Origin of the sequence: Streptomyces sp. CY-1 (assembly GCF_047218265.1) — a bacterium.
GTDB lineage: Bacteria > Actinomycetota > Actinomycetes > Streptomycetales > Streptomycetaceae > Streptomyces > Streptomyces niphimycinicus.
The window spans coordinates 6,390,720-6,621,405 of the sequence record NZ_CP178393.1 but is presented as its reverse complement, the minus strand read 5'-3'; the positions used below and the strand labels follow the sequence as shown (position 1 = coordinate 6,621,405).

General features: G+C 71.6%; 181 protein-coding genes, 1 tRNA gene, 2 pseudogenes and 1 riboswitch (2 of these 185 only partly in view). Of the genes and pseudogenes, 69 read left to right on the top strand and 115 right to left on the bottom strand.

Going from position 1 to position 230,686, the window contains the following annotated elements:
* A protein-coding gene (gene murQ / locus ACK1X7_RS28515) for an N-acetylmuramic acid 6-phosphate etherase (protein WP_385143381.1) crosses the window boundary here: on the top strand, positions 1-452 show its 3' portion. Its footprint begins 520 nt before the window's first position; only the last 452 of its 972 coding nucleotides appear in the window; its start codon lies beyond the left edge, outside the window; the stop codon is at positions 450-452.
* 172 nt (positions 453-624) lie between these two features.
* Here the strand turns inward: murQ and groL are convergent, their stop codons facing one another.
* From groL to thrC, 4 genes are all read right to left on the bottom strand, one after another.
* Positions 625-2,250 carry a chaperonin GroEL gene (gene groL, locus ACK1X7_RS28510; RefSeq protein WP_030828307.1) on the bottom strand — a complete coding sequence of 542 codons (1,626 nt, stop codon included), beginning with the start codon at positions 2,248-2,250 and terminating at the stop codon, positions 625-627.
* 483 nt (positions 2,251-2,733) lie between these two features.
* Positions 2,734-2,940, bottom strand: a complete 207-nt coding sequence (locus ACK1X7_RS28505) for a cold-shock protein (protein ID WP_009716982.1) — start codon at positions 2,938-2,940, stop codon at positions 2,734-2,736.
* A 409-nt stretch (positions 2,941-3,349) separates the two neighbouring features.
* A complete protein-coding gene (locus ACK1X7_RS28500; protein WP_059142722.1) occupies positions 3,350-3,628 on the bottom strand; it encodes a MoaD/ThiS family protein in 279 nt (92 codons plus the stop codon).
* The gene (thrC, locus tag ACK1X7_RS28495; protein ID WP_385143384.1) at positions 3,625-4,926 is read right to left on the bottom strand and encodes a threonine synthase; all 1,302 of its coding nucleotides are present in this window, start codon (positions 4,924-4,926) and stop codon (positions 3,625-3,627) included. Before thrC ends, ACK1X7_RS28500 begins: the two co-directional genes overlap by 4 nt.
* Positions 4,927-4,944: 18 nt before the next feature.
* Positions 4,945-5,086: riboswitch (SAM riboswitch) on the bottom strand.
* 192 nt (positions 5,087-5,278) lie between these two features.
* Between thrC and ACK1X7_RS28490 the strand changes: the two genes are divergently transcribed.
* Both ACK1X7_RS28490 and ACK1X7_RS28485 read left to right on the top strand, forming a co-directional pair.
* Positions 5,279-6,226 (top strand): glucosyl-3-phosphoglycerate synthase, encoded by a 948-nt coding sequence (locus ACK1X7_RS28490; RefSeq protein WP_385143387.1) that lies wholly within the window; start codon positions 5,279-5,281, stop codon positions 6,224-6,226.
* A gap of 102 nt (positions 6,227-6,328) precedes the next feature.
* The gene (locus ACK1X7_RS28485; RefSeq protein WP_413115807.1) at positions 6,329-7,783 is read left to right on the top strand and encodes an alpha,alpha-trehalose-phosphate synthase (UDP-forming); all 1,455 of its coding nucleotides are present in this window, start codon (positions 6,329-6,331) and stop codon (positions 7,781-7,783) included.
* Positions 7,784-7,858: 75 nt separating this feature from the next.
* On the opposite strand, the gene otsB is transcribed toward ACK1X7_RS28485, so the two are convergent.
* The 3 genes from otsB to ACK1X7_RS28470 all read right to left on the bottom strand — a co-directional run bounded on the left by otsB (position 7,859) and on the right by ACK1X7_RS28470 (position 10,413).
* Positions 7,859-8,713: a trehalose-phosphatase gene (otsB, locus tag ACK1X7_RS28480; protein ID WP_385143443.1), complete on the bottom strand. Its 855-nt coding sequence runs from the start codon at positions 8,711-8,713 to the stop codon at positions 7,859-7,861.
* Between the two features lie 90 nt (positions 8,714-8,803).
* Positions 8,804-9,133: a DUF3263 domain-containing protein gene (locus ACK1X7_RS28475; RefSeq protein WP_385143393.1), complete on the bottom strand. Its 330-nt coding sequence runs from the start codon at positions 9,131-9,133 to the stop codon at positions 8,804-8,806.
* The gene (locus ACK1X7_RS28470; protein WP_385143396.1) at positions 9,130-10,413 is read right to left on the bottom strand and encodes an extracellular solute-binding protein; all 1,284 of its coding nucleotides are present in this window, start codon (positions 10,411-10,413) and stop codon (positions 9,130-9,132) included. Before ACK1X7_RS28470 ends, ACK1X7_RS28475 begins: the two co-directional genes overlap by 4 nt.
* 292 nt (positions 10,414-10,705) lie before the next feature.
* Between ACK1X7_RS28470 and ACK1X7_RS28465 the strand changes: the two genes are divergently transcribed.
* The 3 genes from ACK1X7_RS28465 (at position 10,706) to ACK1X7_RS28455 (ending at position 14,001) form a co-directional block, all read left to right on the top strand.
* A complete protein-coding gene (locus ACK1X7_RS28465; protein ID WP_413115806.1) occupies positions 10,706-11,638 on the top strand; it encodes an ROK family protein in 933 nt (310 codons plus the stop codon).
* The gene (gene nagA, locus ACK1X7_RS28460; protein WP_413115805.1) at positions 11,638-12,822 is read left to right on the top strand and encodes an N-acetylglucosamine-6-phosphate deacetylase; all 1,185 of its coding nucleotides are present in this window, start codon (positions 11,638-11,640) and stop codon (positions 12,820-12,822) included. Before ACK1X7_RS28465 ends, nagA begins: the two co-directional genes overlap by 1 nt.
* A 216-nt stretch (positions 12,823-13,038) precedes the next feature.
* A complete protein-coding gene (locus tag ACK1X7_RS28455; RefSeq protein WP_385143405.1) occupies positions 13,039-14,001 on the top strand; it encodes a 1-phosphofructokinase family hexose kinase in 963 nt (320 codons plus the stop codon).
* Between the two features lie 213 nt (positions 14,002-14,214).
* Here the strand turns inward: ACK1X7_RS28455 and ACK1X7_RS28450 are convergent, their stop codons facing one another.
* Positions 14,215-15,423, bottom strand: coding sequence for an IS701 family transposase (locus ACK1X7_RS28450; RefSeq protein WP_413115804.1), 1,209 nt, complete (start codon positions 15,421-15,423; stop codon positions 14,215-14,217).
* 94 nt (positions 15,424-15,517) lie between these two features.
* Positions 15,518-16,855 carry an IS630 family transposase gene (locus tag ACK1X7_RS28445; RefSeq protein WP_386955605.1) on the bottom strand — a complete coding sequence of 446 codons (1,338 nt, stop codon included), beginning with the start codon at positions 16,853-16,855 and terminating at the stop codon, positions 15,518-15,520.
* An 82-nt stretch (positions 16,856-16,937) separates the two neighbouring features.
* Between ACK1X7_RS28445 and ACK1X7_RS28440 the strand changes: the two genes are divergently transcribed.
* Positions 16,938-18,029, top strand: a complete 1,092-nt coding sequence (locus tag ACK1X7_RS28440; RefSeq protein ID WP_385158797.1) for an IS630 family transposase — start codon at positions 16,938-16,940, stop codon at positions 18,027-18,029.
* Between the two features lie 22 nt (positions 18,030-18,051).
* On the opposite strand, the gene ACK1X7_RS28435 is transcribed toward ACK1X7_RS28440, so the two are convergent.
* A complete protein-coding gene (locus tag ACK1X7_RS28435) occupies positions 18,052-19,050 on the bottom strand; it encodes a carbohydrate-binding protein (RefSeq protein WP_390793109.1) in 999 nt (332 codons plus the stop codon).
* Between the two features lie 251 nt (positions 19,051-19,301).
* Positions 19,302-20,996, bottom strand: a complete 1,695-nt coding sequence (gene cdgB / locus ACK1X7_RS28430; RefSeq protein WP_385143411.1) for a diguanylate cyclase CdgB — start codon at positions 20,994-20,996, stop codon at positions 19,302-19,304.
* A 403-nt stretch (positions 20,997-21,399) separates the two neighbouring features.
* Between cdgB and ACK1X7_RS28425 the strand changes: the two genes are divergently transcribed.
* Positions 21,400-21,900, top strand: a complete 501-nt coding sequence (locus ACK1X7_RS28425; RefSeq protein WP_385143414.1) for a flavin reductase family protein — start codon at positions 21,400-21,402, stop codon at positions 21,898-21,900.
* Between the two features lie 117 nt (positions 21,901-22,017).
* On the opposite strand, the gene arfB is transcribed toward ACK1X7_RS28425, so the two are convergent.
* Positions 22,018-22,446 carry an alternative ribosome rescue aminoacyl-tRNA hydrolase ArfB gene (gene arfB, locus ACK1X7_RS28420; protein WP_385143417.1) on the bottom strand — a complete coding sequence of 143 codons (429 nt, stop codon included), beginning with the start codon at positions 22,444-22,446 and terminating at the stop codon, positions 22,018-22,020.
* 182 nt (positions 22,447-22,628) lie between these two features.
* Here arfB and ACK1X7_RS28415 point away from each other — a divergent pair, with 182 nt between their 5' ends.
* The gene (locus tag ACK1X7_RS28415; RefSeq protein WP_059142734.1) at positions 22,629-23,204 is read left to right on the top strand and encodes a TerD family protein; all 576 of its coding nucleotides are present in this window, start codon (positions 22,629-22,631) and stop codon (positions 23,202-23,204) included.
* 128 nt (positions 23,205-23,332) lie between these two features.
* On the opposite strand, the gene ACK1X7_RS28410 is transcribed toward ACK1X7_RS28415, so the two are convergent.
* On the bottom strand, positions 23,333-23,923 hold the full coding sequence (locus tag ACK1X7_RS28410; RefSeq protein ID WP_385143420.1) for a Uma2 family endonuclease: 591 nt from the start codon (positions 23,921-23,923) through the stop codon (positions 23,333-23,335).
* An 88-nt stretch (positions 23,924-24,011) separates the two neighbouring features.
* Positions 24,012-24,593 carry a TetR family transcriptional regulator gene (locus ACK1X7_RS28405; protein WP_385143422.1) on the bottom strand — a complete coding sequence of 194 codons (582 nt, stop codon included), beginning with the start codon at positions 24,591-24,593 and terminating at the stop codon, positions 24,012-24,014.
* 97 nt (positions 24,594-24,690) lie between these two features.
* Between ACK1X7_RS28405 and ACK1X7_RS28400 the strand changes: the two genes are divergently transcribed.
* The 4 genes from ACK1X7_RS28400 to ACK1X7_RS28385 all read left to right on the top strand — a co-directional run bounded on the left by ACK1X7_RS28400 (position 24,691) and on the right by ACK1X7_RS28385 (position 29,675).
* Positions 24,691-25,701 carry an NAD(P)-dependent alcohol dehydrogenase gene (locus ACK1X7_RS28400; protein ID WP_413115803.1) on the top strand — a complete coding sequence of 337 codons (1,011 nt, stop codon included), beginning with the start codon at positions 24,691-24,693 and terminating at the stop codon, positions 25,699-25,701.
* Between the two features lie 501 nt (positions 25,702-26,202).
* A complete protein-coding gene (locus tag ACK1X7_RS28395) occupies positions 26,203-27,822 on the top strand; it encodes a M4 family metallopeptidase (RefSeq protein ID WP_385143428.1) in 1,620 nt (539 codons plus the stop codon).
* Positions 27,823-27,951: 129 nt separating this feature from the next.
* A complete protein-coding gene (locus ACK1X7_RS28390; RefSeq protein WP_385143431.1) occupies positions 27,952-29,037 on the top strand; it encodes an S-(hydroxymethyl)mycothiol dehydrogenase in 1,086 nt (361 codons plus the stop codon).
* Positions 29,037-29,675, top strand: coding sequence for an MBL fold metallo-hydrolase (locus ACK1X7_RS28385; RefSeq protein ID WP_385115596.1), 639 nt, complete (start codon positions 29,037-29,039; stop codon positions 29,673-29,675). The genes ACK1X7_RS28390 and ACK1X7_RS28385 overlap by 1 nt, the downstream gene beginning before the upstream one ends.
* Positions 29,676-29,742: 67 nt before the next feature.
* On the opposite strand, the pseudogene ACK1X7_RS28380 reads toward ACK1X7_RS28385, so the two are convergent.
* Together ACK1X7_RS28380 and ACK1X7_RS28375 are read right to left on the bottom strand one after the other, a co-directional pair.
* Positions 29,743-30,159: pseudogene (locus ACK1X7_RS28380) on the bottom strand (flavin reductase family protein); the annotation flags it as partial.
* Between the two features lie 40 nt (positions 30,160-30,199).
* A complete protein-coding gene (locus ACK1X7_RS28375; RefSeq protein WP_413115802.1) occupies positions 30,200-44,578 on the bottom strand; it encodes an amino acid adenylation domain-containing protein in 14,379 nt (4,792 codons plus the stop codon).
* A gap of 221 nt (positions 44,579-44,799) precedes the next feature.
* Here ACK1X7_RS28375 and ACK1X7_RS28370 point away from each other — a divergent pair, with 221 nt between their 5' ends.
* Together ACK1X7_RS28370 and ACK1X7_RS28365 are read left to right on the top strand one after the other, a co-directional pair.
* Positions 44,800-45,174 carry a hypothetical protein gene (locus ACK1X7_RS28370; protein WP_385143439.1) on the top strand — a complete coding sequence of 125 codons (375 nt, stop codon included), beginning with the start codon at positions 44,800-44,802 and terminating at the stop codon, positions 45,172-45,174.
* Positions 45,171-45,647: a 3-hydroxyacyl-ACP dehydratase FabZ family protein gene (locus ACK1X7_RS28365; RefSeq protein ID WP_385143441.1), complete on the top strand. Its 477-nt coding sequence runs from the start codon at positions 45,171-45,173 to the stop codon at positions 45,645-45,647. The genes ACK1X7_RS28370 and ACK1X7_RS28365 overlap by 4 nt, the downstream gene beginning before the upstream one ends.
* A 66-nt stretch (positions 45,648-45,713) precedes the next feature.
* Here ACK1X7_RS28365 and ACK1X7_RS28360 read toward each other — a convergent pair whose 3' ends face one another.
* The 3 genes from ACK1X7_RS28360 to ACK1X7_RS28350 all read right to left on the bottom strand — a co-directional run bounded on the left by ACK1X7_RS28360 (position 45,714) and on the right by ACK1X7_RS28350 (position 69,999).
* On the bottom strand, positions 45,714-46,979 hold the full coding sequence (locus ACK1X7_RS28360; RefSeq protein WP_385147683.1) for a cytochrome P450: 1,266 nt from the start codon (positions 46,977-46,979) through the stop codon (positions 45,714-45,716).
* A 16-nt stretch (positions 46,980-46,995) separates the two neighbouring features.
* Positions 46,996-58,821, bottom strand: coding sequence for an amino acid adenylation domain-containing protein (locus ACK1X7_RS28355; protein ID WP_413115801.1), 11,826 nt, complete (start codon positions 58,819-58,821; stop codon positions 46,996-46,998).
* Between the two features lie 156 nt (positions 58,822-58,977).
* Positions 58,978-69,999, bottom strand: a complete 11,022-nt coding sequence (locus tag ACK1X7_RS28350) for an amino acid adenylation domain-containing protein (RefSeq protein ID WP_413115800.1) — start codon at positions 69,997-69,999, stop codon at positions 58,978-58,980.
* Between the two features lie 319 nt (positions 70,000-70,318).
* On the opposite strand from ACK1X7_RS28350, the gene ACK1X7_RS28345 reads away from it, so the two are divergent.
* Positions 70,319-71,536 (top strand): cytochrome P450 family protein, encoded by a 1,218-nt coding sequence (locus ACK1X7_RS28345; RefSeq protein WP_385147674.1) that lies wholly within the window; start codon positions 70,319-70,321, stop codon positions 71,534-71,536.
* 82 nt (positions 71,537-71,618) lie between these two features.
* Positions 71,619-72,692: a MupA/Atu3671 family FMN-dependent luciferase-like monooxygenase gene (locus ACK1X7_RS28340; protein WP_385147671.1), complete on the top strand. Its 1,074-nt coding sequence runs from the start codon at positions 71,619-71,621 to the stop codon at positions 72,690-72,692.
* Between the two features lie 96 nt (positions 72,693-72,788).
* Here ACK1X7_RS28340 and ACK1X7_RS28335 read toward each other — a convergent pair whose 3' ends face one another.
* Genes ACK1X7_RS28335 through ACK1X7_RS28325 form a run of 3 tightly spaced genes read right to left on the bottom strand, consistent with a single transcriptional unit; the run spans position 72,789 to position 75,826 of the window.
* Entirely contained in the window at positions 72,789-73,583 is a 795-nt protein-coding gene (locus tag ACK1X7_RS28335) for an ABC transporter permease (RefSeq protein WP_390793115.1), read from the bottom strand.
* On the bottom strand, positions 73,580-74,554 hold the full coding sequence (locus tag ACK1X7_RS28330) for an ATP-binding cassette domain-containing protein (protein WP_385147085.1): 975 nt from the start codon (positions 74,552-74,554) through the stop codon (positions 73,580-73,582). The genes ACK1X7_RS28335 and ACK1X7_RS28330 overlap by 4 nt, the downstream gene beginning before the upstream one ends.
* A gap of 45 nt (positions 74,555-74,599) precedes the next feature.
* Positions 74,600-75,826: a cytochrome P450 family protein gene (locus tag ACK1X7_RS28325; RefSeq protein WP_390793116.1), complete on the bottom strand. Its 1,227-nt coding sequence runs from the start codon at positions 75,824-75,826 to the stop codon at positions 74,600-74,602.
* 324 nt (positions 75,827-76,150) lie between these two features.
* On the opposite strand from ACK1X7_RS28325, the gene ACK1X7_RS28320 reads away from it, so the two are divergent.
* From ACK1X7_RS28320 to ACK1X7_RS28305, 4 genes are all read left to right on the top strand, one after another.
* A complete protein-coding gene (locus ACK1X7_RS28320) occupies positions 76,151-76,762 on the top strand; it encodes a hypothetical protein (RefSeq protein ID WP_385147079.1) in 612 nt (203 codons plus the stop codon).
* 261 nt (positions 76,763-77,023) lie between these two features.
* Positions 77,024-78,055 (top strand): 4-hydroxyphenylpyruvate dioxygenase, encoded by a 1,032-nt coding sequence (gene hppD / locus ACK1X7_RS28315; RefSeq protein WP_385147076.1) that lies wholly within the window; start codon positions 77,024-77,026, stop codon positions 78,053-78,055.
* Positions 78,052-80,544 (top strand): aminotransferase class I/II-fold pyridoxal phosphate-dependent enzyme, encoded by a 2,493-nt coding sequence (locus tag ACK1X7_RS28310; protein WP_385147073.1) that lies wholly within the window; start codon positions 78,052-78,054, stop codon positions 80,542-80,544. Before hppD ends, ACK1X7_RS28310 begins: the two co-directional genes overlap by 4 nt.
* The gene (locus tag ACK1X7_RS28305) at positions 80,541-81,650 is read left to right on the top strand and encodes a prephenate dehydrogenase (RefSeq protein WP_385147070.1); all 1,110 of its coding nucleotides are present in this window, start codon (positions 80,541-80,543) and stop codon (positions 81,648-81,650) included. Before ACK1X7_RS28310 ends, ACK1X7_RS28305 begins: the two co-directional genes overlap by 4 nt.
* A gap of 86 nt (positions 81,651-81,736) precedes the next feature.
* Here ACK1X7_RS28305 and ACK1X7_RS28300 read toward each other — a convergent pair whose 3' ends face one another.
* From ACK1X7_RS28300 to ACK1X7_RS28240, 13 genes are all read right to left on the bottom strand, one after another.
* Positions 81,737-83,830, bottom strand: a complete 2,094-nt coding sequence (locus tag ACK1X7_RS28300) for an ABC1 kinase family protein (protein ID WP_385147066.1) — start codon at positions 83,828-83,830, stop codon at positions 81,737-81,739.
* Between the two features lie 162 nt (positions 83,831-83,992).
* Positions 83,993-84,199, bottom strand: a complete 207-nt coding sequence (locus tag ACK1X7_RS28295; protein ID WP_385147063.1) for an MbtH family protein — start codon at positions 84,197-84,199, stop codon at positions 83,993-83,995.
* A 79-nt stretch (positions 84,200-84,278) separates the two neighbouring features.
* Positions 84,279-84,989, bottom strand: a complete 711-nt coding sequence (locus ACK1X7_RS28290; RefSeq protein ID WP_390793118.1) for a 2-hydroxychromene-2-carboxylate isomerase — start codon at positions 84,987-84,989, stop codon at positions 84,279-84,281.
* 26 nt (positions 84,990-85,015) lie between these two features.
* A complete protein-coding gene (gene fabG / locus ACK1X7_RS28285) occupies positions 85,016-85,762 on the bottom strand; it encodes a 3-oxoacyl-[acyl-carrier-protein] reductase (protein WP_385147057.1) in 747 nt (248 codons plus the stop codon).
* Positions 85,763-85,818: 56 nt separating this feature from the next.
* Positions 85,819-86,319: a 3-hydroxyacyl-ACP dehydratase FabZ family protein gene (locus ACK1X7_RS28280; protein WP_361496891.1), complete on the bottom strand. Its 501-nt coding sequence runs from the start codon at positions 86,317-86,319 to the stop codon at positions 85,819-85,821.
* Complete coding sequence (locus ACK1X7_RS28275; RefSeq protein ID WP_385147054.1) at positions 86,319-86,762, bottom strand: 3-hydroxyacyl-ACP dehydratase FabZ family protein; 444 nt, start codon at positions 86,760-86,762, stop codon at positions 86,319-86,321. The genes ACK1X7_RS28280 and ACK1X7_RS28275 overlap by 1 nt, the downstream gene beginning before the upstream one ends.
* Positions 86,759-87,886, bottom strand: coding sequence for a beta-ketoacyl synthase N-terminal-like domain-containing protein (locus ACK1X7_RS28270; RefSeq protein ID WP_385147051.1), 1,128 nt, complete (start codon positions 87,884-87,886; stop codon positions 86,759-86,761). Before ACK1X7_RS28270 ends, ACK1X7_RS28275 begins: the two co-directional genes overlap by 4 nt.
* Before the next feature lie 30 nt (positions 87,887-87,916).
* Positions 87,917-88,936 carry a hypothetical protein gene (locus tag ACK1X7_RS28265; RefSeq protein ID WP_385147048.1) on the bottom strand — a complete coding sequence of 340 codons (1,020 nt, stop codon included), beginning with the start codon at positions 88,934-88,936 and terminating at the stop codon, positions 87,917-87,919.
* On the bottom strand, positions 88,933-89,859 hold the full coding sequence (locus tag ACK1X7_RS28260) for an alpha/beta fold hydrolase (RefSeq protein ID WP_385147045.1): 927 nt from the start codon (positions 89,857-89,859) through the stop codon (positions 88,933-88,935). Before ACK1X7_RS28260 ends, ACK1X7_RS28265 begins: the two co-directional genes overlap by 4 nt.
* Positions 89,859-90,806, bottom strand: a complete 948-nt coding sequence (locus tag ACK1X7_RS28255; RefSeq protein ID WP_385147042.1) for a beta-ketoacyl synthase N-terminal-like domain-containing protein — start codon at positions 90,804-90,806, stop codon at positions 89,859-89,861. Before ACK1X7_RS28255 ends, ACK1X7_RS28260 begins: the two co-directional genes overlap by 1 nt.
* Positions 90,803-91,936 carry a beta-ketoacyl synthase N-terminal-like domain-containing protein gene (locus tag ACK1X7_RS28250; protein WP_385147039.1) on the bottom strand — a complete coding sequence of 378 codons (1,134 nt, stop codon included), beginning with the start codon at positions 91,934-91,936 and terminating at the stop codon, positions 90,803-90,805. The genes ACK1X7_RS28255 and ACK1X7_RS28250 overlap by 4 nt, the downstream gene beginning before the upstream one ends.
* Complete coding sequence (locus ACK1X7_RS28245) at positions 91,933-93,174, bottom strand: beta-ketoacyl-[acyl-carrier-protein] synthase family protein (protein WP_361496912.1); 1,242 nt, start codon at positions 93,172-93,174, stop codon at positions 91,933-91,935. The genes ACK1X7_RS28250 and ACK1X7_RS28245 overlap by 4 nt, the downstream gene beginning before the upstream one ends.
* Positions 93,175-93,228: 54 nt before the next feature.
* The gene (locus ACK1X7_RS28240) at positions 93,229-93,480 is read right to left on the bottom strand and encodes an acyl carrier protein (protein ID WP_014061562.1); all 252 of its coding nucleotides are present in this window, start codon (positions 93,478-93,480) and stop codon (positions 93,229-93,231) included.
* A gap of 575 nt (positions 93,481-94,055) precedes the next feature.
* Between ACK1X7_RS28240 and ACK1X7_RS28235 the strand changes: the two genes are divergently transcribed.
* Together ACK1X7_RS28235 and ACK1X7_RS28230 are read left to right on the top strand one after the other, a co-directional pair.
* Positions 94,056-94,553, top strand: a complete 498-nt coding sequence (locus ACK1X7_RS28235; RefSeq protein WP_361496915.1) for a hypothetical protein — start codon at positions 94,056-94,058, stop codon at positions 94,551-94,553.
* Between the two features lie 140 nt (positions 94,554-94,693).
* Complete coding sequence (locus tag ACK1X7_RS28230; protein ID WP_385147036.1) at positions 94,694-94,963, top strand: hypothetical protein; 270 nt, start codon at positions 94,694-94,696, stop codon at positions 94,961-94,963.
* Between the two features lie 137 nt (positions 94,964-95,100).
* Here the strand turns inward: ACK1X7_RS28230 and ACK1X7_RS28225 are convergent, their stop codons facing one another.
* The 7 genes from ACK1X7_RS28225 to ACK1X7_RS28195 form a co-directional block, all read right to left on the bottom strand.
* Positions 95,101-96,969 (bottom strand): AfsR/SARP family transcriptional regulator, encoded by a 1,869-nt coding sequence (locus ACK1X7_RS28225; RefSeq protein WP_390793120.1) that lies wholly within the window; start codon positions 96,967-96,969, stop codon positions 95,101-95,103.
* Between the two features lie 81 nt (positions 96,970-97,050).
* Positions 97,051-97,779 (bottom strand): IclR family transcriptional regulator, encoded by a 729-nt coding sequence (locus tag ACK1X7_RS28220; protein ID WP_385147030.1) that lies wholly within the window; start codon positions 97,777-97,779, stop codon positions 97,051-97,053.
* Positions 97,780-97,783: 4 nt separating this feature from the next.
* Positions 97,784-98,527 (bottom strand): thioesterase II family protein, encoded by a 744-nt coding sequence (locus ACK1X7_RS28215; protein WP_385147091.1) that lies wholly within the window; start codon positions 98,525-98,527, stop codon positions 97,784-97,786.
* Between the two features lie 156 nt (positions 98,528-98,683).
* Positions 98,684-99,493, bottom strand: a complete 810-nt coding sequence (locus ACK1X7_RS28210; protein ID WP_383142411.1) for a LuxR family transcriptional regulator — start codon at positions 99,491-99,493, stop codon at positions 98,684-98,686.
* 125 nt (positions 99,494-99,618) lie between these two features.
* A complete protein-coding gene (locus ACK1X7_RS28205) occupies positions 99,619-100,347 on the bottom strand; it encodes a helix-turn-helix transcriptional regulator (protein ID WP_385147026.1) in 729 nt (242 codons plus the stop codon).
* Positions 100,348-100,997: 650 nt separating this feature from the next.
* Positions 100,998-101,255 carry a LysR family transcriptional regulator gene (locus ACK1X7_RS28200; RefSeq protein ID WP_014061570.1) on the bottom strand — a complete coding sequence of 86 codons (258 nt, stop codon included), beginning with the start codon at positions 101,253-101,255 and terminating at the stop codon, positions 100,998-101,000.
* A 419-nt stretch (positions 101,256-101,674) separates the two neighbouring features.
* Positions 101,675-101,747: transfer RNA gene (locus tag ACK1X7_RS28195), tRNA-Thr, on the bottom strand.
* A gap of 176 nt (positions 101,748-101,923) precedes the next feature.
* Here ACK1X7_RS28195 and ACK1X7_RS28190 point away from each other — a divergent pair.
* From ACK1X7_RS28190 to ACK1X7_RS28180, 3 genes are all read left to right on the top strand, one after another.
* Entirely contained in the window at positions 101,924-103,060 is a 1,137-nt protein-coding gene (locus ACK1X7_RS28190; protein WP_385154192.1) for an ABC transporter ATP-binding protein, read from the top strand.
* 345 nt (positions 103,061-103,405) lie between these two features.
* The gene (locus ACK1X7_RS28185; protein ID WP_211124969.1) at positions 103,406-103,825 is read left to right on the top strand and encodes a hypothetical protein; all 420 of its coding nucleotides are present in this window, start codon (positions 103,406-103,408) and stop codon (positions 103,823-103,825) included.
* Between the two features lie 132 nt (positions 103,826-103,957).
* On the top strand, positions 103,958-104,758 hold the full coding sequence (locus tag ACK1X7_RS28180) for a nucleotidyltransferase family protein (protein ID WP_385154195.1): 801 nt from the start codon (positions 103,958-103,960) through the stop codon (positions 104,756-104,758).
* A gap of 836 nt (positions 104,759-105,594) precedes the next feature.
* Here ACK1X7_RS28180 and ACK1X7_RS28175 read toward each other — a convergent pair.
* The 6 genes from ACK1X7_RS28175 to ACK1X7_RS28150 form a co-directional block, all read right to left on the bottom strand.
* A complete protein-coding gene (locus ACK1X7_RS28175; protein WP_413115799.1) occupies positions 105,595-107,310 on the bottom strand; it encodes a DoxX family protein in 1,716 nt (571 codons plus the stop codon).
* 556 nt (positions 107,311-107,866) lie between these two features.
* Positions 107,867-108,817: a 23S rRNA (guanosine(2251)-2'-O)-methyltransferase RlmB gene (rlmB, locus tag ACK1X7_RS28170; protein ID WP_385154201.1), complete on the bottom strand. Its 951-nt coding sequence runs from the start codon at positions 108,815-108,817 to the stop codon at positions 107,867-107,869.
* 178 nt (positions 108,818-108,995) lie between these two features.
* The gene (gene cysS, locus ACK1X7_RS28165) at positions 108,996-110,396 is read right to left on the bottom strand and encodes a cysteine--tRNA ligase (RefSeq protein ID WP_385154204.1); all 1,401 of its coding nucleotides are present in this window, start codon (positions 110,394-110,396) and stop codon (positions 108,996-108,998) included.
* A gap of 128 nt (positions 110,397-110,524) precedes the next feature.
* On the bottom strand, positions 110,525-111,016 hold the full coding sequence (ispF, locus tag ACK1X7_RS28160; protein WP_385154207.1) for a 2-C-methyl-D-erythritol 2,4-cyclodiphosphate synthase: 492 nt from the start codon (positions 111,014-111,016) through the stop codon (positions 110,525-110,527).
* Complete coding sequence (gene ispD, locus ACK1X7_RS28155) at positions 111,006-111,800, bottom strand: 2-C-methyl-D-erythritol 4-phosphate cytidylyltransferase (protein WP_385154209.1); 795 nt, start codon at positions 111,798-111,800, stop codon at positions 111,006-111,008. The genes ispF and ispD overlap by 11 nt, the downstream gene beginning before the upstream one ends.
* 336 nt (positions 111,801-112,136) lie before the next feature.
* On the bottom strand, positions 112,137-112,619 hold the full coding sequence (locus ACK1X7_RS28150; protein ID WP_009716930.1) for a CarD family transcriptional regulator: 483 nt from the start codon (positions 112,617-112,619) through the stop codon (positions 112,137-112,139).
* A gap of 608 nt (positions 112,620-113,227) precedes the next feature.
* Between ACK1X7_RS28150 and ACK1X7_RS28145 the strand changes: the two genes are divergently transcribed.
* A complete protein-coding gene (locus ACK1X7_RS28145) occupies positions 113,228-113,938 on the top strand; it encodes a DUF461 domain-containing protein (RefSeq protein WP_385154212.1) in 711 nt (236 codons plus the stop codon).
* Positions 113,939-114,054: 116 nt separating this feature from the next.
* On the opposite strand, the gene ACK1X7_RS28140 is transcribed toward ACK1X7_RS28145, so the two are convergent.
* Complete coding sequence (locus ACK1X7_RS28140) at positions 114,055-114,735, bottom strand: response regulator transcription factor (RefSeq protein ID WP_014061580.1); 681 nt, start codon at positions 114,733-114,735, stop codon at positions 114,055-114,057.
* Positions 114,732-116,030: a sensor histidine kinase gene (locus tag ACK1X7_RS28135; protein WP_216344409.1), complete on the bottom strand. Its 1,299-nt coding sequence runs from the start codon at positions 116,028-116,030 to the stop codon at positions 114,732-114,734. The genes ACK1X7_RS28140 and ACK1X7_RS28135 overlap by 4 nt, the downstream gene beginning before the upstream one ends.
* 315 nt (positions 116,031-116,345) lie before the next feature.
* Between ACK1X7_RS28135 and phoU the strand changes: the two genes are divergently transcribed.
* From phoU to ACK1X7_RS28115, 4 genes are all read left to right on the top strand, one after another.
* On the top strand, positions 116,346-117,023 hold the full coding sequence (gene phoU, locus ACK1X7_RS28130; protein WP_398159483.1) for a phosphate signaling complex protein PhoU: 678 nt from the start codon (positions 116,346-116,348) through the stop codon (positions 117,021-117,023).
* A 461-nt stretch (positions 117,024-117,484) separates the two neighbouring features.
* Positions 117,485-117,715 carry a hypothetical protein gene (locus ACK1X7_RS28125; RefSeq protein ID WP_385152878.1) on the top strand — a complete coding sequence of 77 codons (231 nt, stop codon included), beginning with the start codon at positions 117,485-117,487 and terminating at the stop codon, positions 117,713-117,715.
* A 451-nt stretch (positions 117,716-118,166) separates the two neighbouring features.
* Complete coding sequence (locus ACK1X7_RS28120) at positions 118,167-122,168, top strand: AAA family ATPase (protein ID WP_413115798.1); 4,002 nt, start codon at positions 118,167-118,169, stop codon at positions 122,166-122,168.
* A 226-nt stretch (positions 122,169-122,394) separates the two neighbouring features.
* On the top strand, positions 122,395-123,327 hold the full coding sequence (locus ACK1X7_RS28115) for an FkbM family methyltransferase (RefSeq protein ID WP_390793123.1): 933 nt from the start codon (positions 122,395-122,397) through the stop codon (positions 123,325-123,327).
* Positions 123,328-123,370: 43 nt separating this feature from the next.
* Here ACK1X7_RS28115 and ACK1X7_RS28110 read toward each other — a convergent pair whose 3' ends face one another.
* The 3 genes from ACK1X7_RS28110 to ACK1X7_RS28100 form a co-directional block, all read right to left on the bottom strand.
* Positions 123,371-123,985 (bottom strand): dihydrofolate reductase family protein, encoded by a 615-nt coding sequence (locus ACK1X7_RS28110; protein ID WP_385152887.1) that lies wholly within the window; start codon positions 123,983-123,985, stop codon positions 123,371-123,373.
* A gap of 137 nt (positions 123,986-124,122) precedes the next feature.
* Complete coding sequence (locus ACK1X7_RS28105) at positions 124,123-124,884, bottom strand: glycosyltransferase family 2 protein (protein WP_385152890.1); 762 nt, start codon at positions 124,882-124,884, stop codon at positions 124,123-124,125.
* Between the two features lie 2 nt (positions 124,885-124,886).
* Complete coding sequence (locus ACK1X7_RS28100) at positions 124,887-125,690, bottom strand: GntR family transcriptional regulator (RefSeq protein ID WP_413115797.1); 804 nt, start codon at positions 125,688-125,690, stop codon at positions 124,887-124,889.
* Between the two features lie 180 nt (positions 125,691-125,870).
* On the opposite strand from ACK1X7_RS28100, the gene ACK1X7_RS28095 reads away from it, so the two are divergent.
* On the top strand, positions 125,871-126,482 hold the full coding sequence (locus ACK1X7_RS28095) for a DJ-1/PfpI family protein (RefSeq protein ID WP_385152896.1): 612 nt from the start codon (positions 125,871-125,873) through the stop codon (positions 126,480-126,482).
* Positions 126,483-126,528: 46 nt separating this feature from the next.
* Here ACK1X7_RS28095 and ACK1X7_RS28090 read toward each other — a convergent pair whose 3' ends face one another.
* A complete protein-coding gene (locus ACK1X7_RS28090) occupies positions 126,529-126,819 on the bottom strand; it encodes a hypothetical protein (RefSeq protein ID WP_413115796.1) in 291 nt (96 codons plus the stop codon).
* On the bottom strand, positions 126,816-127,220 hold the full coding sequence (locus ACK1X7_RS28085) for an ATP-binding protein (protein WP_413115795.1): 405 nt from the start codon (positions 127,218-127,220) through the stop codon (positions 126,816-126,818). The genes ACK1X7_RS28090 and ACK1X7_RS28085 overlap by 4 nt, the downstream gene beginning before the upstream one ends.
* A 158-nt stretch (positions 127,221-127,378) precedes the next feature.
* Here ACK1X7_RS28085 and ACK1X7_RS28080 point away from each other — a divergent pair, with 158 nt between their 5' ends.
* Complete coding sequence (locus ACK1X7_RS28080) at positions 127,379-127,921, top strand: GntR family transcriptional regulator (RefSeq protein ID WP_385152899.1); 543 nt, start codon at positions 127,379-127,381, stop codon at positions 127,919-127,921.
* The gene (locus tag ACK1X7_RS28075; RefSeq protein ID WP_413115794.1) at positions 127,918-128,697 is read left to right on the top strand and encodes a GntR family transcriptional regulator; all 780 of its coding nucleotides are present in this window, start codon (positions 127,918-127,920) and stop codon (positions 128,695-128,697) included. Before ACK1X7_RS28080 ends, ACK1X7_RS28075 begins: the two co-directional genes overlap by 4 nt.
* A gap of 93 nt (positions 128,698-128,790) precedes the next feature.
* Here ACK1X7_RS28075 and ACK1X7_RS28070 read toward each other — a convergent pair whose 3' ends face one another.
* A complete protein-coding gene (locus ACK1X7_RS28070) occupies positions 128,791-129,552 on the bottom strand; it encodes a phosphoglyceromutase (RefSeq protein ID WP_385148032.1) in 762 nt (253 codons plus the stop codon).
* Between the two features lie 175 nt (positions 129,553-129,727).
* Between ACK1X7_RS28070 and ACK1X7_RS28065 the strand changes: the two genes are divergently transcribed.
* Positions 129,728-131,149: an MDR family MFS transporter gene (locus tag ACK1X7_RS28065; protein WP_390793129.1), complete on the top strand. Its 1,422-nt coding sequence runs from the start codon at positions 129,728-129,730 to the stop codon at positions 131,147-131,149.
* Positions 131,150-131,264: 115 nt separating this feature from the next.
* Here the strand turns inward: ACK1X7_RS28065 and ACK1X7_RS28060 are convergent, their stop codons facing one another.
* From ACK1X7_RS28060 to mshA, 6 genes are all read right to left on the bottom strand, one after another.
* Positions 131,265-133,334, bottom strand: coding sequence for a M48 family metallopeptidase (locus tag ACK1X7_RS28060; RefSeq protein WP_413115793.1), 2,070 nt, complete (start codon positions 133,332-133,334; stop codon positions 131,265-131,267).
* A complete protein-coding gene (locus ACK1X7_RS28055) occupies positions 133,331-134,161 on the bottom strand; it encodes an RNA polymerase sigma factor (RefSeq protein ID WP_413115792.1) in 831 nt (276 codons plus the stop codon). Before ACK1X7_RS28055 ends, ACK1X7_RS28060 begins: the two co-directional genes overlap by 4 nt.
* Positions 134,154-134,393: a hypothetical protein gene (locus ACK1X7_RS28050; RefSeq protein ID WP_361496424.1), complete on the bottom strand. Its 240-nt coding sequence runs from the start codon at positions 134,391-134,393 to the stop codon at positions 134,154-134,156. Before ACK1X7_RS28050 ends, ACK1X7_RS28055 begins: the two co-directional genes overlap by 8 nt.
* Before the next feature lie 112 nt (positions 134,394-134,505).
* Positions 134,506-136,227, bottom strand: a complete 1,722-nt coding sequence (locus ACK1X7_RS28045; protein ID WP_413115791.1) for a glycoside hydrolase family 55 protein — start codon at positions 136,225-136,227, stop codon at positions 134,506-134,508.
* 175 nt (positions 136,228-136,402) lie between these two features.
* On the bottom strand, positions 136,403-136,924 hold the full coding sequence (locus ACK1X7_RS28040; protein WP_398159498.1) for a YbjN domain-containing protein: 522 nt from the start codon (positions 136,922-136,924) through the stop codon (positions 136,403-136,405).
* On the bottom strand, positions 136,917-138,278 hold the full coding sequence (gene mshA, locus ACK1X7_RS28035) for a D-inositol-3-phosphate glycosyltransferase (protein ID WP_385148050.1): 1,362 nt from the start codon (positions 138,276-138,278) through the stop codon (positions 136,917-136,919). The genes ACK1X7_RS28040 and mshA overlap by 8 nt, the downstream gene beginning before the upstream one ends.
* A 141-nt stretch (positions 138,279-138,419) precedes the next feature.
* On the opposite strand from mshA, the gene ACK1X7_RS28030 reads away from it, so the two are divergent.
* A complete protein-coding gene (locus tag ACK1X7_RS28030; RefSeq protein ID WP_385148053.1) occupies positions 138,420-139,232 on the top strand; it encodes a class I SAM-dependent methyltransferase in 813 nt (270 codons plus the stop codon).
* A gap of 39 nt (positions 139,233-139,271) precedes the next feature.
* Here ACK1X7_RS28030 and ACK1X7_RS28025 read toward each other — a convergent pair whose 3' ends face one another.
* On the bottom strand, positions 139,272-140,762 hold the full coding sequence (locus ACK1X7_RS28025; RefSeq protein WP_413115790.1) for an APC family permease: 1,491 nt from the start codon (positions 140,760-140,762) through the stop codon (positions 139,272-139,274).
* A 132-nt stretch (positions 140,763-140,894) separates the two neighbouring features.
* Entirely contained in the window at positions 140,895-141,743 is an 849-nt protein-coding gene (locus ACK1X7_RS28020; protein ID WP_390793134.1) for a helix-turn-helix transcriptional regulator, read from the bottom strand.
* Between the two features lie 191 nt (positions 141,744-141,934).
* On the opposite strand from ACK1X7_RS28020, the gene ACK1X7_RS28015 reads away from it, so the two are divergent.
* Positions 141,935-142,960, top strand: a complete 1,026-nt coding sequence (locus ACK1X7_RS28015) for an aldo/keto reductase (protein ID WP_385148063.1) — start codon at positions 141,935-141,937, stop codon at positions 142,958-142,960.
* Positions 142,961-143,020: 60 nt separating this feature from the next.
* Here ACK1X7_RS28015 and ACK1X7_RS28010 read toward each other — a convergent pair whose 3' ends face one another.
* Positions 143,021-144,421, bottom strand: a complete 1,401-nt coding sequence (locus tag ACK1X7_RS28010; protein WP_390793135.1) for an aminotransferase class I/II-fold pyridoxal phosphate-dependent enzyme — start codon at positions 144,419-144,421, stop codon at positions 143,021-143,023.
* Positions 144,422-144,608: 187 nt separating this feature from the next.
* On the opposite strand from ACK1X7_RS28010, the gene ACK1X7_RS28005 reads away from it, so the two are divergent.
* From ACK1X7_RS28005 to ACK1X7_RS27985, 5 genes are read left to right on the top strand one after another with little or no spacing between them, the layout of a single operon-like run.
* The gene (locus tag ACK1X7_RS28005) at positions 144,609-145,583 is read left to right on the top strand and encodes a hypothetical protein (protein WP_385148069.1); all 975 of its coding nucleotides are present in this window, start codon (positions 144,609-144,611) and stop codon (positions 145,581-145,583) included.
* A gap of 19 nt (positions 145,584-145,602) precedes the next feature.
* The gene (locus tag ACK1X7_RS28000; RefSeq protein WP_078642142.1) at positions 145,603-146,412 is read left to right on the top strand and encodes a deaminated glutathione amidase; all 810 of its coding nucleotides are present in this window, start codon (positions 145,603-145,605) and stop codon (positions 146,410-146,412) included.
* Positions 146,409-147,356 carry an ABC transporter substrate-binding protein gene (locus tag ACK1X7_RS27995; RefSeq protein WP_385148072.1) on the top strand — a complete coding sequence of 316 codons (948 nt, stop codon included), beginning with the start codon at positions 146,409-146,411 and terminating at the stop codon, positions 147,354-147,356. The genes ACK1X7_RS28000 and ACK1X7_RS27995 overlap by 4 nt, the downstream gene beginning before the upstream one ends.
* Before the next feature lie 39 nt (positions 147,357-147,395).
* Entirely contained in the window at positions 147,396-148,397 is a 1,002-nt protein-coding gene (locus tag ACK1X7_RS27990; protein ID WP_385148075.1) for an amino acid ABC transporter permease, read from the top strand.
* Positions 148,394-149,206 (top strand): amino acid ABC transporter ATP-binding protein, encoded by an 813-nt coding sequence (locus ACK1X7_RS27985; protein WP_361495864.1) that lies wholly within the window; start codon positions 148,394-148,396, stop codon positions 149,204-149,206. The genes ACK1X7_RS27990 and ACK1X7_RS27985 overlap by 4 nt, the downstream gene beginning before the upstream one ends.
* Before the next feature lie 55 nt (positions 149,207-149,261).
* Here ACK1X7_RS27985 and ACK1X7_RS27980 read toward each other — a convergent pair whose 3' ends face one another.
* From ACK1X7_RS27980 to ACK1X7_RS27960, 5 genes are all read right to left on the bottom strand, one after another.
* Positions 149,262-149,711, bottom strand: coding sequence for an NUDIX hydrolase (locus ACK1X7_RS27980; protein WP_385148078.1), 450 nt, complete (start codon positions 149,709-149,711; stop codon positions 149,262-149,264).
* 112 nt (positions 149,712-149,823) lie between these two features.
* Positions 149,824-151,479 (bottom strand): CHAD domain-containing protein, encoded by a 1,656-nt coding sequence (locus ACK1X7_RS27975; protein ID WP_413115789.1) that lies wholly within the window; start codon positions 151,477-151,479, stop codon positions 149,824-149,826.
* Positions 151,480-151,537: 58 nt separating this feature from the next.
* On the bottom strand, positions 151,538-153,787 hold the full coding sequence (locus tag ACK1X7_RS27970; protein WP_390793138.1) for an RNA degradosome polyphosphate kinase: 2,250 nt from the start codon (positions 153,785-153,787) through the stop codon (positions 151,538-151,540).
* Between the two features lie 233 nt (positions 153,788-154,020).
* Complete coding sequence (gene mshD, locus ACK1X7_RS27965; RefSeq protein WP_385153578.1) at positions 154,021-154,953, bottom strand: mycothiol synthase; 933 nt, start codon at positions 154,951-154,953, stop codon at positions 154,021-154,023.
* 62 nt (positions 154,954-155,015) lie between these two features.
* Positions 155,016-155,228, bottom strand: coding sequence for a hypothetical protein (locus tag ACK1X7_RS27960; RefSeq protein ID WP_390793139.1), 213 nt, complete (start codon positions 155,226-155,228; stop codon positions 155,016-155,018).
* Positions 155,229-155,725: 497 nt separating this feature from the next.
* Here ACK1X7_RS27960 and ACK1X7_RS27955 point away from each other — a divergent pair, with 497 nt between their 5' ends.
* On the top strand, positions 155,726-157,546 hold the full coding sequence (locus ACK1X7_RS27955; protein WP_390793140.1) for a bifunctional metallophosphatase/5'-nucleotidase: 1,821 nt from the start codon (positions 155,726-155,728) through the stop codon (positions 157,544-157,546).
* 53 nt (positions 157,547-157,599) lie between these two features.
* Here ACK1X7_RS27955 and ACK1X7_RS27950 read toward each other — a convergent pair whose 3' ends face one another.
* From ACK1X7_RS27950 to ACK1X7_RS27940, 3 genes are all read right to left on the bottom strand, one after another.
* A complete protein-coding gene (locus ACK1X7_RS27950) occupies positions 157,600-158,775 on the bottom strand; it encodes a macrolide family glycosyltransferase (protein ID WP_413115788.1) in 1,176 nt (391 codons plus the stop codon).
* 273 nt (positions 158,776-159,048) lie between these two features.
* Positions 159,049-159,309, bottom strand: coding sequence for a DUF397 domain-containing protein (locus tag ACK1X7_RS27945; protein ID WP_385153567.1), 261 nt, complete (start codon positions 159,307-159,309; stop codon positions 159,049-159,051).
* A gap of 11 nt (positions 159,310-159,320) precedes the next feature.
* A complete protein-coding gene (locus ACK1X7_RS27940; protein ID WP_385153564.1) occupies positions 159,321-160,172 on the bottom strand; it encodes a helix-turn-helix domain-containing protein in 852 nt (283 codons plus the stop codon).
* Positions 160,173-160,298: 126 nt separating this feature from the next.
* Between ACK1X7_RS27940 and ACK1X7_RS27935 the strand changes: the two genes are divergently transcribed.
* From ACK1X7_RS27935 to ACK1X7_RS27925, 3 genes are all read left to right on the top strand, one after another.
* Positions 160,299-160,790: an ATP-binding protein gene (locus tag ACK1X7_RS27935; protein ID WP_413115787.1), complete on the top strand. Its 492-nt coding sequence runs from the start codon at positions 160,299-160,301 to the stop codon at positions 160,788-160,790.
* 83 nt (positions 160,791-160,873) lie between these two features.
* A complete protein-coding gene (locus ACK1X7_RS27930; RefSeq protein WP_385153561.1) occupies positions 160,874-161,824 on the top strand; it encodes a hypothetical protein in 951 nt (316 codons plus the stop codon).
* 363 nt (positions 161,825-162,187) lie between these two features.
* The gene (locus ACK1X7_RS27925) at positions 162,188-164,668 is read left to right on the top strand and encodes an NACHT domain-containing protein (protein ID WP_413115786.1); all 2,481 of its coding nucleotides are present in this window, start codon (positions 162,188-162,190) and stop codon (positions 164,666-164,668) included.
* Positions 164,669-164,960: 292 nt separating this feature from the next.
* Here the strand turns inward: ACK1X7_RS27925 and ACK1X7_RS27920 are convergent, their stop codons facing one another.
* Positions 164,961-167,486: an ATP-dependent Clp protease ATP-binding subunit gene (locus ACK1X7_RS27920; protein WP_059142484.1), complete on the bottom strand. Its 2,526-nt coding sequence runs from the start codon at positions 167,484-167,486 to the stop codon at positions 164,961-164,963.
* A 475-nt stretch (positions 167,487-167,961) separates the two neighbouring features.
* Here ACK1X7_RS27920 and ACK1X7_RS27915 point away from each other — a divergent pair, with 475 nt between their 5' ends.
* Positions 167,962-168,561 (top strand): SCO3374 family protein, encoded by a 600-nt coding sequence (locus ACK1X7_RS27915; RefSeq protein WP_385144279.1) that lies wholly within the window; start codon positions 167,962-167,964, stop codon positions 168,559-168,561.
* Positions 168,562-168,566: 5 nt separating this feature from the next.
* Here the strand turns inward: ACK1X7_RS27915 and ACK1X7_RS27910 are convergent, their stop codons facing one another.
* The 10 genes from ACK1X7_RS27910 to ACK1X7_RS27865 all read right to left on the bottom strand — a co-directional run bounded on the left by ACK1X7_RS27910 (position 168,567) and on the right by ACK1X7_RS27865 (position 177,312).
* Positions 168,567-168,902 carry a histone-like nucleoid-structuring protein Lsr2 gene (locus tag ACK1X7_RS27910; protein WP_208515325.1) on the bottom strand — a complete coding sequence of 112 codons (336 nt, stop codon included), beginning with the start codon at positions 168,900-168,902 and terminating at the stop codon, positions 168,567-168,569.
* A gap of 221 nt (positions 168,903-169,123) precedes the next feature.
* On the bottom strand, positions 169,124-169,645 hold the full coding sequence (locus ACK1X7_RS27905; RefSeq protein WP_014061627.1) for an amino-acid N-acetyltransferase: 522 nt from the start codon (positions 169,643-169,645) through the stop codon (positions 169,124-169,126).
* Positions 169,646-169,667: 22 nt separating this feature from the next.
* Positions 169,668-170,063, bottom strand: a complete 396-nt coding sequence (locus ACK1X7_RS27900) for a BlaI/MecI/CopY family transcriptional regulator (protein ID WP_078642159.1) — start codon at positions 170,061-170,063, stop codon at positions 169,668-169,670.
* Positions 170,064-170,217: 154 nt separating this feature from the next.
* Positions 170,218-170,400: a hypothetical protein gene (locus ACK1X7_RS27895; protein ID WP_216345350.1), complete on the bottom strand. Its 183-nt coding sequence runs from the start codon at positions 170,398-170,400 to the stop codon at positions 170,218-170,220.
* 118 nt (positions 170,401-170,518) lie between these two features.
* Positions 170,519-171,331, bottom strand: a complete 813-nt coding sequence (locus ACK1X7_RS27890; protein ID WP_385144277.1) for a hypothetical protein — start codon at positions 171,329-171,331, stop codon at positions 170,519-170,521.
* A 348-nt stretch (positions 171,332-171,679) separates the two neighbouring features.
* Positions 171,680-172,477 carry a type III pantothenate kinase gene (locus ACK1X7_RS27885; RefSeq protein ID WP_059142477.1) on the bottom strand — a complete coding sequence of 266 codons (798 nt, stop codon included), beginning with the start codon at positions 172,475-172,477 and terminating at the stop codon, positions 171,680-171,682.
* A gap of 107 nt (positions 172,478-172,584) precedes the next feature.
* Positions 172,585-173,619: a carboxylating nicotinate-nucleotide diphosphorylase gene (gene nadC, locus ACK1X7_RS27880; RefSeq protein WP_385144275.1), complete on the bottom strand. Its 1,035-nt coding sequence runs from the start codon at positions 173,617-173,619 to the stop codon at positions 172,585-172,587.
* Positions 173,616-175,412, bottom strand: coding sequence for an L-aspartate oxidase (locus tag ACK1X7_RS27875; protein ID WP_413115785.1), 1,797 nt, complete (start codon positions 175,410-175,412; stop codon positions 173,616-173,618). The genes nadC and ACK1X7_RS27875 overlap by 4 nt, the downstream gene beginning before the upstream one ends.
* Entirely contained in the window at positions 175,409-176,380 is a 972-nt protein-coding gene (gene panC / locus ACK1X7_RS27870) for a pantoate--beta-alanine ligase (protein ID WP_385144271.1), read from the bottom strand. Before panC ends, ACK1X7_RS27875 begins: the two co-directional genes overlap by 4 nt.
* Positions 176,377-177,312: a Rossmann-like and DUF2520 domain-containing protein gene (locus ACK1X7_RS27865; RefSeq protein ID WP_211124919.1), complete on the bottom strand. Its 936-nt coding sequence runs from the start codon at positions 177,310-177,312 to the stop codon at positions 176,377-176,379. Before ACK1X7_RS27865 ends, panC begins: the two co-directional genes overlap by 4 nt.
* 147 nt (positions 177,313-177,459) lie before the next feature.
* Here ACK1X7_RS27865 and ACK1X7_RS27860 point away from each other — a divergent pair, with 147 nt between their 5' ends.
* Positions 177,460-178,734: a threonine aldolase family protein gene (locus ACK1X7_RS27860; protein WP_385144269.1), complete on the top strand. Its 1,275-nt coding sequence runs from the start codon at positions 177,460-177,462 to the stop codon at positions 178,732-178,734.
* Here the strand turns inward: ACK1X7_RS27860 and ACK1X7_RS27855 are convergent.
* A complete protein-coding gene (locus tag ACK1X7_RS27855) occupies positions 178,642-179,016 on the bottom strand; it encodes a hypothetical protein (protein ID WP_385144267.1) in 375 nt (124 codons plus the stop codon). The two genes, ACK1X7_RS27860 and ACK1X7_RS27855, sit on opposite strands and share 93 nt — an antisense overlap.
* Positions 179,017-179,115: 99 nt before the next feature.
* On the opposite strand from ACK1X7_RS27855, the gene ACK1X7_RS27850 reads away from it, so the two are divergent.
* Positions 179,116-180,198 (top strand): DUF5937 family protein, encoded by a 1,083-nt coding sequence (locus ACK1X7_RS27850; RefSeq protein WP_385144265.1) that lies wholly within the window; start codon positions 179,116-179,118, stop codon positions 180,196-180,198.
* A gap of 99 nt (positions 180,199-180,297) precedes the next feature.
* Entirely contained in the window at positions 180,298-180,645 is a 348-nt protein-coding gene (locus ACK1X7_RS27845) for an ArsR/SmtB family transcription factor (protein WP_216347490.1), read from the top strand.
* A gap of 70 nt (positions 180,646-180,715) precedes the next feature.
* Here ACK1X7_RS27845 and ACK1X7_RS27840 read toward each other — a convergent pair whose 3' ends face one another.
* Together ACK1X7_RS27840 and ACK1X7_RS27835 are read right to left on the bottom strand one after the other, a co-directional pair.
* Positions 180,716-181,405 carry a response regulator transcription factor gene (locus ACK1X7_RS27840; RefSeq protein WP_385144263.1) on the bottom strand — a complete coding sequence of 230 codons (690 nt, stop codon included), beginning with the start codon at positions 181,403-181,405 and terminating at the stop codon, positions 180,716-180,718.
* A 115-nt stretch (positions 181,406-181,520) separates the two neighbouring features.
* Positions 181,521-182,717, bottom strand: a complete 1,197-nt coding sequence (locus ACK1X7_RS27835) for a sensor histidine kinase (RefSeq protein ID WP_385144261.1) — start codon at positions 182,715-182,717, stop codon at positions 181,521-181,523.
* Between the two features lie 108 nt (positions 182,718-182,825).
* On the opposite strand from ACK1X7_RS27835, the gene ACK1X7_RS27830 reads away from it, so the two are divergent.
* Together ACK1X7_RS27830 and ACK1X7_RS27825 are read left to right on the top strand one after the other, a co-directional pair.
* Positions 182,826-183,848 carry an SAM-dependent methyltransferase gene (locus ACK1X7_RS27830; protein WP_413115784.1) on the top strand — a complete coding sequence of 341 codons (1,023 nt, stop codon included), beginning with the start codon at positions 182,826-182,828 and terminating at the stop codon, positions 183,846-183,848.
* A 159-nt stretch (positions 183,849-184,007) separates the two neighbouring features.
* Positions 184,008-185,150: an NADH-quinone oxidoreductase subunit D gene (locus ACK1X7_RS27825; protein ID WP_216346854.1), complete on the top strand. Its 1,143-nt coding sequence runs from the start codon at positions 184,008-184,010 to the stop codon at positions 185,148-185,150.
* Between the two features lie 68 nt (positions 185,151-185,218).
* On the opposite strand, the gene ACK1X7_RS27820 is transcribed toward ACK1X7_RS27825, so the two are convergent.
* The 4 genes from ACK1X7_RS27820 to ACK1X7_RS27805 all read right to left on the bottom strand — a co-directional run bounded on the left by ACK1X7_RS27820 (position 185,219) and on the right by ACK1X7_RS27805 (position 189,094).
* Positions 185,219-186,229: a hypothetical protein gene (locus ACK1X7_RS27820; RefSeq protein WP_390793146.1), complete on the bottom strand. Its 1,011-nt coding sequence runs from the start codon at positions 186,227-186,229 to the stop codon at positions 185,219-185,221.
* Between the two features lie 248 nt (positions 186,230-186,477).
* Entirely contained in the window at positions 186,478-187,437 is a 960-nt protein-coding gene (locus ACK1X7_RS27815) for an ABC transporter substrate-binding protein (protein ID WP_385144255.1), read from the bottom strand.
* 236 nt (positions 187,438-187,673) lie between these two features.
* On the bottom strand, positions 187,674-188,411 hold the full coding sequence (locus ACK1X7_RS27810; protein ID WP_385144282.1) for an ABC transporter permease: 738 nt from the start codon (positions 188,409-188,411) through the stop codon (positions 187,674-187,676).
* Positions 188,411-189,094: an ABC transporter permease gene (locus tag ACK1X7_RS27805; RefSeq protein ID WP_385144253.1), complete on the bottom strand. Its 684-nt coding sequence runs from the start codon at positions 189,092-189,094 to the stop codon at positions 188,411-188,413. Before ACK1X7_RS27805 ends, ACK1X7_RS27810 begins: the two co-directional genes overlap by 1 nt.
* Positions 189,095-189,233: 139 nt before the next feature.
* On the opposite strand from ACK1X7_RS27805, the gene ACK1X7_RS27800 reads away from it, so the two are divergent.
* Positions 189,234-190,391 carry an ABC transporter ATP-binding protein gene (locus ACK1X7_RS27800; protein WP_385144251.1) on the top strand — a complete coding sequence of 386 codons (1,158 nt, stop codon included), beginning with the start codon at positions 189,234-189,236 and terminating at the stop codon, positions 190,389-190,391.
* A gap of 72 nt (positions 190,392-190,463) precedes the next feature.
* On the opposite strand, the gene ACK1X7_RS27795 is transcribed toward ACK1X7_RS27800, so the two are convergent.
* Positions 190,464-191,594 (bottom strand): alpha/beta hydrolase, encoded by a 1,131-nt coding sequence (locus tag ACK1X7_RS27795; protein WP_385144249.1) that lies wholly within the window; start codon positions 191,592-191,594, stop codon positions 190,464-190,466.
* A gap of 143 nt (positions 191,595-191,737) precedes the next feature.
* Between ACK1X7_RS27795 and ACK1X7_RS27790 the strand changes: the two genes are divergently transcribed.
* The 6 genes from ACK1X7_RS27790 (at position 191,738) to ACK1X7_RS27765 (ending at position 196,681) form a co-directional block, all read left to right on the top strand.
* Positions 191,738-193,570, top strand: a complete 1,833-nt coding sequence (locus ACK1X7_RS27790) for a phosphatidylglycerol lysyltransferase domain-containing protein (RefSeq protein WP_385144247.1) — start codon at positions 191,738-191,740, stop codon at positions 193,568-193,570.
* 34 nt (positions 193,571-193,604) lie between these two features.
* Positions 193,605-194,483, top strand: coding sequence for a dihydropteroate synthase (gene folP, locus ACK1X7_RS27785; protein ID WP_382952915.1), 879 nt, complete (start codon positions 193,605-193,607; stop codon positions 194,481-194,483).
* The gene (locus tag ACK1X7_RS27780) at positions 194,480-194,965 is read left to right on the top strand and encodes a nuclear transport factor 2 family protein (protein ID WP_385144243.1); all 486 of its coding nucleotides are present in this window, start codon (positions 194,480-194,482) and stop codon (positions 194,963-194,965) included. Before folP ends, ACK1X7_RS27780 begins: the two co-directional genes overlap by 4 nt.
* A 207-nt stretch (positions 194,966-195,172) precedes the next feature.
* The gene (gene folB / locus ACK1X7_RS27775; RefSeq protein WP_014061653.1) at positions 195,173-195,532 is read left to right on the top strand and encodes a dihydroneopterin aldolase; all 360 of its coding nucleotides are present in this window, start codon (positions 195,173-195,175) and stop codon (positions 195,530-195,532) included.
* Positions 195,529-196,122 carry a 2-amino-4-hydroxy-6-hydroxymethyldihydropteridine diphosphokinase gene (gene folK / locus ACK1X7_RS27770; protein ID WP_137966372.1) on the top strand — a complete coding sequence of 198 codons (594 nt, stop codon included), beginning with the start codon at positions 195,529-195,531 and terminating at the stop codon, positions 196,120-196,122. The genes folB and folK overlap by 4 nt, the downstream gene beginning before the upstream one ends.
* Positions 196,123-196,183: 61 nt before the next feature.
* Positions 196,184-196,681, top strand: coding sequence for a DUF3180 domain-containing protein (locus tag ACK1X7_RS27765; protein ID WP_361498474.1), 498 nt, complete (start codon positions 196,184-196,186; stop codon positions 196,679-196,681).
* A gap of 92 nt (positions 196,682-196,773) precedes the next feature.
* Here ACK1X7_RS27765 and folE read toward each other — a convergent pair whose 3' ends face one another.
* The 6 genes from folE to dacB all read right to left on the bottom strand — a co-directional run bounded on the left by folE (position 196,774) and on the right by dacB (position 204,609).
* Positions 196,774-197,379 (bottom strand): GTP cyclohydrolase I FolE, encoded by a 606-nt coding sequence (gene folE, locus ACK1X7_RS27760; protein WP_059142458.1) that lies wholly within the window; start codon positions 197,377-197,379, stop codon positions 196,774-196,776.
* Between the two features lie 127 nt (positions 197,380-197,506).
* The gene (ftsH, locus tag ACK1X7_RS27755; protein ID WP_385114959.1) at positions 197,507-199,552 is read right to left on the bottom strand and encodes an ATP-dependent zinc metalloprotease FtsH; all 2,046 of its coding nucleotides are present in this window, start codon (positions 199,550-199,552) and stop codon (positions 197,507-197,509) included.
* A 245-nt stretch (positions 199,553-199,797) separates the two neighbouring features.
* A complete protein-coding gene (gene hpt / locus ACK1X7_RS27750) occupies positions 199,798-200,337 on the bottom strand; it encodes a hypoxanthine phosphoribosyltransferase (RefSeq protein WP_043241584.1) in 540 nt (179 codons plus the stop codon).
* Between the two features lie 61 nt (positions 200,338-200,398).
* Positions 200,399-201,502 (bottom strand): tRNA lysidine(34) synthetase TilS, encoded by a 1,104-nt coding sequence (gene tilS, locus ACK1X7_RS27745; RefSeq protein WP_398159517.1) that lies wholly within the window; start codon positions 201,500-201,502, stop codon positions 200,399-200,401.
* 203 nt (positions 201,503-201,705) lie between these two features.
* On the bottom strand, positions 201,706-202,851 hold the full coding sequence (locus tag ACK1X7_RS27740) for a zinc-dependent metalloprotease (RefSeq protein ID WP_413115783.1): 1,146 nt from the start codon (positions 202,849-202,851) through the stop codon (positions 201,706-201,708).
* 159 nt (positions 202,852-203,010) lie between these two features.
* A complete protein-coding gene (gene dacB, locus ACK1X7_RS27735) occupies positions 203,011-204,609 on the bottom strand; it encodes a D-alanyl-D-alanine carboxypeptidase/D-alanyl-D-alanine endopeptidase (protein WP_385144241.1) in 1,599 nt (532 codons plus the stop codon).
* A gap of 86 nt (positions 204,610-204,695) precedes the next feature.
* On the opposite strand from dacB, the gene ACK1X7_RS27730 reads away from it, so the two are divergent.
* Complete coding sequence (locus ACK1X7_RS27730) at positions 204,696-205,187, top strand: inorganic diphosphatase (protein WP_014061662.1); 492 nt, start codon at positions 204,696-204,698, stop codon at positions 205,185-205,187.
* A gap of 123 nt (positions 205,188-205,310) precedes the next feature.
* Here ACK1X7_RS27730 and ACK1X7_RS27725 read toward each other — a convergent pair whose 3' ends face one another.
* The 3 genes from ACK1X7_RS27725 to ACK1X7_RS27715 form a co-directional block, all read right to left on the bottom strand.
* Positions 205,311-207,014, bottom strand: coding sequence for a threonine/serine ThrE exporter family protein (locus ACK1X7_RS27725; protein WP_385143886.1), 1,704 nt, complete (start codon positions 207,012-207,014; stop codon positions 205,311-205,313).
* A 294-nt stretch (positions 207,015-207,308) separates the two neighbouring features.
* Positions 207,309-208,016, bottom strand: a complete 708-nt coding sequence (locus ACK1X7_RS27720; RefSeq protein ID WP_385143888.1) for a DedA family protein — start codon at positions 208,014-208,016, stop codon at positions 207,309-207,311.
* A 182-nt stretch (positions 208,017-208,198) separates the two neighbouring features.
* The gene (locus tag ACK1X7_RS27715) at positions 208,199-208,957 is read right to left on the bottom strand and encodes a MerR family transcriptional regulator (RefSeq protein WP_398159519.1); all 759 of its coding nucleotides are present in this window, start codon (positions 208,955-208,957) and stop codon (positions 208,199-208,201) included.
* A gap of 124 nt (positions 208,958-209,081) precedes the next feature.
* On the opposite strand from ACK1X7_RS27715, the gene leuE reads away from it, so the two are divergent.
* A complete protein-coding gene (leuE, locus tag ACK1X7_RS27710) occupies positions 209,082-209,783 on the top strand; it encodes a leucine efflux protein LeuE (protein ID WP_385143892.1) in 702 nt (233 codons plus the stop codon).
* Positions 209,784-209,851: 68 nt separating this feature from the next.
* Positions 209,852-211,264, top strand: coding sequence for a glutamate decarboxylase (locus ACK1X7_RS27705; RefSeq protein WP_385143894.1), 1,413 nt, complete (start codon positions 209,852-209,854; stop codon positions 211,262-211,264).
* 33 nt (positions 211,265-211,297) lie between these two features.
* On the opposite strand, the gene ACK1X7_RS27700 is transcribed toward ACK1X7_RS27705, so the two are convergent.
* From ACK1X7_RS27700 to ACK1X7_RS27670, 7 genes are all read right to left on the bottom strand, one after another.
* Positions 211,298-212,680: a hypothetical protein gene (locus ACK1X7_RS27700; RefSeq protein WP_390793150.1), complete on the bottom strand. Its 1,383-nt coding sequence runs from the start codon at positions 212,678-212,680 to the stop codon at positions 211,298-211,300.
* Positions 212,681-212,777: 97 nt separating this feature from the next.
* Positions 212,778-213,563, bottom strand: a complete 786-nt coding sequence (locus ACK1X7_RS27695) for an ABC transporter permease (protein WP_385143898.1) — start codon at positions 213,561-213,563, stop codon at positions 212,778-212,780.
* Entirely contained in the window at positions 213,560-214,558 is a 999-nt protein-coding gene (locus ACK1X7_RS27690; protein ID WP_385143900.1) for an ATP-binding cassette domain-containing protein, read from the bottom strand. The genes ACK1X7_RS27695 and ACK1X7_RS27690 overlap by 4 nt, the downstream gene beginning before the upstream one ends.
* Positions 214,559-214,705: 147 nt before the next feature.
* Positions 214,706-215,335 carry a PadR family transcriptional regulator gene (locus tag ACK1X7_RS27685; RefSeq protein WP_390793151.1) on the bottom strand — a complete coding sequence of 210 codons (630 nt, stop codon included), beginning with the start codon at positions 215,333-215,335 and terminating at the stop codon, positions 214,706-214,708.
* A gap of 69 nt (positions 215,336-215,404) precedes the next feature.
* Positions 215,405-215,974, bottom strand: coding sequence for a DinB family protein (locus ACK1X7_RS27680; RefSeq protein WP_385143904.1), 570 nt, complete (start codon positions 215,972-215,974; stop codon positions 215,405-215,407).
* 114 nt (positions 215,975-216,088) lie between these two features.
* Positions 216,089-217,546 (bottom strand): aldehyde dehydrogenase family protein, encoded by a 1,458-nt coding sequence (locus ACK1X7_RS27675; RefSeq protein WP_385143906.1) that lies wholly within the window; start codon positions 217,544-217,546, stop codon positions 216,089-216,091.
* Positions 217,547-217,635: 89 nt separating this feature from the next.
* The gene (locus ACK1X7_RS27670) at positions 217,636-218,499 is read right to left on the bottom strand and encodes a helix-turn-helix domain-containing protein (protein ID WP_385143908.1); all 864 of its coding nucleotides are present in this window, start codon (positions 218,497-218,499) and stop codon (positions 217,636-217,638) included.
* A 305-nt stretch (positions 218,500-218,804) separates the two neighbouring features.
* On the opposite strand from ACK1X7_RS27670, the gene ACK1X7_RS27665 reads away from it, so the two are divergent.
* A complete protein-coding gene (locus tag ACK1X7_RS27665; protein WP_361493481.1) occupies positions 218,805-219,296 on the top strand; it encodes an ATP-binding protein in 492 nt (163 codons plus the stop codon).
* A gap of 38 nt (positions 219,297-219,334) precedes the next feature.
* Here ACK1X7_RS27665 and ACK1X7_RS27660 read toward each other — a convergent pair whose 3' ends face one another.
* Both ACK1X7_RS27660 and ACK1X7_RS27655 read right to left on the bottom strand, forming a co-directional pair.
* Positions 219,335-220,486, bottom strand: coding sequence for a site-2 protease family protein (locus ACK1X7_RS27660; RefSeq protein WP_385143910.1), 1,152 nt, complete (start codon positions 220,484-220,486; stop codon positions 219,335-219,337).
* Positions 220,487-220,548: 62 nt separating this feature from the next.
* The gene (locus ACK1X7_RS27655) at positions 220,549-220,830 is read right to left on the bottom strand and encodes a DUF397 domain-containing protein (protein ID WP_413115782.1); all 282 of its coding nucleotides are present in this window, start codon (positions 220,828-220,830) and stop codon (positions 220,549-220,551) included.
* A gap of 255 nt (positions 220,831-221,085) precedes the next feature.
* On the opposite strand from ACK1X7_RS27655, the gene ACK1X7_RS27650 reads away from it, so the two are divergent.
* From ACK1X7_RS27650 to ACK1X7_RS27625, 6 genes are all read left to right on the top strand, one after another.
* Positions 221,086-222,774 carry a bifunctional 3'-5' exonuclease/DNA polymerase gene (locus tag ACK1X7_RS27650; RefSeq protein ID WP_385143912.1) on the top strand — a complete coding sequence of 563 codons (1,689 nt, stop codon included), beginning with the start codon at positions 221,086-221,088 and terminating at the stop codon, positions 222,772-222,774.
* 296 nt (positions 222,775-223,070) lie between these two features.
* Entirely contained in the window at positions 223,071-224,102 is a 1,032-nt protein-coding gene (locus ACK1X7_RS27645; protein ID WP_385143914.1) for a rod shape-determining protein, read from the top strand.
* 172 nt (positions 224,103-224,274) lie between these two features.
* Complete coding sequence (locus ACK1X7_RS27640) at positions 224,275-224,868, top strand: sigma-70 family RNA polymerase sigma factor (RefSeq protein ID WP_385143916.1); 594 nt, start codon at positions 224,275-224,277, stop codon at positions 224,866-224,868.
* Positions 224,865-225,677, top strand: coding sequence for an anti-sigma factor (locus tag ACK1X7_RS27635; protein ID WP_413115781.1), 813 nt, complete (start codon positions 224,865-224,867; stop codon positions 225,675-225,677). Before ACK1X7_RS27640 ends, ACK1X7_RS27635 begins: the two co-directional genes overlap by 4 nt.
* Positions 225,678-225,841: 164 nt before the next feature.
* Positions 225,842-226,387 carry an RNA polymerase sigma factor gene (locus tag ACK1X7_RS27630; protein WP_385143920.1) on the top strand — a complete coding sequence of 182 codons (546 nt, stop codon included), beginning with the start codon at positions 225,842-225,844 and terminating at the stop codon, positions 226,385-226,387.
* The gene (locus ACK1X7_RS27625) at positions 226,384-226,851 is read left to right on the top strand and encodes an anti-sigma factor family protein (RefSeq protein WP_390793152.1); all 468 of its coding nucleotides are present in this window, start codon (positions 226,384-226,386) and stop codon (positions 226,849-226,851) included. The genes ACK1X7_RS27630 and ACK1X7_RS27625 overlap by 4 nt, the downstream gene beginning before the upstream one ends.
* 127 nt (positions 226,852-226,978) lie before the next feature.
* Here the strand turns inward: ACK1X7_RS27625 and ACK1X7_RS27620 are convergent.
* The 5 genes and pseudogenes from ACK1X7_RS27620 to ACK1X7_RS27600 all read right to left on the bottom strand — a co-directional run.
* Positions 226,979-227,302: pseudogene (locus ACK1X7_RS27620) on the bottom strand (signal peptidase II); the annotation flags it as partial.
* A gap of 291 nt (positions 227,303-227,593) precedes the next feature.
* On the bottom strand, positions 227,594-228,868 hold the full coding sequence (locus ACK1X7_RS27615) for a glycoside hydrolase family 5 protein (RefSeq protein WP_383142262.1): 1,275 nt from the start codon (positions 228,866-228,868) through the stop codon (positions 227,594-227,596).
* Positions 228,865-229,212, bottom strand: a complete 348-nt coding sequence (locus ACK1X7_RS27610; RefSeq protein WP_385143924.1) for a response regulator — start codon at positions 229,210-229,212, stop codon at positions 228,865-228,867. Before ACK1X7_RS27610 ends, ACK1X7_RS27615 begins: the two co-directional genes overlap by 4 nt.
* Positions 229,213-229,516: 304 nt before the next feature.
* Positions 229,517-230,590 carry a glycoside hydrolase family 6 protein gene (locus tag ACK1X7_RS27605; RefSeq protein ID WP_390793153.1) on the bottom strand — a complete coding sequence of 358 codons (1,074 nt, stop codon included), beginning with the start codon at positions 230,588-230,590 and terminating at the stop codon, positions 229,517-229,519.
* A gap of 18 nt (positions 230,591-230,608) precedes the next feature.
* Positions 230,609-230,686: the final stretch of a S8 family serine peptidase gene (locus tag ACK1X7_RS27600; protein ID WP_390793154.1), read on the bottom strand. It continues 912 nt past the right edge of the window; only the last 78 of its 990 coding nucleotides appear in the window; its start codon lies beyond the right edge, outside the window — the gene reads right to left on this strand; the stop codon is at positions 230,609-230,611.

The window sequence follows — 230,686 nt, the reverse complement described above, 5'->3', positions numbered from 1 at the left end:
TCGAACACGGCCGCCGGCTCGGCGCGCTCACCGTCGGGCTGTCCTGCAACGCCGACTCGGCGCTCGCCGCCGCGGCCGACCACGGCATCGAGATCGTCGTGGGGCCGGAGCTGCTCACCGGCTCGACGCGGCTGAAGGCGGGCACCGCCCAGAAGCTGGTACTCAACATGATCTCGACCATCACCATGATCCGGTTGGGCAAGACCTTCGGAAATCTGATGGTCGACGTGCGCGCCTCCAACGACAAGCTGCGCGCCCGCTCGCGGAGGATCGTCTCCCTGGCGACCGGCGCCTCCGACCAGCGGATCGAGAGCGCGCTGGCGGCCACGGACGGCGAGGTGAAGAACGCGATCCTCACCATCCTGGGCGAGGTGGACGCCCCGACCGCCGAGAAGCTGCTCGCCGAGGCGCACGGCCATCTGCGCGCCGCCCTCGAGGCGGCCAAGGAGTAGGCCCGGATACGCCGGGCCCCGGAATCCTCACCCGCCCATCCCCAAAACACGCCATCCCCAAAACACGCCCGCCCATCCCCAAAAACGCCGTCGGGGCGGCACCCCTGGGAGAGGGTGCCGCCCCGACGTCTTGGACGGTACGACCGACCGGCGAACGAACGCGCCGAGTCGATCAGAAGTCCATGTCACCGCCCGGCATGCCGCCCGGAGCGCCCGCCGGGGCGGCCTTCTCCGGCTTGTCGGCGATGACGGCCTCGGTGGTGAGGAACAGCGCGGCGATCGACGCGGCGTTCTGGAGCGCGGAGCGCGTGACCTTGGCCGGGTCGATGATGCCCTCGGCGATCAGGTCGACGTACTCACCGGTCGCGGCGTTGAGGCCGTGGCCCGGGGTCAGGTTGCGCACCTTCTCGACCACGACGCCGCCCTCGAGACCGGCGTTGACCGCGATCTGCTTCAGCGGGGCCTCCAGGGCCAGGCGCACGGCCTGGGCACCGGTGGCCTCGTCACCGTCGAGCTCCAGCTTCTCGAAGACCGAGACGGTCTGAAGCAGGGCCACGCCACCACCGGCGACGATGCCCTCCTCGACGGCCGCCTTGGCGTTGCGCACCGCGTCCTCGATGCGGTGCTTGCGCTCCTTGAGCTCGACCTCGGTGGCGGCACCGGCCTTGATGACGGCCACGCCGCCGGCCAGCTTCGCCAGGCGCTCCTGAAGCTTCTCGCGGTCGTAGTCCGAGTCCGAGGACTCGATCTCGGCGCGGATCTGGTTGACGCGGCCCTGCACCTGGTCGGTGTCGCCGGCGCCGTCCACGATGGTGGTCTCGTCCTTGGTGACGGTGACCTTACGGGCGCGGCCGAGCAGGTCGAGACCGGCGTTCTCCAGCTTGAGGCCGACCTCCTCGGAGATGACGGTGCCACCGGTAAGGATGGCGATGTCACCGAGCATGGCCTTACGGCGGTCACCGAAGCCCGGGGCCTTGACGGCGACGGACTTGAAGGTGCCACGGATCTTGTTGACGACCAGGGTGGCCAGGGCCTCGCCCTCGACGTCCTCGGCGATGATCAGCAGCGGCTTGCCCGACTGCATGACCTTCTCGAGCAGCGGGAGGAGGTCCTTCACGCTGCTGATCTTGGAGTTGACGATCAGGATGTACGGGTCGTCGAGCGACGCCTCCATACGCTCCATGTCCGTCGCGAAGTACGGGGAGATGTAGCCCTTGTCGAAGCGCATGCCCTCGGTGAGCTCGAGCTCGAGCCCGAAGGTCTGCGACTCCTCGACGGTGATGACGCCTTCCTTGCCGACCTTGTCCATCGCCTCGGCGATGAGCTCGCCGATCTGGGTGTCGGCGGCGGAGATGGAGGCGGTGGAGGCGATCTGCTCCTTGGTCTCCACGTCCTTGGCCTGCTCGAGAAGCTGGGCGGAGACGGCCTCGACGGCCTTCTCGATACCCCGCTTGAGCGCCATCGGGTTGGCACCCGCGGCGACGTTGCGGAGGCCCTCCTTGACCAGCGCCTGGGCGAGGACGGTCGCGGTCGTCGTGCCGTCACCGGCGACGTCGTCCGTCTTCTTCGCGACCTCCTTGACCAGCTCGGCGCCGATCTTCTCGTACGCGTCCTCGAGCTCGATCTCCTTGGCGATGGAAACACCATCGTTGGTGATCGTGGGGGCGCCCCACTTCTTCTCGAGGACGACGTTGCGGCCCTTGGGGCCGAGGGTGACCTTGACGGCGTCGGCGAGCTGGTTCATCCCGCGCTCGAGGCCGCGCCGCGCCTCCTCGTCGAACGCGATGATCTTGGCCATGTGAAGTGGTCCTCCCAAGACGGGGTGGATTGCTCCGGACCGCGCTGGCGCCCGCGACGGACGGCCTGCCTGCCGTACGGTTCCTTGCCCCGTATGGCCTGGCGGGCCTCACCGACCCGGTCCTTCTGTCACTCTCAACGTCAGAGTGCTAACGCCAATGATTAGCACTCGGACCTATAGAGTGCAAGCGGCCGGAGGCCATCCTTGAGGGGTGGTGGCCGGGTGACGGGTGGGCGCAAGCGGCCGGAGGCCATCCTTGAGGGGTGGTGGCCGGGTGACGGGTGGGCGCAAGCGGCCGGAGGCCATCCTTGAGGGGTGGTGGCCGGGTGACGGGTGGGCGCAAGCGCCCGAAGAGCATCCGCCCTCGCGGACGAGGCGGTGCCAACCCCGTAACGATCAGTGCGGACATGCCGAAGGGTCCGTACCCTGGCCGGGACACGGACCCTTCGGACTGTACTGTTCAGACTGCGTCGCGTCGGCGCGTCAGCCTACGGCCACGCGGACCATGTCGGCCTGCGGGCCCTTCTGACCCTGCGAGATCTCGAACTCGACCCGCTGGCCTTCCTCGAGGGTGCGGTACCCGTCCATCTGGATCGCGCTGTAGTGGACGAACACGTCCGCACCACCGTCGACCGCGATGAAGCCGTACCCCTTCTCCGCGTTGAACCACTTGACGGTGCCCTGAGCCATTCCTAACTCCCCTATTGCTGGCCCTTGCGCAGGACCGCACTCCGCGGACCCGGGTCAGACCTCACCCCCCGGATGTGGGGGGTGTGCGCCGGAACGCGTCGACCGCCGCTGAATGTATCCGTCCCAACGCCCTCTGCAACAGGTCAATCGGACGAGAATTCTGGGCACGGCCGAACGGTTAAAAGTGAGAAATTATGTGAAGTTCGGGCAAGCCGGGCGGGACATAGGGAACCAACCCGACAAATCGCGCTCACACTTTACGCACAACTTGACGAGTTCTCATATGTGGCTCCGACCCGGGGGCCATCGGGGAATCCGGGCAACTGTATCGCGATTCCACACACGGAATCGCCCCGTCCGGTTGTCCCCGGACGGGGCGATGCCAAAGGTGAGAGGGGTGGACGCGGGGTCAGCAGCCGCCCGCGACCGCCGGGATGATCGAGATCCCGGCACCGTCCGGGGTCGCCGTGGCCAGGCCGTCGGCGAAGCGGACGTCGTCGTCGTTGACGTAGACGTTGACGAAGCGGCGGAGCTTGCCGGTGTCGTCCAGCACACGGGCCGCGATGCCCTGGTGGTTCTTCTCCAGGTCCGCCAGGACCTCGGCGAGGGTCGCGCCCTCGGCGGGGACCTCGGCCTGACCGGCGGTGTAGGTGCGCAGGATGGTCGGAATTCGGACGTTGACGCTCATGCGAGACCAGCCTCTCGGAACGAGTCAAGGGTGGGGCGGATGATGGCGGAGGGACCCGTGGTGGGGGCCACCGCGTCGAGGGTCTTGAGGCCGTCGCCGGTGTTGAGCACGACGGTCGTCAGGGACGGGTCGAGCAGACCGTCCTCGATCAGCTTCTTGGTCACGCCGACGGTCACCCCGCCCGCGGTCTCCGCGAAGATCCCCTCGGTGCGGGCGAGCAGCTTGATCGCGTCGACGATCTGCTCGTCGTTCACGTCCTCCACCGCGCCGCCCGTACGGCGGGCGATGTCCAGGACGTACGGGCCGTCCGCGGGGTTGCCGATGGCCAGCGACTTGGCGATGGTCCGCGGCTTCTGCGGCCGGACGACGTCATGGCCGGCCTTGAAGGCGGCGGAGACCGGGGAGCAGCCCTCGGCCTGGGCGCCGAAGATCTTGTAGGGCTTGTCCTCGACCAGACCGATCGAGATCAGCTCCTTCAGCCCCTTGTCGATCTTGGTGAGCTGGGAGCCGGAGGCGATCGGGATGACGATCTGGTCCGGCAGCCGCCAGCCGAGCTGCTCGCAGATCTCGTAGGCCAGGGTCTTGGAGCCCTCGCCGTAGTACGGCCGCAGATTGACGTTGACGAAGCCCCAGCCCTCGCCCGCCGGGTCGCCGATCAGCTCGCTACAGAAGCGGTTGACGTCGTCGTAGGTGCCCTCGATGCCGACCAGCTCACCGCCGTAGACCGCGGCCATGACGACCTTGCCCGCCTCCAGGTCGTGCGGGATGAAGACGCAGGAGCGGAAGCCCGCGCGGGCGGCCGCGGCGCCGACCGCGCCGGCCAGGTTGCCGGTGGAGGAGCAGGAGAGGGTGGTGAAGCCGAAGGTCCGGGCGGCCTGGACGGCGATGGCGACGACCCGGTCCTTGAAGGAGTGGGTGGGGTTCCCGGAGTCGTCCTTGATGTGCAGCTCACCGGTGACGCCGAGCTCACGGGCGAGGTTGTCGGCCTTGACGAGCTGGGTGAAACCGGGGTGCAGGCTGGGCAGGTCCGCCACGTCCGCCGGGACGGGCAGCAGCGGGGCATAGCGCCAGATGCTGTTCGGACCGGCCTCGATGCGCCGCCGCAGCTCCTCCGGGTCACCGGCCGGCAGCTCGTACGCGACCTCGAGCGGCCCGAAACAGACCTCACACGCGAAGATCGGGCCGAGATCGAACCGCTCACCGCACTCCCGGCAGGACAATGCGATGGCGGGACCGAAGGCACCGGGGGCGTCGGAGGCGGAGGAAGTGGTTGAGCTTTCTACTGACTGCACAGCCATGGATGGCGAGGCCCTTTCTCCTCATCTTCCTCGCGACGCATTTCGCCACGAGACGGAATTGGCACCTTCCCGAGCCGGGAGCCTCGCTGCGGAATGCGAGATCGGCTGGAGGGTTGCCGGGGCTTCAACGGGCCGTTCCCTCTGCCCCTCTGGATGAGCGGTATGGCACCGGGCGGACCCGGGCGTTTGTCCGCACGGCATCGTCACGGGCTTCCTTGGTAAACACCGAGGTCGACCCCGACATACGACGGTCATGTGCGTTGTTCAAGACTGTAACCGACGGCCCGGATGGTTGAGCTAGCCGTCCGAAGCGCGAGATGGATCACAGCGACCACGGCAGGGAGAGACACAGGTGCTGGATGAGGTGGAGCGCTGGCTGAAGCACCGCTCCTGGTCGGCCGGCGACCGGCCGCTGGACCGCCTGCTGGACGCGAAACGGGGCTCGGCGACGACCCTGAGCGTGGTCCTGCCCGCCCTGAACGAAGAGGCCACGGTCGGCGAGATCGCCGCGACCATCCGCCGGGAGCTGATGGGCGAGTCGGCGCCGCTGGTGGACGAGCTGGTGGTGGTGGACTCCGGCTCGACGGACCGCACCGCCGAGGTCGCCGCGGCGGCGGGCGCCACCGTCGTCCCCCGCGACTCGCTGCTCCCCCGGCTGCCCGCGCTGCCCGGCAAGGGCGAGGTGCTGTGGCGCTCCCTGCTGGCCACGAGCGGCGACATCATCTGCTTCATCGACGCCGACCTGCGGGAATTCGATCCGCGCTTCGTCTCGGGGATCGTCGGTCCGCTGCTGACCGACCCCACGCTGCACCTGGTGAAGGGCATGTACGACCGCCCGCTCGGCGATGTGGCGGGCCAGGGCGGCCGGGTCACCGAGCTGGTCGCCCGCCCGCTGCTGAATCTGCACTGGCCCCAGTTGGCCGGGTTCGTCCAGCCGCTGGGCGGTGAGTACGCGGCGCGCCGCACGCTGCTGGAGCGGCTGCCCTTCCCGGTCGGCTACGGGGTCGAGCTGGGGCTGCTGGTCGACGCGCTGCACACGGTGGGTCTCGACGCGCTCGGCCAGGTGGACATCGGGGTGCGCAAACACCGCCACCAGGACGGGCTGGCGCTCGGCCGGATGGCGGCCGCGATCTACCGCACCGCGCAGTTGCGGCTGGCCCGGGGCCATTTGGTGCGGCCGCGGCTGACCCAGTTCGACCGGGGCGAGACCGGCTTCGAGCCGCGCACCACGGCCGTGGACACCGAGGAGCGGCCGCCGATGATCGAGATACCGGAGTACGCGGAGCGGCGCGCGGCGTGACCCACCCGGGTGGCACGGGACAGCGGCGCCGACCCATAGCGCCTACGGGGCAAGAAACCGTACGTACGTTTGCGCGGGGTCGCGGCTGGCTAGGCTCGCGACATGGCAGTTCCGCGCACCGCCCCGATCCTGGTCGCGTCCAACCGCGGCCCGGTCTCGTACACCCTGGGCGAGGACGGCTCGCTCACCGCCCGGCGCGGCGGTGGCGGGCTGGTCTCCGGCCTCAGCGCCATCGGCCCGGACGCGAACGCGGTGTGGGTGTGCGCGGCGCTCGGGGAGGGTGACCGCGAGGCGGCCCGGCGCGCCGGGGACAGCCATCTGAACCCCGGTGACACCGGCGGCCAGCAGGTGCGGATGCTCGATATCGCGCCGCATGTCTTCGCCGCCGCGTACAACGGCGTCGCCAATTCGGTGCTGTGGTTCGTCCACCATCTGCTCTACCAGACCCCGGTCGAGCCGGTCTTCGACGCGGAGTTCGCCGACCAGTGGGCGGCCTACGAGTGCTATAACGCGGCCTTCGCGGACGCGCTCGCCGAGGAGGCGGTGGACGAGGCCGTCGTCCTGGTGCAGGACTACCACCTGGCGCTGGTGCCCGCGATGCTCCGCGAGCGCCGCCCCGATCTGCGGATCGGTCATTTCTCGCACACCCCCTGGGCCCCGCCGGACTACTACCGGCTGCTGCCGGACGATGTCGCGGCGGGTGTGCTGCGCGGCATCCTCGGCGGTGACCGCGCCGCGTTCCTCACCGAGCGCTGGGCCGGGGCCTTCGCCGACTGCTGCGCGGCCGTGCTGGGCGCGGAGATCGTCCGGGACGGCGATGGCACGGCGACGGCCGTGCGCTTCGAGGGGCGGGAGACCCGGCTGGGCGTCCACGGCCTCGGCGCGGACGCGGACTTCCTGCGGCAGCGGTCCCGGCAGGCCGATGTGGACGAGCGGCTGGCCAGTCTGCGGGCGCAGATCGGACCGGACCGGAAGTCGATCGTCCGGGTGGACCGCACCGAGCTGTCCAAGAACATCGTGCGCGGGCTGCTGGCCTACCGGCGGCTGTTGGAGACCCACCCCGAGTGGCGGGAGCGCGTGGTGCATGTGGCCTTCGCCTACCCCTCCCGCCAGGACCTCGCGGTCTACCGCGACTACACCGAGCGGGTGCGACGGCTCGCGGACGAGATCAACGCCGAGTACGGCACGGACGGCTGGACCCCGGTCGCCCTGCATGTGAAGGACGACTTCGCACGGTCGCTGGCCGCCTACCGGCTGGCGGACGTGGCGCTGGTCAACCCCATCCGGGACGGGATGAACCTGGTGGCCAAGGAGGTCCCGGTGGTCTCCGAGCGGGGATGCGCGCTGGTGCTGTCGCGGGAGGCGGGGGCGTACGCCGAGCTGGGCGACGACGCGCTGGTGGTCAACCCGTACGACGTGGAGGCCACGGCCCGTGCGCTGGACGAGGCGCTGCGCATGAGCGACGGCGAGCGCGCGGACCGTACGAAGCGGCTCGCCGCCGCCGCGACCGCGCTGCCGCCCCAGGCGTGGTTCCTGGCGCAGTTGCGGGCGCTGTAGGGGCGCGGGTTTCGCGGCGGTGGCGGACTTCCGAGCCACTGACCCACGAGATGACGGGCGCGGTCCGGGCAGGCGCTACGAGGCGCCGGCGCCGCTGACCGCGTCGGCCAGGGACGACAGCAGCTCCACCACGCCCGCCGGGCCGTCGGCCACCAGATCGGCCCGCTTGGCGAGTTCGGTCACCTCCGTGCTGCCGCTGCACACCAGCACCCCCGGCACACCCTCCTCGCGCAGCCGCTCCACCGCCGCGAACGCGGCCAGGTCGCCCAGGTCGTCGCCCGCGTAGAGCACGGCTTCCGCGCCCGTCCGCCGTACGTACTCGGTGAGCGCGACGCCCTTGTCCATGCCCGGCGGCCGCAGCTCCAGCACCAGCCGGCCGGGCTCGACGATCAGCCCATGGCGCTCGGCCAGGGCGTGCAGCGGCGCGCGCAGCAGCTCGAACGTGGCCTGCGGGTCCTCGGCGCGGCGGGTGTGGACGGCGACGGCGCGGCCCTTGTCCTCGAGCCAGGTGCCCCGCGCGGCGCCGTACTCCTCGAGGACGGCGGGGAGTTCGGCCTGGACGGCGGCGACGCCGGGGTGCGGCTCCGGTGCCTGGACGGCGCCGCTCGCCGCGTCCCAGCGCTCGGCGCCGTAGAGACCGAGGACGACGAGCCCGTCCAGCCCCTTCGCCCCGGCGAGGCCGCCGTACCGGACGGCGACCTCGGCCGGACGGCCGGTGATCACCGCGGCGGAGCGCAGCCGCGGGGCCAGCCGGGAGAGCGCGGGGACGGCGCCGGGGTGGGCGCGGGCCTGGTCGGGGTCGGGGACGATCTCGGCGAGGGTGCCGTCGAAGTCGAGTCCGACGACGGCGCGGCCGGGCCGTTCGAGGAGGGCGGCGAGGCCCTCGCGGCCGGCGGCGGTGGTAGGTACGGGGAGGGGGTGACTGCCCATGGCGCTGCCCATGGCGGTGACCCTACCGGACCCGGCGGCAGCACGGGTCTCCCCCGGGCGTCCCGCCGGTGAACCCTCCCCCGACAGACCTCAGCGCCGTTCGCGGCGCTCGTCCCTGACCCGCCGCAGCCGGTTGACGGTCACCGGGTCGTGCTCCAGGGCCCTGGGGTCGTCCAACAGCGCGTTCAGCAACTGGTAGTAGCGGGTCGGGGAGATGCCCAGCCGCTCCCGTATCGCCCGCTCCTTGGCTCCGGGGCCCGGCCAGCCGCGTCGCTCCACGGCGAGCACGGCCACGTCGCGGTCGGACAGCCCGTCACCCGGGCCCGGGTCCCGCTCCCGGCCCCCGTCCTGCTCCCCGCCCTCGTCGGCGGGGCCGGCAGGGTCGTCGGAGGGGCCGGGGCCGGGCGTGTCCACTGTCATGCCCCCGCATTCTCCATGGCGTCGGCCTCGCGCTGGATCTGGCCCAGCACGCTCGTCGGGTCGCCGCCCTTGGCCACGATCGAGCCGATCTTCTGCTTGAACAGCTTGCTGACCTCCGCCCAGGAGGTCTTGTCGGCCGGGTAGAACTCGGCGCTCTCCAGCTCGTCGAGGAACCGCCACAGCCGCTTGTACTGACGGTCGCCGAGCATCGTCTGCTCGACGGCGGTGGTCACCGGCAGCAGGTCGTACTCGGTGACGAAGTCCAGCACGTTCTGCTCGGTGTAGACGAAGTCGAGGAACTTCCCGATCTGCGTGCGGTGGCCGTTCTGCTTGAAGGCCATCAGCCAGTCGGCGACGCCCATCGTCGACGGGGACTTGCCCCTGCGGCCGGGCAGTGGCGCGGTGCCGTAGCTGATGCCGTGGCCGGACGCCTGCTGCATCAGGGTCGGGTGGCCGTTGAGCATGCCGACCTCGCCGCGGGTGAAGGCGTCGAAGGCGTCCTGCCGGTTGGTGCGGGCCGGGGAGCGGGGGCCGGTGAGGTCCGCGCCGACCAGTTCGTCCCGCAGCCATTCGAAGGTCTCGATGTTCGCGGAGGAGTCGATGGTGTAGCTGCCGTTGGTGTCGGTGTAGCCGCCACCGCCGCTGAGCATCCACATCATGGTCTCGGCCTGGCACTCCTCGGGGCCGAGCGGCAGCGCGTAGGGGATCTTCACCCCGTCGGCCTTGAGCCGGACGGCCGCCGCCTTGAGCTCGTCCCAGCTCGTGGGGGCGGAGGAGATACCGGCCTGGTCGAAGAGCTTCTTGTTGTAGAAGAGCAGCCGGGCGCTGGCCACGAACGGCACCCCGTACTGCACCCGCCGCACCTCGCCCGCATGGGCGATCGAGGTGATGAAACCGGCCTGGGTGGGGATGGCGAGCATCTCGTCGGCGCGGTAGAGCTTGCCCTGCGCGGCGTAGTCGGCGTACGCGCCGATCTGCGCTATATCCGGGGCCTGACCGTTCTTGACCATCTCGGCGACGCGGCGGTCCACTTCGGTCCAGCTATAGACCTTGACGTCGACCTTGATGCCGCTGTTCTTGGCCTCGAAGGCCCGGACCAGCTTGTCCCAGTACTTCTGGGAGCTGTTCGCGGTGCTGTCGCCGTAGTCGGCCGCGACCACCTTCAACGTGGCGTCGCCGTGCGAGCCGGAGCTGTCGCTGCCACAGGCCGTGAGCCCCGGTGTCGTCGCCACCGCCGCGACACCCGCCGTTGTCAGACCCAAGAACCGTCGCCGCTGCACCGCTGTTTTCCCACCCTATGGCTTGTTTCATCCTCCAGGGTCCTCCCCCGAGGTCGAGCGAGTCTGCCTTGCAAACCTCCACAAGGTCTACACCATGGGCATATCGCTTCGGTATCGGAGGCCCACTTGCCCAGGTGAGCGGGTGGTTACCCGCCAAAGTGCGATGTGTCACCCACGCACAAACGGAAGGGCAGGTTCATACCAACTCCCTTACCGGCAACGGCGTGATCTCGCGACGAGAAGCGGCGAGTGGACTAGACCTCTCATGGTCGATCGCGCGAGACTGTTCCATGTGAAACACGTCATCGCCCTGGATGTGGGCGGCACCGGTATGAAAGCCGCCCTGATCGGGGCGGACACCACACTCCTCCATGAGGCCAGGAGGCCCACCGAGCGGGAGCGCGGCCCCGAGGCGGTCGTCGCCGCGATCCTCGACTTCGCCGCCGAGCTGCGCGAGATCGGCGAGCGGCGGTTCGGCGGGCCCCCGCTGGCCGCGGGGGTCGGCGTGCCCGGGGTCCTGGACGAGGACCGCGGGGTGGCCGTCTTCGCCGCCAACCTCGGCTGGAGCGACGTCCCGCTGCGCGCGCTGCTCACCGAGCGGCTGGGCGGGATCCCGGTCGCGCTCGGGCACGACGTCCGGATGGGCGGGCTGGCCGAGGGGCGGATAGGAGCGGGCGAGGGCGCACGGCGCTTCCTGTTCGTATCCGTCGGCACCGGGATCGCGGGCGCCATCGGCACCGACGGGCGGATCGACCCCGGAGCGCACGGTTCCTCCGGCGAGATCGGCCATATCGTCGTCCGGCCGGACGGCCCCGCCTGCGGCTGCGGTCAGTCCGGCTGCCTGGAGACGCTCGCCTCCGCGGCGGCGGTGGGCCGCGCCTGGGCCCGGGCGAGCGGTGATCCGTCGGCCGACGCCGCCGGCTGCGCCGAGGCCGTCCGGTCCGGCGATCCGAGGGCCGTGGCCGTATGGGGGGAGATGGTGGGCGCGCTCGCCGACGGTCTGGTGACCGGCCTCACCCTGCTGGACCCCGGTGTGCTGATCGTCGGCGGTGGGCTGGCCGAGGCCGGGGAGACCCTGTTCGCGCCGCTGCGCACCGCGGTCGAGGAGCGGCTCACCTTCCAGCAGCTTCCCCGTATCGTCCCGGCGGCCCTCGGGGACACCGCCGGCTGCCTGGGCGCGGGTCTGCTCGCCTGGGATCGACTCTCCACGGAGGTAACCGCCTGATGGTCCAGCGAACGGTTCTCACAGGCGCCCGGGTGGTCCTGCCGGGAGGCGTGGTCGACAACGGGCGGGTGACGGTCGAGGGCTCACGCATCAGCGCGGCCGGATCGGCGGCGGGTACCGCGTCCGGCCACGGCGAGGAGGCGGAGCAGGCGCTCGACCTGCCGGGCCGCTGGATCGTCCCCGGCTTCGTGGACCTGCATGTGCACGGCGGCGGCGGTGCCTCGTTCTCGGCGGGCAGCCCCGAGGAGTCGCTGACCGCCATCCGTACGCACCGGCTGCACGGCACCACCACGATGCTCGCCTCCACCGTCACCGGCGATCTGGACGACCTCGCCCGGCAGGCCGCCGTCCTCTCGGAGCTGGTGGAGCAGGGCGAGTTGGCGGGCATCCACTTCGAGGGGCCGTTCATCTCCCCCCACCGCTGCGGTGCCCACCAGCCGTCGCTGCTGCGCGCGCCCGATCCGGCGGATGTGCGCAAGCTGGTGGACGCGGCGCGCGGCACCGCGCGGATGATGACCCTGGCCCCCGAACTGCCGGGCGGGCTGGAGTCCGTACGGCTGCTGGCCGACAGCGGCGTGCTCGCGGCCGTCGGCCACACCGACTCGACGTACGAGGCGACGCGGGAGGCCGTCGAGGCGGGCGCGACCGTGGCGACCCACCTGTTCAACGCGATGCCGTCGCTGCTGCACCGCGCCCCCGGCCCGATCGCCGCACTGCTGGAGGACGAGCGGGTCACCATCGAGCTGATCAACGACGGCACCCATCTGCACCCCGCCATGCTGGAGCTGGCGTTCCACCGGGCGGGCGCGGACCGGGTCGCCTTCATCACCGACGCGATGGGCGCGGCGGGCATGAACGACGGGCGCTATCCGCTCGGCCCCATGGAGGTCGAGGTCAAGGACGGCGTCGCGCGGATCAGCGACGGGCCGACGGCCGGGTCCATCGCGGGCTCCACCCTCACCCTGGACCGGGCCTTCCAGCGGGCCGTCACGATCGACGGGCTCAGCGTGGCGGAGACCGTGAGGGCGCTGTCCGCGACCCCCGCCCGGCTGCTGGGCATCGCCGACCGGGTGGGCTCGCTCGAGGTGGGCAAGGACGCGGATCTCGTGGTGCTCGACGACGACTTCCAGTTGCGGGGCGTGATGCGCCGGGGCAGTTGGGTTGTCCGTCCGGAACTGAGCTGAAGTGCCCTGATTTCGGGCGGCGATGACGGTGTCCTGAACGACACGGAGGTCTGTGCCGAAGCCACTCGTTTTGGCATGATCGCTCGGGCACGGGCACGGGCTCAGGCAGGGGCTCGGGCATGACGGGCCCAGGCACGGGCACGTACGGCTCGGCACACAGTCGCGTTCAGCACAGGAATCTCCGTCCGGCGGGGGGACGGGAGAGGGGATGCCAGGGTGATCCTCACGGTCACGCTCAACGCCGCCCTCGACGTCACCTACCGGGTGCCGGAACTGCGCCCGCACACCAGCCACCGCGTCACCGAGGTCGCCGAACGGCCCGGCGGCAAGGGACTCAACGTGGCCCGGGTGCTGGCCGCCCTGGGCCACGACACGGTCGTCACCGGCTTCGTCGGCGGGGTCACCGGCGCGGTGCTGCGGCAACTGCTCGACGGAATCACCGTGTCCGGCACCGGCCCCAAGTCGCCGCCCGGAACGATCACCGACGCGCTGGTCCCGATCGCCGGGACCACCCGGCGCACCATCGGTGTCGTGGACGCCACCACGGGCGACACCACCCAGCTCAACGAGCCCGGCCCGATCGTCACCACCCCCGAGTGGTCCACCTTCATGGACGCCTACGGCCGGCTGCTGCGCGAGGCGTCGGCGGTCGCGCTGTGCGGCAGCCTGCCCCCCGGGGTCCCCGTCGGGACGTACGCCCAGCTCATCCGGGAGGCGCATGCGGCGGACGTGCCCACCCTGCTGGACACCAGCGGCGAACCGCTGCGCCGGGGCATCGCCGCCCGCCCCCATCTCGTCAAGCCCAACCTCGATGAGCTCGCCGGGCTCACCGGCTCCACCGACCCGCTGCGCGCCGCGCGCGACGCCCGGCGGCGCGGGGCACGCGCGGTGGCCGCCTCGCTCGGCCCCCACGGCATGCTCGCGGTCACCGCCCACGGCGCCTGGCGCGCCGCCCCGCCGCGCCAACTGGCGGGCAATCCGACCGGGGCCGGGGACGCGGCGGTCGCGGGGCTGCTGTCCGGGCTGGTCGAGGAGGCGCCGTGGCCGGACCGGCTCGCCCGCGCGGTGGCCCTGTCGGCGGCGGCCGTACGGGCCCCGGTGGCGGGCGAGTTCGACCGGGCGGTCTACGACGAGGTGCTGGCGGGCGTCGAGGTGACGGAGCACCCGGCGGCGGCGTGAGGGCGACAGCGGGGCGAGGCCGCCGTGAACACCGCCGCGGGCTCGGAAGCCCCGCGGCCTCCGCGGGGCCCCGACCCGCAGCGGTCCCGCGCCTAGTAGTGCTTTGTTAGGTGGTGTCGTAGGGCTGCCAGGGGACGGTCTGTTGGCAGGTGGGGCAGGTGCCGGTCCAGGTGGCGATGAGGTGTTGGAGGAGGTCCAGGGCCTGGTAGAGGGTCAGGCCCTGGCAGGGACTTTTGGGCTCCTCCGTTGTTCGGTCAGGAACAGGTGGGCAGCGGTGACGAGGGTGACGTGCCGGTGCCAGCCGGTGAAGGAGCGGCCCTCGAAGTGGTCCAGCCCCAGGACGGTCTTCATCTCTCGGTAGTCGTGCTCGATCCGCCACCGGGACTTCGCGAGGCGGACCAGATCTTTCGCGGGGATGTCGGCGGGCAGGTTCGAGATCCAGTACTTGACCGGTTCCGTCTCGTCTTCGGGCCACTGGGCGATCAGCCAGGTGAGCGGGATCGTCCCGTCGGCGGCCGGTTTGGGCCGCCGGCCCGCGAGGCGGACGTGGAGGAGAACGAAGTGCGAGCTCATGGCGGCTTTGGAGCCCTTGCGCCAGGTCAGGGTCCGGCCGTGGTGGCGTCCAGCGGCCAGCACATGGTCGCGTAGGGACAGTGGGCGGGTGCGGTAGCGGGGCAGCGGGCGGGGCCCGAGACCGCCGTAGGCGGGCTGGTGGGGTTCGGAACTTTCCGCATGAGCGGTCATCTCGCCCTTGGCCTGAAGGACATAGGCCAGCCCGCGGGCTTCCAGACCGTGCCGGAAGCCGGCGTTCGCGCCGTAGCCCGTGTCGGCGACCAGCGCGGCGGGCCGCAGGCCATGGCCGTCGAGTTCGTCGAGCATCTCCAGCGCGAGTTCCCACTTGGGGCGGTGGTGCTCGCCATCGGGGATCCGGCAGGCCCTGCGGCGTGCGGCTGCCTCGGGGGTGTCCCATGCAGTGGGCAGGAACAGCCGCCAGGACAGTGGGCACGAGGCGGTGTCGGAAGCGGCGTGGACACTGACGCCGATCTGGCAGTTGCCGACCTTGCCCAAAGTGCCCGAATACTGGCGGGCCACCCCCGGCGAGGCGGTGCCGTCCTTGGGGAAGCCGGTGTCGTCCACCACCCACACCTGCGGACGGACCACCCGCACGGCCCGCCACGCCAGCCTGGCCCGCACGTCCCCGACCGACCAGGTCGAGGACGTCATGAACTGCTGCAACTGCTGATGGTCCGCCCCGAGCCGCTCAGCCATCGGCTGCATCGACTTGCGCCGCCCGTCCAGCAGCAGCCCCCGCACGTACAGCAAGCCCTTCTCGCGCTGATCCCGCCGCACCAACGGTGCGAACAACTCGGAAGCGAACTCCTCTAACCGGCCCCGACACGCGGCAAGCTCCCCAGCCCTCATACAACCAGCGAACTACCACACACCGAACGTGACAAGACCGGCTAACAAAGCACTACTAGTGTGATGCGCCAGAAATGATGAGGCTAAGTCTGTCTCAGGTTTCAGTGGTCGGCGGGTTGATTTTGGTGAGGTAGTCAGCGAGAGAGTTGAGGATCTCGTCGGCGGTCTTGGTCCAGGTGAAGGGCCTGGGGTTCTCGTTCCATCCGTCGATCCAGGCCCTGATGTCTTGCTCCAGGGCCTTCACGGAGGTGTGCACTCCGCGGCGGATGAGCTTGTCCGTCAGCAGGCCGAACCACCGCTCGACCTGATTCATCCACGAGGAGCCGGTGGGGGTGAAGTGGACGTGGAAGCGTGGGTGTTTTCCGAGCCACGTCTTGATCTCGGCGGTGTTGTGGGTGGCGTAATTGTCACAGACCAGGTGAACGTCGAGGCCGGCGGGCACGGCCTTGTCGATCGTGACCAGGAACTTCTTGAACTCGATCGCTCGGTGGCGGCGGTGCAGTTCCGATATGACGCTGCCGTCGGCGATGTTGAAGGCCGCGAACAGGCTGGTGATGCCGTGCCGGTAGTAGTCGTGGGTGCGCCGCTCAGGCATGCCCGGCATCATCGGCAGCACCGGCTGGGACCGGTCCAGCGCCTGGATCTGGCTCTTCTCGTCCACGCACAGCACCACCGCTTTCTCGGGCGGATCGTGGTACAGGCCGACGACGTCGACGACCTTCGCGACGAACTGCGGGTCAGTGGAAAGCTTGAAAGCGTCCTGGAGATGGGGCTTGAGATCGAACTTCTTCCAGATCCGCCCGATGGAGGACTTCGACAGCCCGGAGTGCTTCGCCATCGAGGCCCGCGACCAGTGCGTGTCCTCGCCCGGGGTGGACTCCAGCGTCGCCGTGAGCACATCCTCGACCTGCTCCAGCAGGATCGAGGGCGGCCTGCCCGGACGCGGCTCATCGGTCAGCCCGTCCAGCCGCAACCGGACGAACCTCGACCGCCAGCGATTCACCGTTCCCTGCGATACACCGAGTTCGGCAGCGACCTCCTTGTTCGTCCCACCGTCCGCACACCGCAGCACGATCCTCGCCCGCAACGCAAGGAACTGCGCGGTCTTCGCCCGCCGCGCCCAGCGTGTCAGCTCCGCCCGCTCGACCTCCGAGAGCACCAGCTCCGGCTTACGCCGCCCCGGCCGCGGCTCGTCCACCAGGCCCGCCATCCGCCGGGCCACGAACCGCATGCGCCACTTGCGCACCGTCTCCGTGGAGACCCCGAAGTCCGCCGCTACACCGGCATTCGACGCTCCCTCCGCACAGGCCAGAATGATCCGGGCCCGCTCCGCCACACGGGCCGACACCGCACCACCCGCCCAACGCGACAGCTCCGACCGCTCCTCGGCAGACAGCACCACTTCGACAGCACGAGGACCCCGAGACACCATGAAAACAGCCTACAGACTTAGTCTCATCATTTCTGGCGCATCACACTAGTGACCTGAGTCGGAGATTTGTCGTTAGTTGGGTATGAGTCGTCCGGGTCCGAAGATTCCGCCGTTGTTACTGACTGATGCCCAGCGGGCGGTGCTGGAGGGGTGGGTGCGTCGTCGTACGACGGCCCAGGCGTTGGCTCAGCGGTCGCGGATCGTGCTGGAGTGCGCGGAGGGCCACTCGATCATGGAGGTGTCGCGTCGGCTGCGGGTCGCCCCGGACACGGTCCGCACCTGGCGACGGCGCTTCCTAAAACATGGCCTGGACGGCTTGTCCGACGAGTCGCGGCCCGGCGTTCCACGGAAGATCACTGATGCCGATGTCGAGCGTGTGATCGTCAAGACGCTGGAGGAGACCCCGAAGAACGCAACCCACTGGTCCACCAGGTCGATGGCCGCGGCCACGGGGATGTCGCAGTCGGCCATCTCGCGGATCTGGCGGGCGTTCGCCCTGGCACCGCACCGCACACAGACGTTCAAGCTGTCCACGGATCCGCTCTTCATCGACAAAGTCCGCGACGTGGTCGGGCTCTACCTCGACCCGCCGGAGAAGGCCCTGGTCTTGTGCGTGGACGAGAAGTCGCAGATCCAGGCGCTGGACCGCTCGCAGCCGGTCCTGCCGATGATGCCCGGCGTTCCCGAACGCCGCAGCCACGACTATGTCCGGGCCGGCACCACCACCTTGTTCGCCGCTTTGGAAGTGGCTACGGGGAAGGTCATCGGCTCCCTGCACCGCCGGCACCGGGCCGTGGAGTTCAAGAAGTTCCTGGCCAGGCTCGACAGGGAAGTTCCGGCGGGTCTCGGCGTGCACCTGATCCTGGACAACTACGCGACCCACAAGACTCCCGAGGTCAAGAAGTGGCTGCTGGCACACCCTCGCTTCCACCTGCACTTCACGCCCACGAGCTCCTCCTGGCTGAACCTGGTCGAGCGGTGGTTCGCCGAACTTACACAGAAGAAGCTCAGGCGCGGCGTCCACCGCTCGGTCCAGGCTCTCGAACGCGACATCCGGGCATGGCTGGCCGACTGGAACGAGCACCCGCGACCGTTCATCTGGACGAAAACAGCCGACGAGATCCTCGACAAAGTCGCCGCCTACTGCCACCGAATCTCTGACTCAGGACACTAGGGCCTGTCGTTTGGATCAGGCCCTAGCCCTTGGCCTTGGCCAGCCACATCTGGTCGATGTTGGCGTTGCACTTGTCGCCGCTCTCGCACGACACGGTGATCGTGTTGGTGCCCTTGCTGAGCTGGACGATCGACCAGGTCTCCGTCCAGCCCTTCTCGAAGTCGCCCTTCGGCGCGCCCGCGAAGTTCTTCATGTTGAGCGGCCGCGTCTCCTTCTTGCCGTTGATCGTCAGCGACATGCTCTGGTCCTCGCCGGGCACGCCGTACGTGACGTACAGCCGGTACGACTTCGCCTTGGCCACGTCCACGCTCCAGGTCGCGGACGCGCCCGGGGCGTTGACACCGACGTAGGAGCCGCCGTCGGCCTTGGCGCCCTTGATGTCGGTCGCGGGGGCCGCGCCGCCGGCCAGCCGCATCTTCGAGGCGTCCTCGGTGGGCAGATTCTCGTCCGGCGCCTTGGAGGGCCCGGAGGACTCGCCCGGCCCGACGCTGGAGCCCGCCGTGGGCTGGTTCGTCGGATCGGCCTGGTCGTCCTTCTTGTCGTCACCATTGGTGATCATGGCGACCCCGATGCCCACGAGGACCACCGCGACCACGGCGATCGCGCCGATCAGCAGCCCCTTGTTGTTGGGGCCGCGGCCGCCTCCCCCATGGCCGCCGCGCGGGGCGGCCGCACCGGGCTGGCGGGGTGCCCCGCCGGGCAGCGTCTCGGGGGCGGCGTAGTGGGCGTTCTGCCGACCGTAGCCGCCCTGCTGCTGGCCGTACCCCTGCGGCGGCTGGTTCGGGATCTGCTGGCCGTAGGTGCGCTCGCCCACCGCACGGACCTGGTTGTAGGAGGTGCGGGGAACCCCTGGCTGGGCCGGACCCGGGTAGCCGTAGCCACCGGCGCGGGGGGCGGCACCCGGCTGACCCGGCTGGCCCGACTGACCGCCCTGGTCCCCCTGGTCGCCTTCCGAGCGGTACAGGTAGGCGAACGGGTCGTCGTTCTCCGGTGTGCCCGAGCCGTTGTTGCCGGCCGTCATCCCTCGTCACTCCCCTATGCATATGGCCATCGGCGCAGGATCAGAACGCGCCACGACAGCTCATATCAGGGTCGAGAGGGCCTCAACAGGGCGTGTGCTGTCCGGATGGCCAATATTCACGATCGGTTCACTGTCGGCGGCAGGGCCGCATCGGCGCAGCCTACCGCGACCGACCGCTCCCACACCTCATTCGGCCGGTCGGTGCACCCCTCCTACCCCCCGACATATCTCACAACCTCCCACCGGCATAGCTACCCGGCCCGGCGGCGCTCCTTGGAGCGGGACCGCTTCTCGATATACATGCGCTGGTCAGCGGAGTGCAGCACCTCTTCGGCCGACATTCCGCAGCCCGCCCAGCCGATGCCGAAGCTGGCACCCACCCGGACGGCCCGGCCGTCGACCCGGATGGGCGGGGTGATCGCATTGCGCAGCCGCACCGCCAGATCCTGGGCATCGGCCCGGCCGAGGCCGTCGGCGAGGACGACGAACTCATCGCCGCCGAGCCGGGCGACCGTGTCCCCTTCACGCACGCCGTTGGTCAGCCGGCGGGCGACCTCGATGAGCACGGCGTCGCCCGCGTGATGCCCGAAGCGGTCGTTGATGGACTTGAAGCCGTCGAGGTCGCAGAAGAGCACCGCGAGCCCCTTATGGCCGTCATCGGCGTTGGAGTCCTCATTGGGCGGGATGGTGTGCACATGGCCGTCGAACGGGACGCTCTCGGCGGGCGGCGGGGTGCCGAAGCACTCGAAGTCGTCGAAGCCGTGCAGATGCCCCGCCGCGTCGACATAGACCCCGCCGCCGCCCGCGAGCCCGCCGTCGGGCGAGGCGGCCGCGTCGTCGTAGCCCCCGCCCGGCCGGGGCGGGGTGGCGCACAGCCGGGCGGCGAGCCGGGCGCGCAGCTCGGCGCTGTTGGGCAGGCCGGTCAGGGAGTCATGGCTGGCGCGGTGGGCGAGCTGGAGCTCATGGCGCTTGCGCTCCTCGATGTCCTCGACATGGGTGAGCAGGAAGCGCGGGCCGTCGGCGGCGTCGGCCACCACCGAGTTGCGCAGCGAGACCCAGACGTAGGAACCGTCGCGGCGGGCCAGCCGCAGCTCGGCGCGGCCGCCCTCGGCGGAGGTGCGCAGCAGGGTGCCGATGTCCTCGGGGTGGACGAGGTCGGAGAAGGAGAAGCGGCGCATCGCGGAGGCGGGGCGGCCCAGCAGCCGGCACAGGGCGTCGTTGGTGCGCAGCAGCCGGCCGTGCTGATCGCCGCCCATCTCGGCGATGGCCATACCGCTGGGCGCGTACTCGAACGCCTGTCGGAAGGACTCCTCGCTGGCCCGCAGCGCCTGCTGCTCACGCTCCAGGCGCAGCAGGGCGCGCTGCATATTGCCGCGCAGCCGGGCGTTGCCGATCGCGACGGCGGCGTGGAAGGCGTACATCTGGAGGGCCTCGCGGCCCCAGGCGCCGGGGCGGCGGCCGTTGCGCGGTTTGTCGACGGAGATGACGCCGATCAGCTCGCCGCCGGCGGCGCCCGCCGCGAAGAGCGGGGCGAACAGGCGGTCCATGGGGTGCCATTCGTCGGGAAAGCGGGGCGCGGGGCCGGGGGTGTGCCACTGCGGGACATCGTCGTCGTCGAGGACCCAGCCCTCGCTGTACGGGATGAAGCGCAGATCGCCCCAGCGGTCGCCCATGGACAGCCGGCGCTCCCAGGAGCAGCGGGAGCCGACCCGCCCGGCCATCAGCGCCTCGGCCCCGGCGCTGCCGCCGACGGCGGCCACGACGAGGTCTCCGTCGGGACGGACGAGGTTGACGGCCGACAGCTCGAACCCGAGCCCGGCGATGACGCCGTCGGCGACGGCCTGAAGCGTGTCGGCGAGGCTGCGGGCGGTGTTCAGATCGGCCACTACCTGGTGCAACTGCCGCAGTGTCGCAAGGCGGATGTACGGCTCCGACTCGGTCTCCATCGATCGCACTCCCCCGAGACCTCGACAGCAAACTCCTGGCGTCTTGTCGTCCGATTGCCACGGCCACTGAATCACAGCGAGCTGTTCACTCGGTACACAGGGTCAACAATTACTGGCTGCTGTGATTCATGTCACAGAACGTATTCACTTCTCCGACAGAGGGGGTGGGAGCGCTCCAAGTTTTTGTGAACGCAAATTCCGGAACGGCGATACCTGGCCATGCAAGGCAGCCGCCTTTACCGCCCGAGCGCCCCCGGCCGGCGCCCGGCCTACGGCCGATGACCTAAGCCCGCCGTGGTCCCCGGGTCCGATGCGGGGAGGGGATGGGGGCGGTTAGCGTCGAAGGGTGTTCCCGACGACTCCTTCCAGTCCAGCCGAGCCCGCCGTCCCCCATGCTGGTGGGGTGAGCGAGGACGAGTTCCGTGCCGCGCTGGCGCGGCTCACCGCGGGCGTGGTGCTGGTGACCGCGCACGACCCGGAGGAGGGGCCGCGCGGCGAGGACGTCGGCATGACGGCCACCGCGTTCATGTCAGTGTCACTTGACCCGCCGCTGGTGATGGTGAGCGTTCGCAACGGTTCACGGATGGACGAGCTGCTGGAGCGACAGCCGCATTGGGCGGTATCGGTCCTGTCGGAAGGTCAGCGGCACATCGCGGGACGATTCGCCATGAAGGGGCGCATCAGCGACAGGTTGCTGTTCGAGGACATGCCCGTGGTGCGGGGCGAGCACACGGACGCCCCGCTCGCGGTGGGCGCGCTGGCGACGCTGGAGTGCCGCACCGAGCAGCGGGTGACGGCCGGGGACCACACGCTGGTGGTGGCACGGGTGCTCGCCGCGGCGGCACCGGCCGCGGAGGGCGGACCGCTGACGTACTTCAGGGGGCGCTACCGGACGCTGGGGTGAGGGCGGCAAGGGGTGGGGGCCGAAGAGCACGGAGCGGGGAGTCCGGTCGGCTCGGTCCCCGTCGGCCCCGGGCCCGGTGTTACGTCCCAGGCCCGGTGTTACGCCCTGGGCCCGGTGTTACGTCCAGCCCCGCCCCGTACGCCCCCGCTTGACGTCACCGCGCTGCTTCTTCTCGCGCAGCCGCCGCTCGTTGAGGCCCCGGGGGATCCGGGTGGGGCGGCGCGGCTTGGGCGGTGGTGCGGTCGCCTCCGCGAGCAGCGATGCGAGCCTTACGGCGGCCGTCTCGCGGTTGCGCCACTGTGAACGGTGCTCGGAGGCCCTTACGGTCACCACCCCGTCCACCAGCTTGCCCGCCAGCCGCTCCAGCGCGCGCTCCTTCCACACGGGCGGCAGCACCTCGGTGCGGGCGAGGTCGAAGCGCAGTTCGACCCGGCTGTCGCTGGTGTTGACGTGCTGTCCTCCGGGTCCGGAGGACCGCGAGAAACGCCACATCAGCTCGGCCTCCGGCAAGGAGACCGAACCTCGGATGACATAGGGCGCGGGCATGGGTCCATGGTCGCCTGCCGACCCCGGCGGCGTCATCCGGTTATCTCGTCACACCGCCGCATCAGGGTTTGGCAAAGAAAGTAAAGGGAGCTGGAACCTGTCGGGCTGTTCGTGGCGTTGTGGAGGGTGACGACGGCTTCGCCCGTCGCCTCGAATCATCGAGACCACGAAAGGGACTCCCCATGGCTGTAAGCCTGTCCAAGGGCGGCAACGTCTCGCTCACCAAGGAGGCACCGGGCCTGACCGCCGTCACGGTCGGCCTCGGCTGGGACGTCCGCACCACCACGGGCACCGACTTCGACCTCGACGCGAGTGCCATCGCCGTGAACGCGAACGGCAAGGTCTACTCCGACCAGCACTTCGTGTTCTTCAACAACAAGTCCACCCCGGACCAGACCATCGTCCACACCGGTGACAACGTCACCGGCCAGGGCGAGGGCGACGACGAGCAGATCAACGTCAACCTGGCCGGTCTGCCGGCCGACGTGGAGAAGATCGTCTTCCCGGTCTCGATCTACGACGCCGAGTCCCGCAGCCAGAACTTCGGCCAGGTGCGGAACGCGTTCATCCGCATCGTCAACCAGGCCGGCGGCACCGAGATCGCCCGCTACGACCTGAGCGAGGACGCCGCGACCGAGACCGCCATGGTCTTCGGCGAGCTGTACCGCAACGGCGCGGAGTGGAAGTTCCGTGCCGTGGGCCAGGGCTACGCCGCCGGTCTCGTGGGCATCGCCCAGGACTTCGGCGTCAACGTCTGAGGTTTCACCGGCGCGGAAACACTGAGGGCCGCCCCACACCAGGGGCGGCCCTCGCCATATCGGCGCCCATAAGGCGCTCATAGGGCGCCGACGCCCATAAGGCGCTCATAAACAGAAGGGGACCGGGGTCAGAACTCGCTGGTGTCCAGGTCGAACCCGAGCGGTTCGGGCAGCGACAGCGGCTGGGAGATGTCGACCTCGACCTTGCGGGTGTACCTCTTCCCGGCGGGCAGGGAGTGCAGCACGGCCTGCTTCCGTTCCCGGTCGATCAGCAGATAGAACGGAATGCCCGCCGCCGCGTAGCCCCGCAGCTTGGGCCCCCGGTCGTTGTCGGCGGTCGAATGCGAGGTGACCTCGCCGACGAGCATCACCGCGCCGGGGTCGTGGTACTCCAACGAGTCACCGAAGCTCCCCTTCGGCGCGATGACGAAATCAGGAACGACCTTGCCGGTTGGTGACGCATCCGGAACGCGGAGTCCGACGCCGGTGTAGCGCCCCAGGTCCTTCCTGTGGTCGCGTACCTGCCCAGTCACTTCCGACACAATCTCTTCGTGCTCACCGTTAGCGGGAGGCACCACGTGGATTTCTCCTTCGATCAGTTCCACGCGCCATCCCTCGGGGGCTGCCGCGCTCAACGCCACGAAGGCTTCCTCGACCGATGAAGCGGTGCTCTCGCCACTGTCCGCGCGCGCCTCGCGCTCGGGGGCCGTCAGTGCCACGGTGGACCTCCTTCGTACGGAGCGATGGTTCCAGCGTAGGCGAGCGGTCCCGGGCGGTCCGGCCCGTAGTCACCCTTTCGGAGGACGATCAGCCCCGCGCGTCGAAGGCGCCCGAGACCGCCTGGGAGAGGGCCCGCTTACGCCGGTCATGGGCCGCGGGCGGATCGTCCGGGGCGGCTGTGGCGGAGAGCCCGGAGGCGGACCAGGTCAGGGCCATGGCGAGCACCAGCGCGAGGACGTCCTGGGGGTCCATCGAGGCGGTGAGGCGGCCCTCGCGCTGGGCATCGGCGATCGCCTGGAGTTTGGTGGCGACGGTGGCCGATGACTCGGTCACCAGATTGTCGGTGGCCACCCCTTCGAGCCTCGCCCAGGTGGCCAGGCGGATCAGCTCCGGCCGCTCCACGGCGGTGTCGTAGAGCCGCACCGCGTACTGGGGGAGGTCGTCGGCCGTGAACGGCACGGAGTCGACGACGACATCGGCGTGGAGGCGGAAGACGGCGCCGAAGAGGCCGAGCTTGTCTCCGAAGTAGGCATAGAGCTGCGCCTTGTTGATGCCCGCGGCGGCCGCGATGCGGTCGACCCGGGCGCCCGCGATGCCATGGGCGGCGAAGTCGGCGGTGGCCGCGTCGAGCAGGCGGCGGCGGGTGGCATCGCTTTTCCGGGGAGACACGGGTCTCAGATTACCAACTGGTTAGTTGCCAGCGAGGGCGCTGACGCGTAGCGTACAAAAAACCAACCAACTAGTTAGTTAGAAATGGGGTGGGCGCATGACCGTGCGCGCATACGCGGTGGAGCGGGCCGGTGGCCCTGTTCAGCGGCTCGAGTACGAGCCGGAGCCCCTGGGGCCGCTGGAGGTCGATGTCGCCGTGACGCACTGCGGCGTCTGCCAGACCGACGTCGGCATGGTCGACGACGCGCACGGCTACTCCCGGTACCCGCTGGTCGCGGGCCATGAGGCGGTCGGCGTGATCGAGGCCGTGGGCAGCGCCGTCGACGACGGGCGGCTCGCCGTCGGTCGGCGGGTGGGCGTCGGCGCGGTGGCGGGGGCCTGCTTCGCCTGCGAATGGTGCCTCAGCGGTCGGCAGTATCTGTGCGCGGACAAGGACGACACGGTGCTGCGCGGCGACCGCGGCGCGTTCGCCACCCGGGTGCGGGCCAGCGACTGGCGGTATGTCCAGCCGATACCCGACTCCCTCGCCTCCGAGCACGCGGCGCCGCTCCTGTGCGCCGGGATCACCGTGTTCTCGGCGATCACCCGGAACGGCGTCCGGCCCACCGACCGGGTCGCCGTGGTGGGGGTGGGCGGTCTGGGTCATCTCGCGATCCAGTTCCTCGCCAAGTGGGGCTGCCAGGTGACCGCCATCTCATCGACGGCGGCGAAGGCGGACGACAGCCGCCGGTTCGGCGCCCATGAGTTCGTCGCCGCGGAGGAGGGGCTCCAGCGGGTCGCGGGCTCGTTCGACTTCATCCTCTCGACCGTCTCGGCCGACCTGCCGTGGGACGCGTATCTCGCGGCGCTGCGCCCGCACGGGACGCTGTGCGTGGTCGGCGTTCCCCACGGGCCCTTCGGCTTCCAGCCGTTGAGCCTGCTGCTGGGCGAGAAGCGGCTCGTCGGCGGCCTCGTGGGGTCACCGGCGGAGAACCGGCGGATGCTGGACTTCGCGGCGCGGCACGGCATCCGCCCGGCCGTCGAGACCTTCCCGGTCGCGCGCCTGGACGAGGCGCTCGACCATGTCCGCCACGGACGCGCCCGCTACCGCGCGGTGTTGGAGTTCTGACGGCCGCGCCCCCGCCCGCCCCAGCGGCGGGACGGTGCCCGTGGTGAGGGTGTTACGCGCCGCCCGGCACGCAGATCGTCTTCTCGTCGCGTACCCGGCGACGCGGCCCTCCGCCGCCGCCAACCGGCCCGCCGCGCTCGCCACCTGGGCGGTTGGCCGGTTCCGGCTCCCGGAGCGGCTGGCGGCGCCGATCCAACAGGGGCATGACGTAGCGGCATAAGTCGGCATCAAACAACTGTTGTTGCCTCATGCCTCGCTGACCGAATTCGCCCCCACTTGAACAACGTGGAGTCAAATTCTTGTTACGCGCCTACCCGAATCGATAGTTCGATGACAATCTCTGGTCGGCCCGCTGCGCGTCCTCCGACTCCGCAGTAGGGACATCACGCACCGCTATGCGCACCACTCGCACCACTCCTGCTCGACCGGACGGCCCACCCATGGCCGTCCGTACCCCCTACACAGGGCCGCGACCCGGCGGCCCCAAGGCAAGGAGACCGAGTGAGACCCATCGCTTCCTCCCCCCGTAAGAAGACCGTCCGCGTGGCGGCGCTCGTCGCCTCCGCCGCCATGGTCGTCATCGGTGTGCAGTCCGGCCAGGCCAGCGCCCAGCCGGAGCGCTCCCGCGAGGCGGGCGCCACGGCGCTGCCGCTGACCGCGGGCGAGCGCGCCACCGCGATCAAGGCGGCCCAGGCCGACGCCTCCGCGCAGGCCGAGTCCCTCGGACTCGGGGCCAAGGAGAAGCTCCTCGTCCGCGACGTCATCAAGGACGCGGACGGAACCGTTCACACCCGCTACGAGCGCACCTACGCGGGGCTGCCGGTCCTCGGTGGCGACCTGGTCGTCCACGAGAAGACCAGCGGCGCGCGCTCCGTCAACAAGGCCACCGGCGCCCGGATAGCGGTCAAGAGCACCGACGCCGCCGTGACGCCCCAGGCCGCCTCCGGCACCGCGCTGAAGGCCGCGCCGAAGGCGACCACCGGCGAGAAGGCCAAGTCGCCGCGGAAGGTGGTCTGGGCGGCCACCGGCAAGCCCGTCCTGGCCTGGGAGACCGTCGTCACCGGGACGCAGGCCGACGGCACCCCGAGCGAGCTGCACGTCGTCACCGACGCCGCCACGGGCGCGAAGCTGTCCCAGTGGGAGGGCGTCGAGACCGGCACCGGCACCAGCAAGTACAGCGGCACGGTGCCCCTGGGCACCACCAAGAGCGGCTCCACGTACAGCCTCACGGACGCCACCCGTGGCAACCACAAGACCTATGACCTGAACCAGGGCAGCTCGGGAACCGGCACCCTGTTCACCGACGCGGACGACGTATGGGGCGGCGGGCGCCAGACCGCCGGCGTCGACGCGCACTACGGCGCGGCCGAGACCTGGGACTTCTACAAGGAGTTCCTGGGCCGCAACGGCATCAAGAACAACGGCGTGGGCTCGTACTCCCGCGTCCACTACGGCAACAACTACGTGAACGCCTTCTGGCAGGACTCCTGCTTCTGCATGACCTACGGCGACGGCTCGGGCAACGCCAACGCGCTGACCGCGATGGACGTGGCCGGCCACGAGATGAGCCACGGCGTGACCGCGGCCACGGCCAACCTCAACTACGCCGGTGAGCCGGGCGGTCTCAACGAGGCCACCTCCGACATCATGGCCACCGCGGTGGAGTTCTACTCGGGCAACTCCGCGGACGTCGGTGACTACCTCATCGGCGAGAAGATCAACATCAATGGCGACGGCACCCCGCTGCGCTACCAGGACAAGCCCAGCAAGGACGGGGCGTCCAAGGACTACTGGTCCTCGACGCTCGGCAACATCGACGTCCACTACTCCTCCGGTCCCGCCAACCACTTCTTCTACCTGCTGTCCGAGGGCAGCGGCGCGAAGGTCATCAACGGCGTGAGCTACAACAGCCCGACCTACGACGGCTCGACCGTCACCGGGATCGGCCGGGACAAGGCCATCAAGATCTGGTACCGGGCCCTGACCACGTACTGGACCTCGACGACCAAGTACGCGGGCGCCCGTACCGGCACCCTCAGTGCCGCGTCCGACCTCTACGGGGCCAACTCCACCGAGTACAAGGCGGTCGCCGCCGCCTGGACCGCGATCAACGTGAAGTAAGCGGTCCGCCGAAGCGGTGACGGGCCGCACCGGGAACACCGGTGCGGCCCGTTCCGGACGTGCCGCGTCATCCCTGTCGTAGCCGCTGGTCGCCTGTCGTAGCCGGTGGTCGGCACTTACGCTGCTGTCATGACTCAACAGGTACGCGGCGTGGTGGCCCCCGGCAAGGGCGAGAAGGTCAGGATCGAGACGATCGTGGTGCCGGACGCCGGCCCCGGCGAAGCGGTGGTGAAGGTCCAGGCATGCGGCGTCTGCCACACCGATCTGCACTACCGGGAGGGCGGGATCAACGATGAGTTCCCCTTCCTGCTCGGCCATGAGGCGGCGGGCATCGTGGAGTCCGTGGGCGAGGGCGTCACGGAGGTGGCCCCCGGCGACTTCGTGATCCTCAACTGGCGGGCCGTCTGCCACGAGTGCCGGGCCTGCCGCCGCGGCCGCCCCTGGTACTGCTTCAACACCCACAACGCGAAGCAGCCCATGACCCTGACCGACGGCACCGCGCTGACCCCGGCGCTCGGCATCGGCGCGTTCGCCGAGAAGACGCTGGTGGCCGCCGGGCAGTGCACCAAGGTCGACCCCTCGGCCGCGCCCGCCGCGGCCGGACTGCTCGGCTGCGGTGTGATGGCCGGCATCGGCGCCGCGATCAACACCGGCAACGTCCAGCGCGGTGACTCCGTCGCCGTGATCGGCTGCGGCGGTGTCGGCACCGCCTCGGTCGCCGGGGCGCGGCTGGCCGGGGCCGCGAAGATCATCGCGGTGGACCTGGACGAGCGGAAGCTGGAGTGGGCCCGTTCGCTGGGCGCCACCCACACCCTCCACGCGGGCAGCGCCGATGTCGTCGAGGCCATCCGGGAGCTGACCGACGGCAACGGCGCCGACGTCGTCATCGAGGCGGTGGGCCGCCCCGAGACGTACCAGCAGGCGTTCTACGCCCGCGATCTGGCCGGCACGGTCGTCCTGGTCGGCGTCCCCACCCCCGAGATGAAGCTGGAGCTGCCGCTCCTGGACGTCTTCGGGCGCGGCGGGGCGCTCAAGTCCTCCTGGTACGGGGACTGTCTGCCGTCCCGCGACTTCCCCATGCTGATCGACCTCTACCAGCAGGGCCGCCTCGACCTGGACGCGTTCGTCAGCGAGACGATCGGGCTCGAGGACATCGAGGAGGCGTTCGCCAAGATGCACCGCGGCGAGGTGCTCCGCTCGGTGGTGATGTTCTGATGACCCCTCCGCCCGTACGCGTCGACCACCTCGTCACCTCCGGCACCTTCTCGCTGGACGGCGGCACCTGGGAGGTGGACAACAACGTGTGGCTGATCGGCGACGACCACGAGGTGTACGTGATCGACGCCGCGCATGACGCCGACGCCATCGCGGACGCCATCGGCGACCGCCGGCTGCTCGGCATCATCTGCACCCACGGCCACGACGACCACATCGACGCGGCCCCGGCCCTGGCCGACCGCACCGGCGCGCCGATCCTGCTGCACCCCGAGGACGAGGTGCTGTGGCGGATGCGCCACCCGGACCGCGCCCCGGACAAGCCGCTGGCCGACGGCGACGTCCTCACCGTCGCGGGGACCGAGCTGCGGGTGCTGCACACCCCCGGCCACTCCCCCGGTGCGGTCTGTCTGCACGCCCCCGCGCTGACCACGGTCTTCTCCGGGGACACCCTCTTCCAGGGCGGCCCCGGCGCGACCGGGCGCTCCTACTCGTCCTTCCCGACGATCATCGAGTCGATCCGGGAGCGGCTGCTGACGCTGCCCGCACAGACGCTGGTCCGCACCGGCCACGGCGACTCCACGGCCATCGGGGACGAGGCCCCGCACCTGGACGAGTGGATCGCGCGGGGGCACTGAGCCCGGAGCACCGAGCCCCCGCGATCGATCCGTCCCCGGCCCCCGACACCGGGCGCTGGAAGGAGCGGTCGTAGTAGACCAGCGGGGCGTCCTCGCCGACGTGGGCCGCCACGACCCGGCCGATGAGGACGGAGTGGTCGCCGCCGTCCACCACGCGGTGCAGTGCGCAGGCGACCCGGGCGACCGCCTCCGGTATGCCCGGCAGCCCCAGCTCCATCGGCAGGGTGTCCCCCGCCGCGAACCGGTCCACACCGGAGGCGGCGAAGCGCCTCGCGATGTCCGCCTGTCCCTCCGCCAGGATGTTGATCATGAAACTCCCGGTGGTGGTGAACGCCTCGTGGGTGCTCGCGGTCTTGCCCAGGCAGATCAGCACCAGTGGCGGGGCCAGCGACAGCGAGCTGAACGAGCTGCCCGTGAACCCCCATCTGCGCCCGGACGCGTCGACCGTCGTGGCCACCGTCACGGGGGCGGGCACCCGGGCCATGGTCCGGGTGAACTCCTCAGAGGTGATGGTCATCGACGTTTCACCACTCGTCCTCCAGCAACTCGATCTCCTCCTGCTCCAGATCCGACAGGGCGAGGTCCGAGGGGGTATGGCCGCCCGCGCCGGGGCCGGCCGCATGGAGCGCCATCCCCTCCAGGGCACGCAGCCACGCCTCGCCGACCTCCCGTACCTCCGCCTCGGACAGCACATCCAGGGCGTAGGTCCACGTCACCATCAGCTCCGGGCCACCGGGGCGGTCGATGGTGACGGCGTTCAGCTCCAGTCCGTACGGGGTGAGCGGACCGTCGGTGCCGAGGTCGAGCCCGAGCGCCTCCGAGGCCGGGCGCCAGTCGCCCCCGGGCCCGTCGGGGAACTCGACCCGGCCCAGATAGTTGAAGCCGATCCGCGGCACGGCCAGCCCGGCCAGTCGCGCGGCCGTCTCCCGGTCCAGATGGCGCAGCAGGCCGTAGCCGATCCCGCTGCCGGGCACCGCGCGCAACTGTTCCTTGATCCGCTTGACCACCCGCCCGGTGGCCGGGCCGCCCGACCACAGGTCGCCCCACTGCACCTGGCCGGGATCCAGCCGCACCGGGTGGAGGCTGGTGAACCAGCCCACCGTACGGGAGAGATCCACACCCCCGACGCTCTCGTCCCGGCCGTGCCCCTCCACGGCGACCAGCACCGAGGTGGCCGAGGAGCCGAGCCTGCGGCGCCGGTCGGCTACCGCCAGCGCCAGCGCGCTCAGCAGCACATCGTCCACCCCGCAGTGGAACACCGACGGCACCTGGCCGAGCAGCGGCGCGGTCCGCGCGGCCGGCAGCGTCATGGTGACGCGGGCGACCGGTCCGGCCGGGTCGTGCGCAGGGGCGGCTTGGGCCCCGCCTGACTGGGCGTCCGGGGCGCCGAGTTGGGCGTCCGGGGCGGAGAGTTGGGCGTCCGGGGCGGAGAGTTGGGCGTCCGGGGCGGACAGGATGTCCGTCCACAGCGGGAGTTCCGCCCGCCGCTCCGGCCTGCGCACCTCGGCCGCCAACTGTTCGCTCCAGCGGCGCACCGAGGTGCCCACCGGGGTCGGCTCGGGCTCCCGCCCGGCGGCGACGGCCGTCGCGATGTCGGCGAGGTCCCGCAGCAGGATCCGCCAGGACACCCCGTCGACCACCAGGTGGTGGGCGACGAGCAGCAGCCGTCCCGGCCGTCCGGGACCGGCGTCGAACCACACCGCGCGCACCATCTCGCCGTCCCGGGGAGCCAGTTCCGCACGGGCCTCGGTCAGGGCGCGGTCCAACAGCGCGGCGAGGTCCCCGGCCGCGGTCTCGGCGATGCCGACCCGGCGGACGCGGTCGGCGCTGGACACCGCCCCGGCCGGTGGCACGCTCAGCCGCCAGCCGCCCTCGTCGTCCTCGATCAGCCGGGCGCGCAGCACATCGTGCCGGTCGTGCAGCGTCTGGAGCGCGGTGGTGAGCGTCGCCAGGTCCAGGCCCGCCGGGGTCCGGACGAGCATCGGCTGGCTGAAGGAGTCGATCGCACCGCCGCGCTCACGCAGCCAGTGCATGATCGGCGTGGCGGCGAACTCGCCGACGGGGTTGTCCGGTTCGCGGGAGACCGCGTCGTCGAGCACCTCCGCCACCGCCGCCAGCCCGGCCACCGTCTTGTGCTCGAAGACATCGTTGACGGCGAGGACCAGACCCGCCGCGCGGGCGCGGGCGATGAGCTGCATCGAGACGATGCTGTCGCCGCCCAGCTCGAAGAAGCTGTCGTCGATGCCGACCGAGGACAGCCGGAGCACCTCGGCGAAGACCGCGCACAGCGTCTCCTCGACCGGGTTCCGCGGGGGCCGCGAATCGGCCGCCGCGCCGAAGCTCGGCGCGGGCAGCGCCTTGCGGTCCAGCTTGCCGTTCGGGGTGAGCGGCAGCCGGTCCAGGACCACGAACGCGGACGGGATCATGTACTCCGGCAGCGACTCGCCGAGCGTCGTACGCAGCAGTCCGGCGTCCAGCGCCGCACCGGGGGTCCGGGGCACTACGTACGCCACCAGGCGCGCGCTGTCGCCCTGGTCGGCGCGGGCCAGCGCCACGGCCTGGCCGACCGCCTCATGGGCGGTCAGCACCGTCTCGATCTCCCCGAGCTCGATCCGGAAACCGCGCACCTTCACCTGGTGGTCGGCCCGGCCCGAGAACTCCAGCCGGCCGTCGGCGGTCCGGCGGACGATGTCGCCCGTGCGGTACATCCGCTCGCCGGGGCCGCCGAACGGGCAGGCCACGAACCGCTCCGCGGTCAGCGCGGGCCGGTTGTGGTAGCCCCGTACGACACCCGCACCGGCGATGTACAGCTCGCCCGGCACCCCGGGGGCGACCGGCCGCAGCCGGTCGTCCAGCACATAGACCCGGGTGTTGGCGATCGGGGCGCCGATCGAGGGCACGCCGTGGTCGTCCGTCAGGTCGGCGGCCGTCGACCAGATGGTGGTCTCGGTCGGTCCGTAGAGGTTGGTCAGCCCGGCGGCCGACGTACGCAGCCGCGCGGCCAGGGCCTCCGGCAGCGCCTCACCGCCGACCAGCACCCGCAGCCCGCGCACACCCTCCGGCGACGCGGTGACCATGGCCTGCCACAGCGACGGCGTCGCCTGGACGATGCCCGCCCCGGTCTCCTCGGCCATCCGCAGCAGCGCGGCCGGGTCGCGCACGGTGTCCCGGTCGGCGATCACCACGCCCGCGCCGCACAGCAGCGGCAGATACAGCTCCAGCCCCGCGATGTCGAACGACACCGTGGTGACCGCGAGCAGCCGGTCGGCGGGGCCGAGGCCGAACCGCTCGGCCATGTCGTCCAGGAAGTTGCTCAGCGCGCCATGCGGGACGACCACGCCCTTCGGGCGGCCGGTCGAACCGGAGGTGTAGATGACATACGCCGGGTGGTCCGGCGAGCACACCACACCGGGCGCGGCCGTGGGCGCCGCCGCCAGCTCGGCGACGGTGGCCGGGTCGTCCAGCACCAGCGCCGGTACGGTCGCGGCGGCCTCCCCGCCGCCGTCCCCGTCGCCCGCCGTGAGCAGTGGCGCGGTGCCCGAGGTGACCAGGGCCAGCGCGGGGCGGGCGTCCTGGAGGGTGTAGCCGATCCGGTCCTTCGGGTGCTCCGGGTCCAGCGGCAGATAGGCCGCCCCGGTCTTGAGCACGGCGAGCAGGGCGACGAGCAGATCCGCGGAGCGCGGCAGCGCCACGGCCACCAGCCGCTCGGGGCCCACCCCGCGGGCGGTCAGCAGCGCGGCGAGCCGGTTGGCCCGCTCGTCCAACTGGGCGTAGGTCAGCTCGACACCGCCGGAGACCACCGCGACGGCCGACGGGGTACGGGCGGCCTGCGCCTCGTACAGCTCGTGGACCCGGCGGGCGGGCAGCGGACGCGCGGTGTCGTTCCACTCGACCAGCACCCGCTCGCGCTCGGCCGCCGACAGCACGTCGACCTCGCTGATCCGCAGCCCCGGGTCGCCGGTCACCGCCTCCAGCACCTGGATCAGCCGCCGGACCAGCGTCGCCACGCTGTCCTCGTCGAACAGCTCGGTGCTGTACTCGCAGACGCCGGACAGCGCGCCCGGCCGCTCCGGCCGCTCACCGAAGGCGAAGCTCAGATCGACCTTGGCTACGCCCAGGTCGACCAGTTCGGGCCGCAGGGTCAGCCCGCCCAGCGCGGTTTCGGCGGCCGGCATGTTCTGGACCATCAGCATGACCTGGAACAGCGGATGCCGGGCCAGGGACCGCTCCGGGTCGACCACCTCCACCAGCCGCTCGAACGGGACGTCCTGGTGGGCGTAGGCGTCCAGCGCGGTGCGCCGCACCCGGTCCAGCAGTTGGTCGAACGTCGGGTCGCCCGAGGTGTCGGTGCGCAGCACCAGCGTGTTCAGGAAGACGCCGATCAGGTCCTCCAGGGCCTGGTCGGAGCGGCCGGCGATGGGGCTGCCGACCGGGATGTCCTCTCCGGCGCCCAGCTTGGTCAGCAGCAGGGCCAGGGCCGACTGGAGCACCATGAAGGTGCTGACCCCGCGGGCCCGGGCCAGCGCGGTGAGCCGGTCGTGCAGCGCGGGTTCCAGCGCGAAGTCCAGGGTGCGGCCGCGATGGCCCGCCACGGCCGGGCGGGGCCGGTCGGTGGGCAGGGTCAGCTCGTCCGGGAGTCCGGCCAGCGCCTGGCGCCAGTACGCCAGTTGGCGGGCGGCCAGGCTCTGCGGGTCGTCCTCGTCGCCGAGGTGGTCGCGCTGCCAGAGGGTGTAGTCGGCGTAGCTCAGCGGCAGCGGCGCCCAGTCCGGGGCCCGGCCGTCGCAGCGGGCGGCGTAGGCGGCCGACAGGTCGCGTACCAGCGGCGCCGTGGACCAGCCGTCGGTGGTGATGTGATGGATCACCAGGGCCAGGACGTACTCGCTCTCGCCGAGCACGAACAGGGTTGTGCGCAGCGGGAGTTGGACGGTCAGGTCGAAACCGCGGGTGGCGGTCGCCCGGAGCTGCTCCGGCAGCGCGGCCTCGGTCGTCTCCACCACGGTCAGCGGCACCCGCACCACGTCCGGCTCCCACACCTGCTGCCGGGGCGAGCCGTCGGTCTCGGGGAAGACCGTGCGCAGGCTCTCGTGCCGGCCGAGCAGATCGGACAGCGCCAGCTCCAGCGCCGCCCGGTCCAGCGCGCCGGACAGCCGGAGCACCACCGGCACGTTGTAGGTGGCGCTCGGCCCCTCCATCCGGTTGAGGAACCACAGCCTGCGCTGGGCGAAGGACAGCGGAAGCACCTCGGGCCGCTCGGCGGGGGCCAGCGGCCGCCGGGCACCCGCCTGCCCGTCCAGCGCGCCGGCGAGCGCGGCCACGGTCGGTGCCTCGAAGAGGGTGCGCACCGACAGTTCGGCGTCCAGCGCCGTACGGATCCGGTTGACCAGCCGCGCGGCCAGCAGCGAATGGCCGCCCAGGTCGAAGAAGTTGTCGTCGACCGACACCGGGCCGACGCCGAGCAGATCGGCGAAGAGACCGCACAGGATCTCCTCGCGGGGGGTGGCGGCGGCCCGTCCCGACGGGGCCGAGGCGTAGCGCGGCGCGGGCAGCGCCGCCCGGTCGACCTTGCCGTTGGCGTTGAGCGGCAGCGCGTCCAGCACCACCACGGCGGAGGGCGCCATATAGGCGGGCAGCTCCTGCGCGGCGAACCGGCGGACCGCGTCCTCCAGTCCGGCGTCGTCCGGTCCGGCGTTCTCCAGGCCGCTCGGGTCCTGTGGGTCCTGTGGGTCCTGTGGGTCCTGTGCCGCGGCGTGGGTGCAGTAGACGACCAGTTGCTTGCCTGCCGCACCGTCCTCCCGGGCCACCGCGGCCACTTGGCCGACGCCGGGGTGCCTGCCGAGCACCGACTCGATCTCGCCCAGCTCGATACGGAAACCGCGCACCTTCACCTGGGCGTCGGTCCGGCCGAGGTACTCCAGAACGCCGTCGGGCCGTCTGCGCACCAGGTCACCGGTGCGGTACATCCGCTCCCCCGGCGCGCCGTACGGGCAGGTGACGAAGCGCTCGGCGGTCATCTCCGGGCGGTTCAGATAGCCCCGGGCCAGCCCGGCCCCGGCCACATACAGCTCACCGGCCACCCCGGGCGGGACCGGCCGCAGCCGCCCGTCCAGGACATACGCCCGGGTGCGGTCCAGCGGAACGCCGATGGGCGCGCGGCCCGCCGCCAGATCCGCCTCCCGCAGCACGTGGTAGGTGGCGAAGGTGGTGGTCTCGGTCGGCCCGTAGCCGTTCCCGAGGACCAGGCCGGGGCAGGTCTCCCGCACCCGCCGCAGCAGCGCGGGCGAGAGCGCGTCACCACCGGCGGTCACCGTGTGCAGCCCGGCGAGCGCGTCCGGCCGCTCCTCGGCCACCAGGTCGAACAGCCCCTTGGTGAGCCACAGGGCGGTCACCCCGTACCGCTCGATCACCTCGCGCAGCTCGGCCGGACCGAGGTCGCCCGGCGGTGCGACGACGACCGTGCCACCGGACAGCAGCGGCACCCACATCTCGTAGGTGGCCGCGTCGAAGGCGTGCGGCGAGTGCAGCAGGATCCGCCGGTGGGCGTCGGTGCGCCAGTGCCGGTCGGCGGCGAGGGCGAGAACGTCGCGGTGGCGCACCGCCACGCCCTTGGGCGTGCCGGTGGAGCCGGAGGTGTACATCACATAGGCGAGCTGGTCGGGGTGGACCGGGGTGTCCGGGGCTCCCGGGTCGCCCTGGTCACCGGCCAGTTCGGCGTCGCGTACCCGCAGCACCCGCGCGCCGTCCGCGAAGGCGGTGTCGGCCCGGTCGGTCAGCAGCACGGGCGCGCCGGTCTCCTTCAGGACCCAGCGCATCCGGTCCGCGGGAAGGCTCGGGTGGAGGGGGACATAGGCCCCGCCCGCCTTGGTGACGGCCAGGGTGGCGACCACCACGTCGGCGGAGCGCTCCAGCACCATCGCCACCGGGGTCTCGGCACCCACTCCCGCGTCGCGCAGACGGTGTGCCAGCCGGTTGGCCCGGGCGTCGAGTTCCGCGTAGGTGAGCCGCTCCGCACCGGTGACCGCGAGTGCGTCCGGGGTGCGCGCGGCCCACTCCTCGAACCGGCGCGGCGGCGTCGCGAAGGTGTCACCGGCGCGGCCGGTGGTCTCCTCGCCGTCGTCCTCCGCGGTGGCCAGCGCCTGCCGGCGCTCGGCCGCGGAGAGGATGTCGACCTGTGCGACGGGCAGGGCCGGATCGGCCGCCACCGCCTCCAGGAAGCGCACGAACCGGTCGGCCAGCGCCCGCGCCCCCGACCGGTCGTACAGATCGGTGTTGTAGGCCAGGGTGCCGGTCAGGCCCGCCGGGGAGCCGTCGGCGTGGAAGGTCTCGCCGATGGCGAAGTCCAGGTCGAACTTGGCCGTCCGGTTGTTGGCGGGGTGCAGCCGGGTGTCGAGACCGGGGAAGCGCAGCTTCAGCTCGGGGATGTTCTCGAAGGTCAGCATGGTCTGGAACAGCGAGTGCCGGGACAGCGACCGGTTCGGGGCGAGGGTCTCCACCAGCAGGTCGAAGGGGACCTCCTGATGGGCGAAGGCCGCCAGGTCCACCTCGCGGACCCGCTCCACCAACTGCCGGAAGGTCGGATCGCCCGATACGTCGTTGCGCAGCACCAGCGTATTGACGAAGAAGCCGATGCCGTCCACCAGGGACTCGTCGTTGCGGCCCGCGATGGCCGTGCCGATCGGGATGTCCTCGCCCGCGCCCAGCCGGGACAGCAGCCCGACCAGGCCCGCCTGCACCACCATGAAGAGGCTGGCGCCGCTGGAGCGGGCGATATCGGTCAGCGCGGTCTGGAGCTCGGGGCTCAGGGACAGCGGCAGCCGGTCGCCGTCGTTGCTCAGCACCGCCGGGCGGGGCCGGTCGGTGGGCAGCTCCAACTGCTCGGGCAGACCGTCCAGGGTCCGCTTCCAGTAGTCGAGCTGACGGCCCAGCAGGCTCTCCGGGTCGTCCTCGGCGCCCAGCAGTTCGGCCTGCCACAGCGTGTAGTCCGCGTACTGCACCGGCAGCGGCCGCCAGGTGGGGGCGGATCCGGTGCGCCGCGCGGTGTAGGCGGCGACCAGGTCGTCCACCAGCGGGCCGAAGGACCAGCCGTCGGCGACGATGTGGTGCACCACGATCAGGAAGACATGCTCGGTGGGGCTCAGCACCAGCAGGTCCGCGCGGATCGGCAGCTCGGAGGCGAGGTCGAAACCGCGCCGCGCCACCTCCGTCAGCGCCTCGTCCAGCTTCTCCTCGGCCACCTCGGAGACCCGGATCTCGGCCTGGGCCCCGTCGGCGTCCAGCACCACCTGGGAGGGCACTCCGTCGTGGTCGGGGAAGAGGGTGCGCAGGCTCTCGTGCCGGCCGATGACGTCGTGCAGCGCGGTGTAGAGCGCGCCGCGGTCGAGCCGTCCGGTGAAGCGCAGCGACACACCCAGGTTGTAGGTGCCGTCCGCGCGGTCCAGTTGGTTGATGAACCACAGTCCGCGCTGCGGGTACGCCAGCGGCACCGGCTCCGGGCGTTCCCGGGGCGTCAGCGGGGTGCGCGCCCCGGTGGCCCGGTCGACCAGCCGGGCCAGCTCGGCGACGGTCGGCGCGTCGAACAGGTCGCGCACCGCCACATCGGCGCCCAGGACGGCCTGGATGCGCAGCACCAGCCGGGTGGCGAGCAGCGAGTGCCCGCCCAGGGAGAAGAAGTTGTCGTCCACCGACACCGAGGCCAGTTCGAGGATCTCGGCGAAGAGTCCGCACAGCACCTGCTCCTGCGGGGTGCGCGGCGGCCGGCCCGCTCCCTCGCCGGTCAGCTCCGGCTCCGGCAGCGCCTTGCGGTCGAGCTTGCCGTTGGGGGTGAGCGGAAGGGCGTCCAGGGCCAGTACGGCGGAGGGCACCATGTAGTCGGGCAGCGCCTCGGCGAGCTGGTCGCGCAGCGCGGAAGTGTCCAGGCGGTGGCCAGGGGCGGGCACCGCGTAGGCGACCAGCCGCTTGTCCCCGGGGCGGTCCTCGCGCACGATCACGGCGGCGGAGGCGACACCGGGTTGGCGGGCGACCGCGGCCTCGACCTCACCTGGTTCGATCCGGAAGCCGCGGATCTTCACCTGGTCGTCGGCGCGGCCGGCGAACTCCAGCACCCCCTCACGGGTCCAGCGGGCGAGGTCGCCCACCCGGTACATCCGGCTCCCCGCCGGACCGTACGGGTCGGCGACGAACCGCTCCGCGCTGAGCGCGGGCGCCCGCCAGTAGCCGCGCGCCAGGCCCTCGCCCGCGAGGTACAGCTCGCCGACGACGCCCGGCGGCACCCGGCGCAACTGGCCGTCCAGGACCTGGGCCCGGGTGTTGTCCAGCGGGGCGCCGATCGGTACGACGTCGGGCACCCGGTCGGCGGAGGTCACCCGGTGGGCGGTGGCGAAGGAGGTGGTCTCGGTCGGGCCGTAGGTGTCCTTGAACACCATGCCGGGGAAGCGCTCCAGCAGGGCGCGCACCGCCGTGCCGGGCACGACGTCGCCCCCGGCCAGCAGCTCCCGCACACCGGTCAGGCAGTCCAGGTCGTTCTCGGCCACGACGCGGAACAGCCCGGCGGTCAGATGCAGTCCGGTGATGCCGTGGTCGGCGATCATCCGGCGCAGGGTGCGGACGTCCATGTCCTGCGGCGGGGCGATGACCACCGTGCCGCCGGTGAGCAGCGGCACCCACAGCTCGTAGTTGGCGGCGTCGAAGGCGTGCGGCGCGTGCAGCAGCACCCGGCGGTGGGCGTCCGCGGCGAAGCAGCCGTCCAAGGCGAACGCCAGCAGATCGCGGTGGGTGACCGCGACGCCCTTGGGGCGGCCGGTCGAGCCGGAGGTGAACATCACATACGCGAGCCGCTCGGGCTGGACGGCCACGGCGGGGGGCTGGTCGGGCTGCCCGGCGAGGTCGTCGAGGTCGCCGTCCACCACGACGGTGGTGGCCCGGTGGCCGAACTCCAGCTCCGGCTGGGCCCGGTCGACGAGCAGCACCGACGGTTCGGTCCGCTCCATCACCTGCTCCCAGCGGCTCTGCGGGGCGCGCGAGTCCAGCGGCACATACGCGGCACCGGCCTTGAGCACGGCGAGCAGCGAGACGACCAGCTCCACCGAGCGCTGCTGGAGCACGGCCACCCGCGCCTCCGGGCCGACGCCCGCGGCGAGCAGCCGGTGCGCGAGCCGGTTGGCGCGCGTCTCCAGCTCCCGGTAACCGATCTCGGTGCCGTCGGCGGCGATGAGTGCGGTCGCGTCCGGGGCGGCGGCCACCCGCTCGGCGAACCGGGCGGGGACCGAGCCGCTGAGCGCGGGCACTTCGCGGACCGGACCGGCCCACTCCACGGCCAGCCGGCGGGTCTCCTCGGGGGCCAGGACGTCGATCTCGGCGATGCTCGTCCCGGGCCGGGCGACGGCCGACTCCAGCACCTTCAGGAACCGCCGCACCATCCGGCGCACGGTCTCCTCGTCGTACAGATCGGTGGCGTACAGCACCTGCCCGCCGATCCCGGCGGGCGCTCCCGCCTCGTCCCGCCGCTCGCTGAAGTCGAATTGCAGGTCGAACTTGGCGATGGTGAGGTCGCCCGGGGCCACCGAGGCGGTCAGCCCGGGCAGCTCCAGCGTGCGGTCCGGGTGGTCCTGCATGCTCAGCAGGATCTGGAACAGCGGGTGCCGGGACCGCGAGCGGTCCGGGTTGAGCACCTCGACCAGCCGCTCGAACGGCACGTCCTGATGGGCGTAGGCCGCCAGGTCGGCCCGGCGGACCCGGTCGACGAGGTCGGTGAAGGACGGCCGTCCGGAGGTGTCGGTGCGCAGCACCAGCGTGTTGACGAAGAACCCGACCATGTCGTCCAGGGCCTCGTCGGTCCGTCCGGCGATCGGGCTGCCGACCGGGATGTCGTCGCCCGCGCCGAGCTTGGACAGCAGCACGGCCAGCGCCGCCTGGAGCACCATGAACACGCTGGCGCCCCCGGCGTGGGCGACGGCGAGCAGCTCACGGTGGAGTTCGGGGCCGATCTCGCAGTCCAGTACGGCGCCGGAGTGGCTCGCCACGGCGGGCCGGGGCCGGTCGGTGGGCAGGGCCAGCTCCTCGGGGAGACCGGCCAGCGCGCTCTTCCAGTACGCCAGTTGGCGGGCCAGCGGGCTGGTCTCGTCGGAGTCCTCGCCCAGCAGCGACCGCTGCCACAGGGTGTAGTCGGCGTAGGTGACCGGCAGCGGCTCCCAGCCGGGGGCCCGGCCGTCGCAGCGGGCGGTGTAGGCGGCCGACAGATCGCGCACCAGCGGGGCCAGGGACCAGCCGTCCCCGGCGATGTGGTGGACGACGACGGACAGCACATGCTCGTCGCCGCCGAGGTGGAACAGCTCGGCGCGCAGCGGCAGTTCGGTGGCGAGCCGGAAGCTGTGGCTCGCGGCGGCCGCGAGGGCCGCGGGCAGGTCGGCGGCGGTGACCTCGGAGGCGTACGGCAGCGGCGGCAGCTCCTCGGCGGCCACCAGATGCTGCCGGGGCTCACCCGCCGTGTCCGGGAAGACGGTGCGCAGGCCCTCGTGCCGCAGCAGCACATCGCGCAGCGCCGCCCGCAGCGCCGCCACGTCCAGGTCACCGGACATCCGCAGCAGGAAGGGGATGTTGTACGTGGGATTGGGGCCGTCGAGCCGGTCCAGGAACCAGAGCCGGGCCTGGGCGAACGACAGCGGCATGGGGTCGGGCCGGTCCACCGGGACCAGCGCGGTCCGCGCCGCCCGCGCGGTGTCCAGCAGTTCGGCGAGGGTGGCCACGGTGGGCCGGTCGAACACCTCGTGCACGGCGAGTTCCACGCCGAGCACCGAGCGGGCCCGGCCGGCGAGCCGGGTGGCGGCCAGCGAATGGCCGCCGAGGGCGAAGAAGTTGTCGTCCACCCCGACCCGGGGCACGCCGAGCACCTCGGCGAACAGCCCGGCGAGCACCTGCTCGCCCGGGGTGCGGGCGTCGCGTCCGGCCGCCCCGCCGGCCACCTCGGGCTCCGGCAGCGCCCGTGCGTCGAGCTTGCCGCTGGGTGTCAGGGGCAGCGCGGGCAGGGTGACGAACGCGGCGGGCAGCATATAGTCCGGCAGCGACTCGCCGAGCTTCTTGCGCAGCAGTCCGGGATCCAGCGCCTCACCGGGGGCCTGCGGCACCACATAGGCCACCAGCCGCCGCTCACCGCCCCGGTCGTCGCGGGCGACCACGGCGCAGTCGGCGACACCCTGGCAGGCCGAGAGCGCGGCCGCGATCTCGCCGGTCTCGATCCGGAATCCCCGGATCTTCACCTGGTCGTCGGCGCGGCCCAGATACTCCAGCAGCCCGTCCGCGGTCCAGCGCGCCAGGTCACCGGTGCGGTACATCCGGCTGCCGTCGCCCGCGAACGGGTCGGCCACGAACCGGGAGGCGCTCAGGCCCGGCCGCTTCAGATAGCCCTGCGCGACACCGGCGCCCGCCACATACATCTCCCCGGCCACGCCGGGGGGCGCCGGACGCAGCGCGCCGTCCAGCACCCGCACCCGCAGATCGGGGATGCCCCGGCCGATCAGCGAACCGGCGCCCGCGGCGGCGAGTTCGGCGTCCAGGGCGAGATGGCTGACGTGCACCGTGGTCTCGGTGATGCCGTACATGTTGACGAGCCGCGGTGCGCAGGGAGCGCCGTCGCCGTGCCGTTCGTACCAGTCGGCCAGCCGCCCCAGGTCCAGCGCCTCGCCGCCGAAGACCACATGGCGCAGCGCCAGCCGGTCGCCGGTCGCCGGGTCCTCGCGGTCGGCGCCCGCGAGCTGGTAGAAGGCCGACGGGGTCTGGTTGAGGAAGGTCACCCGCTCGTCCGCCAGCAGCCGCAGGAAGCGCTCGGGCGAGCGCGACACCTCGAACGGGACCACCACGAGCCGCCCGCCGTGCAGCAGCGGCCCCCACAGCTCCCATACCGAGAAGTCGAAGGCGTAGGAGTGGAACAGGGTCCACACCTCGTCGGCGCCGAAGGGGAACCACCGGCGGGTGGCGGCGAACAGCCGGACCACATTCCGGTGGGAGACCACGACGCCCTTGGGGCGCCCGGTGGAACCGGAGGTGTAGATGACGTACGCGGGGGCGAGGGGCAGCAGCGGCGAGGGCCGGTCGGCATCGGTCAGATCGGTGCCGGGCAGGGCGGCGAGCCGCGCCCGCACCTCCTCGTCGCCCAGCACCACCCGCTCCACGCCGTCGGGGAGCGCCACCTCGGCCGTGGTGTCCGTCACCAGCAGGGCCAGGTCCACATCGGAGACGGTGTACGCGATCCGGTCGGCCGGATACGCGGGGTCGATGGGCACATAGGCGGCGCCCGACTTCACCACCGCCAGCAGCGCCACCACCAGGTCGATCGAGCGGGGCAGCACCAATCCGACGAACCGGCCAGGCCCGGCGCCCCGCGCCACCAGCAGCCGGGCCAGCGCGTTCGCCCGCGTGTTCAGCTCGGCGTAGGTCAGCGTGTCCGCGCCGAGGGACACCGCGGGCGCCTCGGGGCACTCCCGCACCCGCGCCTCGAACAGCTCGGTGAGGGTGGCGGCCCCGTCGCCGTTCGGCATCGCGGAGAGCGCGGCGGTGGGGGCCTGGGCCGCGTCGCCGGTGACGGGGGCGCCGGTGAAGTCCACCAGCACCTGACGGCGTTCGGCCTCGGTGGCGATGTCCAGCGCTCCGAGCGGCCGGTCCGGCGCACCGGCGCCCAGGGCGCGCAGCAGTCCGGTCAGCCGTTCGCCGTGGCGCTCCACCTCGGCGGCGGAGTACAGCTCGGGGCTGGCGTTCAGCTCCACCCGCAGCCCGCCGTCGCCCGCCCGGTTGTCGACGACGACGGTCAGATCGTCGTCGTGGCCGATGGTCAGGTTGTGCACCACGCCCGGGTGGCCGCCGAAGTCCAGGTCGTAGTCGAACATGATGATGTTGACGCGCGGGCCGACCAGGCGCCTGCCGTCGGCCAGCGCGCCGACGTCGCGGCGCAGCTCCTCGTAGCGGTAGCGCTGGTGGCGCAGGGCGCCGCGCATCCGCCGGGAGACCTGGCCCAGCAGCCCGGCGACGGTGTCCCCGGGCCGCACCGACAGCCGCAGCGGCACCAGGTTGGACACCATGCCGGGCACGTTCGCGGCGTCGCCGCCGGGCCGGGCCGCGACCGGGAGGGCGAGGACGACATCGGTACGGCCGGTGATCCGGTGCAGATACAGCGCCTGGGCGGCGACGGCCACCGTCGGCCAGGCCGTACCCACCTCGCGGGCCAGCGACCGGATCGACTCGACGGCGGCCGGCTCCAGCGTGGACACGACCCGCAGCAGCGGGCCGTCCGGATAGCGGGTGGGCTGTGCGGTCAGGCCCTGGGCCTCGGGGCGGTCGGCCAACTGCTCGGCCCAGTACCGCCGGTCACCGGCGATCTCCTCGGACCCGCCGTACGCGGCGTCGGCCTCGATGAGCTCCCGCAGACCGCCGTGGCCGGATTCCGGGCACCGCTCCCCCGCCGCGGCGGCCGAGTACACGGCGGCGACCCGGCGCGCGACCATGCCCACGCTCAGGCCGTCCAGCGCGATGTGGTGATGGCGCTGGTACCAGACGTACCGGTCCTCGGCGAGCCGGAACAGCGCGAAGGTGAACAGCGGTCCGGCGGTGAGGTCCACCGGCCGCCGCTGGTCGGCCGACGTCCAGTCGCGCACGGCGGCTTCCGGATCGTCCGCTCCGGACACGTCCACGAGGTGGAACGGCCAGTCGAGTTGGGGCGCAACCACCTGGTACGGGCCGTCGGCGTCCTCGCCGAAGGACACCCGCAGGGCCTCGGTCTCGTCCACCACCCGCCGCAGGGCGGCCTCGAACAGCCCGGCGTCGACGGGGCCCTGGATGTCCACCCGCTCCGCCAGGCCGAAGAGCGGATTGGCGGAATCGCCCTGGACGGCGTACCAGATTCCCCGCTGGCCGTCGGTCAAGCGGAATCGAACACCCTGCGGGAGAGACATGCACTCACTCCACATTCGATGGGAGAAAGGAGACGGTCGGCTGAACAGCCTTCACGCTTCGCAGCCTGTCCGACGCCCGTGAGGTGCGACAACGACAGTGCAAAGAATTGAGTACGTGGCCGGGGGGCTTCCGATTTGAACTATTCGAGGCGATGTAGGCGCCGCCCCTTGACACGGGCACCCTGTGAGCCATGAACCCCAGACGGCAGGATGCCGAGCCCCGCGAGCGGGCCCCGGCGGCGTTGACCGCCGAGGTCACCCACACCACATGTCTCGAGACGCTGCTCGCGGCACCCTGCCCGGACTTCCCCGTCCTGCCCGGGGTGTGCGTCCTGGACTATCTGCGGGCGAGCGCCGAGGCCCATCCGCCCGCCCCGGGCCTGCGCTGGCGCGCGGTGGACCGGGTGCGGTTCCTGTCCGCCGTCTTCCCCGGTGAGGAGCTGACGGTCCGGCTGACCTGGCAGCGGACGAGCGAGGACGCGTGGACCGGGCTGGTCACCGCGAGCACCGTACGCGGCGCGGCAGCCTCCGCCCGGCTGCGCTACGCCGGGGAGGCGGACCGGTGATCGAACTCGACGGGGTGCGCCGGCTGCTGCCGCGCCGCCGCCCCATGCTGCTCGTGGACCGGGTGCTGGACGTCGTGCCGGGCGAACGGATCGTCGCGACGAAGGCCGTCACCTGCAATGAGCCGTGGTACGCGCGGCTCCCCGAAGGCACCCCCGCCGAACGGCTCGGCTATCCGACGGCCCTGGTGATCGAGTCATGGGGCCAGGCCGCCGGGATCCTGGCGCGGCTGAGCGGTGAACTGCCCGAGGGCATCATGCTGCTCGCCGCGATGAACGATGTCGCGGTGCACCGCACGGTGCTGCCCGGAGTGCTGCTGGAGCACCGGGCGCGGATCGTCAGATCCCTCGGCGACCATCTGATCTTCGAGGGGGAGAGTCTGGTGGACGGTGACGCGGTGGTGTCCATCGGGCGGATGGTGATGGCGTTCCGCCCCGCGGGCCCGCCGCTTCCCCCGTGCGGGGACGGGCCCTGAGACCACTGACACCGGGCCGCCCGGTGCCCCGGTCGGGGCACCGGGCGGCCCGGTGTCGTACGCCGTTCAGGAGTCGGCGGTGGCCAGCCCCGCCTCGTCCGGCAGGAACCGCACCGGCAGGGTCGACATCCCGGTCATCAGGTTGGAGTGGATCCGGCGCGGCTCACCGGTGAGTTCGACCCCGTTGCTGAACGTCCGCAGCGCGTCCAGCATCTCCTTCACCTCGACCCGGGCCAGATAGGCGCCCAGGCAGAAGTGCGGACCGTAGCCGAAGGTGATGTGCTTGTTCGGCGAGCGGCCGAGGTCCAGGACATACGGGTCGTCGAAGACCGACTCGTCGCGGTTGGCCGAGGTGTTCCACAGCGTCACCACGTCGCCCGCCTTGATGGTCCCCCCGGCGATCTCGACGTCGACCAGGGCGGTGCGGCCGAAGTTCATCGCGGGGGTGGCCCAGCGCAGCGTCTCCTCGGTGGCCGACTCCAGCGTCACCGAGCCCTCCTTGAGCCGCTTCCACTGCTCCGGCTCACGGCTGAGGGTGTACAGGGAGTCGATCATCGTGAGCCGGCTGGTCTCATCGCCGCCCAGGATGAGGCTGTAGCAGTTGAAGACGATGTCCTGATCGGTCAACGGCACCCCGTTGATCTCACTGGCGGTGAGCGTGCTGATCACGTCGTCCTGCGGATCGGCGCGCCGCTCGGCGACCAAGTCGCTGAAGTACAGCAGAATCTCGTTGCGCGCCAGGAACGCCTCCTCCGGGGCCTGGTCCGCCTCGTCCGAGCTGAGCGAGGACTTGGTCAGGCCCAGCAGATACGCGTGGTCCTTGACCGGCACCCCGAGCAGCCCGCCCACGGTGGTCAGCGGGATCACCGAGGCCACCTCGGCCGCGAAGTCCCCCTCCCCCCGCCGGACCGCGTCGGCGATCATCCGGCGGGCGTTGACCCGGACCAGCTCCGCGACCTTTGACAGGGCTCGCGGCGAGAACGCCTTGAGCATCACATTGCGCAGGTCCTTGTGGCGCCGGCCGTCGGTCACCGCCAGCATCTGGCCGGCCGCCGAGTCGCCGCCCGCCAGCAGCGTCACCAGGACGTTGCCCTTCTCCGAGGTGAGCCGCTGGTTGTCCCGGTAGAGCGCCATCACATCGGCGTAGCGGCTGACCACCCAGAAGCCGGGTGTGCCGTCGGCCGGCGGATGCCAGTACAGCGGGTGGTCGGCGCGCAGCCGGCGCCAGTACGCGTCCATGTCGTGCTCGAGGTAGGTCCCGGTATCGACCAGGTTGATGGCCGAGATCTCCTCCGGTATCCCGTCGCGGCTCATCGCTGTCTGCACGCTCATCTCTCCACCAATCGGGTCACTTGAGTTCCCGGAGCTTCTCGTTGAGTACGCGGCCGATCTCGGCGGCCGGTTCGGGCCGCATCAGGTACGGGTGGGCGTGAGTGATCCGCCGGTACTCGATCCGTCCGTCGACATGGGGCCGCCACCGCTCGGCGCGCCCGGCCAGGTCGGCCGCGGGCACCGACGGGTCCTCCTCGGCCACCAGCACCAGCAGGTCGCCCCGGTAGGGGGCCGGTTCATAGGCGAGGAAGAGCCGGCGGTTGTTGGCGAAGGCACGGGCCAGGGCGGCCACGTTGTCCTCGTCCAGGCTGGCCAGCACGGACTGCCGCTCCCGCAGCATGGTCACCACCTGGCCGTGGGTCAGCGGCGCGTCGCTCAGGGCGTCCACGTCGTAGCCCTCGAAGTCCAGCAGCACCCGCAGCGCGTCCTGTTCGTCCGGCAGCCGGTCGGGCAGCGGCTGGGAGCGGTCGAGCGGGTACTCGTCCAGGTTGACCAGCAGCGCCACCTCCTCGCCCGCGGCCTGGAGCAGCGCCGCCATGGCGTGGATGACCGTGCCGCCGAGCGACCAGCCGAGCAGGGCGTACGGTCCGGTGGGCTGGACCCGGCGGATCTGGGCGACATAGTCGGCCGCCATCTCCTCCAGGGTCGCGGGGAGCGCGTCCCCCTCGCCACTCAGCCCCCGGCACTGGAGCCCGTAGACCGGATGCTCGGCGTCCACGCTCCGCAGCAGCGCCGAATAGCTCCAGCTCAGCCCGCCCGCGGGGTGGACACAGAACAGCGGGGTGCGGCTGCCGTGCTCGCGCAGCGGAAGCAGCACATCGAGCGAGTCCTGTTCCGCGTCGCCGGTGAGCTTCTGGGCCAGTTCGGCGACGGTGGGCGCGGTCAGCACGGTCCGCATGCCGAGCTTCACGCCGAACGCCGACCGGATCCGGTTGACCAGGCCCATCGACATGATGCTGTCGCCGCCCAGGTCGAAGAAGCTGTCGTGGATACCCACCACGTCAAGACCGAGCGCCTCCCGGAACAGCCCGCACAGGATCTCCTCCTGCGGGGTGCGCGGGCCGCTCCACTCCCGGGGGTTGTAGTCGGGTGCGGGCAGCGCCTTGCGGTCGACCTTTCCGTTGGCGTTCAGCGGCAGCTCGTCGAGGACCATGAACGCGGCCGGGACCATATAGTCCGGGACGGCCGCGGCCAGCCGCTCGCGCACCGCGGCGGCGTCCAGCCCGCCGCCCGCCGCGCCCACCAGATAGGCGGCCAGCCGCTTGCCCGCGCCCTCGTCGGTGCGCAGCACGACCGTGGCCTGGGCCACCTCGGGGTCCCGGGCCAGCGCGGCCTCGATCTCGCCGAGTTCCACCCGGTAGCCGCGGATCTTGACCTGCTCGTCCACCCGGCCCAGGTACTCCAGTTGCCCGTCCGCGTTCCAGCGCGCCAGGTCGCCGGTGCGGTACAGCCGGCCGCCCGGCGCGCCGAACGGATCGGCCACGAACCGGGCCGCCGTCAGCGCGGGCCGGCCCAGATAGCCGCGGGCCAACTGGCCGCCGCCGATGTACAGCTCGCCGACGGCGCCGAGCGGCGCGGGCCGCAGTCCCGCGTCGAGCACATACAGCCGGGTGTTGGGGGTGGGCCGGCCGATCGGCACCGCGCCGGACGGGGTCTCCTCGCCCGGCTCCAGCCGCAGCACCGCGCAGCCGACGGTGGCCTCGGTGGGCCCGTACTCGTTCACCACGGCCACGTCCGGGTGGGCGGCGCGCCAGGGGGCCAGCGCCTCGCCCAGCAGTTGCTCACCGCCGATCACCAGCTCACGGGTCGGGGAGCACTCCGGGTCCACACCGGCCAGCAGCGGCAGATGCGACGGGGTGACCTTGCAGAACGCGGGCCGCACCCGCCCCTGCGCGGGCTGCTCCAGCTCCGCCACATGCACACAGCCGCCGGTGGTCAGCGGGCCGAACAGCGAGGTGACGGCCATGTCGAAGGAGACCGGCGAGTGCAGCAGGGCCCGCTCGCCCAGCGACGGGTACGCCTCGGCGGCGTAGTCGAGGTACTGGGCGAACGAACGGTGCTCCACCACCACGCCCTTGGGCCGCCCGGTGGACCCCGAGGTGTAGATCACATACGCGGGGCTCTGCGCCTGCCACTGATGTCCCGCGGGGGCGGGCTGACCCGCGGGAGCGGCGGGCGCGGGCCCGTCCGACGGCTGGTCCAGCAGCCGCACCGGCGCCGTCTGCGCATCCCACCAGTGACCGCCGGAACCAGCGGGCGCGGGCCCGTCCGACGGCCGGTCCAGCAGCCGCACCGGCGCCGCCGTCTCCGGCAGGCCGGGCGCGATGTCGGAGCGGGTCAGCACCAGCACCGGAGTGGCGTCGGTGAGGACGTGCGCCAGCCGGTCGGCCGGGTCGCCCGGGTCCACCGGCAGATAGCCGCCGCCCGCCTTGAGCACCGCCAGGGCGGCGATCACCAGGTCCGCCGAGCGCGGCAGGGCCAGCGCCACCAGCCGCTCGGGGCCCACCCCGGCCGCGCTCAGCTCGGCGGCCAGCCGGTCGGCGGCCGCGTCGAGCTGCGCGTAGCTGAGCGTGGTGCCGTCCGCGGCCAGCAGCGCCGGGGCGTCCGGGGTGCGGGCGGCCTGGGCCTGGAAGCGCTCGGGCACCAGGGCGCTCGGCGCGGGCCGGGCGGTGGCGGTGAACTCCTCCAGCAGCGTGCGGCGTTCGTCCGCGGCCAGCAGTTCGACCCGGTTCACCGGCTGCTCCGGCGCGCCGATCATGGCCTCGACCGCGCGCACCAGCCGGCCGCCGATGGCCTGGATCTCCTCGCGGCCGATCACATCGGGCCGGTGGCCGAAGCGCAGCCGCAGGGTGCGTCCGGGCATCGCCACCAGGCTGATCGGGTAGTGGTTGGCGTCCGAGCCGTAGGCGCCGACGATGCGCAGGCCCTCCTGGACGCCCGGCATCCCGCTGCCCTCGAGCGGATAGTTCTCGGTGACGACGATGGTGTCGAACAGCTTGTCCGTGTCGACCAGGCGCAGCACGTCCTGGAGCCCCAGGTGGTGGTAGTCCATCACCGAGGTCTGCCGGCGCTGCACCCGCTCCAGCAGCTCGGCCCAGGTGTCGTCGGCGCCGAGGGTGACCCGGACCGGGACGGTGTTGATGAACAGCCCGACCATCGTCTCCACGCCCGGGATGTCCGCCGGGCGCCCGGAGACGGTCGCGCCGAACACCACATCGGTCCGGCCGGTCAGCCGGCCCAGCACCACGCCCCAGGCCGCCTGGACGGCGGTGTTGAGGGTGACGCCGTGGCGGCGGGCCAGCGCGGTCAGCGCCTCGGTGGTGTCCTCGGGCAGTTCGACGAGGTGGTCCTCGGGAAGGGCGGCGGCCTTGTCGTCGGCGTCCGGCGCGATCAGGGTCCCGCCGTCCACACCGGACAGCACGGCGCCCCACGCCTCCCGGGCCGCCCGGTCGTCCTGCTGTCCCAGCCAGGCCAGATAGTCGCGGTACGGGGTCACCTCGGGCAGTACGGACACATCGCCACCGGAGGCGTAGAGCGCGAACAGCTCGCGCATCAGCAGCGGTCCCGACCAGCCGTCGAGCAGCAGATGGTGATTGGTCATCAGGAACCGGGCGAGACCGTCACCCATGCGGATCAGGGTGAAGCGCAGCAGCGGCGGCCGTTCCAGGTCGAACCGGCGCAGCCGGTCCTCGTCCATCAGCGCGTCCAGCCGGGCGGCCCGCTCGGCCTCGGGGAGGCCACTCAGATCCAGCTCGTGCCAGGGCAGTTCGAGGTCGCCGACGATCACCTGCACGGGGCGGCTCAGCCCCTGCTGGCGGAAGCCCGCCCGCAGGTTGGGATGGCGGCGCAGCAGGGCGGCCGCAGCCGAGCGCAGCTTGCCGGCGTCCAGCTCACCGGCGAGGTCGAGGCCGAGCTGCACCGTGTAGAGGTCCGGCGCGTCCTCGTCGAACTGGGCGTGGAAGAGCAGCCCCTCCTGCATCGGGGTGAGCGGCAGGACGTCCTCCAGCCGCTCGGGACCGGTGGACTCGACGGCCTCGATCTCGCTCTGGGTCAGCGGCACCAGCGTCAGGTCGGAGGGGCTCCAGCCACCGGCTTGCGGCCGCTCGACATGGGTGACCAGGGCGGTGAGCGCGGCCAGCCAGTGCTCGCCCAGCTCGCGGACGTCCGGCTCGCTCAGCATCTCGCCCGCCCAGGACACGTCCGCCACCAGTTGGGGGCCGTCGGGCAGATCCCTGGTCATGGCGTTGATGTCGATGGTGTGGGCCAGCGGCCGGTCGGGGTCGCTGCCGCCGTCGAGGTCGAAGCCCTCGGGCGCGGTGCTCCAGTCGGCGGGCGCCGCGTCGCCCTCCGGTCCTCCGCCGGGGAAGCGGCCCAGGTAGTTGAAGCTGATCTGCGGGCCGGGCAGCCCGGCCAGCACCGGGGCGGTCTGCGGGTTGAGATAGCGCAGCAGGCCGTAGCCGATCCCGTTGTCGGGCAGGGCGCGCAGTTGCTCCTTGACGCGCTTGAGCACCCGGCCGGCCACCGGCCCGCCCGCCCGGAACTCGGCCCAGTCGTGCGGACCGGGGTCCAGCCGCACCGGGAAGAGGGTGGTGAACCAGCCGACGGTACGGGAGAGGTCGACCCCCTCGGCCAGCTCCTCGCGGCCGTGCCCCTCCAGGTTGACCAGCACCGGGCCCTCGGCGCGGCCACGCTGGGCGCGCCACTGGGCGACGGCGGTGGCGAAGGCGCTCAGCAGGACGTCGTTGACGCGTGCGTGGTAGGCCGCGGGCACCGTGGTGAGCAGGGCGGAGGTCTGCTCGGCGGGGAGGGTGAGCATCACCCTCCTGGTCGTCGAGCCGATGTCCCGCCGCGGATCCAGGGGCCGGTCGGCCAGGGCCGGATCGGGCTCGCCGAGCGTGTCCATCCAGTACTGGAGCTCCTCGACCCGCTCCGGCCGCTGGGCGGCCTCGGTGAGCAACTGCGCCCACTCCCGGAAGGAGGTGCCGACGGGGTCGAGCCGCGGGGTGCCGCCACCGGCCTGCCCGGCCCAGGCCAGCTCCAGGTCCGGCAGCAGGACGCGCCAGGAGACGCCGTCCACCGCGAGGTGGTGGACGGTCAGCAGCAGCCTGCCGGAGCGGCCTTGGCCCGCGTCGAACCAGACGGCCTGGATCATCGCCCCGGCCTCCGGGTCGAGCCGGTCCCAGGCGCCCCTGGTCTCCTCGGCCATCCGGGCCCTGGCCCGCTCGTCGTCCAGTCCCGCGATGTCCACCCGGCGCAGGCAGTCGGCCGCCTGGACGGCGCCGCGCTCGGGCACCTCCAGATGCCACACCAGTCCGCCGGTGCGGCGCAGCCGCATCCGCAGCACATCGTGGTGGTCGAGCAGGGTCTGGAGCACCGCCCGCAGCCGCTCCTCGCCGAGATCGGCCGGGACCACGAGCATGTTGGTCTGGCTGAAGCGGTCGGGGCGGCCGCCGCGCTCCCGCATCCAGTGGATGATCGGGGTCGGCGGTACGGCGCCCACGCCCGCACCGGCCGCCACGGGCTGCCGCTGCTCGGGGGCGGCCTCGGCGGGCGGCTCCTCCGCGGCCGTGAGCTTGGCGAGACCGGCCACCGTCTTCTGCTCGAAGACGTCCCTCGGGGTCAGCTTGATGCCCGCGTTACGGGCCCGGCGGACGAGCTGGATGGACATGATGCTGTCGCCGCCGGTGTCGAAGAAGCTGTCGTGGACGCCGATCCGCTCCAGCCCGAGGACCTCGGCGAACAGCGAGCACAGCAGCTCTTCCTGAGGCGTGCGCGGCCCGTCGGTGGGGGCGGCGGCGCCGGCGTACTCGGGCTCGGGCAGCGCCTTGCGGTCGGTCTTGCCGTTGGGGGTCAGCGGCAGCGCGTCCAGCACCACGACCGCGGCGGGCACCATGTAGTCCGGCAGCGCGGTGGCCGCGTGGGTGCGCAGCTCGGCGCCGTCGAGCGGGGCGGCGCCCGCCGCGGGCACCACATAGGCCACCAGCCGCTGGTCCCCCGGGCGGTCCTCACGCACCAGCACCTCCGCCTGCGCCACCGAGGGGCGGCTCAGCAGTACGGAGCGGATCTCGCCGGGCTCGATCCGGAAGCCGTGCAGCTTGACCTGCTCATCGGTGCGGCCGAGGAACATCAACTGCCCGTCCCGGTGCCACTTGGCCAGGTCCCCGGTGCGGTACATCCGGCTGCCGGCCGGGCCGAACGGATCGGCGACGAACCGCTCGGCGCTGGTGCCGGGGCGGCCGAGGTAGCCGCGGGCGAGCCCGTCACCCGCGATGTACAGCTCACCGGCCATGCCGGTGGCCACCGGCCGCAGTTCGGCGTCCAGCACATGGACCCGGGTGTTCGGGATCGGCGTGCCGATGGGCGGCTCGGCCACTCCGGACAGCGGTGCGCTGATGGTGGCGCACACCGTGGTCTCGGTCGGGCCGTAGGCGTTCACCATCCGCCGCCCGGCCGACCAGCGGCCGGCCAGCTCCGGCGGGGTCGCCTCACCGGCGACCAGCAGGGTGGTGCCCGCGGGCACCTCGCCGTCGCCCATCACCCCGAGCGCGGCGGGCGGAATGGTCGCCTGGGTGACCCGCTGCTCGGCGAGCAGCGCGGCCAGCGGGGCGCCGGGGTCCAGGCGCTCGGCCGGCGCCATCACCAGGGTCGCGCCGACCGGCAGCGACTGGCACAGCTCGGCGAACGCCGCGTCGAAGCTCGGCGAGGCGAACTGGAGCACCCGGCTGCCCGGACCCAGCCCCAGCGCCTCGGCGTAGCCGGTGGCCAGGGCGGCGACACCGGCGTGCGAGACCACCACGCCCTTGGGCCTGCCGGTCGACCCGGAGGTGTAGATCACATACGCGGGGTGCCGCACCGACACCCACACCTGCGGCGCGGTGTCCGGCGCGCCCGCCACCCGGGCGGCCGTGGCCTCGTCGTCCACGACCAGCACCGTGGCCGAGCCGGTGGGCGGCAGGGTGGCGGCGATGGCCCGGGTGGTGACGACCACGCCGGGGCGGGCGTCGGAGAGCATGTAGGCCAGGCGCTCGGCGGGGTAGGCCGGGTCAAGCGGCAGATAGGCCGCACCGGCCTTGTGCACCGCGAGCACCGCGGCCGGCCACTCCGGCGAGCGGGGCAGCGCGAGGGCCACGAACCGCTCGGGGCCCGCGCCTTCGGCGCACAGGACGTGGGCGAGCCGGTTGGCCCGGCGGTCGAGTTCGGCGTAGGACAGCTCGCCGCCCTCGAAGGCCACCGCGGGGGCGTCGGGGTGGCTCGCCACCTGCCGGGCGAACAGCTCGGGGAAGGTGGCCCGGCCGAGGTCGGTGCGGTCCGTGTCGTTGACGCGGGCGAGCATCGTCCGCTCGTCCTCGGTCAGCACGGACAGCTCCTGTACGCGCAGTTCGGGGTCGGCGGCCACCCGCTCCAGCAGCCGCTCCAGCCGGCCGAAGAGATCCACGACGGTCCGGCGGTCGAAGAGGTCGAGCCGGAAGTCGATCAGCGCCTGCATCCCGTCCGGGCCGCCGTCGGCCGCGGTGCGCTCGTTGAAGGTGAACGCGAGGTCGAACTGGGTGGCGTTCACCGGCACCGGATACGCCTCGGCGTCGACCCCGGGCAGACCGACCGGGGCGCTGCCCGCGGCCTCGACGTTCTGCACGTTCAGCCAGATCTGGAACAGCGGGTGCCAGGCCAGCGAGCGCTCCGGGTTGAGCAGCTCCACCAGCCGCTCGAACGGCACCTCCTGGTTGGCGTACGCGGCGAGGTCGTACTCGCGGACGCGGTCCAGCAGCTCCCGGAAGGTCGGGGCGCCGGAGGTGTCGGTGCGCAGCACCAAGGTGTTGACGAAGAAGCCGATCATGCCCTCGAGCGCCTTGTCGTTGCGCCCGGCGATCGGGGAGCCCATGGGGATGTCGGAGCCCGCACCGAGCGCCGAGAGCAGCGCGGCCAGACCGGCCTGGAGCACCATGAAGAGGCTGGTCCCGGTCTTGCGGGCGACGACGGTCAGCGCCCGGTGCAGCTCCGGGGAGATGTCCATCTCGACCGTCTCGGCGGTGTAGTCCGCCCCCGGGGGCCGCGGCCGGTCCGTCGGCAGCGGCAGCACCTCGGGGATGCCCTCCAGCCGCTTGCGCCAGAAGTCCAGTTGCTGGGCGACCAGGGACTCCGGGTCGCCCTCCTCGCCCAGTACCTCGTAGTTCCACATCGTGTAGTCGGCGTACTGGGCGGGCAGCGGCTCCCAGGCCGGTGCCGCGCCCCGCACCCTGGCCAGATAGGCGGAGGTGAGATCCTCGGCCAGCGGGCCGACCGACCAGCCGTCGCCCGCGATGTGATGCAGGAGCAGCAGCAGGACGTGGTCCTCCGCGCCGATCCGGAACAGGGTCACCCGCAGCGGGGTCTCGGTCGCCAGGTCGAAGTCGCGCGCCGCCTGCTCCGCGATCGCCGCGTCCAGATCCCCCTCGGCCACGGGGGTGACGACCAGGTCGGCCGCCCCCTGCTCCGGGCTGAGGATCAACTGCCGGGCCACCCCGTCGGTTTCGGGGAAGATCGTGCGCAGCGTCTCGTGCCGGGCCGTGACGTCGCGGACGGCCGCCCGCAGCGCCTCCTGGTCCAGCGATCCGCTCAGCCGCAGGCCGATGCTGATGTTGTGGGCCGCGGCGCCGTGCTCGAACCGGTTGAGGAACCACAGCCGGCGCTGTGCGTAGGACAGCGGGATCCGCTCGGGCCGCTCCACCGCGCGCACCGGCGGCCGGGCCTCGTCGGCGCCGCGCAGCCGGGCCGCCAGCCGGGCCACCGTGGGGGCCTCCCACAGCACCCGCAGCGGCAGCTCCACGGCGAACGCCGAACGGGCCCGGCTGACCAGCCGGGTGGCGTGCAGCGAATGCCCGCCCAACTCGAAGAAGTCGTCGTGGATGCCGACCGCGGCCAGGTCGAGCGTCTCCATGAACAGCCCGCACAGGATCTCCTCCTGCGGGGTGCGCGGGGCGGCGCCGGTGGTCAGCTCGCCGAAGTCGGGCGCGGGCAGCGCCTTGCGGTCGGTCTTGCCGTTGGGGGTCAGCGGCAGCGCGTCCAGCACCATGAACGCCGAGGGCATCATGTACTCCGGCAGCCGCGCGGAGACCGCCCGGCGCAGCGCGGGCACCGGCACCGCCGCGTCCGGGGCCGCGACGACGTACGCCACCAGCCGCTGCTCGCCCGATCCGGCCTCGCGGGCCACGACCGCCACCTGGGCGACCTCGGGCACCTCGGCGAGCACGGTCTCGATCTCGCCCAGCTCGATGCGGAAGCCGCGCACCTTGACCTGGTCGTCGGTGCGGCCGGCGAACTCCAGTTGCCCGCCGTCCGTCCACCGGGCCACATCACCGGTCCGGTACATCCGGGTGCCGGGCGCGCCGAAGGGGCAGGCGACGAACCGCTCCGCGGTCAGGTCCGGGCGGCCCGCGTAGCCGCGCGCCACACCGCGCCCGGCGATGTAGAGGTCGCCGAGGACCCCGGGCGGGGCCGGTGACAGCCCGGCGTCCAGGACATAGACCTGGGTGCTCGCGATGGGCCTGCCAATGGCCGGGGGGCCGGACACCTCGGCGAGGCGGGCGGCGGTCGACCAGATGGTGGTCTCGGTGGGGCCGTAGAGGTTGGTCACCTCGGTGCCGAGTTCGCACAGCCGGGAGGCGAGCCCGGCGGGCAGCGCCTCACCGCCGACCAGCACCCGCAGCCCGGAGAGCGCCTCGGGGTGCTGGGACACCAGCGCCTGCCACAGGGTGGGGGTAGCCTGCATGACCGAGACGCCGGTGCTCCCCAGCAGTGCGGCGAGCCTGGGGACGTCGATCACCTCGTCCCGGGTGGCCAGGACCACCCCGGCGCCGGACACCAGCGGGGTGTACAGCTCCAGGCCCGCGATGTCGAAGGCGATGGTGGTCACCGCGGCCAGCCGGTCCCCGGGCCGCAGGGCGAACCGGTCCCGCATGTCCTGGACGAAGTTGGTGAGGTTGTCCCGGGTGACGACGACGCCCTTGGGGCGGCCCGTGGAACCCGAGGTGTAGATGGTGTACGCGGGGTGGTCACCCGCCACCGGGGCGAGCCCCGGGGTCTCGCCGGACAGGGCGGCCAGCCGGTCGCGGACCGCCGGGTCGTCCAGCAGCACCCGCGCCACCCCGTCGGCCGCGGGCACCGAGGCCACCGAGGAGTCGGTCACCACCACCGCGGGCGCGGCGTCGGTCATGATGTACTCGACGCGCTCGGCCGGGTATTCGGGGTCCAGCGGGATGTACGCACCGCCGGTCTTCCCCACCGCGAGCAGCGTGGCCACCAGGTCCGCCCCGCGCGGCAGCGCCACCGCCACCCGTGTCTCGGGGCCGACGCCGAGCCCGGACAGCAGCCGGGCCAGCCGGTTGGCGCGGGCGTCCAGTTCGCCGTAGGACATCTCGGCCCCGTCCGCGACCAGGGCCACCGCCGACGGGTCGGCCGCCACCGCGGCCTCGAACAGCTCGGGCACCGAGGTCTGCGGTGCCCCGGCGTCGGGCTCGTTCCAGTTGTCCAGGACGGTGCGCAGCAGCTCGGGCGCGAGCACTTCGGTGCGGCCCACCGGGAGGGACGGGTCCGCCTCGATCCGCTCCAGCATCCGGCAGAAGCCGTCCAGCAGGGCCCGCGCCCGCTCGGCCGGGTACAGATCGGGCCGGTAGCCCAGGCGCAGCCGCAGGGTGGGGCCGGGGGTCGGGAACAGGGTGAGCGCGTAGTGGGTGGCGTCCTGGCCGGTGATGTCGGTGATCCGCGGCCCGTCGGTCTGCTCGGTGATGCCGTCGGAGTCCAGCGGGTAGTTCTCGAAGACGACCAGGGTGTCGAAGAGTTCACCGGTGACCGGTGTGGACTCCTGCACGGCGGACAGCGGCAGATGGTGGTGGTCCAGCAGCGCGGCCTGCTGGCGCTGGACCGCCGTCAGCAGCTCGGTCCAGGGGGCGCCGTGGTCCACCCGCACCCGGACCGGCAGGGTGTTGATGAACAGCCCCACCATGGACTCCACCCCGGGGATGTCCGCCGGGCGCCCGGAGACGGTGGCGCCGAACACCACATCGCCGCGGCCGGTGAGCCGCCCGATCAGCACGCCCCAGGCGCTCTGCACCAGCGTGTTCAGGGTGACACCGGCGGAGCGGGCGAGCTCGCCGAGCCGGGCGGTGAGGTCCGCGGGCACCTCGGCGACCAGGTCCTCGGGCAGCACCTCGGCGCCGGGACTCGCGTCGGGCACCAGAAGCGTGGGCGAGTCCACCCCCGCCAGCGCCTCATGCCAGGCCCGCCGCGCCGCGGCCTTGTCCTGCCGGGCCAGCCAGGCGAGATAGGTGCGGTAGGGGGTGACCGGCGGCAGGGTGGTGTCCTCGCCGCCCGCGCGGTAGTGCTGGAACAGCTCCTGCATCACCAGCGGGGCGGACCAGCCGTCCAGCAGGATGTGGTGGGAGGTGAGCACCAGCCAGAAGGCGTCGGCCGCGACCTTGATCATGGTGACCCGCAGCAGCGGCGGCCGCTCCATGTCGAAGCTCCGCTTGCGGTCCCCGGCGGCGAACTCCCGGACCTTCGCCCGCTGCTCCTCCTCGGAGACATCGCTGAAGTCCAGCTCGGTCAGCGGGAGTTCGAGGTCCCGGAGGATCACCTGCATCGGCTCACCGGTCTTGCGGCGCCGGAATCCCGCGCGCAGGCTCGCGTGCCGCCGCATCAGCGTGGCCGAAGCGCGGCGCACCGCCGGGGCGTCCACCGGGCCCTGGATCCTCACCGCCAACTGGACCGTGTAGACGTCGAGCGCGTCCTCGGAGTACTGCGCGTGGAAGAGCAGCCCTTCCTGGAGCGGCGACAAAGGCAGAAGGTCCTCGATACGTGTCTGCTTCACTGCACAGGCTCCCTGGGCGTCTTCGTGATGCGATGTGTGACGAGTGCGCAGTCGGATCGGCGGGGCCCTTCCCGCCCGTCGACGAGGCCCGCCGATCCGACCGTAATGGCGCTGCGGCCCGGCGAAAGCCGCAGATAAACAACTCGGAAGTGGGTGCTACTGCCAGTCGTCCAGTTCGCTCGCGAGCTGGTCCAACTCGTCCTGGCTGACGTCGATCAGATCCATGTCGGAGGGGGTGTGGCGGACGCCCTGCGGAGTGTCGGCATGGCGGGCCAGCGCCTCCAGCGCCCGGATCCACGCCTGTGCGAGGTCCCGCACCACGTCCTCCTCCAGCAGCGCCGAGGGCCACTGCCAGAGCACCGACAGCTCGGGTCCGTCCGGGCGGTCCTGGGTGGACGCGGTGATCTCCAGTGCGTGGGCGACCGGCATGTCCGGGTCCTCGCCGCCGACGGCGCCCGCCTCGGGGGCGAGCGCCCAGTCGGCGGCCTCGGGCGTGCCCGAGGAGTCGAACCGCCCCAGGTAGTTGAACCCGATCTGCGGCTCGGCCAGGCCCCGCAGCGAGGGCGCGGTGTCCGGGTTGAGATGGCGCAGCAGGCCGTAGCCGACGCCGTTGTCGGGCACCTGGCGCAACTGCTCCTTGATCCGGGCCAGGACGTCGCCGACGGTCGCCCCGCCGCTCCACACCTGGCCCCAGTCGATCCGCCCGGGGTCCAGGAACACCGGGTACATGCTGGTGAACCAGCCGACCGTACGGGAGAGTTCGGCGTGCTCGGCGATCTCCTCGCGGCCGTGGCCCTCCAGCGCCACCAGCAGCCCGCCGGTGGCCCCGCCGAAGCGCCGGCGGCGCCAGTCGGCCACCGCCAGGGTCAGCCCGGTGAGCAGCACATCGTTGACCGACGCGTGGAACATCTCGGGCAGCCGGGTGAGCAGGGTCCGGGTGGTGTCCGCGGGCAGCGCCAGGGTGATCGCGCGCTGGGTGCGGGTGAGGTCCCTGGACGGGTCGACGGTCAGCTCGGCCAGCGGCTCCGGGGCCTGGGCGAGCCGGCCGCGCCAGCCCGGGAGTTCGGCGATCCGCTCCGGCCGTACGGCTTCCTCGGCCAGCGTCCGCGACCAGCGGCGCAAGGAGGTGCCCACCGGGTCGAGCGCGGGGGTGCGCCCGTCCCGTACCGCCTCCCAGGCCCGGGCCAGGTCCGGCAGCAGGATCCGCCAGGAGACGCCGTCCACGACGAGGTGGTGCAGCGAGAACCACAGCCTGCCGCGCTCACCGGGCCCGGCGTCGAACCATACGAACTGGGCCATCGTGCCGTCCTCGGGGGCGAGCCTGCCCACCGCCGCGTCGCTGTGCTCGGCGAGGCGGGCGCGGCGCGCCGCGTCGTCCAGGCCGGTGAGGTCGACCCGCCGGATCAGCTCCGCGGCGCGGACCGCGCCGCGGGCCGCCACCTCCAGCGACCATTCCCCCTCGCTCCGGCGCAGCCGCGCCCGCAGCGCGTCATGGTGGTCCAGCAGCGTCTGCACGGCGGTGACCAGCCGGTCCAGGTCCAGCTCTGCGGGCGTCTGGAGCAGCATCGACTGGTGGAACCGGCCGATGGGCCCGTTCCGCTCGCTGAGCCAGTGCAGGATCGGGGTCGCGGGGATCTCCCCGATACCGGCGTCCGGGTCCTCCGCCTCGGCCTCGGGGACGGTGCCCGCGGCGGCCGCGAGGGCCGCGACGCTCTGGTGGCGGAAGACGTCCTTCGGGGTGAAGACCAGACCCGCGGCACGCGCCCTGGCCACCAACTGGATCGAGACGATGCTGTCGCCGCCCAGGTAGAAGAAGCTGTCGTCGACGCCGACTTCCTCGACCCTGAGCCCCAGCACCTCCGCGACCAGCCCGCGCAGGATCTCCTCACGGGCGCCGCTCGGCGCACGGGAGGTGCCGCCCTGCTCCGGTGCGGGCAGCGCCTTGCGGTCGATCTTTCCGCTGGTGGTCAGCGGAAGCGTCGCCAGCGTCACGAACGCCGCCGGAACCATGTAGTCGGGCAGCCGTCGCGCCAGCCCGGCCCGCAGGGCGTCGATGTCGAGGTCGCCCGCCCCGGCGGTGGGCACCACATAGGCCGTCAGCAGCCGCACCCCCGGGCGGTCCTCGCGCACGATGGTGGTGGCCTGGTGCACATCGGGGTGGTCGGAGACGGCCGCGGTGATCTCACCCAGCTCGATCCGCAGCCCGCGCAGCTTCACCTGGTCGTCGGTGCGCCCGACGAACTCCAGCTCGCCGTCGGCGCGTCGGCGCACCAGGTCGCCGGAGCGGTACATCCGCGATCCGGGCGGCCCGAACGGGTCGGCCACATAGCGTTCGGCGGTCAGCCCGGGGCGGCCCAGATAGCCGCGGGCCAGCGAGACGCCCGCGATATGCAACTCACCCACGCAACCGAGCGGCACCGGGCGCAGCCGCTCGTCCAGCACATGCAGCCGGGAGTCGGCGACGGGCGCGCCGAGCGCCGGTACGGCGTCGTCGGTCAGCAGCCCGCTCATCGCCGCCACACAGGTGGTCTCGGTCGGGCCGTACACATTGTGCAGCCGCACCGTGTCCCGCCACCGGCCGATCAGCTCCGGTCCGAAGGACTCACCGCCGACGACGATCTCCATGCCCTCGGGCAGCCCGCCCTCGGGCAGCGCGGCCAGGGAGGCGGGGGTGATGAAGGCGTGGGTGACGCCGTACTCGGCGCACAGGTCGAGATACGCCTGTCCGGCGGTGGGCCGCTCGGCCGGGACGACCACCAGCGCGCCGCCCACCAGCAGGCTCATGGCCAGCTCCAGGAACGCCGCGTCGAAGCTGGCCGAGGCGAGCTGCGGCACCCGGGCGCCCGGGCCGACGCCCGCCCGCTCCACCAGCGTCGCGCACAGGTGTGCCACTCCGGCGTGGGTCACGGTCACGCCCTTGGGCCGGCCGGTCGATCCGGAGGTGTAGATGACATAGGCGGGGTGCTGGGGCGACAGGGCGACGGCGGGCACGGACGCCTCGGGCGCGTCGGCCGCGTCGGAGGGCTGCGTCGCGTCCAGCGCGTCGACCAGCGCCGTGGGCACGGTGGTGCGCGGCAGCCGTCCGGCGACGGCGCCGGAGGTCAGCAGCAGGGCGGGCTCGGCGTCGTCGAGCATGTACCCGATGCGGTCGCCCGGCAGCTCCGGGTTGATCGGCAGATAGGCCGCCCCCGCCCGTACCACCGCGAGCAGCGAGACGATCAGCTCCGGCGACCGCGGCAGTGCCACCGCCACCAGCTTCTCCGGTCCCGCTCCCCGCGCGGCCAGCGCCCGGGCGATCCGCCCGGCCCGCGCGTCGAGTTCGGCGAAGGTCCAGGTGCCCTCCTCGGTGAGCAGGGCCGGTGCGTCCGGGGTGCGGGCCGCCCAGCCGGCGAACAGCTCCGCCATGGTGGCCGGGGGCACCTCACGGACCGCGGCGTCGTTCCACTCCTCGACGATCCGGTGGCGCTCCCCGGGCAGCAGTACGTCCAGCCCGTCCACCGGTGCCGACGGATCGGCGACGGCGGCGGCCAGCAGCCGCGCCAGCCGGTCCACCAGCATCCGCACCGTGTCCCGTTCGAACAGATCGGTGCTGTAGGTGAGCGCCCCCTCGATCCCCGCGGGCTCGCCGTCGTCCCGGTGGGTCTCCGACAGGGTGAAGGACAGGTCGAACTTGGCCACGTCATGGCCGATCGGCTGCGGCCCCGCGACCACCCCGGGCAGGTCGACCCGGCCCTCGGCGGTGTTCTGGAACGCCAGCATCACCTGGAACAGCGGATGCCGGGACGCCGAGCGCTCGGGGTTGATCAGCTCGACCAGCCGCTCGAACGGCAGGTCCTGGTGGGCGTACGCGGCCAGGTCGGTCTCCCGCACCCGCTCCAGCAGTTCGGCGAAGGTCGGGTCGCCGGAGACATCGGTGCGCAGCACCAGCGTGTTGACGAAGAAGCCGACCAGATCGTCCAGGGCGTCGTCGGTGCGGCCCGCGATGGCCGTGCCGAGCGGGATGTCGGTGCCCGCGCCGAGCCTGCTGAGCAGCGCGGCCAGACCGGCCTGGACGGCCATGAAGAGGCTGGCCCGGTGCTCCATGGCCAGGTCGCGCAGGCCGCGGTGCACCTCGGCGTCGAAGCGGAAGGTGACCATATCGCCGCGGTAGCTGATGGCGGGCGGACGGCGGTGGTCGGCGGGCAGCGCCAGCTCCTCCGGCGCCCCCTCCAGGGCCGACTGCCAGAACGCGGCCTGCCGGGAGATGGTGCTGTCCGGGTCGTCCTCGCTGCCCAGCACCTCGTGCTGCCACAGCGTGTAGTCGGCGTACTGCACCGGCAGCGGGGTGAACTCCGGGGCCCGGCCCGCGCCGCGGGCCGCGTAGGCGGCGGACAGATCGCGGCCCAGCGGGGCCATGGACCAGCCGTCGCCCGCGATGTGGTGGACCACCAGCGCCAGGACGTGCTCGGTGCGGCCGAGCGCGAACAGCCGCGCCCGTACCGGGATCTCGGTGGCGATGTCGAAGGCGTATCCGGCGGCCTCGGTGAGCGCCGCCTCCAGACCGGCCTCGGTGACCTCGGATACCGGCAGTTCGGGCACCACGTCCAGCACGACCTGGCGGGGGCGGCCGTCGATCTCCGGGAAGACGGTGCGCAGGCTCTCGTGGCGGGCGACCACATCGGCCAGCGCCGCGCGCAGCGCCTCCCGGTCCAGCTCACCGGTCAGCCGCAGGGCCATCGGCAGGTTGTAGGTGGCGCTCGGCCCCTCGAACCGGCCCAGGAACCACAGCCTGCGCTGGGCGAACGACAGCGGCACCTCCTCCGGCCGCTCCCGCGCGGTCACCGCGCGCCGCGCCCCGCCCGCCTCGCCGATCAGCCCGGCGAGTCCGGCGGGCGTCGGCGACTCGAACAGGTCGCGCACGCTCAGCTCGGCGCCCAGGGCCGTACGGATCCGGCTGGTCAGCCGGGTGGCGAGCAGTGAATGGCCGCCGAGGTCGAAGAAGTTGTCGTCCACTCCGGCCTCGGGCACCCCGAGCACCTCGGCGAACAGCCCGCACAGCGCGGCCTCCCGCGGGGTGGCGGGCTCCCGCCGCTCGGCGTCCTCCCGTACCGGCGCGGGCAGCGCCCGGCGGTCCAGCTTGCCGTTGGGGGTCAGCGGCAGCGCGTCCAGGGCGACGAACGCGCTGGGCACCATGTACTCGGGCAGGGTGGTGGCCAGGTGCTTGCGCAGTTCGGCCGGGGCCGGGGCGGTCCGCCCGGTCACCGGGACCAGATAGCCGACGAGTTGGGGCGCCCCGGGCCGGTCCTGCCGGGCCAGGACGGCCACCGAGGCGACGTCGGGGTGGGCGGCCAGCGCCGTCTCGATCTCGCCCAGCTCGATCCGGAAGCCGCGCACCTTGACCTGGTGGTCGGCGCGCCCCACGAACCGCAGTTGGCCGTCCCGGTCCCAGCGCACCAGGTCTCCGGTGCGGTAGAGCCGGGACCCGGCCGGGCCGAAGGGGTCGGCGACGAAGCGCTCCGCGGTCAGGCCCGGCCGCTTCAGATAGCCGCGGGCCAGCCCGGTGCCGGCCAGATACAGCTCTCCGACGACCCCGGCGGGCACCGGGCCGAGCGCGTCGTCCAGCACATAGACCCGGTCGTTCCACACCGGGCGGCCGATGGGGGCCGCGGCGGGCCAGTCCGCCGGGTCGGCGGGCAGCGTGGTGCCGGTGACCACATGGCTCTCGGTGGGGCCGTAGTGGTTGTGCAGCCGCAGCCACGGGCGCCCCGCGCCGAAGGCGCGCAGCCGCGGGGTGAGCGCCAGCGCCTCGCCCGCCTGGGCGATCACCCGCAGCTCGCCGAGGGCGGCACCGCTCTCCAGGGCGGCCTCCGCGACGGCGTCCACCACCAGGTTGGGGGCGTACAGCTCATTGATCCGCCGCTCCTCCAGCCACCGGGTGAGGGCGGCGGCGTCGCGGCGCACGGCGTCGTCCGGGACCACCAGCGTCTTGCCGGTGAGCAGGGTGGCCAGGATCTCCTGGGCGGAGACGTCGAAGCTGATCGCGGTGAACTGGGCGACCCGCGTCCCGGCGCCGCCGCCGATCTCGCCGTGGTGCCAGGCGACCAGGTTGGCCATGGCGCCCGCGGGCATCACGACGCCCTTGGGGCGGCCGGTGGAGCCGGAGGTGTAGATGACATACACCGGGGCGGCCGGATGGAGCGGACGCGGCCGGTCGGCGTCGGTGGGGTCGGTGTCCGACCGCGCGGCCAGCGCCTCGGCGCTCTCCGGCTCGTCCAGCGCCAGCACCGGTGCCCGCACCCCGTCCGGCAGCACACCGCCGCGGGTCAGCACCACGGCGGGGGCCGCGTCGTCGAGCATGAAGGAGACGCGCTCGGTCGGGTACTCCGGGTCGATGGGCAGATACGCCGCCCCGGTCTTGACCACGGCCACCACCGCGACCAGCAGGTCCACCGAGCGCGGCAGCGCCACGCCGACGGTGTCCTCGGGTCCGATGCCCCGGTCGAGCAGCAGCCGGGCCAGCCGGTTGGCGCGGGCGTTGAGCCCGGCGTACGACAGCTCGGTGTCCCCGTGCACCACGGCCGGGGTGCCGGGAGTCGCGTGGGCCTGCCGCTGGAACAGCTCCGGCAGCGCCGCGCCGTCGAGGGTGTGCGCGGTGTCGTTGTACGCGGTGAGCAGCCGGTGCCGCTCCATCAGGTCGAGCAGGTCAAGGGAGCCGATGGGCCGCTTGGGGTCCTCGGCCGCCGCAGCGAGCACCCGCACCAGCCGGTCGGCGAGGTCCGAGGCCGTCTCCCGGTCGAACAGGTCGGTGCTGTACTCGATCCGGCCGGCGATGCCGTCGGGGGCGCCGTCGGCCGTGCGCTGCTCGACCATCCCCACGAACAGGTCGAACTTGGCCATTTCACCGAGGTGCTCGTAGGGCTCCACCCGCAGCCCGGGCAGCACCAGTTCGGCCGGGCGGTTGTTCTGCACGGTGAACATCACCTGGAACAGCGGGTGCCGGGCCAGCGACCGCTCCGGGTTCAGCTCCTCCACCAGCCGCTCGAACGGCACGTCCTGGTGGGCGTAGGCGGCCAGGTCCGTCTCGCGGACGCGCTGGACCAGTTCGCGGAAGCTCGGATCGCCGGAGGTGTCGGTGCGCAGGACGAGCGTGTTGAGGAAGAAGCCGACCAGTCCGTCCATGGCGTCGTCGCCGCGGCCCGCGATGGGCGTGCCGATGGGGATGTCCGTACCGGCCCCGGACCGCGACAGCAGCACCGAAAGCCCCGCCTGGAGCACCATGAACAGGCTGGCCTGCGAGGTGCGTGCCACGGTCAGCAGCCGCTTGTGCAGCTCCTGGTCCAGTTCGAAGGTGACCGTGTCGCCCGCGTATCCGGCCACCGCCGGACGCGGCCGGTCCACCGGCAGGTTGAGCTCCTCCGGCATCCCCGCGAGGGTGTCGCGCCAGAAGGCGAGCTGCCGGGCGATCGGGCTGTTCTCGTCCGCCTCCTCGCCCAGCACCCGCTGCTGCCACAGCGAGTAGTCCGCGTACTGCACCGGCAGCGGCTCGAACCGGGGCGCCTCGCCCGCCAGCCGGGCCGCGTAGGCGACCGAGACATCGTGGCCGAAGACGCCGAGCGACCAGCCGTCGCCGACGATGTGGTGCATCACCACGAGCAGCAGATGGCTGTTCGGGCCGGTGCGGAAGACCCTCACCCGCAGCGGGATCTCCTCGGCCAGCCGGAATCCGACCGCCGTCTCCTCGTTCAGCGCCCGGCGCAGCCGCTCGGGTTCGGCGTCGCCGAGGTCCACCACGGACAGGTCGAGCCTGGCCCGCTCCGGGTCCAGCACCCGCTGGTACGGATCGCCGTCCACGTCGGGGAAGACCGTGCGCAGGCTCTCGTGCCGGGCCACCACGTCCTGGAAGGCCAGGCGCAGCGCGGCCAGGTCCAGTTCGCCGGTCAGCCGCACGGTGAGCGGGACGTTGTAGACCGACTGGGAGTCCTCGAAGCGGTCCAGGAACCACAGCCTGCGCTGGGCGAAGGACAGGGGTATCCGCTCGGGCCGCTCACCGGCCTCCAGCGCGGCGCGGCCACCGGTGGCCCGGTCCAGCCCGCGGGCGATGGCCGCCGGGGACGGGGTCTCGAAGACCGTGCGCAGCGACACCTCCACGCCGAAGATCGCACGCGTCCTGGTGACCAGCCGGGTGGCCAGCAGCGAGTGGCCGCCCAGTTCGAAGAAGTCGTCGTCCACGCCGACCTCGGGCACCCCGAGCAGCTCGGCGAAGAGTGCGCACAGGATCTCCTCCTGCGGGGTGCGCGGCCCGCGCCCGCCCAGCTCGGCGGCGCTGTCGGGCTCCGGCAGCGCCTTGCGGTCCAGCTTGCCGTTGGGCGTCAGCGGCAGGTCGTCCAGGGCGACGAAGGCCGAGGGCACCATGTACTCGGGCAGCGAGGCGGCCACCTGTTCGCGCAGCTCGGTGACGGCCGGCACCTGGGCCCCGGCCACCGGCACCAGATAGGCGACGAGCCGCTTGTCGCCCGGGGTGGGTTCGCGCACCACGACCACGGCGCGGTCGACGGCCTCGTGCGCGGCCAGGCGCGACTCGATCTCGCCGGGCTCGATACGGAAGCCGCGGATCTTCACCTGGTCGTCGGCGCGGCCCGCGAACTCCAGTACCGCGCCGTCGCCTTCGGCCCGCCAGCGCACCAGGTCGCCGGTGCGGTACATGCGGGTGCCGTCGGTGGCGAACGGGTCGGCGACGAAGCGCTCGGCGGTGACACCGGGCCGGTTCAGATAGCCGCGGGCCAGGCACGGCCCGGAGACATACAGCTCACCGGTGACGCCGCGCGGCACGGGCCGCAGCGCGCCGTCGAGCACCCGCAGCCTCGCGGTGCTAAGGGCGGTGCCGATCGGCGGCGTACCGGCGCCGTCGAGGGGGTCGCTCATCGAGGCGCAGACCGTGGTCTCGGTGGGGCCGTAGGCGTTGAACATGCGGCGGCCCGCGGACCAGGCTTCGACCAGTTCGGGCGCGGTCGCCTCACCGGCCACCACCAGCACCCGCACGGTGGGCAGATCGCCGGGGGCGAGCACGGCCAGCGCGGCGGGCGGGATGGTGGCGTGGGTGACGTCGTGCTCGGCGGCCAGTGCGGCCAGCGCCCGGCCGGGCCGCAGCCGCTCGGCCGGGGCGAGCACCAGCGTGGCGCCGGTCAGCAGACCCATATAGGTCTCCCAGACCGCGGCGTCGAAGCTGGGCGAGGCGAACTGGAGCACCCGGCTGTCGGGGCCGACCCCGAACCGTTCGACATGGGTGGTGACAAGCCCGGCCAGACCGCGGTGGGTCACCACGACGCCCTTGGGGCGGCCGGTGGAGCCGGAGGTGTAGATGACATACGCGGCGCCCGCCGGTGTCACCGTGCCGAGCAGCTCCCGCGGGCCGGGCGCGGAGTCCGGCCGGTCCGCGATCCGCCGGACGGTGTCCGGGTCGTCCAGCGGGAGCAGCGGCGCGGTGCACGCCCGCGGGATCAGCTCGGCCGCCCCGGTGGTGGTCAGCACCAGTGCCGGGGCCGCGTCGGTGAGCAGATAGGCGATGCGCTCGGCCGGATAGGAGGTGTCCACCGGGAGATACGCGGCACCCGCCTTGAGCACCGCCATCATGGCGATCACCAGCTCGGGCGACCGGTCCAGGGCGAGGGCCACCACCTTCTCGGGGCCGACCCCCCGCTCGATCAGCTCGCGGGCCAGGCGGTTGGCGCGGCGGTCCAGCTCGGCGTAGGTCAGCGTCGTGCCCTCGTAGGCGAGCGCGACGGCCTCCGGGTGGCGGCGCACCCGCTCGGCGAAGAGCTGGGGGATGGTCTCCCCGGCGGGCAGCGGCCGGGCGGGTATGCCCAGCCCCAGCAGTTGGTCGCGCTCGGCCCCGGAGAGCAGCGGAAGCCCGCCCACCGACTGCCCGGGGTCGGCGGCGAACGCCTCGAACAGGCGGCGGAACCGCTCGCCGAGCGCCGCGATGTCCGCCTCCCGGAAGATCTCCGGGCGGTAGCGGAAGTGCAGCCGCAGCTCCTCGCCGGGCAGCGCGGCGATGCTCAGCGGATAGTGGTTGGCGTCGGTGCCCTTGGCGCCCGTCATGGTGAGGTCGCCGGGCAGCTCGGGCAGGTCCTCCCCGCCCATCGGGTAGTTCTCGGTGACGGTGAGGGTGTCGAAGAGGGTGCCGTGCCCGGCGGCGCGCTGGATGTCCGGCAGGCTGAGGTGGTGGTGGGCCATCATTCCGGCGGACTGGCTCTGCACCCCGCTCAGCAGCGACAGCAGGGTGTCCCGGGGGCTCATCCGCACCCGGATCGGCACCGAGTTGATGAACAGCCCGACCATGTGTTCCGCGTCGGGCAGTTCGGCGGGACGGATGGACACCGTGGAGCCGAACACCACGTCGTCCCGCCCGGTGAGCCGGCCCAGCAGCAGCGCCCAGATGCCCTGGAACACGGTGCTCAGGGTGAGGTCGTTGCGGCGCGCGGTCTCCCGCACCCGGGCGCCCAGCTCCGGCGCCATGGTGACGACCAGCTCGGCGGGCGGGGCCTCGGCCCCGGTGTCGCCCGGCGCGATCAGCGTCGGCTCCTCGACACCGGCGAGCACCGAGCGCCAGGCGCCCTCCGCCGCGACCCGGTCCTGCCGGCCCAGCCAGCTCAGACAGTCGCGGTACGGGGTCACCCGCGGCAGCCCGGAGGCGTCACCACGGCGGTGGTAGATCTCGAAGAGCTCGAACAGCAGCCGTGCGGTGGACCAGCCGTCCAGCAGGATGTGGTGGGCGTTGAACAGCAGCCGGTGGGTGCGCTCCCCCAGCCTGATCAGGGTGAAGCGCAGCAGCGGCCCGGCCGACAGGTCGAAGCGGTGGCCCGCCTCCTCGGCGGCGAGCCGCTCGGCCTCACGCTCCCTGGCCGGCCCGGCCAGCCCGGACAGGTCGAACTCCCGCCAGGGCACCTCCACTTCGCGGGGGATCACCTGGACCGGGCGGCTCAGCTTCTCGTAGCGGAAACTGGCCCGCAGATTGGCGTGCCGGCGCAGCAGAGTGGCCACCGCGTCGCGCATCACCCCGGCGTCCAGGGCGCCGTCGAGATCGATCAGGATCTGTGCGACATAGACATCGAGCTGCTGCTCCCCGTACAGGGTGTGGAACAGCAAACCCTCCTGAAGCGGCCACAGCGGAAGGACGTCATCGATGGCTGCTCGCGTCATTATGGAAATCTCCACTCGTCATTCCGGGGTCACCGAAAAGGATTCGGCGACCCGCCACCCGCCGTGATCGTCGAGTGTTGTGCGCGGTGGAGGCACCGGCAACGGCGCTGCAAAAACTTCGTTTTACGCGGGGCGGCGGGGCGGTGGCACGGCCGGCGGGACGGAGACGGCGCCATGAAGAGGCCCGGAATTTCCCCCACTTCGAAGAATTCGCACTGCCGCTGACCGGCCGGGTCCGGCCGTGCTGTCATCGGTTCGGCCGCGTGCCGTCAAGCGCCCGCGGGCCCGCCACCCCGCACCGCGACTTCAGGGAGTACTGGTGACCAACACCGGCACGCTGTCCCGCTACTGGATGTTCAGCGACGAGTACACACAGGACCCCTATCCCTTCCTCGCCCAGTTGCGCGCGGAGCAGCCGGTATGCCGGGTGGAGACCCCGGACGGGGTACGGGCCTGGGTGGTGAGCCGCTACGACGACGTCCGCGACGCGCTCTCCGACCCCCGGCTCGGCCGGGACATCGGCAAGCTCTACGCGGCGCTGGGCAAACAGCTCGGCCAGGAGATCAAGCCCGCCGACGAGATCAGCAACCATCTGGCCAACTCCGATCCGCCGCGCCACACCCCGCTGCGCAAGGCGCTCACCTTCGCCTTCACCCCCAAGCGGGTCAGGGGGCTGCGCGACGGCTGGGAGAAGGTGGTCGACGACCTCCTCGACGAGATGGTCCGCACCGACAACCGGGATCTGGTCTCCGGGCTCAACGAACCACTTCCGATCATCACCATCGCGCAGCTCATGGGCGTGCCCGACGCCGACTGGCCGCGGTTCCTGGTGTGGACGAACACCCTGCGCCGGGTGGACGCCAGCGACCCGACGGGCATGATCGCCGAGCACACCCGGCAGTTGTCGGACTACCTCAAGGCGCTGATCGCCACCAAGCAGCGGGCCCCGCAGGACGATCTGATCTCCGCGCTGGTCCATGCCGACGAGGACAAGCGGCTGACCGCCGCGGAGGCGCTGTCCACCGCGTTCGCCCTGATGACCGGCGGCAACGACACCACCACCAGCCTCCTCAACGGCTCCTTCGCGGCACTGCTCACCCATACCGGCGAGGCCGACAAGATCCGGGCCGACTGGAGCCTGCTGCCGAACGCGGTCGAGGAGCTGCTGCGGTTCACCAGCCCGCTGATCAACTCCCTTCAGCGGGTCACCCTGGAGCCGGTCGAGCTGTGCGGGGTGAAGATCCCCAAGGACGAGATCATCATCATTTCGCTGGCCGGGGCCAACCACGATCCGCACGCCTTCGCCGACCGTCCCGCGGAGCTGGACATCACCCGTCCCAAGCCCGCGCATGTGAGCTTCGGCTACGGAATCCACTACTGCCTGGGCTCCCATATGTCCAAGGCGCTGACCGAGTTGGCGATTCGGCGGGTCTATGAACGCTTTCCCGGTATCCGGCTGGCCGTACGCCCCTCGGAGGTGCGTTATCGGCCCGGACTGATGGTCCGCCCGATGGTCGATCTGCCGGTGCGTTTCTGAAACGGCGCGCACACCAGCGACACCGCCCGGGACCCGCCGTCAGCGCGCCCCGGGCGCTTTTCTTTCGCTTTCCGGAGGACTCATGGATTTCAGCCTGTTCTACTTCGCCAACAACGACACCGAGCAGCGCGACCGCTATCGGCTGCTGCTGGACGGCGCCCGGTTCGCCGATGACAACGGCTTCGCCGCGGTGTGGACCCCCGAGCGCCACTTCCATCCGTTCGGCGGGCTCTACCCGAACCCCTCGGTGACGGGCGCCGCGGTGGCTGCGGTCACCAAGCGGGTCGCGGTGCGCGCCGGAAGCGTCGTGGCGCCGCTGCACCACCCGATGCGGATCGCCGAGGAGTGGTCGGTGGTCGACAACCTGTCGGGCGGCCGGGCCGGGGTGGCGCTCGCCTCGGGCTGGCACGCCGCGGACTTCGCGCTCCGCCCGGAGAACTACGAGACCCGCAAGTCCGGGCTGATGGAGACGGTCGACACCATCCGCCGGCTCTGGAAGCGGGAGAGCGTGTCCCTGACCGACGGGGCGGGCGAGACGGTGGAGCTGACCATGTTCCCGCCGCCCGTCCAGCCCGAGCTGCCGATGTGGCTGACCAGCGGCGGCACCCCGGCGACGTTCACGATGGCCGGTGAGCACGGGATGGGGATGCTCACCCATCTGCTCGGCCAGGAGGTCGAGATCCTCGCGCAGCGCATCGAGGAGTACCGCCGGGCGTACCGGGAGCACCGGAGCGCCTCGGCCGGGCAGGGGCATGTGGCGGTGATGGTGCACACCTTCGTCGGCACCGACCGGGACACCGTACGGGAGACCGTGCGCGAGCCGTTCTCCCGCTATCTGGCCAGCTCCTTCGATCTGCTGATCAAGGCGGCCGAGGCGGCGGGCGCGCAGGGCGCGGACATGTCCCGGGAGCTGAAGAGCATGGGCCCGGAGGACCGTCAGTTCCTGGTGGCCCAGGCGTTCGACCGGTACTTCGAGACCAGCGGGATGTTCGGCACCGTCGACGACTGCATGGCGATGCTCAAGCAGCTCAAGGACGCGGGGGTGGACGAGGTCGCCTGTCTGGTGGACTTCGGTGTGCCCACCGATGTGGTGGTCGGCGGCTTCGAGCACCTGGCCCGCCTGCATGACACCTGGCGTGCCCATCTGGGGGGCTGACCCCCGGCGGCGCTCCCCCGGCGGGGGCAGGCCGAAGCCCGGACGACCGCTCTCGGTCGTCCGGGCTTCGGCTTCGGGGTCTCCTACGGCCGCGGGTCAGCGGGCGGCGGCCCGCTCGTAGGCCCGGTTGGCCAGCGGGATCACCACGATCAGCAGCCCCACCACCATGATCAGCGAGGCGGCCACCGGGTGCTGGAGCGGGAACGCCGGATCGGCGCCGTTCCCCGTGGGGTTCCCCCACAGCTCGCGCATTCCGGTGGTCAGGGTGGTCACCGGATTCCACTCGGCCACCGGACGGACCCAGCCCGGCAGGTTCTGGGACGGGTAGAAGGTCGCGGACAGGAAGGTGAGCGGCATGGTGATCACCATGGCCACCGAGTTGACCGCCTGGGGATCGCGCAGCAGCAGCCCGATGAGCGAGCCGAGCCACGCCGTGGCGTAGCCGAGCAGCAGCAACAGACCGAAGCCCGCGAGGGCCTTGAGCGGCCCGCCGTGGATGCGCCAGCCGATGATCAGGCCGACGGAGAGCATCGCGAGACAGGAGATCGCGTTGAGCACCACATCGGAGAGGGTCCGGCCGAGCAGCACCGAGCCCTTGCCCATCGGCAGCGAACGGAACCGGTCCACCAGCCCGTTGGAGAGGTCCTCGGCCACCCCCACCCCGGTGTTGATGACGCCGGCCAGCATCATCTGGGTGAAGATGCCCGCCATGATGTACTCGTGGTAGTCGCCCTCCGGCACGTTCATCGAACTGCCGAAGAGGTAGCCGAAGAGGAACACGAACATGATCGGCATCAGGGTGATGCTGAGGATCCGCTGCGGTGCCCGCTTCAGATGCCGTATGTGGCGGCCCGCCAGGGCGAGCGCGTCGCTCAGGACATAGGTGCTCATCGGCTCGTCGTCTCCAGTTCGGCCTCGGGTCCGGCTCCGGTCAGCTCCAGGAACACGTCGTCCAGCGAGGGGCGCCGGACGAGGAAGTCGACCACCTCCACCGAGGCCCCCTGGAGCTCCGACGCCGCCGCGGAGACACCGGCGATACCGGTCTCCAGCGCGACCGACACCCGCATCCCGCTCTCGTCGACGACCGGCGGGGCGGAGCCCCGGGCGGAGATCCGGGCCAGCGCGGTCCGGGCGGCCTCCACCATCTCGGTGGTGCGTACGGTGATCTCCAGCCGCTCGCCGCCGACCTTCTTCTTCAGCTCGTCGGGTGTGCCCTCCGCCGCCACCAGCCCCTTGTCGATCAGCGCGATGCGGTGGGCGAGCTGGTCGGCCTCCTCCAGGTACTGGGTGGTCAGCAGCACGGTCACCCCCTCGGCGACCTGTTTGCGCACCATGTCCCACAGCGCGTTCCGGCTGACCGGGTCGAGCCCCGTGGACGGCTCGTCCAGGAAGATCACCGGCGGGCTTCCGATCAGGCTGGCGCCCAGGTCCAGCCTGCGGCGCATACCGCCCGAGTAGGTCTTGACGACCCGGTCGGCGGCGCCGGTGAGGTCGAACATCTCCAGCACCTCATCGGCACGGGACCGGGCCCGCTTACGGCCCATGTGCAGCAGGGTGCCCATGAGCACCAGGTTCTCGCGGCCGGTCAGCTCGCCGTCCAGCGCGGCGTACTGACCCGTCAGCCCGATGCTGCGGCGCACCTCGTGGGCCTGGGTCAGCACGTCGTAGCCCGCCACCGTCGCGGTGCCCTCATCGGGCTTGATCAGCGTCGACAGGGTGCGCACCGTGGTCGTCTTGCCGGCGCCGTTGGGGCCCAGGAGCCCGTAGACCGTGCCCGCCTCGACCGACAGGTCGATGCCGCCCAGCACCTCGTTGTCGCCGTAGCGCTTCCGCAGACCAGCCGCGGAGATTGCGATATCCATCAGACTCCTCTTCATCGGCCGGTACGCCGGTCCGGTCCGTCTCGCTCAGCCGAGCCGGACGGGCAGTGACTCCAGCCCCCGGGTCAGGTTCATCTCGCGGCGCAACTCCGTCGGCGCCACGGCCAGTTCGATCCGCTCGAAGCGGTCGAGCAGCGCGCCGACGGCGATCTCGGTCTGTAGTCGTGCGAGGGGCGCGCCCATGCAGTGGTGGATGCCGTGGCCGAAGGCCAGATGGCCGCCGGTCTCCCGGCGGATGTCGAACCGCTCGGGGTCCTCGAAGCGTTCGGGGTCGTGGTTGGCCGCGCCGAGCGAGACGATGACGAACTCGTCGGCCGGGATGCCGACTCCGGCGATCTCCATCGGTTCCGTGGTCACCGAGAGCGTGTTCAGGTGCAGCGAGTTGTCGTAGCGGCAGAACTCCTCGACCGCGCCGCGCAGCAGCGACCGGTCCGCGCGCAGGGCGGCGAGCTGGTCGGGGTGGCGCAGCAGGGCGAGCATCCCGTTGCCGATCAGATGCGCGGTCGTCTCGTATCCGGCCACCAGAAGCTGGAAGACCATCGAGACCAGCTCGTTCTCGCTGAGCCGGTCCTCGTCGTCCCGCGCCTGGATCAGCCCGCTGACCAGGTCGTCGGCCGGGGCGGCCCGCTTGGCGGCGATCAGCCCGGTGAGGTACTCCGCCATCTCGTCGGCGATCCGGTGCATCTCCTGCGGCTGGACGGCCACGGTCAGCGCGTTGGACCACGCCCCGAAGGCGGCCTGGTCGGCCTCGGGGACGCCGATCATCTCGGAGATCACGGTGAGCGGCAGCGGGAAGCTGAACGCCTTGAGCAGATCCACCTCGCCCTGTCCGGCGATGTCCTCGATCAGGGCGCCGACCGTGTGCTCGATCCGCGGCCGCAGGGCCTGGATCTGCCGTGCGGTGAACGCCTTGGCCACCAGCTTGCGCAGCCGGGTGTGGTTCGGCGGGTCCATGCCCAGCATGTGCTCCACCAGCATCCGCCGGCCGGGCGACTTCGCGGCGGGCTGCTCGACGGGGTCGACGCCCGCGTGCTTGGCGGCCAGCCGGGCACAGCGCTCGGGGTCCTTGTGCAGTTTCGGATCGGCCAGCGCGGCGCGCGCCGCCTCATGGCGGAGCACCAGCCACATCGGTGCCCCGCCGAGCACGACCCGCGCCACCGGGGTCCGCTCGCGGAGCCGGGCGTACACCGGGTAGGGGTCGCGGATGAAGTCCTCACCCAGCACCTCCGGCGTCCGGCTCGTCTCCTCGGCCATATCTCGGGTCCTCTCGGTCGGCCCGGGACGCATGTCGCGGACGCAGGGTGGGTGAACGACGTCTTGGACCCGTTGATAGCAGTGTTTTCCGCGCTTCCCCGGCGCACTTCGAGGATTTCTATCGAGCTCCTTCGGAGGGCGTTCGAAAGTCGTTCGGCCACTCCTCGGCGGTCATCCGGACGGAGGAGGGAGTGAAGGGGCGCTCCACCCGACGGCGTGTGGGTTTGCCTCCGCGGGAGGAGTCGGGCGCCGGGTGCCCCATGCCATGATCCTGGCAGCGATCCGGCAACGGACGCAGATTCCCGGTGTTTACTGGAGGGCCCCGTGTCCGGAATCCTGACCGCCGTTTCCCGTGGCTATCGAAAGCTGCACGGCACTCCTGCCGAAGGGGTGCCCCTATGGGCCCGGCGTGCGGCTTTTCTGATCCCGTTGACCGTGCTGCCCTCGGGACTGTGGCGCATCGCCCAGGTCACCTTCGGTGTTCCGCTCACCAAGAACGTGGATCTGGGCCAGGGGCAGTTGCCGAACTGGCTGCCGATGGAGATCTACGTCGTCATCCTGTCCATCGTCGCCGAGGGGCTGGCCTTCCTCGCCGTGGGGCTGGTCTCCACCTGGGGCGAAGTATGGCCACGCTGGGTCCCGTTCGTCGCCGGGAAGCCCGTACGGCCGCTGTCCGCGATCATTCCCGCCGCCCTCGGGGCGCTGGCCCTCACCATCACCTGGACCATGGCCCTGATCCTCTCCATGCGGGGACGGGCGCTGGACGGCCGCCAGTTCGGGGACGGCGGCTGGCGCGGATCGCTCACCCATGACGTGGGCGAACTCGGCTGGCGGGCCTGGGTGTTCGTCAGCGCCTATCTTCCGCTGCTCGCCTGGGGGCCGCTGCTGGCGGCCGTCACCTACGCATACGCGGTGCGCCGCAAAGCGTTCAAATGAAGAGAATCGAATAAGCCGTTGCCACGGTCCGCCGACCGCCTTCCCGATCACCGCCGACCGCCCGAAAAGAGGCGATTGACGCGGTCGGCGGAGCTTGTTGACGGTATCCCCTCCGCCGCCTCCCGGGAAAATGCCGCACCCGCCTCTTTTTGACTATAGAAGAATTCTTGGCGGCCCATGGCGACGCTCCCCCGTGCCGGTAGCGTGCGATTCCACGAGTTGCACACACGTGTGGCGAGGCAATCGTCGGATGGGGACATCGTGACCGCGTATGACGTCGAGTACATCGAGATCTACACCAGCGATCAGCGGAAAACCACGGACTATTTCGTGTCCAGCATGGGTTTCCAGGAAAAGGCCCGGTGCCGGACCGGCGCGCTGGATTCGATACTCCTGCGCCAGAAGGACATCCAGCTCCTCATCACCTCGGGCCCCGGCACGGCCGACTTCCTCGCCGCACACGGTGACGGCATCGCCGACATCGCCTTCGCCTGCGAGGACCCGCTCGCGGCCCGGGAGGGCGCCCTGGCCGCCGGTGCCCGCGACCTGACCTCCGGCAACCCGGCAGGGCCCGCCGTCTCCGGCTTCGGCGCCGTCCGCCACACCCTCCTCAAGCGCACCGCGGGCCGGCCGCACGCACTGCCCCCGGGCCGCGACTGGATCGCCTCGCCGGAGCGCCCCGCCCAGGACGGCACCACCACCGAACTACGGCTGCTCGACCACATCGCGGTCTGCCTGGACGCCGGCACCCTGCGCGACACGGTCCGCTACTACATCGACGGATTCGGCTTCGAGGAGTACTCCAGCGAATACGTCGCCGTCGGCGAGCAGGCCATGGACTCCATCGTGGTGCGCAGCCCCTCGGCCGGGATCACCTTCACCATCATCGAGCCCGACAGCACCAAGAAGCCGGGCCAGATCGACGAATTCCTGGAGCGCAACGGCGGCCCGGGCGTGCAGCACCTGGCGTTCCTGGTGGACGAGATCATCCCGGCCGTTCTCGAATTCGAGAGCCGGGGCATCGAGTTCCTTCAGACGCCCGGCACCTACTACGACGCCCTCGCCGAGCGGATCGACAACCTCGACGAGGCGATCGCCGATCTGCGCAAGACCAATGTGCTCGCCGACCGCGACGAGTGGGGCTACCTGCTCCAGCTCTTCACCCGCTCGCCCTACGAGCGGCGCACCCTGTTCTTCGAACTCATCCAGCGCCACGGGGCCCAGGGCTTCGGAAGCTCCAACATCCGCGCGCTGTACGAGGCCGTCGAGCGCGCCCGGGCGGCCACCTCGTGACCGGCCGCACGGCCCCCTCCGGCGGCTCCCGGCCGCCGCTGTCCCTCGAGGAGTACGCCGAGCGGGCGCGCACCCGGCTGGACCCGGCGGTCTGGGACTTCATCGAGGGCGGCGCCGGGGAGGAGCGGACGCTCGCCGCCAACCGGGAGGCGTTCGACCGCGTCCGGCTGAGCCCCCGGGTGCTGACCGGGGCGGGTGAGTGCGACCCGTCCACCACGATCCTGGGCCGCCGGTGGGGGGCACCGGTGGCCGTGGCACCCATGGCCTACCACACCCTCATGCACCCCGACGGCGAGACGGCCACCGCGCGGGCAGCGGGCGCGGCCGGCCTCCCGCTCGTGGTGAGCACCTTCGCCGGGCGGACGTATCGGGAGATCGCCGCGGCCGCCACCGCGCCCCTGTGGCTCCAGGTCTACTGCTTCCGCGACCGGGACACGACCCGGCGGCTCATCGAGCACGCGGCCGCCGCGGGCTTCGAGGCCCTGGTGCTGACCGTCGACACCCCGCGGCTCGGCCGTCGGCTGCGCGACCTGCGCAACGACTTCCGGCTGCCGCCGCATATCGTGCCCGCCAACCTGCCCGCGGACCAGACCGACTACTCGTCCCCGTCCGAACACGGCCGCACCGGCCTCGACCCCGCGCTCGACTGGTCGGTCATCGCCTGGCTGCGCTCGGTCGGCCAACTGCCCGTACTGGTCAAGGGCGTCATGACCGCCGAGGACGCCCGGCGCGCGATCGCCGCCGGGGCGGACGGCATCGTGGTCTCCAACCACGGCGGACGGCAACTGGACGGGGCACCGGCCACCCTGGACGTGCTCGCCCGGATCGCCGCCGCCGTGGACGGCCGCTGCCCCCTGCTCCTGGACGGCGGCGTCCGCCGCGGCCGGGACGTCCTCGGCGCCCTCGCCCTGGGCGCGGACGCCGTACTGCTGGGCCGCCCGGTGCTGCACGGCCTGGCCGTGGCGGGCCAGGACGGCGCGGCGGGCGTCCTGGACCTGGTCCTGGACGAGCTGTCCGAGGCCATGGCGCTGACCGGCACCGCCACCGTCGCCCACGCGGACGCCTCGCTGCTGACCGACGAGGATCCGCACCGCGGCGGGGCGGACGCCGCGCTGCCGGCCATGCCCGGGAACACCGCCGTGCCCGGGAACACCGCCGCGACCGAACTGCGCAAGCAGGACCTGCACCGCAGCGTGTCCGACCCGGTGCTGGACACCATGAACTTCCTGAACGAGATCACCAGCCGCTTCCCGGACGTGGTCTCCTTCGCCCCCGGCAGGCCGTACGAGGAGTTCTTCGACAAGGACGAGATCCTCGACCACATCCGCCGCTACCTCGACCACCTGGCCGCGGGCGGCGCCTCCGACCACGCCATCCGCACCGCGCTCTACCAGTACGGCCCGACCGCGGGCCAGATCCGCGGGCTGATCAGCGACTCGCTCCACGCCGACGAGGGCATCGACGCCGCGCCGGAGGCGATCGTGGTGACGGTGGGCGCCCAAGAAGGGATGCTGCTGACCCTGCGCGCGCTCTTCGCGGACCCCGCGGACGTCCTGCTGGTCGCCAGCCCCTGCTACGTGGGCATCACCGGAGCCGCCAGTCTGCTCCAGGTACCCGTGCACCCCGTCGAGGAGCGGGCCGACGGTCTCGACGTGGCCGATGTCGAGGCCGCCGTCCTCGCCGAGCGGGCCAGGGGCCGCCGCCCGCGCGCCTTCTACGTGGTGCCGGACCATTCGAACCCGTCCGGCAACACCATGTCCCGGCGCGCCCGCGAGGAGTTGCTGGAACTGGCCGCCCGGCACGATCTGCTCATCCTCGAGGACAGCCCGTACCGGCTGGTCAGCCCCGGCGTCCAACTGCCCACCCTGAAGGCGATGGACCGGGCGCGGCGGGTGATCCACCTCGGGTCGTACTCGAAGTCGGTCTTCCCCAGCGCCCGCGTCGGATTCGTCGTCGCGGACCAGCCCGTGCGGGATCCGTCGGGGGCCGGGACGCTGCTCGCCGACGAACTCGCCAAGATCAAGAGCATGGTGACGGTGAACACCCCGGCGCTGAGCCAGGCGGCCGTCGCCGGTGCCCTGCTGGCCTGCGGCGGCCGGCTCACCGAACGCAACGCGGTGCCCGCCAAGCACTACGGCGAGGCGCTCCGCATCACCCTGGAGCAACTGGACCGGCACTTCCCCGAGGACGTCCGCGACCGGCTCGGCATCGGCTGGAACCGGCCCAGCGGCGGCTTCTTCCTCACCGTCCGGGTGCCGTTCCCCGCCGACAACGCCGCGCTGCTGCGCTCGGCCGGGGACCACGCCGTCATCTGGACGCCGATGGCCTACTTCTACCCCGGCCCCGGCGGCGAGCGGTCGATCCGGCTCTCCTTCAGTTGTCTGAGCCCCGCGGAGATCGAGGAGGGCATCGGGCGGTTCGCCGCCTTCCTCCGGGCGGAGATCGAGCGCTCCGGCGCCACCGGACCCACACCGGGACGTGACACATGAGAACCGCCGTCGTCGTCGGAACCGGGCTGATCGGGACGTCCATCGCCCTCGCCCTGAGCCGCCGGGGCGTCCTGGTGTACCTGGACGACGCCGACACCACGGCCGCCAGGACCGCCGAGGCCCTGGGGGCCGGTTCGCTGGAGCTGCCCGCCGGGCAGGTGGACCTCGCCGTCCTCGCGGTGCCCCCCGCGAGCATCGGCACCGTGCTCGCCCGCTGTCAGCGGGACGGGCTGGCGCACACCTACACCGATGTGGCCAGCGTCAAGGTGCGGCCGCACGAGGAGGTCCGCGCGGCCGGGGGCGATCCGTCCCGCTACATCGGCGGACATCCGCTGGCCGGCGCCGAGCGCTCCGGTCCGCTCGCGGCCCGCGCCGACCTCTTCGAGGGCCGCCCCTGGGTACTGACCCCCTCGCCGCTCACCGATCGCTCGGCGCTCAACCGGGGGCTGGAACTGGTCTCGCTGTGCGGAGGCGTCCCCGTCCTGATGGACACCGACGCCCACGACCGCGCAGTCGCCCTGACCTCGCACGCCCCGCATCTGGTCGCCTCGATGATGGCGGCCCGGCTGGAGCACGCCGAGGCCGAGCACATCCGGGTGTCGGGGCAGGGACTGCGGGACGTCACCCGTATCGCGGCGGGCGAACCCGCCCTGTGGAGCGACATCCTGACCGCGAACGCCGACGCGGTGGCCGACGTCCTCGACGGCTTCGCCAAGGACCTGGAGCGGCTGATCGCCGTCCTGCGGGCACTGCCCGGCACGGAGTCCGAGGCGCGCCGGCAGGCCGCCGCCGATCTCCAGGAGCTGCTGCGGCGCGGCAACCGGGGCCACGCCCGGGTACCGCACAAACAGCGTTCGCAGCCCGCCGAGTACGTGGCGATCCCGGTGGCCATCCCGGACCAGCCAGGGGCGCTGGCCCGGCTGTTCTCCACCGTCGGGGAGGCCGGGGTCAATATCGAGGACGTGCGCATCGAGCACTCCCTCGACCAGCCGAGCGGCCTGGTCGAACTGCTCGTGGAGTCGACCTCCGTCGCGGGCGTACGGCGGGTGCTGGACGCCAACGGCTGGACCATGCGGGAAAAGCCCCTGCTGGTCGGCGACGCCTGAGGAATGCGGAATCCGGACCGGCTCCGCCCAGGAGCCGGTCCACGGGTGTGCGCAACGAGTGTCCCGTACCGCCCAGGACTCGGGCGCTAGAACGTGTCGTGGCTGTTGGGCCTGCGTATCGCCGTGTACAGGGCGCGCAGCATGAGGATCGCGCTGACCGCGAGCACCTGATAGCCGAGCAGCGGGAAGAGCTCCACCTCCGCGGTGACCCGGGGCCCGCGCCCGGTGCCGAACACCACCAGGACCACCCCCATCAGCCCCGTGCAGGCCGCCAGCAGTGTGACCGTCAACTGGTGGATCAGCCCGGAGACAAAGCGCCGCTCCCGCTCGTCGGCGAGCACCCGCACCCGGACCGTGAACCGCCCCTCCTCCAGCGACGCGCCGATCCGCTCCGCCCGCCGGGGCAGCCGCCGCAGCATCGGCAGCGCGGACAGGAACTCATGGACCGCGCCCCGCGCCAGGGACGAGAACCCGGACGATATCCCGTCCTCCTCCTCGCTCCCCGGGCCCGTACCCGTGGCGCGGAACCGCAGCCGGGCGGTGAGGAGGTCCACGGCGATCGCCCGGGCCTCGTCGATCATGTTGAAGTCGGGGCTGACCCGGCCCAGGGTGCCCTCGATGGTCGCCAGCGCCCGGAAGACGGCGGCCACCTCCGGCGGCACGGCGAGCCCGAACCGGGCGAGCAGTTGGAACAGCGCGGTGAACATCTCGGTGTCCGGCCGCGCCCCCACCCCCAGGTGCTGGGCCATGAACTGCCCCAACTCGCGCTCCAGTAAGAGCGAGTTGAGCATGAGGTCCTCGCTCCTGGTGGCCCGCGTGCCGAGCAGGGCCATCAGCGCGTCGTGCAGACCCGCCCGGTCGCCGCGGTCGACGGCCACCAGCATCTCCTGGAGGGCGTGCCGTACGGTCGGGTCGATACGGCCCACCGAGCCGAAGTCGAGCAGGCCGATCCGTCCGTCGTCGAGCAGCAGCACATTGCCCGGATGCGGATCGGCGTGGAACACCCCCGCCCGCAGGATCTGGTGGAGCATGGCGGCGAACGCGGTCCGGGCGATCTGGCGGCGGTCCAGCCCCTTGCGGTCCGCGACGGCCGCCGCACGGTCGAAGGTGACCCCCTCCAGCCACTCCTGGACCAGCACCCTGGCCGTGGTGAACTCCTCGTACACCCGGGGCACCCGCACCAGGGCGTCCGGCTCGTACCCGTCGCAGGACGCCGCCACCACCGCGGCGTTGTTGGCCTCGATCCGGAAGTCCAGCTCCTCCCGCACCGACTTGGAGAAGCCGTCGCCCAGATCCCGCAGCCCCATGGCGTGGGAGGACCGGGACCGCTGCTGAAGGCCGCGGGTGATCGCGACGACGATGTCCAGATCGCGCTCGACCCGCTCGCGGATCCCCGGGCGCTGGACCTTGACCACGACCACCGGGCCCCCGGTCAGCTTGGCGCGGTGGACCTGGGCGATGGAGGCGGCGGCGAGCGGGATCTGCTCGATCCACTCGAAGGCGTCGTCCACCGGCCTGCCCAGCTCCTCGCGGAGCAGCACCGCCACCTCCCCCCACGGCGCGGGCGGCACATCGCTCTGGAGCCGGCTCAGTTCGTCGATGAAGTGCGGGGGCAGAAGATCGCGCCGGGTGGACAGCAACTGGCCCAGTTTGATGAAGGCCCCGCCGCACTCCTCGAGCGCCAGCCGCAGCCCCCTGGCCATCCGCTCGCCGAACTCGCCCGGCCGCAGGGCCCGTTCCAGACTGTGCCGGCTGCGCAGCGGACGGCTCAGGCCGTGCCGCATGAAGATCCGGCTGATCTGCGAATAGCGGCGGGTGCGCCGCAGCCGGCTGCGCAGCGCGCGCCACAGCCGCATGGGCAGCGCCCAACTGCCCTGCGGCAGAAAGACCTCGGCCAGCACCAGGGCGGCCATCGCGGCGAGGACGGACACCCCGACCTGGACCCCGTACAGCACGCCCATGCTCTGCTGGTCGTGCATGGTCGGCTTGAAGGCGAGCATCGCGCCCAGCCCGGCCAGACCGGCACCGAGGGCGCGCAGCGGCCCCACCCGGATACCGAGCAGCCGGCCGGAGATCGCCGAGACGCCGAAGACGAAGACGCCCAGCGACGACACCGCGATCAGCATGATCAGCAGTCCGAAGGACAGGTCGTCGATGCTGGTGGCAGCCAGCCAGGTCATGGCACGTTCCCCCGTGTGCGATGAAGAGGGTGTCAACAGTAGTCCGGATCGTCCCGCTCGGACCGTGGCTGCCCGGATGTCATGCGGCAACCCGCCGGAAACACACCACGGGGCCCGACGTCAGGTTGTCGGGCCCCGTGGCGAGGGAGGAGGCGGCGTGCGTCAGCCCATCGCCTCGATCAGGCTCTTGGGCCGCATATCGGTCCAGTTCTCGTTGATGTAGTCCAGGCACGCCTGACGGCTGTCCTGGCCGTGGACGACGGTCCAGCCCGCGGGTACCTCCGCGAAGGCCGGCCACAGCGAGTGCTGCCGCTCGTCGTTGACCAGCACGTAGTAGCTGCCGTTCTCGTCCTCGAAGGGGTTGCTCATGGCGGGTTCGCCTTTCTGCCGGGTCTATCGGGTCGACGAGGGTCTATGAGGTCGGTCGGTTCGTTTCGGGTACGTCCGGTCAGCCGCAGCCGCCGGCGTGCCCGGCGTCACCGGCCGGGACGAGCAGGGCCGGCTCGATCCCGCGGTCGTTCTCCGGCTGTTCGATGACGGTGCGGGTCTTGGCACGGACGCTCGCGACAAAGCCCGAGAGCCGGTCCAGCCCCCAGAACTTGTCGTGCCGGTGGATGAAGAACGGCACTCCGAACACTCCGTCGCGGTCCACCGCGCGCAGCGCCTCGATGCCCCGCCGGCGGATCTGCGGATCGTCTGCCGCACCGGCCAACGCGTCCGGGTCCAGGCCCAGTTCATGGCCGATCGCGGCCATGGTGGCGCGTTCGGAGATGTCGATGCCGTTCTCCCAGCGGGCCCGGTACACGGCGTCGATGAAGTCCCGCCCGCGGCCGGCGTCCTCGGCGACCAGATAGGCGAGATGGGAGACGTCCCAGTTGGGGGCGGTGTCGATGGGCCAGACCATCCGCAGGCCGCGCTCGATGGCCGCCCGCTTGACGTCCTGGAGGATGTAGAAGTGCTTCTCCTTGGACATCGCGACATAGGGAAGGTGGATCCCGGCGTCGGCCAGCAGGCCCTCGCTCACCTCGTCCGGCTCCCAGTAAGGGCGCCATTCGATCGCGTCCGCCACATCGGGGGCGTTCTCGGTGAGTTCACGGTAGGCGAGCCAGGAATAGGGGCTGCGGAGTGAGAAATACCAGCGCGGTGGCTTGACGGCCAACGGAACCTCCTGGGTTCGGGGCGATGCTAGATGGTGATGCCGCCGTCGATCTGGACGACGGAGCCCGTGACATAGGCCGCACGGTCCGAGACGAGGTACGAGACGAGGTCGGCGACCTCATCGGCCCGCCCCAGCCGCCCGAGCGGCACCGACTCCAGCGCCTTGTCCTTCACCTGGCCGGTGAGCACGGACGTCATATCGGTGTCGATGAACCCCGGGGCGACGACATTGGCGCGGATTCCGTACCGCCCGACCTCCTTGGCCAGGGCCCGGGAGAAGCCGATGATCCCGGCCTTGGAGGCCGAGTAGTTGGACTGGGTGGCGTTGCCGTACACGCCCGCGACCGAGGAGATGTTGACGATCACCCCGCTCTTGCGCTTCATCATGCCGAACACCACGGAGCGGCAGACGTGGTAGACGCCGTCGAGGTTGACGTCCAGTACGTCATGCCATTCGTCGTCCTTCATCAGCAGCAGGGGATTGTCACGGGTGATACCGGCGGCGGTCACGGCCGCGTCGACCGGACCGAGGGTCTGCTCGGTCTCGGCGATCAGCGCGCGCACCGCCTCGGCGTCACGGATGTCGAGCTTGCGGCTGAGCACCCGGGCCCCGGTCTCGGTGACCTCCTTCTCCAGTTGCAGGGCGGCCGCCTCGTTCGACTGGTAGCAGAAGGCGACATCGAAGCCGTCCCGTGCCAGACGCACCACCGTGGCCCGGCCGATTCCCCGTGAACCGCCGGTGACCAGCGCCACCCGGGATGCGTTCTCTGCCATTGGTTCTCCAAAGCGATTCGGCCGGCCGCAGGGGGCCGGAGGTCTGTTGCCAGGGGTCAGGCGAGGGCGGGGGCGGGGGCCGGGTCCCCGGGCCGCAGCTCCGCCGCCGGGCGGAAGGCCAGCACCGCGAGGCCGACGGTCAGAGCGGGCTCACCGGCCACCGTGGAACCGCCCTCGATGATCACGGTGTCGTCCACCACCCGGGTGATGGACGCCCGGTGTTCCAGTACGTCCCCCGGCAGCACCGGCCGGTGGTACTCGACCCCGGACACACTGCCGAAGAGCATGACCTGGCCCTCGAGCACATCGGGATCCGGCGACTCCCAGGTGGCCAGCAGCCCGGCCGACTGGCACCAGGACTCCAGCAGCAGCACCCGCGGATAGCCGTACGCCTCCGCCGGCGCGTCCGGTCCGAGCCCCTGGTACCAGGGCTCATTGCAGGTCACGGCCTTCACGGCGGTCACCCGCTCGCCCGGCACCACTTCGGTCACCCGGTCCAGCAGCAGCATCGGGAACCGGTGCGGCAGCACCTTTCTGATCTCCAACTGGCCGATCATCACGCCTCCTCGGCGGCGAACCGCAGTCTGACCTGGGCGGCGGGCCCGCGTTCGGTGGCCACCTTGGCGGCGCACTTCCACGCCCCGGACCCGCCGGTCCACACCAGGTCCACCGTCAGCCGGTCGCCCGGGAAGACGGGGCTGAGGAACCGGGTGCTCTCCACCGCCACCAGCTCCAGAGCGGCCGAGCCCGGCGGCGGGGTGCGCAGACCGCTGAGGTGCACGCACTCGATCACGCAGACCCCGGGGAAGATGGGGAAGCCCGGGTAGTGCCCGGGGAAGACCGCCTCGTCCTCGCCCACCGTGACGGCCGTCGCCGCACGCAGCTTGCCCCGGTCGTCGGCGGCGGCCGGACGGACCACCTCCACCCGTACGGCGACCGGACTGCACGGCCGGGTGTCCGGCATCGCGGCACCCTCGATGATCCCGGCGGCCCCGGTCATCGCGGCCCGGCCAGCCGCAGCAGGGCGCAGCCGACCGCGCCGTCACGGTCGACGGAGGTCACCAGCGCCACCCGGCCCGCGGCCTCGGGGGTGGTCTCGGCGTGCACCAGCACCCCGGCGATCTGGAACGCCGCCGCGGCGGCCCCGGTGTCCCCGATGAGCGCGGCCTGGGTGAGCTGGACCAGCTCCGCCCCCTCGGCGGCCTCCGCCACGGCGGCCCGCTCCTGCTCCCCGGACGGGCCGGGCGCCTCACTGGTGGAGACCGCCCAGATCTCCTCCGGGCGCACCTGCGCACGGTCCAGCGCCCGGCGCAGACAGGCCGCCAGCGCGGGGCGGACCCCGCCGTCCAGCGCGATGCCCATCTCCACCGCGAGGATCTCCGCCAGCACCGGCTGCTCGGCATCGTCCCGCGCGTCGGGGCCGCGCTGCTCCACCAGCAGCAGCCCGCAGCCCTCACCGGGCAGTTGCGCGGGCCCCTCGGTACCCGGCTGGTGGGCGTGCCGCTCCAGCCAGGAGCGGGAGTGCGAGAACTCCTCGACCGCACCGCACAGTACGGTCCTGGCCCGGCCGAAGGTGAGCAGCCGGCGCGCGTAGTTGAGGGCGTACAGCCCAGCCGCGTGGCCACCGGCGATCGTGGTGTTCGGCCCCTTGAGCTGGTGCCAGATCGCGCTCTGCCCCGCGGCGCAGTTCATGACGGCGTTGGGAAAGCGCGCCGGGTCCACCAGATACGGCTTCTCCCCGGTGAGCGAGTCCCGGGTGAAGTCCATCTGGCTCTGCACACTGCCGGTGGTGGTGCCCAGGACGAGGGCGGCGTCCTCGCCGGTGGCCACCCACCGGTTGCGCGGCGCGTCGTCGAGCAGCCGGGCGACCGTGGTGACCGCGAGGCCGGTCACCCGGTCCATCGAGCGGACCCCCTTCTTCCCGAGCACCGTGCGCAGGTCGAAGTCGGGCACCAGACAGGCGCGGTCCCCGGCCGCCTGCCACCGCTCGTCATCGAGCGGGGCCGCCGCGGGCCGGCGCTCCCTGATCCCCTCGGTGAAGGCCGCGCGGCCGATCCCGAAGGGCGATACCGCGGACCAGGCCGTGATGACCGGTCGATTCACAAGAGCTGTGCCGCCACTCATGTCTGCTCCGTCGCTCGTCGCCGTCGTCGGTCAGGACTCGCCGCGCAGCGCCTTGGAGACGCGCTCGTCGAAGGTGATCAGGTTCCAGTCCCGCCGGTTCTCGATCAGGGCGTAGCCATGGGTGACCTTGCCGGTCGCGGTCGGCACCAGGCGGCCGTCGCGCACCACATAGCAGTCCATGCGGGAGGTGTAGGTGAAGTCCTTGAAGACGTTCTCGACGGTGTAGACCGTGTAGAGGTCCTCCTCCATCAGCGCCTCGTCCAGGATCTGGATCCGGGAGTGCGGGCAGGCGGGGATCCACCGGCGCTCGTCCAGCAGGGTCTTCACCGAGATGCCCCGGTCGGCCAGGAAGAGGTCCACGACCTCCTCCATCTGCCGCAGATAGCTGGACATCTGGAGCCGCTCCGAGAAGTGGCAGTACGGGTAGGGGATCCGCCACTTCCAGCCGAACGCGTTCTTCCCCGAGGTCAGCAGGTCGAGCACCGGGTCGGGGCCGGAGGTGCCGCGGCCGGCCGACAGCGAGGTGGTGACGGCCGTGAGGTCGAGGCCGGTCAGCTCCGGCGGCTCGGGGGCGACGGCGCCGGGGGTGCTCAGCCGGCCGGTGACGAACCGGGCCAGCTCGGCGGGCGGTTCACCGGCCGCCTCGACATAGCTGTCCGAGCGCAGCACCACCTTGGCGTTGGCGGCCACCACCTTGGTGTCCTCGCCGTCCCGGTCGGCGTGCAGGGCCACCGTGAAGGAGAGGAAGGAGTCGCCGTCCCCGGCCGTCGGCACCACCCGCGCCTGGACCGTCTCGTCCATGTAGAGGGCGTGCAGGATCCGGGTGTCCAGGTCGACGATGTCCACACCGAGGCCGTGCTCGGCGTACAGCGCCCGGGCCGCCAGGTCCGCGTCGGCGAAGTGGCAGAGGATGGCCTCCTCCACCAGGTAGTTGATGTGCTTGAACCCGATCCAGGTGCAGATGTTGGAGCCCTCGTACCGGGTGCGCAGCGACGCGGTCGTCTCGCTGGTGAGCAGCCTCTTGACGGCGCTTTCGGCCACTGTGGTCATCGATCGTGCTCCCATGGGAATCCGAGGCCGGGACCGCCGTGCGGACGGACGGCCGAACAGGTCGTGCTGACGAAGCGATCGAGCAGGGCGGCGAACTGTCGCGCCCGCTCGATCATCAGGAAGTGCCCGCAGTCGGGCAGCAGGCGGTACTCGGCGTCGGGAAGGCCGTCCGCCAGCGCGCGGCCCTCGGCCGGCGGCGCGGCGAAGTCGTCCGCACCGGAGAGCACGAGGCACGGCACGGTGAACCGTCCCAGCCGCAGGGCGGGGGTGCGCAGATAGATCTCGAAGAACCGCATCCAGCCGTAGGGGCCGACCCAGTCCCGGATGCGCTCGGCGAGCTGGTGGCGGGCCGCCCCGGGGACCCGGTCCCCGGCGTGCACCCGGATGCCCTCGGCGATCAGCGGGGCCATGGTGTTCACGGAGTACGCCAGGCTCGCCCAGTCGAACTCCTCGGCGGTGCGCCGGTAGAACGGGGCCACCAGCACCATGCCGTGGATGCCGAACTCGGCGAACGGGTCCAGGCCCTCCTCGATCCGGCGGCCCAGGAACTCCATCAGAACGTTCGCGCCCATCGAATGGGCGACCACCACACCGGCGCCGCCCGGCACCGCGCGCAGGGCGTCGCCCAGATACGGCACGAGATCGCCCCGGGCGCTCCACCCGGCGACGCTCCGGCCCCGCCAGGGCAGATCGGCGGCCCATATCTCGGGCCCGCCGGCCTGGCGGCCGTGTTCGACGCAGGCGTCCCACACCGTGCTGCTGTTGGACAGTCCGTGCAGGAGGAGCGCCCGGCCCCGCCCCGGTTCGCCCGGGGCGCGCCGGGTCACGACCACGGGGCTGTCCTTCTCGCCCCGTGCGGACTCCACGGCGGGCCCGCCGTCCTCCTGGGCGAGCCCCGGCACGAGGCGGTCACCGGTCGACATCAGGCCGCTGCCCGCCCGTGCAGCGCGATGCCCGCGCTGGCGTCGTCGGCGTCGGTGCCCGCGGTGGCGTACACCGGACCGGCGCCGCCCTGGGCGAACCAGCCGACGGCCGCGGCGCACTGGAGCACTCCCAGCGCACCCGAGCCCAGCCCGAAGACCTCGGCCAGATCGTGCCGGTCCACGCCCTCCAGCAGGGTGTCCGGTACGGCGGCGGCCCGCTGTTCGGGCAGATGCCACAGGGCCGGCCGGTCGCCGGTCGCCTTGGCCAGCCGCTCCAGCGTGCGGCCAAGGCCGGCGCCCCGGACGTAATCGCCGAGCACGGCGGGCGCGTTCGCGCCCCGTTCGGCGGCCGACTGCTCGCTCTCCACCACCAGCGCCGCCGCCCCGTCGACGGTCCGCGCTCCGCCGGTGAAGGCGCGTACGGCCTCGTTGTCGGGTTCGACGCCGAGGACCAGCGCCCGGGAGGCCCGGCCGCCGCGGATCAGCGTGGCCGCCCAGTGGACGGCGTCCAGCCCGGAGGTGGCGCCGTTGCACAGCATCAGATTGGGACCGCGCAGCCCGAAGCGGATGGCGACGGAGGAGGCGATGACATTGCTCGAGGCGTTCGGCAGATCCATGGCGCTGCCCGCCGCCGCCGTCTGCTCGGCGATGGTGTCCATCGCCCGGCAGATGGTGTCGAGATTGCCGTAGTTGGAGCTGGCGACCACCGCGACGCTGCCGCCGGGGACCCGCAGGCCCCCGCCGTCGTCCAGCAGGCCGGCGTGGCGCAGGGCCGCGTCGGCCGCGCAGTAGGCGAGCTGGGTGGCCCGGTCCTTGTATCGCAGGCCCTTGCGGCCGACCAGGTCCTTCGGCTCGACCGGCGGGGCCTCGGCCACCGGTGCCATCAGCTCCGGTGCCGTCCTCGCGCGGGGCAGCACCACGCCGACCCCGCTCACCACCACGGTCATCGAGCCGCCTCCAGGATCGCTACGGCGTTGATCCCGCCGAAGCCGAATGCGTTCAACTGGGCCACGGTCAGCGGCCGCCGGGCCGCCTCGCCGGTGACGAAGCGGAATCCGTCCGCCTCGTCCACCGGGTTCTCCAGGCCCACGGTCGGCGGCACCCGCCCCTCGGCGAGGCAGCGCAGGGTGACCACCAGGTTGAGCAGCCCGGAGGCGCCCGAGGTGTGCCCGGTCATCGACTTGGTGGCGGTCACCAGGGGCTTGTCCCGGTCCGGGCCGAAGACGTCCGCGAGCGCGGTCGCCTCCGCCTCGTCGTTGAGCAGCGTCCCGGTGCCGTGCACCATCAGCAGGTCGATGTCCGCGGGCTTCACCCCGCCACGGGAGTGCGCCTCCCTGATCGCCTCGGCGATACCGGCCGGGTCCGGCGCCGTCACATGGAAGGCGTCGCAGTTGACCGCGACATCCCGGACCAGGCCGTGCACCGGACGTGTGCCGGGGACCCGGCTGAGCACGACAGCCGCCGCGCCCTCGCCCATCAGGACGCCGTCCCGGTCGCGGTCGAAGGGCCGCACCCGGGTCGGGGGCACCGGCTGCACCCGCTCCAGCAGGCCGTACATGGTCTCGGTGAGCACGTCGACCCCGGCCACGACCACCGTGTCCGCCCCCTGCGCCAGCAGGTCCACGCCCAGCGCCAGGGCGTAGAGCCCGGCCGAGCACGCGTTGGACAGGGTGTGGGTGTCATCGGCCCGGAACGCCTCGCGCAGCGCGGTGCCGAAGTGCAGCTCCGCGGCGGGGAATTCGGCGCCCTGGGTGCGCCACAGCTCCACCGAGCGCAGCTCGCGCAGCCCGGTGCCGACCAGGACCGGCACCCCGCTCAGATCGCTCTCGTCCAGGCCCGCGTCGCGGACCGCCTGGCCGACCGCGTCCAGCAGCAGCCCGGTCGCCCGGCGGGTGACGTCCACCCCGGGTGCGGGGCGGTTGTCCACCTCGTACGCATGGCGGGCCGTGTGCAGGGCGTGGTCGAAGCCGCGCAGCTCGGCCACCGCCGAGCGGCCCGCGCACAGGTTGTGGAAAACCTCGTCGACATCGCCGCCCACCCCGGCCACGGCGCCCATGCCGGTCACCGCCCAGCTCATGCCGGCACCCCGTCGTACCGGCCGAGCAGCACCACCGCGTTGTTGCCGCCGAAGGCCAGGCCGTTGTTCTGCACGACCTTCAGCTCCGCCTCGATCGCCACATTGGGCACGCAGTCCACATCGCACTCGGGGTCGGTGGTCGTGTGGTTGATGGTCGGCGGAATGAACTTCTCGGTGATCGCCAGGGCGCAGCCGATGGCCGACAGGGCGCTGGCGGCGCCCATGGTGTGGCCGATCATCGACTTCATCGAGATGGTCCTGGGCGGACGGCTGCCGAAGACCTCGCGGATGGCGCGGGCCTCGGTGACGTCGTTGGCCTTGGTGCCGGTGCCATGGGCGGAGATGAGGTCCACCTGGTCGGCCTTGACCCCGGCGTTCTCCAGGGCGAGTTGCATACAGCGGCCGACGCTGTCCTGGTTCGGCGCCACCTGGTGGTAGGCGTCGCAGTTCAGGCCGTACCCGAGCACCTCGGCGTAGATCCGGGCGCCCCGGGCCAGTGCGGACTCCAGGCTCTCCAGGACCAGCACCCCGGCGCCCTCACCGGTGAGGATGCCCTTGCGGTCGACGTCGAACGGCCGGCACCGGTCCGGCGCGATGGTGCCCAGCCGGTAGAAACCGGAGAACGTCTTGCGGCACATCGCGTCCGCGCCGCCGCACAGCGCGTACTCCGCGTCCCCGGAGCGGACGGCGTCATAGCCGTAGCCCAGGGCGTAGTTGCCGGCCGCGCAGGCGGTCGGAATCGTCACCGCCTCCACATCGGAGAGCTGGAGCTCCTGCGCGATGGCCGCCGACAGACGGCCGGCCGGAACGCGGCGGGCGAGTTCGGGCGACATATGCTCGGGACCGTGGGTGATCTCGGCCTCGACCAGGTGGTCCAGATCCCGTGATTCACCGTCGGTGGTCCCGATGGAGATCAGACCCGGCAGCGACCGCCAGTCCGCGATGGAGACCCCCGCGTCCTCGATCGCCATCCGGGCCGCGGCGACCGAGTACTGCGTCGCCCGGCCGAGCTGCTCGACCGCGAGGTGGCGTATCCACCGCTCGGGGTCGAAATCCTCCACCTCACAGCCGTTCGCATGGTCGAACCCCTCGACGTCGAACACCGTGATCGGCTTGGCCCCGCTGCTTCCGGCGCGCAGTCCGCGCCGGAACTCATCGACGCCCATGCCGATACTGGAGACCACACCGAGACCGGTGATCACCACTCTTCGCGGGCTCGCATGCCCCGACTCCGCCATCCCGTCCCCCTCGTCCGCTGTTCCGGCCGTGTCCGCGATTACGAAAGCGCCGCTTTACCAGCCGGCGGACTCGGCGACTACCTCGTAGACGCCCTTGAGGTGCACCATCCGGGGAAGCTCCGACTGGTCGATGGTGACGTGGAATTCCTTCTCGAGATTCGCGAGAATTTCGATGGAACGCAGCGAGTCAGCCGAGTGGTCCTCCTTGAAGAGGCTGGTCTCCGTAACCTCGTCCTCTTCGATCTCCAGAACGTCGCAGACGATCTCCTTGATCTTCTGCACCCGCTCCTCGTGCACCGAACTCATGATGGATCCCCCACTTTCGAACAAGGCCGACCCACAGGCCGTTTCCATTTCGGACTCGGATCTTTCTATGGCACTCCGCCATACCGCGCAATGCCCACTGCATAAAGCTGCCACAACCCGGTCGGCAGACCTGCTCGCTACCCGGATTCCCGCTCGACGGCGGTTATTTATCGGCGCTTCCACCAGAACTATCCGCGCGGCCGGAACCGCGCAACAGCCGGTACAGGAAGCTGCCAGCGAATGGTTCTCGTCCGCCGCCATCCCCTGATCAGGGGCTCGGTTCCGTGGTCGGTTCGCACGGTGTGTCCGGGCCCCTGATCTCCTCCCCGGGCATGCCGCGGCGGGTGCGCGAAGCACCACGGGCGTGCCGAAGGGAGACACCGGCGGTCGTTCGGGGGATGACCACCGCCGGAGTCGAATGTCCCGCCGTCCACGTACTGGACAGGGGGTGTTCCGCCAACTGACTGGATTTCTATCCGAGTCCGTTGATCTTCCACAATGGCGCTAACAGGAAGGTGCCAGCGCAGGGCCCGCCCCGGCCGCGGGCCGGCGGAACACCATGACACCATCGGTCGGTGATCGAGCTCGGCTACTCCCTCTCCCGCCGCTTCCCGGACCCGCCGCAGACGGACTACCGGAGCGCACCGGTCCAGGCCCTGCGCCACGACCTGTTCTGCGGCGATGTCTATCTGGCGGACACCGCGACCGACCGTGAACTGTCCACCGCCTGGGGCTGGTTGCCGGTGCTGGACTTCGCCTGGGCGCTGTGCGACATCGTCGAACTGCTCGACCGGGATCCGCGCGGCAGCCGCTCGGCCACCCCCGTCCACGCGGAACTCGACTTCACCGAATCCACCGACCGGCTGCGCTTCGAACGACGCTTCGGATGGGTGGACATCACCGCCGACTGGGCACCGGCCACGGAACCACCGCTGAATTTCTCCCACACCGCGCTGCGCCGCGAGGCCCGGGACTTCCTGCACGATCTGATCGCGGATCTGGTGGATCTGCACGACGGGCTCGCGGACAACCCCGCGATCTGGAATCTCCAGGCCCGTTTCCCGCGCGTCTAGCCGAACGCCGTACGACCCGCCGAACCGTCTATCACCGGCCTATAGCCACGGACCTCCTTTGGAATAGGCCGACCATAGGCGGGCATTCCATCCTGGTCCCGCGGACATGGATGCCGGTCCGCACGAACCAGGGAGGTGCAGTGGAAAACGTATCGACCACTGAGATTCCGGCCGGAGTGGAACTCGATTTCACGGCCTGGCTCCAGCACCTGGAACGCCGGGATCTCAGCGATCCGGCGGAGTTCGCCGCGGTCGTCAGGGAGCTGGCGCTCGACCCGCACCGCACGGAGTACGCCGAGTACATCGGGCCCCGGCAGTCGCTGATGAGCGACGCCGGGGCCCGCTGGGCCAGCCTGGTGGCCATGCTCATCAACGCCGTCCACAGCACGACCATGGTGGACACGCCCTGAGGCGTACGCGCCGGGATCGGCCACGCGCATCGGCCGCATGCAACGGCCACGCGCATCGGCCACGCGCATCGGCCGGGCCCGGCGACCACCAGGGCCGCCCTGGGCCCGGCCCGGGGAAGCCCGAAGGCCCGGCCGGATCAGCCCGTGCCGTCCGCCGGCGGCCGCGGCCCCGGGCCCCGGCCCCGCTGCTCACGGGCGAACAGCCGCACCAACGGGCGGTAGCGGTACCGCAGTTGATCCCCGTCGGCGATGATGTCCAGCAGGCGGACCTCCGAGATCGACTCCAGCACGTCCTCGGTCCGCCCCTCCGGCCACCGCAGCTCCACGGCCGCCTGACGCGCCGTGAACGCGCAGCCCTCCGCCCGGTGCGCCAGCACCCGGAACGCGTACCGGGCCGTCGGCGCCAGCCGGGCGTGACAGCGGCTCAGCGTCGCCCGCACATCGAGGCTGCCCAGGGACAGCTCGCCCAGCCGCCGGTCCGCGGCGGCCAGCCGGTCCGCCAGATGGGCCAGCCGCCACTGCGGATACGCCGCCAGCCGCGCCGCGCAGATCCGCAGCGCCAGCGGAAGCCCGTCGCACCGGGCCACGATCCGGTCGGCCGCCTCCGGCTCCGCCGCCACCCTCCCGGGCCCCGCGAGCGCCGCCAGCAAAAGCCGCCCCTCCGCGGGGTCCAGCGGATCCAGCCGCACCAGCCGCACTCCCTCCACCGAGGTGAGCGAGGAGTGGCCGGTGATCAGGGTGCGGCAGCCGTCGCCGTTCACCAGCAGCGGGCGCACCTGCCGGTCCTCGACCGCGTTGTCCAGCACCACCAGCGCCCGGCGGCCGTCCAGCCGGCTGCGGTAGAGCTGCGCCCGTTCGTCCAGGGCGGCGGGCAGATCGTGGTGGCCCGCGCCGAGTGCCCGCAGGAACCAGCCGAGTACGTCCAGCGGATCCTTGGGCCCGCCGTCCTCCTCCCGCAGATCGGCGTAGAGCTGCCCGTGCGGGAAGTCCTCACGGCACCGGTGCGCGGCATGCACCGCCAGCGCCGAGGTGCCCGTGCCCGGAGCGCCGGTCAGCACCGTCGCCCCGCCGCGGCCGGGGGCCCGCAGCGCGTCCGACACGGCCGCGAGCTGCTCGGCGCGCCCGCTCAGATCGCCGATGTCGGTCGGCAGCATGGCGGGCACCAGACCGGCCCAGATGTCCCCGGCCATCGACTCGGGTCCGGGGACGCCCGCCCGCCCCGCCTTGTGCAGCCGTACCCGGACCGGCTCCGGGGCGGCGGGGCCCGGCAGCTCGCCGCGCAGCACACCGTGGTGGACCCGGCGCAGCCCCGCGCCGGGGTCCATCCCGAGTTCGTCGCGCAGCACCCGCCGTCCGCGCTCGTAGACCGCCAGCGCGTCCGCCCGCCGGTCACACCGGTACAGGGCGGTCATCAACTGGCCGCGCAGCGCCTCCCGGAGCGGATGCTCGGCCACCAGCCGGGTCAGTTCGGGTACGGAGCGGGCGTGCCGGCCCAGCGCCAGCTCCGCCTCGATACGGTGCTCCACCGCGCTGATCCGGGCCTCCTCCAGCCGCGGCAGCTCCGTCTCCTCCAGGAAGCCGGTCACATCCGACAGGGCGGGCCCCCGCCACAGCGCCAGGGCGGTGTGCAGCCGCTCGGCGGCCTCCGCGTACCGGCCGTCGGCGAGTTCCCCGCGCCCCTGCTCGGCCAGGCGCTGGAACTCCTCCCAGTCGAACCGGGCCCCGCTGTGGTCCATGGTGTATCCCGGCCCCCGGCGGGCCAAGTGGAGCCAGGGGGCGCAGCGTTTGCGCAGCCGCGAGATATGGGTGTAGAGCTGCGCGGTCATCGTGACCGGCGGATTGCGGCCCCACAGCAGCTCGCTGAGCCGGTCGTCCGAGACCACCCGCCCGCCGGAGAGCAGCAGGGCGGCCAGCACGGTCCGCTGTTTGGCGCCGTCGACGGGCAGCAGCCGCCCGTCGACGCGCACCTCCACCGGTCCGAGGATCCCGAACTCCACCTGCCGCACTGCTGCCTCCCCACGGCCTCGGTGTCGTTCGGCCCGACCACCCCCGCCCTCGTCCCACCCCGCCCCGCCGTCCGCGAGGCGTCAGCAACCTGACAACTCGGCGATCCGCACCGCCGCGTCGATCGCCTCACAGCCGAGCTGATGCCCCGGATTGCGGCCCACCCGGCTGATCGGCCCGGAGAGCGACAGCGCCGCGATCACCCGGCCGTCCGGGGAGCGCACCGGCGCCGATACGGTCGCCGTGTCCGGCTCCCAGCCCCCGACGCTCTGCGCCCAGCCCCGCCGCCGTACGCCGGAGAGCATGGCCGCGGTGAACCGGGCCCCGCGCAGCGCCTCGTACAGCACCTCCGGCTCCTCCCAGGCGAGCAGCACCTGGGCCACCGCCCCGGACTTCATGGGAAACGCGGTGCCCACCGGCATCGGCTCACCGCCCAGCGCCTCGGCGGCGGCCACACAGATCCGCATCCGGCCGCGGCGCCGGTGGAGCCGGGCGCTCGCCCCGGTCCGGGCGCTCACCTGCGCCAGCACCGGGCCCGCCTGGGCCTTCAGCCGGTCCTGGCGGGCCTCGACGACCATGTCGCCAAGCCGTGGGCCCAGCGCGAAGTGCCCGTGCCCGTCGCGGGCGACCAGTCCCAGCCGCTCCAGGGCCAGCACCAGCCGGTGCGCGGTGGGCCGTTTCAGACCGGTGTCAGAGACCAGCCGGGCCAGTGTGGCCGGACCGCCCTCCAACACGCCCAGCAGCAGCGACGCCTTGTCGAGTACGCCCACTCCGCTCATCAGCGGCGGTGAGGTCATCGTCGAGTGGGCCATGAGCTCAGCCCAGATGCTCGGCGAGCGCGCGGACGACGGCGTCGCGCTGCTCCACCAGGTAGAAGTGGTGCCCCGGCAGCACCCGCAGTTCGAAACCGGCCGGTGCCACCTCGCCCCAGGCGGCCATGTCCTCCGCGGTGATATGCGGGTCGCCGTCCCCGACATGGGCCACCACCGGGCAACTGACCGGCGCCGCGGTGCGCGGGCCGTACGTCCCGACCGCCTTGAAGTCCGCCCGGAGCGCGGGCAGCACCACCTCGCGCAGATCCGGGTCGTCCAGCAGCGCGCCATCGGTGCCGCCGAGCCCCCGCACCTCCTCCAGCAGCGCCTCGTCGCCGTCCAGGTAGGTGGTCTGGGGCGTGAGCTTGTGCGGGGCCTTCCGGCTGGAGACGAAGAGCGCCTGGAGGCGGATGCCGTACCGGCTCTCCAGCCGCAGCGCGACCTCGTACCCCACGGACGCGCCCATGCTGTGGCCGAAGAGGGTCAACGGCGCGTCCGCGAAGGGCAGCAGGGCCGCGGTGACCTCGTCCGCGAGGTCCTCGATGCGGTCGATGCCCGGTTCGACGAGCCGCTCCTGGCGGCCCGGATAGCGCGTGGCGAGCACTTCCACGCCGTAGTCGAAGGCGGTCCCCCAGCCGTGGAAGAACCCGGCGGAACCCCCCGCGTGCGGCAGGCAGACCAGCCGCCTGCGCGGCGCCGCCTCGGCCCCGTATCTGCGGAACCACTTGCTGTCGATGCCGACGGCCATCTTCTCCACGCACCTCCTCGTCATCGTCGGCCGATCCCCCGTCGCCCTGGTGACCCGCCCGCATTCCTTGCGGCCAGTTCTAGCCGCGCCCCGACGCACCGGGCAACGGCCCGTCATGAAGCTGCCGTGGGCAACTGAAAAAAATGCGATGGCGTATCACCGTCGCTCGCCGGGTGATTGCGAGATGAGCAGACCGAGTTCCGCGGCGCGCACCCCGGCCTGAAATCGTGAATTCGCCCCGAGTAACGCCATGATCTCCGCGACATATCTGCGGTAAGTGCGTACGGACATGGCGAGTTCCCGGGCCGCGACCTCATCGGTCACCCCGGCCCGTAACCGCTCGAGTATCTGCTGTGCGATATCCGCCCGCGTCTTGTCGCCGAATTCGATGCGGTCGGAGACCTCGACCGCGTTGCGCCACACCCCGTCGAAGAGCGCGACCAGCGGCTGGATGACACCGGGGGCGCGGACCACCGAGGCCCGGCGGCCGGCCACCGACGCGGCGCACACCAGCGCGTGCTCGTTGTCGGCGATCACGGCCACCAGCGCGGGGATCCGGGCCACCCGGGTCCGTACCCGCGGTTCGGCGGCATGCGCCGAGACGAACCGCCAGTCGAGCGTCGAGGGCGTGCACAGCAGCCGCACCCGGGAGGTCTTCCGCGCCGCACCGGACAGCAGCCCGGTCAGGGCCTCATGGACCGCCTCGGAGTACGCGGGCTCCGCGGCGAGCACCACATCGACGCGCGTGGTGGCATTGGTGACCAGCCGCGCCGCCCGCTCGACGGCGTCCTCATGGGCGTCGATGACGTCCACCAGGGAGTCGCGGTGGAGCTGATTGCGGCGTCTGTCCACCGTGGACGCCAGGAGCGCGCTGACTTCCAGCAGCTCCCGTTCGAATTCATCGGCGGCCTCGACCGGAACGAGGTCGACCTCTCGACGGCTGCTGCCCGAAGCGCTCTCGGACATCCCGGATGGCACACCACTCACCCCCGTGTGAGTTCTTCATCGCGTATCAACGGCGGAACACCCACTCGTGTCCGCCCAGCGGCGCGGCCCGACCCGCACCGCGCCGCACCGCGCCGCCGGGCGGGTCAGTCGGCCGTCGACAGCAGACCCAGCTCGACCGCCCGCACCCCCGCCTGGAACCGGGAATTGGCCCCCAACGCCCGCATGATCTCCGCGACATGGCGCCGGTAGGTGCGCAACGAGACATCGACCTCACGGGCCGCGACATCGTCGGTGTAGCCCTTGCAGAGCCGCTCCAGGATGCGCCGGGCGGACTCGGTACGCAGCCGCTCGCTGATCCAGCGGTGCTCCGCGGGGCGCACCGCGCCCGACCACGCACCGGCGAACAGCAGATCCAGGGCCCGGACGGACGCCGTGTCCTCGATGACCGACACCACATCCCCTCCCCCGCGCTCCGCGGAGGACCGGACCATCGCCACGCCGCCGTCCACGATCAGCATCTCCATGACCGCGTCGACGACCTTGACCTGCGTATTCACACCGCTTTCCATAGCGGCCCGGATCGCGGGGTCGGCGAGCGAACCCGGCGTGCACAGCAGCCGCACCGGAATGCGCTCATGGTCCGGCCCGTTCAGCCGGCGCAGCGCCGAGAGCATGACCTCGGCCCGGTCGCCGCCGGCGGGGAGCGCGATGCTGATGCCGTGCCGGGCCCGGTCGACGAGCGCCTCCACGGCGTTCGCGACGGCCGCGTCATTCCCCTTCATCGTCACCACGGCGTGCCGGGCCACGGTGCGACGGTGCAGATTCACCGTCGATTCGATCAATTTACGGGCCTGGAGCAGTGCCTGCACCACACCGTCACGCCCCGGTTCGGGGCCGCCGGCTCCCGAAGCCGCGCCTATCGCCGCCTGTTCCCCCGCTCTCGCGGAAACAGGCGCCATCGCCAAACCTGCCACGCTTATTACCCCCGTTATGACACAACGATCACCAGCGGATCTCGGACCGGTAGGCCCGGGATGCGGCTGGGAGGTTGAAGTGAGTGACCATCCCCCTGAATGGCCAGGTATGTCCCGTCAATAAAGGTTGAAAGACGGAACACTTCAATCATCGATGCGCGGCCGACAGTAGTTCCCACTCCTACGCCAGTCAATGCATCCGAGTTGGCCCAGAAAGAGCAGGTGGGCCGCCCCCTTAACGCCCCCCCTTGGCCCCGCCACGCGAACCCCTGAAGTTGTCAGCTAGCTGTAGTGCAACCCCCGGGCTCCGCCGCCTCCACCGTCGCGATCATCACTGTACGCATCGGTCAGGAGGCTTTCAGCGAGCGTCCGGGCGGTATCTGTCCTGTTACTGCCAGCCATCATAGGGAATCGGAGAATGACTCCGAAAGCCGCGAACCAGCGGGTCATACCGCTCCAAGCCATGCGGCGATCGTCCACATGAGGAGTTCCCCATTCCTGGGTGACGGCCGCCACAATCCGGACCGAAGTGGCGATTGCCGTACGCGTCAGGCCGCGGCGCAGACGCCCTTCATGCTGTCGATCAACGCGAGCACCGCACGTGCGGACGGAAGAATCATGCGACCTTCCCTGGTGAGCTGCGCACCGGTGGAGTCGCGAGTGAAAAGCTTGGTGCCCAGCATCTGCTCGAGGCACTTGATTTGGTAGCTGATGGCCGGTTGTGAATAGCCGAGCGCCTTGGCCGCTTGATCCATACGCCCTATCTCTGCGATGGATACGAAAGCGCGGAACTCCCGCTCATGCATTTTGCCCCCTGTCCGGCGACCACCGACCGGTGGCCGTCGAGAACCCGTCGCCAAGAACGCACGGGTTATCCGATCCGTCGAGACCATATCAACGTACTCAATCTCGGAAGGCAACATCCGGTGCAGGAAGCTGCAATGCGACGGGCCGCGAAGACTTCTCAGATGCGGAACATGCTGCAACACCGGAGGTGAAGAACCCGGCCCCGAGGAAAGTTCACCCCGCGTTCACCGCACACGGCGCGAGTGCCCGAACGCCCGCGCGGACCCCTCCGGGAGGTGCCACCGCCCGCCCGGCCGCGGGCGGCCGCCGCGACACCGGCCGGTCCGGTCACGGCCGACGCGCTTCACCCGTCACGAAAGCCCGCCATCGTCGATGGCGGGCTTTCGTCATTCAGCCGTGGATCGCTGCCCGGGCTCAGAGCCGACTGTCGGGTTCGAACCGACGACCTTCGCTTTACAAGAGCGGTGCTCTACCAACTGAGCTAAGTCGGCGTCCCCAGCAGTGTACCCGCCCCCGGGGCGTGATCCGTTCGAAAATTCCCGGCTCCCGCCTAGAGACAGGGCCGCCCTCTGCGGTATAGCGTCACGCCAATCCACCTCCGGTGGACTAGACCCCTCCTTTACTCGGATCGTCCGGCACGTTCCTGCCGGTGAAGGGACAGATCACCATGGCCACTGTCACGTACGACAAGGCGACCCGGGTGTACCCGGGCACCGAGAAGCCCGCCGTCGACCAGCTCGACATCGCCATCGAGGACGGCGAGTTCCTCGTCCTCGTCGGCCCCTCCGGCTGCGGCAAGTCCACCTCCCTGCGGATGCTCGCGGGACTGGAGGACGTCAACGGCGGCTCCATCCGGATCGGTGACCGGGACGTCACCCACCTGCCGCCGAAGGACCGGGACATCGCCATGGTGTTCCAGAACTACGCGCTGTACCCGCATATGTCCGTCGCCCAGAACATGGGCTTCGCGCTCAAGATCGCCGGCGTCAACAAGACCGAGATCCGGCAGAAGGTCGAGGACGCGGCGAAGATCCTCGACCTCACCGAGTACCTGGAGCGCAAGCCGAAGGCGCTGTCCGGTGGTCAGCGGCAGCGGGTGGCGATGGGCCGGGCGATCGTCCGGGAGCCGCAGGTGTTCCTCATGGACGAGCCGCTGTCCAACCTGGACGCCAAGCTCCGTGTGCAGACCCGTACCCAGATCGCCAGCCTTCAGCGGCGGCTCGGGATCACCACGGTGTACGTCACCCACGACCAGGTCGAGGCCATGACCATGGGCGACCGGGTGGCGGTGCTGAAGGACGGCCTGCTCCAGCAGGTCGACTCGCCCCGCAACATGTACGACCGCCCCGCCAACCTCTTCGTCGCGGGCTTCATCGGCTCGCCGGCGATGAACCTCGTCGAGGTGCCGATCACCGACGGCGGTGTGAAGTTCGGCAACAGCGTCGTCCCGGTCTCGCGCGAGGCGCTGAGCGCCGCGGCCGACAAGGGCGACCGCACGGTCACCGTGGGCGTCCGGCCCGAGCACTTCGACGTGGTCGAGCAGAACGGCGGCGCCGCCAAGGCCCTCACCAAGGCGTCCGACGACGCCCCGGCCGGTCTCGCCGTCACCGTCAACGTCGTCGAGGAGCTCGGCGCCGACGGCTATGTCTACGGCGCCGCCGAGGTCGGCGGCGAGGACAAGGACCTGGTCGTCCGCGTGAACGGGCGCCAGGTGCCGGAGAAGGGCGCGCAGTTGCACGTCGTGCCGCGGCCGGGCGAGATGCACGTCTTCTCGACCTCCACCGGGGAGCGGCTCACCGACTGAGGCCGCTGGCCCGTCAGTCGTTCCGACGGCGCCGTCCGTCCGCTGCACGCGGACGGGCGGCGCCGTCGCGTTGCGCGGGGGCGGCTGTTGCGTCGCGCGGGGGCGGTTGCCGCGTTGCGGGGAGGGGCGGTTGGTGCGTTGCAGGGAGGGGCGGTTGCCGTGTTGTTGCGTTGTCGATAAATTCCCTGACATTTCGACCATTTCGCCCCCGAGCGTCAACCCTCCAACCACCAAGGGGGGTTTTCCATCACCCAGCCTGGTGACGGAATGTCGCCAAATCGTCGCTCCTCGCTACGATCACCGCGTACCGCAGTCCCGTACCACCCACCCGCGAGGAACTACCCCGTGAACACCGCAGCCCGCCGCATCGGCAGAACACTCGCTCTCGTCCTCCCCGTCGTGCTCGTCCTCTCCGGCACCCTCGCGGTCACCCGCGTCCCCTGGGCCTCGCCGAGTGCCGAGTCGCAGATCCTCACCGCCTCCTCCGACCGGGCGTCCACCCACGCCACCCACCGGGCCCCGCATGAGCTGCTGCGCGACCGGCTGCTGGCCGAGCTCCAGGAGAAGAACCCCTCCGTGGCGCTCACCCACCTCCAGGCCGCGACGGCCGAACGGCCCTCGCTCGCCCAGCACTGCGCCTCCATCGCCCGTGCGCTCGGCCGCGCCGCGGTCGCCAAGTACGGCGGTGTGAGCCGCGCCCAGGCGTACGCCCGGCCCGTCTGCGACACCTCGTTCGCGTCCGGTATCACCCAGGCGTACCGCTGACCGCGTCACCCGTCCCGCCGAGGCCGCGCGGCTCCCGCCGTGGCCCGTACCGCCCGCGCCCTTCCCGCTCTTGCCGCCGTTCCCGCTCCGGCTCCGCCTGCGGCGGTCCTCCCACCGCATATGGTGCGGTTCATGAGCGATGACGACGAGCGCAGACCCGGGCATCCCCACCAGAGCGCGCGCCCCACACAAGCCGTCGTCCTGGCCGGAGGCCAGGGCTCACGGCTGCGTCCGTACACCGACGACCGCCCCAAGCCGATGGTCGAGATCCCGGGCACCGGGACCCCGATCATCGGCCATCAACTGGCCTGGCTGGCCGCCGAGGGCGTCACCGACGCCGTGGTCTCCTGCGGCCACCTCGCCGCCGTCCTCCAGGACTGGCTCGAGACGGCGGACCTGCCGCTGCGGGTGCGCACCGTCGTCGAGAAGGAGCCGCTGGGGCGCGGCGGCGGCCTGAAGTTCGCCGCCGCGAGGCTCCCCGAGCCCGACCGGCCCTGGTACGCCACCAACGGCGACATCTGGACCCGCTTCTCGCTCCGCGACATGGCGGACTTCCACGACGAACGCGGGGCCACCGCCACGCTCGCCCTCGCCCGGCCGCGGATTCCGTGGGGCGCGGTGGAGACCAACGAGTTCGGGCATGTCCTGGACTTCATCGAGTCGCCGCCCTCGCCGTATCTCATCAACGCGGGCGTCTACGTCTTCTCCGCCGCCTTCACCGCGCTGCTGCCCGACCGGGGCGACCATGAGCGCACCACGTTCCCGCGCCTGGCGCGGGAACGGCGGCTGGCGGGCTTCCCACTGCCCCAGGGCGCGTACTGGCGAGCCATCGACACCGCCAAGGACCTGACCGAAGCCGCCAAGGAACTGGCCTCAGGCCCCCCACCCCACGGCCACGGCCCCTTCGAAACTGCCCCGGTCCCACACGCCTGAGCGCCACCGGGGGAACGGGGGCTCCCGGCACTGGGGGCTCCGGTGCTCGGAGGCTTGGGTGCCCGGGGGCTCCCGGGTCCGGTGCTCGGGTGCCCGGCTGCCCGAGGGCTCCGGGGTCCGGTGCCCGGCTGCCCGGGGGCTCCGGGGTCCGGTGCCCGGCTGCTCGGGGGCTCCGGGGTCCGGTGCTCGGGTGCCCGGCTGCCCGGGGGCTCCGGCGGTCCCGTGCTCGGGGGCTTCGGTGCTTGGGCGCTCCATGGTCCGCTGCTCAGGCGCCCCGCTGCTCGGGGGCTCCGGGGTCCGCTGCTCAGGCACTCGGTGCCCCGCTTGCCCGGTGCTCCGGGGCCCGCTGCTCAGGCACTCGGTGCCCCGCTTGCCCGGTGCTCCGGGGCCCGCTACTCGGGGCTCGGGCGGTGCTGGGCGCGGCTCGTCGTCGACCCAGGGGCTCGTCGTCCACCCGCGGGCGGACGCGGTATTGAGCGCGGGCACGGGCCGCCGCCCGCCTGTGGACTCGCCGCACGGGCCTGCCCCAGGGCCTGCCCCACGGACTCCTCGTCCGCCCGCCCGTCCGTCGTCCACCCGCGGGCGACGCGGCGTTGAGCGCGGGCACCGGCCAGCCACCCGCTCGCTGGTCCCTCGGCCGCCTGCGGACTCGCTGCCCGCTCGCAGGCGAACCGGTTGCTGAGCCCGGGCACGGGCCGCCACCCGCCCACGGACTCGCCGCACGGGCCTGCCCCAGGGACTCCTCGCCCGCCCGCGGGCGGACGCGGTGCTGAGCGCGGGCACCGGCCAGCCACCCGCTCGCTGGTCGCCCGGGGCCGTGCCCCGTCCGCTCCGGCTCAGCCGAGGAGGCCGCCCAAGGCGGCCTCGTCGGCGGCGGGGGCGCTGTCGTTGGGCGTGTTGTCCTCCGGCGGGCCGCCCTCCGGGCCGCCCGCGGACATCCCTCCCCCGGCGCCGCCCAGCGACGACGGGCCCGCCGTCGGGGCCAGGGGGTGGCGCGGGGAGCGGGGGGTGGTGCCCAGGCCCGGGCGCGACCGCGATCCGTTGCTGGGGCGGTCGGACGTGCCGGACGCGGACCCCGTCGCGCTCGGCACCCCGGAGGAGGACGTCGACGCCGAGGCCGACGGCTTGGGGCGGTGCGGCAGCCGCTCGCGCGGCGACGGCGCTTCGGCCGATCCGCCGCCCGTGCCCATCGGCCCGCGCTGCCCGCCGCGCGGGCTCTCCACGGACTTGCTGGGCAGCGGCGAGCCGGGCAGGTTGTTCGTCGGCAGATCGCTCGGCTCCGGCGCCTTCACGACCTCCGAGGACCGTACGGCGGTGCCCAGCAGCGAGCCCACCAGCAGCGTCAGCCCGGCGACCACCATCGCCATCACACCGCCGCGGCGCAGCACCCGGCGCCGCAGCTCCCACAGTTCGGCCCGGGGGCCGAGCCGCCGCCATGCCTCGCCGGCGAGCCGGGCGTCCGCCGAGTAGACCGGCGCACCCGCGATGACCAGCGGGCTCCAGGCGGCGAGGTAGATGATGTCGGGCGCGTCGTAGACCGGCACCGTACGCCAGCTCACGGTGAGGATCAGCGCGGCGGACAGCAGGGCGCCGAACGAGGCGGCCAGCCGCTGCCACAGCCCGAGCACGGTGAGCACTCCGACCACGATCTGGAGGAACGCCACGGTCAGCCCGGCGCCCACCGGATGCTCCAGCGCCAGGTCGCGCAGCGGCTCCGCGAACGGCCAGGGGTGCAGCGCGCGCAGCCAGGTGACCATCGAACCGCGCTCGCCGCCGTCGAAGTAGACGGGGTCGGAGAGCTTGCCCATCCCCGCGTAGACGGAGATGAAGCCGAGGAAGATGCGCAGCGGGAGCAGGACGACGCCGAGGTTCATCCGGCGCCCGGGGTAGTAGGCGTGGCGTACGGACTCGGCGTGGCGGCGCGGACGCGGCACCGTGACGCCCCGCGGCCCGTCCCCGTCCCCGTCGCCGTCGATGGCGCCCGGCCGTCCGGAGGGCGCGCCGCGCCGCTCCGCCCCGGCCGCCCGCGCCACCGCGCTCGCCCCGCCCGTCTCGCCCGGGCCGTCCGCACCCGGACGGCGCCGCCCGCCGGACGACCGGGGCGCGTTCCCCGTACGGGGGCTGCGCGGGCCGATGACCGTGGGGGTGTCCTCGTCGAAGGCGATCCGCGGCAGCACCTGCGTGGCGCCCACGTCCTCGGCGCCCTCCCCGGACCGGGAACGGCCCAGCCCATCGGAAAGGCCGTCGGACAGACTGTCGGTCAATCCCTCGGCGGAGTACCGCACGGCCTGAAGCAGCCGGGTCGCCGCGGTGTCCCCGCCGGGGCGGGTGCGGCCACTCCATACCACGGGCGGCCGACGCCGGCCCGGGGCCGGGACGCGGGTGAGCCGGGCCGTGCTCGCCAGCGCGCTGCTGACGACCGGGGCGCTGAGCTGCACCCGGAAGCTCGGGGCGTTGACGGCGACCTGCGCGGGATCGCATGGCACCTTGGCCATGGTCAACTGCGGCTCGTCGTCGAATCCCCGCGCGCTTCCCGCCATGGGCGAAGGCATGCGGGCTTTTCTGGTCTCCACGCCCAACTAACCGAGCGACGGACGGGAAAGACACTGCCGGGGACGTCCCGATCTGTCCGAGGCCCGTCAAGATCATCAGCCACAGGACGCGAGGCGGGACGGCCCGGGCCAGGCCACCCGCACCCCGACCCACGACCGAACCGTGCGCACCTTACTGCCACACCGGGCCCGTTCCACGACCGGACGGGCCCTGCTTCACGGCCGCACCGGCCCCGCATCACGACCGGACGGCGCCCGCATCACGACCGAACCGGGCCGGACTCGCACCACGACCGCACCGGACCTGCTTCACGGCCGAACCGGGCCCGCGCCCAGGCCCGCTCGGTCGCGGGGCGTCTGGCAGACGCGGTGAAGTCGGCCCGGGCCGGCGGACAGCCGACAGCGGCCCGGGGGCCGCCGCCACGCGGGCGCTGAGGTCGGCCGCCGTCGGCCAACCCGATCCCTCCGGCGATCGAGGGGCCCGACCCAGCCCCTCCGGCGATTGAGGAGCGGGGTCTGGGGCGGAGCCCCAGCCGGAGGGCCGCGCCGAAACCCCCTACGCCCGGCGCCGAGCCGCTTCGTACAGGACGACCCCCGCCGCCACCCCCGCGTTGAGCGACTCCGCCCCGCCCGGCATCGGAATCCGTACCCGCAGATCGCAGGTCTCGCCCACCAGCCGCGACAGCCCCTTCCCCTCGCTGCCGACGACGATCACGAGCGGGCCGTCCAGCGCCTCGACATCGTGCAGTTCGACCTCGCCGTCCGCGGCCAGCCCGACCACCGTCAGGCCCGCCTTCTGGTAAGCCTCCAGCGTCCGGGTGAGGTTGGTCGCGCGGGCGACCGGGGTGCGGGCGGCGGTGCCCGCGGAGGTCTTCCAGGCGCCCGCGGTCATCCCGGCCGCGCGCCGCTCCGGTACGACCACGCCATGGCCGCCGAAGGCGGACACCGAGCGGACCACCGCGCCCAGGTTGCGCGGGTCCGTGACGCCGTCGAGTGCGACGATCAGCGGGTCCTCGCCCTCGTCGAAGGCGGCCGCGCTCAGGTCCTCGGGGTGGGCGTACTCGTACGGCGGGACCTGGAGCACCACACCCTGGTGGTTCAGGCCGTTCGTCATCCGGTCGAGCTCGGGCTTGGGCGCCTCCATGAGGTGGATGCCGCCGCGGTCGGCGGCCAGCTTCAGCGCCTCGCGCACCCGGTCGTCGCTGTCGATGAACTGCTGCACATACAGCGTGTTCGCCGGAACGCCCTCGCGCAGCGCCTCGACCACCGGGTTACGGCCCACCACCAGCTCGCTCGTCCCCTTGCCGCCGCGGCGCGCGACGGGGCGCTTGGCCGCCTGGCGGGTGCGGGCATTGGCGATCCGCTGCTTGGCGTGTCCCTTACGCATCTCGGCGGGCGGGGTCGGCCCCTTGCCCTCGAGGGAACGGCGCCGCTTGCCTCCGCTGCCGACCGTCGCACCCTTCTTGTTGCTGGTACGGCGGTTCCTGCGCTGGCTGTTGCCGGCCATGAATGGTCACCTGTCTCTTCACTGCTCAGCGCTGCTCAGCAAGCGGCTCGGACGCCGAACGTCACCCGTCTGTGAGGTCAAAGGCGTCTGTGCGGTCATTTGTACGGTCACAAGTGTGCCGCCCGGGGCGCCGGGCGGCACAACACAGGAGGTCAGGGCCTCACAGCAGGGCGGAGCCTCAGCGCTGACCCAGCTCCCAGCGCGGTCCGGACGGGGTGTCCTCGATCACCAGACCCGACTGCTGGAGCTGATCGCGGATCGCGTCCGCCGTCGCGTAGTCCTTACGGGTGCGCGCGGCCTGCCGCTGCTCCAGGACCAGCCGGACGAGCGAATCGACCACGCCGTGCAGATCCTCGCCGCGGTCCGAACCGCCCGCCCAGTGCTCATCGAGCGGATCGAGGCCCAGCACGCCCAGCATGGCCCGTACCTCGGCGAGCCGGGCGACCGCCGCCTCCTTGTCGTCGGCGGTCAGGGCGGAGTTCCCCTGGCGGACGGTGGTGTGGACGACCGCGAGCGCCTGCGGCACCCCGAGGTCGTCGTCCATCGCCTCCGCGAAGGCGGGCGGCACCTCGGCCGCGGCAGGGACGGCCTTCCCTGCCTTTTCGGTCACTCGCTGGACGAAGCCCTCGATCCGCGCGAACGCCGACTCCGCCTCGCGCAGGGCCTCCTCGCTGTACTCGATCATCGACCGGTAGTGCGGGGTGCCCAGGTAGTAGCGGAGCACGATCGGACGCCAGCGCTTGACCATCTCGGAGACCAGCACCGAGTTCCCGAGCGACTTGCTCATCTTCTCGCCGCTCATGGTCACCCAGGCGTTATGCGCCCAGTAGGCGGCGAAGTCGTCGCCGAACGCCTTGGCCTGCGCGATCTCGTTCTCATGGTGCGGGAAGATCAGGTCGACGCCGCCGCCGTGGATGTCGAAGGCGCGCCCGAGGTACTTGTGCGCCATCGCCGAGCACTCCAGATGCCAGCCGGGACGGCCACGCCCCCACGGGGTCTCCCAGCTCGGCTCCCCCGGCTTCGCAGCCTTCCACATGGCGAAATCGCGCCGGTCGCGCTTGCCGATCTCGCCCTCGCCGGAGGGCTGGCGCAGTCCGTCCAGATCCTGGTTGGAGAGCTTCAGATACTCGGGGAACGAGCGCACATCGAAGTAGACATTGCCCTCGGCGGCATAGGCATGACCCCGGTCGATCAGCTCCCGCATCATCTCGATCATCTCGGGGACATGACCGGTCGCCCGCGGCTCATAGGTCACGGGCAGGCAGCCGAGGATGTCGTACGCCTGGTTGAAGGCGCGCTCGTTCTCGTAGCCGATCGCCCACCACGGCCGCTTCTGCTCCGCCGACTTCGCGATGATCTTGTCGTCGATGTCGGTGACATTGCGGATGAACGTCACGTCATAGCCGCGGTGGGCGAACCAGCGGCGCATGATGTCGAAGTTCAGCCCCGACCTGATGTGCCCGATGTGCGGGGCCGCCTGCACGGTCGCGCCGCACAGGTAGATCGAGACACAGCCCGGCCTGAGCGGGGTGAAGTCACGGATCTGCCGGGCGCTGGTGTCGTACAGGCGAATGGTCACGCATCAAGGGTAGTGGGAAGTGAACCGTGCCCTGTGCGCCTTCCCCGGCGGGGACACAGAAGCGTGACACTCGGGACGAATCCGGGGCGTGGGACGCGCGGGCGGCGGCCGACGGCGTCCCCGCCCTCCTACCGCCGGAACACCAGTGCCGTGGCGATCGCCGCCAGGCCCTCGGCGCGGCCGGTCAGGCCCAGGCCGTCCGTGGTCGTACCGGACACCGAGACGGGGGCGCCCACCGCCGCCGTCAGCGCCTTCGTCGCCTCTTCGCGCCGCTTGCCGATCTTGGGGCGCACGCCGATCACCTGGATCGCCACATTGCCGATCCCGAAGCCCGCGTCCCGTACGATCCGGGCCGCCTCGGCGAGCAGCGTGGTCCCGGCGGCTCCGGACCACTCGGGGCGGTCGGTGCCGAAGTGGGCGCCGAGGTCGCCGAGCCCGGCGGCGGAGAACAGCGCGTCACAGGCGGCGTGCGCGGCCACATCGCCGTCGGAGTGCCCGGCCAGGCCGTACTGCTCGCCCTCCCACAGCAGCCCCGCGCACCACAGCTCACGGCCCTTCTCGAAGGCGTGCACATCCGTACCGATGCCCACCAGGGGGAGCGCCATCGCGTCAGAAGCCATCGTTCGCCCTCCTGCGGGCCAGAACCGCCTCGGCCAGCACCAGATCCAGCGGCCGGGTCACCTTGAACGCCTCCTCATGGCCGGGGACGACCACGACCTCGACGCCGAGCCGCTCCACCATGCCCGCGTCGTCCGTCGCGCCCTCGCCCTCCAGGGCGATCTTCTCGTGGGCGGCCACGAGCGTGGCGCGGTCGAAGCCCTGCGGGGTCTGGACGGCTCGCAGCAGGGCGCGCTCGGGGGTGCCGACGACCGGCTCGGGCTCACCGGCCCGCTCCCCGGTGCGCGGCTCGACCTGCTTGACGGTGTCGGCCAGCGGCAGCGCCGGGACGACGGCGGGCGATCCGTCCCGTACGGCGGCGGCGACCGCGTCCACCGTGTCCACGGGCACCAGCGGCCGCGCCGCGTCGTGCACCAGCACGGTGGTGACGGTCTCGGGGACGGCGGCCAGCCCCTTGCGCACCGACTCCTGGCGGGTCTCGCCGCCGGGCACCACCACCACCTCGGTGGTGTCGGTGAGGCTGCCGCTCAGCGGATGCGCGTCCAGCAGCCGCCGTACCTCGTCGGCGCCGTCCGGCGGGGCGACCACGACGACGAGGGAGACGGAGCGGGATCCGGCCATCGCCCGTACGGCGTGGACGAGCATGGGTGTGCCGCTCAGCGGGCGCAGCGCCTTGGGGGCGCCCGGGCCCAGCCGCACTCCGCGGCCCGCGGCGGGGATCACGGCGGCGGTGCGGGCGGGTCGGCCGGACGCGCCGGAGCCGCCGTGATCCGGGGTTGCGGACATTGAGTTGGCGTTCAGGTTTGCTTCCTCAGCCGAAATGGGTATGGCCACAGCGTGCCGGGCGCGATGGCCCGACCGGCCCCTTCCGTGACGACCGGTCGAGTTAGCTGCCCGGGCCCGGCACACCTTCCGCCGCGCACCGTGGCGCGGCTGAGCGCACCGGCACAGAGGTGCGACGACCGGGGGCTCGCAAGAGATCACCGCGTGGAGATCACCTCGCAAGAGATGAAACGCGCGGAGATCACAGCGTCCGGTGCGTACGCATGCCGCAGCGCCCGGCGACAGACGACTTAGCGGGAATCAGAGGTCTGAGTCACTCGGGCACCACGGCATTGATATTCAGGACGCGAGAACCTCATCGAGCAGAGCCTCGGCCTTGTCCTCATTGGTGCTCTCGGCGAGAGCCAGCTCGCTCACCAGGATCTGGCGGGCCTTGGCGAGCATGCGCTTCTCACCGGCGGAGAGTCCGCGCTCACGCTCTCGGCGCCACAGATCACGCACGACCTCGGCCACCTTGATCACATCGCCGGAGGCGAGCTTCTCGAGATTTGCCTTGTAACGACGGGACCAGTTCGTCGGCTCTTCCGCATACGGTGCACGCAGCACCTCGAAGACCCGATCCAGCCCGTCCTGGCCGACCACATCACGCACACCGACGAACTCCGCATTGTCCGCCGGCACACGAACCGTCAGGTCACCCTGAGCGACCTTCAGCACCAAGTAGGTCTTGTCCACGCCTTTGATCTGGCGAGTTTCGATGGCCTCGATCAGCGCGGCCCCGTGATGGGGATAGACCACGGTGTCGCCAACCTTGAACGTCATGTGACAGGTACCCCTTCCGTGGCTATCCAGGGTAACACGGGAACGCCTTCTTCTGAATGGCGTTTTCGCAGGTCAGGGCATATCTCGGGGCTTGACAAGTGCGACCGGAACGTGCTGCACGAGGCGTGCGGAACCGGGTATTCGCAGGTGGGAGCCGCTGTCCGGGTACCCGGAAACCCGCCCGTTACGCACCGGAAGAAGCCCGGACGAGTGGCCGTACGTCCCGTTTTGCCGGAGTCCACTCGATGGACTTCCGCTACTCCGTTCGGATCAGGAGCGAGCGATCCGGCCCCGATTCGCGAATTGATCACGGACTTGATCACACAGAGCGCATCAAGTCTGTGATCAATTCTCGGACATGCATGGATTCCTTACCGATAATCTCCGGCGCGAACGGCCGAGCCGATATTCGGGACTTCAGGACGGCGCCGTACGGGACCTCGTACAGACCTCGTAACGCACGCCGGAACCGGCAGCGCACGGGCACCCCGCCCGGGGCCGAGCGCCTTGGGGCGGGTCGGGTGCGGGCCGAAGAGGGCGGATCGGTAATCTAAGCGCGCTGATCCAATCTTTACCTCGTCTACCTCGTCCTAGGAGATGCCGCCGCCGTGAGCAGCAGCCTTCGACGCGGCGCCCTCGCCGCAGCCGCCATCGTGGTCTCGGTCGCCCCGCTCTCCGCCTGCGGAGCCGGGAACGACGCACAGACGCTGGAGGTCAAGCCCGACAACGCCGCGACCGCTGTCGGCGATATCAAGATCCAGAACGCCACGTTGGTGACCCAGCCGGACCGCGAGGCGAAGGGCCCGGCCGTCGTCACCGGCCGGCTCTTCAACAACGGCAAGGGGGACCAGACCGTCAAGGCCATCACCCTCCCCGGCACCAGTGCGCGGGTGAAGCTCAGCCCGGCCAAGGGCAAGAGCGGCCCGGTCGTCGTCCCGGCCGGCGGCTCGGTGGCCTTCGGCGGCGAGGGCAATGCCTCCGCCGTCATCAGCGATGGGCGCGAGGCCGCCCAGGACGGCAACGCGGAGCGGGTCGTCTTCGACCTCAGCTCGACCGGCAACATCCCGGTCACCGCGTTCGTGGTCCCGGCGACGAGCTACTTCAAGGGCTGGGGCCCGTCCGAGCTGCCGACCGCGAAGCCGTCGGGCTCCGCGACGCCCAGTGGCAAGCCGAGCGGTACGCCCAGCGGCAACCCCAGTGGCAAGCCCAGCGGCACCCCGTCCGGCACGGCGAGCGGCCAGCCCGGCTCCGACCAGAGCGGCGGCGCCCCGAACGGCATCGCGACGGGCGAGCCGACCCCGAACGGCGGCGGTCACTGAGACCGGCCACCGGGGCCGGTCGCGAAGACCGGCCCCGGGCATGCGCGAGGGCGGCCCTGGAGCTTTCCAGGGCCGCCCTCGCGCATGGGTCAGGCTCTACGGCATATGGATTTGGCTTACGGCTCGAACTTGTAGCCCAGACCCCGCACCGTGACCAGATACCGAGGCGCACCCGGGTCGGGCTCGATCTTGGCCCGGAGCCGCTTGACGTGGACGTCGAGCGTCTTGGTGTCGCCCACATAGTCCGCGCCCCAGACGCGGTCGATGAGCTGCATCCGGGTCAGCACCCGGCCCGCGTTGCGCAGCAACATCTCCAGCAGGTCGAACTCCTTCAGCGGGAGGTCCACCTTGCCGCCGCCGACCGTGACCACGTGCCGGTCCACGTCCATCCGGACCGGCCCGGCCTCCAGGGCGGCGGGGGTGATCTCCTCCGGCTCACCGCGGCGGCGCAGTACGGCTCTGATCCGGGCGACCAGCTCACGTGAGGAGAAGGGCTTGGTCACATAGTCGTCGGCGCCTATTTCCAGCCCGACGACCTTGTCGATCTCGCTGTCCTTGGCGGTCACCATGATCACCGGGACATTGGACCGGCCGCGCAACTGGCGGCAGACCTCCGTACCGGGCAGGCCCGGCAGCATCAGGTCGAGCAGCACCAGATCGGCGCCGTTGCGCTCGAACTCGTCGAGGCCCTCGGGCCCCGTCGTCGCGATCGCGACCTCGAATCCCTCCTTGCGAAGCATGTACGACAGCGCGTCGCTGAACGATTCCTCGTCCTCGACGACCAGAACTCGGGTCACGGAAGGACCTCCGGGGCAGAGAGTGGTTCATTGGTGAAGGTCTCGTACGGCCGGCCGTGGTCCTCGCCATCGAGGTCTGCTCCGGTGTCGTACGACTCGCTCGACTCGCTCGGCCGGCTCCTCGAGCGGTCCCGGTCCCGTGCCGCACCGGCTTCCGGGAGTCTCAGGGTGAAGGTGGAGCCCTGTCCTTCGGCGCTCCACACGGTGACCTCCCCGCCGTGCGAGGCGGCCACATGTTTGACGATGGCGAGACCGAGCCCGGTCCCGCCGGTCTGCCGCGAGCGGGCCGGATCGACCCGGTAGAAGCGCTCGAAGATCCGCTCGCGGTCCTTCTCGGAGATGCCTATGCCCTGGTCGGTCACGGCGACCTCGATCAGGTCCCCGCCGGTGGCGGGGATGCGGCGGGCGGCGATGCCGACGCGGGTACGGGCCGGGCTGTAGTTGACCGCGTTCTCGACGAGATTGCCGAGCGCGGCGGCAAGCTGGCCGCGGTTGCCCCATACGTGCAGGTCGGCGGTGCCGCCCGTGGCCATCGTGATCTGCTTGGTGCCCGCCTGGTGGCGGCACCGGTCGATGGCCTCGGCGACCAGCTCGTCCACCCGGACCGGCTCGGCGTCCTCCAGCGGGTCGTCGTTCTGCACCCGGGAGAGGTCGATGAGCTCCTGGACGAGGCTGGTCAGCCGGGTGGCCTCGACCTGCATCCGCCCGGCGAAGCGGTTGACCGCCTCCGGGTCGTCGGACGCGTCCATCACGGCCTCGGACAGCAGGGACAGGGCGCCGACCGGGGTCTTGAGCTCATGGCTGACGTTGGCCACGAAGTCACGTCGCACGGCCTCGATCCGGCGGGCCTCGGTGAGGTCCTCCACGAGCAGCAGGACCAGCCGGGAGCCCAGCGGGGCCACTCTGGCGGACACCGCGAGCGCGTCCCCGCCCCGGCCGGTGCCGCGGCGCGGCAGATCCAGCTCGATCTGGCGGATCTCGCCGTCCCGCCGGGTGTCGCGGGCCATCGCCAGCATCGGCTCCACGGCCAGCTTGCCGCCGCGCACCAGGCCCAGTGCGTACGCGGCCGAGCTTGCCTTGACGACGGCGTCCGCTTCGTCGAGGACGACGGCCGAGGAGCGCAGCACCGAAAGGACGGTGTCGACGCCGGGCGGCAGCACGGCGTCGGTGTGCAGTGAGGAGCGCGTAGGCTTCGCCTGTTCACGCTCGCTCCAGCGGAACGCCAGCATGGCGATGACGCCGGTGCACAACCCGGCGAGCGCCGCCACTGCGGCGATCGCCGCGTTCACGTTCATGCGTCCAGGTTATGCGGGCGGCGAGACCACTCCACAGCCCCGTGACGATCCCCTTGGTCAGACGTTGCCGAGAGTTCACCGCGGCGTCGGTATCGGTTCACTCCGGACGTTTCGCCGGGCTGGTGTCACACGGGGCGGCCGGGGCCACGTTGCCGAGAGTTCACCTGGGAGTTAGGTGTGATTAACGCCCGATGCCGGAAGCGGACGCGTTCCGGCCGGAGCGTGGAAGTGTGGGGCCCTCGAGGGCAATAGCCACGGAGATCTGCCAGAAACCTGTCAGAGATCGTCACCGAGAGTCAGTGAAAGAGGTCAGTGATGCGGGACGCGTACCACGAGGAGCTTGATTCGATCGGGGACGGCCTGGTCGACATGGCCCGGCTCGTCGGTTCGGCCATCGGCCGTGCCACCACTGCCATTCTCGACGCGGACCTCAAGCTCGCCGAGAGCGTCATCGCCGCCGATGAGAAGGTCGATGACCTTCAGCGGGACCTGGAGGGACGGGCGATAACCCTGCTGGCCCGGCAGCAGCCGGTCGCCACCGATCTGCGGATCGTGGTGACCAGCCTGCGGATGAGCGCCGATCTGGAGCGCTCCGGCGACCTCGCGCAGCATGTCGCCAAGCTGGCCCGGCTCCGCTTCCCGGGGTCGGCCGTTCCGCACGATCTGCACGCCACGATCCTGGAGATGGGCCAGCTCGCGCAGCGGCTGATGGCGAAGGCCGCCGAGGTCATCATCACCAAGGACGTCGACCTCGCGCTCCAGCTCGAGCAGGACGACGACGCGATGGACCTGCTGCACCGCACCCTCTTCCAGCACCTGATGGACGACCGCTGGAAGCACGGCATAGAGACCGCCGTGGACGTCACGCTGCTGGGCCGTTACTACGAGCGGTTCGCCGACCACGCGGTCTCCGTCGCCAAGCGCGTGGTCTACCTGGTCACCGGTGAGCACGCCGACGAGATGTCCCCGCAGGGAGACGTCGAAGGGGCGTGAGCGTCCGCGACGGCGTGCATCGAAGCGCCGTCGACGCGCCCCTGCGCGCGGCCGCCGGGTCGTCGGCACCATGAGGGGCAGGTGACGTGACCCCTCCCGAGGAGGCGACGCATGGCAGACCTCTCCAAGCCCGAAACCCCTCCGACCCAACCCGTCGGCCACCCTGTCGGCGCATGCGGCTGCGGATCGGGCTGCGGCTGCGGCTGCCAGTCCGGCGGTCCGTGCCAGTGCGGCGGCTGCTGCGGCTGACGAGCCCGACCGCGGACCACCGGCAGGATCGGCGCGACCGCAGGACCGCACGACCGGCATGACAGCGGGCCTGGGACCGGATGACCGGTCCCGGGCCCGCTGCCGTTCGGTCCCGTCGGCACGTCCCTCCGCCGTCCGGGCGCGTGCCGCCCGAGGTGCGGGCGCGTGCCGCCCGAGGTGCGGGCGGCGCCGGATGCGGCGAGCCTGGTGCTATGGAGGACAAGACCCCGGCCCCCGCTCGTGTGGTGGTGGACGAACCGCTGGACGGTCGCCGCCGTGTGCTGCTCGACGGCCAGGACGTCGGCGTGGTGGTGAGCGCGGACGAGCTCCGGCGGCTTCTGCGACGCGCGGGTGTGCTGGAAGAGAACGCGACCCTCGACAACCCCGAGCTGATCGAATGGCACGGCGGCGGCCCCGGCGACTGGCCCGCCGCGCCCAGATGACCTGACCCGCTCCCACGTCCGGCGCCGGTCCCTCCCCTCGTGGGGACCGGTGCCGAACCGTGGGGCGGTGACGATCCGCGCCGTGCCGGTGCGGATCAGGTGCGAAGGCCGGACCCGTGGTCGATGCGACAGCCGTCCGGACGGGACCGGCTCCACGGATCTCTCGAGCTCATACGACGGGCCCCGCGACCGCCGTCCCGTGACTCCGGCGCGACACCTGACTTCGCCGAAAGCTGACCGAGAACATGCGGTGTCATGGGTTGTCTCTCCGTGCGCTGAGCTGATGGCCTTGCTGGGCGGCTCATGGTGGGGTGCGCTACTGCGCCATGATCCTGCCAGTTGTGCCTCCCGCCGAGGAGGTTCCGGCATCGCGATACCGGTTTCACCGCTGGTCAGCCGTATAAAGTGAGTTTTCCGGTCCGGATGTTCAGAGCCGCGGGGGAAGTAAGGAGTGGAGACCTTGAGTTCCGACTCGGGGGCACGCACAGCCTTCGCGGAACGCCTCGCGCTGCTGTACCGGGAGGCCGGCAACCCTCCCCTGAAGAGCGTGTCCGAGGCGGTCGTCCGACTCCAGCGGGCCGATGAGCGAGGACGTCCCGTACGGGTCTCCGCCCAGCGGATCAGCGACTGGCGACGGGCCAAGAACGTACCCGCCCAGTTCATCGCCCTCGCGGCCGTCCTGCTCGTGCTGATACCCGACGCCCGCCGCGCGCGGCCCGTACCGGTGTCCAAGGGCCTGTACGACATGGCCCACTGGCAGCGGCTGTGGGAGCGGGCGGTGGCCGATCCGGTCGGCGAACGCCCCGACGCGTCCGCGGAGGAAGAGGAACGGCCCCCCGCCGAAACCCCGGCCGTCTCCGGTGGCGTATGCCCGTATCGCGGGCTGGCCTCGTACCGTCAGCAGGACGCCCGGTGGTTTTTCGGCCGCGAGCGCAGCACGGACGCCCTCGTCACCCAACTGTGCGCGGCGGAGCGGACGGGCGGCCTGGTGGTGCTGGTGGGCGCCTCGGGGGCGGGGAAGTCCTCCCTGCTCAACGCCGGTCTGGTGCCCGCGTTGCGCGAGCGGCGGGTGCTGCATCTCGTGCCGGGCGCCGATCCGCTCGCCGAGCTGGCCCGCCGGATCCCCGGACTCGCGGACGCCGTCCCCGCGTCGGCGGAACCGGAGGCGCGGGGGCCCGGCACCGAGGCCCCGGAGCCCGGCACTCCCGGGTTCGCGCGCGCGGTGCGCGAGGCCGTCATGGCGTGGGCGGAGCGCGAGACGTCCGCCGCCGCCCGTCCCGTGGTGATCGTGGATCAGTTCGAGGAAGCGTTCACCCTCGGCTCCGACGAGGCGGACCGGCGCGCGTTCATCCAGCTCCTGCACGCCATCTGCACGCCCGACGGCCCGGGCGAACCGCCCCCCGTGCTCGTCGTCCTCGGCATCCGCGCCGACTTCTACGAGCTGTGCCTGCCCTATCCCGAACTCGCCGACGCGCTCCAGCACCGGCATATGGTGCTCGGGCCGCTGACCACCGCGGAGTTGCGCGAAGCGGTCACCGGCCCGGCCAAGGCCGTGGGGCTGGAACTCGAACCGGGGCTCGCGGAGCTGATCGTGCGTGAAGTGAGCGCCGACAGCCCCCGTGGCACACATGACGCGGGCGTACTGCCGCTGCTCTCCCATGCCCTCCTCGCCACCTGGCAGCGGCGCAAGGCGGGACGGCTGACGCTGGCCGGCTACCGCGCGGCGGGCGGCATCCAGGGCGCGGTGGCGGCCACCGCCGAACGGGCCTGGTCCGACCTCGACACCGAGGCGCGCACGGCCGCGCGGCTGCTTCTGCTGCGGCTGGTCCGGCTGGGCGAGGACACCCAGGCCACCCGCAGGCGGGGGACGCGGCACCAGTTGGCGAAGGAGTCGACAGACCCGGGCAAGACGGAGGAATCGCTCGAAGCACTCGTCCGCGCCCGCCTGGTGACGCTCGACGCGGAGACCGTGGAGATCACCCACGAGGCACTGCTGCACGCCTGGCCACGGCTGCGCGACTGGATCGACGAGGACCGGAACGACCATCTGGTGCGCCAGCGGCTGGAGGAGGACGGCCGGGCCTGGGAGGGCTCGAACCGCGACGCGTCACTCCTCTACCGGGGCTCCCGCCTGGAGCAGGCCCACACCTGGGCGAAGACCGCCGGGGGCACCTATCTGACCCGCAGCGCGGTGGAGTTCCTGGCCGCGTCCGTCCGGCTGCGCAGACGCACGGTGTGGCTCAGCCGTGGTGCGGTGTCGGCTCTGGTCGTCCTGGCGGTGCTGGCCGCCGGTACGGCGGTGGTCGCCTGGCAGCAGCGGGACGACGCGGTGTTCGAGCAGGTGGTGACCGAAGCCGATCGCTTCCAGTACACGGATCCTTCGCTGTCCGCCCAACTCGCCCTGGTGGCACACCGGTTGCGGCCGGACGACGAGGCCACGAAGAACCGGCTGCTCTCGGTGGTGAACGCGCCGCTGGCCACCCCGCTCCATGGCCACACCGGCGCCGTCTACCTCACCACCTTCAGCCCGAACGGGCGCCTCCTGGCCACCGCCAGCTACGACCGGACCGTACGGCTGTGGGACGTGAGCGACCGCACCCGCCCCAAACCCCTCGGCAAACCCCTCACCGGCCATACGAGCTGGGTGAGCAGCGCGGTCTTCAGCCCGGACGGCCGCACCCTCGCCAGCGCCGGCGACGACGGCACGGTCCGGCTGTGGGACGTACGGAACCCCGGCCATCCGCGCCCGATCGGCGCGCCCCTGACCCACCACGACGGCACCATCTATCTGCTCGCCTTCAGCCCGGACGGCCGCACGCTGGCCACGGCCACCGAAGACCGCGTCGTTCGGCTGTGGGACATGAGCCGCCCGGGCCGGCCGAGGCCGCTCGGCGCGCTGACCGGCCACACCGCCGCCGTACGCTCGGTGGCGTTCAGCCCCGACGGCCGGACCCTGGCGGCCGGGGGCGACAACGGCACGATCAGGCTGTGGAACATGGCCGATCCGCACCATCCGAGGCGGATCGAGACGGTGCTGACCGGCCATAAGGACCTGGTGCACTCCGTGGCGTTCAGCCCGGACGGCCGCACTCTGGCCAGCGGCAGCGCGGACAACACCATCCGGCTGTGGAACGTCCGCGATCCGCGGCGCGCGGAGCCGCTGGGCTCGCCACTCACCGGCCACACCGGCCCCATCTGGTCCGTGTCGTTCAGCCCGGACGGCTCCATGCTCGCCGCCGCCAGCCAGGACAGCACCGCGAGCCTGTGGAACGTCAGCGATCCGGAGTACCCGTCACAGGTCGGCGAGCCGCTCGCGGGCAGCAGCGGCGAGATGTACGCCCTGGGCTTCAGCCCCGACGGCCGCACCCTCGCCACCGGGACCGGCGACAACACCGTCCGCCTGTGGTCGCTGCCGACGTCGGACATGGTCGGCCGCAGCGGAGCGTTCCGCCCGGACGGGCGGGTGCTCGCCACGGCCGGGCGCGACGAGAAGGTCCGGCTGTGGAACGTGCGGACGCCCAGCCGGCCGGTGCCACTGGGCAAGCCGTTCAGCCCCGGGGAGGGCACGGTGCGTGAGCTGACCTTCTCCCCCGACGGCCACACTCTCGCGATGATGACCGGCAACCGCGAGGTGCGGCTGTGGAACGTCGCCGACCCGGCCCACCCCGCCCCCTACAAGCCGCCCGTCCCCCTGCGGACCCGGTTCGCGGGCGCACTGGCCTTCAGCCCGGACGGGCGCGTCATGGCGACGGCGTACAACGACGACACCATCCAGTTGTGGAACGTCAGCGACCTGTCCCACGTCCGTCGGCTCGGCACGCCGCTCACCGGCCACAAGGGCTACGTCAACACCCTCGTCTTCAGCCCGAACGGCCATACGCTCGCCAGCGGCAGCGCGGACAACACCATCCGGCTGTGGAACGTGACCGACCCGCGTCACGCCGTCCAACGAGGCCCGCGCGTCACGGGACACCTCGGCCCCGTCAACGCGCTCGCCTACAGCCCGGACGGCCGCACGCTGGCCAGCGGCAGCGACGACAACACCGTCCGGCTCTGGAACGTCACCGACCCCAGCAGGGCGACCCGGCTGCGCTCCCCTCTCACCGGCCACACCGACGCGATCGTGTCGCTGTCGTTCAGCCGGGACGGCAGCACCCTGGCGAGCGGCGGCAACGACAACACGGCCCGCCTGTGGGACGTCACCGTCCCGTCCAAGGCCAAGTCCATCGGGCAGTCGCTGAGCCCCAACGCCAAGACGGGCAATTTCCTGTCGTTCAGCCGCGGGAACCGGATGCTCGGGGTCTCCAGCGGCGCCGACACGGTCCGGCTGTGGAGCCTGGACGTGGACGAGGCGGATCGTCGCATCTGCTCGATGACCCGGGGCGTGCTGACACCGGAGAAATGGCACGAGTACCTGCCGCGGCTGTCGTACGAGCCTCCCTGCGGTCAGTAACGACGTTGCGAGAACGTTGCGTGATCGCGGTCACAACTCCTCATCGGAGGGAGGAGTCGGCTCCCACACGCGAGGAGCCGCGTTACGCTTAGGTACAGCCCGACCGCTGGTGCATCCCCCGTCGCCAGCGGTCGGGCGCTTCCATGCCAGGGGGAAGCAGGTCAGGGGGAGACTCGACGGTGCCGGTGTGACGAACGAGAACGACCCTTCACCCCCTGGAGGCCCCGTGAGCAGCAGGAGCAGCAGGCTCGACCAGGCCGCTCTGGACCTCGGCCGCGAGTATGTCCGCCATGCGCCCTGGAGCGCCGGAAAGCGGGCCCTGGTCGAGAACCACCTCAACGCCGCACTGCGGGACCGCCCCCTGCACCGCCTGGCCCGGACCCGCTTCGGCGCCACGTTCGCCGTCGACACACAGGACCTCATCCAGCGCTATCTGTACCTCTTCGGCGTCTGGGAACCGCATATGACGCGGTGGCTCCAGCGCCGGCTCGAGCCCGGCGACGTCTTCGTGGACGTCGGGGCCAACATCGGCTACTACAGCGTCCTGGCCTCACGCCTCGTCGGGGCAGGCGGCAAAGTGGTGGCGATCGAAGCCTCGCCGACGTTCCACCGCATCATGCTGCGGCACGCGCGGCGCAACGCATGCGCCAACATCCGCGCGATCAACGCGGCCGTCTCCGACCGCGAGGAGCTGCTGACGTTCATCCTCGCCAGTTCCCGCAACATGGGCGCGAACAGCGTCGTCCCCTACGACGGCCCGGCCGAGTCCACCTTCGACATCGCGGCCCAGCCCCTGCCCCGCCTCCTCACCGAGGACGAGATCACCCGGGCCAGGGTGATCAAGATCGATGTGGAGGGCGCTGAAGGCGGCGTCGTCCGCGGCCTCCTCCCCCTCCTGGACAAACTGCGCCCCGACGCCGAACTGACCGTCGAGGTCACCCCGCAGCGGATGGCCGACCTCGGCGACTCCGTGGACGAGCTGCTGACAGCCCTGAAGAGCCACGGCTTCCACGTCTACCGCCTGACCAACGACTACGCGGCCGCCAGCTACCCGGACGCACTGCGGCGCGCGCCGCAGATGCCGATGCGCTGGCGGGGCCCGGTCGCCGAGGAAAGCGACCTGGTCTTTTCCCGGGTGGACGCGGAGACCTTGCCCTGACAGCAGGCGGACGGCCTGGTGTCACGGTGCCTGGCGGACGGTGCTACTGGTCGTCCCGGGGCAGGTGGACCTTGGCGTCGTCGTAGCTCACGTCGCCGGTCGGCTCGGCCAGGGCGTAGACCAGGTGCAGCACACCGGTGCTGAAGGTCGCGGAGGAGATCAGTCTCAACGGGATCGTGGTGTCGCCCTCGTCGAACAGCCGCATGCCCTTGCGGACGGCGATCGGGTGCACCAGCAGGTGCAACTCGTCCAGCAGGCCGTGCGCCAGGAGCTGCCGGACGACGGAGACCGAGCCGCTGAGGGCGATGTCCCCGCCCGGTTCGCGCTTCAGCGCGGTGACGGCGTCCGCCAGCTCGCCCTCGAGCAGCTCGGAGTTCCGCCAGGTGAACGTCAGGTCCTGGCGGGAGGCGACGATCTTGCGGGCGTCGCCGAGCTTCTTGGCGAAACCGGCGTCCTCGCCGCCCGCCGCCTCACGGTCCGGCCACGCTCCGGCGAAGCTGTCGTAGGTCTTACGGCCCAGGAGGAGGGTGTCGGCCGCTGCGAAGGACGCGTCGACGGCGACGCCCATCTCGTCGTTGAAGTAGGGGAAGTGCCACTGATCAGGTGCTTCCACGACTCCGTCGAGCGAGATGAACAGGCTGGCGGTGGTCTTCCTCATGATGCCCCTCCGTGGGAAGCGGTCGGTGAGCTCTTCCTGGGCCGGTGAACTCTTCCTGGGCCGGTGAGCCCTTCCTCCTCTCAGACCGGGGACGCCGCACAAACTCATCGGTGCCGGCCGCACCCGCACGGGCAGGCTTATCGGCGCGCGTCGTGGCGCCAGCCGTCCATGGCGGCCAGGACCCGGGCCCGCGCCTCGACCACCGCGAAGCGGGCCGCGCGCTCGGCCTCGTCGGTGTGGGCGGACTGGCTGGTGACCTGGCCGGGCCACTTGCGGTAGAGCAGGCCGGTCTCGGCGGTGAACCAGCCGCGGCTGACCGCGTTGAGGGCCATGAGGAGGCCGGTGTCCTCGGATGCGGGGAGGGCCATCCAGCCGCCGAGGGCGAGGAGCAGATCCCGGCGTACGAAGAGGGTGGCGGGGTGGACCTGGGCGCGGTGGCCGTTCGACCGCCAGAATTCGAGGACGGCGCCGCGCGCGATGGGCCCCTGCGGCGGATCGCCCTCGAAGCCGACGGTGGAGCCATCGGGCAGCAGATCCAGGGCGCGGCAGGTGGCCCAGCCGAGATCGGGGTGGTCCATGAGCGCGCGGAGGTCGCGGGCGAGGGCGCCGGGGGTGAGCATGTCGTCGGCGTCCAGCACCTTGACGTACGCGCCCTCGGCGCGGGCGAGCCCCATCGTGCGGGCCATCGCGGCCCGGCCGGCCCGGCCCTGGCCGAAGCTGACGCGGGCGTCATCGGGGACGTAGGGGCGTACGGCGTCGGTCTCGCCGTCTTCCTGGACGACCCACTGCCAGTCCCAGCCGTCCGGCAGCTCCTGCTCGCGCAACGACTTGTAGGCGTCCGGCAGATACTCGGCGCCGGGGGCGTGGACCGCGGTGATGACGGTGATGATGTTGGGCATGATCACCAACTCGTCAGGGGCGTGGTGAAGACGAGCTCCGTACGGTCTCCGCACAGCGTCACGTCGGAGACCTCCACGACCCGGTCGCCGATATCCGTACAGATCTTGCGCAGGACGATCACCGCCACACCTTTCTTCAGCCCGAGCGCCTCGGCCTCCTCCACCGTCGGCGGCCGGGCCGTGATCCGCTCCTCTACGCGGTCCAGCTCGATGCCGATCGTGTAGAGCTGATTCTGGGTGCCGCCGGGCCAGGGCTCATTGGCGGCGTGGAGCAGATCCGGATTTTCGGCCACCACGTCGTGGACCAGGTACGAGTGCACCAGGGCGAACGGCGCGTCCTCCGCGCGGCAGTTGGTGCGGTAGATCCGCTCCAGCAGCCGCGTGCCCACGGGGATGTGGAAGACGGACGCCAGATCGTCATCGGCCTTCGCCTCGCGGTACTCGGCGTGGAAGGCGAGGTCGGTCATCTCCAGCCCGGTGTCATGCTCGGTGGACCCGGTCCGCAGACGCTCCGCCGTGGACCGGCGCGCCCGGTCCTTCTCCCACTGATGCCGATCGTTGCTCCGCATGACCCGCCGCCGCGGGGTGCGTACGAAGGTCCCGACCCCGTGCCGCCTGTCGATCAGCCCCTCGGCCACCAGCTCCGACAGCGCCCGCTGAAGCGTCGGCACACTGGTCCGATACCGCGCCGCGAGCTTGTCCTCGGCCGGAAGCCGCTCCCCGGGAAGGAGCCGACCTGCGCGGATGCTCTGCCGCAGGGCATCCAGGGCATCCAGGTCATTGGCGGGCTGCTCGTACTCGGCCATGCGTAGCTCACCGTCCCGTCCCCCGGTTGTGCGACCGGTTATGCGACCGCCGCGGACGATTTCAGCGTAAGTCCTCAAGAGGTCTTATCGCCCGATGAGCCACCGCCCCCGAATTGGCCCGCGACCCGGGCACGGCGCCCGGGAGACACTGACCCGCCGTACGTCACGTGAGGAGATGCCATGCCGCAGGTAGCCGTGGTCACCTTTGACGGATTCAACGAGCTGGACAGCTTCATCGCCTCCGCACTGATCAACCGATGCCGCAAGGACGGCCTCGAGGCGTTCATCACCACACCGACGCCGGTGGTCACCTCCATGAACGGCGTCGAGGTCACCGGCCAGCGCCCGCTGGAGTTCGTGACCGAAGCCGACGTCGTCCTGATCGGCAGCGGAGTAAAGGCCCGCGAGGTCGTCGCCGACGACCACCTGATCTCCCGCCTCCCCCTCGACCCCGCGCGCCAGCTCATCGGCGCCCAGTGCTCCGGCGCCCTGGTGCTCTCCCGCCTCGGGCTGCTGGACGGAATGCCCGCCTGCACGGACATGAAGAGCCGCCCCTTCGTCGAGGCCAGCGGCGTCACCGTGCTCGACGTCCCCTTCCACGCCGAGGGAAACATCGCGACGGCGGGCGGCTGCCTGTCCTCCCAGTACCTCGCCACATGGGTCATCACCCGAACGGTCGGCGAGCCCGCGGCGCGCGGCGTCCTCGACTACGTGGCCCCGGTCGGCGAAAACGAGGAGACGGCCGAGCGCGCGCTGCGCGCGGTGCACATGGGCGAGGCGGCGTTGCGCTGACGCGCTGATGGCGCGACGCCTTGGGTGCTTGCTGGAAGGGTGCGACTCACCGCTGACCCTGGGCGCGTTCGTGCTCCGCGTTGCCGATGATGGCCTCGGCGCCGTCGATTTGGCGCCGGAGCTTGCCGAGCACGTCAGCGCGGGCCGACTCGATCAGGCCGTCCGTGGTCGGGGCTGTGCCGGACGCGGTGCCGGTGGGGACCCAGAAGGTCTTGTGGCTGTGGTCGCGGATGATGTCCTGGCAGGTGCGGATCACCCAGTTCATCGCCACGGTGATCTCGTCGCGGTGGAGCTGCTCGAGGTTGCAGCCGTACTGGTGGTCGCGTTGAGCCGTCATTGGGCGCGCCCCTGGGCTCGTGTTGCTTTGACCGTGAACCAGACCGTCTTGCCGACCGTGTGCTCGATGTCGCCCCAGGCGTCGGCGGGTTCGCCGACGAGTAGCAGGCCACGGCCGTTCTCGCTGTCCGTGTGCGGGGATTGGGCGGTCGGTCGGCCGGGGCCGGAGTCGCGTACTTCGATGCGTACCTCTTCCTCGGCCGCTTCGATGCGTACCCGGAAGAGTCGGCCCGGTGGGACGCCATGCAGGAGCGCGTTGGTGGCGATCTCCGATACGCATAACTGGATCTCCTCCAAGCGGTCGACGTAACCCCATTCGGAGAGCGTGTGGGTGACGAACTGTCGCGTTGCGCGAATGGATGGCTTGCGTCGCGTGAAGGACCGCTGCCGCGTCAGGGGCATGGCGAGTCACCGCCTCAGAGCTGGGTGCATGAGCGAGGCCACCTTATCGCTATTCACGAAAGGCGGCGAGGTGGACTTCAGGTGTGGTGGCCAAGGGGTCGCTTACTGTGTAAAGCGGCAAGGTCGGCGAGTGTCGATCACGCTTGAGGAGGGGCTCAGTGGCCAGCGATGCGTGGATCAGTTCCTCGATGCCCTATCTGCGGCCCGTTGAGGGCGGCCAGGGCGACGCATGGGGTGAGGAAGCGGCAGCGCGCGGGAGGCGTGGGACACAGCGCATCCTGCATGCCGGGGAGGCTTCCGCTCCGGCTGTCGTGGCCCGCCTTCTGGGAATCGACGACGGGGATACGGTCGTCGTACGGCGCCGGATCATGTACCTCGACGAGGAGCCGTGCGAGCTGACCGACTCCTACTACCCGGCGCCCATCGCGGCGGGCACCGGCCTCGCGGGCACCGCGAAGATCCGCGGGGGCGCGGTGGCGCTGCTCGCCGAGCTGGGGCATGTGGGTCGGCGGGTGCGTGAGGACGTGACGGCGCGGATGCCGGACGCGGACCAACGGGAGTTGCTGCGGATCGGGGCCGAGGAACCTGTGCTGTGCCTGGAGCGGGTCGTGCTCGACGGATCCGACCGGGCCATTCAGGCCGACCTGATCACCATGCCCGCCCAACGCCAGCGCCTGCGCTACGAACTCAGGATGGGATGACCGTGCCGAAGGCCGAACAGGACGCAGTCGACCAGCGTTCGCTGCATGAACGGATCGCCGCCGACCTACGCGAGGAGATCATGTCCGGCGACTTTCCTCCGGGCGCCAAGCTTCCCTCGACCGCCCAGCTCAAGGAGCGATTCACCGCCTCGAACGCGACCGTGCAGAAAGCCTTGCAACTGCTGAAGGACGAAGGGCTGGCGGTCGGCCGCGCCGGAGCGGCCGTCACCGTACGCGAACACCGGCAGCGCACCATGCGCCCCGCCACGTACATGGCCCCGGCCGCACCCGGCGAACCGTACCGATGGATCAGCGAGGCCGCGAACCACCAGGCTCGCGGAAGCAGCCGGCTCCTCGACGTCACCGAGATCCGCCCACCCGCCGACGTCGCCGAGGCCCTGCGCCTCCCGGCGGACGGCACGGCACTGCTGAGGGCGCAGGCGCTGCTCATGGACGATGAGCCGGTGGAGCTGGTGAAGTCGTACTACCCGCTGGAGCTGGCGCGCGGAACGGCGATGATGGACCGCCGCAAGATCAAGGGCGGCACCCCGGCCCTCCTCGCGGAACTGGGCTACCCGCCCCGCCTCAGCGTCGACAAGGTCTCCGCACGCGTACCGACCCAGGAGCAGTACGCGATGCTCGACCTACCGGGAAACCTTCCGGTCCTGCGGACGCTGCGCGTCGTCTACAGCGACGACCAGCGCCCCATCGAAGCCACGGTGATGGCCAAGGCCGGTCACCTCTACGAGCTCCAGTACGAGTTCACTCCCTCCTGACCGACCGCTGAGTGTCCTGAGGTGGGGCCAGGGCAGCGAAAAGCCCCCTGCTCGCGGCGGGCGGCTGCGGGCAGGGGGCTTGATCGCGTCGGGTTACTTCTTCTTGCCCTGGTTCTTTACCGCCTCGATGGCGGCCTTCGCGGCATCCGGGTCGAGGTAGGTGCCGCCCGGGTTGACGGGGCGGAAGTCGGTGTCCAGGTCGTAGGAGAGCGGGATGCCGGTGGGGATGTTGAGGCCGGCGATGTCGGCGTCGGAGATGCCGTCGAGGTGCTTGACCAGGGCGCGGAGGGAGTTGCCGTGGGCGGCGACCAGGACGGTGCGGCCGGTGAGGAGGTCCGGGACGATGCTGTCGTACCAGTACGGCAGCATGCGCTGGACGACGTCCTTGAGGCACTCGGTGCGGGGGCGCAGCTCCGGCGGGATGGTCGCGTAGCGCGGGTCGTCGCTCTGGGACCACTCGGCGCCGTCCTCGAGCGGGGGCGGCGGGGTGTCGTACGAGCGGCGCCACAGCATGAACTGCTCCTCGCCGAACTCGGCGAGGGTCTGGGCCTTGTCCTTGCCCTGTAGCGCGCCGTAGTGGCGCTCGTTGAGGCGCCAGGAGCGGCGGACCGGGATCCAGAGGCGGTCGGCGGCCTCGAGGGCGAGCTGGGCGGTGCGGATGGCGCGCTTCTGGAGGGACGTGTGGACCACGTCGGGGAGCAGGCCGGCGTCCTTCAGCAGCTCACCGCCGCGGACGGCCTCCTTCTCGCCCTTCTCGTTCAGATTGACGTCCACCCAGCCGGTGAACAGGTTCTTCGCGTTCCACTCGCTCTCGCCATGGCGGAGGAGGATCAGCTTGTACGGTGCGTCGGCCATGCTGCCGAGCCTACTGGACCGGTCCGAGGGGGTCGGTTGACGGACCCCATCAATTGACTGGCGGTGCGGGGGCGGCATCGGTAAGTTGCGGCTGCTGGTTGTGCCACTTACAGATGCCACTTACAGATGCCACTTACAGATGCGGCTTGGGTCGCGCACAGGGGAGAGTCGTCCGGTGTCCGTCGCTCGACTGAAACAGGCCGCGAAGGAGAGCGTCTCGGGGTTGCCCCGGGAGTTCTGGTGGCTGTGGACCTCCACGCTGGTCAACCGGCTGGGCGGCTTCGTGGCCACCTTTCTCGCCATGTACCTGACCGTGGACCGAGGCTATTCGCCGATGTTCGCCGGGCTGGTCGGGGCGCTGCACGGGCTGGGCGGGGCGGTGTCGGCGGTGGTCTCCGGGGTGCTGACCGACCGGCTGGGGCGGCGGCCCACGCTGCTGGTCTCGCAGGTGTCGACGGCGGTCACGGTCGCCGTGCTGGGCTTCGTCCAGGATCCGGTCGCCATCGCCGTCGTGACCTGTCTGGTGGGGATGACCAGCAACGCGTCGCGGCCCGCGGTGCAGGCGATGATCGCCGACATCGTCCGTCCCGAGGACCGGGTGCGGGCCTTCGCGCTCAACTACTGGGCCATCAACCTCGGCTTCGCCGTCTCCGCGGCGGCGGCCGGGCTGATCGCGAGCCATGGCTATCTCACGCTCTTCGTGGGCGACGCCGGGATGACGCTGCTGTGCGCGGTCATTGTCTTCGCCAAGGTGCCGGAGTCCCGTCCGGAGCGGGGTGTCGCCCCCACCGGGGGTGCGGGTGTGGCAGTGGAGGAGCCGGAAGTCGGACTGGGCTCGGTGCTGCGGGACCGGCGGTTCATGGCCGTGGTCGGGCTGTCCTATCTGGTCGCGACCCTCATCCAGCAGGCGTTCGTGGCGCTGCCCGTGGCGATGGGGGCGGAGGGGCTGTCCAGCACGGACTACGGCATCGCGATCGCGACCAACGGCGCGCTGATCGTGGCCGTACAGATCCCGGTGACGCGGTTCCTCGAACATCGCGATCCGGCGCCGCTGCTGATGGTCTCCGCGCTGCTGACCGGAGGGGGCTTCGGGCTGACCGCCTTCGCCGGGTCGGTCGGGATGTACACGGTGGCCGTGACCGTCTGGACGCTCGGCGAGATCATCAACTCCCCCACGCAGATGGGGCTCGTGGCCCGGCTCTCCCCGACCCATGCGCGCGGCCGCTACCAGGGGATGTACAGCCTGTCGTGGTCCCTCGCCTCGCTCACCGCGCCGCTGGTGGGTGGCGCGGTCATGGACCGCTTCGGGGCGGACGCGCTGTGGGCGAGCAGCGCCGTGGTGGGGCTCGTGGCGGCCGGGGGGTACGCGGCGCTGGGGCGTGCGATGCGGAGTCGGCCCGAGGCCGGCGGATCTGGGGGCGAGGGTTCTGGGAGCGGGGTGGGTGCCGGTGCGGGTGCCGAGGTGGGCGCGGCCGCTGAGGGTGAGGTCAGTGCCGGAGGTGGGGCGGGTCCGGTCGGTGTGGCTGCCGGTGGCGGGGCGGCCGGGGCCTCCGATGGCGAGGCGCGCGGCGTCGGCGCGGGGCCAGTGGCGGGATAGGGACTGCGTGACGTGCCGGGGCACGCGGTCGGTGCGGGAGCTGGCACCCCCTCCCCTGGGGCCGCGAGCCCGGCCTGATCCAAACGACGGACCCTAGGCGCTCGGCCCGCCGCGCTTACGGCGCGGACCTGGGGATGACGGGCTCGATGTGGATGGGCGGGGGCAGTGGGGGCTGGTAGGTCGGGACCGTCGGCCGGTCCGGGAAAGTGGGGCGCTGGTAGGTCGGGTACGGAGCGGGGTCCGTACCGGTGCCGCCACCCGGCTGGTAGCGGTCGTTCCACCGGGTCACCGGGATCCGGGGGTAGCTCGGCTCGTCCTTGTTGGCCCACAGCGCGAACGTCAGCCCCGTCATCCCCACCAGCACGGTGAGCGCCACCACCCCCACGCCGATGATGCGCCGGCGCGCGGGGCCGGTGACCTCGGGCGCGATGCTGATCCGCCGCGCCTTCTCCCCTGGCACCGGCCCGGCCGGGCCGGGCAGGGGTGCGCGCTCGTCCACGCCCAGGGCGGCCAGGTGCAGCCCGAGCCGCTGGGTCTGGCCGGGCAGCCGTACGGCGGTGTCGGCCCAGGTGCGGATGGTTTCGGGGGCGATGCCGTCGGGCGGTACGAGGATGCTGGGGCCGGTCCAGTTCATGGCCCAGTACGCGGTCCCCCGCGCGACCAGTTGCGCTCCGATCAGCACGGCCAGGGCGTCGGCCAGGGCGCTGAGCGGATCGTCGCGTTCGGCCTGCTCGGGGTGGGGCGTCCGCTCACCGTGCGACAGACGGGAGTCCAGGCGGGAGTTGAGGGCACGGGCGAGGGGCATACGGCGGCCGCTGTCCAGCAGCCGCAGCACCCGTTGGATCGTGAGCGCCGCGTCCGGCTGGGCGACGGGTCCCGCTTCCGGCCCCGCGAACCGCTCTGCTTCCGGCCCCCCGATCGGCTCCGTTTCCGGCGCCGTGACCGGCCCCGCCCTCAGGCGTCCCACCCCCTCGGCCGCCTCGACCCCGCGCACCGCCTCGGCCAGCGGGGTCAGGATGCGCGTCGCGCGGTACTCGGCCAGTTCGGTGAGCCAGTCCCGCCACGGCACCCGCTTCCCCGCGTCCGGGCCGGACAGCATCACGCGGCCCAGCGCGACCGCGTATCGCGGCTGTAGGAGGAGAGGGTGCGGGGAGAGGGGGTCCGGGAAAGGGGGTTCGGCGCCGGGCTCCGGGGCGGGCAGGCGCGCCAGCCGTTCCAGGCGGGTGGCCAGCGCCGGATGCGCGTCGTCGGGGTCGGCGGGCCGCTCTACGGCGCGGGCGCGTAACGCCGCCAGCGGCTCCCGTACTTCGGGCGCCTCGACCATATGGGCGAAGGCGCGGAACGGATCGTCGGGGATCCGGCCCGTCGCCCGGCGCATCGGGGCGAGGAAGTCCGCGAGGAACTCCTGCCACGCCGCCTCCAGCGCCGCCGTCGAGCGCAGCGCGTCGGCCATGGCGCCCGGACCGGCCACCCGGGCGGCCTCACGATCGGCCTCCAGCTCCTGCCGTCGCCGGACCGGGCGGGTGAGCCAGCGGAAGACGCGGGTGTAGAGGCCGAGCAGCAGCATGGGCCAGCCCGCGTACAGCCGCACCAGGTGATTGGCCGCCGACGCCTCCTGGATCGCCTGCCGGGCGGCGACCAGCCCCGCCGCGCCCCGGTGGGCGACCGCGCCGAAGCGGCTGTGGCGACGGGAGAAGTGACCCAGCTCATGGGCGAGGACGGCGCGCAGTTCGGCGGGCGGCAGACAGGCCAGCAGGGGCATTCCGAGGTAGAGGACGCGTTGGCCGGGGGCGAGCCCGAGGAGTGGTGCGTCCTCGGTGACGGAGGCGTTGACCTCGGCGGTCAGCCGGATACGGGCGGGCGGCCGGGTGCCGACGGCGAGCGCCAGCTCCTCGACCGTGCGCCATAACTCCGGCGCCCCGCGCCGGGTCACCGGCACCGCGTCCTCGCGTGATACGGCGGGGCGTGCGGTGCGGATCACCGCCCACACCATGCCGAAGACGATCGGGGCGAACGCCGCGCAGGCGGTGACGACGCTCATGGGCGGCGTCTGGACCCCCGGCTCTCCGGCGGCCCATAAGGCCGCCACGAGGAAGGCGCACCAGAGCAGCACCATGGCCGCGACCAGGGCGTAGAAGACGGCGAGCAGGGCGAGGGCGAGGAGGGCGCGGGCGGCGGCGATCATCGGCCCTCCCGGCTGCGGTCGTGGGCGCCGTGCCGGAAGCCGTTCCGGGCATCAGGCCGCAAGCCGTGCCGGGCGTCAGGCCGCAAGCCATCCCGCGCCTCAGGCCGCAAACCATCCCGCGACTCAGGCCGGAAGCCGTCCCGCGCCTCAGGCCGCAAACCATCCCGCGACTCAGGCCGGAAGCCGTCCCGCGCCTCAGGCCGAAAGCCGTCCGACAGCCACTCCGCCGCCCCGTACAGCGCCGCCGTCAGCGGGTCCTCCGGCGTGCGGGTCAGCAGGCGCTCGGTCGGGCGGCCGAGCTCCGGGGAGACGTCCAGCATCAGGCTCAGCCGGGCGCGGGCCTTGTTGAGGTTGCTGCCGACGCTGCCGACCGAGATCCCCAGTTCGGCGGAGATCGCCCGGTAGCTCATGCCCTCGAGCGAATGCATGACGACCACCTGACGCTGGCGCGGCGGCAGCGTGCCGAGGGCGCGCAGCGCGGCCAGTGCCTCGGCGGTCTCCTCCACGGTGGCGGTCGTGGCGGCCGGGACGGTCGTCCCGGCCATCTCGACCGGCTTCCAGCGGAACCACCAGCGCCGCCCGTCCTTCGAGAGCTTGCGCCGCATGGTGGTGGTGACCCATGCCTCGGGCGAGGCGTACGTCCTGACCTCGGGCCAGCGGCGCATCGCCTCGATATACGCCTCCTGCACGGCGTCCTCGGCGTTCTGCCGGTTGCCGCTGAGCATCACCGCGCGGGCGGCCAGCCAGGGGTAGGTGCGGGCGTAGAAGGCGTCGAACTCCTCCTCGAACTCGCCGCCGCGCGCGGTCTCCTCGACGGTGTCACTCACCCCGATCGCCCCCGTCCCGCTCCTCCGGGCGCCGCCTTATGGTCAGCGCCGCGCCGTCGGGGCGGCGGTCGGTGAGCACCGTGCCCGGTGCCGTTCTGCTCACCAACTCGGCCAGCGTGCGCGCCCGGAGCCGTTCGCCCGAGCGCGCCGCCAGCCAGCGGATGACGTCCCCCATCAGCCGTAGCACCCCCACTGTCACGACCGTTGCCACCGTGAGCCACGGATTGTCCATGAGCACCGTTGTGTCTCCTCTTCATGGTTCCCGGCCGGAGCCGGTTCACCATGTAGAGGCGTCATGGACCGTATTTCTTCACCGCGTTTCGCACCGTGTTTTCCGGGGGATGTCAGCCGATCGCGCGCTGCGCCTCGTACAGATTGCGGGGGTGGACGGCCTCAGGGTGGCCATAGGACTCGATACGGGAGTGAAGCGGGCCGGTGAAGTCCGGGACGTCGATCTGGCCGAACTGGCGGACCTCGCTGATCCCGACCGTCGCGCTGTACGGCGCGATGTCGTCGATCTTGACGCACCCGGCCCGCTGATTGCTCACCGTGACGTTCCAGTGGGTGAACCGCGCACCGTAGAGCGGGCCCGCGCTCGCGTCGCCGCCGTGCGCCCCCGTGTTGTCCACGGTGATCTCCGTACGGACGTTGGCGAAGGGCATTCCGCGGTGGGTGTCGAAGGTGCCCATCTCCATCCGGCCGCGCGACCAGACGTTGTAGCTGGACAGCCCCTCCACGTTGATGCCGTGCAGTGACGTCCCCGCCGGGGCCGGGACGGTGCGCTGGGCCAGCACGAAGTCCTCCACGAGGTTGTCGTGCGAGCCCTCGCGGCAGCAGTAGGGATGATGGCTGCCGCGCCCCGTCACCCGGGTGCGGCGCAGGGTGCACGCCTTGGCGGCGACGAGCAGGAAGCCGTTGTCGACGTTGTTGACGGTCACGTCGTCCACCCAGCAGTCCCACGCGCACTGGAGCGCGACGCCGTTGTACCCCTTGTCCAGCAGATGCTGCGACTGCGGGGTCTCGACGACGTCGAGGGTGATGCCCTCGACCCCGGAGCCGGTGACCGGGCGTACGAGCGTGGTGAACCGGGGCTTCCAGGCGGGCCGGGCGTCCAGCGGCAGCGGACGGTCGAGGGTCACCCGGCGGCGCCACCGGTCGACGGAGACGACGCGGCACGGCCATTCGTAGGGGACGTACGAGGTGAGCTTGGTCTTGTCGGCCCAGGCGTAGTCCGCGGCGCCCTCGGCATCACCGGCCATATGCCGCAGAAGGGAGTGGGTGTCGTCGTCGGCGAGCTGGAACAGCACGCGGTCGCCGCGGCGCAGGGCGGACGGGTCCTCGACGGTCACCGTCCAGTCCCCGCGGCGGGCGGGGGCGGCGAGCTCGGTAAGGGTGTGCCACTCGTCGCGCTCATTGCCCGTCCAGCCCTCGAACGGCCACGCCTGGGCCCGGATCGCGTCGGTCAGGGAGCGCCGGCGGGCGTCCGGGCAGATCCAGATGAGGCCGCCGGCCCAGGACCAGGACGACTTGTTCCCGCCGTAGCGGCTGCCGTACGGGCCGATCAGCTCGGTGAGGCTGCGGGTCGCGTGGAGGGTGGTGCGGCCGCTGCCCGCGCCGCGCAGCACGACGTTGTCGTAGCCGAGCCGGATGACATCGTCCACGCGGTACGTGCCGGGCGGCACCAGGACCGTGCCGCCGCCGCGCCGCCCGGCCGCGGCGATGGCGCGGTTGATCGCGGGGGCGGCGTCCGTGGAGCCGTCGGGCCGGGCGCCGTAGTCGCGGACGTCGGCGACGACGGGCAGGCGGGGGAAGTGCTTACGCCCACCGAGGAATCCGGCGCGGCCGACGTACGGAATCTGCGGGTGGGTGTACGGCCGGGCGCGGAACTCACGCCAGAGGGGGGACGTGGGCGCCCCGCCCGAGGCGCCCGGTCCGGCGGCGGTAGGTGATGCGGCCGCCGCGTCCGTGGCGGTCAGGAACGGGGTGCCCGTCCCCAGGAACGTGGCGCCCGCCGCCATGCCCATCGCGCCGCCGAGCAGCCGTCGTCTGTTGATCTCCGTGCCCATGAACCAGCCCCGCCTTCCATGGATGTGAACGCAGTTCAGGTGAGAGACGGCGTGAGAATGCCATGGGGCAGGGACGCACGGAAGGGGTCGCGTCAGGATGGACGTACGTCAAGCGAGTGAGGGGCACCCGTCGGGCCTACAAGGAACGGGCCTCAGGCCCCATCCCCACCAACGTTCACTTCGCCGCATCCCGGGTCAGATTGCTGAACGCCTCAAGATTGCGAGTGGATTCGCCGCGCGCCGTGCGCCAGGCGTACTCCTTGCGGATGGCGGTCGCGAACCCCATCTCCAGCAGGGTGTTGAAGCTGCCGTCCGCGTTCTCCAGCACCGTGCCGAGCAGCCGGTCCACTTCCTCCGGGATGATCGCGGCGAGCGGCAGCTTGCCCACCAGATAGATGTCGCCGAGCCGGTCGATCGCGTAACTCACCCCGTAGAGCCGGGTGTTGCGCTCCAGCAGCCAGCGGTGGACGGCCTCGTGGTTCTCGTCGGGATGGCGGACGACGAAGGCGTTGACCGAGAGGGAGTGCCGGCCGACCCGCAGCGAGCAGGTGGTCGACAGCTTGCGGGTGCCCGGGAGCGTGACGACGTACGTGCCGTCCTCCGGGCTCTCCCACTCCAGTTCGGCGTCGTTCAGCGTCCGCTCGATGACGGCCCGGGGGTCGGTCTCGGAAGCGGTGTCAGCCTTGGGGTCAGCCATGGGCCGATCGTAGGCGACGCCGCTCACGCATCGCCTCCGCGTAGACGTCCGCCGTCGCCGCGGCGGCCGTGTCCCATCCGAAGGACTCCGCGTGCCGGGCCGCCGCCGCGCCCATCCGCTCCGCCCTCCCCGGCTCGCTCGCGAAGGGGCGCAGGGCGCGGGCGTAGTCGGCGGGGTCGTGGCCCTGGATCAGCGTGCCGCTGACCCCATCCCGTACGGCCACCGGCAGACCGCCCACCGAGGCCGCCACGACCGGGGTACCGCATGCCTGGGCCTCGATGGCCACCAGCCCGAACGATTCGCTGTACGAGGGCATGACCAGCACGGACGCCGCCCGGTACCAGTCCGCCAGCTCGTCCTGGGTACACGGCGGCCGGAACCGGACCACATCGCAGATGCCCAGCCGCGCCGCCAGCTTGTGCAGCCCCTCGGGCTTGGCCAGACCGCTGCCGCTGGGGCCGCCCACCACGGGTACGACCATGCGCTCGCGCAGCGAGGGGTCCTCCTCCAGGAGGTGGGCGACCGCGTGCAGCAGGATGTCGGGGGCCTTGAGCGGCTGTATGCGCCCGGCGAAGAGGGGTATGAGCGCGTCGGCCGGGAGCCCCAGCCGGGCGCGGGCGGCGGCCCGGCCGTCGGCGGGGCGGAAGCGGTCGAGGTTCACCCCGGGGTGGACGACCGCGACCAGCTCGCGCGCCGCCTCGTAGTGGTGGACCAGCTCGTCGGCCTCCCCGCCGGTGTTGGCGATCAGCCGGTCGGCGGCGCGGACGATCTGCTGCTCGCCGATCACGCGTGCCGCGGGCTCGGGGGTGTCGCCCGCCGCCAGCGCGGCGTTCTTGACCTTGGCCATGGTGTGCATGGCGTGCACCAGCGGCACTCCCCAGCGCTCGGCGGCCAGCCAGCCGACATGGCCGGAGAGCCAGTAGTGGGAGTGGACGAGATCGTAATGGCCCGGCCGGTGCCCGGCCCACGCCCGCATGACCCCGTGGGTGAACGCGCAGAGCTGGGCCGGCAGCTCCTCCTTCGCCAGCCCCTCGTAGGGCCCGGCGTCCACATGCCGTACGAGCACACCGGGGGCGAGCTCGACGGATGGGGGCAGCGCGGCGGTGGTGGCCCGGGTGAAGATCTCCACCTCGATGTCGATGGCGGCCAGGCGCTTGGCCAGCTCGACGATGTAGACGTTCATCCCACCGGCGTCGCCGGTGCCGGGCTGATGCAGCGGCGAGGTGTGCACACTGAGCATCGCGATCCGCCGCGGCCGCCGTGGAATGCGGCGAAGCCGCTGGTGAGGCGGGGCGCCGAACGGTATAGGGGACCGGCCTCGCAGACCGCCGAGCCGGGACGCGTGCTGGCTCACCGAGCGTTACCTCCTTGACGGGGCGGGCTCCTCCTCGGGCGTTAACACCGGAACCCATGGTTCCCATTTCCGCTTTGCCAAAGCGTGACGTTCCGGCACCCGTCGGCCACGCCCCGTCCGCCCCCGCATAGGCTCTGCGCCATGCCCGCCCGCGTTCCCCCGCCGTCCCGTCCGATCGGTTCGGCGACCCGCGGGACGACCAATCCCAATCGGCTGCGCCGCATGGACCGGTGGATCGCGGCGGCGCACGGGGCCGCGCTGCGGCGGGCCGGGGAGGCGCCGGTGGCGGTGGATCTGGGGTACGGGGCGGCCCCGTGGACCGCCGTCGAGCTGCTGGACCGGCTACGGACCGTACGGGCCGGGGCGCGCGTCGTGGGGGTCGAGATCGACCCGGGACGGGTGGCCGCCGCGCGGCCGTACGAGCGCGAGGGGCTCACCTTCGCCCATGGCGGCTTCGAGGTGCCGCTGCCCGGCGGGGCCCGCCCGGCGCTCATCCGGGCGGCCAATGTGCTGCGGCAGTACGAGGAGGGCGAGGTCGCCGCCGTGTGGCGGCGGCTGTGCGCCCGGCTGGCGCCCGGCGGGCTGCTGGTGGAGGGCACCTGCGACGAGATCGGGCGACGGCATGTGTGGGTCGCGCTCGACGCGGCGGGCCCGCGCACGGTGACCTTCGCGGCCCGCCTCGGCTCCCTGGAACGCCCCTCCGACCTGGCCGAACGGCTCCCCAAGGCGCTGATCCACCGCAATGTGCCGGGCGAGTCGGTGCACACCTTCCTGCGCGACTTCGACCGCGCCTGGGCGGCCGCCGCCCCGTACGCGCCGCTCAGCGCGCGTCAGCGCTGGATACGCAGCGCCCAGACGCTCCGCGCGCAGGGCTGGCCGCTGGCCGACGGCCCGCGGCGCTGGCGCCAGGGCGAGGTCACGGTGCGGTGGGAGGCACTGGCGCCCCGCGACTGACGGCTCCGCCCGGGGGCCGGGGGGCGTGCCCGTGCCGCCCTAGACGTCCCCCGTACTGCCCTGGGCCTTCGCCGCGCCCAGCGTGCCCGGGGTGCCCCCTTCCGCGTCGGGGTCGGCGCCCGCCGCGTACTCCTCGCTGATCTCCTTCGGCCCGAACGGCCACACCTTCTCCGCCCGCGCCCACAGCACGAACGCCACGCACCCCGCCGCGACCCAGGCCAGCGACCATTCGATGGGGTGCCGTCCGGGCGAGTTCTTGTCCGCGTAGCCGTAGATCACCACCCAGCCCACCAGCGCCACCGCGCTCGGCAGCGGATAGATCCACATCCGGTACGGCCGCCGCAGCCCCGGCTGGCGGCGGCGCAGCACCGTGACCGCGATGATCTGGGCCAGGGCCTGCACGATCACCATGACCGTGGTCAGCAACTGGATCAGCGTGGCCAGATCGGTGTGGCGGCCGATCAGGAAGCCGATCGCGGTGACGACACCCATCGTGGCCAGGCCCAGCACGGGGAAGCGATGGCGCGGGTGGAGCGTGCCGTACGGGCGGAAGAAGACCCGTTCGCGGGCGGCGTCGTACGGCACCCGGGAGCCGCCCAGCAGCCCGGCGAAGACCGACGCGAAGGCCGTGATCAGGATGAGCACGGTGACGACGTCGGCCGCGCCCTTCCCCCAGGTCTCCTCCAGCACCGCCGAGGCGACGGACTGGGAGGCCACCGAGCCGGGCTCGGTCATCTCGTGCCAGTCGACGACGCCGAGGGTGCCGATCTGTAGCAGCAGATAGATCCCCATGATTCCGGCGATCGAGGTGACGATCGCCCGCGGCAGGGTGCGGCCGGGGTCCTTGATCTCGGCGCCCATGTACGCGGCGGTGTTGTAGCCGAGGTAGTCGTAGATCCCGATGGTCAGGCCCGCGGCGAAGCCGGTCCAGAAGTGACCGCTGGTCAGCTCGAAGGCGTGGTCCGGATAGGTGAACGCCTGCCCCGCGTCGAAGTGGCTGAAGGCGGCGACGATGACCAGGACCACGGAAGCGATCATCACGCACCACATCACGGCCGTGATCCGGGCGATGTGCTCGACCCCCCGCCACAGCAGCCCGATGACCAGGACGATGACGCCGAGTCCGACCAGATCGCCCTGGGTCTGCGTCATATCGGGCCACAGATAGCCCAGATACTGCACCAGGCCGACCACGCCCGTGGACATGATCAGCGGGATGAACAGCATCGCCGTCCAGACGAACAGGAACGGCATCAGCTTGCCGCTGCGGTACTGGAACGCCTGGCGCAGATACACATAGCTGCCCCCGGCCCCCGGCAGCGAGGCGCCCAACTCGGCCCAGATCAGCCCGTCGGCGAGCGCGAGCACCGCGCCCGCGACAAAGCCGATGACGGCCTGTGGTCCGCCGAAGGCGGCGACCATGAGGGGGATGGTGACGAACGGGCCGATGCCGCACATCTGGCTCATGTTGATGGCTGTCGCCTGGAACAGGCCGATACGGCGGACGAATCCGCCCTCGGTGCCGGACATCCGGACCTCCATTGCCCTCGCGCCCCACCGTGGGAGGAGTTGAAAGTAAGGAAACTTTCCAGTCGCGTCAAGGAGGTGGACGAAACGGGGTTGGGGCAGCGCGCGGGGCGCGGGGCGGCGGCTCGGGCCGCGTCAGGCCACCGCCGCCGCGCCCGCCAGCACCTTCAGCGCCTCCGCCGTCGCCGACCCCTCGTCGGCCGTGTACGTGCACAGCATCTGCCCCGGGTCGGCGGGCAGGACGAACGCCTCGAACCGCAGCACCAGCTCCCCCATCTCGGGATGGCGGAACCGCTTGACGCCCCGGGTCCGCTCCTGCACCTCCTGTGCCTCCCACCGCCGCCGGAACTCCTCGCTCCGCTCCAGCAGCTCATGGGTCACCCGGCACACCCGCGAACTGCCGGGGTGGCGCCCGACCTCCGCGCGCAGCCCGGCCACCGTGTCGTCGGCGACCTCGGCCCAGTTCGGGTGGATCTCCTTGAGCCGGGGGTCGAGGAAGACCAGCAGCGGGCCGTTGCGCCGCTCATCGGGGATCGCGGGGTAGTCGATGCCGAGCCGGGTGCCGAGCCGGTTCCAGGCCAGGACGTCCATCGCCGGGCCGTAGACATAGGCCGGGACATTGCCGTCCATCGCGTTCAGCAACTGCTGGATCTCCGGCCGCACCCGCGGCCGTGGATCGGGGTCGGTCGCTCCGCCGTGCCGCCGCGGCAGGGTGATGTTGCGCAGATAGGTGTGCTCGGACGGGGTCAGCCGCAGCGCCCGCGCCAGTCCGCCGACCACCGAGTCCGAGATGGCCGGGGCCCGGCCCTGCTCGATACGGGTGTAGTAGTCGACGCTGATCCCGGCCAACTGGGCGACCTCCTCACGGCGCAGCCCCCGCACCCGGCGCCGTACGACCCCCTCCGGGAGCCCCAGCTCGGCCGGGTCGAGCGCGGCGCGGCGCGCCTTGAGAAACGACTTGATCTCCGGTTCGGCATAGCCCATCCGTCCATTATCCGCGCGCCGCCCGCATCTGGGCCGGACAGGTGGTTCTGGCAGACCCAGGTTGAGCCGGGCCTGGTGAGGTGTCCGCGCGGACCCGAGGCTGAAGGCACATAAGGCCATGGAATGCAGACGCCATGGACACCAACGCCACGAACAGCGGACGCCATGGAAAGCAGAGGAAGGCAGCAGCCATGAAGCGCAGGATCCTCGGTGGGACGGGCATCTCGGTGAGCGAGTACGCCCTGGGCGCGATGATGTTCGGCGCCATCGGCAACCCCGACCACGACGACTCCGTACGGATCATCCACCGCGCCCTCGACGCGGGCATCAACTTCGTCGACACCGCCGACCTCTACTCCGAGGGCGAGTCCGAGGAGATCGTCGGCAAGGCCCTCAAGGGCCGCCGCGACGACATCGTCCTGGCCACCAAGGCCCATTTCCCGATGGGCGACGACCCCAACGAAGGCGGCAACTCACGGCGCTGGATCACCCAGGAGATCGAGAACAGCCTGCGCCGCCTGGGCACGGACTACATCGACCTCTACCAGATCCACCGGCCGGACCCCACGACGGACATCGACGAGACGCTGTCGGTCCTGTCCGACCTGGTCCGGGCGGGCAAGGTGCGCGCCGTCGGATCCTCCACCTTCCCGGCCGAGCAGATGGTGGAGGCCCAGTGGGTCTCCGACCGGCGCGGGCACGTGCGGTTCCGCAGCGAGCAGCCGCCGTACTCGATCCTGGCGCGGGGCGTGGAGGCGGCGGTGCTGCCGACCGCGCAGAAGTACGGGATGGGCGTGCTGAGCTGGGGCCCGCTCTCCGCGGGCTGGCTCACGGGCCGCTACACCAAGGCGTCCGACGTGGATCTGTCGGGCGGCCGGGCGGCCGTGGAGAAGCACAAGTTCGACCCGTCGCTGCCCGGTAACGCGCGCAAGCTGGAGGCGGTCGGCGCGCTGTCCGAGCTGGCCGCCGACGCCGGGCTCTCGCTGCCGCATCTGGCCATCGCCTTCGTACGGGCCCATCCGGCCATCACCTCGGTGATCATCGGCCCGCGCACCATGGAGCAGGTGGAGGATCTGCTCGCCGGGTCCGAGGTGGAGCTGAGCCAGGACGTCCTGGACCGGATCGACGAGATCGTCCCGCCGGGCACGGACCTCAACCGGGGCGACAGCTACTACCTGCCGCCGGCGCTCGCGGACAAGAGCCTGCGCCGCCGGTAGCCCTCTCACGGCGCGTCCTCGAGGCGCGTCACTCGTCGCTCCCGTCACTCGTCGCTCCCGTCACTCCAGCCGGCCGACGGAGGAGGAGGCGGCGGCGAGCGCGATCATTTCGGCGGTCTCGTCGAGCAGCGTCCCGTCCCGTGTCAGCCTGCTGGTGGCGACCCGCACATGGGGACGCGCGTAGGAGACGCAGAACCGGCTGCCCGGCGAGACGGTGATGCCCCGGGCAGCCAGGGTGACCAGCGCGGAGGTCTCGTCCACCACCGGCACCCACAGCATCAGCCCGTCCCGGTTGCCGGTTCGCACACCCCGCCGGGCCAGCCGCTCGGCCAGTGCGGACCGCCGCTCGTCATAGCGCCGGGCGGCATCGCGCACGCACCGGCTCGCGTCCTCGTCGGTGAGCAGATGGGCCAGGGCGTCCTGGAGGATGCGGCTGGTCCACCCGGTACCGAAGGTACGCAGCACCCGCGCCCGTTCGATGATCTCCTGGGGCCCGCCGACCACCGCGATCCGCAGATCCGGGCCGTACGCCTTGGAGTAGGAGCGGACGAGAGCGGTCCGGTGCGGCAGATGGGCGCCGAGTACGGCGACGGGTGTGGTGGTGAGGGGGCCCAGACCGTCGTCCTCGACGATGATGACGTTCGGCGCGCCCTCCAGCACCCCGGCCAGCGCGGCCGACCGCTCGGGGCCGAGCGACCAGCCGCAGGGCACCTGGGCTCTGGACTGGTGCAGGAACAGCGCGGGGCGCGCCTTGAGCGCCTGGGCCAGTGAGTCCGGAAGGGGGCCCTGATCGTCACAGGCCACGGGCACGGTCTGGACGTCCAGCGCCTCGAGGATGTCCAGCAGCCGCGCCGCCGTCGGATCCTCCACCGCCACCCGGTCCCCCGGAACCAGCAGGGCCTGGCAGAGCAACTGCACCCCTTCGTAGCCTCCGCCGACCGCCATCCAGCGCTCCGGCCGGTACGGCCAGGTGTCCCGCACCGCCGCCAGCAGGGCGTCGGTGATCGCGGTGCGCGAGTAGTCGTTGAGCCGCGGCGTCCGTGCCCCCGCGAGCAGGGCCTTCTCCAGCGGCGGCAGCAGGGCCGGGTCGGGGGCCGCGACGGCGAGGTCCAGCGCGAGATGGTCGCCGAAGTCCCCGACGCGTTCGAAGCGGGTGGGATGCGGAACGGCCGGCGGCCCGCTGACGACGCTTCCGCGGCGGCCGAGCGTGGCGATCATCCGGTGTTTGCGCAGTACCGCCCATGCCTCCGCCACCGTGCCGGGGCTGACCCCCAGCTCGGCGGCGAGCGCGCGCACGGTGGGCAGGGCGCTGCCCGGTGCCAGCTCCCCGGCCCGGATGAGGTCGGTCATGGCGGCCGCGATACCGCGCGCGCTGCGGTCCTGGACGCGGGCGGCCAGCCCGGCCACCGACCCGGAATCCGCCCCGCCGGCCGACGCCTCTTCCGCGGTCTTCTCCTGCATCGCCCACCCCTCGTCGGTCCTGACGCCCGGCACCTGGCACACAGTCAGCTAGTTACGGCAGGGAAAAACTATGTTCGGTAACAAAATAGACCTTGTCTACCGGATTCCCTGAACAATAACCTGCCTGGCATCGCGCAACCGAATGTGAACTTTGCGCGATATGCGCCATGTGCAAGGAGTGCGTACTGTGTCATCCCCCGTCATACGCCTGGGACTTCGCGACTGGGACCATCTGGTGCCGCTCGCCTCCGGGCTCGTCGAGGTCCCGGACTTCACCGTCCGGATCGATTCGCGGGACGTCACCCCCGACGTCCTCGCCGAACCCGGTCTCGACGGCGGTGAGACCTCGTTCAGCCGCTACGTCCAGGCCCGCGCCGCGGGGGACGACCGCCTCGTCGGCCTTCCCGCGTTCGTGATGCGCGGCTTCCGCCACCGCTGTGTCCTGGTGCGCGAGGGCAGCCCCCTGCGCTCCCTCGAAGAGCTCGCGGGGGCCCGCGTCGGACTCACCGGCTGGCCGGACTCCGGCAACACCTGGACCCGCGCGCTGCTGCGCGGCGCGGGAGTGGATCTCACCGGCATCCAGTGGCGGATCGGACCGCTGACGGCCGGCGAGACCGGTAAGGACCGCGTCGGCAGCCGTCCGCTGCCCGCCAACGTCTCCGTCATGGCGGAGGGCGAGTCCCTGGTGGAGGAGCTGGCGGCGGGCCGTCTGGACGCGGTGCTCTCCCCCTTCATGCCGAACGAGCTGTTCACCACGACCAGCCGCTTCCGGCATCTGTTCGACGACCACCGCTCCGCGGAGCGCGCCTACTGGCAGGCCACCGGCTTCGTCCCCGGCATCCATCTGGTGACGCTCAAGCGGGAGGTCGTCGAGGCCCATCCCGAGCTGCCCGCCGCCCTGCTCGCGGGCCTCGAGGAGTCCAAGCGCCGCTGGCTCGGCAGGCGTCGGCTGCTCGCCGACACCACTCCGTGGCTGCTGCACGAACTCACCGAGTCGGCCCGGCTGTTCGGCGACGACTGGATGCCGTACGGGACGAAGAGCAACGCGGAGATGACCCGGGCCTTCTGCGCGGAACTGCACGCCCAGGGCGTCTGGCCCGAGCCCATCGACCCCGAGGTGGTCTTCCCCGACCCCGCCCTCGCCACCGTTCCCGCCCTCTGACCACCCCGGAGCACTTCATATGCGCATCGCCGTAGGACAGTTCACCGCCACTCCCGACTGGAAGGAGAACCTGGCCGCCTGCCAGGAACTCACCGCCGAGGCGGAGCGGGGCGGCGCGGATCTGCTCGTCCTCCCCGAGGGTGTACTCGCCCGCTTCACCGAGGACCGGCACCGCATCCGCGAGGTGGCCCAGCCCCTCGACGGCCCGTTCGTCACCGAGCTGCGCGCCGCCACCGCCGGCGGCAGGACCACGGTCGTGGTCGGCATCCATGAGCCGTCCGAGGACGGACGGGTGTTCAACACCCTGGTGGCGCTGCGCGACGGTGAGCTGATCGCCCGCTATCGCAAGATCCACCTCTATGACGCCTTCGGCGATCTGGAGTCGGCCAACGTCCGCCCCGCGGCGGAGCCCCCCGTCGTCATCGATGTCGCGGGCACCAAGGTCGGCCTGATGACCTGCTACGACGTGCGCTTCCCGGAGCTGGCCCGGCTGCTGGTGGATGCCGGTGCCGAGGTGCTGGCCCTGCCCGCGGCGTGGGTGCGCGGCCCGGCCAAGGAACGGCACTGGGAGGTCATGGCCACCGCACGGGCCCTGGAGAACACCTGCTGGGTGGCGGCGAGCGGCGAATGCGGCCCGCGCAACATCGGCAACAGCCTCATCGTCGACCCCCTGGGCACCGTCCGCTCCCGCCTCGCCGCGGCCCCCGGACTGGCCTGGGCGGACGCCGACCCCGACACCACCGCCGCGGCCCGGCGCACCCTTCCGGTGCTGGCCAACCGCCGGTTCGCCGTCGACCCGACCGTCATCCCCCTCGGAGCGCCCCAGTGAACATCCCCATCAGACGTCCCCTGGCCACCGTGGCGACCGCCCTGTCCTGTTGTCTCGCCCTGGCCGCCTGCGGAGCCAACCCGCCCCAGGCGGACGGCGCCGCGGACTCCTCCGGCGGTTCCAAGGCGGCCCCGGCCAAGCTGGCCGAGGACAAGGCGCTGCACGCCTCGCTGCCCGCGAGGAACCGCACCTCCGGCTCGCTGGTGTCGGTCAACAACGGCTCCTTCCCGCCGTACGAGATCGCCGGCTCGGACGGCCACAGCCTCACCGGTGCCTCCGCCGACCTCGCCGACGCGCTCGGCCAGGTCCTCGGCGTGAAGATCCGGCACGTGACCACCGACGGGCTGCCCAGCCAACTGACCGGCATCAAGGCGGGCCGCTACGACTTCGCCCTCGGCCCCGTCGGCGACTTCAAGGACCGGCAGGGCGCCAACGACTTCGTCGACTGGGTGCGCGAGTTCGTCGTCTTCGCCGTGCCCAAGGGCAATCCGCACCACATCGGCTCCCTGGCCGACACCTGCGGACAGCGGATCGCGGTGATGGCGGGCGGCTCCGCCGAGGGAGTCATCAAGAAGCAGTCGCTCACCTGTGAGAAGGACGGCAAGAAGGCCGTGAAGGTCCAGTCGTACAAGGACCAGCCGGGCTCCATCCTGGCCGTCCGCTCCGGCCGCGCGGACGCCTTCTTCTCCTCCCAGGCGCCGCTCACCTACTTCGTGGCGCAGGCCAAGGACCAGCTCGAACTGACCGGCACCGGCAAGGGCAACGGCTTCGACGACCTCTACCAGGGCGCGGTCGTCGCCAAGGGCTCCCCGCTGCGCGACGTGCTCCTCAAGGCACTTCGGAAGCTCATCGACAACGGCACCTACGGAAAGATCATGAAGAAGTGGGGCCTGTCCGCCAACACCCTCGACAAGCCGGGCGTCAACCTCGGCGGCCCGTCCTGACCCCCGTCCCCCTGTTCCTGTGAGGAGGTGAGCCCGTCCATGGCCACCACCCAACCATCGGCGACCCGAGACGACCCGGGGAAGGCCGATCCGCGGCCCGGAGCGGTCCCCGTCGTCGACGTGGCCGGGGCCTCTCCCGTCCGCCATCCGCTGCGCTGGCTCGCGGTGCTGGTCCTCGCGGTGCTCGGCGCCCAGCTCGTGCACTTCCTGGTCACCAACCCCCACTTCGAATGGGGCACCGTCGGCGCCTACTTCGGCGCCCAGATCATCGGGCAGGGCATCGCCACCACGGTCGAGCTGACCGCCGTCGCCATGCTCATCGGCATCGTCGGCGGCGTGCTCGTCGCGGTGGGCCGGATGTCGGAGAACCGCGTGCTCAGCACGGTCTGCGGGGCCTACGTCTGGTTCTTCCGCGGTATCCCGGTGCTGGTGCAACTGGTCTTCTGGTACAACCTCTCGGCGCTGCTGCCCAGGATCTCCTTCGGCGTGCCGTTCGGCCCCGAGTTCATCAGCGGGCACACCAACTCGCTGATCACCCCCTGGCTCGCCGCCATCCTCGGGCTCGGCCTCAACGAGGCCGCGTACATGGCCGAGATCGTGCGCGGTGGTCTGCTGGGCGTCGACCACGGTCAGACCGAGGCCGCCGCCGCGCTCGGCATGGGCCGGGCGAGGATTCTGCGGCGGGTCGTCCTCCCGCAGGCCATGCGGTTCATCGTGCCGCCCACCGGCAGCCAGGTCATCAACATGCTCAAGGCGACTTCGCTGGTGAGCGTGCTCGCCCTGGCCGATCTGCTCTACACGGTCCAGTCGATCTACAACCGCACCTTCGAGACCATCCCCCTGCTGATCGTGGCCTGCCTGTGGTACCTGGTCATGACGTCGGTGCTGTATGTCGGCCAGTCGTTCATCGAGCGGTACTACGCCCGTGGGGCGAGCCGCCAGGCCCCCCAGAGGTTCTGGGACTTCGCGCTCTTCCGCCGACGCCCGGACGTCACGTCCCCGGCGCCGGAGGACGGCCCCCTCACCAAGGAGGACACATGACGATCCAGGACACCCGGGGGGCCACCGCTCCCGAGGGCGCGGCGGCGGAGCCGCCGATGGTCGTGGCCCATGGGGTCCGCAAGCGGTTCGGGGATCTGGAGGTGCTCCGCGGCATCGACCTGGAGATACGCAGGGGCGAGGTCGTGGTGCTCCTTGGACCGTCCGGTTCCGGTAAGTCGACCTTTCTGCGCTGCATCAACCACCTGGAACAGATCGACGCGGGCGCCATCCATGTCGAGGGCAAGCTGATCGGCTTCCGGCAGTCCGCCGGGCGCGTCCACCATCTGCGCCCCCGCGAGGTGACCCGGCAGCGCCGTGACATCGGCATGGTGTTCCAGCACTTCAACCTCTTCCCGCACCAGACGGTCCTGGAGAACGTCATCGAGGCCCCGGTGGGTGTGCTCCGCATCTCCAAGGCCGAGGCGCGCCGGACGGCGATGGAGCTGCTGTCCCGGGTGGGCCTCGCCGACAAGGCGGCCTCCTATCCGCGCCAGCTCTCCGGCGGTCAGCAACAGCGCGTGGCCATCGCCCGCGCCCTGGCCATGCGGCCCAAGCTGATGCTCTTCGACGAGCCGACCAGCGCCCTGGACCCCGAGCTCGTCGGCGAGGTCCTGGCCACCATGCGCGATCTGGCCCGGGACGGGCTCACCATGCTCGTGGTGACGCACGAGATCGGGTTCGCGAAGGAGGTGGCGGACCGCGTGGTGTTCATGGACGGCGGCCAGGTCCTGGAAAGCGGCAGCCCACAGGAGGTGCTGGACGATCCGGCCAACCCCCGCACCCGGGCGTTCCTCGCACGCTTCCTGTAGGGGATTCGGGACGCCGCCGGGGAGCCGCCCCGCCGGTCAGGGCACCGGGCGCGGTTCAGGACGGCCGCAGGGCGTGCAGCAGCGCGTCGATGAGCGTGCGGTCGTGGTCGTAGGAGAGGCGGCGGCGGGCCGCGTCCGGGGGCAGCCAGAGCAGGCGGTCGACCTCGCGGTTGGGCACGAAGGTCTCGTCGTCGACGGCCTCCGCCGCCCAGTAGCGGACCTCCTTGGGACGGCCCTTGGCCATGTAGTGGATGGTGGGCAGCACCGCCCCCGGGGCGCAGCCCATACCGGTCTCCTCGACAACCTCGCGCACCGCGCCGTGCAGCGCGTCCTCGCCGGGCTTGAGCTTGCCCTTGGGGTGGGACCAGTCGTCGTAGCGGGGGCGGTGGACGAGGGCGATCTCCAGCCCGCCGCCGTGCGGGGACCGTCGCCACAGCACACAGCCCGCCGCCAGGACCGTTCCGGTGTCCGCTCCCCCGTCATCACGGGAATCTGACCGGTTCATCCGCCGTCTCCCTCCCCGGTCTCCGGTGTCCGCCGCATTCCTCATGCGAATGCGGCGTCTGTTGTTGCCGCTCCCGTCGGGCGTCCGCCGTCCTCGCGTCGGGCGTCCGCCGTCAGAAGGCTCTGGTGCCGACGCGCCGCCAGATCCGGCCGAACGCGAAGCGGGCCGCCTCGACCTCATGCCGCTGATCGGCGTGGAGCACGCCCAGCGCGTACGCCGTCGCCGGGGCGATCCGGGGCGTACGGGCGGCTGCCGCCGCGGCGGCGGCCGCCTCGGCCGCGTCGCGGTGGCGCTCCAGCGCCTGCCCGGCGGCCAGCAGCCGTACGGACAGCGGCGGCTCGGCGTCCGCGGAGCCGGACCCGCCCGGCCCGGACCCGCCCGGCCCGCCTGCCCCGTCCGGCTGCTGCCACACCTGGTCGAGCACCTCCAGGGCGTACCGCCGCAGCCGCAGCAGATGGCGCACCTGGTGCCAGGGGGCGTCCTGGCGCTCGCTGGCGGGCGGGGCGTCCGCCGCCGAGGTCGCGGCCAGGCCATGGACCAGCGCCTCCGCGTTGTACGGATGTCCGGCGCGGATCAGCGGCAGCGCCTCCACCGCCTCGGCCAGCCGCCGGTTCGCCAGCTCGGCGAGCGGCGGCAGCACCTGCCCGGCCGGGCGGGCCGCGTTGGCCTCGTCGAGCGGGGCGTCGGAGGCGAGCAGGGCGACGGTGTCGGCGACCGCGTGGAAACGGGAGGAGCCGAGCGCCTCCAGGGCCGCGGTGTGGGCCCGGGTCCTGGCCAGGGTGAGCTGGCGCTCCAGCAGCGCTCCGGCGCGGGCCGCGCCCACGGTCAGCGCACCGCCGCGGGCCTCCTCCTCGGCACCGGCGCGCTGATGGGCCGCGCCCGGCCGGCCGGGCCGGTCGGTCTTCTCGCCCTTGGCGCCCCGGCCGTTCTTGTCACCACGTTCGCCGCGCTCACCACGCCGCCGTCCGGCCGCCCGGCCCTCGTCCCTGGCCGTCCCGGCCGCGCCCTCGGCGCCGCCCGCGTCGGCCTGACCGGGTCGCGCACCCTGCCCCCCGACAGGGTCCGCGGCTCCGCTTCCCGGCGCACCCGCGGCCAGGGAGACACTGCGGCGTGCGGCACGGGTGGAACGGGGCGGGACGGCGGCGGCCGCGCCGCCGGTGGCCGGCGTACCGGCAGCGCCCGCGGGGCCGCCCGAGCCGTCGACCGCGACCGTGACCCCGCCGCGCGCGGAGTGCGCCGCGCTCGTGGCATGCGCGGCGTTCGCGGCGCCGTCGGCGGGCCACTCACCGGGGCTCGCGACCTCGGCGGCCGTCCCCTCGCCGTGCGACGCCCGGTCGGCGGGGCCACCCGCGCCCGAGAGCCGGTGCAGGGCGCCGCGCAGCCGGTCCAGCCGCTCGGCGTAGGCGTGCTCCCGCGCCAGCGTGCCCGACAGCCAGGCCAGCTCGGTCCGGAGCTGATCGGACCAGGCCGTATCGGTGAGCGGGCGGTAGACGTAGAGTGCGCCGCTGATCCGCCGCGCGGCGCGGCGCAGCAGCCGGGCGGCCTCGGCCGCCTCCTGCACATCGGAGCCGCTCTCGCGGTGCAGCCGCAGGCTGCGGAGGAAGTCCCCGGCCTGGGCGTGCAGATACGCCGACAGCACCTCACCGGCCGTGGCCGACTCCCATGAGGGCGCCGCGGCGGCCTCCGCCGCCCGGTCCTGAACACCCCGGTCGGCCGTACCCCGGTCCGTCGTCGCACCCCGGTCCGTCGTCGCACCGCGATCCGTCATGCCGGCCGCCGCCCCTGGGCAGGGCTGGGCGGCGTCCGTCATCCCGGCCGGTGACAGGTCATGTCGTTGAACCACGCCGTCGCCTCCGGGCGTCGATGAGCATCTCCTGAACGTTCCGCAGCGGCTGGCCTTCCGTGTCCGTCGCATGCCGCGTCCACTCGCCGTCCGGGCCCAGATGCCAGGAGGAGGTGGAGTCGGACATCCCGGTCTCCAGCAGGCGGTTGAGGGCGGCGCGGTGGCCGGGGTCGGTGACCCGCACCAGCGCCTCGATCCGGCGGTCGAGGTTGCGGTGCATCATGTCGGCGCTGCCGATCCACACCTCCGGCTCGCCACCGTTACCGAACGCGAATACGCGCGAATGCTCCAGGAAGCGTCCGAGGACCGAGCGGACCCGGATGTTCTCCGAGAGCCCGGGGACGCCCGGCCGCAGCGCGCAGATGCCGCGCACCCACACATCGACCGGCACACCGGCCTGCGAGGCCCGGTAGAGGGCGTCGACGACGGCCTCGTCGACCATCGAGTTGACCTTGATCTTGACGTAGGACGGACGGCCCGACCGATGGTGGGTGATCTCCTTGTTGATCCGGGTGATCAGCCCGTCGCGCAGCGACTTGGGGGCGACCAGCAGCCGCCGGTAGTTCTCCCGCCGGGAGTAGCCGCTCAGCCGGTTGAAGAGGTCGGAGAGGTCGGCGCCGACCTGGGAGTTCGCCGTCAGCAGCCCCAGGTCCTCATACAGCCGGGCGGTCTTGGGGTGGTAGTTGCCGGTGCCCACATGTGAGTAGCGGGTCAGGGTGTCGCCCTCCTGGCGGACCACCAGCGACAGCTTGCAGTGGGTCTTCAGGCCGAGGAGGCCATAGACGACATGACAGCCGGCCTCTTCCAGCTTGCGCGCCCACTTGATGTTGGCGTGCTCGTCGAAGCGCGCCTTGATCTCGACCAGCACCAGCACCTGCTTGCCGGACTCGGCCGCGTCTATCAGCGCGTCGACGATCGGCGACTTGCCGGAGGTGCGGTACAGCGTCTGCTTGATCGCCAGCACATCCGGGTCGGCGGCCGCCTGCTCCAGGAACGCCTGCACGGAGGTGGAGAACGAGTCGTACGGGTGGTGGAGGAGGACGTCCCGCTCGCGCAGCGCCGCGAAGATGTCGGGCGGGGACGCGGACTCCACCTCGGCGAGGTCCCGGTGGGTGCCCGCCACGAACTTGGGGTACTTCAGCTCCGGCCGGTCCAGCGCGGCTATCCCGAACAGCCCGGTGAGGTCGAGCGGCCCCGGCAGCGGATAGACCTCGGCGTCCGAGATCTTCAGCTCGCGCACCAGCAGGTCCAGCACATACGGGTCGATGGACTCCTCGACCTCCAGCCGCACCGGGGGCCCGAAGCGGCGGCGCAGCAGCTCCTTCTCCAGGGCCTGGAGGAGGTTCTCGGCGTCGTCCTCCTCGACCTCGAGGTCCTCGTTGCGGGTCACCCGGAACATGTGGTGCGCGAGCACCTCCATCCCGGGGAAGAGCGACTCCAGATGCGCCGCGATCACGTCCTCCAGCGGCACATACCGCTGCGCCGACGCCTCCAGGAACCGGGAGAGCGACGGCGGGACCTTCACACGTGCGAAGTGATCATGCCCGCTCACGGGGTTGCGCACCACGACCGCGAGATTGAGCGAGAGCCCCGAGATATAGGGGAAGGGGTGCGCCGGGTCCACCGCGAGCGGGGTCAGCACGGGGAAGATCTGCTGCCGGAAGAGGGTGAAGAGGCGGGACTGCTCCTTCTCGGTGAGATCCGGCCAGCGGACCAGATGGATGCCCTCTTCCGCGAGCGCCGGGGCGACGTCCTGCTGATAGCAGGCGGCGTGCCGGGCCATGAGCTCACGGGACCGGTTCCAGATCAGGTCCAGCACCTCGCGCGGCTGGAGCCCGGAGGCCGAGCGGGTGGCGACCCCGGTCGCGATGCGCCGCTTGAGGCCGGCGACCCGCACCATGAAGAACTCGTCCAGATTGCCCGCGAAGATCGCCAGGAAGTTGGCCCGCTCCAGCAGCGGGGTGGAGGGGTCCTCGGCCAGCTCCAGCACCCGCTCGTTGAACGCCAGCCAGCTCCGCTCCCGGTCCAGGAACCGCCCCTGCGGCAGGTCCCCGCCCGTCAGGTCGGGCCCGTCCCCCTCCTCGTACGAGTCCAGGTCGGCGTCGAGGTCGGGGGCGAGCGACCGCACCGGTGGCGCGGCGACAGCATGCGGCCGGTGGGCCGCGATGGACCCGACCGAGGGCTGCCGCTGGGGCTGGGGGGAAACCGATGCCTGACCGCTGCTTTCGCTCATGAATTCATTGTTCCGCGCCGGAGGCGAAGACGGCGTGGCGGAAGCGGGTGCGGAAACGGCACGGAGCCTCCGGTTCGACGAATTCGGCACAGCGGGCTGCATTCAGTGATGCTCGCAACCAAGGTTGAATCGCCGGTAACGGACACATGGCGCGTAGGAAATCGGGACCCATCCCCCAGGGGTCCGGCCCCCAGGGGTTCCGCCCTCTTGAGCCCCCCGGGCGCGGGGCCGGCTCAGGTCTCGGTCCGGTACATCAGGTCCGTCTCATGGGTGACGAAGCCGAGCCGTTCGTAGACCGCGACCGCGGCGAAGTTGTCGGCGTCCACATAGAGCATCGCGGTCGGCAGCCCCTGGGCGGCCAGATGCCGCAAGCCGACCGACGTGAGCGCCTTACCGAGGCCGCCACCCTGGGCGTCCGGCCGCACGCCCACCACGTACACCTCCCCCAGCCGCTCCTCGGCATGCACCTTGGTCCAGTGGAAGCCGACGATCCGCCCCTCGCGCTCGGCCAGGAAGAACCCCGCCGGATCGAACCACGGCTCGCCCTTACGGTCGTCCAGATCACGCTGGGTGAGCGAGCCCTGCTCGGGGTGGTGGGCGAAGGCCGCCGCGTTCGCCGCCAGCCAGTCGGCGTCGTCCGCACCCGGCCGGAAGGTCCTGACCGTCACGCCCTGCGGCCACGTGGGCTCCGCAAGGCCCAGCTCCGCGAGCGACCCCAGCGGGCGGCGCATCTGCCGCAGCTCCCGGAACAGCGTCAGCCCCAGCACCTGCGCCAGATGGCGCGCCGAGGCATGCCCCCCGTGCGCCCACACCCGCAGCCGCTTCCCCGACTCCCTCAGCAGGGTCACGCCCAGCGCCCGGCCATGCCCCTGCCCGCGGTGCGCCGGGTGCACGACCAGCTCCGCGGCCGGGGCCTCCACCGGGTCGGTGTCCTCGAGCTGCGCGTATCCCACCAGCTCCCCGCTCGGCTCCCGCAGCACCAGATGCCGCACCCCCTCCCGCCGCCCCCGCAACTGAAGCCGCCCCTGCTCGGAGACGGCCTGCTGACCATCGGCGCGCGCGGACTCCGCGACCAACCGCAGCACATCCTGCGCCTCGGTGGGCGCCAGCTCCTCCAGCACATCGAGCCGCCGGGCACCGGATGTCTCGTTCACCACGTCATTCATGGGGCCGAGCCTACGGCGGCCCAATTGTGCGGCAAGCCGCTGCACAATTCATTACCGGCGGGTCACCCGGCTGCCCCATCCCCGTCGAGGATGTCGTCGGCGATGCGGGAGAGGTCCTCGGCGCTGGGCATCAGCTCCCGCACATGGGGCGGCAGCGCGGCGTAGATGCTCACGGCGAGCGGGGCGTTGTTGCTCCGCAGGGCGTACTCGATCGTCCCCTTGTCGCGGCTCCTCGCGATGAGGATCCCGAGCGTCGGATCGTCGCGCTCCGCCACCTTGCCGGAGAGCCGAGTGAAGTCGACTCGGCAGGGATCCTTGACGACCTCGTTGACGGCATCGGAGTCCTCCGGGACCGTGGCGTCGAAGTTGTTGAGCGCGGCGCCCTGCCATCAGCAGGGTGATGTGACCCCAGGGCAATTGGGCAACAGCTTGTTGCCCAATTTGTTCGGGCCTTGACCTTCATCTGAGCACGCACGCTCGCCTGCGTGACGATCACCTTGAGGTCATCCACCAGCTCGAAGAAGCCCGGCGGGAGCTCGGATCCCGGTGCGGGGATCGGCGGCTGCTTCGCGAGTTCGTTCTGCATGATCCGCACGCTCATATAGCGAACCGCCACCCAAACCGCCCATCGGAACATTTCCCCTGAACGGGCGAAGTCGCCCCACACCGTTGACCATCGGCTACCAGCTCTTAACCTCCCGCCCCTGCCCCGCTACGCGCGTTGACCGTAAGCTGCGCTCCACCATCCACACCGGGCACACAAGGGGACGACATGCCAGCGAGACCTCAACGGCGCGGGGCGGCACGCCGGTTGGCCACGGGAGTCGCGGTGCTGGCCGCCGCGGCCGGGGTGCTGACCGCCGTGGGCCCGGCGGGCGCGGACACCGCCGCCGCCTCGGACAAGCACCGGCCCGGGCGCACCGTCGACGTACAGCTCCTGTCCTTCAACGACCTGCACGGAAACCTGGAGCCCCCGCAGGGCTCCTCGGGCACCGTCACCGAGACCCAGCCGGACGGCACCACCAAGACCATCCCGGCGGGTGGCGCCGAATACCTCGCCACCTCCCTCCGTAACGCCCGTAAGGGCCACGACTACTCCGTCACCGCCGCCGGCGGCGACATGATCGGCGCCAGCCCGCTGCTGTCCGGTCTCTTCCACGACGAGCCGACCATCGAGGCGCTCAACAAGCTGGACCTCGATGTCACCGCGGTCGGCAACCATGAGTTCGACGAGGGCCGCGCCGAGCTGAACCGGATCCAGAACGGCGGCTGCCACCCCAAGGAGGGCTGCTACGAGAAGGGCAAGACCTTCCCGGGCGCCGACTTCCCCTACCTCGCCGCGAACGTCACCGACGAGAAGACCGACAAGCCCATCCTCAAGCCGTACACCGTGTGGAAGCACAAGGGCGTGAAGATCGGCTTCATCGGGGTCACCCTCGAGGGCACCCCGGACATCGTCACGGCCGAGGGCGTCAAGGGCCTGAAGTTCCACGACGAGGTCGAGACGATCAACAAGTACGCCAAGGAGCTTCAGCGCAAGGGCGTGAAGTCGATCGTCGCGCTCATCCACGAGGGCGGGCTGCCCGCCTCCGCCTCGTACAACGCCGACTGCGACAACGGCGGTGCGGGCAAGGGCATCTCCGGCCCCATCGTCGACATCGCCAAGAACATCTCGCCCACGGTCGACGCCCTGGTCACCGGCCACACCCACCAGGCGTACACCTGCACCATCCCGGACCCGTCCGGCACCCCGCGCACCGTGACCTCCGCGGCCTCCTTCGGCCGCCTCTACACGGACACCACGCTCACCTACGACCGCCGCACCGGCGACATCGTGCGGACGAGCGTGAAGGGCGCCAACGCGGCGAACCACGTCGTGGACCGCGAGCAGCCCAAGGCCCCCGACATGACCTCGCTCATCGGGCGCTGGAACAAGCTGGCCGCCCCGATCGCGGGCAAGCCCGTCGGCTATATCTCCGCCGACGTCAACGGCCGCGGCTCCACCGCGTACGAGACGCCCCTGGGCGACGTCATCGCCGACGGCCAGCTCGAAGCGCTCGCCCCGGCCGACAAGGGCGGCGCCCAACTCGCCTTCATGAACCCCGGCGGCATCCGCTCCGACCTCGCCCACAAGGCGTCGGGCAGTGAGGGGGACGGGGTGGTGACCTACGGCGAGGCGTTCACCGTCCAGCCGTTCACCAACATGATGAACGTGCTCGACCTGACCGGCTCCCAGCTCATCACCGCGCTCCAGCAGCAGGTCAGCGGCTCCAACGAGGCATCCCCGAAGATCCTCCAGGTCTCCAGGAGCCTCACCTACACCCTGGATCTGACCAAGTCCGGCAAGGACCGGATCGTCACGGACACGGTGAAGCTGAACGGTGAGCCGATCGACCCCGCCAAGACCTACCGGGTCGCGATGAACGAGTTCCTCGCGGGCGGCGGCGACGGCTTCCCGGCCTTCAAGGACGGCAAGAACAAGCTCGTCGGCGCCTCCGACCTGGACGCGTTCACGGCCTACCTGGGCGCGCACTCGTCGCAGTCCTCGCCCCTGGACCCGCCGAAGGCGGACCGCATCACGATCGTGAAGTAACCGCCCGACGCCTGCCGACGGCCCGGCCGCCAAGCGGCCGGGCCATCGTCATGTCACCGCAGCGCGTCCTCGATCAGATCGGCGGCCCGCCCGGTGCCGCCCTCGGCCCGCACCTGGTCCCGCAGCCGCGCCGCCCGTCGCGCGACCTCCGCGTCCGTGGTGAGCTCGGTCAGCGCCGACCGCAGCACCTCGGCCGTGGCGTCCGCCGTGTCGATACGGCGGGCCACGCCCAGCTCCACCAGCCGGTCGGCGTTCATCGGCTGCTCGGCACTCTGCGGTACGGCGATCATCGGCAGCCCGCAGTACAGCCCTTCGCCGCTGCTGCCCATCCCCGCGTGGGTGATGAACGCGTCGGCCTGCTCCAGGATCGCCAACTGCGGCACCCAGCGGTGCACCTCGATGTTGCCCGGGAGCTCCCCCAGCTCGGCCGGGTCGACGTACTTCCCGATCTGCAACACCACATGCCATCCGGGCAGCTCCCCGAAAGCCGCGGCGCACTCCCGGTAGAAGTCAGGCTTCCGGGTGAAAGCCGAACCCAGCGAGACCAGCAGCACCTTCTCCACCCCGGCGGGCCGTTCCCACCCACCCTGGTCGGCCCGGTCGCCGAGGCACGGCCCGACGAACGTCACCACCTCCTCGTCCACTCGGTCCGCGTTCGGCTGCATGGCCCGGGGAATCACCGCGATGGCCCGCTCCGGCCGCCCGCTGAAGACATCGGGGTCGAGCGTGGTCGCCCCGCAACCGGCCAGCCACGACGCGAACTTCTCCTGATACGCGTCGGCCCCCGGCAGCGCCTTGAGCGCCGCCCCGACCTCCTCCGCGTAGCCCTCCCAGGCCACGAAGGACGGCGAGAGCTGTAGCGCCGGCCGCCCTTGCGCCTCGGCCAGGGCACGCCCGGCGTAGCCGCCGATGTCGTAGAGGTAGAGATCGGCCGGATCCTCGTCATACGCGGCGCGCAACTGCGGCAGCGCCTGGATCGCGTCGTCCAGGAAGACGGTGCCGGCGGCGATGGGGTCCTCCGGCCAGTTGTTGTCCACGACGGGCAGCGTGGACCGGTACGGCACCAACGCGGCACCGGTGGGCTCGATGACGTGCGCGACGAAGGGATCGTTGGCGTACGTCACCCGATGCCCACGGGCCACGAGCTCGCGGATGATCTCGAGGCTGGGCAGTACATGGCTGATGGCGGGGATGCCGACCATCGCGATATGGGCACGGCGACGGGACATATGGGATCACTCGTTTCAGGTCTACGGCGAGATGGACACGACGGCCCGGCGCACGGGCGTGGTCGCCGGTGCGCGGGGCGAAACGGCGTGTCAGCCGTAGATCTGAATGAACGAGTCCATGGGCGGCACGGTACCCCGGCCGCCGACCGGCCCGCCTCCCATTTTCCGACCGGGCTCAGCAAGCGGTAAGTGCCCGCTCAGCGCCCAATCGTAGGGTCGCGCAAGCGACGGGCCGTCTGTTCTCCCTCTCCCTCTCCCGACGGGCCGTCGCGCCTACGCTCCGCTTTCCTGGATGCGATCGAAGGCGCCGTCCTTGGCGCCACGTATGAAGGCACGCAGGGCGGCGGGGGTGGTGGTCAGGACGATGTCGGGGTCGTCGCTCTCGCGCAGCGCTATGCCGTTGCCGTGGGCGGCGACGTTCACGCAGTTGCCCGCGTCCCCGCTGTAGGAGGACTTCCGCCACGCGATCGCGACATTGACGCAATTGGACGAGTCTCCGCTGTACGAAGACTTCCGCCACTGGTACGTGGACACGCTTCTCCCCTTCACATGGTGCGCAAGATGCCATGGATGAAGTCCCGCGACTCTCGCGGCTTGAGGGCGGTCATCTCCATCCGTTCCAAGACAGCCCGATACTTGGCCAACTCGGCCTCCGCGTCCATGAACTGGGTCCCTTGGGCAGAGTCGAGCTGCACCGTGTCGAGTTGCGGTACAGGCCCCACGACATAGTCGAACGACTGCCCGGTCCCGGGGAAGGTCCCGCCACCGAACGGAATCACCCGGATGGTGACGTTGTCCATCTCGCTCATGGCGAGGAGGTGCTCAAGCTGGGCGCGGACCGTCTCCATCCCGCCGAACTCCATTCGCAGAGCGGCCTCATGGATGATCACGGTGTACGGCACCGGCTTGTCGCCGTAGAGGATCGCCTGCCGCTTCATCCGGTGTGACAGCCGATGCTCCACCTCGTATGCCCGCAACGGCGGAGCTACTTCCCGGATCACCGCGCGGGCATGGTCCACGGTCTGGAGCAGGCCCGGGATGTGGATGACCAGCGCGACGCGCAGCGCTCGGGCCCGGTGCTCCAACTCGGCCATATCCGCGAAGCTGGCCGGGAGGTGTTCCCGATACTCGTCCCACCAGCCCCGCGCTCGTCCACCCGTCATGTCGGCCAGCGCGTCCACAAGGTCCTCATCCGCACACGAGTAGGTGCGAGCCATCACGCGCACACGATCGGCACCCACGGCGTACCGGCCCGCCTCGATCATGCTCACGCGGGCCTGCTGGACACCCAGCTCGGCGGCGGCCGCAGTGGAGGTCAGACCCGCGCGCTCGCGAAGCTTCCGCAACTCGGCTCCGAGTCGTCGCTGCTTGAGCGTAGGACTACTGGTGGTCGCCATCGGTCTCCCTTGTCACCCACACGAGGGCAATCGTGAGCCATATCTCCGTATCGACGTTAGAACTAACACGACTGGCCCTACTGTGTGGCGCAAGCCACCCAACTTCGCCCGACCGAGGGAGACTCCATGGCCAACGTACCGCCATCCTCCGACCCCTGGACGTACTCCCTCCGCCTCCCCAACGACCCACGGGCGGCCAGGATCTCGCGGGTAACCCTGCGAGCCGTCCTCTCCTCGCACGGCATGACGGAACTGACCGACACGGCGGAACTCCTGACCTGCGAGCTGGTCACCAACGCCGTCCGCCACTCCGACGGCCCGGCCCAACTCCGCATCCGCCACCTCTGCGAAAGCCGCCTCCGCGTCAGCATCTGGGACACCAACCCCACCATCCCCGCGCCCTTCGACGCCCCGCCCAGCCCCCTCGACCGCTTCACGGCCCTCACCGAGGCCGCCGCCAACCTGGACGCGACCTCCGGCCGGGGCCTCCTCATCGTCCGACTGTGCGCCGACAACTGGGGCGGCTACCCCCTCGCCGACGACCTCTTCGGCATCAGCGGCAAGCTGCTCTGGTTCGAACTCGCCCCGCAACAGAGCGCCTACGAGATCGCCGCCTGACCCTACCCAGGGCTTTCCCCCAATCGGGTGATCACCGGTCATTTGCCCCGTGCACATGCCCCGATGACCCTACGTTCACACACATGGTCAGTTCGCGGCACGAGGCCGCACACCGCATCTTTCAAGAACGACCGGAGTTACTCGCACCGGTATTCCGCATCCTGGATCTGTCGCCGCCCGAGAAAGCGGCGGTTGAAGTGCTCACCCCGGATGCCACCGAGATACGGCCGCTGGAACGCCGCGTGGACAGCGTGCTGCGCGTCAAGCCGTTCGACGGTGACGACTTCCTCCTGGCGATCGAGGCCCAAGGGCGCTGCGACCCCGACAAGGCAGTCAACTGGGCGTACTACGTGTCGTATCTGGCGGCGAAATACAAGCAATCGGCTCTGCTGCTCGTGGTCTGCCAGGACAAGGCAACCGCCGAGTGGGCGACCGGCCCCTTCCGGGTTGGCGTGGACGACTGGACGGCGCTGTCGGTACATCCACTGGTCCTGGGCCCTGGGAACGTCCCGGTGATCCTCGACCCGGACGAGGCCGCCCAAGACCTGACCCTGGCGACCTTCTCGGCCTTGACACATGGCAGCCACCAAGATGCCCCGGCCATACTGAAGGCCCTGGCTCGCGCCATGGGAACGGGCGACCCGGACTCTGTCCGCTACTACACGGAATTGCTGGAGATCGGTCTGGGGAGTACTACCCCAGCGGGAATCACCTGGAGGAACGAGATGAGTGTGGGCACCTACTTCCCCGGCCGCGGCACCCTGATCGAGGAGACCTTCCTGAAGGGGAAGGCAGAGGGGAAGGCAGAGGGGAAGGCAGAAGGGAAAGCAGAAGGGGCGGCAGAGGGCGAAGCCCGAGGCCGAGCTCAGGGGGTGCTGGGCGTCCTGGAGAAGCGAGGCATCCCCACCCTGGCCGCGACGCGCGACCGCATCACCCACTGCGCCGACCTCGGCACTCTGGACCGCTGGTTCGACCGAGCCTTCACGGTCTCCACCGCCGATGAGCTCTTCGCGGAGGAAGAGCCGGGCCGGTAGGTCACCGGGCGAGCCGGGGCCGGGACCGCCGGCGGGTAGCCGCGAGACGGCGGGAGGGGGCGGGGTCGCAGGGGTGGTGTCCTGGACGCTTTCGCATATTTGTGGCGCCAACCCCCGGCCCACACCACGCCCCCGAGCACCGGCGCCGTAAATATGCGGTCCAGGGCGCCGCACCGGAGGCCCCGCCCCCGGCACCCACCACACAACCGACCGCGCACCCACCACCCACCGACCGCGCACCCGCCCCGTGCCCCCGCCCGCCCCCGGAACCCACGCCGAACCCCCACAGCGCCGGACCGACCCCGCCTACCCTGGTGGCTTCTTCGATACGGCGAACAACAGTCACCGGGGGGACGGGGCCTCATGGATCCCGCAGCCATAGCCACACTGGTCCAGGAACTCTTCGTCGCGGACGGGCCGGTGGACCGGCCCGTCCGCATCGCCTCCCTCGTCGCCTTCCAGGGCGACTACCGCACGCTCACCGAACGGGACCTGCCCCGGATCGCCTCCGTGCTCGTCGAAGAGGTCGCGAAAGAGATCGCTGAAGAGATCGCTGGAGAGATCGCTGGAGAGATCGCCGATCAGGCGCGGCCCGAGCTGACCGACGCCCTCGCCCGCACCCTCCACGCCCTCGGCACCGTAGACCTCGACGACGTACGCGCCGTCCGCCTCGGCCCCCAAGCCTTCGCCCACCACCTCGCCATCGCCGCCCCCGACGCCGACGAGGGGCTGAACGCGGCAGACGCCCGCTCGCACGCCTCCCTCCGGGAGGCCGTCTGCGCGCACATCCTGCGCTTCCTCACCATCCGCTCCCCCTTCGTCACGGCCGCCGAGGACGCCGCGTTCGAGCAGCGCTACGCCCAGGACATCGTCGCCGCCCACGACCACCTCACCATCTACGGCATCGATCTGGCCCACTCCCCCGACAGTTGGCCGCTGGACGCCGCCTATCTCAGCCTGGAGACCGAGGCGGACGGCGGCGGCCCGAGCGCCCCCGCGGAACAGGCCCTCGCCGGACGCGAACGGGTGCTGCTGTGGGGCGTGGCGGGGTCGGGCAAGACCACGCTGGTGCAGCGGCTCGCGGTGTCCGTGGCGCGTGGTGACCTCCCGGCCCCGCTGGCGGGGCTGCGCGGGCGGGTGCCCTTCGTGCTCCCCGTGCGCCGGTTCCGCCGCGACGGCTTCCCGGAGCCGGACGCCTTCCTCTCCGCCGTCCGCTATCCGCACACCGCCGCCCAGCCGCCGGGATGGGCCGAGCGGGTGCTGTCCCACGGGCGCGGACTGCTGCTCGTGGACGGGGTGGACGAGGCCCCGGAGGGGGAGCGTGAGCGGCTGCGCGAGGCGCTGCGCGAGCTTCCGGCGCGCTATCCGGGAAATATCTGGCTGGTCACCTCGCGCCCCTCGGCCGTACGGGAGAACTGGCTGGCCTCGGAGCGTTTCACCGAGCTGAAACTCTCCCCGCTCAGCCGTGAGGGGGTCACCGCGTTCATCCGGCGCTGGCATGCGGCGGCCCGCCAGGACATCACCGACCGTGCCGATCTGGACCGGCTGAGTGGTTACGAGGAAACGCTGCTGGACGCCGTAAGGATTACCCGGGACCTCGGCCGGCTGGCCACCAATCCACTGATGTGCGGTCTGCTGTGCGCACTGCACCGGGACCGCCGCGGCTATCTGCCGCACGGCCGGAAAGCCCTCTATGACGCGGCCCTTTCCATGCTGCTGGAACGGCGCGACCGCGAGCGCGCCATGCTGCCGCCGGAGGGAATCGACCTCCCCCAGGAACCGAAGATCCGGCTGCTACAGAAGCTGGCGCACTGGATGCTCGTCAACGGCCGGTCCGAAATGGACCGGACCACCGCCGTCGAGACGCTCGGCCGTCACCTCCCGGCCATTCCGCACGCGGCGCGGCAGGGCGGGCCGGAGGAGATCTACCGACATCTGCTCAACCGGACAGGTCTATTGCGCGAGCCCACACCCGGTTCGGTCGATTTCGTGCACCGAACGTTCCAGGACTATCTCAGCGCGAGAGCGGTCGTCGAACGGCACGATTTCGACTTCCTGATCGACCACGCACACCTGGACGACTGGGAAGAAGTGATCAGAATGTCGGTCGCTCTCGCCCGCCCCGATGAATGCGGCTACCTCCTGGAGGGGCTGCTGGCGGCCCGTAAAGACGCCCGGCCGGTCCATGCCCGCCATCGCAAACTCCTGGCGGCCGCATGTCTGGAACATGCGACGGAGCTGGACCCCGAGGTGCGTTCCCGGGTGCATCGCTATACCCGCGATCTGGTACGCCCGACCTCGCTGGAAGCGGCCCGCGCGCTGGGCTGGATCGGGCCTATCGTGCTGGAAATGCTGCCCGATCCCGGCGGCGTATCCGATGAGGAAGCCCATCGGCTGGCCGTCACCGCCACCTCGATAGCCGACGACCGCGCCATCGACTATCTGGTCCGGCTGCGGGACCGCGCCTCCTGGGCGGTACGGGCGCAGCTCGCGGGCGCCTGGCGGCGATATGACACCGATCGTTACGCCGAGGAAATCATCGGCCATCTCGATGAGCGGGAACTCGACTTTCCGGTGTCGGACCTGGCGGAGCTGCGGGCCCTGCGCCGGCTCGGCGGCCGCCCCTGCGTCCAGATAGCCGGTGCGCTCACCCCGGAGCAGTTGACCGAGGGCCTGGTGGCGGAGCGGCTGACCGAGCTGTGGCTCGCCTACGACCTGGGCGCGGACCTGGACCTGAGCTGGCTGGCCGCCTTCCCCCGGCTGCACACCCTGCGGCTGAGCCACCGCAATACGGGGGTGACCGGGGTCCCGGAGGGCGTCCAGGTCATCGTGGCGGGCGCGTAAGGCCCGGAGGGGCGGAACCACAGAGGGGCCCTGTCAGCCGCCCGGAGGGGGCGCCGTCGGCCGCCTGGGCGGCCTCTGCCTCCCGTTCGCCCCCGTCACCGGCCGGGAAAGTCCAGGGAAACCCCCAGGGCCCGCAGAGCCCCGCCAGAGCCCGCAGAGCCCCGCCAGAGCCCCTCAGGGGCGCGCCTGCACGAAAGGGCCGTGTTCGGCCACGCAAAGCGCAAAAAGGGGCCGCCCCGGACCGGGATGGTCCGGGGCGGCCCCTGGCGTGGGCGCGGCGTCGCCGCGTCCGTCACGCCTCCTTGCTGAGGTTCGGGCCCGCGCCACCGGCGGCGGACTCGATCGGCGGGGTGTCCGGCAGTGCCGACTTCTCCTCGCCGCGGAAGGTGAACTTCTTCTCCTCACCCTCGCCCTCGGTGTCCACGACCACGATGTGGCCCGGACGCAGCTCGCCGAAGAGGATCTTCTCCGAGAGCACGTCCTCGATCTCGCGCTGGATCGTCCGGCGCAGCGGCCGGGCGCCCAGCACGGGGTCGTAGCCCCGCTTGGCGAGCAGCTTCTTGGCGTCGCCATTGAGCTCGATGCCCATGTCGCGGTCCTTGAGCCGCTCGTCCACCTTGGTGATCATGAGGTCGACGATCTGGATGATGTCTTCCTCGGTGAGCTGGTGGAAGACCACGGTGTCATCGACACGGTTCAGGAACTCGGGGCGGAAGTGCTGCTTCAGCTCCTCGTTGACCTTGGCCTTCATCCGCTCGTAGCCGGTCTTCACATCGCCCTGGGCGGCGAAGCCCAGGTTGAAGCCCTTGGAGATGTCCCGGGTGCCGAGGTTGGTGGTCATGATGATCACCGTGTTCTTGAAGTCCACGACCCGGCCCTGGGAGTCGGTCAGCCGACCGTCCTCCAGGATCTGGAGCAGCGAGTTGAAGATGTCCGGGTGGGCCTTCTCGACCTCGTCGAAGAGGACCACGGAGAACGGCTTGCGGCGCACCTTCTCGGTGAGCTGGCCGCCCTCCTCGTAGCCCACGTATCCGGGCGGGGAGCCGAAGAGCCGCGAGACGGTGTGCTTCTCGCTGAACTCCGACATGTCGAGCGAGATCATCGCGTCCTCGTCGCCGAAGAGGAATTCGGCGAGGGTCTTGCTGAGCTCGGTCTTACCGACACCGGACGGGCCCGCGAAGATGAACGAGCCACCGGGGCGCTTGGGGTCCTTGAGGCCCGCACGCGTGCGCCGGATGGCCTGGGAGAGCGCCTTGATGGCGTCCTTCTGGCCGATGACGCGCTTGTGCAGCTCGTCCTCCATGCGCAGCAGCCGGGAGGACTCCTCCTCGGTCAGCTTGAAGACCGGGATGCCGGTGGCCGTGGCCAGGACCTCGGCGATCAGCTCCTCGTCGACCTCGGCGACGACGTCCATGTCGCCGGCCTTCCACTCCTTCTCCCGCTTCGCCTTGGCGGCCAGGAGCTGCTTCTCCTTGTCGCGCAGGCCCGCGGCCATCTCGAAGTCCTGCGAGTCGATCGCGGACTCCTTCTCCCGGCGCACATCGGCGATCTTCTCGTCGAATTCGCGCAGGTCCGGCGGTGCGGTCATCCGGCGGATCCGCATCCGGGAACCGGCCTCGTCGATCAGGTCGATCGCCTTGTCCGGCAGGAAGCGGTCCGAGATGTAGCGGTCGGCCAGGGTGGCGGCGGCGACCAGGGCCGAGTCCGTGATCGAGACGCGGTGGTGCGCCTCGTAGCGGTCCCGCAGGCCCTTGAGGATCTCGATGGTGTGGGGCAGCGACGGCTCGGCGACCTGGATGGGCTGGAAGCGGCGCTCCAGGGCCGCGTCCTTCTCCAGGTACTTGCGGTACTCGTCGAGCGTGGTCGCGCCGATGGTCTGGAGCTCGCCCCGCGCCAGCATCGGCTTGAGGATGCTGGCGGCATCGATCGCGCCCTCGGCGGCGCCCGCACCCACCAGGGTGTGGAGCTCGTCGATGAACAGGATGATGTCGCCGCGGGTGCGGATCTCCTTGAGCACCTTCTTCAGGCGCTCCTCGAAATCACCGCGGTAGCGGGAGCCGGCGACCAGGGCGCCCAGGTCCAGGGTGTAGAGGTGCTTGTCCTTGAGGGTCTCGGGCACCTCGCCCTTGACGATGGCCTGGGCCAGTCCCTCGACGACCGCCGTCTTGCCGACGCCGGGCTCGCCGATGAGGACCGGGTTGTTCTTGGTGCGGCGCGAAAGCACCTGCATGACCCGCTCGATCTCCTTCTCGCGCCCGATGACCGGGTCGAGCTTGGATTCGCGGGCGGCCTGCGTGAGATTGCGGCCGAACTGGTCCAGGACGAGCGAGGTGGAGGGAGTGCCCTCCGCCGGGCCGCCGGCGGTGGCGGCCTCCTTGCCCTGGTAGCCGGAGAGCAACTGGATGACCTGCTGCCGCACCCGGTTCAGATCGGCGCCCAGCTTCACGAGGACCTGGGCGGCGACGCCCTCGCCCTCGCGGATCAGGCCGAGCAGGATGTGCTCCGTACCGATGTAGTTGTGGCCGAGCTGAAGGGCCTCGCGGAGCGACAGCTCCAGGACCTTCTTGGCACGGGGGGTGAAGGGGATGTGCCCGGACGGGGCCTGCTGGCCCTGCCCGATGATCTCCTCCACCTGCTGGCGGACCGCCTCGAGCGAAATCCCGAGGCTCTCCAGGGCCTTAGCGGCGACACCCTCACCCTCGTGGATCAGGCCCAGGAGGATGTGTTCGGTGCCGATGTAGTTGTGGTTGAGCATCCGGGCTTCTTCCTGAGCCAGGACGACAACCCGCCGCGCGCGGTCGGTGAACCTCTCGAACATCGTTAATCGCTCCTCAGAGCGGTCAGAAAGATCGGGGACGATCCCCTCCCTGTCCTTCCGCATGCTAGTCCCGCAACCCGGGACAGCTCATTCCAACTGCCGACAACCGTCCGGATCACCCCCGCTCGCGCGGGGCAAACAGCCACTGGCTCCTGCCCGAACAGCCGACAACTGCCTTAACCCGATGGTGCGAGACGATGTTCCCGCAGGCCAGGCATCTACGCCCACCGCCAGTACGCCGATGGCGAACGCCGCTTCCTCCCGACACGCGGACCGCCCCTCCCCACTAGGGATGTCTTACCCGCAAGCACAGACAGTCCATGCCGTAAGGGCCGGTTCCATCCGCTACGGGCGAACAACCTTGCGCCCGTTCACCGGCCCTGTAGGACCCCTCACGGACACGGTCCGCGCACGGGCCCGCACGGTAGGTCATCGGGGGCGTAACCAAGCGGGACGGCGGAGAGTTCTGCTGGGCATGATCCACAGGGTCCACGGCGCGAGGCCGTCCGCACCGGCACCGGTCCCCCCGTCACGCTGGTACGAGCGGGAGCTGGGCTGGCCGACGGCCGGCAGCGATCCCGTCGAATTGCTCACGGGGGTGGCCTTCGACGTCATCGAACTGCCGGCCGTGGCCGGATTGGCGATGCTGCGGCGCGGACCGCGGACCGGTCCGGTCGCGGTGGAGGGTGCCTGGATGCGACTTCTGGTGGCCCCTGGCAGCGCCGACGAGCTTCCGGGGCTGCTCGACTGGCTGGAGTGGGGCGGTGTGGCCCTGGACCTGGCCGCGATCGGCGCCGGTGGCCGGATCACCGCGCCGTGCCCCTCCCGCTCCTGGCCGCCGCCCCTGGCCGCCGGGGCGCCCGGAGAGCGATGCCCGCAGGAGGCCGCCGTATGGCTGCGACCTCCCGACCCGAGGGGCGAGGTGGAGCCAACGCTGCCGAGGACAGGCTTCGGGGGCGATGGGGGCGCCCCCGATCTCGTACGGCTCGTGAGCGCGGCGGCAACCGAATGCCTCCGCACCCGATTGGTGCGCGCCCGGCCGCTGCCGAGGCAGCGGCGAGCCGGGAAAGGCTGACGCGCTCAGCCGTTGGCCTTCTCGTATGCCTCACGAACGGTCGCCGGAACACGGCCGCGGTCGTTGACCTCGTAGCCGTTCTCCTTCGCCCAGGCGCGGATCTTCGCGGTGTCCTGGCTGCCGCCCGACGCCGCACGCGCCTTGCCCCGGCCACCGGAAGCCCGGCCACCGGTGCGCCGCCCGCCCTTGGTGTAGGGCTCCAGGGCGTCACGGAGCTTGTCCGCGTTGTTGGTGGTGAGGTCGATCTCGTAGCTCTTGCCGTCAAGGGAGAACGTCACGGTCTCGTCCGCCTCGCCGCCGTCGAGGTCGTCGACAAGAAGGACCTGAACCTTCTGTGCCATGGGGTTCCTTTCAGGGAAAACGGGGGGTTCGGGGGTGCGGCGTTAGCCGCTGATGACTCACCCCCCAGGTAATTACACTACGAGAGAATAGGAAACCGCCTTTCCCGGAAAAACACAAACCCCCCGGGAAGGTTCGACCGATCCACCAAGCGGGAAGCCTCATGGAAGGTCATGTTCCGGAGCTATGTGATAGGGGCGCGATTCGGACATAGGACCCGCGATCACAGTTGCAGAAGCATCCGGCTGTTGCCAAGGGTGTTCGGCTTCACCCGTTCGAGACCAAGGAACTCGGCGACGCCCTCGTCATAGGAACGCAGGAGCTCGCTGTACACATCGCCGTCGACCGGCGTCTCGCCGATCTCCACGAAGCCGTGCCTGGTGAAGAAGTCGACTTCGAAGGTGAGGCAGAAAATGCGCCGCACCCCCAGCCAGCGCGCCGTCTGCAACAGCTTGTCGAGCACCAGGTGGCCTACGCCGGTGCCCTTGAGAGTCCGATCGACGGCGAGAGTGCGGACCTCCGCGAGGTCTTCCCACATGACGTGCAGCGCTCCACAGCCAATGACCTCAGCGTCCTCGTCGCGCTCGGCGACCCAGAACTCCTGGATGTCCTCGTAAAGCGTCACGGTGGCTTTGTCGAGCAGGATGCGATCGTCCACGTAGGAGTCGATGAGGCGGCGCACCGCCCGTACATCGCCGGTCCGGGCACGGCGGACGGTGACTACTTTTGATAGTGGGGAGGACATGACCGGACGCTATCGCCCTGGGTCATCGCCCCGACTCACCGGGGCTCTCCCCGGTCTCCCCCAGTTGTGCGACGCGCATGGCATCCCGTAGTGCGTCCCGCTGCTCTTCGGACATCATCCCGAAGAACGCGACGAGAGCGGCCGCTGGGTTGTCACTGGTCGACCACGCTTCGTTCATCAGTGCGGCCGAGTAGGCGGCGCGCGTGGAGACCGCGGCATATCGATAGGCGCGGCCTTCAACCTCCCGGCGGAGCCAGCCCTTGTGATGGAGGTTGTCCATTACGGTCATGACGGTGGTGTAGGCGATCGAGCGTTCCCGCTGAAGGTCTTCCAGCACTTCGCGGACCGTGACCGGGCGGTTCCACTTCCACACCCGCGTCATCACCGCGTCTTCGAGATCTCCCAATGGCCTAGGCACACGGAGAATAATAGTGGGAGATGTCCCGAATGTCGGGAGGTTTGCGAGGGAAAAGCCACACGCCCCGGAACGCGATGCGTCCCGGGGCGTGGTCCGGCGTGCTGCCGCCGTGGTGTGCGGGGGTGGCGGCGCCCGATGGGCCCGATCGATCCGATCAGGCCGTCTCGCGCGCCGGGGCCGGGGCCTCGTCCTCGGCGCGGGCCGCCAGCGCCGCGTCCACCGCGGCGTCCTCCTTGGACTTGTTGGCGCCACCCTGGCTCTTCACCATCGTCACGATGAGCGCGGTGAAGGCCACGGCCATCACGACGGGCGGGATCAGCGCGGAGACGTAATCCATGGCTCTCGGCCTCCTTTTGCTCGAGACCACCAGATTACGCGGCGCGCCGCCGCCGCCCGGAGCCGGGCACCGGTCCCGGGCGCGGCGGCCCGGGGCAGGGCGGGCCGTGGGCCCGGGGTCAGGCGGAACGGGCCCCGGCGCCGAGCCGCGAGTCCTGCTCCGGCGGCGGCGTGGGGCGGCGCTTGGGCGGGAAGACCTCCGCCGGCGTGGGCACCGGACGCCCCGGGCGCGGCGCCCGGCGGCCCGGCTCCCGTCGCTTCGGCTCCTCGCGGTCGCCGTGCTCCGGCGCCGCGGGCTTCTTGCGCGGCTGCGGCTCCCGCCTGGGCTCATCGGCCTTCTGGAGGGCCTCCAGCGCCGCCTCCGACCCCTTCCGCACCGTCCCCTGCACGGCCGCCCTGGGCGCCGTCGAGACCCCGCCGGGCAGGGCGCGCAGCCGGGGCCCCACGGGGCTGGTGCGCGGCTGTACGACGGCGCCGGCGCGCTCCGCGAGCCGGGCGCGCACGCCCCGCTCGGCAAGGCGCTCGCAGTGGCTCAGCAGCGCACGTCGGCGTGTTGCCTCACCACCCCCGGCGGCCGACCCGCACAGCGCGCGGAGCGCGGCCAGATCCTCGGCCAGCGGCTCGTAACCGGCCGCGAGGGCGCCCTGGAGCTGCTCGAGATAGCCGACGGCGGCGCCGGGCAGGGCGGCGCGGTAGCGGGCGAGCTCGTCGAGCAGGAACGCTCGCAGCCGCCCGCCCTCGCGGACCGCTTCGTCCACGGCCTCGGCGAGCCGGAGACAGTCCTGGACCTCCTCCGCCCGGTCCGGGCCGAGGGGGCCGGCAGAGGGAGTGACGGGGTCGGGTCGGAGGGCGATGGCGAGGGCGCGTCGGAGCACACGCAGCTCATCCGCACTGAACGCCATTCCGCCGCGGGATCCATATGGCGTGGGCATGGGGCGACTTTAAGTGCTAAGCGGACAAATTTCGCTCAGCGCCGGACGGTGCGGCGCGTTGCGGACGCCGAGCAGCCATACGGGGGAAGCGCCGGACGGGGCCGCGCCGAGGCGGCCCCGTCCGGACCCGGCACCCGGGGCGGACCGTCGCATCCGGGTGCCGGTGTACGTGGTCGACGGCCGTTCCGCTTGTCAATACGGAATTCGAAGTGCCGTCTTTCCCTTGACCGCTCCGTGACCAATGGCGAAGAACGATCGGCGCCCCCTGGCGAATCCAGAGCGCGGGAATTCGTTTCGGAATGCCGTCAATACGGTCGAGCACGCAGGTGAAGAGCTGATCGCCGGTGCTCAGCCGCGCGAGACGTTCCGCTCGTAGACCAGTCTGAGGCCGATCAGGGTCAACCAGGGTTCATGCTCATCGATCACTGAGGATTCTCCTAGGACCATGGGCGCCAGCCCGCCGGTGGCGATCACGGTGACGTCCTCCGGGTCCTGGGCCAGCTCCCGCGCCATTCGCCGGACGATCCCGTCCACCTGGCCCGCGAAGCCGTAGAGGATGCCGGACTGCATGGCCTCCACCGTGTTCTTCCCGATCACGCTGCGCGGGCGGGCCAGTTCGATCTTGCGCAATTGCGCCCCGCGTACGCCCAGCGCCTCGACCGAGATCTCGATGCCCGGCGCGATCACCCCGCCCACGTACTCGCCGCGCGCGCTGACCGCGTCGAAGGTCGTCGCGGTGCCGAAGTCGACGACCACGCACGGACCCTCGTACAGCTCGACGGCGGCCAGCGCGTTGATGATCCGGTCGGCGCCGACCTCCTTGGGGTTGTCCATCAGGATCGGCACACCGGTCTTCACGCCCGGCTCGACCAGGACGGACGGCACATCGCCGTAGTAGCGGCGGGTCACCTCGCGCAGCTCATGGAGCACCGAGGGGACGGTGGAGCAGATGGAGATGCCCGCGATGCCGTCGCCCAGCTCCTCGCCGAGCAGCGGATGCATGCCCATCAGGCCCTGGAGCAGCACGGCGAGTTCATCGGCGGTGCGGCGGGCGTCGGTGGAGATCCGCCAGTGCTCGACGATCTCCTCGCCGTCGAACAGGCCCAGCACGGTATGGGTGTTTCCGACGTCGATGGTCAGCAGCATGGGCGGCACCGCTTCCGGGCGGGCTGACGGCCGAGGACGAGCCCTGGGGTGGTGGGTGGGGCGACGGGCGGGCGGGTGTTTCCGACGTCGATGGTCAGCAGCATTGGTTACTTCCCCTCGGCCTCGCGCAGGTCCAGGCCGATGTCCAGGATCGGGGAGGAGTGGGTGAGCGCGCCGACCGCCAGATAGTCGACGCCCGTCTCGGCGTACGTACGGGCATTGGCGAGCGTCAGCCGTCCCGAGGACTCCAGGGCGGCGCGCCCGGCGACCAGCTCCACGGCCTCGCGGGTCCGCTCCGGGGTGAAGTTGTCCAGCAGGATGAGGTCCGCGCCCGCCTCCAGGACCGGCGGGATCTGGTCGAGGGTGTCGACCTCCACCTCGATCGGCACATCCGGGAACTCGGCCCGCACGGCGCCGAACGCCTCCGCCACGCCGCCCGCCGCGATCACATGGTTGTCCTTGACCAGCGCGGCGTCCGACAGCGACATCCGGTGGTTGACCCCGCCGCCGCAGCGCACCGCGTACTTCTCCAGGGCGCGCAGCCCCGGGGTGGTCTTACGGGTGTCACGGACCTTGGTCTTCGTCCCGTCGAGGGCGTCGGCCCACGCACGCGTCGCCGTCGCGATACCGGAGAGCCGGCACAGGAGGTTGAGCGCGCTGCGCTCACCGGTGAGCAGGTCGCGGGTGCGAGTACGGACGCTGAGCAGCTTCTGACCGGCCGCCACCCGGTCGCCGTCCTCGACATGCCGCTCGACCTCGAACTCGTCCGTACAGACGACGGACAGGACCGCCTCGGCGATCCGCAGCCCGGCGACGGTGCCCGCCTCACGGGCGGTGAAGTCGCCGGTGGCGAAGGCGTCCTCGGGGACGGTGGCCACGGTGGTGACGTCCACGCCCTGGTCGAGGTCCTCCTCGATGGCCATATGCGCGATGTCCTCGACCTGGATGGGGTCGAGTCCGGCACTGATCAGCAGCTCGGCCAGATCGGGGTCCAGACCGCACTCCATCGGGTCGAGCCCGGGGCCGTCGGCGTCGTCGCCGCAGCCGCAGGCATCGCCGCAGCCCGCCGCCTCGCCGGGGCGGCCGATCTGGAGCAGCGGCAGGGACACGGGTGGCTGGCGGTCTTCGGAGGTGCTGCTCACGGGCGGGACTCCGTCTCGGCTCGGGGGGTGGTCGGTGGGGGGAACGCTTCGGAGTCCGTGGCCCGGACGTCGAGGGCGCCGTCCGGGCGGAGGGTGACCAGGAGGTGGCGGCGCCAGGCGGTGTCGTCCCGCGCGGGGCGGTCCTCGCGCCAGTGGCAGCCGCGGGTCTCCTCACGGCGGAGCGCGGCGGCGACCAGGACCCGGGCGACCAGATGGAGGTTGGTGGCCTCCCAGGTCTCGACCCCCGGCTCAGCCGTCTTGCCGTCCCGCCTCAACTGCGCGGCGGCGTCGTCGTGGACGCGCTCCAGTTGGTCGGCGGCGCGGGCCAGGCTCTCGGCGGAGCGCAGGACTCCGGCGCCGTGGGTCATGATGTGCTGGATCTCGTAGCGGGCCTCGGAGGCGAGCAGGGGCGGCCCGGCGGGGGCACCCCCGTCCGGCCCGATGCCCTCGTCCGGCCCGGGCCGCGCGGGGCCCTCGGCTCCGGCGGCTCCGGCGGCTCCGGCGGCTCCGGCGGCTCCGGCGGTGATGTCCTCCGCGATGCGCTCCGCGAAGACCAGGCCCTCCAGGAGGGAGTTGGAGGCCAGCCGATTCGCGCCGTGGACGCCGGTGCAGGCGACCTCCCCGCAGGCGTAGAGCCCGGGGACGGTGGTGCGGCCGTGCAGATCGGTACGGACTCCGCCGCTCGCGTAGTGCGCGGCCGGGGCGACCGGGATGGGCTCGGTCACCGGGTCGATGCCGTGCGCGCGGCAGGCGGCCAGGATGGTCGGGAAGCGCCGCTCCCACATCCGGGCCCCGAAGTGGCGCGCGTCCAGGTACATATGCTCGGCGCCGCGCTCCCGCATCCGCCGCATGATTCCCTTGGCGACGATGTCACGGGGCGCCAGCTCGGCCAGTTCGTGCTGCCCCTGCATGAAGCGCACCCCGTCGGCGTCGACGAGATGGGCGCCCTCGCCGCGCACCGCCTCCGAGACCAGCGGCTGCTGGCCCTCCGCCTCCGGGCCCAGCCACAGCACCGTGGGGTGGAACTGCACGAACTCCAGATCGCTGACCTCGGCCCCGGCGCGCAGCGCGAGCGCGACCCCGTCGCCGGTGGAGACGGCGGGGTTGGTGGTCGCGGAGAAGATCTGGCCCATGCCGCCCGTGGCGAGGACGACCGCGCCCGCCCGCACCGCGCCCACGCCGTCCCGCCGGCCCTCGCCCATGACGTGCAGGGTGACTCCGGCCGCCCGGCCGGAGTCGTCCCTCAGCAGGTCGAGCACCAGGGCGTTCTCCACGGTGTCGATACCGGCCGCGCGCACCGCCTCGACCAGGGCCCGGGAGATCTCCGCGCCGGTCGCGTCGCCGCCCGCGTGGGCGATCCGGCGGCGGTGGTGGCCGCCCTCGCGGGTCAGCAGGATCTCGCCGGTGTCGTCGTCGGCGTCGAAGCGGGCGCCGGTGGCGATGAGCCGCCGCACCGCGTCGGGTCCCTCGGTGACCAGCGTCCGTACCGCCCGCTCGTCGCAGAGCCCGGCGCCGGCCACCAGGGTGTCGTCCAGATGCTGCTCGGGGGTGTCGCCCTCGCCGAGGGCGGCGGCTATGCCGCCCTGGGCCCAGCGCGTGGAGCCGTCGTCCAGGCGGGCCTTGGTGACCACGGTGACCCTGGCCCCGGCCGCGGCACAGCGCAGCGCCACGGTCAGCCCGGCGACCCCGGAGCCGACGACCACGACATCGGCCTCGATGGCCCAGCCGGGGGCGGCGGCGCGCAGGGCGGTGGCGGGGGCCACGGCGTCGGGCCGCCCGGTCGCACGGGTCATCGGGCGGCTCCGATCCACAGGCGGACGTTGTCTATCAGGCGGGTGGCGCCGACCTTGGCCGCGACGGCCAGCACGGCCTCGCCGGTGTATCCGTCGGGGACCTCGGTGAAGTCGGCGGGGTCGGCCAGGCCCAGATAGTCGAGGACGAGCGGCGGCTCCAGCCGCGCCGCCTCGTCGAGCACCACCCGCGCCGCGGACCGCACCGCGGCGGGGGACGCCACCCGTATCAGCTCGTGCTCCTCGGCCCCGGCCGGGCCCTCCCCGGCCGCCAGCAGCCCCGCGTCCCGCCCCGCGAACAGCGCCCGGGACAGGGCCAGCGCGGTGTCCCGCTCCTGGGCCGACAGATAGCGGTTACGGCTGGAGAGGGCGAGCCCGTCGCCCTCCCGGACGGTGGGGACGCCGACGATCTCGACCGGGAAATCCAGGTCGCGCGCCATCCGGCGGACCAGCGCCAACTGCTGGGCGTCCTTCTCGCCGAAGAAGGCGGCATCGGGGCGGGTGAGATGGAGCAGCTTGGCGACGACCGTGAGCATCCCGTCGAAGTGGCCGGGCCGCGAGGCGCCCTCATAGCGCTCGCCCATGGCGCCCGCGGTGATCCGGATATGCGGCTCGCCGCCCGGATACACCTCATCGGCCGCCGGGGCGAAGACGATGTCCGCGTCCGCCTCGGCCGCGACCTTGAGGTCGGCGTCCAGGGTGCGTGGATAGCGGTCGAGGTCCTCGCCCGCGCCGAACTGGAGCGGATTGACGAAGACGGTGACGGTCACCAGGCCCTTGGCGCCCACCCGGGCGCGGGCGGCGCGGATCAGCGAGGCGTGCCCGTCGTGCAGCGCCCCCATGGTCATCACGACGGCCGAGCGCCCCGGCACGGCGAAGTGGGCGAACGCCGCGTCCAGCTCGGAGCGATGGCGGAACAGCTCCACATCCGGCTCCCCAGGAAGCGCCTTGGTCCACAGCTTCGGGCTCATGACTCACTGCCTCCCCGGCCCCGTGCGTCGGTGACATCCGAGAGCACGCCCAGCAGGTCCTCCGCCAGCTCCGGCTTGAGCAGGCCGTGCGCGAGCGCACGGTCCGCGGTCGTACGGGCCATGGCCAGATAGCCGGCGACGGCGTGCGGGGCGTGCCGCCGCAGCTCGGCGACATGGGCGGCGACCGTGCCCGCGTCGCCGCGCGCGACCGGGCCGGTCAGCGCGGCGTCGCCGCTGCGCAGCGCGTTGTCCAGCGCGGCGCCCAGGAGGGGGCCGAGCATCCGGTCGGGGGCCTCGACCCCGGACGCGCGCAGCAGCTCAAGGGACTGGGCGACCAGCGTGGTGAGGTGGTTGGCGCCGATGGCGAGGGCGGCGTGATAGAGCGGGCGGGACTCCTCCGCGATCCACTCGGGCTCCCCGCCCATCTCGATGACCAGCGCCTCGGCCGCCAGCCGCAGCTCCTCGGGGGCGGTGACGCCGAAGGAGCAGCCGGCCAGCCGCTGGACGTCCACCGAGGTGCCGGTGAAGGTCATGACGGGGTGCAGTGCGAGCGGCAGCGCACCGGCCCGCAGCGCGGGCTCCAGCACACTGACGCCATAGCGGCCGGAGGTGTGCACCAGCAACTGGCCGGGGCGCACCGCACCGGTTTCGGTGAGGCCCGCGATCAGCTCGGGCAGCGCGTCGTCGGGGACGGTGAGCAGCACCAGCTCGGCCCGCGCCAGCACCTCGGAGGGCGGGACGATCGGAACCTCGGGGAGCAGGGCGGCGGCCCGGCGCACGGAGGCGTCGGAGACACCGGAGGCGGCGACCGGGCGGTGTCCGGCCAGCCGCAGCGAGGCGGCGAGGGCCGGGCCGACGCGGCCCGCGCCGACGACCCCGACGGTGAGCCGGGCCGGCCGGTCCTGCGGCTCGGGAAGTGGTTGTGCGTTCACGCGACAGGGGCCTTCCGTTCCAGTCCTCAGGGGGTACCGGACGATTCCCCGCCATGCTACGCGAGTGTTTCCGGGGGAGTTCGGCCGCAGCCCGGGCCTGTGGACAACTCTGTGGTCCGATGGACACCCGTGCGACATGATCGGCTCATGACGGACAGGACGGGCGAGGCGGACGAGACGGCAACAGGTGTGGACGAGGCAGCCGGTGCGGACGAGGCAGCGGGAGCCGACGAGGCGGGCGCGGCGGACGACGGCACCGGCGACCCGGAGCGGGCCGCGCGGGTGCGCCGCCTCGCGGCCTGGCACGGCTCCGAGCGGACGCTCACCCGCGGGCCCGCGGAGGGGCGGATCGCCGAGCGGCTGGCCGCCCTCACCGCCGCCCTTACGGCCGACCCCCCGCCGTACGGCGGGGACGGCTGGGTGGACATGTACGGGGACGGCATCGTCGAGGAGCTGGAGCGGCGGGTCGCCGCGCTGCTCGGCATGGAGGCCGCGGCGTTCTTCCCCACCGGCACCATGGCGCAGCAGGTGGCGCTGCGCTGCTGGGCGGGGCGCACCGGCAATCCGGTGGTGGCGGTGCATCCGCTGTCACATCTGGAGGTGCATGAGCGGGACGCGTATCTGACGGTGAGCGGGCTGCGCGCGGTGCGTCCCACGAGCGAGCCCCGGCCGCCCACCGCAGAGGACGTCCTCGGTCTCGACGAGCCGTTCGGCACGCTCGCCCTCGAACTCCCGCTGCGCGACGCCGGATTCGTGCTGCCCACCTGGGACGAGCTGGTCGCGGTCGTGGAGGCGGCCCGGGAGCGGGACGCGGTGGTGCACTTCGACGGGGCACGGCTGTGGGAGTGCACGGCCCACTTCGGCCGCGAGCTGCCGGAGATCGCCGCCCTGGCGGACTCCGTCTATGTGTCCTTCTACAAGTCGGTGGACGGCATCTCGGGAGCGGCGCTGGCCGGGCCCGAGACCCTGGTGACGGAGGCCAGGGCGTGGCGCCACCGGTACGGCGGCCAGCTCTTCCAGCAGTGGCCGGCGGCGCTGGCCGCGCTGGACGGCCTGGACCGCGAGCTGCCGAGGCTTCCGTCGTATGTGGCGCACGCCCGGGTGGTGGCACAGGCGCTGCGGACGGCGTTCACGGCCGAGGGGGTGAGCTGGTCCCGGGTGCATCCCGAGGTGCCGCACACCCACCAGTTCCAGGTGTGGCTGCCGTATCCGGCGGCGGTGCTGGACGAGGCGGGGGTGCGGCTGGCGGAGGAGACGGGGACGACGCTGTTCCGTCGCTGGCGGGAGCCGGGGCCGCCCGGTCTGGCCGCGACGGAGCTGACGGTCGCCTCACCCGCACTCGACTGGACGGCCGAGGACGTCACGGCCGCGGCCGGTGCCTTCCTCGCCCGGGTCCGGGAGCTCCTGGAGGGGGACGGCTGACCGGCGCCGCAGGGCGGCCAGCGCCTCCCTGACCGCCCTTACGGCGCGCGGCATGGCCGGTAGGTGGCCCGGCGTCGCCCTTACGGCGCCCGGCGCGTCCGTAAGGCGGTCATCGCGGTCGCGGCGGCGGGCCGGACGCCCCGCCATCGCGGCCTGGGCGTCGCGGTACTGCCGCAACTCCCGGACGGTGCGCCAGTCGTGGCGGCCCGGTGCGGGCGGGGCGGGCTCGCCGCGCCGGGCGGCCCGGTACAGGTCGAGTGCGTACTGCTCGGTGAGGGACATGATTCGACGGTCCGCCCGGCCCCGGACACCCGTCACGCCGATTGACGGCGGCCGTCAAACGAGGGCGGCGCCGGGCGCGGGCTCCCGCACCATGGGCTCATGGCCAATGTCATCGACATCGCCGGGCTGCCGCCCGAGCGCATCGTCTTCAGCCCGTCCCCGCTCGCCGAGCTGGGCGCCGCGCTCCATGTGCTGTCCGAGCCCGGCCACCACCCCGGGCTGCACGGCTGGGCCACCGCCACCTCCTCCGCGCTCAAGCCGGACCTCGCCGACCGGCTCTGCGAGGCGGACTTCCTGTGGCGCACCACCCGCTCCGATCTGCTGCTCCCGGCCGCCCCCGGGGCGACGCTCGCGGAGGAGCTGGACGCACTGGACCGGATCGACGACGAGACGTTCGTGTCGGCCGCCTTCGAGATCGCCTGCTCCCCCGCGTACTACCGGCGCACCCCCTCGCCGCTGGTCGACGCGGACGAACGGGCCCGGATCCGCGAGTTGGCGGCCGCCCGGGGGCCGCGGCAGGCGGCTTTCACCCACCGGATGCTGGAGGACCCGGACGGGCTGCGGGTCTGGTTGCGGCGGCTGCTGGAGGACTGCGACGAGGCGTTCTTCGCCGACACCTGGCGACGGACGCGGATCCAGTTGGCCGCCGACGCCCGCCACAAGGCGGAACTGCTTCAGCGCAAGGGGCTCGGAGAGGCGCTGACGGCGGCCTCCGCCGCGCTGTCGCTGTCGGAGGACGGGAACAGCATCCTGGTCGACAAGCTGGCGGGCGGCCGGACGACGGCGTACGGGGAGGGCATCACCTTCATCCCGACCGCCTTCGGCTGGCCGCATCTGATCGTCCTGTACGCGCCCGGCTGGCGCCCGGTGATCCAGTACCCGGTCGCCGCCCCCGAACTGCCCCCGCCCGCCGCCCTGGAGCTCGTCCAGCGCCGTCTCGAGGCCCTGGCCCACCCGATGCGGATGCGGCTGTGCCGCAGCCTGGCGCGCGGCCCGCACACCACCGGGGAGCTCTCCGAGTCGTACGGCATCACGCCCCCGGAGGTCTCCCGCCATATCGCCGTGCTGAAGAAGGCCGGTCTTCTCACCACCCGCCGCCGCGGCCGCTATGTGCTGCACCAGCTCGACCTGACGTCGGTGGCCCGCCTGGGCAGCGACTTCCTGGAGAGCGTGCTGCGGTAGGGCCTTGTCTGTAGCGTGCGGCCCCAGGGGCTCCGCCTAAAATGTTCACCCCAGAGTGAACACAGATCGGGCCATAAGCGGCAGAGGAGCAGAGCAGCGATGAGCAACCGAAGCCACCGGGCCGCGCCCGAGCACACCCACCCCGACGACGTCCCGGTGCAGACCGCCCTCGCGGCGCTCGCCGACCCCGTACGGCTTCAGCTCGTCCGCGAACTGGCCACCACGGCCGACTGGGAGCACACCTGCGGCACCTTCGACGTGCCCGTGGGCAAGGCGGCGCTCAGCCACCACTTCTCGGTGCTGCGCGCGGCCGGGCTGATCGAGCAGCGCGACATGGGCCCCAAGCGGGTCAACCGGCTGCGCCGCCCGGAGTTCGACCAGCGCTTCCCCGGACTGCTCGACCTGGTCCTGCGCGACCGGCGGGACAGCGGCGAGCACGAACGGTAGGACGGCCGTCTCGACCGTAAGGACGCCGCGGCCACCGTAAGGACGCCGCCGTAAGAAAGGCCGCCGCGCCTCAGCGGGCCGGGCCCGCCGAGCCACCGGCCCGCACCAGCCCGGTCTCGTAGGCCATCACCACCACCTGCACCCGGTCCCGCAGCTCCAACTTGGTGAGGATGCGCCCCACATGGGTCTTCACGGTGGCCTCGGACAGCACCAGCCGCGCCGCGATCTCCCCGTTCGACAGCCCCTGCGCGACCAGCAGCACCACCTCGCGCTCCCGGTCGGTGAGCCGCTCCAGCTCCGGACGGACCCGGCCGCCGCTTCCCCCACCGCCCGGCAGCATCGGCGCGAACCGGTCCAGCAGCCGGCGCGTGGTGCTCGGCGCGACCACCGCGTCACCGCTGTGCACCGCGCGGATCGCCGCGAGCAGCTCCGCGGGCGGCACATCCTTGAGCATGAAGCCGCCCGCCCCGGCCTTGAGCGCGGAGAAGGCGTACTCGTCCAGATCGAACGTGGTCAGGATGATGACCTTCGGCGCCCCTTCCCGCTCGCATATCAGGCGGGTGGCTTCCACGCCGTCCAGCTTGGGCATGCGGACGTCCATGAGGACGACGTCCACCTTCGTGGAGCGCACCGCCTGAAGCGCCTCCACCCCATCGCCCGCCTCGGCGACGACCTCCATATCGGGCTGGGCCGCGAGCACCATCCGAAAGCCGGTACGCAGCAGCACTTGGTCATCGACGAGCATGACGCGAATCGACATTCCGGACGGTCCCTTCCTCTGGCTGACAGCTCCTCTGGCTGACAGCCGCCTTACAGCGGCCATGGCGCGACGTCACGAGTGCGCATGCGCATACGGGTCATGATGCGCCCATCGCTCAACGGGCCGGCTTCAGCGGCAGCAGTGCGCTGATCCGGAAGCCGCCGCCAGGACGCGGCCCCGCGTCGAGCGTGCCGCCCACCATGCCGACGCGCTCGCGCATCCCGATCAGCCCATGGCCGCTGCCGTCGGCGCCGCCGTCCTGGTACAGCTCGCGCTGCGCGCCCCGTCCGTCGTCCTCGACCAGCAGCCCGAGCCCGTCGTCGAAGTAGGTGAGGCGGACGCTCGCGCCCACGTCCGGACCGCCGTGCTTACGGGTGTTGGTGAGCGCTTCCTGCACGATGCGGTAGGCGGTCAGCTCGACCCCGCTGGGAAGCTGGCGCGGGCTGCCCACCACCTTGAAGTCCACCGGGAGCCCGGCGCCTCGCACCTGCTCCACCAACTCGTCGATCTGCTCGACGTCCGGCTGGGGGACGTAGTCGTTCTCCTCGCCCGGCTCCCCGGTGCGCAGCACGCCCAGCAGCCGCCGCATCTCGGCGAGCGCCTGGCGGCCGGTGCCGGAGATGGTCTCCAGCGCCTGCCGGGCCTGTTCCGGCGAGGCGTCCATGACGTACGCGGCGCCATCCGCCTGCACCACCATCACCGACACGTTGTGTGCCACCACATCGTGCAGCTCCCGCGCGATCCGGGCGCGCTCGGCGGCCACCGCGACCTTCGACTGCGCCTCGCGCTCCTTCTCCAGCCGGGCGGCCCGCTCCTCGAGTTGGGCGTAGTAGGCGCGGCGGGTGCGGATCGAGTCGCCGAGCACCCAGGCCAGTACGAACGGGATGGAGACGAAGACCGCCGAGACGACGTCCTCCCACCAGCCCTGCTCGGAATGCGGCCAGCGGAGGGCGGCGAGGGGGGCCGCGCTGATCGCCACGCCCAGCGCGAAGCGGGAGGCCCGGCGCGAGGAGGCGACCGCCACCGTGTAGACGATCACCAGCATGGCGAAGTCGGCCAGATTGGGCTTGACGCTGGTGGCCATCTGGGCGACCCCGCACGCGATGGCCAGCAGCAGCATCTTCTCCGGGACGCGGCGGCGCAGCGCGACCGTCGTCCCCAGCGCCAGGACGATCGGCACGGCCGCGAACCGGGAACCCCGGCTCATCTCCGCCTCCATGACCCACAGGAAACCGAAGCCGACGAGGAGGAGGGCCCAGAAGGTGTCCACCCCTGTCGGATGCCTGCGGAGAAATTCGTAGAGGCGCTGCACGTCACCCAGCGTAGGCACCGCCGAACCCGCTCGGGTCAGCCCGAGGGGCGATCCGTATCGCCCGGCCCTACTCCCCAAGGTGGAGACGATTCCACATAGCGTGGCGGTGTGGCGACCGAGAAGCATGAGTGGAGCGGTTGGCGTACGGCGGCCGAACAGGCGCTGTACGGAAGGGGCGGATTCTTCCGCCGCCCGGAGGGCCCCGCCGGGCATTTCCGCACGTCGGTGCATGCCTCACCGCTGTTCGCCCGGGCGGTCGCGGAGCTGCTGCGCCGGGTGGACGAGGCGCTGGGGCACCCCGCCGAACTGGCCCTGGTGGACCTGGGCGCCGGCCGCGGCGAGCTGCTCACCCAGGTGCTCGCCCTGGCCCCCGGCCTGCCCCACGACCTGGACCGGCGGCTGCGACCCTACGCGGTGGAGCGCGCGGAGCGCCCGGCGGGCCTGGATCAGCGGATCGCCTGGCTCGACGCCCCGCCGGAGGGCTGCACGGGGCTGCTGTTCGCCAATGAGTGGCTCGACAACGTGCCCGTGGACATCGCCGAGACCGACGCGGACGGCGTGCCGCGCCGGGTCGAGGTGGACCTCGCGGCCGGGGACGGCACCGAGCGGCTGGGCGACCCGGTGGACGGCGAGGACGCCGCGTGGCTGGCCCGCTGGTGGCCCCTGGCGGGCGCGGAACCGGGGCTGCGCGCCGAGATCGGCCATCCGCGCGAGGCGGCCTGGGCTCGGGCCGTGCGCTCCCTCCGGGCGGGCCTCGCGGTCGCCGTCGACTACGGCCACGAACGCGCCGCCCGGCCGCCGTTCGGCACGCTGACCGGCTTCCGCGAGGGGCGCGAGGTGCGGCCCGTACCGGACGGCTCCCGCGATCTGACGGCGCATGTCGCGATGGACGCGTGCGCCGCCGCGGCCGGGCCCGGCGCCGGGCTGATGACCCAGCGCGAGGCGCTGCGCGCGCTCGGCCTCGACGCCCGCCGCCCCCCGCTCGCCCTGGCCTCCACCGACCCCGCCGGCTACGTCAGCGCCCTCGGCGCGGCGGGCGAGGCCGCGGAGCTGACCGACCCCGCCGGTCTCGGCGCCTTCACCTGGCTCCACCACCCGGTGGAGCTGCCGCACGACCCGCTCCGGCCGTAGCGGGTGTCGGACGGGTCTTGACGCCTGCGGCGGGCTCTTTCCCCTCCCGCCCCTCCCACAACTGGGTCTCCGCCGCGTGGCCCGCCGGACACCCCGTAGGGCCCGCGCGGCAGGGAGCGCCCCGCGGGGGCCTCCCGGGGAGCTGAGAGACTGGTACGCATGACGGAGACGACAGTCGGCATCGGCGGCGCCGCGGAGAGCACCGACATGGTGCTCAACATCGGCCCACAGCACCCCTCCACCCACGGAGTGCTACGGCTGCGGCTGGTCCTCGACGGGGAGCGGATCCAGAGCGCCGAACCGGTCATCGGCTATATGCACCGGGGCGCGGAGAAGCTCTTCGAGGCGCGCGACTACCGCCAGATCATCATGCTGGCCAATCGCCACGACTGGCTCTCCGCCTTCTCCAACGAACTGGGCGTCGTGCTCGCCGTCGAGCGGATGCTGGGCATGGAGGTCCCCGAGCGGGCGGTGTGGACCCGTACGCTGCTCGCCGAGCTCAACCGGATCCTGAACCATCTGATGTTCCTCGGCTCCTACCCCCTGGAGCTGGGCGGCATCACGCCGATCTTCTACGCGTTCCGGGAGCGCGAGGACCTCCAGCACGTCATGGAGGAGATCTCCGGCGGCCGGATGCACTACATGTTCAACCGGGTCGGCGGCCTCAAGGAGGACCTCCCGGCGGGCTGGCTGGGCCGGGCCCGGCAGGCCGTGGCCGAGGTGCGCTCGCGGATGGACGTGTACGACGACCTGGTGCTCGGCAACGAGATCTTCCGGGGCCGCACCCGCGACGTCGGCGTACTGGCCCGCGAGACGGTGCACGGGTACGGGGTCAGCGGCCCCATCGCCCGGGCCTCGGGCGTCGACTTCGATCTGCGGCGCGACGAGCCGTATCTGGCCTACCCGGAGCTCCAGGACGTCCTCAAGGTCGTCACCCGCCAGGAAGGCGACTGCCTCGCCCGGTTCGAATGCCTGCTGGAGCAGGCGCACAACTCCCTGGCGCTGGCGGACGCCTGCCTGGACCGGCTCGACGAACTCCCGGCGGGGCCGATCAACCAGCGGCTGCCGAAGGTGCTCAAGGCGCCCGAGGGCCACACCTACGCCTGGACCGAGAACCCGCTCGGCCTCAACGGCTACTACCTGGTCTCCAAGGGCGAGAAGACGCCGTACCGGCTCAAGCTCCGCTCGGCCTCGTACAACAACATCCAGGCGCTCACCGAGCTGCTGCCGGGCACTCTCGTCGCCGACATGGTGGCGATCCTGGGGTCGCTCTTCTTCGTCGTCGGCGACATCGACAAGTAGGCGACACCGACGAGTAATCGGCATCGACGAGTAGCCGGCGACGCCAGGACGCCGCGCGGACGATCCCGTTACGAGATCGCGCTGCGCAGCTCCCCGAGGTCGATCTGTTCCGTCTCGTCGTGCGCGGTCAGGTCGATGACCTCGCCCACCGCGCCCTTCCTGGTCTCCGCGAGGGTCTCGTCGCCGATCACATCGGCGAGGTCCTCCTCGGCGGACTCGGGCTCCCGCTGCTGCTGCTTCGAGTGCTTCTTCTGGGTGCCGAAGTAGTCGAAGCCGCTCTCCGAACGGGAGGCGGCCCGGCGTGCCGCGGCATACGGCACCACCGCCGAGGCGGCCGTACGGGCGTGGACGGGCGGCTCCTGGGGGCCGTCGTCGTCCTGCCCGCCGGCCGCCGGGGGCTTCCCCAGCGTGGCGGCACCACCCTTGTCGCGGCTCTCGCGCCGGCCCTCGCGCCCGTCGCGCTCCGCGTCCTTCTCGGCGTCCATCGCGGGGGCGGGGGCGTCGGCCCGGGCACCCGCGGCGGCCTGCTCCCGGCGCTCCTTCTGCCGTCGCGCGCTCTCCCGGAGCCGGCTGAGCGCCTCGTCGGCCTTGGCGTACGCGGTGGCCGACGGCATGAGCCGCCCGGAGGCGATGCCGTCCGGCTCGTTCGACTCGACGCCCGACCCGGCGGATTCGGCGGACCCGGCGGACTCGGCGGGTTCGGCGGGCCTGGTCGCCGCCTCCAGCGCCTTCGCCGGGGACGCGGCCTCCAGTGCGAGCCGGCGGCGGCCCTCCAGGGCGGTGGCCCGCTCGGTCTCGGCCGTGGCGTAGCGGCGCAGCAGCTCGGCGTGCTCATTGCGCAGCCGGGCGAGCTCTGCGCGCTTGGCGCGCAGCCGGGTGTTGAGCGCGGTGCGGAGCTCGCTCGCCTTCTCGGCGTCCGCCTCGAGCTCCGCGATCCGCTCCTCGTACTTCATCTCCTGGCGCGCGGCCTCGCTCGCGGCCTCCGCGACCCGTCGGCCGGCCGAGCGGTCCCAACGGCGCATCAGGAAGGCGCCGACGACCGCGGCGGCGGCCGCGGTCGCGGCAAGCCCGCGGATCACGACCGTATCGCCGACCAGCCAGGCTCCGGCGGCGCAGGTTATTGACGCGACTGCGACCGAAGCGGAGGGAAGAAGCCTGTGCAGGGGTGGGGATTGGCGGTGGCGTCCACGTGGCATGGCCCGAAACTTACCGTGCAAAGGGGTCGCTTGGGTGCCCGCCGGGCCAGATCTGTTGTCAATCCGTTGGCAAATAGCGGCGGTCTCGCGCCGTGATCCGTTGCCAAGCCCTCCCGAGCGGGGTTTTGATCCTACTTCACCAGCCCCTTGTCCCGGAGGTAGTCGGCGGCGACATCCGTCGGCTTGAGCCGCTCGGCGTCAACTTTCCTGTTGAGTTCCCGCAGATCGGCGGTGGTCAGCACCTTGGTGAGCTTGTTCAGCGAGTCCGCGATCTTCTGCGAGCCGGCGGACTTCGCATTCACCACGGGAAGTACGTTGTCGGCATTCTGGAGATTTTTGTCGTCGTCGAGCAGGACGAGCCCGAACTGATCCAGCGTGCTGTCCGTGGTCGTGGTCAGGACCATCTGGTCCTTACCGTCCTTGACGGCCTGCTTGGCCTGGACGCTGCCGATGTCCAGCGGGTCGATCCCGGCGATGTCGATGCCGTACTTCTTCTCCAGACCAGGCTGGCAGAAGGGCCGCTTGGGGCATTCGTCGCCCGCCGCCAGGGTGACCTTCTGCTTCGACTTCCCGAGGTCGGAGAGCGTCTTGAGATCATGTTCCTTCGCGAAGTCACCGCTGACCGCGAAGGCGTTCTGGTCCACGGCCTTGCCGGGGTCCAGCACCTTCAGCCCGCGCGGTTCGGCGAGCTTCCTCAGCGCCGTGACCGTCTCGCCGATGTCCGAGGAGGCCACCGGGGCGGCATTCGACCCGTTCTTCTTCTGGTTGAGGAATTCGGCCAGCGTCGCCGCGTACTCCGGTACGACATCCATCTGGCCCTTCTCCAGGGCCGGTTCATACAGCTCGCGGGCGTCCACGGTCTTGATCGAAGTGGAATAGCCGGCGTCCTTCAGAACCCCCGCGTACAGCTCCGCGAGGATCTTCGACTCGGAGAAGGAGGCGGATCCGATCACCAGCGAGCCCTTGTCCGGTTTCCCGGAGCTGTCACCGCCGCTCGACTTCTCCAGGCTGTCCCCGCCACACGCGGCCAGCCCGGCCGTCAGCGCGGCGACCCCCGCCACGGCCGCCGCCGCCCGATAGATCTTGCTCATGGTTCCCCATCCGTAGTTGTCCGCGTCGTCGCGTCTTGTGCGTCGGCCGCGTTTTCTGCGTTCTCTGCGTCTTCCGCGATTTCCACGATTTCCGCGTCGTCGGCGCTCTGTGGGTTGTCCGCATGCGCTGTCCGCGCTCTCTGCGCCGGCCGCGCCATCCGCGTCACCCGCACTGCCCGCCCATGGGTGTCCGCACACGCGTGCGTCCGGTCGCCGCAGGGCTCGGCCCGCGGGTGCTACGTCGTCAGCGCCGGTGCGGCCGGGGCCTGGTCGGCGGGCGGGCGGCGGGCCGCGGCCAGGCGCCGCCCCGTCCTGCGCCGCATCGGGTCGAGCAGCAGCCCCAGCACCACGAAGACGCCCTCGACCACCAGCGCGAGGGCCGCGACCAGCACCGCCCCGGCCACCACCTGCGGGGTGTCGGTGAGCCGGAAGCCCGCCGTGATGATCCGGCCGAGGCCGCCGCCGCCGGGCAGCGCGGCCAGTGTCGCGGTGGCCACGACCTGCACCGCGGCCGTCCGTACGCCCGTCATGATGAGCGGGAACGCCAGCGGCAGCTCTACCCTGCGGATCAACTGGCCGCCCGTCATCCCCATGCCGCGGGCCGCCTCCACGACCTCCCGGTCGGCCTCGTGCACTCCGACATAGGCGTTGGTGAGCAGCGGCGGGATGGCGAACAGCACCAGCGCGATGATCGTGGGCCACTCGCCGTGCGTCCCCAGCGGGCTGAGCAGCAACAGCACCAGCACCGCGAAGGTGGGCACGGCGCGCCCCGCGTTGGAGATATTGACCGCGAGCGCGCCGCCCTTGCCGATATGGCCGAGGAACACGGCGATCGGCAGCGCCACCGCGCAGGCGATGGCCAGGCAGGCGAAGGTCAGGAACAGATGCTGGCCGAGCCGGTGCCACACCCCGTCCGGGCCCGCCCAGTGCGACCCGGTGGCCAGCCAGGTCCACGCCTTGGCGACGACGTCCATCAGGTGGTGCCCTTCCGACTCTTGCGCGCCCATGGCGTCAGCAGCCGCTGGAGGGCGAGCAGCAGCAGATCCGCCACGACCGCCAGCGCCACGCACAGCACCGAGGCGGTGAGCACCTCGGCCTTGAAGAAGCTGCGCATGCCTTCGTAGATGAGGTTGCCGAGCCCGCCGTATCCGATGATCGCGCCCACCGTGGTGAGCGAGACCGTGGAGACGGTGGTGATCCGCAGCCCGGCCATCAGCGCGGGCAGCGCGAGCGGCAGCTCCACGCCGAACAGCAGCCGCAGCGGGCCGTACCCCATGCCCCGGGCCGCCTCCCGCGCCTCTTCGGGCACCGAGGCGAGACCGGCCATGATGTTGCGCACCAGGATCGTGAGCGAATAGAGCACCAGTCCGGTGATCACCACCGCGACCGAGACCCCGAACACGGGCAGCAGCAGCGAGAACATCGCCAGCGACGGCACCGTATAGAGGATCGTGGTCAGCCCCAGCACCGGTCCCGACACCACCTTCCAGCGGCGGGCCAGCAGTGCCAGCGGAAAGGCGACCAACAGACCGATCGCGACCGAGGCGAGCGTGATCCATACATGCTCGAGTGTCGCGTCCGTCAGCTCCTGACCACGTGTGCGTACATACTCACCGCATATCCACTCGTTACTGATCAGACAGTTTCCGTCGGCCATACGCTCACCTCCCCCGTCGGGTCGCGGCCCGTTGCTCTTCACAATTCCTGGTGACCCTAACCCCGGCAGATGACAATCTCGTCCGATCGCCACACAACAGCAACAATGTCTGCCACGAATGCGGCAACAATGAGGAGCCATGATCCGTTTCGAGCATGTCACCAAGCGCTACCCCGATGGCACGACGGCCGTGGACGACCTCTCCTTCGAGGTGGCGGAGGGTGAGCTGGTCACCCTGGTGGGCCCCTCGGGCTGCGGCAAGACGACGACGATGAAGATGGTGAACCGGCTCATCGAGCCGACATCGGGGCGGATTCTGGTGGACGGCGAGGACGTCGCCGAGGCCGATCCGGTCGCCCTGCGCCGCCGTATCGGCTATGTCATCCAGCAGGTCGGGCTGTTCCCGCACAAGACCGTGCTCGAGAACACCTCCACCGTGCCGCATCTCCTGGGCTGGCAGCGGAAGAAGGGGCGGGAGCGCGCCGCCGAACTGCTCGACCTGGTCGGCCTCGACCCGTCCGTCTACGGCGACCGCTACCCCGACCAGCTCTCCGGCGGCCAGCGGCAGCGCGTCGGGGTGGCCCGCGCGCTGGCCGCCGATCCGCCGGTGCTGCTGATGGACGAGCCGTTCGGCGCGGTCGACCCGGTCGTACGCGAGCATCTACAGACCGAATTCCTGCGACTTCAGTCACAGGTGCGCAAGACCGTGCTCTTCGTCACCCATGACATAGAGGAGGCGGTCCGGCTCGGAGACCGCATCGCGGTCTATGGCTCGGGACGGATCGAGCAGTTCGACACCCCGGCCACGGTGCTGGGCGCGCCCGCCACCCCGTATGTGGCCGACTTCGTGGGCGCGGACCGCGGGCTGAAGCGGCTGTCGGTCACCCCCATCGAGCCGGGCGACCTGGAGCAGCCGCCCGTCGTCCACCTGGACGACCCGCTCTCCAAGGCGGCCGCCCGGCTGGCCTCGGAAGGGGCGCGCTGGGCCGTCGTCCTGGACGACGCGGAGCGGCTGCACGGCTGGATCCCGGCGGACGCGGCCGACGGCACGAAGGGGAACGTACGGGACCAGGCGCGCCGGATGGAGGCGTGGCTGCCGGTCGGGGCGCCGCTCAAGCAGGCGTTCAGCACGATGCTCCAGCATGACGCGGGCTGGATCGCGGTCCTGGACGAGGACCGCTTCCTCGGCGTCCTCACCCCGGCCCGGCTCCATGAGGCCCTCCGCCGCTCGATCGACGCCGACGCGGGCGGCATCGCGCGCGGGGACGTCGAGCTCCAGACCGTCGCCGACGTGTAGCACGCCCCCGGACTTCCCCGGCCCTTCCCCGACGCCCTCAAAGGCTTGGGGGTCCGGGGGAGCCCCGGGGGCTCAGCGGTCGCCGAGGCGGCCGCCGAGCCACTCCAGCGCGGCGGGGACCTCCCGCTTCCAGGTGTTGAAGTTATGGCCGCCGTTGCCCAGGATGATCGACGAGATGCGGGTCGGCGCCCCGCGCCGGTTCAGCCGCTTCACCTTGTTCACGAAGCGCACGGTGTCCCGGTAGTTCTGCTCACCGTGCTCGCTGCTGGAGACCAGCAGCGACACCGGCGGCGCCGGCTTGTGGGACAGCCGCCACATCAGGTCGTTCTCCCGCTCCAGCCGCTTGCTGCCGCCGAAGAGATCGCCCGTGGTCGAGTCGATCGGGGCCTTGTACGACGGGGAGAGCCCGGCCGCCGCGGAGAAGGCGTCGGGGTGGCGCATCGCCATCTTCAGGGCGCAGTAGCCGCCGGTGGAATTTCCGATGACGCCCCAGTTACGGGCCCGCTGGCCCACCCGGTAGTGGTCGGCCACCGCCTTCGGCACGTCCTTGGTGAAAAATGTCTCGGTCCGCGGCCCGTCCGGCACGTCCACGCACTCGGTGTCGCGCGGCGAGGCGACCGTCGGCCGCATCATCACCAGGACGAGGGGCTGCATCCTCCCCGCCTTGACCAGCTTGTGCGAGTTCTGGGGGTATTTCATGCCATTGATAAGGGATTCGGTGGTGCCCGGGTATCCGGTCAGCACCAGCGCGGCGGGGAAGGTCCGCCGGGAGTACTCGGGCCGGAAGTACTCCGGGGGCAGATAGATGTACGCGGGGCTCGCGATCCCGGAGACCGGCCCCTGGATGTTCACCTTCTCCACCCGCCCGGCGACCTTGGGCGACCTGCCGCCGTCCCCGGCCAGATGGCGGGTCTCGGTGACCCGTACCCGGGTACCCGGCGTGTCGTGGTCCACCACGACACCCGGCTCGTCCTGCGTACCGAAGAGGTCGGACCAGGAACCGTAGAAGCCGAACGACTGATTGGCGAACAATCCGACCGCCGCGAACACGGTGAGCTGCGTCCCCAGTAGCATGCCGACCCGGCCGAGCACGGGAGCCACTCCGCGCCCGGACAACCGGGGCCACAGCCATATCGTGGCCGCGAACAGCAGCAATGCCGCTACGACCGCCGCGATCACGAGGTTGTTGCTCGTGAGACCCATCACTATCTTTCTGCCGGGCGGCCGGCTCCCCCGTGCCGCGGTTGGAACCCCGCCGCCTCAAATGGCGTCTTCCAGGGCGCAAATCGTGCGGATGCCACGCAACAGAACCAAAGATCCTCTTGACCGAAGCGACGGGAATGCAGATGCCTGACAGTCAAGATGCCGAAACGTCCGGAGAGGTTCCCAACCGGATACGGCGCCTGCTGCACGGCCCCAGGCCGGAGGCCATGCCCACGGTCGTCGGCACCGCCTGCACCCTCATCGGACTGATGGACATCGTCTTCCCCCGGCTGCGCCACAGCAGGGTGCACGCGCTGGCCGAACTGCTGCCCGGCGCCGTGAGCTCGCTGGCCGCCGCCGCCTCGATCGTGGTCGGTCTGCTGCTGCTGATGCTGGCCCACGGCCTCAAACGGCGTAAGCGGCGGGCCTGGGTCGCCGCCGTGGCGCTGCTGCCCGTCGGCGCGGCCGCCCAGTTGCTCTACCGGCACTCGGTCATCGGCATGGTGCTCTCCCTCGTCCTGATGGGGGTGCTGATCCGCTACCGCGCCGAGTTCGCGGCGCTGCCCGATCCGCGCAGCCGCTGGATGGCGCTGGCCAACTTCGTGGGTCTCGGTGCGGTCAGCGTCACCTTGGGGCTGCTCATCGTCCGTTCGCATCCGGACGCCATCGAGGGAAGCCCGTCGCTCAGCGAGCAGCTCGAGCACGTCCTGTGGGGCCTGTTCGGCTTCGAGGGGCCGGTCGACTACCGCCACGGCGCGGACTACACGGTCGGCTACTCGCTCGGCGCGCTGGGCCTGCTGACCGTCGCCACCACCGCCTATCTCGCCTTCCGCCCCGAGCACCCCGCCGCCCGCCTCACCCCCGTGGACGAGGAGCGGCTGCGGGAGCTGCTCACCGCCCACGGGCGCCGCGACTCGCTCGGCCACTTCGCGCTCCGCCGCGACAAGGCCGTGGTCTTCTCCCCCAGCGGCAAGGCCGCCGTCTGCTACCGCGTGGTCTCCGGGGTGATGCTCGCCAGCGGCGACCCGGTCGGCGACGTGGAGGCATGGCCCGGCGCGATCGCCCGCTTCATGGAGGAGGCGCGGGCCCACTCCTGGACCCCGGCGGTGATGGGGTGCAGCGAGACCGGCGGCGAGGTGTGGACCCGGGAGACCGGCCTGGACGCGCTCGAACTGGGCGACGAGGCCATCGTCGATGTGGCGGACTTCACCCTGTCCGGGCGCGCGATGCGCAATGTGCGCCAGATGGTCAAGCGGATCGAGCGGGCCGGCTACCAGACCCGGGTGCGGCGCGCCGCCGACCTGGGCCCGGAGGAGCTGGAGGCCATCCGGCGCGCCGCCGCCGACTGGCGGGGCACCGACACCGAGCGCGGCTTCTCGATGGCGCTGGGCCGGATCGGCGACCCGGCGGACGGGGACGCGGTCATCGCCACCGCCCACAAGGCCGCGGGCGAGGGCGCCGAGGAGGGTCCGTACGGGGATCTCAAGGCCGTACTGCACTTCGTGCCGTGGGGCGCGGACGGAATGTCGCTGGAGCTGATGCGGCGCGACCGGAGCGCCGACCCGGGCATGAACGAGCTGCTGATCGTGGCCGCGCTCCAGGCCGCCCCCGAGCTGGGCGTGGAGCGGGTGTCGCTGAACTTCGCGATGTTCCGCTCGGCGCTGGCGCGCGGCGAGAAGCTGGGCGCGGGCCCGGTGCTGCGCGGCTGGCGGGCGCTGCTGGTGTTCCTCTCCCGCTGGTTCCAGATCGAGTCGCTGTACAAGTTCAACGCCAAGTTCCAGCCGCGCTGGGAGCCGCGCTTCGTGGTCTTCCGCAACACCCGCGACCTGCCCCGGATCGGCCTGGCCGCGATGCAGGCCGAGGGCTTCGTCTCGCTGGCCCTGCCCCGGCTGCTGCGCCGCGGACCGCGCCCCGAGCCCCGGCCCTGCGCCCATCGGGAGCTGGCCGACGGGCGGGGGCTCCAGCAGGCGGCCTGATCCAGAAGCCACCCCCTACGCCTAGGCTGGGCACATGAGCACGTTGCAAGGGCGGGGCCGGGTGGCCGGACTGCCGGAGTGGGACCGGTGCGCGGTGATGGGCGTGGTGAACGTCACACCGGACTCCTTCTCCGACGGCGGCCGGTGGTTCGATACCGAACTGGCCGTCAAGCACGGTCTCGATCTGGTCGCCGCCGGGGCCGACCTGGTGGACGTCGGCGGTGAGTCGACCCGGCCCGGCGCGGCGCGCGTCGACGAGGCCGAGGAGCTGCGCCGGGTGATCCCCGTCGTCCGGGAGCTGGCCGCGACCGGTGCCGTGATCAGCGTGGACACCATGCGGGCCACGGTGGCCGAGCGGGCCGTGGCGGCCGGGGCCCGGCTGGTCAACGACGTCAGCGGCGGCGGCGCCGACCCCGCGATGGTGCCCACGGTGGCCGCGGCGGGGGTGCCGTTCGTGGTGATGCACTGGCGCGGCCAGTCGATCGATATGAACAACCGGGCGGTGTACGCGGACGTGGTCGGCGAGGTCGTCGCCGAGTTGCGCATCAGCCTGGAGCAGGCCGTCGCGGGCGGTATCGACCCGGAGCGGATCGTGATCGACCCGGGCCTGGGCTTCGCCAAGGACGCCGGGCACGATCTGACCCTGGTCGCCCATCTGTCCGCGCTGCGGAAGCTGGGCCGCCCGCTGCTGGTGGCGGCCTCCCGCAAGCGGTTCCTGGGGCGTGTCCTGGCGGGCGACGGCGGCAGCCCGCCGCCGGCCAGGGAGCGGGACGCCGCCACGGCGGCGGTCACCGCGCTCGCGGCACGCGAGGGCGCCTGGGCCGTCCGGGTGCACGAGGTACGGGCCAGCGCGGACGCGGTGCGCGTGGCGCGGGCCATCGAGCGGGCCGAGAACACGGCTGGAGCGCTGTGACTTCCCTTACGGACAACGAACGTGTGGCGCAGGTGAACACGGCGCTGTACGACGCCATGGAGCAGGGTGACCACAGCACGCTCCAGCGGCTGTGGCTGGACTCCCCCGACACCGAGGTGTCCTGCGTCCACCCGGGCTGGCCGGTGCTGCGCGGCCGGGGCGAGGTGCTCCGCTCCTATGCGCTGATCATGGCCAACACGGACTACATCCAGTTCTTCCTGACGGATGTCGAGGTGTCGGTGATGGCCGACACCGCCCTGCTGACCTGCACCGAGAACATTCTCAGCGGCGCCCCCGCCGAGGAGGAGGGCCAGCTCGGCCCGCTGGTGGGCCAGCTCGTCGTCGCCACGAATGTGTTCCGCCGCACGGAGGACGGCTGGAAGGTCTGGTCGCACCACGGCTCCCCGGTGCTCGCGGAGAGTGACGACGAGGAGCCGGGCGGTCCCGAAGGCCCCGCCGACGACGGGTTGTTGCCGGGCTGACCCGACCCCGTTCGAGCCCCGCGAGGTGGGGGTAGAAGGCTGTGGCGCGGGGCGTCGGCAGCGGGCACCGCCCACCCCATGGGCGAATGCCGCCGGGGCCCGCAGGTAGATTGCGAGGCAGGTACCCCCGCAGACGGCAGGGGACAGGTGGTGCGCTCCGGCCAGGAGGGCGTGCCCGCGTACCGACGACCAGCAGGAGTGATTCAGGTGGATCGTGTCGCGCTGCGCGGCCTGAAGGCTCGCGGGCACCACGGTGTGCTACCCCATGAGCGCGAGGAGGGCCAGGACTTCGTCGTGGACCTCGTGCTCGGCCTGGACACTCGGCCCGCCGCGGCCGACGACGACCTCGGCAAGACCGTCCACTACGGCGTGGTGGCGGAAGAGGTCGTGGCCGTGGTGCGGGGTGAGCCGGTCGATCTGATCGAGACGCTGGCCGAACGGATCGCGGACCGGTGCCTCAAGCACGACGTGGTGCGGGAGGTCGAGGTCGTGGTGCACAAGCCGCAGGCCCCGATCACCGTGCCCTTCGACGACGTGACCATCACCATCACCCGGAGCCGAGTATGAGCAGCAGCGACCCGACCGTGCAGCCCGTTCCCATCTCCGTGGTGGAGCAGGTGGACGCCGCCGATGTGACGTTGAGCAACCCCAAACGAGCGGTGATCTCGCTCGGCAGCAATCTGGGCAATCGCCTGGAGACCCTCCAGGGCGCCATCGACGCGCTGGAGGACACCCCGGGCCTGCGGGTCAAGGCCGTATCGCCGGTGTACGAGACGGACCCGTGGGGCGTGGAGCCCGGCACCCAGGCCACGTACTTCAACGCGGTGGTGCTGATCAAGACGACGCTGCCGCCGTCCTCGCTGCTGGAGCGCGGCCACGCCATCGAGGAGGCGTTCGAGCGGGTGCGGGACGAGCGCTGGGGCCCGCGCACCATCGACGTGGACATCGTGGCGTATCAGGACGTGGTGTCCGACGACCCCCAGCTCACCCTGCCGCATCCGCGCGCCCATGAGCGCGCCTTCGTGCTGGTGCCGTGGAACGACGTGGATCCGCAGGCCGAGGTCCCCGGGCGCGGGGCGGTGGCGGGGCTGCTGGCCGCGATGGGCCAGGAAGGTGTCCGGGTCCGCACCGATCTGGAACTGCGACTGCCCGAGTAGACGTTGATCCGGATAGGTTCCGGACACGTTGGCACGTACTGAATTGAGGGGCGACCGCTCGGTGAAGCAACTTCGGATCGGGGTGCTGGTCGGGCTGTTCGCCGTGGCCGGTGTGGTGTCGTGGGCGGGCGCCCGGCTGTGGGACACATTGGGGTCGCTGCCGAGCATCCCGGTGGCCGCGCCGATCGTGCTGGCCCTGATCGCGGTCGTGCTGGCCGCCACCGCGCTGTCGCTGCGGTCCCGGCTGCGCGCCCAGCGGGAGCGGCAGCCGGGCGCCAAGGGCGTGGACCCGATGGTGGCCGCCCGTGCGGTGGTCTTCGGGCAGGCCAGCGCGCTGGTGGCGGCGCTGGTCGCGGGGATGTACGGCGGGGCCGGCGTCTTCCTGGCCATGGAGCAGCTCGATGTGCCCGCCCGCCGGGATCAGGCCATCTATGCCGGGGCGTCGGTGCTGGCGGCCGCGGGGGTGGTGGCGGCCGCGTTCTTCCTGGAGCGGGTCCTCAAGCTCCCGGAGGACGACGACAACGACGGCAACGGCCCGAGCGCCGCGGCCCGCGCCTGAGCCGCGCCGGACGTCCAAGGCCACGAGCCGCCGCGTACGCGACTCGCCCCGCGCCGCTGGGGCTCCAGCCCGGCTGAGACGTACGGAGCCGCTCAGCGGGCCATGATGAGGCTCATGGCCTCGGCCCGGGTGGCCGGATCGCGCAACTGGCCGCGGACGGCCGAGGTGAGCGTCTTGGCCCCGGGCTTGCGCACCCCGCGCATGGTCATGCACATGTGCTCGCACTCGACCACCACGATCACCCCGCGCGGCTCCAGTATCCGCATCAGGGACTCGGCGATCTGAGTGGTCAGCCGCTCCTGGACCTGAGGGCGGCGGGCGAAGACATCGACCAGCCGGGCCAGCTTGGACAGCCCGGTGATCTTGCCGTCGTGGGACGGGATATAGCCCACATGGGCGACGCCCACGAAGGGCACCAGATGGTGCTCGCAGGAGGACATCACCTCGATGTCCTTGACCAGCACCATCTCGTCATGGCCCAGGTCGAAGGTGGTGGTCAGGACGTCCTCGGGCTCCTGGCGCAGCCCCGCGAAGATCTCCTTGTACGCACGGGCCACCCGGCCCGGCGTCTCGCGCAGCCCCTCCCGGTCGGGGTCCTCGCCCACGGCGATCAGCAGCTCGCGGATCGCGTTCTCGGCGCGCTTCTCGTCGAACACACCAATGGGGCTCTCGCCGTCCAGCGTCACCGGGTCGGTCATGGAGCTGCCTCGTTCCTCACATACACACAACGAACGCGTAAATGCCGCGTCCACCAGGCTAGAACCTGGTGGACGCGGCATTCATTCCGGGGCCACCGGGGGCGGAAGCCGCCCCCGGTGGTGGGGGTCAGCTCTCCGAACCGGCGGAGCCCGAGCCCTCAGGACGCTCGGCGGCGTCCTCCGGAGTGGTGCTCTTGGTCAGCGAAGCCGCCGAGGTGGGCTGGGCACCGTTGGCCGGGGCCAGCTCCTTGGGGGAGAGCACCGGCGGACGGGTCGAGGGCGTACGCCGCGAGGAGCCGGTCCACGCCGGGCGGGCCGGGCGCTTGACGATCGGGGCGAAGATCTCGGCGATCTCCTCCTTGTTGAGCGTCTCCTTCTCCAGCAGCGCCAGCACCAGGTTGTCCAGGACGTCCCGGTTCTCGACGAGGATCTCCCACGCCTCGTTGTGCGCGGCCTCGATGAGCTTCTTGACCTCCTCGTCCACCAGCGCGGCGACCTCTTCCGAGTAGTCGCGCTGGTGAGCCATCTCACGGCCGAGGAACGGCTCGGAGTTGTCGGAGCCGAACTTGATCGCGCCGAGCCGCTCGGTCATGCCGTACTGCGTGACCATCGCGCGGGCGGTGGTGGTCGCCTTCTCGATGTCGTTGGACGCGCCCGTGGTCGGGTCGTGGAAGACGAGCTCCTCGGCCGCCCGGCCGCCCATCATGTAGGCGAGCTGGTCCAGCATCTCGTTGCGCGTGGTCGAGTACTTGTCCTCGTCCGGCAGGACCATGGTGTAACCCAGGGCCCGGCCTCGGGAGAGGATGGTGACCTTGTGCACCGGGTCGCTGTTCGGAGAAGCCGCCGCGACCAGGGCGTGACCGCCCTCGTGGTACGCGGTGATCTTCTTCTCCTTGTCGCTCATGATCCGGGTCCGCTTCTGCGGACCGGCCACGACTCGGTCGATCGCCTCGTCCAGGAAGTGGTTGTCGATCAGCTTCTTGTCGCTGCGGGCCGTCAGCAGGGCGGCCTCGTTCAGCACATTCGACAGATCGGCACCGGTGAAGCCGGGGGTGCGCCGGGCGACGGCCGACAGATCGACGTCCGGGGCGACCGGCTTGCCCTTCTGGTGGACCTTGAGGATCTCCAGCCGGCCCTGCATGTCCGGGCGGTCGACCGCGATCTGCCGGTCGAAGCGGCCCGGGCGCAGCAGCGCCGGGTCGAGGATGTCGGGCCGGTTGGTGGCGGCGATCAGGATGACCCCGCCCTTCACATCGAAGCCGTCCATCTCGACGAGGAGCTGGTTCAGCGTCTGCTCGCGCTCGTCATGGCCGCCGCCCATGCCCGCACCGCGGTGCCGGCCGACGGCGTCGATCTCGTCGACGAAGACGATGGCCGGGGCGTTGGTCTTGGCCTGCTCGAACAGGTCGCGGACACGGGAGGCACCCACACCCACGAACATCTCGACGAAGTCGGAGCCGGAGATCGAGTAGAAGGGGACACCCGCCTCGCCCGCGACGGCACGCGCGAGCAGCGTCTTACCCGTACCGGGCGGGCCGTAGAGCAGCACACCCTTGGGGATCTTGGCGCCCACGGCCTGGAACTTCGCCGGCTCCTGAAGGAACTCCTTGATCTCCTGGAGCTCCTCGACCGCCTCGTCGGCGCCCGCCACATCGGTGAACGTCGTCTTCGGCGTGTCCTTGGTGATCAGCTTGGCCTTCGACTTCCCGAAGTTCATCACCCGGGAGCCGCCGCCCTGCATCTGATTCATCAGGAACAGGAAGACCACGACGATCAGCACGAACGGGAGCAGCGAGAGCAGAATCCCGACGAAGGGGTTCTGCTTCGACGTCGAGACGTTGTACCCGTCGGGGATCCCGTTGGGCTTCTGGGCATTGGCCTGAAGAGTCTTGGCCAGATCGACACCCTGGTCACCGATGTAGGTGGCCTGGAGCTTGTCGCTGCCCGAGATCTTGGCGACATTGTCCTTGAGGTTGATCTTTACCTTGTGCTCGTCGCCGGTCGTCAGTTCGGCGGACTGGACCTGGTTCTGGTTGATCGCCTTGACGACCTGACTGGTGTCCACCGACTTGTAGCCGCCGGACGAGCCGACGACCTGCATCAACACGACCACGGCGAGGACGGCCAGCACGATCCACATGACCGGCCCACGGAAGTAGCGCTTCACGTCCATCCATACGGGGCGAAGCCGCCCCGTCCCTCCTGCCACAGTGAGGCACGGCAGCCCTGGAGGGGCCGCCCGTGCGTGCGGTGTATTTGCGGTGTATGAGCTGTGTAATCCTCAGTCTCGAAAAAGACTGACCTTCGGACGGTACCCCAGCATTGTCACCCGACGCCGCCGTGGACTGTTAACAAAACCGCCTTCCCCTGCTCCAACGGCGGAAAACCCCGCCAGGTTCCCAGGGGCCCGCGGCGCCGTCAGCCGCCGTAGACGTGGGGAGCCAGGGTGCCGACGAACCGCAGGTTCCGGTACTTCTCGGCGTAGTCCAGGCCGTAGCCGACGACGAACTCGTTGGGGATGTCGAAGCCGACCCACTTCACCTTGATGGCGACCTTGGCCGCCTCCGGCTTGCGCAGCAGGGTGCAGACGTTCAGCGAGGCCGGCTCGCGCGAGCCCAGGTTCGACAGCAGCCACGACAGCGTCAGTCCGGAGTCGATGATGTCCTCGACGATCAGGACGTGCTTGCCCTTGATGTCGGTGTCCAAGTCCTTCAGGATGCGCACCACCCCGGAGGACTGGGTGCCCGCGCCGTAGGACGACACGGCCATCCAGTCCATGGTGACGGGCGTGGACAGGGCACGTGCCAGATCCGCCATCACCATGACCGCGCCCTTGAGCACGCCGACGATCAGCAGATCCTTGCCCGCGTACTCCTCGTCGATGGTGGCCGCCAGCTCCGCCAGCTTCGCGTTGATCTCTTCCTCGGTGATGAGGACCGACTTGAGGTCGGTGCCCATGTCCTTGTCGTCCACCCGCGCCACTTTCGTTCGACGTACCGGCTCATCTGGCTCGGGCGGATCAGCCCTGCCGGATGACCAGTCTGCCACCCTCACGGCGGACCTCGACGCGGCCGGGGAGATTGATGGCCCGCTGCCCCCGCCAGCCGGTGATCAGCCGGTCCACCTCTTCGATGTGGCGGGCGAAGAGCGAACCGGCCGGCGCGCCCGCGGCGATGGCGGCGCGGCGCAGCACCCGGCGGCGGACGGCGGTGGGCAGTCCGTGCAGGCCGACGGTGTCGAGATGCACGGCCTGCGCACCACCGGCCGCCGCCGGTGCGGTGGTCATCACATCGGCCTCGGCCCGGGCGGCCCAGGCGTCGAGGGCGTCGGCGTCGTCCCGGGAGAGCTGGGCGGTGCGGGCGAGCGCCTCGACGACGCCCTTGCCCAGCGCCTTCTCCAGGATGGGCAGCGCCTCGTGGCGGACCCGGGAGCGGGTGTAGGAGGGGTCCACGTTGTGCGGGTCGTCCCAGACGGGCAGCGACTGGGCCAGGCATGCCTCGCGGACCGTGTGCCGGTCCAGTTGGAGGAAGGGCCGGCGGTAGCGGCCGTCGGCCCCGGAGACCCAGGCCATGCCGGACAGCGAGCGGGTGCCGGAGCCGCGGGCGAGGCCCAGCAGAACCGTCTCGGCCTGGTCGTCGCGGGTGTGGCCGAGCAGCACGGCGGTGGCGCCGTGGCGCTCGGCGGCGCCGTCCAGCGCGGCGTAGCGGGCGTCCCGGGCTGCGGCCTCGGGGCCGCCGCCGCGGCCGACGGACACGGCGATCGCCTCGACCGGCGCGAGGCCCAGCGCCCGCATCCGGTCGGCGACCTCGGCGGCGCGGGCGTCCGAGCCCTGCTGGAGGCCATGGTCGACGGTGACCCCGCCGGCGCGCAGACCGGCCCGCGGGGCCTCGAAGGCGAGGGCGGAGGCGAGCGCCATGGAGTCGGCGCCGCCCGAGCAGGCGGCGAGTACGAGGGGCGCGTCGGCGCGCGGGGCGGAGCCGCGTGGGGTGGGGGCCGAACGCGTGGCGGGCGAGGAGGCGGCGGAGGGCGAGCAGGAGGACGAGGCCGAGTGGGCGACGAGGACGTCGTGGAGGACGCGGCGGACCGCGAGGCGTATCGCGGCGACCGCTGGATGGGGACCCATGTCCGTTTCCCATCTGTCATTCGAGGGGGTGCCTCGGGGGGTGCGAGGAGTTACGCAGCTTTTCGTCACGCTGCGTATGTCGATGGTGACAGAAGCGAGCTGTTCCCCGAGCATCGCACGCCTACCCGTCGCCAACGGTCCCTCGGACGAGTGATTAAAGGGGGCGTTCGTCCGTTTCCGCGTGTGCCGGGAGTGTGCCGGTTCTAGGACTCCGCCTTACGGTGCACCCGCGCGACCCACTCGGCGGGTTTGCTGATCTCCGCCTTGGTCGGAAGGGTGTTGGGCGAGGTCCAGACACGGTTGAAACCGTCCATACCGACCTCGTTCACCACGGCCCGGACGAATCGCTCACCGTCACGGTACTGCCGCAGCTTGGCGTCGAGCCCCAGCAGCTTGCGCAGCGCCTGGTCGAGCCGGCCCGCGCCACTCGCCCGGCGCTTCTGGAACTTCTCCCGGATCTCCGCGACGGACGGCACGACCTCCGGCCCCACCCCGTCCATGACGTAGTCGGCGTGGCCCTCCAGCAGCGACATCACCGCGGTCAGCCGCGCCAGGATCTCCCGCTGGGACGGGGTCTGGACCAGCTCGATGATGCTGGGCGCGCCGCCGCGCCCGTCCTCCTCGCCCCTCTCGTCACCGGGACGGCCGCCGCCGCTCAGCGACTGGAACGCCTCGCGGAGCCGCTCCAGCAGGGTGGCCGGGTCCACATCGGTCTCGCCGAGGAACGCCTGGATCTCGGACTCGATGTGGTCGCGCAGCCACGGCACGGCGGTGAACTGGGTGCGGTGGGTCTCCTCGTGCAGCGAGACCCACAGCCGGAAGTCGTGCGGGGTTACGTCGAGTTCGCGCTCCACATGGACGATGTTGGGCGCCACCAGCAGCAGCCGGCCGCCGCCCGGGGAGCCGGGCAGCTCGCGGGTCGCGGGCGCGAAGGTCTCGTACTGGCCGAGCACCCGGGAGGCGAGGAAGGACAGCAGCATCCCCAGCTCGACCCCGGTCACCTTGCCGCCGACCGCGCCCAGCATCGCCCCGCCGGGCAGTCCGCCGCGCCGGTCCTGCATCTTGCCGAGCAGCGGTTTGAGGATCTGCCGGAAGCCCGCCGCATTGGCCTTGATCCAGCCCGCGCGGTCCACGACGAGGACGGGGGTGTCCGAGGCCGGGCCGCCGGAGACGGCCATCCGGGTGAACGCGCGGACGTGCTCCTCCGAGGACTTGGCGTGCCGCCGCAGCTCCGCGACGACGGCCCGCGCCTCCTCGCGACTCACCTCGGGCCCGGGGCGCACCAGCCGGGTCGCGGTCGCGACCGCGAGATTCCAGTCGACCATCTCCACACCACCGATGCTCGTCATGGCTTCACGGTACGTGGCCCGCGCCCCATCCGGGAGGACACCGGGGTCCGCACCGGCGGCCGCCCCGTGTCCGGGTCACCCTGGTGGCCTTACGGCGGCCACCGTGGCGTGGCCGCCGTACGCGTCCGGTCGGCCGTAGGCGTCCGGTCGCCCTCGCGCTCAGCGGCAGCCGCAGTTGGCGAGGGCCGAGGCCATCCGGTCCAGGGCGCGCTGGGCGCCGTCGGCGTCGGTGGTGCCGTTGGTCATGAACGCGAAGACCAGCAGCCGGCCGTCCGCGTCCACGACCGAGCCCGCGAGGGTGTTGACCCCGGTGAGGGTGCCGGTCTTGGCGCGGACCACGCCCCGGCCGACCGCGTCCTGGGCGTAGCGGGTGCGCAGGGTGCCGCTGAAACCGGCCACCGGCAGCCCGGTGAGCAGCGACCGCAGTTGGGGGTGGTCGCGGTCGGAGGCGCGCACCAGCACCTGGGCGAGCAGCCCGGCGGACACATGGTCGGCGCGGTCGAGCCCGCTGCCGTCGGCGATCCGGGCACCGGTCAGCGGCAGCCCGAGCTTGCGCAGCCGCTGGGTCACGGCCTTCGCCCCGCCCGCGAAGCTGGCGGGCTTCCCGGCCGCGAGGGCGGTCTGCCGGGACAGGGCCTCCGCGATGTCGTTGTCGCTGTTGGTCAGCATCCGCTCGACGAGCGAGGACAGCGGCTGGGAGCGGACGGAGGCCACCGTACGGGCGCCCTTGGCGGCCTTGGACGAGCCGGGCTCGCCCGTCACCTCGACACCGCGGTCGCGCAGCATCGACGCGAAGGTGCCGGCCGCGTCGGCGGCCGGGTCCTCGGCGCGCGGCGCCGGGCCGTGGTCGCTGTCGTCCTTACGGCCCTCGTCGGCCATCAGAGGGACGACGGGCGAGAGGTTCTCGTTGGGGCCGATCGGGTGCAGCTTCGACCCGGAGTAGAGCGATGTGTCGTAGCCGAGCCGGTAGGGGCCCGGGCCGCGCTTCTTGAGGGCGCGGGCGGTGGCGTCGGCCAACTGGCGCAGTGCCGCGGGGTGGTCGTCCCCCTTGACGGCCCGCGCGGTCAGCGTGGGGTCGCCGCCGCCGACCAGCACGATGTCGTGCCTGCCCGCGCCCGCCACGACGCTGGTCCTGATGCGGTGGTCCGGGCCGAGGGCGGAGAGGGCCGCGGCACCGGTCGCGAGCTTGATCGTCGAGGCGGGGACGGCGGCCGTACCCGCCTTGCTGCCGAACACCTGCTGACCGGTGGTCACGTCCATCACCGCCACCGAGCGCTCATCGCCCAACGCGGAATCGTCCAGCAGCGGTTCGAGCGTGTCGGCGAGCCCCGCCCCGGTGGGCGGCGGCACGGCGTCCCCACCGCTGTCCGGCGACTTGGGCGCGGGGCGCGCGCCGAGCGCGGCCAGCACGGGCGGGGCGCTGGGCGCGGGCCGCCCCGGACCGCCGTTACGCCCGTCGTCCGGGGCCCGATCGTCGGTGGCGCGGGCGCGTTCGGCCGTCCGCTGACCGCCGTCCCAGGGCCCGGCCACGAGCACCGAGACCACGGCGACCACCAGACCGGTCGCGGCGGAGACCGTCACCAGTTGCCAGGTCCGCTGCCGCTCCCGGGGCATGCGCCGCCATTCGCGCCGGATACGGGCGCGCACGCGGTCCCATTCGTACAGCCCACGACCGCGCGCGCGGTCGAACTCGCGTCGCCCACGGCTCACCCGGTGCCGCAGCCACTCCCTGACCTGCCACGATCGGGCTTCAGGCACGACCGACCAGCCCCTTTCGCCACCACACACCTGCGTGGGGGACACTTAATCACCAGACGTATGTGTTGATCATGGAGGAGCCACCCGTGGAGTTCGACGTCACCATCGAGATCCCGAAGGGTTCGCGGAACAAGTACGAGGTGGACCACGAGACGGGTCGCATCCGTCTTGACCGGCGACTCTTCACGTCGACCAGCTACCCCGCGGACTACGGCTTCGTCGAGAACACCCTCGGCGAGGACGGCGATCCGCTGGACGCACTGGTCATTCTCGACGAGCCGACGTTCCCCGGCTGCCTGATCAAGTGCCGTGCCATCGGCATGTTCAGGATGACGGACGAGGCGGGCGGCGATGACAAGCTGCTTTGCGTACCGGCCTCGGACCCCCGGGTGGAGCACCTGCGTGATATTCACCACGTTTCAGAGTTCGATCGCCTGGAAATCCAGCACTTCTTCGAGGTCTACAAGGACCTCGAGCCGGGCAAGTCGGTCGAGGGGGCCAACTGGGTGGGCCGCGCCGAGGCCGAGGCCGAGGTGGAGGCGTCCATCAAGCGCCTCGAGGCCGCCGGCGGCCACTGAGTCCTGATCACGCCGGAGGGCGGGACACCCTGTGGGTGTCCCGCCCTCCGGCGTTTCCGGGCCGGGGACGGCGGCGGCCCAGGGCGGACGCGGCCCCGGGCGTGGCCCCGGTCGGCGCGCCCGTCAGAAGCCCCTCGTGCGCTTGGCGGCGCGGCGGTCGGAGGGGTCGGTGGCGCCGGGGGTCTTCAGGAAGAGGCGCGCGGCCTCGCCTCCCAGGTTCACCCCTATGGCGATCGCCAGGGCCAGTGCCGCCGCCTGGGTGAGGAACGGAATGCCCCGGTCCAGGTTGCCCTGGGCCAGGGCGAGCAGGCCGAAGTAGGTCGCGCTACCGGGCAGCAGCGGCCCTATCGCCGCCGTGACATACGGCAGCGCCGAGGCGTACCGATAACGCGAGAGCAACTGGCCGAAGAGGCCGACCAGCCCCGCGGCCACGGTCGTGGCGGCCACCGGCGGGACATTGGCGGTATCGGCCAGCGCGGCGTAGACCACCCAGGCGACCCCGCCGTTGAGTGTGGCGAACAGCACGGTGTGACGTTCCTGCTGGAGCAGGATGCAGAAGGTCAGCGCGAGCAGCATCGCCGCCAGGATCTGGATCACCGGCCGCTCCACATGGCGCAGCGCCGCCTCCGGGTTCAGCTTGGCGTCGAGCTGGACGCCCCCGTAGAGCACCGTGAGCACCCCGCACACGATGCCCACGATCAGATAGCCGACCTCCAGCAGGCGGGCCGCCGCGGTGATGTAGTAGCCGGTCAGCCCGTCCTGGACGCCCGCGACCAGCGCCCGCCCCGGGATCAGCGCGAACAGCCCACCGGTGATCACGGCGGACGCCTGGAGTCCGGAGTTCAGGAGGCTGAGCGCCACGCCCATCGCGGCGGGCGGCATCGCCGCGGCCACGAACTGGTAGAACTCCGGAAGCCCGCGTCCCGAGGCCAGCCACGCCAGCCGGTCGCCGAACATCGCGCCGATGGCCGCCGCGAAGAAGACCGGCCAGTCACCGCCGACCAGCATGCTCGCCGCGCCGGCCAGCCCGCCGCCCGCCACGGTGAGCGCCCAGCCGGGGTAGGGGTGGCGGTTACGGCGTATCTCGGCGAGCCGCCGGTACGCCTCCTCCAGCGTGAACTCCTCCTGCGAGGTGATGTCGTCCACCAGCCGGAAGACCGCGGACAGCCGGGTGTAGTCGGTGCCCCGGCGCCGCACGGTCCGGCTGGCGGTGACCGGATCGTCCACCAGCGAGGGCTGGTAGCTGACCGACAGCAGGGTGAAGGTGACGGTCGGCTCGCAGCGGTCGAGCCCGTACGCATGCGCCACGCCGAGCATCGCCGCCTCGACGTCCTCGGCCCCCTCGCCGCCCGCGAGCAGCAGCTCGGCGATGCGGAGGGTGAGGTCGAGCACACGCGGCACGGCCGGCCCGGTCTCGTCCTGCTGCTCCACGCGCTCGGGCGTCGGGCGCTCGCTGATCGGCATGCGCAGCATCGTGCGCATCCGGTCCTGCCAGGGGGCGTCCTTGGTCAGCCGGACGACGGGGAAGCCGTTCGGCGGGGTGATGGCGGGGAAGCCGCCGGTGGTCTGGTTGCTCTGCGCGGTCTTCACCCCGGGGGGCGGCACGAAGGCCGAGCCCTCGGGTTCGACGGGGGTCTCCGCCGTCAGCCCGCTGGGCACGGCGAACTCCGATGTCGGGTGCTCGTCCTCGGGCGGAGGCGGCATGGGTATGCCGAGGGGCGGGGTGAAGGCGCTGTGCGCCTCGTCGGACTGGGGCTTCTGGCCCTCCCCCGTGTCCGTGTCCACCGCGCTCGCACCGCGCGGCGTCTGCTGACGGTCCGGCCTCACGTCTCCTCGCTCCTCACCAGCCCTCCCCGTATGGTTCCCAGCGGCCAAGGATGCAGCATCGGCGGCCACCGGAGCCCATTGTGCGGGGCGGTGGCCGCCGAAGGGGAGTGGGGGCGGGTGTGTGTGACGGGCGTGAATGCAGATGAACGAGGTGCAGGCGGGACGGGAGACGCCGGGGTGACGGGGAACGCCACGGCGGCGGGGGCACCGGGGCGCTCATCGGCCCCGGAGCTCATCGGCCCCGGCGCTCGGCGTCAGCGCTTGCCGCTCGGCGTCAGCGCTTGGCGCTCGGCGTCAGCGCTTGGCGTGGCGCCCGCGCGGCCCCTGGGAGGGGGCGCCCGAGGCCGGGCCCTGCGGATCCGGCTCCGCGGCGGCCTCCTTCTTCGCCTTGCCGCGGGCCCGGAGGAACTCGATCACGATCGGGATGATCGACAGCAGCACGATCGCGATCAGCATCAGCTCGATGTGCTGATGCACGAAGTCGACCTTCCCGAGCGCCGAACCCAGCAGGGTGACGCCGGTGCCCCACAGCACACCGCCGATGATGTTGAAGATGATGAACGAGCGGTAGTTCATCCGGCTGACGCCGGCGATGATCGGCGTGAACGTCCGCACGATGGGCACGAAGCGGGCCAGGATCAGCGACTTCGGCCCGTGCTTCTCGAAGAACTCATGCGCCTTCTCCACGTTCTCCTGTTTGAAGAGCTTGGAGTCGGGGCGCCGGAAGAGCGACGGCCCCACCTTCCGGCCGAAGAGATAGCCGACCTGGTCACCAACGATCGCGGCGACCGCGACGGCCACGCACACCACCCACAGATCCTGCTTGATCACATCGGTGGTCACCAGCAGACCGGTGGTGAAGAGCAGCGAGTCGCCCGGCAGGAAGAAGCCGATGAGCAGACCGGACTCCGCGAAAACGATGGCCAGGACGCCGAGCAGACCGAAGGTTTCGATCAGATAGTCCGGGTCCAGCCACTGAGGGCCGAGCGCGAGGGTGTTCACGGGTGGGAGGCTCCTGGGTCGAGGGAAGCAGGCTCGTGCGAGGCCCGGCCGCAGGGTCGGGGCGGAACTGAGGTGTTCTTCGCAGTGTGCCGCCCAAAGCTATCAACGCCGTGTGCGTGCCCTTGGTTCCCACCGCCCAGGACGCCCGCCCCGGCCCCGCCCTCCAGGGATGCCCCTAGGCCCTAGCGGTGCCGCTCCGCGTTGGCGAGGATCGCGTCGCGGAGGTAGACCGCCAGCCCCGGCCCGGCCTTGTCGATGTTCTCCGTGAAGCGGTGGTCGGAGACGTACATCCGGCCCAGGCAGGCGTGCATCTCATGGCCGCACTCGTAGTGGTTACGGCTGATTCCCCGCCGGTGCTCCTCGGCGAGGTCCATCGCCGCCTCGGATGTCGGCGGGGTGCCCGCGCGCATCAGCGCCACGAAGCGGTTGCCGAGCTCGTCCGCCTCCTCCTGGATCCGCTTCCAGTCCTCCTTGGTGTACGAGGCGGCCCTGCGCTGGGACTCCCGGTACGCCTCGGTGTTCCCCCAGCGCTGTTCGACCTCCTCCTGGTGCTCGTCCGGGTCGAAGTCCCCGAAGACCTCGAACTTCTCCTCCGGGGTCAGATTGATGCCCATCTTCCGCGCCTCCATGGCCTGTTCGACGGCGGCGGCCATCTTCCGCAGCCGCTCGATCCGGTCGGTCAGCAGCCGGTGCTGACGCCGCAGGTGGGCCTGCGGATCGATATCCGGGTCGTCGAGCAGCACCGCCACCTCTTCGAGCGGAAAGCCCAGCTCCCGGTAGAACAGGATCCGCTGGAGCCGGTCGAGGTCGGCGTCGTCGTAACGCCGGTGCCCGGCCGCGCTGCGGGCGCCGGGGCGCAGCAGCCCGATCTCGTCGTAGTGGTGCAGCGTGCGCACCGTGACACCGGCGAAGCCCGCGACCTGTCCCACGGAGTAGCTCATGGCCTGATCCGCTCTCCTTCAGTTCGGTACGGGTTCCACGGTGCGCCCTTACGTCGCGTGAGGTGCAAGTCCGGATGGCGAAACCCGCTGGGCGGTGCGGCGGGCGGCTGTCATTCTGCCGATTGTGCTGGGGATAACCGATCTTTCGACCTATCTGGCCGGTCTGGCGCTGATCATCCTGCTGCCGGGCCCCAATTCGCTCTATGTGGTGTCGGTCGCGGCCCGCCGCGGCCCCCGTACCGGCTATCGGGCGGCAGCCGGGGTGCTGTGCGGCGACACCGTGCTGATGGCGCTGTCGGCGGGCGGGGTGGCCTCGCTGCTGAACGCCAGCCCGGTGCTCTTCGCGGTGGTCAAGTTCGCGGGCGCGGGCTATCTGACCTGGCTGGCGGTGGGCATGCTGCGCGGGGCGCGGGCGCTGTGGCGCCGCCGTCCGGGGAGCGCGGAGGGGGCCGCGGCCGCGGCCATGGAGTCCGCGGATGGCTCGATGGAGTCGGCGGACGCGGCCAAGGGGTCCGTGGCGGGCGAGCGCCCGTACCGCAGGGCGCTGGTCATCAGCCTGCTGAACCCGAAGGCGATCCTCTTCTTCATCTCCTTCTTCGTGCAGTTCGTGGATCCGGACTACGCCCATCCCGCGCTGTCCTTCCTGGCGCTGGGCGCCTGGGCGCAGTTGTTCAGCATCACCTATCTGTCGGTGCTGATCTTCAGCGGTACATATCTGGCGGCCACCTTCCGGCGGCGCCGTCGGCTGAGGGCGGGGCTCTCGGCGGGCGCGGGCGCGGCGTTCCTCGGCTTCGCGGCCAAGCTGTCGCTCAGCAGCGCGGGGTAGCGGGGGCGGGGCACAGGGCACGGCGCGGTATCGGGGCGTATCGCCGATATGCCCCTAATTTAACGAAGATGGCACTTCATAACGGCACCCCCACCCCGCCCCACCGGGGACATCGCTCCGAGTTCTCCATCAATCCGCTCTACGGTGAGGCCAATCCGGTCAGCGGCATGACCGGTAAACCCCCGCTCCGCCGCCTCCCGGACGGGCCGATGGCGGCCACGACCGCATATCAGTTCGTCCATGACGAGCTGATGCTGGACGGCAACGCCCGCCAGAATCTCGCCACCTTCGTCACCACGTGGATGGAGCCGCAGGCGGGCAAGCTGATGTCCGACTGCCGCGACAAGAACATGATCGACAAGGATGAGTACCCGCGCACCGCCGAACTGGAGCGGCGGTGCGTGGCCATGCTCGCCCATCTGTGGCACGCACCCGACCCGGACACGGTCGTGGGTTGCTCCACCACGGGGTCGAGCGAGGCGTGCATGCTGGCCGGAATGGCCTTCAAGCGGCGCTGGGCCAAGCGGAACCCGGTGAGCTATCCGGCGACCGCCCGCCCCAACCTGATCATGGGGACCAATGTCCAGGTGTGCTGGGAGAAGTTCTGCAACTTCTGGGAGGTCGAGGCGCGGCAGGTGCCCATGGAGGGCAACCGGTTCCACCTCGACCCCCAGGCCGCCGCCGAGCTGTGCGACGAGAACACCATCGGGGTCGTGACGATCCTGGGGTCCACCTTCGACGGCTCCTATGAACCCGTCGCCGAGGTGTGCCGGGCGCTGGACGACCTCCAGGAGCGCACGGGCCTGGACATCCCGGTGCATGTCGACGGCGCCTCGGGCGCGATGATCGCGCCGTTCCTCGACCAGGACCTGGTATGGGACTTCCAGTTGCCGCGGGTCGCCTCCATCAACGCCTCGGGGCACAAGTACGGCCTGGTCTACCCCGGGGTGGGGTGGGCGCTGTGGCGAACGTCGGACGCGCTGCCCGAGGACCTGGTCTTCCGCGTCGACTACCTGGGCGGCGACATGCCGACGTTCTCGCTCAACTTCTCCCGCCCCGGCGCCCAGGTGGCCGCCCAGTACTACACCTTTGTCCGTCTGGGCCGGGAGGGCTTCCGCGCCGTCCAGCAGAACACCCGCGATGTGGCGCGCTCGCTCGCCGAGCGGATCGAGGCGTTCGGGGACTTCACCCTGCTCAGCCGCGGCGATCAGCTCCCGGTGTTCGCGTTCACCACGGCGGAGGGGGTCGGCACCTTCGATGTCTACGACGTCTCCCGGCGGCTGCGCGAACGCGGCTGGCTGGTGCCCGCGTACACCTTCCCGCCCAACCGGGAGGACCTGTCCGTGCTGCGGGTGGTGTGCCGCAACGGCTTCTCGGAGGACCTCGCCGATCTCTTCCTGAACGACCTGGGGTCGCTGCTGCCGGAGCTGCGGTCGCAGCGCGCGCCCTTGGGGAAGGTCGTCAAGGCGTTCCACCACTGAGACCGGTGTCTCCGGTCCTGGGAACGACGGCGGTCAGCGCGTGCGGGCCGGGGCCCGGAGCAGCTCGGCCCGGCGCCGCACCGCCTCCAGCGCGCCGGGCCTGCGGCCGGGCACTCTGCTCCGCAGCTCGATCAGCGGCGGGGCGAGGGCGCCGGCCCTGGCCCGGTCCGCCACGAACTGCCACTGGTGGTGCGCCCGGTCCACGGCCCCCTCGACCTCGGGGTGGCCGACCGGCTCCCCGTTGCCCAGCCGCGCCTCTGCCACCGCGAGCCACAGCTCGCAGGCGCGGGCCGGGTCCCCGGCGATACGGGAGAGATCGGCCCGGACCTCCAGCCAGTGGATCGCCTCGTCGGACCGGGGACCGGCGGTCCGGAGCGCCTCCTGCTCCCAGGCGGCCGCCATCGAGGCGGCCTCGCTGTGCCGCCCCGAGTTGGCCGCCTCGAATATCGCCGCGTGCGTGGCGGCGAGCGGATCGGCGACGGGCGCCCGCCCGGGCGGCGGGGGCAGGGGGGCGTGCGTCGGCCGGGGCGGGCGCAGTGATGGTGGCGCCGGTCGGGGATCGGCGGGGAGGAACGTTTCGGGAGGGCCCGGCGGCATGCGCGGCGGCGTGACCGCCACCGGCCCGGCTGCCCCGGCTGCCCCGGCCGGTCCGCTCTGCCCGGCCCATCCGGCGGCCTCCGGGCCAGGAGCGGCCTCCGGGGCCGGATACGCCCCACCCGGCGCGGAGCCGTCCAGCAGCAGTTCGGGCCCGCTGCCCAACCCGGCCTCCAGCGCGGCCCGCTGGTGCAGCAGCGCGAGCGGCGGGCGCTCGGCGGCGCCCCGCAGCAGCCCGGCGAACGCCCGGCTGTAGTCCGGCGTCGCCATCCCCCGCTTGGGCGGGGCTCCCCGCTTGGGCGGGGCGGGCGCCACCGCGCCGTACAGCGTCAGCCCGGCGGCGAGTCCGGACGGCCCGGCGGCCCTCAGCGCCGGCCACACCGTCTCGTCGGCCACCAGATCGGCGATCACGACGGTGCTGCCCGGCGGCCGCCTGCCGAGCTCGGCCGCCAGCCAGTGCCAGGGCAGCGCCGTATAGCGGGCGGTCCTCGGCGTCGTACGGGCCAACGCCAGATGTGGCAGCCGCTGTTTGGCGTCGAGGGTGAGCTGGCCCGCGAGATGGACCAGCACCGGGCCCGGGTGCGCGGCGGCGGTGCGCAGATGCGTCAGCACGGTCTGCGGATCGGCCGGGTCCACGAGTTGGACGACGCTGGCGCCGCCGGGCGTGCCCAGCAGCGCCGCCGGCGGTACGGCGGCGAGCTGGGGCAGCGCGGCGGCCGCGTCCATCAGTCGCTGTTTGCCGGCCGGACCGGCGGCGAGCAGCAGGGCATATCCGGGCCCACTCGCCGTCTCCGCCCCCGTGCCCGACCTGTCGTTCCCCATATAGGCACCGTATCCGCAACCGGCGACGACCGGTGGGGGTGTGACCCGTCGGGCATCCGGCCCTGGGCGGTGCCCGGGGCGGTGCCCCGGGCGGTCGTCAGCGGCTGAGCCGCCCGTAACGCCGCACGGCGAGCGGCGCGAAGACCGCGATCAGCGCCAGCGGCCAGCAGACCGCGAGGAGTTGGGCATGGTCCGCGGCCCAGCCCTCGCCGCCGCCGCCGGGGCCGCCGAACAGATCGCGGATCGCGGTGGCCGTCGCCGACATCGGGTTCCAGACCGCGAGGGCACCGAGCCAGCCGGGCATGGTCTCGGGCGAGGCGAAGACATTGGAGAGGAAGCCCACCGGCCAGACCAGGATCTGCACGGCCTGCACCATCTCCGGGCGTCCGGCGGCCATGCCCAGGAAGATCCCGAGCCACAGCATCGCGAACCGCAGCCACAGCAGCAGCCCGACGGCCAGGAGCCCGTCGCCAAGTCCGCCGTGCCAGCGCCAGCCCATCGCCAGACCGACCCCGAGCAGGACGAGCAGCCCGAGCGCCGACTGGAGCATGTCCAGCACGCTGCGCCCGGCCAGGACCGCCGAGCGGGCCATCGGCATCGAGCGGAAGCGGTCGATGACTCCCTTGTTGAGGTCCTGGGTGATGGCGAGCATCGTCCCTTCGAGGCCGAACACCATGGTGAGCGCGAGCGTGCCCGGCACCAGGAAGTCCTTGTAGTCGCCGCCGCCCGGGACGGTCATCCCGCCGCCGAGGAAGTAGGCGAACATCAGCAGCATCATCACCGGGAAGACCAGTTGGACGACCACCTGGACGGGCTGCCGGGCCCAGTGGGCGAGTCCGCGGCGGGTCATGGTCCAGGAGTCTATGAAGGTCGCGGTCGTCATACGGGGGTCTCCTCCTTGGCCGTGTCCGCCTCGGGCCTTACCGCGGTGGCCGGTTCGCCGGTGAGATGCAGGAAGACCTCGTCGAGGGTGGGGCGGCGCAGCACGATGTCCTCCGCCTCGATCCCGGCCGCCGCCAGCGCCCGTACGGTCTCGGTGAGCGCGGCGACCCGGTCGGTGACCCGCGCGCCGAGCCGCCTTCGGTCGGGGTCGGTCTCGACCTCACCGGCGCCGGTCGCCCGGCCCATGACCGAGGCGGCGGCGGACAGTTGGCCCGCGTCGCGCACCACCACCTCGATACGGTCCCCGCCGAGCCGGGCCTTGAGCTGGTCGGCGGTCCCGTCGGCGATGGTCCGCCCGCCGTCGATCACACAGACGCGGTCGGCGAGTTGGTCCGCCTCCTCCAGGTACTGGGTGGTGAGCAGCACGGTCGTACCGCCGTCCACCAGCGAGCGGACCGCGTTCCACACCTCCGTACGGCCCCGGGGGTCGAGCCCGGTGGTCGGCTCGTCCAGGAAGAGGATCCGCGGCCGCATCACGAGGCTCGCCGCGAGGTCGAGCCTGCGCCGCATCCCGCCGCTGTACTGGCTGACGGCCTTGGCGCCGGTGCCGTCGAGGCCGAACCGCTCCAGCAGCTCGTCCGCGCGGGCTGCGGCCTGCCGGCCGCCCAGGTGGTAGAGGCGGCCGAACATCTCCAGGTTCTGCCGTCCGCTCAGCTCCTCGTCCACCGCTGCGTGCTGCCCGACGAGGCCGATGCGGTAGCGGACCTGGTCGGGGTCGCGCAGCACGTCGTACCCGGCGACCTCGGCCCGGCCGCCGTCATGCCGCAGCAGGGTGGCCAGGATCCGTACGCAGGTGGTCTTGCCCGCGCCGTTGGGGCCGAGCACGGCGTGCACGGTGCCCTGCGGGACGGTCAGATCGAGCCCGGCGAGGGCTTGTTTGTCCCGATAGGTCTTCCGCAGTCCTTCGACGACGATCGCGGGATCGCTGTCGGCCAAGGTCTTCCCCTCTCCTTCGGTGCTTCTCCAGCTCTCGTAGTCAAGTTTGACTACAAGGACCGGAAGGTACTGCCCGCGACCGTCGCTAGTCAAACTTGATTAATGGCGAGGGCCGTCGTCAGCCGTCCTCCTTCGGCATGGCCTTCCTCAGTCCGCGTCGGGTGCGGCGTACGGGTTGGGGACCCCCTCCGGCAGCACCTCCACCGAGCGCTCCCCCTCACCCGCCATCACATACGCCCCACCCTCGAGCCGCTCGATCAGCCCACGGGTCCACACCGCGCCGCTGTCCGCGGAGTGCACCCAGAACTTCATGATCTCGCCGATATGGCCCCACTCCTCGGGGGTGCCGTCCGGTGGCGTCCAGTGCCGGGTCACCTCGGCCCGCCACTCCTCCAGCGCCGCCACCCGCTGCTTCAGCAGGGCGATCGCCTCGGCGCGGGGCAGGTCGACGATGAAACCCACCCCGGCCGTCAGCTCGTCGATCTTCTGGTCATGGCGCAGCAACGCGTCCCGCAGCAGCCGGAAGTACTCCTCCTCGCCCACCTCGGTCAGCTCGTACTCGGTCCGCGGCGGCCCGCCGACCGTGCTCGGCGCGACGTCGTGCGCGCGCATCAGGCCCTGTTTGGCCATCTGTTTGAGGGCGTGGTAGATCGAGCCGGGTTTGGCATTGGACCACTCATGGGCACCCCAGAACTCCAGGTCGTTACGGACCTGATAGCCGTGCGCCCGCCCGTGCTGGCGCACGGCCCCCAGCACCAGCAACCGGATCGCTGACATCGCCCGCTCTTCTCCATCCTGGTCCCGGCCCCGCGGTGACCAGGCTAGGCCGTCGGCGGGCCCGGCGGATCACCCCTCCAGGATCGACCAGTCCGGCTCGGGCATCGCGCCCGTCTCGAAGACCAGGTCGAAGGCGCCCTTGCCGTCGATCGTCTCGCGGATGATGTCCGCGTGACCTGCGTGCCGGGCGATCTCCTCGATCAGATGGAGGATGGCCCAGCGCCAGGTGCGGGTGCCGCCCTCGTCCCAGGGCAGCCGGAGGGCCTCGAAGGTCGTGTCCAGCGACGGCAGGGCCCGCACCGCCTCCTCGGTCTCGCGCGCCACCTCGTCGTACAGGGCGAGCATCGCCTCCACCGTCTCGTCCTCGGTGGGCTCGAAGGTGTGCTCCCACTCGGCCATCTGGTCCTTGGCGTTCCCCGGCGCCTTGCCCTGGAGGACGCGGAGCCAGCCGCGCTCGCCGGTGGCCACATGCTTGAGCAGCCCGGCCAGCGAGAGCGCGCTCGCGCTGGGGGTGCTGCGGGCCTGCTCCTCGGTCAGGCCGTGCACCGAGCGGCGGATGCCGCCGCGCTGTGCGTCCAGGTACGCGAGCAGCGCGCCGCGCTCGTCGTTGCATGCCTCGGGGTTCACGATCACGGGCATGGCTGCCGCCTCTCATCTGGAGGGCGCCCGGGTCCGGCGCCCTTCGATGAACCCCACGTTAGGAAGGCTTGCGGTCAGCTTCTGTCCGCGTGTCGGTGCGCGTTCCCTGTCGAGTCAGAACGGGAACTGGCTCCGGCCGTGCTGGATGGAGATCCACTTGGTGGTGGTGAAGTCCTCGATCATCGACTCCCCGTTGAGCCGCCCCAGTCCGGAGTGCTTCTCCCCGCCGAACGGCACGATCGGCTCGTCGTGGACCGTGCTGTCGTTCACATGGATCATGCCGGTGTGGATCTGCTGGGCGAACCGCACCCCGCGCTCGATGTCCCCGGTGTGCACGGCCCCGCTGAGCCCGTAGTCGGTGTCGTTGGCGATCCGGACCGCCTCCTCGTCGCCGTCGAACGGAATCAGCGTCACCACCGGGCCGAAGATCTCCTGCCCGAGGATCGCCGCGCCCTCCGGGACCCCGCTGAGCACGGTCGGCCCCATCAGGGCGCCCTCGGCGCTTCCCCGCACCAGTGCGGTGGCGCCCTCGGCGATCGTCTGCTCGACGAGCGAGGCGATCGCCTCGGCCTGGCCCTCGTTGATCAGCGGGCCGATGTGGGTGGTGGGGTCGCCCGGGTCGCCCACCTTCAGCGTCTCCACCTTGGCCACGAACTTCTCGGTGAACTCCCGCTCCACCGCCCGGTCCACCAGCACCCGGTTGGCCGCCATGCAGACCTGCCCCTGGTGGACGAAGCGGCTGAAGACGGCCGCGTCGACCGCGTAGTCCAGGTCGGCGTCGTCCAGCACGACCAGCGCGCTGTTGCCGCCCAGCTCCAGGACCGTGCGCTTGAAGTGGGAGGCGGCCACGGTGGCGACATGCCGGCCGACCTTGTCGGAGCCGGTGAAGGAGATCACCTTCGGTACGGGGTGCTCGATCAGCGCGTCGCCGATCTCCGCTATGTCGGTGACCACGACATTGAGCAGCCCGGCGGGCAGCCCGGCCTCCTCGAAGATCTTGGCGACCAGACCACCGCCGCACACCGGGGTGTTCTGGTGCGGCTTGAGGACGACGGCGTTGCCGAGCGCCAGCGCGGGGGCGACCGACTTCAGCGACAGCAGGAAGGGGAAGTTGAACGGGCTGATGACACCGACCACGCCCACCGGCAGCCGGTAGAGGCGGTTCTCCTTGCCGTCGACCGGCGACGGCAGGATGCGGCCCTCGGGCCGCAGCGCCAAATGGACCGCCTCCCGCAGGAACTCCTTGGCGAGATGCAGCTCGAAGCCCGCCTTCACATGGGTGCCGCCGCACTCCGCGATGATCGTCTCGGTGAGTTCCTTCTCCCGGTCCTCGATGATCCGCAGCGCCCGCTCGAAGACCGCCCGCCGAGTGTAGGGGTTGGTGCCGCCCCACTCCGGCTGGGCCCGCTCGGCCGCCCGGTAGGCCAGGTCGACCTCCTCGACGGTCGCCACGGTGATGGAGGCCAGCTTCTCCCCGTTGTAGGGGTTGAAGTCGACGATGTCCCAGGAACCGCTTCCGCCGCGCCACTCGCCGTCGATGAACTGAAGGGCCAACTCGGAGAAGTAGGACATGCCATCCCTATCTACAGGACGCGGTGCCGCGCTCGGACAGCCGCGCACGGGTGGGGGTATTCCTGACAGAACGTCATCCTACTGACGAGTCAGGCATCGTGAAGGAGTCCGCGGAGCAAATCCCGGCTCTTCTCCGGGGACAGGCTGTCCGCGCTGAGCCGCTCCAACACCCGCTCGTACTGGGCGACCTCATCGCGCTTGTCCAGATAGAGCGCGCTGGTGAGCTGTTCCAGATAGACGATGTCGGGGAGGTCGGACTCCGGGAACCGCAGCCGGGTGAACGCCCCGCTCTCCCCCGCATGCCCGCCGAAGGCGAACGGCATCACCTGGAGCGTCACGTGTCGATGCTCGGAGACCGTGATCAGATGGCGCAACTGGGCGGACATCACGCCGCGCCCGCCGTAAGGGCGGTGCAGCGCGGCCTCGTCCAGCACCACATGGAACGCCGGGGCGCGCTCGGAGACCAGCAGCTTCTGCCGCTCGAGGCGCAGCGCCACCCGCCGCTCGACCTCCTCGGTGCACGCCTGGGGCTGGCCGCGGGTGACCACGGCGTGGGCGTAGCCCTCGGTCTGGAGCAGACCGTGTACGAACTGGACCTCGTAGCAGGCGATATGGGAGGCGGCGCCCTCCAGGCCGACATAGGTCTGGAACCAGCCGGGCAGCACATCGCCGTAACTGTGCCACCACCCGGCGACATTGGCCTCGCGGACGATCCCGAGCAGTGCCGCGCGCTCCGCGTCGTCGGTGACCCCGTACAGCGTGAGCAGATCCTCGATGTCCCGCGCCTTGAAGCTCACCCGGCCCAACTCCATGCGGCTGATCTTGGATTCGGAGGCCCGGATCGAATAGCCCGCCGCCTCGCGGGTGATGCCGCGAGCCTCGCGCAACCGTCTGAGCTGAGAGCCCAGGAGGATACGGCGCACGACCGATCCACTCGACTCGCCTGCGGCCATTTCCGCGATCCTCCCTGTACGGAAAGCATCCTTGCGAACGGCGCCCCCGCAGCCTCTGAGGGTGAAGTCTGCCACTGATCGGGCTCCGCGCCGTAGGCGTGTCGTTACTCAGCCCGAGGTTGTACATCAGTGTACGGAGTCAGATATCCGACTAAAACCGATCGAGTCGGACCAACCGATGTGCGTGCACGTGCATTTGCCCTTGCATCCGACGTGCGCATTCGGAACCATAGGCTGTGCGCACGTGCTAGCTGGTACGAAATCTGGCCAGAGTTCGTCACGGCCACGGATGCAGGAGTGCTCGCATGGGGAGCGAAGGTCCGGCCCTGCTGGAACCCTTGTGGCAAGGGCTTACCGCGATCGATCCCGCCGCCGTCTCCGGATCCGTCTCCTGCGCGCTTCCCGCCCGCTTCGAGGCGGTCAAGGGGGCCCGGCAGTTCACCGGCTCCACCCTGCGGCAGTGGAACATCCCCGAACTCCTCGACGAAGTGGCGCTCGTCGTCTCCGAACTGGTCACCAACGCGCTCCGGCACGCCCTGCCCGGCCCCGCCGCGACGGCCGGTGAGCCGGAGCGGCCGGTGCGGCTCCATCTGATGCGCGGCCCCTCACGGCTGGTGTGCGCCGTACGCGACCCGAGCGAAGTGGGCCCGGTGGCCGGCGAGGCGGGCTGCGGCGAGGAATCCGGGCGCGGGCTCCATCTCGTGGAGTCCTTCACGGACGGCTGGGGCTGGCAGCCACTGCCGGGCACCCCACACGGCAAGATCGTCTGGGCCGTCTTCCATCTCCCCCCGGCATAAGCCTCCCCCACGCCCGAGCGCCCCTTCCGCATCAGCGGTCATGGGCGGGTGGACTCCGGCGGGGCCGTGGTGATGCCCAGGCCGTGCAGTTGGAAGAGCCGGTTCACATCGTGCATCGTGACGATCCCCTCGAGCTGCCCGTGGTCCACCACCAGCACCGGCATACCGCCGCCACCCGGACGCGCCCGCTCCAGCACCTCGCTCAGCAGCTCACCCGGCTCGGCCACGGTGCAGCGCGACAGCGGCGTCGCCACATCGCGCACCCGCTGGGTCTCCCGGGCCTCGGCCGGCACCGCCGCCAGCGCGCGCAGCCGGACCGCCCCGCTCGGCTGTCCCTCGAAGTCCAGCAGCGGCATCACCGAATGCCGGGAGTGGGCCGCCACATCGTCGATGAACCGTCCCACGGTCAGCCAGTCGGCCCCGGCGGCCACCGGCGCCGACATGGCGTCCGCCACCCGCACCCCGCGCAGCGCCGTATTGACCCCGGCCCGCTGCCGCTCCGCGTTGGCGATGATCACCATGAAGAGGCCGATGAGCGAGAGCCACAGCCCGCCGGTGTTCCCGCGCAGGAAGGAGATCCAGCCGATGGCGATGAGCGCCGCGCCGAGGATCTGGCCGCTGCGCCCCGCCGCCCGGTCGGCGCGCTCCCGGTCCCCGGTGCGCCACCAGATCGCCGCCTGCACCACCCGGCCGCCGTCCAGCGGCGCGGCCGGCAGCAGATTGAAGACGCCCAGCAGCAGATTGGCCCAGCCCAGCCAGATCAGAACGGCGGTCGGCACCCCCCATCCGGTGAGCGTGCGCAGCCCGATCCCCGCGCCGAGCGCGACACCGCCGATGACCAGGCTGGTGAGCGGCCCGATGACGGCCACCCAGAACGCGACCCCGGCGGTGCGGGGCCGTCCCATCTTGGTCATGCCGCCAAGCGCCCACAGCGTCACGTCCTCCACCGAGACGCCCTTACGGCGGGCGGCGACCGCGTGCGCGGCCTCGTGCATCAGCAGGCTGCCCATCAGCAGCACGGCGCCGACGACGCTGGCGAGGGCGTAGGCGGTGCCACTGCGGCCGGGGGTCCACGCGGGCAGCGTCTGGTGGCCCAGCCCGTAAGCGAGCAGGACGATCAGCACCGGGACGCTCCAGTGCATCCGCAGTGGAACCCCGAGTACGTGTCCGACCCGGACCGAGCCGTTCATCGCCGTCTCACATCAGTCGGGTGCCCCCGCTCGCCACTACCAGTGTCGCGCGTCCGCGGCGATCAGCCCAGACCGGCCGAATCATGCGCGAGATGGTCGAACTCGCCGTCCTTGGCGCCGCGCAGCATCGCCTCGACCTCGGCGGGGGTGTAGATCAGCGCCGGTCCGTCGGGGAACCGGGAGTTGCGGACAGCCACGTTCCCACCGGGCAGTTTGGCGAACTCGACACAGGAGCCCTGGGAGTTGCTGTGTCTGCTCTTCTGCCAGACGACCCCCTGGAGGTCCGCGGCCGCCATGCCGTTGTAGGGGTGGTCGCGCACTGGGCTTCTCCACTGTTCGTGCATGCGTGCAGCCGTCAACTTTCTCGGATCATAGCTGCGTTCCTTTGCAAACGCATGGGCAAATGCATCTGCTTATGCACAGGTAGATACACCGGCAGATGCACGTGCACCACGCGTATCTGCATGATCACCCGACACCGGGCATCTCCTGCCCGGAGTGAAGAAGAGCAGTCGTCATGTATGACGTCCGGGTCCCCCTCCGGGTTGAGCGGGCCTCGTGCCGGAGCGTTGTCAGACCCCCCTGCGAGACTCACGGGCATGAGGTGGGCGGCGGCGGAGACGGACGACGGGGGTGTTCGTCTCTGCCCGCTCGACCCCGGGGGAACGGCCGCCGGGCCGGTGGTCGAGGTCACGGCGGCCCAGGGCGGGATCGCGGAGGCCGTGCGATCCCGCCCCGAGGCCGACCGGTGGGTGTGGCGGTCCACCGCCGAGGTCTATCCGCGGCTGCTGGCCGCCGGGGTCCGGGTCGAGCGGGCCTATGACATCGAGGCGGCCGAGGCCCTGCTCCTCGGCCATGAGGGGCGCTCGGGCGCACCGCGTTCGCTCGCCGCCGCCTGGGCGCGGCTGCGCGGGCTGCCCGTCCCCGAGGATCCGCCGCCCCGGGCCGCCGGGGCCCAGCCGTCGCTGTTCGAGCCCGGTCCGCCACCGCTGCCGCCGGGCGCCGACCCACTGGAAGCGCTGCTCGCGGTGTACGCGGAGCAGTTGGTCCGTACGGAGGCCGCCGAGCACCCGGACCGGATGCGGCTGCTGACCACCGCCGAGTCGGCGGGGATGCTGATCGCCGCCGAGATGCGGCGGGCCGGAGTGCCCTGGAGCGCCGACCGCCACCGGGAGCTGCTGGACGAGCTGCTCGGCGAGCGCTATCCGGGCGGTCTGGAGCCGCAGCGCCTGGTCGAGCTGGCCGACGAGGTCTCGCGCGCCTTCGGCACCCGGGTCCGGCCCGATCTGCCCGCCGAGGTCGTCAAGGCGTTCGCCCGCGCGGGCATCGCGCTCGGCTCGACCCGCGCCTGGGAGCTGGAGCGGATCGACCACCCCGCCGTCGAGCCGCTGCTGCGCTACAAGAAGCTCTACCGGCTGCATACCGCCCATGGCTGGGCCTGGCTCCAGTCCTGGGTGCGCGACGGCCGCTTCCGCCCGGAGTATCTGCCCGGCGGCACCGTCTCCGGCCGCTGGACCACCAACGGCGGCGGGGCGCTTCAGATCCCCAAGGTGGTGCGGCGCGCGGTGGTGGCCGATCCGGGGTGGCGGCTGGTGGTGGCCGACGCCGACCAGATGGAGCCCCGGGTGCTCGCCGCGATCTCCCGCGACCCCGGGCTGATGGAGGTCGCGGGCAGCGGCCGGGATCTGTACGCGACACTGTCCGACCGCGCCTTCTCCGGCCGCCGCGAGCTGGCCAAGCTGGCGCTGCTTGGCGCGGTGTACGGCCAGACGTCCGGCGACGGCCTGAAGCATCTGGCCGCCCTGCGGCGGCGCTTCCCGGCGGCGGTGGCGTATGTGGACGATGCGGCCCGCGCGGGCGAGGAAGGGCGGCTGGTGCGCACCTGGCTGGGCCGCACCTGCCCGCCCGTGGGCGGCGGCGCCGAGGAGCCGGCCGACGAGGCGGGGCTGCCCCGGGAGCAGGAGGAGCCGTCGTACGGCAGCACGGCGAGCGCCCGCGCGCGAGGCCGGTTCACCCGGAACTTCGTGGTGCAGGGCAGCGCCGCCGACTGGGCCCTGCTGCTGCTCGCCGCGCTGCGGCGGTCGCTGACCGGGGCGGGGCTGCGCGCGGAGATCGTCTTCTTCCAGCACGACGAGGTGATCGTGCACTGCCCCCGGGAGGAGGCCGACGCGGTCCGGGAGGCCATCGCCGAGGCGGGTGAGACGGCCGGGCGGATCGCCTTCGGACCGACACCGGTGCGGTTCCCCCTCACGATGGCGGCGGTGGAGTGCTACGCGGACGCGAAGTAAGCCGGCCCGGGTCCCGTCCGGTGGATCTTCGCGCCTGCCACATCAGCGGCTGACGCCCGGGGCACCCGACAACCGAGGCATCCGATGCGGGGGCAGCCCCGGCGGTCCGGCCGGAACCGGGCGGCGCGCCGTGCCAGGCGGCGCGGGCCCGCGAAGGTCCACCGCACCGGCCCCGGGGGCAATCGCTCCCCCGACCGGCTCAGCCCCGCAGGCAGCGGCCCTGATCGTCCCCACACGATGAGAGCGGAGGGCCGCCGGGCGGCGGCCCGCCACGCCGCCCACAGGGGAGACCTGCCATGACCATCAGCCTCGAGGCACTGCGCCGCTGCTCCATCGCCGTCGACCTCGGCGCGGCCAGAACGCGTGTCTACCTCAGGCGTACCGGGCTCATCGTCGACGAGCCGACCGTCGCCGCCGTGAACACCCACACCGGCGGGCTGATCGCGGTCGGCACGCTGGCCGAGCGGATGACCGGACGGACGCCCGAGCACATCCGCGTGGTACGGCCGGTCTCGGGCGGCACCGTCGTCGACATCGACATGGCCCAGCGGATGCTGCGGCTGCTGCTGGGCAACAAGCTGCGGCGCGCCTGGCGGCGCCGCCCGCTGGTGAGCGCCGCCGTCTGCGTGCAGCACGACGCCGACCCGCTCGCCCAGCGCGCCGCCGTGGAGACGCTCACCGGGATCGGCGCCAAGCGGGTCGAGCTGGTGGACACCCTGATCGCCGCCGCCGTGGGCTGCGGTCTGCCGGTGGAACGGCCCGAGGCGACGATGATCGTGGTGTGCGGCGCGGCCACCACCCAGGTCGCGGTCCTCTCGCTGGGCTCGATCGTGGCCGCCGAGCGGGTGCCGGTGGGCGGGGAGACCGTGGACCACGCGGTCGTCCAGTATCTGCGCAACGAGCATGCGCTGATGCTGCCCAGCCAGGCCGTCCGCCCGCTGCAACTGCTGCTCAAGAACAGCGCGGACGGCGCCGCGCCGAGCACCGAGGTGCACGGCCGGGACGTGGCCACCGGGCTCGCCCGGACCGTACGGATCGACGTCGGGTGCGTACGGAGCGCCATCCGCACCCCGCTCACCGGAGTGCTGGACGCCATCGGCACGGTGCTGCGCCGCTGCCCGCCCGACCTGGTGGCCGACCTCGCCGACCGCGGCATCATGCTGGCCGGCGGGAGCGCGGTGCTGCCCGGGTTCGACACGATGCTGCGGGAGGCCACCGGTATGCCGCTGAACATCGCCGACCACCCCGACGTCTGCGCGGTCGAGGGGCTCGGCGCGATGCTCGACGGCAAGGTGCAGCCCCTGCTGCTGGACGCGATGGTCTCCTGACCGACCCGCCCGCGCCCTGACACCCCTGGCCCTGACACCCCCTGGCCCTGACACCTGATCGGAATTTCTTCGCGACGCGTTGAGCGGCTGCCTCCCCCCATGCGTAGTGAAGGGGGAAGAGGCCGACATGGCCGCCGATCCCCCCCGGGGCTCAGACCGGGAGCGTCCGTAGATGTCCAACTCAGGTCAGGTCCTGGAGGTTCAGGTGCACGACGACGCCGCCGTGGCCGATGAGCGTCCGTCAAGATCCCAGCGGGGTAAGCCGGACGAGCACCTCATGCGCGCGCTCTACCAGGAGCACGCCGGGCCGTTGCTCGCGTTCGTCCTGCGGCTGGTCGCGGGCGACCGGCACCGCGCCGAGGACGTCGTCCAGGAAACCCTGGTGCGCGCCTGGCGGAACGCCGACCAGCTCTCCCGGGCCACCGGCTCCATCCGGCCCTGGCTGGTCACGGTCGCCCGCCGGATCGTGATCGACGGACACCGCAGCCGGCAGGCCCGGCCGCAGGAGGTCGACCCCTCCCCGTTGGAACTCATGCCCGCGGAGGACGAGATCGACCGTGCACTGCGGCTCATGACCCTGACCGACGCGATGCAGGACCTCAGCGACGCCCATCGCGAGGTGCTGGTCGAGACCTACTTCAAGGGCCGGACCGTCAACGAGGCGGCCCAGACCCTCGGCATACCCAGCGGGACGGTACGGTCCCGGGTCTTTTACGCGCTGCGCTCGATGAAGCTCGCGCTCGAGGAGAGAGGAGTAACGGCATGACGGCGCAGACGCACCACTCGGGACATGACGCCGTTGGCGCGTATGTGCTCGGCGTGCTCGACGAGGCGGAGGCCGGCTACTTCGAGGAGCATCTGGCCGGCTGCGACCAGTGCGGACGGCAGCTCGACGAGCTGACCGGACTGGAACCCCTGCTGGCCGATCTGGCGGCCGACATCCCCGGGATCCACGGCAGCCCCGGGCGGACCCAGCTCACGGGCCACACGCCGCATGCCTTCAGCGCCACTCCCAACGCCATCGAGACCCTCACCGCACGCCCCGGCCCGGCGCTGCTCCAGCGCATGGTCGGCGAGGTCGCCACCTTCCGCGCCAAGCGGCGGCGGCGCGGGCTGTACCTGGTCGCGGCGGCGGCCGTACTGATCGTCGGCGGTCCGGCCGGCACCATCGCGGTCACCTCCGGCGGCTCGGGCAGCTCCGTGAGCGCCGCGCCCAGCGAGAGCGCCCTCTTCTCCGGGATGCCCGACAAGGTGCAGGGCACCGACCCGGACACCAAGGTGAACGCGGCGGTCGCGCTGGAGGACAAGATGTGGGGCACCGACGCGGTCCTGCGGCTGAAGAACCTCAAGGGTCCGCTGGACTGTAGCCTGATCGCGGTCTCCAAGGACGGCCACGAGCAGACGATGATGACCTGGTCCGTGCCCGAGTGGGGATACGGGATCGAGGACAGCCCCAAGGCGGAGGCGAGAAATCCGCTGTGGGCGCATGGCGGCGCGGGTATGAAGCGTGCCGACATCGAGCGCTTCGAGGTCCGTACGGCCGAGGGAAAGCGCCTGGTCTCCCTGAACGTCTGAACGGCGTCAACGCCTGATCCCGCTTGAACGTCCGGTCTGCCTCCACGTCCGATCTGCCACTCGGATCGCCGATCATCCCGTGCGGCGCGGTGAGCGAGATGTTACACAGAGTGTGATATGTCGTGCTTCGCGTCCCGGGGGGTCCGGATCCGAGGAGGCACCCCGTGGCTGACCCGGACGCCCATCAGCAGCGCATGTTCGCTCAGTATGTGCTGCCCGAGGTCGAGGTGCTGTTGCGCGTGGCCATGTCATTGACCACCCAGCGTGCCGACGCCGAGGATCTCGTGCAGGACACGTTACTACGGGCGTACCGGGCAGTCGGCCGTTTTGACGGGAGACATCCACGGGCCTGGCTGCTGACGATCATGCGGCATGCGGAGGTCAGCCGGCGCCGCCAGCGCCGGCCCCGGCTGCTCGACGATCCGGATACGGAACTGGAGCGGCTGGTCCCGGCCCGGGACGCGACACCGGAGGAACTGGTGGTCGACACGGCGTTCGACGAGGCCGTGGACGCCGCGTTCACGGCGCTTCCGCTGCGGGACCAGCAGGTGGTGCGGCTGGTGCATGTGGACGGACTGTCGTACGCGGAGGCCGCACAGGTGCTGGACGTCCCCAAGGGGACGGTGATGAGCAGGCTGCACCGGGCGCGCAAGCGGATCCGGAACCAGTTGCTGGCCGCGGGAGTGGAATCGGAGCGAGGTGGCGCATGAGCAGATGGACATGGTGGCGGACCACACGCACCACCCGAACCAGACAGACCACCGGAGATCTCCGGAGCGCGCGGTGTCCCCTGGGCGCGCCGCTGCTCCAGTCGTATCTGGACGGGGAGCTGGAGGCGCCGGCCGCGGCCCTGGTGCGGGCCCATGTGGCCGAGTGCCACCGCTGCGCCCGGGAGCTCGCCGTCTACCAGCGCATCACCGAGGCGCTGGCCGCCCGCGCGGTGACCGACGAGGCGGTGCTGGACCGGCTCAGGGACTTCGCGGAGTCCCTCGCCGAGCGGGAGAGCCGGGAACCGGGGGCGGAGGCGGCGCCGACCGAGCCGGTCCCGGGGACGGAGACGGTGCCCGGGGCGGTGCCGACGGAGGCGGAGCCGGAGCCGGAGACGGTCCCAGGGAGCGTGCCGGGGTCGGATCGGGACGCGGATCAGGGCGCGGTGCACAAGGCCGGAGGCTGACGATCGGGTCGGGCCCCATGCCCCCGCCGGGCAGCGCGACGGCCCGTTCGCGCGAGGTTCTGCGCAGCAGCAGGGCCGCGGTGAGCAGGGTCCCGGTGACCAGGGCCACATCGGCGAGGTTGAACACCGGCCCGCGGGCGTCCAGCGTGATCCAGTCGATGACGGCGCCGCGCAGCGGGCCCGGCGAGCGGATCATCCGGTCGGCGCCGTTGCCCATCGCTCCCCCGGCGATCAGCCCCAGGCCCAGCGCCGCGCCCCGGCCGCGGACCCGCAGCCCCGCACCGGCCGCACCCAGCGTGGCCACCGCGCCCGCGAGCGTGATCACCACGATCAGCGCGGGCCGGCTGTGGCCGAGGCCGAAGGCCACCCCGGTGTTGCGCACCAGCAGCGCGCAGAACGGCCCGAACCGGGCCTGTGGCCCCACGGTGTCGCTCCAGGCGGCCAGCGCCATCGCCTTGCTGAGCTGATCGGCCACGATCACGACGAGCGCGACCAGGGGGAAGAAGAGCCGGCCGGTCGCCGGATGGGGCTTCATCATCGGCCTCCCTGGGGGTGGGGGGGCCGGTCCGCGGGCGCGGTCCGCGGCCCGGGAGGGAAACCCGCCGGGGGTCCGCCCCGCTTCCCTTCCGGCCGGGAAAAAGGCGAGGGCCCGCAGGCGGCTGCCTGCGGGCCCTCGCTGCTGCCCACTGCCTATGACCTCCAGGTGGTCATCGGCGGTGTACCGAAGGGGTCACTCCGACGATCACTTCCCCTTCTTCGCCTCCAGGAGAGGCGTCTGGTACTTGGCCAGCATCTTCATCTTGTTCTGGTCGATGGTCTTCCAGTCGTTCTTCAGCACACCGCCGGTGTCGCCCGAGTCCGGGTTCCAGGTCCAGTAGGTGTAGCTGATCTGGTGCTTCTTGAGGTAGTCCATCAGGGCGTTCTGCCACACGGCCTCGGAGCTCTTACCGGCGGTCTTCTTACCACCGAACTCACCGAGCAGCAGCGGGGCGATGTTCTGCTTCTTGATGTACGCCCAGTGCTTCTCCCAGATGGCCGGCATGTTCTTCGGGAAGTCCTTCGCCATGAACCAGTTCTGGTTGTAGACGCCCGGACCGTAGTCGTGGGCCGAGTAGACGACCTTGTTCGGCTCGTCGAGCTTCACCGGGTGCTTCTTCACACCCTGGAGGTCACCGCCCCACCAGAACTGCTCGTTCTTGTGGCGGTCCGTACCCTCGACGAAGATCAGCCAGTTCTTGTTGACCTTGTGAATGGCGTTACCGGCCTTGGTGGAGGCGAGCTGCCAGTCGGTCTTCGGGTTGCCGTCGCCCCACGTGGCCTGGCCACGCGGCTCATTGTGCAGGTCGGCGCCGATCACCCGGTCGTTGTTCTTGTAGCGCTTGGCCAGCTTGACCCAGTCGTCCATCCACTGCTTCTCGCTCAGGCTCTGCGAGTACCACAGCTCACTCTGGCCGTACTGGTCAGGACGGTGCTGGTCCAGGATCACGCGGATGCCGCGGTCGGTGGCACCCTTCACGATCTTGTCCATGATCTGCTGGGGGGTGAGGCCCTTCAGATCGGGGTTCTTGTGCCAGTCGATGCCGTTGGGCTTGGCGGACGACTTGAACATCTCGTTCGAGTACGGCAGGCGCATGGTGTTGAAGCCCTGCTTGGCCATCTGGTCCAGCATGGACTCCCAGTTACGGGTCCACAGGCCGTGCGGCGCGTAGGTACCGGTCTCGAAACCGAACCAGTTCACACCGGTCAGGACGACCTTCTTGCCGTCGGAGTCGACGATGTCGCCCTTCTTGGTGGACAGGGGACCCTCGGCGCCCGCACCGGTGGCCTTGGCCCCGGCGGCGGAGGTGGTCGTGGCCGACTGGCCATCGGTGTTGTTCACCGCGAAAGCGGTGACAGTGCCACCCACGGCAGCAGCAGCGACGACGGCCGCGGCGATACCGAAGCGGAGACGCTGCGAGCGCGGCGTGCGCTTGGTCTCGGTGGTCGGGGCGTTGTTCTGGTCCATGGGGGAATTCATTCGGTGATGCTCCTGAGGAATTCGGGTACTGCGGTCTTGAGGATGCTGGGGTTGTTCGTCGGAGATTCCAGACATTCCATCTGCGGGTCGGAGACTGCGGTCAGCCGGACAATCCGCGCGGACGGTAGGAGTTCGCCGATCAGGCGGACCAGCCGCTGCGTTTGCCAGCCGGGCTTATCCACGTCGATCAGCACCACATCCGGCTGCATGTGGTTGGCCAGAGAAATTGCTTCGCGGGCCGACCCTGCAATTCCGGATAGCTCCAGTCCGGGCTCCTCGACAACGAGATCGGCGAGAGCACTCAACACCAGTGGGTGGTGCTCCACGACGAGAACTCTGTGCATCGATGGGAGCTCCTTCGTGGCTTGTCCTTTCGCTCACCGACATTAGGCAGTGACCGCGGTCCGAATCGCCGTACGGCTGACTGAAATCTGCGTACCTCAATTGCAGGAATTCCGGGCACACCAAACGACCGAATTCCGCCTACCTCAATTGAGGTAGGAGAATTCGGCCGTTTTATGGGGGTTCTGTCCGGTATGGGGGGCTGGTGCGGGGCGCTCAGGGCATGCGAAAGGCGCCGGTCACGGGGTGACCGGCGCCTTGGAGGAGGTCAGTGGGGCAGGGGGCAGAAGGGCAGCGGGGCAGGGGTCAGCGCGTCAGCCGGTACGCGTACCCGGGCAGGAACATGCCCGCACCGGCGGCACAGCCGTCCGCCTGCCCCGGCTGCTTGACCCACAGGAAGGCGTCGATGCCGGGGATGCCCGTGGCGGCGGTGGGCGGCCTGCCCAGCTTGCGGCCCGGCGGATCGCAGAAGCTGTGCTTCCGCGTGGGCCCCGCCCCATTGCGGCTGGTGTCCACCACGACCCCCAGCCGGGGCCGGCGCAGCTCCCTGATCACGGAGAGTCCGTAGCGCACCTCGTCGGCGGTGGCGTTGAAGTTGGAGACATTGACCGCTATCCCGTCCCCGTACCGATCGATACCGGCGCGCCGCAGCCGATCGGCCATGGTGCGCGCGGGCTGCCAGCCGGAGTTCCCGGCGTCGTAGTAGACCCGGGCCCGTGGCGCCCCCCGCTGGAACGCCCGCGCCGCGTACGACAGCGCCGCGAACCGTTCCTTCTGCTGCCGCCGCTTGAGACAGCTCATATGGGCGAGCGCGTCCGGCTCCAGAATGACGATGGCGGGCTCGTCCCCTATCCCCCGGGCGAGGGCCTCGCTCCAGCGCCCGTAGGCGGCCGTGTCCCCGGCGCCGCCGGAGCTGAACTGCTGGCAGTCGCGCTGCGGGATGGTGTACGGGACCAGCACCGGCAGCCGTCGCCGGGCGGCGGCGGTGCGGACCAGGGAGCGGGTCCGCTCCTCGACCAGGGACTCATTGGTCTCGGTGAGCCAGGCGGCCTGGGGCTCGGCGGCGATCCGCTTGCCGATGGCCGCCGCCCGCCGGTCGTGCGGATGGTCCCGTACCCAGGTGGCGGCCGGGTTGTGGGGGTCGGTGTAGAAGCGGGTCGTCGCCGGGAAGAACGGCTTGGCCACGGGGAGTGACGGCTTGCCGTTCGGGTGCCGCACCGGGCCCACGAACAGGGCCTGCACGGTGGTCGCCGCCATCACCACCTCGACCACCAGCACCATCACGATCAGTTGGGCGATGCCCCGCCCCGCCCACCTGGGCTTACGTCCGCCGGCCGGCGGGCGGGGGCGGCGGACGCGTCCGCACAGTTTCGTGATCATGGCGAGTCCAGCCCGGCCTCAGCCGTTGTGGGAGTTGCCGGGCGGGGGCCTGCGCCGGCTGATGAGCACCACCGCCAGAACCGCGAGCACCACCAG

Bases quoted from the DNA above. Each gene is read 5' to 3' on its own strand.
- ACK1X7_RS27910 (WP_208515325.1), bottom strand. From the start codon at position 168,902: ATGGCACAGAAGGTTCAGGTCCTTCTTGTCGACGACCTCGACGGCGGC.
- ACK1X7_RS27860 (WP_385144269.1), top strand. From the start codon at position 177,460: ATGACGGACAGGACGGGCGAGGCGGACGAGACGGCAACAGGTGTGGAC.
- ACK1X7_RS28000 (WP_078642142.1), top strand. From the start codon at position 145,603: ATGCGCATCGCCGTAGGACAGTTCACCGCCACTCCCGACTGGAAGGAG.
- ACK1X7_RS28200 (WP_014061570.1), bottom strand. From the start codon at position 101,255: ATGCATGAGCGGGAGTTCCGCGCTTTCGTATCCATCGCAGAGATAGGG.
- ACK1X7_RS28475 (WP_385143393.1), bottom strand. From the start codon at position 9,133: ATGACAGTGGACACGCCCGGCCCCGGCCCCTCCGACGACCCTGCCGGC.
- ACK1X7_RS27660 (WP_385143910.1), bottom strand. From the start codon at position 220,486: ATGAACGGCTCGGTCCGGGTCGGACACGTACTCGGGGTTCCACTGCGG.
- ACK1X7_RS27930 (WP_385153561.1), top strand. From the start codon at position 160,874: ATGGTCAGTTCGCGGCACGAGGCCGCACACCGCATCTTTCAAGAACGA.
- otsB (WP_385143443.1), bottom strand. From the start codon at position 8,713: ATGGGCAGTCACCCCCTCCCCGTACCTACCACCGCCGCCGGCCGCGAG.
- ACK1X7_RS27650 (WP_385143912.1), top strand. From the start codon at position 221,086: ATGAGGTGGGCGGCGGCGGAGACGGACGACGGGGGTGTTCGTCTCTGC.
- ACK1X7_RS28110 (WP_385152887.1), bottom strand. From the start codon at position 123,985: ATGAGGAAGACCACCGCCAGCCTGTTCATCTCGCTCGACGGAGTCGTG.
- arfB (WP_385143417.1), bottom strand. From the start codon at position 22,446: ATGCCCGCGCCCTATGTCATCCGAGGTTCGGTCTCCTTGCCGGAGGCC.
- ACK1X7_RS27795 (WP_385144249.1), bottom strand. From the start codon at position 191,594: ATGGGTCTCACGAGCAACAACCTCGTGATCGCGGCGGTCGTAGCGGCA.
- ACK1X7_RS27840 (WP_385144263.1), bottom strand. From the start codon at position 181,405: ATGTCGATTCGCGTCATGCTCGTCGATGACCAAGTGCTGCTGCGTACC.
- ACK1X7_RS27885 (WP_059142477.1), bottom strand. From the start codon at position 172,477: ATGCTGCTGACCATCGACGTCGGAAACACCCATACCGTGCTGGGCCTG.
- ACK1X7_RS27700 (WP_390793150.1), bottom strand. From the start codon at position 212,680: ATGGGGAACGACAGGTCGGGCACGGGGGCGGAGACGGCGAGTGGGCCC.
- groL (WP_030828307.1), bottom strand. From the start codon at position 2,250: ATGGCCAAGATCATCGCGTTCGACGAGGAGGCGCGGCGCGGCCTCGAG.
- ACK1X7_RS28070 (WP_385148032.1), bottom strand. From the start codon at position 129,552: ATGGCCGACGCACCGTACAAGCTGATCCTCCTCCGCCATGGCGAGAGC.
- ACK1X7_RS28255 (WP_385147042.1), bottom strand. From the start codon at position 90,806: ATGACCGTGGTGGTGAGCGGGGTCGGCGTGGTGCTGCCCCGCGCGAGG.
- ACK1X7_RS27685 (WP_390793151.1), bottom strand. From the start codon at position 215,335: ATGTCAGCGATCCGGTTGCTGGTGCTGGGGGCCGTGCGCCAGCACGGG.
- folK (WP_137966372.1), top strand. From the start codon at position 195,529: ATGAGCAGCAGCGACCCGACCGTGCAGCCCGTTCCCATCTCCGTGGTG.
- ACK1X7_RS28105 (WP_385152890.1), bottom strand. From the start codon at position 124,884: ATGCCCAACATCATCACCGTCATCACCGCGGTCCACGCCCCCGGCGCC.
- ACK1X7_RS27665 (WP_361493481.1), top strand. From the start codon at position 218,805: ATGGGGAGCGAAGGTCCGGCCCTGCTGGAACCCTTGTGGCAAGGGCTT.
- ACK1X7_RS27845 (WP_216347490.1), top strand. From the start codon at position 180,298: ATGAGCAACCGAAGCCACCGGGCCGCGCCCGAGCACACCCACCCCGAC.
- ACK1X7_RS28260 (WP_385147045.1), bottom strand. From the start codon at position 89,859: ATGTCGACCGGTGACCGCCTCGTGCCGGGGCTCGCCCAGGAGGACGGC.
- ACK1X7_RS28440 (WP_385158797.1), top strand. From the start codon at position 16,938: ATGAGTCGTCCGGGTCCGAAGATTCCGCCGTTGTTACTGACTGATGCC.
- ACK1X7_RS28215 (WP_385147091.1), bottom strand. From the start codon at position 98,527: ATGGCCGTCGGCATCGACAGCAAGTGGTTCCGCAGATACGGGGCCGAG.
- ACK1X7_RS27950 (WP_413115788.1), bottom strand. From the start codon at position 158,775: ATGTCCCGTCGCCGTGCCCATATCGCGATGGTCGGCATCCCCGCCATC.
- ACK1X7_RS28075 (WP_413115794.1), top strand. From the start codon at position 127,918: ATGACCGTGCCGAAGGCCGAACAGGACGCAGTCGACCAGCGTTCGCTG.
- ACK1X7_RS27635 (WP_413115781.1), top strand. From the start codon at position 224,865: ATGACGGCGCAGACGCACCACTCGGGACATGACGCCGTTGGCGCGTAT.
- ACK1X7_RS28300 (WP_385147066.1), bottom strand. From the start codon at position 83,830: ATGACCTGGCTGGCTGCCACCAGCATCGACGACCTGTCCTTCGGACTG.
- ACK1X7_RS27640 (WP_385143916.1), top strand. From the start codon at position 224,275: ATGTCCAACTCAGGTCAGGTCCTGGAGGTTCAGGTGCACGACGACGCC.
- ACK1X7_RS28295 (WP_385147063.1), bottom strand. From the start codon at position 84,199: ATGAGCAACCCCTTCGAGGACGAGAACGGCAGCTACTACGTGCTGGTC.
- ACK1X7_RS28085 (WP_413115795.1), bottom strand. From the start codon at position 127,220: ATGCCCCTGACGCGGCAGCGGTCCTTCACGCGACGCAAGCCATCCATT.
- ACK1X7_RS28360 (WP_385147683.1), bottom strand. From the start codon at position 46,979: ATGAGCGTGCAGACAGCGATGAGCCGCGACGGGATACCGGAGGAGATC.
- ACK1X7_RS28025 (WP_413115790.1), bottom strand. From the start codon at position 140,762: ATGTCCGGCACCGAGGGCGGATTCGTCCGCCGTATCGGCCTGTTCCAG.
- ACK1X7_RS28095 (WP_385152896.1), top strand. From the start codon at position 125,871: ATGCCGCAGGTAGCCGTGGTCACCTTTGACGGATTCAACGAGCTGGAC.
- ACK1X7_RS28435 (WP_390793109.1), bottom strand. From the start codon at position 19,050: ATGACGGCCGGCAACAACGGCTCGGGCACACCGGAGAACGACGACCCG.
- folE (WP_059142458.1), bottom strand. From the start codon at position 197,379: ATGACCGACCCGGTGACGCTGGACGGCGAGAGCCCCATTGGTGTGTTC.
- ACK1X7_RS28150 (WP_009716930.1), bottom strand. From the start codon at position 112,619: ATGACGTTCAAGGTTGGCGACACCGTGGTCTATCCCCATCACGGGGCC.
- ACK1X7_RS28450 (WP_413115804.1), bottom strand. From the start codon at position 15,423: ATGAGGGCTGGGGAGCTTGCCGCGTGTCGGGGCCGGTTAGAGGAGTTC.
- ispD (WP_385154209.1), bottom strand. From the start codon at position 111,800: ATGTCCGCAACCCCGGATCACGGCGGCTCCGGCGCGTCCGGCCGACCC.
- ACK1X7_RS28180 (WP_385154195.1), top strand. From the start codon at position 103,958: ATGAGCGATGACGACGAGCGCAGACCCGGGCATCCCCACCAGAGCGCG.
- ACK1X7_RS28330 (WP_385147085.1), bottom strand. From the start codon at position 74,554: ATGGATATCGCAATCTCCGCGGCTGGTCTGCGGAAGCGCTACGGCGAC.
- ACK1X7_RS27825 (WP_216346854.1), top strand. From the start codon at position 184,008: ATGACGGAGACGACAGTCGGCATCGGCGGCGCCGCGGAGAGCACCGAC.
- ispF (WP_385154207.1), bottom strand. From the start codon at position 111,016: ATGGCTTCTGACGCGATGGCGCTCCCCCTGGTGGGCATCGGTACGGAT.
- ACK1X7_RS28415 (WP_059142734.1), top strand. From the start codon at position 22,629: ATGGCTGTAAGCCTGTCCAAGGGCGGCAACGTCTCGCTCACCAAGGAG.
- ACK1X7_RS28190 (WP_385154192.1), top strand. From the start codon at position 101,924: ATGGCCACTGTCACGTACGACAAGGCGACCCGGGTGTACCCGGGCACC.
- ACK1X7_RS28400 (WP_413115803.1), top strand. From the start codon at position 24,691: ATGACCGTGCGCGCATACGCGGTGGAGCGGGCCGGTGGCCCTGTTCAG.
- ACK1X7_RS27705 (WP_385143894.1), top strand. From the start codon at position 209,852: ATGGCACTTCATAACGGCACCCCCACCCCGCCCCACCGGGGACATCGC.
- ACK1X7_RS28245 (WP_361496912.1), bottom strand. From the start codon at position 93,174: ATGGCGGAGTCGGGGCATGCGAGCCCGCGAAGAGTGGTGATCACCGGT.
- ACK1X7_RS28270 (WP_385147051.1), bottom strand. From the start codon at position 87,886: ATGAGTGGCGGCACAGCTCTTGTGAATCGACCGGTCATCACGGCCTGG.
- ACK1X7_RS27800 (WP_385144251.1), top strand. From the start codon at position 189,234: ATGATCCGTTTCGAGCATGTCACCAAGCGCTACCCCGATGGCACGACG.
- ACK1X7_RS28135 (WP_216344409.1), bottom strand. From the start codon at position 116,030: ATGAACGTGAACGCGGCGATCGCCGCAGTGGCGGCGCTCGCCGGGTTG.
- folP (WP_382952915.1), top strand. From the start codon at position 193,605: ATGAGCACGTTGCAAGGGCGGGGCCGGGTGGCCGGACTGCCGGAGTGG.
- ACK1X7_RS28210 (WP_383142411.1), bottom strand. From the start codon at position 99,493: ATGTCCGAGAGCGCTTCGGGCAGCAGCCGTCGAGAGGTCGACCTCGTT.
- ACK1X7_RS28175 (WP_413115799.1), bottom strand. From the start codon at position 107,310: ATGCCTTCGCCCATGGCGGGAAGCGCGCGGGGATTCGACGACGAGCCG.
- phoU (WP_398159483.1), top strand. From the start codon at position 116,346: ATGCGGGACGCGTACCACGAGGAGCTTGATTCGATCGGGGACGGCCTG.
- ACK1X7_RS27680 (WP_385143904.1), bottom strand. From the start codon at position 215,974: ATGCCCGTGATCGTGAACCCCGAGGCATGCAACGACGAGCGCGGCGCG.
- ACK1X7_RS27810 (WP_385144282.1), bottom strand. From the start codon at position 188,411: ATGGACGTCGTCGCCAAGGCGTGGACCTGGCTGGCCACCGGGTCGCAC.
- ACK1X7_RS28020 (WP_390793134.1), bottom strand. From the start codon at position 141,743: ATGGGCTATGCCGAACCGGAGATCAAGTCGTTTCTCAAGGCGCGCCGC.
- ACK1X7_RS28220 (WP_385147030.1), bottom strand. From the start codon at position 97,779: ATGGCCCACTCGACGATGACCTCACCGCCGCTGATGAGCGGAGTGGGC.
- ACK1X7_RS27655 (WP_413115782.1), bottom strand. From the start codon at position 220,830: ATGCACGAACAGTGGAGAAGCCCAGTGCGCGACCACCCCTACAACGGC.
- ACK1X7_RS28385 (WP_385115596.1), top strand. From the start codon at position 29,037: ATGACCCCTCCGCCCGTACGCGTCGACCACCTCGTCACCTCCGGCACC.
- ACK1X7_RS27675 (WP_385143906.1), bottom strand. From the start codon at position 217,546: ATGTCCTACTTCTCCGAGTTGGCCCTTCAGTTCATCGACGGCGAGTGG.
- ACK1X7_RS28500 (WP_059142722.1), bottom strand. From the start codon at position 3,628: ATGAGCGTCAACGTCCGAATTCCGACCATCCTGCGCACCTACACCGCC.
- ACK1X7_RS27715 (WP_398159519.1), bottom strand. From the start codon at position 208,957: ATGAGCTACTCCGTGGGACAGGTCGCGGGCTTCGCCGGTGTCACGGTG.
- ACK1X7_RS28390 (WP_385143431.1), top strand. From the start codon at position 27,952: ATGACTCAACAGGTACGCGGCGTGGTGGCCCCCGGCAAGGGCGAGAAG.
- ACK1X7_RS27920 (WP_059142484.1), bottom strand. From the start codon at position 167,486: ATGTTCGAGAGGTTCACCGACCGCGCGCGGCGGGTTGTCGTCCTGGCT.
- ACK1X7_RS28030 (WP_385148053.1), top strand. From the start codon at position 138,420: ATGCCCGCCCGCGTTCCCCCGCCGTCCCGTCCGATCGGTTCGGCGACC.
- ACK1X7_RS27940 (WP_385153564.1), bottom strand. From the start codon at position 160,172: ATGGCGACCACCAGTAGTCCTACGCTCAAGCAGCGACGACTCGGAGCC.
- ACK1X7_RS28280 (WP_361496891.1), bottom strand. From the start codon at position 86,319: ATGATCGGCCAGTTGGAGATCAGAAAGGTGCTGCCGCACCGGTTCCCG.
- hpt (WP_043241584.1), bottom strand. From the start codon at position 200,337: ATGGGCACCGACCTCAAGTCGGTCCTCATCACCGAGGAAGAGATCAAC.
- ACK1X7_RS28045 (WP_413115791.1), bottom strand. From the start codon at position 136,227: ATGGGCACGGAGATCAACAGACGACGGCTGCTCGGCGGCGCGATGGGC.
- ACK1X7_RS27955 (WP_390793140.1), top strand. From the start codon at position 155,726: ATGCCAGCGAGACCTCAACGGCGCGGGGCGGCACGCCGGTTGGCCACG.
- ACK1X7_RS27895 (WP_216345350.1), bottom strand. From the start codon at position 170,400: ATGGATTACGTCTCCGCGCTGATCCCGCCCGTCGTGATGGCCGTGGCC.
- ACK1X7_RS27815 (WP_385144255.1), bottom strand. From the start codon at position 187,437: ATGAGCAAGATCTATCGGGCGGCGGCGGCCGTGGCGGGGGTCGCCGCG.
- ACK1X7_RS27625 (WP_390793152.1), top strand. From the start codon at position 226,384: ATGAGCAGATGGACATGGTGGCGGACCACACGCACCACCCGAACCAGA.
- ACK1X7_RS27975 (WP_413115789.1), bottom strand. From the start codon at position 151,479: ATGACGGATCGCGGTGCGACGACGGACCGGGGTGCGACGACGGACCGG.
- ACK1X7_RS27925 (WP_413115786.1), top strand. From the start codon at position 162,188: ATGGATCCCGCAGCCATAGCCACACTGGTCCAGGAACTCTTCGTCGCG.
- ACK1X7_RS27605 (WP_390793153.1), bottom strand. From the start codon at position 230,590: ATGATCACGAAACTGTGCGGACGCGTCCGCCGCCCCCGCCCGCCGGCC.
- ACK1X7_RS27915 (WP_385144279.1), top strand. From the start codon at position 167,962: ATGATCCACAGGGTCCACGGCGCGAGGCCGTCCGCACCGGCACCGGTC.
- ACK1X7_RS28125 (WP_385152878.1), top strand. From the start codon at position 117,485: ATGGAGGACAAGACCCCGGCCCCCGCTCGTGTGGTGGTGGACGAACCG.
- ACK1X7_RS28370 (WP_385143439.1), top strand. From the start codon at position 44,800: ATGAACCCCAGACGGCAGGATGCCGAGCCCCGCGAGCGGGCCCCGGCG.
- ACK1X7_RS28090 (WP_413115796.1), bottom strand. From the start codon at position 126,819: ATGACGGCTCAACGCGACCACCAGTACGGCTGCAACCTCGAGCAGCTC.
- ACK1X7_RS27615 (WP_383142262.1), bottom strand. From the start codon at position 228,868: ATGAATTCCCCCATGGACCAGAACAACGCCCCGACCACCGAGACCAAG.
- thrC (WP_385143384.1), bottom strand. From the start codon at position 4,926: ATGGCTGTGCAGTCAGTAGAAAGCTCAACCACTTCCTCCGCCTCCGAC.
- ACK1X7_RS28350 (WP_413115800.1), bottom strand. From the start codon at position 69,999: ATGACGCGAGCAGCCATCGATGACGTCCTTCCGCTGTGGCCGCTTCAG.
- ACK1X7_RS27855 (WP_385144267.1), bottom strand. From the start codon at position 179,016: ATGTCCCTCACCGAGCAGTACGCACTCGACCTGTACCGGGCCGCCCGG.
- ACK1X7_RS28010 (WP_390793135.1), bottom strand. From the start codon at position 144,421: ATGCAGGAGAAGACCGCGGAAGAGGCGTCGGCCGGCGGGGCGGATTCC.
- ACK1X7_RS28060 (WP_413115793.1), bottom strand. From the start codon at position 133,334: ATGATCGCCGCCGCCCGCGCCCTCCTCGCCCTCGCCCTGCTCGCCGTC.
- ACK1X7_RS28275 (WP_385147054.1), bottom strand. From the start codon at position 86,762: ATGACCGGGGCCGCCGGGATCATCGAGGGTGCCGCGATGCCGGACACC.
- ACK1X7_RS27645 (WP_385143914.1), top strand. From the start codon at position 223,071: ATGACCATCAGCCTCGAGGCACTGCGCCGCTGCTCCATCGCCGTCGAC.
- ACK1X7_RS28505 (WP_009716982.1), bottom strand. From the start codon at position 2,940: ATGGCTCAGGGCACCGTCAAGTGGTTCAACGCGGAGAAGGGGTACGGC.
- ACK1X7_RS28015 (WP_385148063.1), top strand. From the start codon at position 141,935: ATGAAGCGCAGGATCCTCGGTGGGACGGGCATCTCGGTGAGCGAGTAC.
- ACK1X7_RS27790 (WP_385144247.1), top strand. From the start codon at position 191,738: ATGCCTGACAGTCAAGATGCCGAAACGTCCGGAGAGGTTCCCAACCGG.
- ACK1X7_RS27805 (WP_385144253.1), bottom strand. From the start codon at position 189,094: ATGGCCGACGGAAACTGTCTGATCAGTAACGAGTGGATATGCGGTGAG.
- ACK1X7_RS27990 (WP_385148075.1), top strand. From the start codon at position 147,396: ATGGCCACCACCCAACCATCGGCGACCCGAGACGACCCGGGGAAGGCC.
- tilS (WP_398159517.1), bottom strand. From the start codon at position 201,502: ATGGGTCCCCATCCAGCGGTCGCCGCGATACGCCTCGCGGTCCGCCGC.
- rlmB (WP_385154201.1), bottom strand. From the start codon at position 108,817: ATGGCCGGCAACAGCCAGCGCAGGAACCGCCGTACCAGCAACAAGAAG.
- ftsH (WP_385114959.1), bottom strand. From the start codon at position 199,552: ATGGACGTGAAGCGCTACTTCCGTGGGCCGGTCATGTGGATCGTGCTG.
- ACK1X7_RS27985 (WP_361495864.1), top strand. From the start codon at position 148,394: ATGACGATCCAGGACACCCGGGGGGCCACCGCTCCCGAGGGCGCGGCG.
- cdgB (WP_385143411.1), bottom strand. From the start codon at position 20,996: ATGGAGACCGAGTCGGAGCCGTACATCCGCCTTGCGACACTGCGGCAG.
- ACK1X7_RS27695 (WP_385143898.1), bottom strand. From the start codon at position 213,563: ATGACGACCGCGACCTTCATAGACTCCTGGACCATGACCCGCCGCGGA.
- ACK1X7_RS27935 (WP_413115787.1), top strand. From the start codon at position 160,299: ATGGCCAACGTACCGCCATCCTCCGACCCCTGGACGTACTCCCTCCGC.
- ACK1X7_RS28265 (WP_385147048.1), bottom strand. From the start codon at position 88,936: ATGACCACAGTGGCCGAAAGCGCCGTCAAGAGGCTGCTCACCAGCGAG.
- fabG (WP_385147057.1), bottom strand. From the start codon at position 85,762: ATGGCAGAGAACGCATCCCGGGTGGCGCTGGTCACCGGCGGTTCACGG.
- ACK1X7_RS28050 (WP_361496424.1), bottom strand. From the start codon at position 134,393: ATGGACAATCCGTGGCTCACGGTGGCAACGGTCGTGACAGTGGGGGTG.
- ACK1X7_RS27890 (WP_385144277.1), bottom strand. From the start codon at position 171,331: ATGCCCACGCCATATGGATCCCGCGGCGGAATGGCGTTCAGTGCGGAT.
- ACK1X7_RS28335 (WP_390793115.1), bottom strand. From the start codon at position 73,583: ATGAGCACCTATGTCCTGAGCGACGCGCTCGCCCTGGCGGGCCGCCAC.
- ACK1X7_RS27905 (WP_014061627.1), bottom strand. From the start codon at position 169,645: ATGTCCTCCCCACTATCAAAAGTAGTCACCGTCCGCCGTGCCCGGACC.
- ACK1X7_RS28305 (WP_385147070.1), top strand. From the start codon at position 80,541: ATGAGAACCGCCGTCGTCGTCGGAACCGGGCTGATCGGGACGTCCATC.
- mshD (WP_385153578.1), bottom strand. From the start codon at position 154,953: ATGAATGACGTGGTGAACGAGACATCCGGTGCCCGGCGGCTCGATGTG.
- ACK1X7_RS28040 (WP_398159498.1), bottom strand. From the start codon at position 136,924: ATGGCTGACCCCAAGGCTGACACCGCTTCCGAGACCGACCCCCGGGCC.
- ACK1X7_RS28485 (WP_413115807.1), top strand. From the start codon at position 6,329: ATGGCAGTTCCGCGCACCGCCCCGATCCTGGTCGCGTCCAACCGCGGC.
- ACK1X7_RS28250 (WP_385147039.1), bottom strand. From the start codon at position 91,936: ATGAGCTGGGCGGTGACCGGCATGGGCGCCGTGGCCGGGGTGGGCGGC.
- nagA (WP_413115805.1), top strand. From the start codon at position 11,638: ATGGTCCAGCGAACGGTTCTCACAGGCGCCCGGGTGGTCCTGCCGGGA.
- ACK1X7_RS27740 (WP_413115783.1), bottom strand. From the start codon at position 202,851: ATGACGAGCATCGGTGGTGTGGAGATGGTCGACTGGAATCTCGCGGTC.
- ACK1X7_RS27610 (WP_385143924.1), bottom strand. From the start codon at position 229,212: ATGCACAGAGTTCTCGTCGTGGAGCACCACCCACTGGTGTTGAGTGCT.
- ACK1X7_RS28340 (WP_385147671.1), top strand. From the start codon at position 71,619: ATGGATTTCAGCCTGTTCTACTTCGCCAACAACGACACCGAGCAGCGC.
- ACK1X7_RS28325 (WP_390793116.1), bottom strand. From the start codon at position 75,826: ATGGCCGAGGAGACGAGCCGGACGCCGGAGGTGCTGGGTGAGGACTTC.
- panC (WP_385144271.1), bottom strand. From the start codon at position 176,380: ATGAGCCCGAAGCTGTGGACCAAGGCGCTTCCTGGGGAGCCGGATGTG.
- ACK1X7_RS28240 (WP_014061562.1), bottom strand. From the start codon at position 93,480: ATGAGTTCGGTGCACGAGGAGCGGGTGCAGAAGATCAAGGAGATCGTC.
- ACK1X7_RS28100 (WP_413115797.1), bottom strand. From the start codon at position 125,690: ATGGCCGAGTACGAGCAGCCCGCCAATGACCTGGATGCCCTGGATGCC.
- ACK1X7_RS27850 (WP_385144265.1), top strand. From the start codon at position 179,116: ATGGCCAATGTCATCGACATCGCCGGGCTGCCGCCCGAGCGCATCGTC.
- ACK1X7_RS27670 (WP_385143908.1), bottom strand. From the start codon at position 218,499: ATGGCCGCAGGCGAGTCGAGTGGATCGGTCGTGCGCCGTATCCTCCTG.
- ACK1X7_RS27970 (WP_390793138.1), bottom strand. From the start codon at position 153,787: ATGAGCGAAAGCAGCGGTCAGGCATCGGTTTCCCCCCAGCCCCAGCGG.
- ACK1X7_RS27875 (WP_413115785.1), bottom strand. From the start codon at position 175,412: ATGACCCGTGCGACCGGGCGGCCCGACGCCGTGGCCCCCGCCACCGCC.
- ACK1X7_RS28445 (WP_386955605.1), bottom strand. From the start codon at position 16,855: ATGGTGTCTCGGGGTCCTCGTGCTGTCGAAGTGGTGCTGTCTGCCGAG.
- ACK1X7_RS27980 (WP_385148078.1), bottom strand. From the start codon at position 149,711: ATGAACCGGTCAGATTCCCGTGATGACGGGGGAGCGGACACCGGAACG.